This window comes from Streptomyces sp. NPDC046759, from assembly GCF_040645475.1.
GTDB lineage: Bacteria > Actinomycetota > Actinomycetes > Streptomycetales > Streptomycetaceae > Streptomyces.
In genome coordinates this window covers 55455-235233 of record NZ_JBEYYJ010000011.1, presented here as the reverse complement: position 1 = coordinate 235233, position 179779 = coordinate 55455, and the positions used below count along the sequence as shown (strand labels likewise).

Below are 179779 nucleotides of genomic sequence, written 5' to 3'. Positions count from 1 at the left end.
TCTGGCGTTGATTTTTGGCACGCTGTTGAGTTCTCAAGGAACGGTCGCTTCCTTTGTACTCACCCTCTCGGGCTTTCCTCCGGGCTTCCCTTCGGCGTTTCCGACTCTATCAGATCCTTTCGGCTCCGATTCCCGGTCGGCGGGGTGTCTTCCGGACTTTCGGCTTTCGCCGCCTGCCCTTTCGACATTCACTACGTTAGCCCATTTCCTCGGCGACTCATAATCGAGTCCCGCGAGTTCGAATTCGGGCACGCGGGCGCACCAGAATCGACCCCGCTGAGGGGTTGAAGCTAGGTAGTGGGTTGGCCGCTCCGGCTGCTGGCGATTGCCGTACCCGGTTCAGCGGCTCGGGATACATTACGCACCTTGGCAGGCCGCGTCAACTTCGGCGTCGGCGTGGCACGTGCGCCCGATACGGGCTCACCGTCGGGTCTCCGGTGACCCAATAGCGCCAGGGATGGGCCTCGCCGTTCCCGCCTTCGCCGGCGACTCCGGTACGGGGGCCGGTTCGTACCAGGTCAGGGGCTGTCGGCGTACCGGTGAGCATCCGCAGCGGCGTCTCGCCGCAGGCGCACGCGTCGGTGCCGTCCAAGGCGCGGTCGACTTCCAGGGCGGTGGCGAGACGGGCCGGACCCTTGGCCAGTTCCTTGTCGTTCCGGGCCGAAACTCGCCGTTTGCGGGCCAGTTCCACGCCCTCGATCACCTCGCCGGCACGGAGGAGGACGGCGCTCGCGCGGCCCTCGGGGCCGCAGACGAGATTCATGCAGTGCCACATGCCGTAGGTGAAGTAGACGTACACGTGTCCGGGCGGACCGAACATCACCTCGTTGCGGGCGGTGCGGCCGCGGTAGGCGTGGGAGCCGGGGTCGTTCGGGCCGTCGTACGCCTCGACCTCCGTGATGCGGACGGCGATCGGGCCATCGGGGGTCGTACGCACCAGGGTGCGGCCGAGGAGGTCCGGGGCGACCTCGAGGACCGGGCGGTCGAAGAACTCTCTGGGCAATGGCATACGGTCCGGGGGCGCGATCATGCCCTCCGAGGGTAATGCAGAGGGGACAGCGCGCCGGCGGAACCGGTCGGGGGCGGATCGCGTTTGTAGGGGCGAGGTCCGTTCGTAAAGGGAGAGTCAATGGCGTTCAAGAAGCTGCTCGCGAGCCTCGGGGCCGGCGGGGCCTCGGTCGAGACGGTGCTGACCGAGGTCAACGCGGTGCCGGGCGGTGTCGTCCAGGGCGAGGTGCGGATCCAGGGCGGGTCCGTGAACCAGGACATCGAGGGTCTGTCCGTCGGTCTGCAGGCCAGGGTCGAGGTGGAGAGCGGCGACCAGGAGTACAAGCAGGACATCGAGTTCACGAAGGTGCGGCTCGGTGGTGCCTTCGAGCTGCAGGCGGGCGCGGTGCACGCGGTGCCGTTCGGTCTCGAGATCCCCTGGGAGACGCCGGTCACGATGATCGACGGGCAGGCGCTGCGCGGGATGCACATCGGGGTGACGACCGAGCTGGCGATCGCGCGGGCCGTCGACTCCAGCGATCTTGACCCGATCAACGTGCATCCGCTGCCTGCGCAGAAGGCGATCCTGGACGCGTTCATCCAGCTGGGCTTCCGCTTCAAGAACGCGGACATGGAGCGTGGACACATCCGGGGCACGCGGCAGAGGCTGCCCTTCTACCAGGAGATCGAGTTCCACCCGCCCTCGCAGTACCGGGGCCTGAACCAGGTGGAGCTGAGCTTCGTGGCCGACGAGTACGCGATGGACGTCGTGCTGGAGATGGACAAGAAGCCGGGTCTGTTCAGCGAGGGCTCGGACACGTACCGGTCCTTCCAGGTGGGGTTGGACGACTGGCAGGGGACCGACTGGGCGGCTTATCTCAACCAGTGGCTGTCCGAGGTCGGCAGCAAGCGCAACTGGTTCTAGGCTCGGGAACTGCTGGTTCCAGATCATCGATCAGGAGGTACCGAGGTGACCGAGCTCAAGCGGCGGCCGCTCCCCCACGACTTCCATCCGCCCGTGCCGTCGTTCACGGTGACGAGCGCGGACATCGAGGAGGGTGCGACGCTCAAGAGCGCCCAGGTCCACGCGGAGGGCAACACGTCCCCGCAGCTGCGCTGGGAGGGCTTCCCGCCGGAGACCAAGAGCTTCGCCGTGACCTGCTACGACCCTGACGCGCCGACCGGCAGCGGGTTCTGGCACTGGGTTCTGTTCGACATTCCGGCCTCCGTGGCGGAGCTGCCGGCGGGTGCGGGCAGCGGCAAGTTCGAGGGCCTGCCCGAGGGTGCGGTGCATGTGCGCAACGACTACGGGACGAAGGACTTCGGTGGCGCCGCGCCACCGCCCGGCGACGGGCCGCACCGTTACGTCTTCACGGTGTATGCGGTGGACCAGGAGAAGCTCGGTCCGGATGCCGATGCGTCGCCCGCCGTCGTCGGTTTCAATCTGCGGTTCCACACCATCGCGCGTGCACAGCTCATCGGTGAGTACGAGAATCCCGCGCAGGGCTGACCGCTCAGCACGGATTCAGCCGAGCGTTCACTGAACGTTTGCCCGCCTCCGGTCTTGGAAGTGATCGGAGGCGGGCAGTTTTTATTGCGTTGTCCATCTCGGCGCGCCCGTCCAGAGTTGATCCAAGCCCGCCGGGGGGTGGGCAGGTGCACACGGGAGGTGGGCTGGATGCGGGACACGCTGGTGCTGAACGCGAGCTTCGAGCCGCTGTCGACGGTGACGCTGAATCGGGCCGTCGTTCTGGTGCTCCAGGACAAGGCCGTCGTCGAGCAGGCCCATCCCGAACTGCGCATGCGCGGTGCCGATGTGGACATACCCGCGCCCCGGGTGATCAGGCTGTGCAGATACGTACGGGTGCCGTTCCGAAGACAAGCTCCCTGGTCGAGGCGGGGTGTGCTGGTCAGGGACCGGCACCGGTGCGCTTACTGCGGGCGCAGGGCCACGACCGTGGACCATGTGGTGCCGCGGGCGCAGGGAGGGCAGGACACGTGGCTGAATACGGTCGCCGCGTGTGCGGAGGACAACCACCGGAAGGCCAACCGGACTCCGGACGAGGCGGGTATGGCCTTGCTCCGGGTGCCGTTCGAGCCGACGCCGGCCGATGCGATGCTGCTCGCGCTGGGTGCCGAGGAGTTCGAGGCGCTGCCTGAGTGGTTGGCCGGGGATGCCGCCTGACCGGTGGCCGTAGGGGCTCTTGACGTACGTCGGCCGCGGGTCGTTCGTGGTTTCCCGCACAGTTCCCCGCGCCCCGTGAAGGGGCGCGGCAGGAACCGGTGCCAGGAAGAACCCCTAGTCGATGCTCGGCTTCTCCCGGCGTTCGGGGCCGTTGTTCTGGGGCGGGACGGAGTGGCCGTTGTTGCCCGAACCGCCGCCCAGGGGGCCGAAGTTGCCCATGGCGCCGGAGAGGCCCTTGAGGGCGTCGCCGATCTCGCTGGGGACGATCCAGAGCTTGTTGGCGTCGCCCTCGGCGATCTTCGGGAGCATCTGGAGGTACTGGTAGCTCAGGAGCTTCTGGTCGGGGTCTCCGGCGTGGATGGCCTCGAAGACCGTGCGGACCGCCTGGGCCTCGCCCTCGGCGCGCAGGGCCGCTGCCTTGGCCTCACCCTCGGCGCGCAGGATCTGGGACTGCTTCTCGCCCTCGGCGGTGAGGATGGCGGCCTGGCGCGTGCCTTCGGCGGTGAGGATCGCGGCGCGCTTGTCACGGTCGGCGCGCATCTGCTTCTCCATCGAGTCCTGGATGGAGGTGGGGGGTTCGATGGCCTTGAGTTCCACGCGGTTGACGCGGATGCCCCACTTGCCCGTCGCCTCGTCGAGGACGCCGCGCAGGGCGGCGTTGATCTCCTCGCGGGAGGTCAGGGTGCGTTCCAGGTCCATGCCGCCGATGATGTTGCGCAGCGTGGTGACCGTCAGCTGCTCGATGGCCTGGATGTAGCTGGCGACTTCGTAGGTGGCCGCGCGGGCGTCGGTCACCTGGTAGTAGATGACCGTGTCGATGTTGACGACCAGGTTGTCCTGGGTGATCACCGGCTGCGGCGGGAAGGGCACGACCTGTTCGCGCAGGTCGATGCGGTTGCGGATGGTGTCGATGAACGGGACCACGATGTTCAGGCCCGCGTTCAGAGTGCGTGTGTAGCGGCCGAAGCGCTCGACGATGGCGGCGCTGGCCTGTGGGATGACCTGGATGGTCTTGATCAGGGCGATGAAGACCAACACCACCAGAATGACCAGGACGATGATGACCGGTTCCATCGTGTTCCCCGTACCCCTCTCCGCCTCGGCGCCTTCGGCAGATCTCGTGGTTGTAGAAGATCTTGCTGGTCGAGTCTGACAGACCGTCGCCCAACTCGTGGGCATGATGCCTCAGATGACGATGGCGGTGGCCCCTTCGATGTCCACGACGTCCACTTCCTGACCCGCTTCATACGCACGGCCGGTGTCGAGGGCGCGGGCCGACCAGATCTCCCCGGCGAGCTTGATGCGGCCGCCGGAGCCGTCGACGCGTTCCAGGACGACGGCCTGCTTGCCCTTCAAGGCGTCGATGCCGGTGGCGAGTTGGGGGCGTTGTCTGCCGTGCCGGGCGGCGATGGGGCGGACGACGGCGATGAGTGCGACGGACACGACGACGAACGCGAGGACCTGGATCACGGCGTCGAAGCCGAGTCCGGCGACGACGCCGGCCGCGACGGCTCCCACCGCGAGCATGCCGAACTCCGGCATGGCGGTGACGACGAGGGGGATTCCGAGCGCCGCCGCGCCGACGAGCCACCACACCCATGCGTCGATGTCGTTCACATGGTCATGGTAGGGCCGGGGTCGGGCGGCGGACAGGGCGCAGGGGGAAGCGCCTGAAGGGGTCAGGACAGGGGCAGGCCCTGGGCGGTCCAGCGGTCGCCGACCTGCTCGACGACGAGCGGCAGGCCGAAGCAGCGGGAGAGGTTGCGGGAGCTCAGTTCGAGTTCGATCGGGCCGGCGGCGAGGACCTTGCCCTGGCGGATCATCAGCACGTGGGTGAAGCCGGGGGCGATCTCCTCGACGTGGTGCGTGACCATGATCATCGAGGGGGCGATGGGGTCGCGGGCGAGCCGGCCGAGGCGGCGGACCAGGTCCTCGCGGCCGCCGAGGTCGAGGCCGGCGGCGGGCTCGTCGAGCAGGAGCAGCTCGGGGTCGGTCATCAGGGCGCGGGCGATCAGGGTGCGCTTGCGCTCGCCCTCGGAGAGGGTGCCGAACTTCCGGTCGAGGTAGTCGCTCATGCCGAGGCGGTCGAGGAAGGCGCGGGCGCGCTCCTCGTCGACGTCCTCGTACTCCTCCTGCCAGCCGGCGGTCATGCCGTAGGCGGCGGTGAGGACGGTCTGCAGGACGGTCTGGCGCTTGGGGAGCTTCTCGGCCAGGGCGATGCCGGCCACGCCGATGCGGGGGCGCAGCTCGAAGACGTCGGTGCCGGGCCTGCCGAGGGTCTCGCCGAGGATGGTGGCGGTGCCCTTGCTGGGGAAGAGGTAGCTGGAGGCGACGTTCAGGAGGGTGGTCTTGCCGGCGCCGTTGGGGCCGAGGATGACCCAGCGCTCGCCCTCCTTCACCGACCAGGAGACCTGGTCCACCAGAGCCCGGCCCTCGCGGACCACGGATACGTCCTGAAGCTCCAGAACATCGCTCATGAGCGCGTTGTCTCCCCTTGCAGTGTGGCCGGTCTCGGCTGTCGCGTACGCCTGTGGCTCGGTCCGCCGCGCCTGCGGGCGCAGCCCTTATGAAATCTACGCCACGAGTGCCCGGCTCCATTCCATCGGTCCTGTCCTTAGGGTGGGGGCATGCTCTCGGAACCGCGTTCAGGACGCCTTGCCGCTTGGGGAAATGCCCTTTTGGCCGGTCTTGTCTCTCCGGATGACGCCGCCCTCGCCATTGTGGGCGAGGACACGGTGCACCGGGTGGAGGGGCTGCCCGGGGAATCCGCGCAGGTCGGGCTCACTCTGGCACTGGGGCGGCTGCGGGCGCTGGGGACGAGGGGCCTGCGGGTCGCGCTGCCCGCGCCGGGGCATCCGCTGGGGCTGAGCGGACCGCCGGAGTTCAATGCGCGGGCCCTGGAGGCCGAGGAGGCGGTGGTCTGCTTCGGCACCGCGTTCGGCCTGGTCCCCGAGGTGTACGAGGCGGGGCCCGAGGGCGATGTACACGCCGAGGTGGTCTGGCATGTGCTGCCGGTGCGCGAGGCGCCGCCCGCCGACGTGCCCTCGCTGGGCGAGGCCGAGCGGGAGCTGGCGGAGGCTCTCAAGGAGGCGACGGAAGTGCTGTCGAAGCTGGACGTCGCCGGGTCGGGGCCGGTGGCGGAGGCGGCGATCGACGCGTACCGTGCGCGGGCCGAGCGGGGCCGGGAAGTGCTGGCGCCGGGATATCCGCCGCGTGCGGTGCGGGTGCTGGAGCTGGCACGGCGGGTGGCGCTGCTGGTGTCGCTGGCGTACGGCAACGGACACGGGGGTGCGGTCAGCTCCTCGGAGATGGCTGCGCGGGCGCAGGCCTTGCGGCCCGTGGAGCGGACGGCTCGGCGGGCCCAGGTGGCCGCGTACAACTCCGTCGTGGAGGAGCGGGAGCGGGGGGTGCGGTAGGCCGGCGGGCACCCCGGCCCGGCCGGGCGTGCGGGGACGCCTCCGGGGCCCGCTGCCGGGCGGACCGGCGGTGTGCAGCCCTCGGCGCCCATGTCCGTGACCGCCGGACGGGCTGGGCGTTGCCGGACCGTGGCCGATGCCGGTCGGTGGTGGTGTGCGGCCGGCCTCGGGGGCGGTCGGTGGACACCATGACAGGCCTCCCGGCGGGTGCCGGAAGGCCTGTGGTCGCTTGCGGCGGGACCTCAGTGGTTGAGGCCGATGTTGCCGAAGGCCGGGTTCAGCACGCCGATCACGCTCACGCTGTTGCCGACCGCGTTCACGGGGATGTGGACCGGGGCCTGGATGACGTTGCCCGAGACGACGCCCGGGGAGCGCTGGGCGTCGCCGCAGGCGTGGGCGCCGTCCGTGGCGGAGGCCATCCCCGCCCCGGCGGCCACCAGGCCACCGGCCACCATCGTCACGGCCGCGGCCTTCTTCAGGTTCTTCACTTTCCAACCCCTCCTAGACGTCCACCGCGGCGGTTCGCCGCGGCACGCACTGGAGAACGGCGGAGATCGCCGGAGGATGCGCCGTCCGGGTGACATTCCCACGACGGTATGAATCTCAGCCTGGGCTATTGCCGTGGGTGAGGCCTTGGGGAGGGCGTTTCAGCCGGTCAGGCCGTGGCGTACGGCCCACAGCGCGGCCTGGGTGCGGTCGGCGAGGTCGAGTTTCATCAGGATGTTGGAGACATGCGTCTTGACGGTCTTCTCGGACAGCACGAGGGCGCGGGCGATCTCGCGGTTGGAGCGGCCGTCCGCGATCAGGCCCAGCACCTCGCGCTCCCGCTCGGTGAGCGAACCGCCCCTGCTCTGGCCCGAGTTGGACTCCTCCTGGGACAGCAGGGCACCGGCGATCTCCGGCTGCAGCAGGATGTGGCCGGCGTGCACGGAGCGGATGGCACCGGCGAGGGCGTCGGGATCCACGTCCTTGTAGACGTACCCTGCGGCGCCCGCGCGCAGGGCCGGGACGACCGTGCGCTGCTCGGTGAAGCTGGTGACGATGAGCACGCGCGCGGGGTTGTCGAGTTCGCGCAGGCGGCGCAGGGCCTCGACACCGTCCATGCCCGGCATCTTGACGTCCATCAGGACGACGTCCGGCCGCAGCTCCTCGGTGCGGGCGACTCCGTCGGCGCCGTCGGCGGCCTCGCCGACGACCTCTATGTCGTCCTGCACCTCGAGGAAGGTGCGCAGGCCCCGGCGCACGACCTGGTGGTCGTCGACGAGCAGCACCCGGATTGCGTCAGCCACCGGGGACCTCCATCTCGATCATGGTGCCCTTCCCGGGCGCCGAGTCCACGGTCAGCCTGCCGCCGACCCCGCTGGCGCGGTCCCGCATCGAGACCAGGCCCAGATGCCGTCCGGCGCGGCGGACCGCCTTCGGGTCGAAGCCGCTGCCGTCGTCGGTGACGCGCAGCACGACCCCGCCGCCGCGCCGCCGCACGCTCACGTCGACGTGCCCGGCGCCGGAGTGGCGCAGGGCGTTGTGCAGGGCCTCCTGGGCGACCCTGAGCAGGGCTTCCTCCTGGGCGGCGGGCAGGGCGCGGAAGCCGTTGCCGGTGAACGTCACGCGCGCGGTGTGAGCGCGGTCGAGGACCTGCGTCTGGGTACGCAGGGTGGCGATCAGGCCGTCCTCGTCCAGGGCGGCGGGGCGCAGCTCCACGACGGCGGCGCGCAGTTCGTCGGCGGCCTCGGCGGCGAGCGCGGCCACCTGGTGCAGCTCGCCCTTGGCGCGCGCGGGGTCGCGGTCGACGAGGGCCGCGGCGGCCTGGGCGGTCAGGCGCAGGGAGAAGAGCTTCTGACTGACCGCGTCGTGCAGTTCGTGGGCCAGCCGGGAGCGTTCCTCGGCGATGGTGAGTTCGCGGCTGCGTTCGTACAGGCGGGCGTTGGTGAGGGCGATGGCGGCGTGCTGGGCGAGGATGGCGAGCAGTTCCTCGTCCTCCTCGGTGAAGCCGCAACTCCCGTCCTGCCTGGGGCAGTTCTTGTTCGCCAGGAACAGGGCGCCGATGACCTCGTCGCCGTCGCGGACGGGCAGGCCGAGGAAGTCGGCCAGCTCCGGGTGCGCGGCCGGCCAGCCCTCGAAGCGGGGGTCCTTGCGCACGTCGGCGAGGCGCTCGGCCTTCGCCTCGCGCAGCATCGCGGCGAGGATGCCGTGCTGACGGGGAAGCGGGCCGATGGCGCGCCACTGCTCGTCGCTGACGCCGTCGACGACGAACTGGGCGAAGCCGCCGTGGTCGTCCGGGACGCCGAGGGCGGCGTACTGCGCGTCGAGCAGCTCGCGGGCGGAGGCGACGATCGTCTTGAGGACGTCGCGCACCTCCAGATGCCTGCTCATGGCCAGCAGCGCGGCACTGACCGCGGCGAGGCCGGACCGGGGGCCTTGACTCATGTCCTCACGGTACCGGCGGGGTGCGACGGCGCGGATCGGGCCGGTGACGGCGGGGCCCGGTCCGCTGGTCCTAGGGCCGCCGGTCTACGTCCTGGGCCCCCGGGCGCGTGGTGTACGCCGAAGGGCCCCTCCGTTCTGCGGCCCGCGTCCGAGGCGGCGGCCGCGCTGCCGTTCCTAGGTTGTGGTCACCGCCCGGCGGAGGCGGTGAGCGACGAGGGGACGTAGTCATGCCGGTAGCGATCATCACGGGGGCCTCGAAGGGGCTGGGACGGGCGCTCGCCGAGGCGCTGGCCGCGCGGGGCTGGGATCTGGTGCTGGACGCCCGGGGCGCCGGCGCCCTCGAGGAGGCCGCGGAGGGCGTCGCCGGGTACGGCACGCGCGTGGAGGCGCCGGCCGGGGACGTGACGGATGCCGGGCACCGCGCGGAGCTGGTGGCGGCAGCGCGTCGGCTGGGCGGTGCCGATCTGCTGGTGGGCAATGCGAGCGCGCTGGGCGCCGAGCCGCTGGTGCGGCTGGCCGAGCTGTCCCTGGAGGGGCTGCGGCGGGCGCTGGAGGTGAACGTGGTGGCCACCCTGGGCCTGGTCCAGGAGGCGCTGCCGCTGCTGCGGGAGTCGCCGGCCGGGGCGGTGATCACGGTCAGCTCGGACGCGGCGGCCGAGGCGTACGAGACATGGGGCGGCTACGGCGCCTCGAAGGCGGCCCTGGACCGGCTCGCGGCGGTACTGGCCGTGGAGGAACCCGCACTGCGGGTGTGGGCGGTGGACCCCGGGGACATGGCGACGGACCTGTACGCGGCGGCCGTGCCCGGGGACGACGATCCGCGTCCGGCGCCGGCCACGGTCGTACCGGCCTTCCTGCGGCTGCTGGACGAGCGCCCTGCCGGCGGACGGTACGTGGCGTCGGCGCTGCTGGAGGCGCTGTGACCGTCACCGTGGAGGTTCCGCCGGAGCTGTCCGCGCGCGTGCCCGCCGAGCAGCGCGGTCCGGGCCTGGACCGGGACGCCGTACGACTGCTGGTGTCGCGCGGCACGGAGGTGACGCATCACGCCTTCCGGGAGCTGCCGCGGCTGCTGCGGGCCGGGGACGTGCTGGTGGTCAACACCTCGCCGACGCTGGCCGCGGCGGTGGACGGGCGGGTCGGGCACGCACGCGTGGTGGTGCACTTCTCCACGCGCGGGGACGACGGCCGGTGGGCGGTCGAGCTGCGGGAACCGGACGGACGAGGTACGACGCGCGCGCGTGCGGGCACGCGTGCGCGGACGGAAGTGAGGCTGCCGGGGGCCGCGCGGCTGGTCCTGGAGGAGCCGCTCAGCGCGCGCGGGGAGCGGCTGTGGTGGGCCCGGACGGCCGGCGACGACGTCCTGGCGCTGCTGCGGGCGCATGGACGGCCCATTCGCTACTCCTACACGGAGCGGGACCAGCCGTTGTCGGTGTACCAGACGGTGTTCGCGCTGCCGACGGCGGACGGGTCGGGCAGTGCGGAGATGCCGAGTGCCGCGCGGCCCTTCACCGCCCGCCTGGTGGCGGAACTGGTCAGCCGGGGTGTGCAGTTCGCGCCCGTCACCCTGCACACCGGGGTCGCGTCGGCGGAGGCGCACGAGCCGCCGTATCCGGAGCGGTTCGCGGTGCCCGAGTCCTCGGCGCGGCTGATCAACGGCGTGAAGGCAGATCGAGCAGGGCGCGAAGCGGGTGGTGGGAGACGCACGGCGGGAAGGGTGGTCGCCGTCGGTACGACGGCCGTGCGGGCCGTGGAGTCGGCGGCCGGGCCGGACGGGGTGGTGCGGGCGGCCGAGGGGTGGACGGACCTCGTGGTGACGCCCGAGCGCGGGGTGCGGGTGGTGGACGGGCTGCTGACCGGGCTGCACGAGCCCCGGGCCTCGCATCTGCTGATGCTGGAGGCGGTCGCGGGGCGGGCGGCGGTGAGCCTTGCCTACGAGGAGGCGCTCCGGGGGCTCTACCTGTGGCACGAGTTCGGGGACCTGCACCTCCTCCTCGCGGAGGAGACGCCTCACACAGAGCGTTGCAACGGCAACCCATGGTGAAACCGTTACCTGTTCCGGTGTGAGCCCGCACATAGGGCCCACATCACGTACGAACGGGCATAGGAGATAAAGCATCCCCGCATGAACGGGACAGACGGCCTGGTCTGTCCCGTTTTGCCCTTCCGTGATCCACTACCGGGGATCGTAGGTCACACCTTTGCCTGGAAATTTTGCGCCAGCTAAGAATTGCTCCCGTCGCTCAACGCCGCGGGTCACCGGCCCGCGGCGTTCGTGAGGGAGGAGCCGATTCCCCCGGCGGACGCAGGAGCGACCTCCGCGCCAACGAAGAGGTCACATCAGCCATGCCCAAGAACATCCTCAGCCGTGCTCATAGTCGTGCGCTGACCAAGCAGCACAAGATCGCCCTCGCCGGCGTCGCCGCCCTCGGCACCGCCGCCGTCGCCCTCTCGGCCGTTCCCGGCAACGCCGGCACCGTCACCACCGGCGCCCCGGCCGCCGCCACCGCTCAGGTCGCCGCCGACACCCAGCTGAAGAACGTCAAGGGCACCGTCACCGACCAGCTGGCCACCGACACGGTCAAGCTGGACACGTACGCCGCCAAGAAGAAGGCCGCCGACGCGGCCGCCGCCAAGCAGCGCGCCGCGGCCGCGGCGAAGAAGGCCGCCGCCGACGCCGCCGCCAAGAAGGCCGCGCAGGACCGCGCCGCCAAGGAGGCCGCGAGCCGCTCCGCGCAGCGCCCCCAGATGGAGCTCGTCGCCGCGAAGACGTACGCGAACAACCTGGACGGCTGGATCCGCCAGGCCCTGGACATCATGAAGCAGCACAACATCCCGGGCTCCTACAGCGGCGTGCACCGCAACATCATCCGTGAGTCCTCGGGCAACCCGACGGCCATCAACAACTGGGACATCAACGCCCAGAACGGCATCCCGTCCAAGGGTCTGCTCCAGGTCATCGACCCCACCTTCCGGGCCTACCACGTCTCCGGCACCTCGTGGAACATCTACGACCCGGTCGCCAACATCACGGCCGCCTGCAACTACGCGGCGCACCGGTACGGCTCGATGGACAACGTCAACAGCGCCTACTGAGGCCGGCGCGGGCCTCTGACGACGCGGAAAGGGCGGCACCCCCTCGGGGTGCCGCCCTTCGGCGTGGCACGGATGGTCCGCGAGGCGCCGGTTACTTGCGCATGACCTCCGGCTCGTGGCGGCGCAGGAAGCGTGCCACGAGGAAGCCGCAGGCCACACCCAGCGCGATCAGCGCGATCATGTCCAGCGTCCAGGCCCCGGCCGTGTGGTTCCACAGCGGGTCGGTGCTGGTCGGGTCGTCGGCGTTGGGGGCGATGTTGTTGAAGTCCAGCGTGGCGCCGGCCGCCGCCACCGCCCAGCGCGACGGCATGAGGTAGGAGAACTCGTTGACGCCGAGCGTGCCGTGCAGGGTGAAGAGGCAGCCGGTGAAGACGACCTGGATGATCGCGAACATCACCAGCAGCGGCATGGTCTTCTCGGCGGTCTTCACCAGTGAGGAGATCACCAGGCCGACCATCATCGAGGTGAAGCCGAGCGCCATGATCGGCACGCACAGCTCCAGCAGGGCCGAGCCGCCGAGCACCAGCCCCTGGCCGGGGATCTCACGGCTGGAGAAGCCGATCAGGCCGACCATCAGGCCCTGCAGCACGGTGACGGCACCCAGCACGACCACCTTGGACATCAGGTACGCCGAACGGGACAGGCCGGTCGCCCGCTCCCGCTCGTAGATCACCCGTTCCTTGATCAGCTCACGCACGGAGTTCGCGGCACCCGCGAAGCACGCGCCGACCGCCAGGATCAGCAGCACCGTGGTGGCCGTGCCGTTCGGGATGTGCAGACCGGTCCTGGGGTTGACCGCCGGGTTGACCAGCAGGCCGTGGTTGTGGTCGATCAGCAGGCTGACCGCGCCGAGCACCGCCGGCAGGATCACCGTGAGCGCGAGGAATCCCTTGTCGGAGACGATGACCGACACGTAGCGCCGGACCAGGGTCATCAGCTGTGAGCCCCACGCCTGCGGCTTGGGCGGCTTGATGGCCTGCGGCGGAGGCATGTGTACGGCCTGTGGGGCGACGGCGTCGATGTCCGCGGCGTACATCTGGTAGTGCTGCGAGCCCTTCCAGCGGCCCGCCCAGTCGTAGTCGCGGTAGTTCTCGAAGGCGGAGAAGACGTCGGCCCAGCTGTCGTAGCCGAAGAAGTTCAGTGCCTCCTCCGGGGGGCCGAAGTAGGCGACGGCTCCGCCCGGTGCCATCACCAGCAGCTTGTCACACAGTGCCAGCTCGGCCACCGAGTGGGTGACGACCAGGACCGTGCGGCCGTCGTCGGCGAGGCCGCGCAGCAGCTGCATGACATCGCGGTCCATGCCCGGGTCGAGACCGGAGGTCGGCTCGTCCAGGAAGATCAGCGACGGCTTGGTGAGCAGCTCCAGAGCCACCGAGACACGCTTGCGCTGACCACCGGACAGCGAGGTGACCTTCTTGTCCTTGTGGACGTCCAGCTTCAGCTCACGCAGCACCTCGTCGATGCGGGCGTCGCGCTCGGCGGCGGTGGTGTCGGCCGGGAAGCGCAGCTTGGCCGCGTACTTCAGGGCCTTCTTGACGGTCAGCTCCTTGTGCAGGATGTCGTCCTGCGGGACCAGACCGATGCGCTGACGCAGCTCCGCGAACTGCTTGTACAGGTTGCGGTTGTCGTACAGCACCTCGCCCTGGTTGGCGGGCCGGTAGCCGGTGAGCGCCTTGAGCAGCGTCGACTTGCCGGAGCCGGACGGGCCGATGACCGCGATCAGCGACTTCTCCGGGACCCCGAACGAGACGTCCTTCAGGATCTGCTTGCCGCCGTCGACGGTGACGGTCAGATGGCGCGCCGAGAAGGAGACCTCACCGGTGTCGACGAACTCCTCGAGCCGGTCGCCGACGATCCGGAAGGTGGAGTGGCCGACACCGACGATGTCGGCCGGGCCCAGCTGCACCGAGCTCCCCTTGGGGATCGGCTGGCCGTTGACGTAGGTGCCGTTGTGCGAGCCGAGGTCGCGGATCTCCAGGCGGCCGTCCGGCGTGGCGTGGAACTCGGCGTGGTGCCGGGAGACCTGCAGGTCGGAGACGACCAGGTCGTTCTCCAGGGCACGCCCGATGCGCATCACGCGGTCGAGCGAGAACTGGTGGAACGTGGTCGGGCTGCGGTCGCCGTGGACCGGCGGCGCCCCCGCGCCACCACCGGGTGTCTTCTGCACGTACTGATCGGCGGGAGCCGCCTGCTGCTGCGGGAACGCGGGCGCCTGCTGCTGCCAGTCCTGCCGGGGGGCCTGCGGCTGCGCGGGCGCCTGGTGCGGTACGGCCCGCTGCGGGGCCGGTGCCTGCGGCTGCGCGGCGGCGGCCTGCTGCGGCTGGGCCCAGGCCGGGGCCGCGGCACCCTGCGCGGCGTACGGCGCCGACTGCGGCTGCCCGGCCGCTGCCCCGGACAGATTCAGCCGCGGTCCGTCCGTCGCGTTGCCGAGGTGCAGCGACGAGCCCGGACCGATCTCCGTCTGCTGGATCCGCCGGCCCTGCAGGAAGGTGCCGTTGGTGCTGCCGTGGTCCTCGATGACCCAACTACGGCCGTTGAAACTGACCGTGGCGTGCCGCCAGGACACCCTGGCGTCGTCGAAGACGATGTCACCCTGCGGATCGCGACCGAGGGTGTAGGACCTGGACGGGTCGAGCATCCAGGTCCGTCCGTTTGATTCCAGTACGAGTTCAGGCACTCCATGCCCCACTGAGTTGTCCCCCGAGTTACCCCCATCGCAGGGAGTCTAGGGATGTCGAACATCGTGGGGAACTATTCCAGGCCCGGCTCTCTGACCGAAACCCGGGCCTTGCCACGGGCGCCCGTACGCGCTCCAACTCGCCCCGTTGACGGGGTTGAAACCGGGCCGGAGAGTGGTAATCCCGGCGAGGGGGACAAGCGCGGCCGAGTTGTCGCGCCGCGGATCGGGGGTCTGCCATGAGGTCTGCCACGAGTGCCGAGGCCACGCGGCGCGCCACGACGGTGCCGTGGAAGGACGTTGCGCTGTCCGCGGTCGCCGCCGTGAGCTGGGCGCTGATCGGGATGGCGGGCACCGCCGCGCTCGGCCTGCACCTTCTCCGGGCGGACGCGGCGGGCTCATCGGGCCCCATGACGGCGGCCGTTGTGGCACTCGGCGCGGGTGGTTCGGTCACGCCGTCGGGAGACGTGTCCGCCTTCGGCGTGAAAGGCACCGCCGCCCACTCCGCCATCGAGATCACGCCACTCGGGGTGAGCCTGGTGGGCGCCCTGCTGCTGTCGTGGTTCTTCCTGCGGTCCCTGCGCACGGCCGGAGTTGTCGTCGCACCGGCCGAACTCCTCGCCCGAGCAGGCACGGTGGTGGCGCTCTTCGTGGCGATGCTGGGCGGTCTGGCCTGGGCCGGTCACGACGTCGTCACCATCGACGGCGGCGCGCTCACGCCGGGCAGGCTGCCGGGCACGGGCGGCAAGGGCGGTGGTGGACTGACCCTCCCCGGTCTCGGGGACGTGAGCGGACTGCTGCCGGACCGGCTCGGCGACCTCGTCCACGCCAAGGCCGCGGTCGGCTTCACCGTGAACACGTCGGCCACGCTGCTGGGCGGCGCGGGCTGGTGCGCCGGCGTCCTGCTGCTCTCCCTGCTCGCCTCCCGGCGGGCTCCCCTGCCGCGCGGCTGGTCCGTCGTGCACCGAGCGGTGCGGCCCGCGGTGTCGGCGCTCGTCACCGTGCTGCTGGTGGCCGTCGCCGCAGGGGTCGCGGCGGCGGCGTACGCGGCGACCGGCGACGACCATCCCGGGCGGGTCGCCGGCGCGGCCCTGCTCGGCGCGCCGAACGGGGTCTGGCTCGGTCTGCCCCTCGGTCTCTTCGTGCCCTGGGACGGTCACGCCACCGGCCTGCTGCGCCGGTTCCTCCCCCATCCGCTGGACCAGCTCCTCGCTGCGCGGTCCGAGCGGCCCGTGACGCTGGGCCGGCTGGCCGACCTGGACGGCAGGGTCTGGCTGCTGGCCGTGGCCGCGGCACTCGCCATGCTGCTGGCCGGTGTCCTGACGGCGGTCCGCACACCGGTGGGGCGACAGTCCGACGGCGCCCTCGGTTCCGCCGGCCGGTGCGCCCTGCGCCTCGGCCTCGCCACCGCGCTCGCCCTGCCCCTGCTCGCCTGGCTGGCGGACGTGTCCGTGTCCTCCTCCCTGTCCGTCCTCGGCTTCGACGCCTTCGGCGCGGGCATCGAACTGCACGGCCGTCTCGGCATGGCACTGTTGCTCGGCGCGGCCTGGGGCGCGGGTGCCGGAGCGCTCGGAGCACTGACCGCCCGGGCGACGGGTGCGGCGGGTTCCCGGGCGGCGTGGGCGGCTCGCGGAGCACCGGGGACGGTGCCGGGCGGCCCGGCAGGGCGGACCGGGCACGGAGGACACGGCGAGGCGGCCGCCGACCTGGCGCACGGGGAGGCGGCGGGGAGCGCGGAGGCCGGGGGGTACGGCTGGGGCACCGCGGACGCGGTGGACGGCGGTGGCGCCGAGGGGGTGAGGTACGGGGGCACGGCGAGGCCCACGCCGGACGGTGGCCCCGGGGGCGGGGACGCCGGTCGCCGCGGTGCGGGCGGGAGTGGGCCGTACGCGCCGGGCAGGCCGTACCGGCCGCCGAACCCGGACACGAACCCCTACCTCCGGGTCCCGGGGGAGCTCCGGGTGCCGGAGGACGCGCGCGAAGACCCACCGGGTACAGGGCCGGCGTCCGCCGAGGACCACATGTACGGCGCCCCGACCATCGCCCGGCCGCTGGACGCCGCTCCCCCGCCGCCCCGGCGCCGTCCGGCGCGGCCCGGTGACCGCTCACGGGGCCCGGACGGCACCGAATGGCCGCCCCCGCCCCCGCCTCCGCCACCCCCGGCACCGCCGGGAAAACCGAAGCGCTGACTTCCGCCAGGCCGGCTTCGGGTGACCGGCGGCCGGCGCCGTTCGGCCGAAAGCCGGCCTGCGCCTCGCCGACCCTGCCCCTCCGGCCCTGCCCCCTGACTCTGCCCCCGCTGACCCTCCTCCGGCCCTGTCCGTCCGGCCCTGCCCGTCCGGCCCTGCCCGTCCGGCCCTGTCCGTCCGGTCCTGCCCGTCGGGGCATCTCGTGGCACAGTCGTGGTGGGACCTGAGGACGCCTGCCGCGGGCGGCCCCGATGTCTCCCGGTGGCAAGATCCCTGACATCAGCGCGACATCCACTGTTCCGTGTCCGTCAGTCGGACCGCGGCGGCAGACGGCACTGGGTGCCGGATACGGTGGTGACACCATGAGCGCTTCGCAGACCTCCGCCTCACAGACCCCCGAGGTCCCCACCCTCCTCGTCAAGATCTTCGGCAAGGACAGGCCGGGCATCACGGCGGGCCTCTTCGACACCCTCGCCGCGTACCTCGTCGACGTGGTCGACATCGAGCAGGTGGTCACCCGGGGCCGCCTGGTGCTGTGCGCGCTGGTCACCGAGCCGCCGGCCGGCCTGGAGGGCGATCTGAGGGCCACCGTGCACAGCTGGGCCGAGTCGATGAAGATGCAGGCGGAGATCATCTCCGGGCACGGCGACAACCGGCCCCGCGGCCTCGGGCGCTCGCTGGTGACCGTCCTCGGCCATCCGCTGACCGCCGAGTCGACGGCCGCCATCGCCGCCCGCATCGCGAAGGCGGGCGGCAACATCGACCGTATCTTCCGGCTCGCCAAGTACCCGGTGACGGCGGTGGAGTTCGCCGTCTCCGGTGTCGAGACGGAGCCGCTGCGCACGGCCCTGGTCTCCGACGCGGCGGCACTGGGTGTCGACATCGCGGTCGTCGCGGCGGGCCTGCACCGGCGCGCTCAGCGTCTGGTGGTCATGGACGTCGACTCCACGCTGATCCAGGACGAGGTCATCGAGCTGTTCGCGGCGCACGCCGGCTGCGAGGACAAGGTCGCCGAGGTGACCGCGGCGGCGATGCGCGGCGAGCTGGACTTCGAGCAGTCGCTGCACGCGCGCGTGGCGCTGCTGAAGGGGCTGGACGCCTCCGTGGTGGAGAAGGTGCGCGACGAGGTACGGCTGACGCCGGGCGCCCGCACCCTGATCCGCACGCTGAAGCGGCTCGGCTACCAGGTCGGTGTCGTCTCCGGTGGCTTCACCCAGGTCACCGACGATCTGAAGGAACGGCTGGGTCTGGATTTCGCGCAGGCCAACACGCTGGAGATCGTCGACGGCAGGCTCACCGGCCGGGTCACCGGCGAGATCGTGGACCGGGCGGGCAAGGCGCGGCTGCTGCGCCGGTTCGCCGCGGAGGCCGGGGTGCCGCTGTCGCAGACGGTGGCGATCGGTGACGGCGCCAACGACCTGGACATGCTGAACGCGGCCGGTCTGGGCGTCGCCTTCAACGCCAAGCCGGTGGTCCGGGAAGCGGCGCACGCGGCGGTGAACTTCCCCTTCCTCGACACGGTCCTGTATCTGCTGGGCGTCACCCGCGAAGAGGTCGAGGCGGCCGACACCCACGACGAGGGCTGAGCAGCCCCGGACGCACGCGGGCCCGGCACCGAAAGGGTGCCGGGCCTCTCGCACACGGGTGAGGTCACTCGGCGGGCGCCCAGTAGTCGGCGAGCGTGGCCACGCCCGGTTCCAGGCTCTTCCAGGGGCCGTCGAAGGACAGCAGCGCGAATGCCGCGGCCGGGAAGCCTCGGCGGTTCATGCGCTCGCGGGCGTCGCCGTCGGCGCTGCCGGACAGGATGTCTGCCAGGCCGTGGATGCCGGGGTTGTGGCCGATCATGATCACGTTCCGCACGTCGTCCGGGGTCTCGTTGAGCACGGCGATCAGTTCGCCGGGCGAGGCCTCGTAGACCCGCTCCTCGTAGACGGTCTTCGGCCGGTGCGCCAGTTCGTGAACGGCGAGCTTCCAGGTCTCGCGGGTCCGGATGGCGGTGGAGCACAGGGCCAGGTCGAAGGTGATACCGGTGTCGGCCAGCTTGCGTCCGGCGACCGCGGCGTCCATGCGGCCCCGCTCGGCGAGGGGGCGCTCATGGTCGGACACCTGGGGCCAGTCGGCTTTCGCATGCCGGAAGAGGACGATCCTGCGAGGTTCTGCGGCGCTCATGAGACCCAGCTTCGCATGAAACAGTCCACGCGGCGCAGGGAGTTGACATGCGGATTCGCCGCACAGGCAGGCTCCGGGTCAGCGCGTGAGGAGCTGGTGGGCGCGCTCGACGAGATGCGTGATCGCCGGGTCGCCGCTCGCCGCGTGCGCGTCCGCCGGGTTCAGTATCAGAAGCAGCAGCGCGAGGAAGGCGAGGGCGGGCAGAGCGAGGGCCCACCAGGGCAGCCGGATGTCGACGCCGCCCGTGGTCGCCGGGTGGGGCCGGGAGTGGGTGCGGGCCGGCATGATCGCCTCCGTGGGTCTTCGAGCGGGTCCGTGACCGCTCCTGCGGTCGCCTCTCGAAACTACGGATTCGAAGGCCGCCAACCCATCCGGACTTCCACCCAGTCGACCCTGAGCCTTACCCCCTAGGGGATGGTGGAGCTAACCCCACCATCCATGGAAAGACGCAGGCCGGGCGGTTGCCGTCACGGGGAGGCGAGGGTCGCGATGATGGCGATGACGACGAAGATGGCGAAGAACGAGCCGAAGACGAGCAGCATCTTCTTCTGGCCGTTCTGCGGGTTCGGGTCGAGCACAGGCTGCATGCGGCCAGTGTCGCACCCTGCCCCCGGATCCGGTCCCCCGGGGGTCGGCGCGCCGCCCGCTCAGGGCCCGTCCGCACCACAGCACGCCACCCCGCCGGACCGATCCGCACCACAGCACGCCACCCCGCCGGGCCCGTCCGCGGGTCAGCGCTCGGCCGCCTCGTCCTCCACCGTGCGGTTGCGGCCCGCCAGGAAGCCCACCGCCATCTGGGGCAGCATCAGGCCCGTCATCAGGGCGATCGGCAGACCCCAGCCGCCGCTGTGCTGGTAGAGCACGCCGACCAGCAGCGGGCCGGGAATGGAGATCAGGTAGCCGGTGCTCTGCGCGAAGGCGGACAGCTGGGCCACGCCCGGCCCGCTCCTGGCCCGCATGCCGACCATCGTCAGCGCCAGCGGGAAGGCGCAGTTGGAGACGCCGAGCAGCACCGCCCAGGCCCAGGCGCCGGAGGCCGGCGCGAAGTACAGACCGGCGTATCCGGCGAGGCCGCACACGCCCAGGACCAGCACGATCGGGCCCTGGTGGGGCAGCCGGGTGGCGACCCGCGGGATGACGAAGGCCAGCGGCACCCCCATCACCATGGTGACGGCGAGCAGCACGCCCGCGGTGCCGGCCGGGACGCCGGCGTCCCGGAAGATCTGCGCCATCCATCCCATGGTGATGTAGGCGGCGGTCGCCTGGAGACCGAAGAAGACCGCCAGCGCCCAGGCCGTGCGGCTGCGGGTGATGCGCAGCGGCGCCTGCTCCTCCTCCGCACGCCGCCCTGCCAGGCCCTGTCCTTCCGCACGCTGCCCCTCGGCCCGGAGCCCGCCTTCGGCCCGGAGCCCGCCTTCGGCCGCGCGCTCCTGCCGCCGCGGCTGTACGGGAGCGGTGCCGCGGTCCCGCACCAGCGGCAGCCAGGGCAGCACGGCGGCGCCCGCGAGGGCGGCCCAGACGGCGAGGCCGGACTGCCAGCCGCCGCCCAGGGCGTCGGTCAGGGGCACCGTCACCGCGGCGGCCAGCGAGGTGCCGAGGGCGAGGGCCATCGAGTACAGGCCGGTCATGGAACCCACCCGGTCGGGGAACCAGCGCTTGACGATGACCGGCATCAGCACGTTGCTGACGGCGATACCCATCAGGGCCAGCGCGCTGGCGGCCAGGAAGCCGGCGGTGCCGCCGGCGAACGGCCGTATCAGCAGGCCCGCCGTGATGGCGGCCATGCCGGCGCACACCACGGCGCTCGGCCCGAAGCGGCGGGCCAGCCTGGGGGCGGTGACGCCGAAGACCGCGAAACACAGCGGGGGCACGGAGGTGAGCAGACCGGCCACGCTGCCGCTCATGCCGAGCCCGTCGCGGACCTCCTCCAGGAGCGCGCCGAGGCTCGTGATGGCCGGGCGGAGGTTCACCGCGGACAGCACGATGCCGACGACCACCAGGCGGGTCGGCCACGCGCGCGTGCGGGCTGTTCCGGGCGCCGTCGCGGGGGTGCTCTCCGCGGCGGCCGTACCTCGTTCGGTCCGTGTCATCGCCGTACGGGTCTCCACTGTGCGGGTTTCCTCACGTGCCATGAGGCCCATCATAGAATCATGGGATGATTGGCTGTCCATTCCCGGGACGTCCACGTCCGGGCCTTGCGTGCGAAGGTGTGCCATGCCCTTGAGCCACCCGCGCCGTTCGGCGCTGTCCGAGCAGGTCATCGCGGCGCTGCGGAACCAGATCACCACCGGCGAGTGGCCGGTCGGCTCGCGCATCCCGACGGAGCCGGAACTGGTCGAGCAGCTCGGCGTCGCCCGCAACACCGTCCGCGAGGCCGTCCGCGCGCTCGCCCACAACGGTCTGCTGGACATCCGGCAGGGCTCCGGCACCTACGTGGTCGCGACGAGCGAGCTGGCCGGCGTGATGCACCGCCGGTTCGCCGGCGCCGACCCCCGCCACATCGCGGAGCTGCGCGCCGCCCTGGAGTCGGCCGCGGCGAAGCTGGCCGCCGAGCGGCGTACCGAGAAGGACCTCAAGCAGCTGGACGCGCTGCTGGAGCGGCGCGAGGTGGCCTGGGAGACCGGCGAGGCGGAGGCCTTCGTGGCCGCCGACGCCACCTTCCACCTGGCCGTCGTGGCCGCCTCGCACAACGACGTGATCACAGCCATGTACGCCGATCTGGGCGAGGTGCTGCGGGACTGGCTGCGCGCGGACGTGGGCGCGGAGCTGACGCCGGAGACGCACATGGACCACACGCGTCTGGTGGACGCGATCCGCACCGGGGACGCCGAGGCGGCGGCCGCCGAAGCCGCGAGCTACCCGTTCCTGTGCCGGCCGGGCCGCTTCGGCACTCCTTCCGAAGGCTGAGCGCCCCGTTCGGCCGGTTCAGTGCTCCTTCTGGTGGCTGACCCAGACCGAGCGGACCTGCTTCCAGCACCGGCCCGTGAGCCGTACGGTCAGGGCGGGCTCGGTGTCCACGGGTGCGCTGTCGGTGTCGATATCCCACCAGCGGGCGCACTCGATGTGCAGCCGCACGCGATCGATGTCGACATAGGGATTGTGGCAGTACGCCACCACATGGGAGCCGCGTACCGTCGTACGGCAGACGGCCCCGAAGAGGCTGGGCGCGGGTGGCTTGCCGGCGCCCACGCGCGCGTAGGGCATCGCGTCGTACGGCAGGGAGAGCACGAGGGCCACGGCCACGGTCACCGGGGCCAGGCTGCGGGACAGGCGCACAAGGGGACCTCCTCGGCCGGGCTGGGGAGGGACACGTGTGGTGCGTAGTCCAGGGTGCGTGGTCCGAACGGGCGAGCGCCCGGTGGGTGGGCCGAACGGGTGACATCCCGCTGCCGGACTCCTCGGATACGGCCGAGGCCCGCGCCCCCGGAGGGGTGCGGGCCTCGGCCGTCGGTCGCGCCGGGAGCGGCAGCGGTCAGGCGCCGATCGCGTGCAGACCGCCGTCGACGTGGATGATCTCGCCGGTGGTCTTCGGGAACCAGTCGCTCAGCAGAGCGACGACGCCGCGGCCGGCCGGCTCCGGGTCCTTCAGGTCCCACTCCAGCGGGGAGCGGGTGTCCCACACGGCGGCCAGGTCGCTGAAGCCCGGGATGGACTTGGCGGCCATGGAGCCGAGCGGGCCCGCGGAGATGAGGTTGCAGCGGATGTTCTGCTTGCCCAGGTCGCGCGCCATGTAGCGGCTGGTCGCCTCCAGCGCGGCCTTGGCCGGGCCCATCCAGTCGTACTGCGGCCAGGCGTACTGGGCGTCGAAGGTGAGGCCCACGACCGAGCCGCCGTTCTGCATCAGCGGCAGGCAGGCCATCGTCAGCGACTTCAGCGAGTACGCCGAGACGTGCATCGCGGTGGCCACCGACTCGAACGGCGTGTTGAGGAAGTTGCCGCCGAGCGCGTCCTGCGGCGCGAAGCCGATGGAGTGCACGACGCCGTCGAGGCCGCCCAGCTCCTCGCCGACGACGTCGGCCAGCCGGCCGAGGTGCTCGTCGTTGGTGACGTCCAGCTCGATGACCTTGGCGGGCTTCGGCAGCTTCTTGGCGATGCGCTCGGTCAGGGTGGGCCGCGGGAACGCGGTCAGGATGATCTCCGCGCCCTCCTCCTGGGCCAGCTTGGCCGCGTGGAAGGCGATGGAGGACTCCGTCAGCACGCCGGTGATCAGGACGCGCTTGCCCTCGAGGATTCCGCTCATGGTGATCAGTGACCCATTCCCAGTCCGCCGTCAACGGGGATGACGGCTCCAGTGATGTACGAGGCGTCGTCCGAGGCGAGGAACCGCACCGTCGCGGCGATCTCCTCCGGCTGCGCGTAACGGCCGAGCGGCACCTGCGACACGATGTTCTTGCGCTGCTCGTCGGTGAGCACCTTGGTCATGTCGGTGTCGACGAAACCGGGCGCGACGACGTTGAAAGTGATGTTGCGCGAGCCCAGCTCACGGGCGAGGGAGCGCGCGAAGCCGACCAGGGCGGCCTTGGAGGCGGCGTAGTTCGCCTGGCCCGCCGAGCCGAGCAGGCCGACCACGGACGAGATCAGGATGACGCGGCCCTTCTTGGCGCGCAGCATGCCGCGGTTCGCGCGCTTGACCACGCGGAAGGTGCCGGTGAGGTTGGTGTCGATGACCGAGGTGAAGTCCTCCTCGGACATGCGCATCAGGAGCTGGTCCTTGGTCACCCCGGCGTTGGCGATCAGTATCTCGACCGGACCGTGCTGGTCCTCGATCTCCTTGTAGGCCTGCTCCACCTGCTCCGGGTCCGTGATGTCGCACCTGACGGCGAGGCAGCCGAGTTCCGTGAGGGCGGCCGGCGGCTCGCCCGATCGGTACGTGATGGCGACCTTGTCGCCGGCGTCGGCGAATGCGCGGGCGATGGCGAGGCCGATGCCCCGGTTGCCTCCGGTGACGAGAACCGAGCGGCTCAACGGATCACCCTTTCGATAGCGGTCTGCAGATGGCCGACAACCCGCCCGAACACCTGGATGGCAGGCGGCTTCGTCGAAAACCTATCGGTACGGCCGGGCTCGTGGGCAATCGGGCACCGACAGTGGCGGGCGGGAGTCACTGTCGGATCCCTACAGAAGGGCCCCGTCCGGACGCGAAACGTGTGGTCCGCCGGGGCGCTCGCACGACATGATCGGACGCGACAGGCCACGACAGCAGGGAGACCTCCGTGCCTCATTCCATCGACGAAGCCTTCACGGCGCTTCCCCTAGGGGCCCTCGCCGACGCCGCGCTGGCACGCGCGCGTGCGCTCGGCGCCGAGCACGCGGACTTCCGGCTCGAGCGGGTGCGCAGCGCTTCCTGGCGGCTGCGGGACGCCAAGCCCGCAGGATCCTCGGACACCACCGACCTCGGGTACGCGGTGCGGGTCGTGCACGGCGGTACGTGGGGCTTCGCGTCCGGTGTGGACCTGACCATGGACGCGGCCGCCCGGGTGGCCTCCCAGGCGGTGGCCATGGCCAAGCTGTCCGCGCAGGTCATCAGGGCGGCGGGGTCCGGCGAGCGGGTCGAGCTGGCCGACGAGCCGGTGCACGCGGACCGGACGTGGGTGTCGTCGTACGAGATCGATCCCTTCTCGGTGCCGGACGAGGAGAAGGCGGCGCTGCTGGCGGACTGGAGCGCGCGGCTGCTGGCCGCGCGCGGCGTCGATCACGTGGACGCCTCGCTGCTCACCGTGCACGAGAACAAGTTCTATGCCGACAGCGCGGGGAGCGTGACGACCCAGCAGCGGGTGCGGCTGCATCCGCAGCTGACCGCGGTGTCGGTGGACGGGTCCAACGGCGAGTTCGACTCGATGCGGACCCTCGCGCCGCCGGTCGGGCGCGGCTGGGAGTACCTGACCGGCACCGGCTGGGACTGGGACGACGAGCTGGAGCGGATCCCGGAGCTGCTCACCGAGAAGATGCGGGCGCCGAGCGTGGAGCCGGGCCTGTACGACCTGGTCGTCGACCCGTCCAACCTGTGGCTGACCATCCACGAGTCCATCGGGCATGCGACCGAGCTGGACCGGGCGCTCGGGTACGAGGCCGCGTACGCGGGGACCTCGTTCGCCACCTTCGACCAGCTGGGCAAGCTGAAGTACGGCTCCGAGCTGATGAACGTCACCGGTGACCGCACCGCCGAGCACGGCCTCGCGACCGTCGGGTACGACGACGAGGGCGTCGAGGCGCAGTCTTGGGACCTGGTGAAGGACGGCACGCTGGTGGGCTACCAGCTGGACCGCAGGATCGCCCGGCTCACCGGGTTCGACCGCTCCAACGGGTGCGCCTTCGCCGACTCCCCCGCGCACGTGCCGGTGCAGCGCATGGCCAACGTCTCCCTGCAGCCGGATCCCGCCGGGCTGTCCACCGAGGATCTGATCGGCGGCGTCGACCGGGGCATCTACGTGGTCGGCGACCGGTCCTGGTCGATCGACATGCAGCGCTACAACTTCCAGTTCACCGGGCAGCGCTTCTTCAGGATCGAGAACGGGCGGATCACCGGGCAGCTGAAGGACGTGGCGTACCAGGCGACCACCACCGACTTCTGGGGTTCGATGGCCGCCGTGGGCGGTCCGCAGACCTATGTCCTGGGCGGCGCCTTCAACTGCGGCAAGGCCCAGCCGGGGCAGGTGGCCGCCGTGTCGCACGGGTGCCCGTCCGCCCTCTTCAGGTCCGTCAACATCCTCAACACGACCCAGGAGGCCGGTCGATGAGCGCCCGTACGAACAAGCCGCACGAGATCGTCGAGCAGGCGCTGGCGCTGTCCCGGGCCGACGGCTGTGTCGTCATCGCCGACGAGCACTCCACCGCCAACCTGCGCTGGGCGGGCAACGCGCTCACCACGAACGGCGTGACGCGCGGTCGCACGCTCACCGTGATCGCGACCGTGGACGGCAAGGAGGGCACCGCCTCCGGGGTCGTGTCCCGCTCGGCGGTCACCGCCGAGGAGCTGGAGCCGCTGGTCCGGGCCGCCGAGGCCGCCGCGCGCGGCGCCGGGCCCGCCGAGGACGCGCAGCCGCTGGTCGGCGACGTTCTCCAGGCACCGGACTTCACGGACGCGCCGGCCGAGACCTCCTCCGCGGTGTTCGCCGACTTCGCGCCGGCTCTCGGCGAGGCGTTCGCACGCGCGCGTGCCGGCGGCCGTGAGCTGTACGGCTTCGCCAACCACGAGCTGGTGTCGACGTACCTGGGTACCTCCACCGGGCTGCGCCTCAGGCACGACCAGCCCACCGGCACCCTCGAGCTGAACGCCAAGTCCCCCGACCGCACGCGCTCGGCCTGGGCCGGGTGCTCCACGCGGGACTTCAAGGACATCGATCCGGGCGCGCTCGACGCCGAGCTGGCCGTGCGGCTCGGCTGGGCCGAGCGGCGCGTGGAGCTGCCCGCGGGCCGCTACGAGACGCTGCTGCCGCCCACGGCCGTCGCGGACCTGCTGATCTACCAGCTGTGGTCGGCGTCGGGCCGGGACGCGGCGGAGGGCCGCACGGTGTTCTCCAGGCCGGGCGGCGGCACGCGGGTCGGCGAAAGGCTGTCCGAGCTGCCGCTGACCCTGCGCAGCGACCCGAACGAGCCGGGACTGGAGTGCCCGCCCTTCGTGGTCGCGCACTCCTCGGGCGGCGACCAGTCCGTGTTCGACAACGGTCTGCCGACCCGTGCCACCGAGTGGATCGCCGAGGGCGTCCTCAAGCATCTGACGACCACCCGGCACAGCGCCGCCCTGACCGGGCTGCCGGTCGCCCCGGCGCTCGGCAACCTGATCCTGGACGGCGGGGACGACCGCTCCCTGGAGGAGATGGTCGCGGGCACCGAGCGCGGGCTGCTGCTGACCTGCCTGTGGTACATCCGCGAGGTCGACCCGGCGACGCTGCTGCTCACAGGCCTGACCCGGGACGGCGTCTACCTCGTGGAGAACGGCGAGGTGACCGGAGAGGTGAACAACTTCCGGTTCAACGAGTCGCCGGTGGGCCTGCTGCGGCGGGCCACGGAGGCGGGCCGTACGGAGAAGACCCTGCCGCGCGAGTGGAGCGACTGGTTCACACGGGCCGCGATGCCCGCGCTGCGGATCCCGGATTTCAACATGAGCTCTGTCAGTCAGGGCGTATAACCTCGTAGGCGTTCGCAGCCGGCTGTCACCCGGCTGCCCGAAGACCACCGAGGAGACACGAGAACCGTGACGGACATCGTCGACGAGCTGAAGTGGCGTGGGCTGTTCGCCCTGTCCACCGACGAGGACGCTTTGCGCAAGGCGCTCGCGGACGGTCCCGTCACGTTCTATTGCGGTTTCGACCCGACCGCGCCGTCACTTCACGTGGGCCACCTGGTGCAGGTGCTCACCGTGCGCCGGCTCCAGCAGGCGGGACACCGGCCGCTGGCGCTGGTGGGCGGCGCGACGGGTCTGATCGGCGACCCGCGTCCGACCGCGGAGCGCACGCTGAACGACCCGGAGACCGTGGCCGGCTGGGTCGGCAAGCTGCGCGCGCAGATCGAGCCGTTCCTGTCCTTCGAGGGCGAGAACGCGGCCGTCATGGTGAACAACCTCGACTGGACCGCGAACCTCTCCGCGATCGAGTTCCTGCGGGACATCGGCAAGCACTTCCGCGTCAACAAGATGCTGGCGAAGGACTCCGTGGCCCGCCGCCTGGAGTCCGACCAGGGCATCAGCTACACGGAGTTCAGCTACCAGATCCTGCAGGGCATGGACTTCCTCCAGCTCTACCGGCGGTACGGCTGCACGCTCCAGCAGGGCGGCAGCGACCAGTGGGGCAACCTCACGGCCGGCCTGGACCTGATCCACAGGCTGGAGCCCGGCGCCGACGTGCACGCGCTGGCGACCCCGCTGATGACCAAGGCCGACGGCACCAAGTTCGGCAAGACCGAGGGCGGCGCCGTCTGGCTGGACCCGGAGATGACGACGCCGTACGCGTTCTACCAGTTCTGGCTGAACGTGGACGACCGGGACATCTGCGGCTACCTGCGGATCCTGTCCTTCAAATCCCGCGAGGAGCTGGAGGAGCTGGAGGAGCAGACCGAGGAGCGGCCGCAGGCCCGCGCCGCGCAGCGTGCGCTCGCCGAGGAGCTGACGACGCTGGTGCACGGCGCCGACCAGACGGCCGCGGTGATCGCCGCGAGCCGTGCCCTGTTCGGGCAGGGCGAGCTGGCGGCGCTGGACGGCAGGACGCTGGCGGCTGCGCTGTCCGAGGTGCCGCACATCCAGGTCGCCGAACTGGGCGCGGTGGTCGACCTCTTCGCCGAGGTCGGTCTCGTCGCCAGCAAGTCCGCCGCGCGGCGGACGGTGAGGGAGGGCGGGGCCTACGTGAACAACGTGAAGGTCGCGTCCGAGGACGCCGTCCCGACGAAGGAGGATCTGCTGGACGGGCGGTGGCTGGTGCTGCGGCGGGGCAAGAAGAACCTTGCCGCGGTGGAGGTCGTCGCGGGTTAGCGCGGTGGGGGGTGTCGACGGTCCGCGGAGTGCGGCTGTCGTCCGTGGGTCTCGCGCCCCGTGACGGAGCCGCACTTCGGCAGGGCCCCGGGCCCCCTTCGCGGGCGCTTCGCTTCAGCGCGTCCTCAGGCTCTCGCCCTCTCCTGCTTCCTCTTGCCCAGCGTCGCCATGTAGAGGGCGTCCACGGCCGCGACGATGATGATCGCGGCCACCAGCTGGAAGATGTGGCGGCTCCAGTCGATGCCGCGGGTCGTCTCGACGCCGACGGCGCGGGCGACCGCGTTGCCCACGATGGCGCCGAGCATGCCGCAGATGGTGGTCAGCCACAGTGGGCTGTGCTGCTTTCCCGGGATGACCGCCTTGGCGATGAGGCCGAGCACGAACCCCACGATGATCGCCCACAACCAGCCCATGGCCGCCTCCTCGAGCAGCTCGACGCGAGCGTTACGGACAGTGTGGGTGGATGGGCCGTACGGCGCATGTCGGGTTCCCCCGTGCGCGGCTGGGCCCGGGCATCGCCGCAGGCAGGGCGCGACCCGGTCTCGTGGGCGGCGCAGCCGCAGCGTACCGTGGGTGTCAGGTCGGGGAGGGTCCGATGCGGGCGGATGGTGGATTGGGATGCGGAAACAACATGGCGACGGAGTCCAGGTGTTCCGGATCACCGGAGCCCGGACGGGACTCGCCGAGGACGTACGGGGCCGGCAGCGGCGGTACGTCATCTCGATGACGATCCGCACGGTGTCGGTGATCCTCGCGGTCTCCCTGTGGAACGTCGAGCGGTACGTCGCCGTCGTGGCGCTCGTGGCCGGCGCGCTGCTCCCCTATGTCGCCGTGGTGATCGCGAACGCCGGCCGGGAGAGGCCGCCGTCCCTTCCCTCCACGTTCATCACCGCGCCGATGCGGCCGATGATCACGCCGCCGCGGACGGACGGGACACGGGCGGACTCCGGCCCGAAGGACGCGGCGGCTCATCCGTCGGGGGCCGGCGGTGAGCGATCCGACCCCGCGTGACGCCGGCGGACGCACCGGAAGCGGAACGCCGCCCCCGTCAAGCTCAAGAAAAGCTCAGATCAATCATGTAGTTCCAGTGCCGGGCGGCGGGGTACCCGTGACATACTGCGTACGCGCTCCGCATCCCCCGTCGGAGCGACGGACCGACGCCGGGCAGCTCCCCCCGTGGCTGCTCGGCGTCGCCTTGTTTGCGCCCCTCAGCTGAGACGACTCGAGACGAACCTGTGAGTGACGAGACCCCGATCTGCTCCGCCAAGGGCTGCCGTGCCGCTGCCGTGTGGGTGCTGGCCTGGAACAACCCGAAGATCCACACGCCGGAGCGGCGCAAGACATGGCTCGCGTGCGAGGAGCACCGCGAGCACCTCTCGCAGTTCCTCGGGGTCAGGGGGTTCTTGAAGGACGTCGTGAAGTTCGCGGACTGGCAGGATCCCGAAGGAGCCTAGTGCTGCGGCCGGAAAGGTTCACCGGCTCGCGACGCCCGGCACACCTTTCCGATCACGGTACTAGCCGCCGATCGCCGACATCGGCCGGTCCGGCTGCACGAACGACGGGTCGTCCAGACCCGCCCCCGCCTTCTTCCCCCACATCGCCAGCTTCCAGATGCGAGCGATCTCCTCGTCGGGGGCGCCGGAGCGCAGGGCTGCGCGCAGGTCGGTTTCCTCGGTCGCGAACAGACAGGTGCGTATCTGGCCGTCGGCCGTGAGACGGGTGCGGTCGCAGGCCGCGCAGAAGGGGCGGGTGACCGAGGCGATGACGCCGACCCGGTGCGGGCCGCCGTTCACCAGCCAGCGCTCCGCCGGGGCGGAGCCGCGCGCGTCGGCACCCTCGGGGGTCAGGTCGAAGCGGGTGCGCAGGGAGGCGAGGATGTCCCCGGCGGTGACCATGCCGTCGCGCTTCCAGCCGTGCTGGGCGTCCAGCGGCATCTGCTCGATGAACCGCAGTTCGTAGTCGTGTTCCACGGCCCAGGCCAGCAGGTCGGGAGCCTCGTCCTCGTTCAGCCCCGGCATCAGGACACAGTTGACCTTGACGGGCGACAGGCCGGCCTCGCGGGCGGCCTGGAGGCCCTCGACGACGTCCTTGTGGCGGTCGCGGCGGGTCAGCTTCTTGAAGACCTCGGGGCGGAGGGTGTCCAGGGAGACGTTGACCCGGTCCAGGCCGGCGGCCTTAAGGGCGGTCGCGGTGCGCTTGAGCCCGATGCCATTGGTGGTGAGGGACGTCTGGGGACGCGGGGTCAGAGCCGCCACGCGCTCGACGATGCCGGCCAGGCCGGGGCGCAGCAGCGGCTCGCCCCCGGTGAAGCGGACCTCCTCGATGCCGAGCATGCGCACGGCGATGTCGACCAGGCGGACGATCTCGTCGTCGGTGAGCAGGTCGGGCTTGGCCAGCCACTGCAGGCCCTCCTCGGGCATGCAGTAGGTGCAGCGCAGATTGCAGCGGTCGGTCAGCGAGACCCTCAGGTCGGTGGCCACTCGGCCGTAGGTGTCGATGAGCACGTGGGCCCCCTCCCTCGATCCCTCAGCGATTCTCTTGCGTCGTCTGCGAGCCTACGTGACAGCGCTGACAACGACAGCGGCCCGATCCGACGAGGTACGACGAGGCCGCGTCGTAGGACCCTACAGTCCCGGACGACGCGGCCCTCGTACGAACGTGTCAGTGCGCTCCGGTGCCCGTGAGGGACCGCACCTCCAGTTCGGCGTACTTGCCGGCGTCCGGCACCTCCTTCGACAGCAGGGTGCCCACGGCGCCGAGCAGGAATCCGACGGGGATGGAGATGATCCCGGGATTCTCCAGCGGGAACCAGTGGAAGTCGACGTCCGGGAACATCGAGGCCGGGCTGCCGGAGACCACCGGGGAGAACAGGACCAGGCCGACCGCGGTGACCAGGCCGCCGTAGATCGACCACAGGGCACCCGCGGTGGTGAACCGCTTCCAGAACAGGCTGTAGAGGATGGTCGGCAGGTTGGCGGAGGCGGCGACCGCGAAGGCGAGGGCGACCAGGCCGGCCACGTTCAGGTCGCGGGACAGGGCGCCGAGGACGATCGAGACCGCTCCGATGCCGACGGTGGCCCGGCGGGCCGCGCCGATCTCCTGTTTCTCGGTGGCCTGTCCCTTCTTCATGACGTTGGCGTAGATGTCGTGCGCGAAGGAGGACGACGAGGCCAGGGTGAGACCCGCGACGACCGCGAGGATCGTGGCGAAGGCGACCGCCGAGATGGTGGCGAGCAGGACGGCTCCCCAGCCGGAGTCGACGCCGCCGAGGTGGAGGGCGAGGAGCGGTGCCGCGGTGTTGCCCGCCTTGTTGGAGGCGATGATCTCGTCCGGCTTGATCAGGGCCGCCGCGCCGAAGCCCAGGGCGAGGGTCATCAGGTAGAAGGTGCCGATCAGGCCGATCGCCCAGATGACCGACTTACGGGCGGCCTTGGCCGTGGGCACGGTGTAGAAGCGGATCAGGATGTGCGGCAGACCCGCGGTGCCGAGGACCAGGGCGATGCCGAGGGAGATGAAGTCCAGCTTGGTGGTGCCGGTGGCGCCGTACTTCAGGCCGGGCGCCAGGAACGCCGCGCCCTTGCCGCTGTTGTCGGCGGCCTTGCCGAGCAGGTCGGAGACGTTGAAATGGAACTTCAGCAGGACCAGGAAGGTCAGCAGCAGGGCCCCCGCGATCAGCAGCACCGCCTTGACCATCTGGACCCAGGTGGTGCCCTTCATGCCGCCGATGGTGACGTACACGATCATCAGGACGCCGACCAGGGCGACGATGCCGATCTTGCCGCCGTCGCTGGTGATGCCGAGCAGCAGCGAGACGAGGACGCCGGCGCCGGCCATCTGGGCGAGCAGGTAGAAGATCGACACGACGATGGTGGAGACACCGGCGGCCGTGCGGACCGGTCGCTGTCGCATGCGGTAGGCCAGCACGTCGCCCATGGTGTAGCGGCCGGAGTTGCGCAGCGGTTCGGCGACCAGCAGCAGGGCGACGAGCCAGGCGACGAGGAAACCGATGGAGTACAGGAAGCCGTCGTAGCCGAAGAGGGCGATGGCGCCCGCGATACCGAGGAAGGAAGCGGCGGACATGTAGTCGCCGGAGACGGCGAGGCCGTTCTGGAAGCCGGTGAACTGGCGTCCGCCGGCGTAGAAGTCGGCGGCGTCCTTGGTCCGGCGGCCCGCCCAGACGGTGATGACGAGGGTCGCGGCGACGAACACCGCGAACAGGGTGATGATCAGCGGCCGGTGCTCGCTCGCCTCGCCGGCGGCCGACGTGATCGCGGGGCTCATGCGCCGCCCTCCATCCGGGACTTGATGGCCTCGGCCCTGGGGTCGAGCCTGGCGGCGGCGTGCCGTGCGTACCACCAGGCGATGAGGAACGTGGTCAGGAACTGGGCGAGGCCGAGGACGAGGGCCACGTTGATGTTGCCGGCCACCTTGGTTCCCATGAAGCCGCCCGCGTAGTTGGAGAGCAGCACGTAGAGCAGGTACCAGGCGGTGAAGGCGATGGCCAGCGGGAAGGCGAACGAGCGGTGGGCGCGGCGCAGTTCACCGAACTCCGCGCTCTGCTGCACCTCGGCGAACTCCTCTGCGGAGGGAAGTGGGGCCCCCGGTGCTGCGGGGGGCGGTGTCTCGGTGGCCACGGAGTCTCCTCGCGTTGCGGAAGCGATGACGAAGGGGGCTCGATGGTGCTCGTGCTCCCTGCCCAAGGTCCACGGCGCCACGCGAGGGCCGGTTCAAGTCCTATGAGTTGTTTCGCAAGCGGTCTTGTCGATCCATTGCCAAGTCATTGCTGCGCGCGGAGCCGCGGGGATAGCTTCTGCGTGCACCACCCGTCATGTACCTGCCCGAGCGCCACCGTGTCTCGGGCGGTTTTGATTCCGGATGATGTGGAGATCCCATGGCTCATCTGCGCTCCAGACGCCGGCTCGCGCTCGCCGTGCCGGTCGCGCTGTCGCTGACCGCCTCGCTCGGTTTCCTGCCGGCGCCGGCCTCGGCTGCGCCCGCCGCGGCCGGCGCGGTGCGGGCGGCGGACGACGGCGCCCGCCTCGCGTACGTGGTCAACACGGGCACGGACCGCCGCACCATCGAGTCCGTGCAGCGGGAGATCACGCGCAACGGCGGCTCGATCGTGGCCGGTTACGACAGGATCGGCGTGTTCGTCGTCCACTCCGCCGACCCGGACTTCGCCGCTCGGATGCGCGCGGTGCGCGGGGTGGACTCGGCGGGCGCGACGCGCACCGCGCCGCTGAGTGCCGCGGGGACGACCGACGAGGGCGCGGTGCAGGTGCTGTCGAAGGCGGAGGTCGCGAGGCTCGCCGAGGCCGCGGCACCGGGCGAGGAGCCGCTGGAGGCCGACCAGTGGGACCTGCGGGCGATCGGCGCCGACGCGGCCGCGCGGATCAACCCGGGCAGCCGCAGCGTGACGGTCGGAGTCATCGACACCGGTGTCGACGACACCCACCCGGACATCGCCCCGAACTTCTCGGCCTCCCAGTCGGCGAACTGCGTGAGCGGCAAGGCGGACACGACGTACGGCGCGTGGCGCCCGGCGGACGCCGCCCACTACCACGGCACCCATGTGGCCGGTGAGATAGCCGCGGCCCGCAACGGCGTGGGCGTCGCCGGTGTGGCGCCGGGCGTGAAGGTCGCGAGCATCACCGTGGCCCAGCCGGACGCGACTGCGCTGTTCTACCCGGAGAGCGTGGTCTGCGCCTTCGTGTTCGCCGCCGACCACGGCATCCAGATCACGAACAACAGCTACTACGTTGATCCGTGGCTGTACAACTGCATGGACGATCCGGATCAACGTGCCATCGTCGACGCGGTCAACAGGGCCCAGCTGTACGCACAGCGCAAGGGCACGCTCAATGTGGCAGCCGCGGGAAACTCCAACGACGACCTGGACGCGCACGCGCTCGTCGACGCGTCCAGCCCCGACGACTCGACCGCCACGACCCGCACGGTCGACCCGCACGAGTGCTTCGACGTGCCGACCCAGCTGCCCGGTGTGGTGACCGTGAGCTCGGTGGGCGTCAAGGGCGCCAAGTCGTACTACTCCAGTTACGGCCAGGGCGTGATCGACGTGGCGGGGCCGGGCGGGGACAAGTACCAGATCCCGGACACGCCGTCGAAGAACGGCCGCGTCCTGTCCACCCTGCCGAACGACCAGTACGGCTTCCTCCAGGGCACCTCGATGGCCTCCCCGCACGTGGCCGCGGTCGCCGCGCTGCTGAAGTCGGCGCACCCGCACGCCACTCCGGCGCAGCTGCAGGCCCTGCTGAAGGCCGAGGCGGACAATCCGGGCTGCCCGAGCGGCCCCTACGACGGCGACGGCGACGGGGTCGTGGACGCGACCTGTGCCGGCGGCAAGCGCGTCAACGGCTTCTACGGCTTCGGTGTCGTCGACGCGTTGCGAGCGGTGACCAGGTAGGTCCCGGGGGTGGGTGACAGGGGCGCCCTCCGGTCACCCACCCGCGCGGCGCGTCCGATAGTTGATCCGATCAACGTTGATCAATCAATAATGCATAGTGTAGTCATGACAGACATCGATGTGGCCTGGACTGCACTGGGCGGCGACCCCGCCCTGGTTTCCCGGGTGACGACGACCGAACGCCCCGGCGCTCTCGCGGCGCGGCTCGGCGTGCGGGAGCTGGCGCGCGCCTGCGTCGGCGCCTGTGCGCTGGCCGCCGCGGAGCTGGCGGCCCGCCGGGCGGGACTCAGCGAGGTGCCCGGCGTCCGGGTCGACGACGGCGCCGTGGCAGCCGCCTTCCACAGCGAGCGGCACCTGCTGGTCGACGGGCGGGCGCCGGTCGTCTTCGCGCCGCTGTCGCGCTTCTGGCGGACGGCCGACGGCTGGGTACGCACCCACGCCAACTACCCGCACCACCGGGCCCGGTTGCTCGGCGCGCTGGATCTGCCCCCGGACGCCTCCGTGGAGGCGGTGGCCGCCCGACTCGCGGAGCGCTCCGCACCGGACGTCGAGGAAACGGTCTACGACGCCGGCGGCCTCGCCGTGGCCCTGCGCACCCCGAAGGAGTGGCAGGCGCACGAGCAGGCCGCCGAGGTGGCCGCGCGCCCCCTGGTGGAGCGCGAGCGGCTGGGCTCGGGACCCGCCCGCGTGCTCCCGCCGCTGGACCGGGCCGCCGCCCGTCTGCTGCCCGCCGCCGGCCTGCGCGTCCTGGACCTGACCAGGGTCCTCGCCGGTCCGGTCGCCACCCGCACCCTCGCCCTGCTCGGCGCGGACGTGCTGCGCCTGGACGCCCCCTGGCTGCCCGAACTCCCGGACCAGCACGCGGACACGGGATTCGGAAAGCGGTCCGCCACCCTGGATCTGACCACCGGCCGCGACACCTTCGAGGAGCTGCTGGCCACGGCGGACGTCGTCGTCACCGGCTACCGGCCGGGCGCCCTCGACCGGTTCGGGCTCTCCCCCGAGGCGCTCACCGCGCGCCGGCCCGGCCTCGTCGTGGCCCAGGTCTCGGCGTGGGGCGCCTACGGTCCCTGGGCCGGGCGGCGCGGCTTCGACAGCCTGGTCCAGGTCGCGACCGGGATCGCCGCGACCGAGGGCTCGGCCGACGAGCCGGGCGCGCTGCCCGCGCAGGCACTGGACCACGGCAGCGGCTATCTGCTGGCGGCTGCGGTCCTGCGGGCGCTGACCGAGCAGTCGTACGACGGGGGTGGCCGGTTCGTACGGCTGGCGCTCGCCCGGACCGCGCGCTGGCTGACGGACGACATCCGGCCGGTTCCCGCGACGGGCGCGCCGTACGCGGGGCCGGACGCCTGGCTGGCCGAGACGGACAGCACGCTCGGCAGGCTGCGGCACGCGCTGCCGCCGGTGTCCTTCGCGGGCGGTCCCGCCGACTGGGCGCGGCCGCCGGTGCCCTGGGGGTCGGACGGCGCCTGCTGGTGGTGAGCGCGCGGGCGGCCGGAAACGTACGTATCGGTGGAATGCCGTACTGCCAGTTGTTTTCCAGGACTTGCCCGGTTCTGGGGTGACTGGCGACGATCACGGGATGAGCTCGATACGACCGACCGCCCGGGCGAGCGACGAAGCGGCTCCGGCCCGGCTGCCCGGCACCGGCCGGGCCGTGGCCCTCCTGGTGCTGGTGGCGCTGGGCACCCTGATCCCCCTGCTCGGGCCGTCGGCGGCACTGCACGGTACCGGGGAGGCCGCCGCACCGGGGGCCGGCGGCATCGGGCTGCTGCGCGCGGTGCTGTTCGCCGCCTTGAGCGTGCCCCTCGGCGAGCTGTTCGTGCACCGGCTCGCCCGGCGTCTGCCCGGTGTGCCGCCCGAGCGGCCGCGCAGCTGGGCGGCGCCCGCCGCGGCCGCCGGTTTCGCCGCCGCGCTCGGGCTCGCGGCAGTGGTGTCCGCCGGGGATCTGATCCCCCACGGCCTGGGCCAGATCGACGTGGGCGGCCTGTACGGATCCCGCGACGGCAGGCTGGCCCTGCTGGAGGTCAACGGCTTCCTGCTGGCGGCCCTGTGCGCGCTGGCGCGGCGCCCGGCGGCACAGGTGTGGCCGCTGGCCGCGGTGGTGGTGGCGGAGGCGCTGCGTGCCCATCCCACGACCGAGCAGAACGCGCCGGCCGGCTCGGGGCTGACGCTGGTGCACCTGACGTGCGCGGCGCTGTGGGCCGGCGGTCTGCTGCACGCCCTGCGGCTGGTCGGACTGTGGCGCGGCAGTCCGGCCGGGGCCGCGCTGCTCGGCCGCTACGCGCGCGTGGCGGCCGTTCTTTCGGCGGCCGTCACCGCGACGGGCGTGTGCAGTGCGCTGCGCCGCATGCCGTCGGCCACGATCCTGGACCAGCTGACGACGACGGCGTACGGACGCACCCTGCTGGCCAAGGTGGTCCTGGTCGCCGCCGTCGCGCTGCTCGCTCTGTCGGCGCGGATCCGGCTGAGCCGTGCCGCCGACCCGCTGACCGCGTCCGTGCCCGGGCGCGCCGAGGTGGTCGCCCTGGGCGCGGTCGTCGCGGTCTCGGGCCTGCTCACGGCGCTTCCGGTGCCGATCCGCTGGTCGTAGCCGGCCGTGGCCGCCTACCGGTCGTTGGTGACCAGCACCTTCAGGGCGGTGCGCTCGTCCATCGCCTTGTAGCCGTCGGGCACGCCCTCGATGCCGACGGTCATGTCGAACACCGGCGAGGGGTCGATCGTGCCGTCCAGGACGTCCGGGAGCAGGTCGGGGATGTAGGCGCGGACCGGGGCGACACCACCGCGCAGGGCGATGTTCCGGTCGAACATGACGCCGAGGTCGAGGCCGGTGCCGCTGCCGTGGGGCACGCCCACGAAGCCGATCGCGCCGCCGTCGCGGGTGATGTCGACCGCCGTCCGCATGGACTGCTCGGTGCCGACGGCCTCCACGACGGCGTGCGCGCCCTCGCCGCGGGTGAGTTCGCGGACGGCCTCGACGGCCGCGTCCCCGCGTTCGGCGACGACGTCGGTGGCGCCGAAGCGGCGCGCGATGTCGGTGCGGACCTCGTGCCGGCCCAGCGCGATGATCCGCTCGGCACCGAGCCGCTTGGCGGCCAGCACGGCGCACAGGCCGACCGCGCCGTCGCCGACGACCGCGACCGTGGCGCCGGGGCGGGCGCCCGCGCCGAGGGCGGCGTGATGGCCGGTGCCGAGGACGTCGGAGAGGGTCAGCAGGGCGGACAGCAGGTGGTCGTCGCAGGCCGCCTCCTTGGGCAGCTGGACCAGAGTGCCGTCGGCGAAGGGCACACGCACGGCCTCGCCCTGGCCGCCGTCGTAGCCGACGGAGCCCCAGAAGCCGCCGTGCCGGCAGGACGTCGTCAGGCCCTCGCTGCAGTAGTCGCAGACGCCGTCGGACCACATGAAGGGCGCGACCACCAGGTCACCGCGCCTGACGGTGCTCACCTCGGAGCCGGTCTCCTCGACGACGCCGAGGAACTCGTGCCCGATGCGCTGGCCGGGCTGCCGGGCCGCCTCACCCCGGTAGGCCCACAGGTCGCTGCCGCAGATGCAGGCGCGCAGCACCCGTACGACGGCGTCGGTGGGCAGCTGCACCACGGGCTCGGGCACGTCCTCCACGCGCATGTCGTACGGGGCGTGGATGGTGGTGGCGCGCATGGCGAGGGTCCTTCTCCTGCGGGGGTGCGGTGCGCTCAGGGGTGGCGAGCGCACCTCACCGTACGCCGTCGCCGGCCGGGCCCGCGCGCCGAGGGCTCCACGGCGGCCCCGGGTCCGAGCCCCCTGCGCCCTGTCGGGCCCGCAGGTCAGACGCCCGCCGCCCCGAGCAGGCGGCCGGCCGCGTAGGTGACGCCCATCGCCAGCGCCCCGCCGATCACGTTCCGCAGCACCGCCCGTTTCGGGTCCGCCGCGCCGAGCCGGGCGCTGGCCCAGCCGGTGAGGACGAGCGCGGCCAGGACGGAGACGACGGTGACGGCGAGCCGCCGGCCGGCCGGGGGCAGGACGATGGCCAGCAGCGGCAGCAGCGCACCCACCGTGAAGGCCAGGAAGCTCGCCCAGGCCGCGTTCCAGGGGTTGGTCAGCTCCTCGGGGTCGATACCGAGCTCCACGCGCGCGTGAGCCCTCAGCGGGTCGCGCGCGGTGAGCTGTTCGGCGGCCTCCCGGGCCACCTCGCGGGACAGGCCCCGCTCCTCCAGCAGCGTGGTCAGCTCCTCCAGTTCGGCCTCCGGCTGCTCCCGCAGCTCCCGTTTCTCCACGGCCAGCGCGGCCATCTCGGAGTCGCGCTGGGTGGAGACGGAGACGTACTCGCCGGCCGCCATGGACATCGACCCGGCCAGCAGGCCGGCCAGTCCGGCGGTGAGCAGGGCGGACCGGCTCTGGGTCGCGCCGGCCACGCCGACCACGATCCCCGCGGTGGACACGATGCCGTCGTTCGCGCCGAGCACGGCGGCACGCAGCCAGTTCAGCCGCGAGCCGAGCGCGCCGCCGTGCGCCTCGTCGTGCGTGGGTTCGGTCACAGGACCGAGGATGGCACCTCCCGGGCCGGCGGACCGGCACGACGCACCCCGGACGTCACCACACCCGTACCGACGCGCCCCGGGCGAACACCGGGCTGGTCGCGTCCGCGGGCGGTTGCGTCAGAGGCTCGGCGACCTCCGCCACCGTGGGGCCCACCTTCGCCGCGACGGGGTCGAGGAAGGCGAGGTCGAAGCCGTAGACGCGGGCCGCGTTGCCGCCGAGCATGGCCGCGACCTCCTCGCGCGGCACGCCCGCGTAGGCGAACCGCAGGGCCTCCCGGGTGTAGGGGTGGGTACCCTCGTCGTGCGGGTAGTCGCTGCCCCACATGATCTTGTCGACGCCGATGCGGTCCCGCAGCGGCACCTCGTGCGGGCGCATGAAGCTGGCGCCGACGAAGCAGTTGTCCCGCCACACCTCGGAGGGCGGCGCGCCCATGCCGTCGGCGAGTCCGGCGCCGAACCTGGCCTCCGCGGTGTCCGCCTTCACCGACGCGGCGACCAGGCGGCCGTGGTAGTAGTCCAGCATGCCGAGCACCCCGGGGATCCAGCCGGAGCCCTGTTCGGTCAGGACCAGTCTCAGCTCCGGGTGGCGGCGGAAGGCGCCACCGAACACCAGGTGCCACAGGGCCCGGTGGGAGAACCAGGTCGTCTCCACCATGAACACCGCGCGGGCGGCCGGTTCCTCGCCGAGCGGCGGGGAGGCCGAACCGGCGTGGTGGTTGACGGGGACGCCGAGTTCCGCGCAGGTCGCCCAGATCGGGTCGTACGTCCGCGAGTACAGCTCGGGCAGCCCCGAACCGGGCGGGGTGCCGGGCAGCATCAGACCGCCCTTCAGGCCCGCCGAGGCGGCCCACCGGATCTCCCCGACGGCCTCCTCGACGTCCCCGAGGAGGATCTGGAAGACGCCCGCCCGGCGGCCCGGTGCGGCGGCGCAGAAGTCCGCGAGCCAGCGGTTGTGGGCGCGCAGGCCCGCCCACCGGAGCCCGAGTTCCGTCGCGGTCGCGGGCTGGGTCATGAGCGAGCTGGACGGGAAGAACGGCGGGATGGTGTTCGGGAAGATCACCTCCGCCACGATCCCGTCCGCCTCCAGCTCGGCGAGGCGGCGCTCGGAGTTCCAGTTGCGGTCGGCACAGTCGGCGAGCAGATCCTCGTGCGGGTTGACGTACGTGGCGGCCCACACGTCGAAGTCGTCGTGGTACCGCTTCTCCAGGTACGGCTTGTAGTCCAGCAGGTCGGCGCCGGCGTGGCAGTCGGCGGAGATCACCGTGTACCGGTCGTCGCTCATCGGGCCGCTCCCCTTGCGTAAACGCCGGGGTCGGCCCCCAGCACGGGGAAGTCGCGGCCCGTCAGCCAGTGCCGGCCCGTCTCGCGCGAGCGCGCCCAGGACGCCTCGACGGCCGGCTGGTCGGCCGGCTGGCCCAGGTCGGCGGGGGTGGGGCCGATGCGGTGGGCCAGCGGCGCGAGCCTGCCGGCGTCGAATCCGAAGACCTCGGCGGCGGCCAGGCCGAGCATCTGGCGGGTCTCGGAGACGGGGATGTCGTGGAAGGTGCGGCGCAGCCACGCGCGCGTGTCGGGCCAGGTGCCCTCGGGGTGCGGGAAGTCGCTGCCCCAGAGGATGTTGTCGACGCCGATCTCGTACCGCTGGGCCAGCTCACGCCGCTTGGTGTTGGTGGCGCAGACGAACACCTGACGGTCCAGGTACTCGTGCGGCGGGCGCTTGAGTTCCTCGAAGGGCGAGAGCTTCTTGCCGCCGTGCGCGCCGAGATAGAGGCGGTCCATGAACCACAGCAGGTTCGGCAGCCACCAGCAGCCGGACTCGGCGACGCCGAAGCGCAGTCCGGGGTGGCGCTCGAAGACGCCGGACCAGAGCAGGAACCACAGCGGCCGGGCCGGCCACCAGGTCACCTCGCTCACATAGATGCCGAGGTGGTCGCCGTACTCCTCGCGCGGGGCCGCGCCGGAGTGGGTGAGCACCGGCATCCCGCACTCGGCCGCGGCCGCCCACACGGGGTCGTAACGGCGGTCGTGGTACGGTTCCTTGCCGGCCCACATGGCCGGGATCATCAGAGCGCCGAGGCCGGACTCCTTGGCCCGCCGGATCTCGGCGACGACATCGGGCACCTCACCGGTGACCGGCAGCAGCGCGACGCCGCAGTGCCGTTCGGGGTGTGCGGAGACGAAGTCGGCGAGCCAGCGGTTGTGCGCGCGGGCGCCGGCCATGCCCAGTTCCGGGTCCTGGTCGCCGGAGAGGCCGAGGCCCACGCCGAAGGGGGCGGCGGTGCGGCTGTCGACGGCGTCGGCGTCCGGGAAGACCACCTCGGCGGCCACGCCGTCCCCGTCCAGTTCCTTCAGGCGCTGCGCGGAGTCCCAGCCGCCGCGCAGCCCCTCCTCGTTCTCGCGGAACCACCGCTCGGCGAAGGCCTCGTTGCGGATGCCGAGCCGGGTCATCTCCTCGCGGCGCCGGCCCCGGCCCGCGAGGAACTCGTCGAAGTCACGGTGGAAACGGGACTCCAGGTAGGGCCGGTACTCCTCGGTGGGCAGCCCGGCGTGACAGTCGGAGGAGATGATCAGGTACGGGTCGTCGTATGCGCTCACCAGGGCCTCCGCTCAGTCCAGGACGAAGCTTTCGAGGTACGACGGGTTCGCCCGGTCCAGCATCGACCGGGCGCGGGCGCGGATCTGCGCGTCACTGTGCTCGCTCGCCGGCAGCAGCCAGAAGCGGTCGGCTCGGATGCCGGCCACGACGAGTTCGGCGACCTCCTCGACGGGCGTGAAGCGGACCTCCTTGCCGGCCGTGCGCATCGCCGCCTCCCACTGGTCGAGGCTGCGGTACGGGGTCCGGCGCGGGCGTCGCTTGGCGTAACGGGCGGGGCGGTTGCGGTGCGACTCCCACAGGCCGGTGCGCAGCATGTGCGGGCCCGGGAAGAGCACCGAGGCACCCACGCGTGCGTGCTCGGCCCTCAGATGGGCGTACAGGGACTCGGTCAGGGTGACGACGGCCGCCTTGGTGACCGCGTACACGGAGGCGGTAGGGAGCGGGGCGATGCCGCCGTCGCCGGATGACGTGTTGACCACATGACCGGGTTGACCCGCCTCGATCATCCTGGGCAGGAACGCCTGGACGCCGTGGAAGACACCCCACACATTGACGGCGAAGGCCCAGCGCCAGTCGTTCGGGTCGTGCTGCCACATGCGGCCCTCGGCGCCGGAGCCGACGCCCGCGTTGTTGCACAGGACGTGCACGGCGCCGTAGGTGTCGTACGCCGCCTCGGCCAGCTCCACCACCTGCTCGCGTACGCCGACGTCGACCACGCGCGCGTGCACGTCGGCGCCCTCGGCGCGCAGGTCGTGCACGGCCTCGGCCAGGGCGGCCTCCTCCACGTCGGCGAGGACCACCCTCAGGCCCTCGGCGGCGAACCGCCGGGCCAGCGCCAGTCCGATCCCGCTCGCCGCGCCCGTGACGACGGCGACCTGTCCCGCCCGGAGGTCCATCAGCGGCTCCTCTCGGGCGGCGCGGGCTCCGGCGGCGCGTCGAGGATCTGCAGCGGATCGTCGTAGCGCTGGTGGATGTAGGGCAACAGGGCCTGTGCGTCAACCCGTTCGACCACCCGGCCGCTCTGGTCGCTGGTCTTCTCGCCGAGGGTGATCTCGCGCAGACGCAGCACCGGAAGGTCGGCGACGGGATCGTACGCCGACTCGCGCAGGACGACCTCCCCGGTGACCCGCTCCAGCCGGCGCACCCGCTCGTGGCGCACGCAGTGCACCAGCACCGGGTCGATGTCGAAGCCGGAACCGTCCACGGCGGGAAGGAACTTGAAGTAGAAGTCGGTCTTGCGGCTCGGCTCCGGCGGCGGCAGCTCGCCGCCGGCCGTGCCGCGCACCTCGACGAACGCGATGCCGTGCCGCGTCATCGAGGCGCGCACGGCGGGCCCGTCGCGCTCGACGGTCACCTCGCCGAGCTTCTTGGGCTCCCCGAAGACCTCGCGCCCGCCGGTGAGGGCGCGCTCGTGGGTCATCGGCATGACGAGCGGATACCAGCCCTCGACCGTGCCGTGACTGGCGGCCACCGCGACCGAGCCTGCGCCGAGCGGGTGTCCGGGCAGGTCGACCTCGCTGATGCTCACCCGCACGAGCGGGCTTCCGGTGGGCTTCAGGGGCGGGGGGAGGACCGCCGCGACCGCGTCCGGGTCGGTCTCCCATACGGCCACCACCCCGGTGGACCAGACCTCGGGGAGCCGTGCGCTCGCCGTGCGCGTCGCGGCGATCTCCCGCTCGGTCCGCGCGCCGTACCGTACGCGTGCGCGTGTCATACGTCGTACCGCCCTTCTTCTGACGGACCGTCATCTGTAACAGGGTTACAGCAGGCGCCGGGAAGGGTAAAGACGCGTGGGCGGACGGGAATCGGGAGGATCATGACCAACGGGGCGAGGAGCACGCTGACCCGGGAGGCGGTCCTCGACGCCGCCGCGGGCCTGGTGAAGCGGCACGGGCCGGACGCGCTCACCATGCGGGGGCTCGCCGCGGCGCTGGGCACCGCCGTCACGTCCATCTACTGGCATGTCGGCGGCCGCGAGGCCCTCCTCGACGCCCTCGTGGAGCGGACCGTGGCCGAGCTCGGCGAGATCCGCCCGTCCGGGCGCACACCGGAGCAGCGCGTGGTGGGGGTGGCCCGCGCCCTGCGCCGGCAACTGCGCGGCCGTCCGCATCTGGTGGCCCTGGTGCACGAGCGGGGACTGACCGAGCGGATGTTCCTGCCCGCCCAGCGGGCCCTCGTGCGGGAGGCGCACGCCGCGGGGCTGCGCGGCACACGGGCCGCCGAGTTCGTCCGTGCCGTGCAGTTCCAGGTCGTCGGGCACGTGCTGGTGGAGCGCAACCGCGAGCGGGCCCCGGTGCAGCACCCCGACGAGCGGGAGCTGTGGAGCGCCGAGACCGCCGGCGGCGACCCCGCGCTGGCGCACGCACTGGCCCGGCCGGTGGACACCGAGAGGCTGTTCCTGACGGCCGTACGCGCCCTGGTACGGTCCCTGCTGGCACCGGACGGGACACCGCCCGTCCGCCGGCGCGACGCGGTCGGCCGCACCGCGCGGGGCGAGTTGTCCCGACCCACGTCTGCCGGCTGACGGACGGACTCGGCACGTACGTGTGTACGTCCTCCGTGCGCCAGGACGAGCCCCCGGGGGCCGGGAATGGCGCTCTGGGGACGGCCGGGACGGCGCTGTCAGTCGCGGCCCGTATCCTCAGTGACCATGCTCGAAGACCGTGCGACCGCAGTGTCCTCCCCCACCCAGTGGCCGGCCGCGTATCCGAAGGGATACGCGGTCGTTGACGTGGAGACCACCGGCCTGGCCCGGGACGACCGGATCATCTCGGCAGCCGTCTACCGGCTGGACGAGCGCGGCGAGGTCCAGGACCACTGGTACTCGATGGTCAACCCGGAGCGCGATCCGGGACCCGTGTGGATACACGGTCTGACGAGCGAGATGCTCGAGGGTGCCCCTCTCTTCTCGGACATCGCCGAGGAGTTCGCCGCCCGGCTGGACGGCCGGGTGCTGGTCGCGCACAACGCGGTCTTCGACTGGCAGATGATCGCGCGGGAGTACGCGCGCGCGAGGCGCGAGGCGCCGGTGCGTCAGCGGCTGTGCACCATCGCGCTGTCGAAGGAACTGGGTCTGCCGCTGCCCAACTTCAAGCTGGAGTCGCTGGCGGCGCACTACGGGGTGGTACAGCAGCGGGCGCACCACGCGCTGGACGACGCGCGTGTGCTGGCGGAGGCGTTCCGGCCCAGTCTGCGGGCCGCGGCGGCGGTCGGCGTACGGCTGCCGCTGCTGGAGTGCCGGCCGCTGACGGAATGGTCGGACCGTCCGGTCCCCCGGCAGCCGTCCGGCGGCTACGGCGGCTACCGGTCGACCAGTTGGCGCCCCTCACGTAAAAGGCCGGCATGCCCCCACCCCAACCCAGGTCGCTACGAAGACGGCAAACGACTCAAACAGGGCATGCGGGTGGCGTTCTCCGGAGACACCTCCGTCGACCGCGAACTGCTGGAGGACCGGGCCACCGAGGCCGGTCTGCATGTGGCCTCCAGCATCTCCCGGCTGACCAGCCTGCTGGTGACCAACGACCCCGACTCGGGCACGTCCAAGGTGGCCAAGGCGCGGCAGTTCGGCACACCGATCGTCGACGAGGCCGCGTTCGGGCAGCTGCTGCGGGATGTCGAGCCCGCCGACGGGTGACGGGTGACGGCCGACGGCACACGACGAGCCATCGGCGCGGCGGTCGTCGTACGAACGGGTGGTTGCCGGGCGACTCACCCGGCGGCCGCTCGCTCGCGCACCGGCGACGGCTCACTCTGTGGCGCATGGCGAAATGCGAAGTTTGCGGCAATGACTACGGAATGACCTTCGAGGTCCACGCGCAGGGCTCTGTGCACGTCTTCGACTGCTTCTCCTGCGCGATCCACCGTATGGCACCCATCTGCGAGCACTGCCGGGTGCAGATCATCGGCCAGGGCGTGGAGGCCGACGGCCGGTTCTACTGCGGTGCGCACTGCGCCCGGGCCGAGGGGAACGTCGGGATCGTCGACCGGGTGTGACCCGGTACCCGCCTGAATGCACCCCACGGCTCGGAGGTACCGTCGTGGGGTGCACCGCTACCGCTTCCTGTTGTCCCGCCAGTGGGTGATCCTCGGCATCGTCGCGATCGCGCTGATCCCGACGATGATCAGGCTGGGTTTCTGGCAGAAGCACCGGTACGAGGAGCGCACCGCCCGCAACGACCTGGTGTCCTCGGCGCTGCACGCCGAGCCGGTCCCCGTCGAGCGGCTGACCTCCCCCGGCCACGCGGTGAACCGCACCGAGAAGTACCGCACGGTGACCGCGACCGGCACCTTCGACACCGCCAAGGAGGTCGTGGTCCGGCGCCGGACCAACTCCGACGGCGAGGTCGGCTTCCACGTGCTCACCCCGTTCGTCCTCGGCGACGGCAAGGTGGTGCTGGTCAACCGCGGCTGGATCCCCGCCGACGGTGCGCAGACCTCGTTCCCCAAGATCCCCGCCCCGCCGTCCGGCCGGACCACCATCACCGGGCGGCTGATGGCCGACGAGACGACCGCGGCGAGCGGCATCAAGAACATCAAGGGCCTCCCCGACCGCCAGATCATGCTGATCAACAGCGCGGAGGAGGCGCACCGGCTCGGCGCGCAGGTGCTCGGCGGCTATGTCGAGCAGACGGCGCCGACGCCCAAGGGCGGCCCGGAGCAGATCTCCGACCCCGGCAGCGAGGACGCGCCGCTGAACTACGCGTACATGATCCAGTGGTGGCTGTTCGCCGCGGGCGTCCCGGTCGGCTGGTGGTTCCTGGTCCGCCGGGAGATCCGCGACCAGGAGGAGGCCGCCGCGGCGGCGGGGCAGCCGGAGGAGAGCGAACCGGCCACCGTGTGACCGGGCTCCGCGGTCACTCCCGCGGCGCCCCACCTGATTGGCCCCCCGGCCCGCCGGGAAACCGCATCCCGTGAACGCGCGCATCGAGGACTACGCCCTGATCGGCGACGAGCAGACCGCCGCGCTGGTCGGCAGGGACGGCTCGATCGACTGGCTGTGCCTCCCCCGCTTCGACTCCGGCGCCTGCTTCGCCCGGCTGCTGGGCGACGAGGACCACGGCCACTGGCGGATCGCCCCGCAGGGAGCGGACACCTGCACGCGCCGCGCCTACCGGCCCGACACCCTCGTCCTGGACACCGAGTGGGAGACCCCGGACGGCACGGTCCGGGTCACCGACCTGATGCCGCAGCGCGACCGCGCACCCGACGTCGTACGCATCGTCGAGGGGGTCAGCGGCCGGGTCACCGTCCGCAGCACCCTGCGCCTGCGCTTCGACTACGGCTCGATCATGCCGTGGGTGCGCCGCGCCGACGGGCACCGGGTCGCGGTCGCGGGCCCGGACTCGGCCTGGCTGCGCGCCGAGCCGGCCGTGCGCACCTGGGGCGAGGACTTCGGCACCCACTGCGAGTTCACGGTCGCCGAGGGCGAGCGGGTCGCGTTCGTACTCACCTGGCACCCCTCGCACGAACGGCGCCCTGCGCTCGTCGACCCCTACGAGGCCCTGGAGAGCAGCGTCACCGACTGGCGGCGCTGGGCCCGGCGGTGCCGCTACGATGGCCCCCACCGGGACGCGGTCGTCCGCTCCCTGATCACCCTCAAGGCCCTCACCTACGCCCCGACCGGCGGGATCGTCGCCGCGGCGACCACCTCCCTGCCGGAGCGGCCGGGCGGTGTGCGCAACTGGGACTACCGCTACTGCTGGCTGCGCGACTCCACCCTCACCCTCGGCGCGCTGCTCACCGCCGGTTACCAGGAGGAGGCGGCGGCCTGGCGCGACTGGCTGCTGCGCGCGGTCGCGGGCGACCCGGCCGACCTGCAGATCATGTACGGCGTCGCGGGCGAGCGGCGGCTGCCGGAGATGGAGGTGCCCTGGCTGCCCGGCTTCGCCGGCTCCGCCCCCGTCCGCATCGGCAACGGCGCCGTCGACCAGCTCCAGCTCGACGTGTACGGCGAGGTGATGGACTCGCTGGCGCTGGCCCGCGATGCGGGACTGTCCCCGCGGCCGCACATGTGGGCGATGCAGCGCTCCCTGATGCAGTTCCTGGAGTCGGCCTGGCAGCAGCCGGACGAGGGCCTGTGGGAGGTGCGCGGCGGCCGGCAGCAGTTCGTGCACTCCAAGGTGATGGTGTGGGTGGCCGCCGACCGGGCCGTCAGGACCCTGGAGCGGTACGACGGCCTCCAGGGCGACCTGAAGCGCTGGCGCGAGCTCCGCGACGAGATCCACCGGGAGGTGTGCGAGAAGGGCTACGACGCCGAGCGCAACACCTTCACCCAGTACTACGGCTCCCGTGAGCTGGACGCCGCGCTGCTGCTGATCCCGCGCGTCGGCTTCCTGCCGCCCGACGACCCGCGGGTCGTCGGCACGGTGGACGCGATCCGCGACGACCTCGGGCACGGGGGCTTCCTGCGCCGGTACGACACCGAGGACTCGGTGGTCGACGGCCTGCCGAGCGGCGAGGGAGCCTTCCTGGCCTGCTCGTTCTGGCTGGCCGACGCGCTGCACATGACCGGCCGGAAGAAGGAGGCCCGGGAGCTGTTCGACCGGCTGGTGGGCCTGGCCAACGACGTGGGTCTGCTGGCGGAGGAGTACGACCCCGTCGGCGGCTGCCACCTGGGGAACTTCCCGCAGGCCTTCAGTCACATCGGTCTGGTGAACACCGCTCTCACGCTCTACGGGGACGACGAGGCAGGATAGGGCCCATGGATCTTGGACTGAAGGACCGGGTGTACGTCGTCACCGGGGCGACCCGCGGGCTCGGCAACGCCGCCGCGCGGGAACTCGTCGCGGACGGGGCGAAGGTCGTGATCAGCGGCCGGGACGAGAAGCGGGTGGCCGACGCGGCCGCCGAACTCGGCCCGAACGCACTGGGCGTGGCCGTGGACAACGCCGACCCGCAGGCGCCCGAGCGGCTGATCGCGGCCGCCCGTGAGCACTTCGGCGGCTTCCACGGCGTGCTGGTGAGCGTGGGCGGGCCGGCGCCGGGGTTCGTCGCGGACAACACCGACGAGCAGTGGCGGGCCGCGTTCGAATCGGTGTTCCTCGGTGCGGTCAGGCTCGCCCGGGCTGCGGCTGCCGAGCTGGAGGACGGCGGCGTCGTGGCGTTCGTGCTGTCCGGCTCGGTGCACGAGCCCATCCCGGGGCTGACCATCTCCAACGGGCTGCGGCCCGGACTCGCCGGGTTCGCCAAGTCCCTCGCCGACGAACTGGGCCCGCGGGGGATCCGGGTGCTGGGGCTGCTGCCGGCCCGCATCGACACGGACCGCGTGCGCGAGCTGGACGCGCTGTCCGCCGACCCCGAGGCCACCCGGGCCGCGAACGAGTCCCGGATTCCGTTGCGGCGCTATGGCAGGCCGGAGGAGTTCGGCAGGGTCGCGGCGTTCCTGCTCTCTCCGGCCGCGTCCTATCTGAGTGGGGTCATGCTGCCCGTCGACGGCGGGATGCGGCACGGGTTCTGACGGCCGTCGTCCAGGTTGCGGGCGCGTGGGAGCCGGTCGAGCAGTTCCCCGCGCCCCCGGGGCCGGCCGGCCCTGCGCCCGCGGCGGGTGACCCGTTCCGCGAAGTGGCGACGGGCGCGGACCACCGGACCGACGACGCGTCCGGAGGGGTCCGCGCAGCCGTACGCTGCGGGTCGGCCGCGTGGGCGCGACCGGTCCCCACACCGGCCCGCGCCGCCCGCAGTCGCTCCGCGCCTGGGGCTACTCGCCGATGCCGGCCAGATCCCGGAGCCGGCGCGCCTGAGCGGCACGCTCGGCCGCACGCTGAGCCTCGTAGTCCCGGTCCTGCGCCCCGCGCAACAGCGCCTTGGTCTCCACCACGGCGTCTCGCGGCGCGGCCAACAGCGCGGCCGCCAAGTCCCGTACGGCCTCGTCCAGTTGATCGCCGGGCACGGCGACGTTGGCCAGCCCGGACGCGACCGACTCCTGCGCGCCGACGAACCGTCCGGTCGCGCAGATCTCGAGCGCGCGGGCATAGCCGACCAGACCGACCAGCGGGTGCGTGCCGGTCAGGTCGGGGACGAGGCCGAGGCTGGTCTCGCGCATGGCGAACTGCACGTCGTCCGCGACGACCCGCAGATCGCACGCGAGCGCCAGCTGGAAGCCGGCCCCGATCGCGTGCCCTTGGACGGCGGCGATGGACACGATGTCGTTGCGCCGCCACCAGGTGAACGCCTCCTGGAACTCGGCGATGCTCGTGTCGAGCCCGGCGTCGTCACGGCGCGCGAGATCGATGAAGGTCGGCTCGCCCGGGATCCCCTCCGGAGTGAACATCTGCCGGTCCAGCCCGGCGGAGAAGGACCGGCCCTCGCCGCGCAGCACGACGACACGGACGGAGCCCGGCAGCAGCCGGCCGGCCTCGGTGAGCGCCCGCCACAGGGCGGGGCTCTGCGCGTTGCGCTTGTCCGGGTTGGTCAGCGTCACCGTGGCGAGCGCGTCGTCGACGGTGAGCCGTACGCCGTCCTTGTCGAGTACAGGAGCGAGGTCCTGGTCGGGCGAAGCCATGGGGCGCCTCCGATGGGTGCGGTCATCACGCAGTGCCGTTACGGCATGCTAAGTGACTGCACAGTAACCACCCGGTCGATCAGACCGCCGACCGGGTGGCCACCATCGAAGCCGGTGGGCCGCCCGAAGTCAGGACGATGCGGCCTTCTTGCCCCGGGTCGCTCCGCCACGCCCACGAAGCGTGACGCCCGACTCGCTGAGCATCCGGTGCACGAAGCCATACGAGCGGCCGGTCTCCTCGGCCAGCGCCCGGATGCTCGCACCGGAGTCGTACTTCTTCTTCAGGTCTGCCGCGAGCTTGTCGCGCGCGGCGCCGGTCACCCGGCTGCCCTTCTTCAGAGTCTCGGCCACCCGTGCCTCCTCATGGGAAGTGCGCTCTGGTCTCCTCATGATCACCCCTCTCGGGCCTGATGGCCACCCATTCGGCAAGGTCCGTGAGACATCGTTGTGACGACAGGAGTCGATCCCCACAAGCGGAATGCAAGATTCCATGGGGTGGTGTCCGCGGGGCCGAACGGGTGGATCCGTGAAGTGCCAGGTCAGCGGCGCACGACGGCCGACCCCTTGGCACGCAAGGGATCGGCCGGAAAATCCGTGTAGGACACACCGCGATACGAGGAGATCTCACACAGATGATGGATCACGGATGAGCCGAATGATCCATACGCAGTGGATCAGCGGGCTCCGGGTCAGGCCAGGGCGACGAGGTCCGCGTAGTCCGCGCCCCACAGGTCCTCGACGCCGTCCGGCAGCAGGATGATCCGCTCGGGCTGCAGCGCCTCGACGGCGCCCTCGTCGTGGGTGACGAGGACGACCGCGCCCTTGTAGGTGCGCAGGGCGCCGAGGATCTCCTCACGGCTGGCCGGGTCGAGGTTGTTGGTCGGCTCGTCGAGCAGCAGCACGTTCGCCGACGAGACGACCAGGGTGGCCAGGGCGAGACGCGTCTTCTCACCACCGGAGAGCACACCGGCCGGCTTGTCGACGTCGTCACCGGAGAACAGGAACGAGCCGAGCACCTTGCGGACCTCGACCAGGTCCATGTCGGGGGCGGCCGAGCGCATGTTCTCCAGGACGGTGCGGTCCGGGTCCAGGGTCTCGTGCTCCTGGGCGTAGTAGCCGAGCTTGAGGCCGTGACCGGGGACGACCTCGCCGGTGTCCGGCTGCTCCACACCGCCGAGCAGACGCAGCAGGGTGGTCTTGCCGGCGCCGTTGAGGCCGAGGATGACGACTCTGGAGCCCTTGTCGATGGCCAGGTCGACGTCGGTGAAGATCTCCAGGGAGCCGTACGACTTCGACAGGCCCTCGGCCATCAGCGGGGTCTTGCCACAGGGCGCGGGCTCCGGGAAGCGGAGCTTGGCGACCTTGTCGGACTGGCGGACCGCTTCCAGGCCCGAGAGCAGCTTGTCGGCGCGGCGGGCCATGTTCTGCGCGGCGACCGTCTTGGTGGCCTTGGCGCGCATCTTGTCGGCCTGCGCGTTGAGGGCGGCGGCCTTCTTCTCGGCGTTGGCGCGCTCCCGCTTGCGGCGCTTCTCGTCGGCCTCGCGCTGCTGCTGGTAGAGCTTCCAGCCCATGTTGTAGACGTCGATCGTGGAGCGGTTCGCGTCCAGGTAGAACACCTTGTTGACGACCGTCTCGACCAGGTCGACGTCGTGGGAGATCACGATGAAGCCGCCGCGGTAGGTCTTCAGGTAGTCCCGCAGCCAGATGATCGAGTCGGCGTCCAGGTGGTTGGTCGGCTCGTCGAGCAGCAGGGTGTCCGCGTCGGAGAACAGGATGCGGGCCAGCTCGATACGGCGGCGCTGACCGCCGGAGAGCGTGTGCAGCGGCTGGCCGAGCACGCGGTCGGGCAGGTTCAGCGCGGCGGCGATGGTGGCGGCCTCGGCCTCGGCGGCGTACCCGCCCTTGGTCAGGAACTCCGTCTCCTGGCGCTCGTACTGCTTGAGGGCCTTCTCGCGGGTGGAGCCCTTGCCGTTCGCGATGCGCTCCTCGTTCTCGCGCATCTTGCGGATCAGGACGTCCAGGCCGCGCGCGGACAGGATCCGGTCCTGGGCGAGGACGTCCAGGTCGCCGGTGCGGGGGTCCTGCGGGAGATAGCCGACCTCGCCGGAGCGGGCGATGGTGCCCGCGGCGGGGATGCCCTCGCCCGCGAGGCACTTGGTGAGGGTGGTCTTCCCGGCGCCGTTGCGGCCGACGAGGCCGATGCGGTCGCCCTTCGTGACACGGAAGGTGGCGTTCTCGAGGAGGACGCGCGCACCGGCGCGCAGCTCGATACCGGAGGCGGAGATCACGGACAGACTCCAGGGCGTACAGGGATTGGCGGGTGGGCGGCTGAGGACGTTCCCGCCGTCTAATGCGCGAGGAGAATGGCCATGGGGAGAAGTCTAACGGGGGTGTGCAAGCGGTTTTCGACGTCCGGGCGTTCGGTCCCGGCCGCGGAAGATCGTCGCCGATGACGCGTTGTCGGTGGCGGCGGGGAGACTGAAGGGGACGCCACGGATCCGACACACGAAGGAGTGATCGGCATGGCAGGCACGGGCGGCGGACGGCCGAGTCTCTACCCCACGCTGCTGTACGGGGACGCCAAGGCCGCGATCAAACAGCTCACGGAGGCCCTCGGCTTCACCGAGCTGTCGGTGTACGAGACGCAGGACGGCACGGTGATGCACGCCGAGCTGGTGCAGGGCAACGGCGCGGTGATGATCGGCTCCAAGGGCCGGGGCGGCGTCTTCGACGCGGCGATGAAGGACGCCGGGCCCGCCGGCGTGTACGTCGTCGTGGACGACGTGGACGCCCACCACCAGCGGGCCCTGGAGCACGGTGTGGAGATCCTGATGCCCCCGACCGACCAGGACTACGGCGCGCGGGACTACCTGGCCCGGGACGCCGAGGGCAACATCTGGAGCTTCGGGACGTACGCCCCGGACATAGGCGCCTGAGCTGCCCCGGTGCCGCTCATCCTCCGGTGTGCACCTGGAAGGCGGCCCGGCGCACGGCCTTGGCCAGCGCCGGGTCGGGATGCGCGGCGGCGAGCGCCACCAGGACCTGCACGGTGCGCGGGTGGCCGACGGCGCGGACCTCGTCGAGCAGCTGGGGGACGGTGGGCTGCACCGCCGCTTCCAGATGCCGGACCAGCATCGGCGCCTCGCCGTGGTCGGCGACGGCAGCGGCGGTGTCCACCCACAGCCAGGTGGCCTCGTCGCGGGTGAGGACCTCGTGGGCGTCCTCCGGGTCGATACCGTCGTGCTCGGCGAGCCACAGCAGGGCGTACGGCCGCAGGGCGGGCTCGTCCACCACGGCGCGCACGTCGGGCTCGGCGGGGGCGCCGACGACGCGCAGCGCCTCGAAGGCGAGACCGCGCAGCAGGGCGTCCTCGCCGCGTGCGGCGCGGATCAGCTCCGTGACGGCACCGCCGACCGTGCGGGCGGCGAGCCAGGCGCGGTACTCGGCGCGGGCGGCGTTGGGGCGCAGCTGGGCGCAGCCGCGGAGCATGTCCTCGGCGGACTGCTCGATGTTGCCGGCCGGGCTCTGCGCGGCCACGCAGATCTGCTCGAGCTTGACCCACACCGCCCAGCTGCCGAGCGGGGTGAGCGTGGCCTGGCCGTCGCCGCAGGTCAGCGCGCCGACCGAGGCAAGGGCCCGCAGCGCCCAGTCGAGGAGGGGTGCGAGCGGGGTGTCGCCGGTGGGCGTGGAGCCGTCCGGGACGGGGCCTGCCGGGGCGGCCGGCGCGAGGCCCGCCGGGCCCGGGGAGCCGGCATCCGGGCGCACGGGCGGGGACTCGGAGGGCTGCCGGGCCCCGGGCTCGGACGGCTGCCGCGCCGCCGGCACGCTCGGCCGCGCGGCGGCGGGCTCGGCGGGCCGCTGGGTGCCGGGCTGGTAGGGGACCTCGCAGCGTTCGGTGCGCAGTTCGGTGACCCGCTGCTGGAGCAGGTCGAGCAGCTGCTCGACCGGGACCGGCCCGGCGGACAGCTGGAGGAGGGAGAGCACCTGGGGCATGGCCGAGACGACCTCGGCGACGGCGGCCGGCTCGTGCTCCTCCGGTTCCGGGCAGGCGAGCGACCAGGCGTCGAAGAGAGCGACCCAGCCACGCAGCACCGCGCTGTCGTCACGGTCCCAGGCGCGCAGCCGCCAGCCGGGGCGCGCGCTGTCGCCATGCACCTCGACCAGTCCGGCGAGGCGTGCGGTGTCCCAGTCGGCGCGCACCTGGGCGACGCTCAGGCCGAGGTCGGCGGCGGCGCGTTCGGCGGTGGCGTCGGAGAGGGTGGCCTTGCCGTCGGCGGTCGCACCGTCGCTGCCCGGGCCGAGTGCGGCGTCGGCCCAGCGGGCGACACGGACCGGGCCGGCCAGCCCGGTGCGGGCCATTTTGGCCAGTTCCGCGGGGGCGGGGGTGCCCTCCGGCGGCCGGGGCGCGGGGCGGCGGGGGCGCCGCTGGTTCACAGCTGTGGGGGCGGCGGCCAGGGGTCGCGGTCGGACGAGTCGAAGCCTGGAGTCGCGCGGGATACGGGACGTCACAGGTGCAGTCTTCCGGTTGACGGTCCGAAAACCCAAACGGAATGTCACGGCGGGCGACGGGGCTGGCCAAGGCACGGGGTTCGGTCCGGGGCGTAAGAGGTGATCAGGCCAGTCGTACGGTCTTAAACGGAATGCCCGGCACCGGCGCGGGACCGGGGCCGTCGGCCGTCACAGCAACGGGGTCAGGAAGCGGCGCAGCCGCTCCTCGTACTCCTCCGGGTCGGCGTTCCACATCGCCCCGTGCGGAGCCCCGGACACGGTGTGCAGGGCGACCCGATCGGCGCGGTGGCGGGCGAGCCGGCGGGAGAACTCCCAGGGGGCCACCTCGTCGTCGGGGCCGTGGATGATCAGGGTCGGTACGGCGAGCCGGTCCGGGTCGGCGGCAGCGGCGGCCCCGTCGGCGTGCAGACCGGCCCGGCCCTGCGCGGCCCGCACGGCGAGCGGCAGCAGCGGCGGCGGGGTGTGGCGGGCCCGGGCGAGCGCGCGCAGCGTGGCCTCCCAGCTGAGCACCGGCGAGTCGAGGATCAGCCCGGCGATGCGCTCGCGCACCGGGGAGTACTCGGCCGCGCGCAGCGCCATGGTGGCGCCGGTCGACCAGCCGAGCAGGACGACCTGGTGGGCGCCGTAGCGGACGGCGTAGCGGATCGCCGCGTCCAGGTCGCGCCACTCGGTCTCGCCGAGGTGGCTCAGGCCGTCCGGCGGCCTCGGGGCGCCGAGGTCGCCGCGGTAGGCGAGGGCGAGGACCGGCATCCGGCGGGCGTGCAGCGCGGCCATGACGTTCATGGCCTGCTCCCGGGTGGTGCCCAGGCCGTGCACGGCGATCACCCAGGTGCTGCGGGCCCCGGGCACGAACCAGGCGGGCAGCTCGCCGAGTTCGCCGGGCACGTCGATGTCGGCGTGCTCGAGACCGAGGGCGGTGCCGGGGTTGCCCACGTACAGGTTCGGGGTGAGCCACACCGCGTCGCCGGGGGCGAAAGTGCCGTGCGTGACGCGTTCCAGGCGGCGTACGACGGTGTCGGCCGCGTGCCGGGCCGCTTCCAGGACGGCACCGACGACCGCGTGGGAGCCGTCGCCGGCGAGGCCGTAGGTGCCGGGGCGCAACGAGGCCAGGTCGCGGGTGAGGGTGATCTGGCCGGCCGCCGTGCTGTGCACGGTGAGGCGGGGTTCGGTGGGCAGGGGCCGGCCGGAGGGCGCCTTCAGCGCGGCGTCGCTGGCGAGCCGGCCGGCGGCGACGGATGCCACGGCCATGCCGGCGGCTACGGCCGTGGTGAGGGCGGTCGCTTTGACGATGCGCACGGGTCCAGTGTCGTGGGGGTCGCCGCCACCGGCCAGCGGAGCTGCGGGGCCGGACGGGGATCGTCGGGGTGCGGGTGGGTTCGGCACCGCCGGACCTGTGCTTCGTGGCTGGGCGCCGCTGCGGCGGACCCGAGGAACCGGCAGGTCACGGTGAGCCAGGCGGTCGAGAAAGCGCCGGAGCGAGGGGCTGGGCAGCACGGTGTCACCTCCGTTGGCCGTACCCCTTCAAACGTTCCCCGACCTCGGCCACTTGTGCCTCCGTCAGCAGGGACGGGGTCAGACCCGGCACCGAGGACGCCGTGAGCCACAGGCGGCACATCCACTCCAGCTGGGCGGTGCGGTCGTAGGCCTGCTCGAGGGTGGTGCCGTGAGTGATCGTGCCGTGGTTCTGCAGGAGGCAGCCGGAGCGGCCGGTCAGGGCGCCGAGCATGTTCTCGGCCAGCTCGTCGGTGCCGTAGGTGGCGTAGGGGGCGACGCGGACGGGGCCACCGAGGGCGGCGGCCATGTAGTGGACCAGCGGCAGCTCGGTCACGAGCGTGGAGACCGCCGTCGCGTGCACGGCGTGGGTGTGGACGACCGCGCGGGCGTCGGTGGTGCGGTAGACGGCGAGGTGCATGGGCAGCTCGCTGGTCGGCACCAGCGTGCCGAGCACCTGGCGTCCGTCGAGGCCGACGCCGGTGATGTCGTCCGGGGTGAGCCGGTCGTACGGGACACCCGACGGGGTGACCAGCACGACGTCGCCGACGCGCGCCGAGACGTTCCCCGAGGTGCCGACCACCAGCCCGTCGGCTACGGTCCGCCGCGCCGTCGCCACCAGTTCCGCCCAGATCCGCTGCTGTTCCGCGTCCCACCGCTGTTCAGCCATGCAGCGATCCTGCCAGCCGGGTCCGCGGGAGCGGGACGGCCGGCTGTTTCCGGCCAAAAGCGCATGCCCCCGAATGGGCGGAAGTCATGCCGAATCGCCGCGAATGGGCACTGGTCCGTCGATCGACGGGCCTTCAATGATCCCCCTTGCCACCGGGCGATCCCTCGTCCACCGACCCGGGGAGACACATGGCCCGTGAACGCACCCTCCCGAGGCGCCGCGCCGGTGTCGTCCTCGTCGCGGCGACGGCGGCGCTCACCCTGGCCGCCGCCGCGCCCGCGGCGGCCGGACCCGCGGCACCCACGGCACCCGTGGCGGCCCGGACCGCGGCGCCGCCCTCCGGCCTGCCCCGGGGGCACGACGTCTCCTCCCACCAGATGCAGGTGAACTGGCAGGCCGTGCGGGCCGGGGGCGCGCGGTTCGTGTACGTCAAGGCGACCGAGTCCACCGGCTACCGCAACCCCTACTTCTCGCAGCAGTACGGCGGCGCCCACAAGGCGGGCCTGTACCGGGGCGCCTACCACTTCGCCCGCCCCGACAAGTCGTCCGGAGCCCGGCAGGCCGCGTACTTCGTGCGGCACGGCGGCGGCTGGCGGGCGGACGGCGGGACGCTGCCGCCCGCGCTCGACATCGAGAACAACCCGTACAACAAGAAGCACAAGTGCTACGGGCTGAGCCGGACGCGGATGGTCCGCTGGATCCGGTCCTTCAGCAACGAGGTCAAGCGGGAGACCGGCCGTCGCCCGGTGATCTACACGACGATCCAGTGGTGGAAGCTCTGCACGGGCAACAGCCACGCCTTCTCCCGGAGCCACGCCCTGTGGATCGCCCGGCCCGGCGCACGGCCGGGACCACTGCCGGGCGGGTGGCGCTACTGGACGTTCTGGCAGTTCGGCACCAAGGGCCGGCTGCCGGGTGACGAGGATCTCTTCAACGGGTCCACGAGCCGGCTACGGATCTTCGCACGGGGCCGATAGCCAAGCGCCGCTTGGGTCGACCGAGCCGGGCGGAACCCGACCCCCCCTCCGCGGACACCCGTAGGCCCGCCCCAGTTCATCTTCCGTTCACCCAGGTTGCCTACGTTCATCCAGCCAATGACCTCGAACGATTGCCTGGGTAAATGGAAAGCTTCTCGCTGATCCTCGCGATAGTGGTGGTAACCGCTCTCGCGTTCGATTTCACGAACGGTTTCCACGACACCGCCAACGCGATGGCCACCACCATCTCCACAGGCGCCATGAAGCCCAAGATCGCGGTGGCCATGTCGGCCACCCTCAATCTGGTGGGCGCCTTCCTCTCCGTGGAGGTCGCCAACACGATCTCCAAGGGTCTCGTCGACGAGAACGGCATCCGTCCCGAGGTCATCTTCGCCGCCCTGGTCGGTGCGATCCTCTGGAACCTGATGACCTGGCTGGTGGGCCTGCCCTCCAGCTCCTCGCACGCCCTGATGGGCGGTCTGATCGGCGCCGCCGTCGCCTCCGCCGGCTTCGGCGCCGTCCACGGTGACGTGCTGGTCACCAAGGTGATCCTCCCCGCGGTCGCCGCGCCGCTCGTCGCGGGCCTCGCCTCGTTGCTGGCCACCCGGTTCTCCTACGGCATCGGCGGCAAGGCCGAGGGAGTGGCCACCCGCAAGGGCTACCGCGCCGGCCAGATCGCCTCCGCCGGCCTGGTCTCCCTCGCCCACGGCACCAACGACGCCCAGAAGACCATGGGTGTCATCACCCTCGCGCTGATCGCGGGCGGCTCCCTCGCCCCGGGCTCGAACCCTCCCACCTGGGTCATCCTCTCCGCCGGCCTGGCCATCGCGCTCGGCACCTACATCGGCGGCTGGCGCATCATCCGCACCATGGGCAAGGGCCTCACGGACCTGGAGCCGCGCCAGGGCTTCGCCGCCCAGACCAGCGCCGCGACCGCCATCCTGGCCTCGTCCCACCTGGGCTTCTCCCTCTCCACCACGCACGTCGTCTCCGGCTCGGTGATGGGCGCGGGCCTGGGCCGCAAGGGCGGGGTGGTCCGCTGGTCCACCGCGAGCCGCATGGCCGTCGCCTGGGTGCTCACGCTCCCGGCCGCCGCGCTGGTCGGCGCCGGCGCCGAGTCCGTCACGGAACTCGGTGACTGGGGCACCGCGGTGGTCGCCGTCTTCCTCGTCGCCGCGAGCGCCACGATCTGGAAGATCTCCCGCCGTGAGGTCGTCGACCACACCAACGTCAACGCCGTCGACGAGGCCGGGGAGCCGGCCGGCGTCGTGACCGCCGCCATCGCCGCGGTGACCCCGCCCCCGGCGGGGACCCTCACCGCGGACCTGACGGCCACCATCCCCGCCCCGGCCGCCACCGAGCCCGCCGCCCCGGCCGCCCCGCCGGCCGCCACCGTCTGACCCCGGCCGCCCGCGGCTTACTAAGGAAGCACCCCCATGAAGATCGACTGGTCGGCCCTCGGCTCCGTCTTCGGCGTCAGCCTCGTGTTCACGGTGGGCCTGGTGGCCCTGTTCACCCTCGGCGTCAACGGTCTGGCCCGGCGCGAGAAGGCGGCGGCCCAGGGCGAGTCCGCGGCCCTCGCCGTCACCGGCGCCTACGTCTGCTTCGCCGCCTGCGCGGCTGCGGTGGCGTACGGCCTCTACCTCATCGTCTCCAAGTCCTGACCGGGCGCCACGAACCAGGCATCACAAAGGCTCCCCTCCGTTTCTGACGGAGGGGAGCCTTCGCCGTGCGCACACGTCACGGGCGCCCCGTGGTGTGGGGATCGGCACACTCTCCCCGCGCAGGTCAACGGCAAGTTGACGGCCCTTCCGGGCGCGTGGTGGACTGCCCAGGCCATGTACGGCGGCAGAGAGGAAGCCGGTGCGAATCCGGCGCGGTCCCGCCACTGTCACCGGGGAAGAACCCCGTGAGCCAGGAACTCTCACCGCCGGATTTCGTCGAACCAGGGCGCGGACACCCTGAGTGAGGACACGGATCGCCATGCTCGGCTGCCGAAGGACAAGGACCCGCACCAGGCCCGCTCCTGCACCCGCGGCCGGCTGAGCCGATGGGTGCCGATCGCAGCTACGCGTACGGCGCCGCCGCCGGCCTTCTCGGCGACCTGCTCCTCGGCGATCCGCGCCGAGGGCATCCGGTCGCCGCGTTCGGGCGCGCTGCCGCTGCCGTGGACCGCGCGTTGTGGCACGACCACCGCGGCTGGGGCGCTCTGCACACCGCCGTGTGCGCCGGAGGCGCCGTCGCACTCGGCACGCTGGCCGTACGCGCCGCACGCCCCTGCCCCGCCGCCTCCGTCGCGCTGACCGCCGCCGCCACCTGGACCGTGGTCGGCGGTACCTCGCTCGCCCGCGAGGCCCGCACCGTCGGGCGTGCGCTGGAGTCCGGGGACGTCGAGGCGGCGCGGGAGCGGCTGCCGCACCTGTGCGGCCGGGACCCGCAGGCGCTGGACGCCGACGGGATCGCCCGGGCCGTGGTCGAGTCGGTCGCCGAGAACACCTCCGACGCCGTCGTGGGCGCGCTGGTGTGGGGGGCCGTGGCCGGGGTGCCGGGTCTGCTCGGCTTCCGGGCGGTCAACACCCTGGACGCGATGGTCGGTCACAGGTCCCCGCGCTACCGGCGCTACGGCTGGGCCTCCGCCCGGCTCGACGACCTGGCCGGCTGGCCGGGCGCCCGCCTCACCGCCGTACTCGCCGCCGCGGCCGGCCCCGACCCCCGCGCTGCCCTGCGCGCCTGGAAGGCCGACGCCCGCAGGCACCCGAGCCCCAACGCCGGGCCCGTGGAGGCGTCGTTCGCGGGCGCCCTCGGTGTCCGCCTGGGCGGAACACTCTCCTACGGCGGCCGCGTCGAGCACCGGCCCGTACTCAACGGGGACACCGGCCGGGCGGTCCGGGTCACCGACATCGACCGGGCCGTACGGCTCTCCCGCCGCGTCGGCCTGCTCGCGCTCGGCGTCACGCTCGCCGCGCGCCGACTCGTGAAGGGACGTGGCAAGTGAGCGGGGGTCTCCTCGTCGCCGGCACCACCTCCGACGCCGGCAAGAGCGTCGTGACGGCCGGGATCTGCCGGTGGCTCGTGCGTCAGGGTGTGAAGGTCGCGCCGTTCAAGGCGCAGAACATGTCGCTCAACTCGTTCGTGACCCGTGAGGGCGCGGAGATCGGGCGGGCGCAGGCCATGCAGGCCCAGGCGTGCCGGATCGAGCCGACCGCGCTGATGAACCCGGTGCTGCTGAAGCCGGGCGGCGAGCAGAGCAGCCAGGTGGTGCTGCTGGGCCGGCCGGTGGGGGAACTCAGCGCGCGCGGGTACCACGGCGGGCGTCAACAGCGGCTGCTCGGCACGGTGCTGGACTGTCTGGCCGAGCTGCGGGGCACGTATGACGCGGTGATCTGTGAGGGCGCGGGCAGCCCGGCCGAGATCAATCTGCGCCGGACCGACATCGTGAACATGGGGATCGCGCGGAACGCGCGGCTGCCCGTGCTGGTGGTCGGGGACATCGACCGCGGAGGCGTCTTCGCCTCCTTCTTCGGCACGGTGGCCCTGCTCTCGCCGGAGGACCAGGAACTGGTCGCCGGATTCCTGGTGAACAAGTTCCGGGGCGATGTCTCCCTGCTGGAGCCGGGCCTGGAGATGCTGCACGGCCTCACCGGGCGGCGCACCTACGGCGTGCTGCCGTTCCGGCACGGGCTCGGCATCGACGAGGAGGACGGCCTGCGCGTCTCGCTGCGCGGCGCGGTCCGCGAGTCCACCGTCGCGCCCCCGGCCGGCGAGGACGTCCTGCGGGTCGCCGTGTGCGCGATCCCGCTGATGTCCAACTTCACGGACGTGGACGCGCTGGCCGCCGAACCGGGGGTCGTGGTGCGGTTCGTGGACCGTCCGGAGGAGCTGGCCGACGCCGACCTGGTCGTCGTTCCCGGCACCCGCGGGACCGTACGGGCGCTGGAGTGGCTGCGCGAGCGCGGGCTGGCGGACGCGCTCGTGCGCAGGGCCTCGGAGGAGCGGCCGATCCTCGGGATCTGCGGCGGCTTCCAGATCCTCGGTGAGCACATCGAGGACGAGGTCGAGTCGCGGGCGGGCGCGGTCGACGCGCTCGGCGTGCTGCCCGTGCGGGTGCGGTTCGCCCGGGAGAAGACCCTGACCCGGCCGGCCGGCGAGGCCCTCGGCGAACACGTCGAGGGCTACGAGATCCACCACGGCGTCGCCGAAGTCACCGGCGGCCAAACCTTCCTGGACGGCTGCCGGGTCGGCCAGAGCTGGGGCACCCACTGGCACGGCTCGCTGGAGTCGGACGGCTTCCGGCGGGCCTTCCTGCGGGAGGTGGCCGCCGCCGCGGGCCGCCGCTTCGTGCCGGCTCCGGACACCTCCTTCGCCGCGCTGCGCGAGGAGCAGCTCGACCGGCTCGGCGACCTGATCGAACAGCACGCGGACACGGACGCGCTGTGGCGGCTCATCGAGTCGGGCGCGCCGCAAGGACTGCCTTTCATCCCACCGGGAGCGCCTGCATGAGCACAGTGTTGTTGTTGTCGACCGCCGACACGGATCTGCTGGCGGCCCGGGCTTCCGGCGCCGGCTACCGCATCGGCAACCCGACCCGGGTGGACGTCGCCGAGGAGCTGCCGGACCTCGTCCGGGGCGCCGACCTCGCCGTGGTACGTCTGCTGGGCGGCAAGCGCGCCTGGGAGGAGGGGCTGGCCGCGCTGAAGGCGGCCGGGATCCCGACCGTACTGCTGGGCGGCGAGGCCGTGCCGGACGCGGAGCTGATGGCCGAGTCGTCGGTGCCGGCCGGTGTGGTGGCGGAGGCCCTCAAGTACCTGGTCGAAGGCGGTCCGGCGAACCTGCTGGAGCTGTCCCGGTTCCTGTCGGACACCGTGCTGCTGACCGGCGAGGGGTTCGAGGAGCCGCGGACGATGCCGGAGTACGGCGTCCACGGCGCGTACGAGGTCAGAGGCGGCCGTCCGACCGTGGGCGTGCTCTTCTACCGCGCGCACGAGCTGAGCGGCAACACCGCCTTCGTCGACACCCTGTGCGAGGCGGTCGAGGCCGGGGGCGCCAACGCCCTGCCCGTCTACTGCGGTTCGCTGCGCGGCGCGGACGCCGGGCTGTACGAACTGCTCGGCAGGGCCGACGCGCTGGTGGCCACCGTGCTCGCGGCCGGCGGTACGCACGCCTCGCAGGCCTCGGCGGGCGGCGACGAGGAGTCCTGGGACATCGGCGCGCTGGCCGATCTGAACGTCCCCGTGCTGCAGGGACTCTGCCTCACCTCCTCACGGGCCGCCTGGGAGGAGTCGGACGCCGCCCTGTCCCCCATGGACGCGGCGATGCAGGTCGCGATCCCGGAGTTCGACGGCCGGCTGATCACGGTGCCGTTCTCCTTCAAGGAGCAGGGCCCGGACGAGGTCCCGGTGTACGTGGCCGATCCGGAGCGGGCCGCGCGGGTGGCCGGGATCGCCCTCAGGCACGCGCGGTTGAAGCACAAGCCCAACGCCGAGAAGAAGATCGCGCTGGTCTTCACCGCGTACCCGACCAAGCACTCCCGGGTCGGCAACGCGGTCGGCCTGGACACGCCCGCGTCGGCGGTGCGGGTGCTGGACGCGCTCCGGGACGCCGGGTACGCGCTCACCGAGTACCCCGCCGGCGGCGACGAGTTGATCCACCGGCTGATCGAGGCCGGCGGCCACGACGTCGAGTGGCTCACCGAGGACCAGCTGGCCGCGGCGCCCGCGCGGGTGCCGCTGGCGGACTACCGGGCCTGGTTCGGGAAGCTGCACCCGCAGCTGCGGGACGCGATGACCGAGGCGTGGGGCGAGCCGCCGGGCAGCCTGTACGTCGACGGCGACGACATCGTCCTCGCGTCCCTGCAGTTCGGGAACGTCGTCGTCATGATCCAGCCGCCGCGCGGCTTCGGCGAGAACCCGATCGCGATCTACCACGACCCCGACATGCCGCCCTCGCACCACTACATGGCGGCCTACAGGTGGCTGGAGAACAGCTTCGGCGCCGATGCGATCGTGCACATGGGCAAGCACGGCACGATGGAGTGGCTGCCGGGCAAGGGCCTGGGCCTGAGCGCCGGCTGCGCGCCGGACGCCGTCCTCGGCGACCTGCCGCTGATCTACCCGTTCATCGTCAACGACCCCGGCGAGGGCACCCAGGCCAAACGGCGCGGGCACGCCACGGTGGTCGACCACCTGGTGCCGCCGATGGCCCGCGCGGACACCTACGGTGACCTGGCCAAGCTGGAGCAGCTGCTGGACGAGTACGCGCTCGTCTCCGACCTGGACCCGGCCAAGGCGCCCGCCGTCCGCGCCCAGATCTGGACCCTCGTCAAGGCGGCCGAGCTGCACCACGACCTGCACGTGGACGAGCAGCCGGACGACGACACGTTCGACGAGTTCGTCATGCACATCGACGGCTATCTGTGCGAGATCAAGGACGTGCAGATCCGCGACGGCCTGCACATCCTGGGCGGCGGCCCGGTCGGTGAGCCGCGCGTGAACCTCGTGCTGGCCGTGCTGCGCGCCTCGCAGGTGTGGGGCGGGCAGGCGAACGCGCTGCCCGGTCTGCGGGCCTCGCTCGCGGCGCACTTCGGGCTGGACGAGAAGGAGTTGCTGGGCGAGCCCGGTGCCGCGGTGAAGGTGCCGGTGGAGCTGGCGGACCTGGTGGAGGGCCCGGCGCGTACCGCCTCCGACGCGATCGACCTGCTGGAGCAGCTGTGCCGGCGGATCGCTGAGGGCATGGAGGAGCGGGCCTGGGAGCGCGCGGCCGTCCCGGCCGTCCTCTCGGACGCGCTCGGGGCCGAACTCCCGGACGCGCTCGCGGTGCTCGAGTTCGCCTGCGACGAGGTCGTCCCGCGGCTCGCGCGGACCACGGACGAGATCGGGCACATCCTGCGGGCGCTGGACGGCGGTTACGTCCCGGCGGGTCCGTCGGGTTCACCGACCCGTGGCCTGGTGAACGTCCTGCCGACCGGCCGGAACTTCTACTCCGTCGACCCCAAGGCCATTCCGTCCCGGCTGAGCTGGGAGGTCGGTCAGTCGCTGGCCGACTCGCTGGTGCAGAGGTATCTGCAGGACACCGGCGAGTACCCGAAGTCCGTCGGCCTCACGGTGTGGGGCACGTCCGCGATGCGCACCCAGGGCGACGACATCGCCGAGATCCTGGCGCTGCTGGGCTGCCGTCCGGTGTGGGACGACGCCTCGCGCCGGGTCACGGGCTTCGAGGTGGTCCCGCTGCAGGAGCTCGGCCGGCCCCGCATCGACGTCACGGTCCGCATCTCCGGGTTCTTCCGGGACGCCTTCCCGCACGTGGTCGGGCTGATCGACGACGCGGTGCGGGCGGTGGCCGAGCTGGACGAGCCGGTGGAGCGGAACTTCGTGAGGGCGCACGCCGACGAGGACACCCGCGAGCACGGCGACCGGCGGCGCGCCACGGCACGGATCTTCGGCTCGAAGCCGGGCGCGTACGGCGCCGGTCTGCTGCCGCTGATCGACGCCCGCAACTGGCGCTCCGACGCGGACCTGGCCGAGGTGTACGCCGTCTGGGGCGGTTACGCCTACGGGCGCGGGCTCGACGGGCGGGCGGCGCGCGGCGACATGGAGACCGCGTTCAAGCGGATCGCGGTCGCCGCGAAGAACGTCGACACCCGCGAGCACGACCTGGTCGACGCGGACGACTACTTCCAGTACCACGGCGGCATGGTCGCCATGGTCCGGCACCTGACCGGCGCCAACCCCGAGGCGTACGTGGGCGACAGCGCCGTACCGGACCAGGTGAGGACCCGCACGCTCGGCGAGGAGACGCACCGGGTCTTCCGGGCCCGCGTGGTCAACCCGCGCTGGATGGCGGCCATGCGCCGGCACGGCTACAAGGGCGCCTTCGAGATGGCGGCGACCGTGGACTACCTGTTCGGCTACGACGCCACGGCGGGCGTGGTCGACGACTGGATGTACGAGAAGCTCAGCGCGGAGTACGTCTTCGACCCGGAGAACCGGGACTTCATGAAGACGTCCAACCCGTGGGCGCTGCGCGGCATCACCGAACGGCTCCTGGAGGCGGCCGACCGCGGCCTGTGGGCCGAGCCGGACGCGGACACCCTGGAGCGGCTGCGCGCCACCTACCTGGAACTCGAAGGCGACTTGGAGGGCGACGACCAGTGACCACCCCCTTCCCCTTCACGGCCGTCGTCGGCCAGGACGACCTGCGGCTGGCCCTGCTGCTGAACGCCGTCTCCCCGGCGGTCGGCGGTGTGCTGGTGCGCGGCGAGAAGGGCACCGCCAAGTCGACGGCCGTACGCGCGCTGTCGGCGCTGCTGCCCGAGGTCGCCGTGGTGCCCGGCTGCCGGTTCTCCTGCGACCCGGCGGCACCGGATCCGTCCTGCCCGGACGGCCCGCACGAGCAGGCCTCCGGCGCGGCACGGCCCGCGCGGATGGTCGAGCTGCCCGTCGGCGCCTCCGAGGACCGGCTGGTCGGCGCGCTGGACATCGAGCGGGCGCTCGCCGAGGGCGTGAAGGCGTTCGAGCCGGGCCTGCTCGCCGACGCGCACCGGGGCATCCTGTACGTCGACGAGGTCAACCTCCTCCACGACCACCTGGTCGACCTGCTGCTGGACGCGGCGGCGATGGGCGCGTCGTACGTGGAGCGCGAGGGCGTCTCCGTGCGGCACGCCGCCCGCTTCCTGCTCGTCGGCACCATGAACCCCGAAGAGGGCGAGCTGCGGCCGCAGTTGCTGGACCGCTTCGGGCTGACCGTGGAGGTGGCGGCCTCGCGGGAGCCGGACCAGCGGGTCGAGGTGGTGCGGCGCCGGCTGGCGTACGACGACGACCCGGCCGGCTTCGCCGCGCGGTGGGCCGAGGAGGAGGCGGCCGTACGCCGACGGATCGTGGTGGCACGGGAGTTGCTGCCGCAGGTGCGGCTGGGCGACGGGGCGCTGCGGCAGATCGCGGCGACCTGTGCGGCCTTCGAGGTGGACGGCATGCGGGCCGACATCGTCATGGCGCGTACGGCGACCGCGCTGGCCGCGTGGGCCGGGCGGACGGACGTCCTGGCCGAGGACGTCCGGCAGGCGGCGCTGCTGGCGCTCCCGCACCGCAGGCGCCGCAACCCCTTCGACGCGCCGGGCCTGGACGAGGACAGGCTGGACGAGACGCTGGAGCAGTTCTCGGGAGAGGACGACGGCGAGGACGATCCCGACCCGGACGGTCCCGGCGGGGGCGGCGGCCGGCCGCAGCCCGATTCCGGTCCGCAGGGAGGCGGGGACGCCTCCGCGCGGCCCGAGGCCGGAGAGGGCGGCGAACCGCAGGCGTCCGGTGCGCGGGAGCAGTCGCCGGTACGGGCCTCCGAGCCGTTCCGCGCCAAGGTGCTGAGCGTCCCCGGGATCGGGGAGGGTGCCGCCGGGCGGCGGTCGCGGGCGCGCACCGAGCACGGGCGGACGACCGGCGCCCGGCGGCCCCGGGGGGCGCTGACCAAGCTCCACCTGGCCGCCACCGTGCAGGCCGCGGCACCGCACCAGCGGGCGCGTGGCCGGTCCGGGCCGGGGCTGGTGCTCCGCCGGGACGATCTCAGGCAGGCGACCCGGGAGGGGCGCGAGGGCAACCTGGTGCTGTTCGTCGTGGACGCCTCGGGTTCGATGGCGGCACGGCAGCGGATGGGCGCCGTGAAGGGTGCCGTGCTGTCGCTGCTGCTGGACGCCTACCAGCGGCGGGACAAGGTGGGTCTGGTGACCTTCCGAGGGTCCGGCGCGCAGGTCGCGCTGCCGCCGACCTCGTCCGTCGACGCCGCCGCCGTACGGCTGGAGGCGCTGCCGACCGGTGGCCGTACGCCGCTCGCGGCAGGGCTGCTCAAGGCGCACGAGGTGCTGCGGGTGGAGCGGCTGCGGGATCCGGCGCGGCGGGCGCTGGTCGTGGTGGTGACCGACGGACGGGCGACGGGCGGCCCGGAGCCGGTGGCGCTGGCCGGGCGTGCGGCGCGGCTGTTCGCGGCCGAGGCGGTCGCCTCGGTGGTCGTGGACTGCGAGTCGGGGCCGGTGCGGCTCGGGCTCGCCGGGCAGCTCGCGGGTGAGCTCGGCGGTACGGCGGTCACGCTGGACGAGCTGCGGGCCGACTCGATCGCCGGTCTGGTCAGGGATGTGCAGGGGACGTCGAGGAGGGCCGCGTAATGCCGCAGGGACAGCCGACTGTGATTCCGGACGACGGTCTGACGACCCGGCAGCGCCGCAACCGTCCGCTGGTCGTCGTGCACACGGGCGTCGGCAAGGGCAAGTCCACCGCCGCGTTCGGGCTCGCGTTGCGCGCCTGGAACCAGGGGTGGCCCATCGGGGTGTTCCAGTTCGTCAAGTCGGCCAAGTGGAAGGTCGGCGAGGAGAACGCGCTGCGGGTGCTCGGCGCCTCCGGCGAGGGCGGGACGGTCGACTGGCACAAGATGGGCGAGGGCTGGTCCTGGGTCCAGCGGGACGCCCAGATGGACAACGAGGACAAGGCCCGGGAGGGCTGGGAGCAGGTCAAGCGGGACCTGGCGGCCGAGACGTACCGGCTGTACGTGCTGGACGAGTTCGCCTACCCGATGCACTGGGGGTGGGTGGACACGGACGAGGTCGTCGACGTGCTGCGGAACCGGCCCGGCACCCAGCATGTGGTGATCACCGGCCGCAACGCCCCTGAGAAGCTGGTGGAATTCGCCGACCTCGTGACCGACATGTCGAAGGTCAAGCACCCCATGGACGTGGGGCAGAAGGGCCAGAAGGGCATCGAGTGGTGACGTCGTCGGTGCCGCGGCTGGTCGTCGCGGCGCCCTCCTCGGGCAGCGGCAAGACCACCGTGGCCACGGGCCTGATGGCCGCCTTCGCCGCGCGGGGGCTCGCCGTGTCGCCGCACAAGGCCGGGCCGGACTACATCGACCCCGGCTACCACACGCTCGCGACCGGGCGGGTGGGGCGCAACCTCGACGCGTACCTGTGCGGACCGGAGCTGATCGCCCCGCTGTTCCTGCACGGGGCGCGGGGGTGCGACCTGGCCGTCGTCGAGGGTGTGATGGGGCTGTACGACGGGGCGGCGGGCGAGGGGGAGCTCGCGTCCACCGCCCATGTGGCCAAGCTGCTGGGGGCGCCGGTGGTGCTGGTCGTGGACGCGTCGTCGCAGTCCCGGTCGGTGGCGGCGCTGGTGCACGGGTTCGCTTCCTGGGATCCGCAGGTGCGGGTCGGGGGTGTGATCCTCAACAAGGTGGGCTCCGACCGGCACGAGGAACTGCTGCGGGAGGCGCTGGATTCGGCGGGGGTGCCGGTGCTGGGCGCCTTGCGGCGGGCTCGGCAGGTGGACACGCCTTCGCGGCACCTCGGGCTGGTGCCGGTCGCCGAACGGCGCGCCGACGCGGTCGACTCCGTCGAGGCGATGGCTGCGCTGGTGTCCCGTGGGTGCGACCTGGCCGCGCTGGAAGCCCTGGCCCGTACGGCAGGCGCCGTCCCGGGGGGCTCCGCCCCCTGGACCCCCGCCTCGCCCGCCCACCACCCGGATCGGCCGGCCGAGCGGCGGACGCCTCGTGTCGCCGTCGCCGGCGGTCCCGCCTTCACCTTCTCCTACGCCGAGCACACCGAGCTGCTCACCGCCGCCGGTGCCGAGGTCGTCACGTTCGATCCGCTGCGGGACGAGCAACTGCCGGAAGGCACCGCCGGGTTGGTCATCGGCGGCGGCTTCCCCGAGGTGTACGCCGGTGAGCTGTCCGCCAACGAGCCGCTGCGCAAGGCGATAGCCCAACTGGCTCTCGGCGGTGCCCCCGTCGCCGCCGAGTGCGCCGGCCTGCTCTACCTGTGCCGGGAGCTGGACGGGCAGCCCATGTGCGGCGTGCTGGACGCCACCGCCCGCATGGCGGAACGGCTGACCCTGGGCTACCGGGATGCGGTGGCCGTCGGAGACAGTGCGCTGGCCGCCGCCGGGACGCGGATGCGGGGGCACGAGTTCCACCGCACGGTCGTCGAGCCCGGTGCCGGCGCCGTTCCCGCCTGGGGCGTGCGGGCGCCCGTGCGGCGGGTCGAAGGTTTCGTACAGCAGGGCGTGCACGCGAGTTATCTGCACACGCACTGGGCCTCCGAGCCCGGTGTCGCCCGTCGGTTCGTGGAGAGGTGCCGGACGTCATGAGCAGCAGGCTGGTCGGAGTCGGGGTCGGTCCCGGTGATCCGGAGCTGGTGACCGTCAAGGGGGTCAACGTCCTGCGGGCCGCCGATGTCGTCGTCGTACCGGTGATGGACACCGGGGAGCGCGGCCGGGCCGAGGCGACGGTGTTGCACTACGTGCCTGAGGACAAGGTCGTCCGGGTGGTGTTCGCGCTCAACGAGCGGACCGACCGGGCGCGCCGGGAGGCGGCCTGGGACGCGGCGGGCGAGCGGGTCGCCGGGCTTCTCCGGGCGCACGGATCCGTCGCCTTCGCCACCATCGGCGACCCGAACGTGTACTCGACGTTCACCTACCTCGCGCAGACGATCGCCGAGCTGGTGCCGGGGGTGGTCGTGGAGACCGTGCCCGGGATCACCGCGATGCAGGACCTGGCGGCGCGGTCCGGTGCCGTGCTGACCGAGGGCACCGAGCCGCTGACGCTGGTGCCGGTGACCGCTGGGTCCGCCGTGCTCAAGGAGGCGCTGGCCGGGCCGGGGACCGTCGTGGCGTACAAGTTCGGGCGGCAGGCCGCCGAGGTCGCCGAGGTGCTCGCGCAGACCGGGCGGCTCGGGGACGCGGTGTGGGGGTCGGCGCTGGGCCTGCCGGAGGAGTCGGTGCGGCCGGCCGCCGAGCTGGACGGGGCTGCGCTGCCGTATCTGTCGACGCTGATCGCGCCCCCGCGGCGGGACGGCGGACGGGGCGGGAAGCTGTGAGGCGGCCGGCCGGGCCGGGCCGCGTGGACGCCTGCCGCCGTCCGGCCGGGTCAGCCGCCGGAGAGACCCACCACCAGCCAGATGAAGGCCGCGCCCGCCACCGTGCACAGCAGGGTGGACCGCGCGGGGTGCTCGTGGTGGGCCTCGGGCAGGATCTCGGCGGCGGCGAGATAGAGCAGGGCGCCGCCGAAGAGGCCCAGATAGCAGCCGAGGACCGCCTCGGGGATGTGGAAGAAGACGGTCGACAGCGCGCCCAGCACCGGTGCGCAGGCGTCGGCCACCAGCATCGCGATGGCGCGGCGGCGGGCGTTGCCGTACAGGCTCGTGATGGTGAAGGTGTTGAAGCCGTCGGCGAAGTCGTGCGCGATCACGGCGAGCGCGACGGCCGTGCCCATGCCGCCGCCCACCTGGAAGGCCGCGCCGATCGCCACGCCGTCCATGGCGCTGTGCCCCACCATCGCGCCGGCGGCCGCCAGGCCCACCTCGGGCGCCCGGTGATGGTCGTGTCCCTCGGCACCGCCGTGCGCGGCCTGCCGTGCGGCCAGGGTGCGCTCCACCAGGTGGGCCAGCAGGAATCCGGCCACGAACAGCAGCAGGGCGGCGGGGACCCCGAAGACCGTGCGGTCGGCGGCGTGCAGCGCCTCCGGCAGCAGGTCCAGGCCGACCACGCCCAGCATCAGTCCGCCGGCCAGCCCCAGGACGAGATGGCGACGGTCGGTCACGCGCTGTGCCGTCCAGCCGCCGGCCAGCGTCATCAGGAACGCGCCGAGCGCGACGAAGACCGCCATAGGCCCTTGCTATCCGATGAAGGCCCCTTCGCGCACATCGGGCGCCTGCCACACTCCCCCAGACCCTGACATTTCACCGATTCCGACTTGCGTTTCGCAGTTTCCGTACGAGAGGACCCTTCCATGGCCGATGCCCCCACCGGCAAGGTGACGTTCGTCGGTGCCGGCCCCGGCGCCGCCGATCTGCTGACGTTCCGCGCCGCCCGCGCCATCGCGGACGCGGACGTGGTGATCTGGGCGGCGAGCCTGGTCCAGGCCGAGGTCCTCGAGCACGCGCGCGAGGACGCGGAGATCCTGGACTCGGCGACCATGCCCCTGGAGGACGTCGTCGACGTCTACCGGCGCGCCCACGCCGAGGGCCTGAGGGTGGCCCGCATCCACTCCGGCGATCCGGCGTTGTGGGGCGGCACGCAGGAGCAGCTGGACCGGTGCGCGGAGATCGGGATCGCCACGGAGGTCGTCCCCGGCGTCTCGTCCTTCTCCGCCGTGGCCGCTCTGGCGCAGCGCGAGCTGACGATTCCCGAGGTCGCGCAGTCCGTGGTGCTGACCCGGCTGGGCGGTGGCAAGACGCCGATGCCGCCCGGCGAGGAGGTGCGCGAGTTCGCCCGGCACGGCACCACCATGGCGGTCTTCCTGTCGGCGGCGCGCAGCGGGCAGCTGGTGCGCGAGCTGCTGGAGGGCGGCTATCCGACGGACACCCCGGTTCTCGTCGCCCACCAGGTGACCTGGCCGGAGGAGCTGGTCGTGAAGTGCACGATCGGCACGCTGGAGGAGACGGTCAAGGAGCACAAGCTCTGGAAGCACACGCTCTTCCTGGTGGGCCCGGCGCTGGACGCGCACGGCACCCGCTCGCACCTGTACCACCCGGGTCACTTCCACGGCTACCGCAAAGCCGACCCCGAGGCCCGGCGGGCCCTGCGCGAGCAGAGGACGAAGAGTTGATCACGGTTGTCGGCACGGGGACGGGCGCGCCGGTCGCCGAGGACGTCGTGGCGGGGGCCGCCCTCGTCGTCGGCGGGCGGCGGCACCTGGACGCCGTACGGCTGCCCGAGGGTGCCGAACGCGTCGTGCTCGGGCCGCTGGCGCCCGCCCTGGACGCCATCGCCGGGTATGTCGGCAAGGAGCTGCCGGTGCTGGTGCTGGCCTCCGGGGATCCCGGGTTCTTCGGGATCGTGCGGGCGCTGGCCGAGCGGTTCGGTGCGGCGCTGCTGGACGTGCGGCCCGGGGTGTCCTCGGTCGCGACGGCGTTCGCGCGGATCGGGCTGCCCTGGGACGACGCGGTGGTGGTCAGTGCGCACGGCCGGGATCTGCGTACGGCGGTGAACGTGTGCCGGACGCACCCCAAGGTGGCCGTCCTCACCGGGCCGGGCGCCGGTCCGGCGGAGCTGGGCGCCGCGCTGGCCGACGACCGGGTGCTCGTCGTGGCGAGCGCGCTCGGCGATCCGGGGCACGAGCGCGTGGAACGGGTGGCGCCCGCCGAGGCCGCGGTCCGGGACTGGGGCACGGCGGTGAGCGTGGTGCTGTGCCTGGACGAGGCACGAACGCTCGGCGCGGTGCGCACGGTGGCCGGGGTGCCCGCGCAGCCGGCTCGGTGGGCCCTGGACGAGGGGGAGTTCGCACACCGGGATTCGATGATCACCAAGTTCGAGGTGCGGGCGCTGGCACTGGCCCGGCTGGGGCCGCGCCTGGGTGACCTGGTGTGGGACGTGGGCGCGGGCTCCGGCTCGGTGGCGGTGGAGTGCGCGCGCCTCGGCGCGGCCGTGGTGGCCGTGGAGAAGGCGGCGGACGGGGTGGAGCGGATCCGTGCCAACGCACGCGCCCACGGGGTCGGTGTGCGGGTGGTGCACGGTTCCGCGCCCGACGCGCTGGCCGGCCTCGCCGACCACCCCGACGCGGTGTTCGTCGGCGGCGGGGGACGTGAGCTGCCCGCCGTCGTACGGGCGTGCGCCCGGCGGGCGCGACGGACCGTGGTCGTCGCCATGGCCGCCCTCGACCGGGTGCCGGCGGCGCGCGAGGCGCTCACGGCCGCCGGGTTCACCTGCGACGGAGTGCTCCTGCAGTCCTCGCGGCTGGCGCCGCTGCCGGGCGATGTGACCCGGCTCGCGGCGACCAATCCTGTGTTTCTGCTCTGGGGCGTCAGAACCCCGGCGTCTAGTGAAGGAGTTTCCGAGTGATCGGCCTGATTTCCGCCACCGCGGCGGGGGCGGCGGCGCGGGACCGGCTGGCCGCGGCCTGGCCGGACCGGACGCGGGTGTACGAGGGGCCCGTCGGGGAGGCGGTGCGGGCCGCGTTCGCGGAGTGCGAGCAGCTGGTGTGCTTCCTGGCGACGGGCGCGGTGGTACGGCTGCTCGCGCCGCTGCTCGGCGACAAGACGGCCGACCCCGGCGTGGTGTGCGTGGACGAGGGCGGCCGGTTCGCGGTGTCGCTGGTCGGCGGGCACGGCGGCGGCGCCAACGAACTCGCCCGCGCGGTGGGTGGGCTGCTGGGAGCGGAGCCGGTGGTGACGACCGCGACGGATTCCGTGGGCCTCGCGGGCCTGGACACGCTCGGGCTGCCCTGCGAGGGCTCGGTCGCGACCGTCTCCCGAGCCCTGCTGGACGGCGAACCGGTGGCCCTGGAGGCGGAGTTGACGTGGCCGCTGCCGCCACTGCCGGTCTCGCCGCAGGGGGCGTACACCATCCGGCTCACCGACCGGGACGTCGCACCCGGCGAGCGCGAGGTGCTGCTCAGGCCGCCCTCGCTGGTGGTCGGGGTCGGCGCCTCCAAGGGTGCGCCGGTGACGGAGGTCCTCGGACTGATCGAGGAGTCGCTGGCCGAGGCGGGGCTCTCGGCGGCGTCCGTGGCGGAACTGGCCACCGTGGACGCCAAGGCGCAGGAGCCGGGCGTCGTCGCGGCGGCCGGGCGGCTGGGGGTGCCGCTGGTGACGTACTCCGCCGAGGAGCTGGCGGCCGTCGAGGTGCCCAACCCGTCCGGGGCGCCGCTCACGGCCGTCGGCACGCCGTCGGTCGCCGAGGCCGCCGCGTTGCTGCGGGGCGGTGAACTCCTGGTGCCCAAGCGCAAGTCCGCGCGTGCCGACGGGCAGCCGGCCATGGCGACCTGTGCCGTGGTACGGCGGCCGGGACGCGGACGGCTCGCGGTGGTCGGGCTCGGGCCCGGCGCCCGGGACCTGCTGACGCCGCGCGCGGCGGCCGAGCTGCGCCGGGCCTCGGTGCTCGTCGGACTCGACCAGTACGTCGACCAGATCCGCGACCTGCTGCGGCCCGGCACCCGGGTGCTGGAGTCCGGGCTCGGCGCCGAGGAGGAGCGGGCCCGTACGGCGGTCGCGGAGGCCCGGCGCGGGCAAGCGGTGGCGTTGATCGGCAGTGGGGACGCGGGCGTGTACGCCATGGCGTCCCCGGCGCTCGCCGAGGCGTCGGACGACATCGACGTGGTCGGCGTGCCCGGGGTGACGGCCGCGCTGGCCGCTGGGGCGATCCTGGGCGCGCCGCTCGGTCACGACCACGTGTCCATCAGCCTGTCCGACCTGCACACGCCCTGGGAGGTCATCGAGCGGCGGGTGCGGGCGGCGGCCGAGGCGGACATCGTCGTGACCTTCTACAACCCGCGCTCCCGGGGCCGCGACTGGCAGCTGCCCAAGGCGCTCGCCGTCCTCGCGGAGCACCGGGAGCCGTCGACGCCGGTCGGTGTCGTCCGCAACGCGTCCCGGCCGGACGAGTCGAGCCGGGTGACCACGCTCGCCGGTCTCGACCCGGCGACGGTCGACATGATGACGGTCGTCACCGTGGGCAACACGGCCACCCGGATCATCGGGGGGCGCATGGTGACGCCGCGGGGTTACCGCTGGCAGGAGGAGCCGAAGTGAACCGTGTGGTCCACCCCATCGAGCAGGAGTCCTTCCGGCGGCTGCGCGCCCGCCTGGACACCTCGCACTTCCCGCCGCTGACCCGGGCGGTGGTGGAGCGGGTCATCCACTCCGCCGCCGACCCGGAGTACGCGACCGATCTCGTCATGGCCGAGGACGACCTGGTGAAGGCGCACGCGGCGCTGCACGCCGGGGCGCCGGTCGTCGTGGACGTGGAGATGGTCGCGGCCGGCATCACCCGCCGGGAGACCGTGTGCCGGCTGAAGGACGCCACGTCCGGCCCGGGGCTGACCCGTTCGGCCCACGCCGTCCGGCTCGCCTACGAGGAGGTCGGCCCCGGCGCCCTGTGGGTGATCGGCTGTGCGCCGACCGCCCTGGAGGAGCTGCTCACCCTGGACGCCTCCCCCGCGCTCGTCATCGGCCTGCCCGTCGGCTTCGTCGGCGCGGCCGAATCCAAGGCCGCGCTGCGCGCGAGCGGGCTGCCCGCCGTGAGCAACGTGTCCGAGAAGGGCGGGTCGGCGGTCGCGGCCGCCGCGCTCAACGCCCTGCTGTACCACCCCGTTTCGTCTGAGGAGACCCCGTGACCACCCCGCCCGCCCTGCTCATCGCCGGACACGGCACCCGTGACGACGCCGGCGCCGAGGCGTTCCGCGACTTCGTACGGCAGCTGGGCCGCCGCCGGCCCGACCTGCCCGTCGCGGGCGGCTTCATCGAGCTGTCCCCGCCGCCGCTCGGCGAGGCCGTCACCGAGCTGGTGGACAAGGGGGTGCGCCGGTTCGCGGCCGTACCGCTGATGCTGGTGTCCGCCGGGCACGCCAAGGGCGACATCCCCGCCGCGCTGGCCCGCGAGAAGGAACGGCACCCCGGTATCTCGTACACCTACGGCCGCCCGCTGGGCCCGCACCCGGCACTGCTGAGCGTGCTGGAGCGGCGGCTGGACGAGGCCCTCGGCGGTACGGCCCGTGCGCCCCGGGACCGGGCGGATGTGACGGTACTGCTGGTGGGCCGCGGTTCGACGGACCCCGACGCCAACGCCGAGGTCTTCAAGGCGGCCCGGCTGCTGTGGGAGGGCCGTGGGTACGGCGGGGTGGAGACGGCGTTCGTGTCGCTGGCGGCGCCGGACGTGCCGAGCGGTCTCGACCGGTGCGCGGCGCTGGGCGCGCGCAGGATCGTCGTCCTGCCGTACTTCCTGTTCACCGGCATCCTGCCGGACCGGGTGCGGCAGCAGACCGAGGGGTGGGCGGCCGCGCACCCGGAGATCGAGGTGCGGTCGGCCGACGTCATCGGGCCCGAGCCGGAGCTGCTGGACCTGGTGCTGGAGCGGTACGAGGAGGCCGTCGAGGGTGATCTGCGCATGAACTGCGACTCGTGCGTGTACCGGATCGCGCTGCCGGGCTTCGAGGACAAGGTGGGACTGCCCCAGCAGCCGCACTTCCATCCGGACGACGACCACGGCCATGGGCACGGGCACCACCATCACGGGGGGCATTCGCACAGCCATGCGCACTGAGGGCACCGGACCGGACCTGCGTCATCACGGGGACGCCGAAGTACGGGACGACGGGGCGGCGTTGGTCGATCTCGCCGTCAACGTCCGTGCGGACACGCCTCCTTCGTGGCTGCGCGAGGAGATCGCCGCCTCGCTGACCTCCCTGGCGGCCTACCCGGACGGGCGGGCCGCGCGGGCTGCGGTGGCGGCGCGGCACGGCCTGCCGGTGGAGCGGGTGCTGCTGACGGCGGGCGCTGCGGAGGCGTTCGTGCTGCTCGCCCGGGCGCTGAAGGTGCGGCGACCGGTCGTCGTGCACCCGCAGTTCACCGAGCCGGAGGCGGCGCTCAGGGACGCGGGGCACACCGTGGACCGGGTGCTGCTGCGGGAGGAGGACGGGTTCCGGCTGGATCCGGCCGCGGTGCCGGAGGACGCCGACCTGGTGGTGATCGGGAACCCCACCAATCCGACGTCCGTGCTGCATCCGGCGGAAGTGGTCGCCCGGCTCGCCCGTCCGGGGCGGGTACTGGTGGTCGACGAGGCGTTCATGGACGCGGTGCCGGGTGAGCGGGAGGCACTGGCCGGGCGGACCGATGTGCCGGGGCTGGTCGTGCTGCGCAGTCTGACCAAGACGTGGGGGCTGGCCGGGCTGCGGATCGGGTATGTGCTGGCCCCGTCGGAGATCGTCGCCGAACTGGAGCGGGCGCAGCCGTTGTGGCCCGTCTCGACGCCGGCGCTGGCCGCGGCGGAGGCCTGTGTGACGCCGCGGGCACTGGCGGAGGCCGGGCATGCGGCGCATCGCGTCGCGGCGGACCGGGCCCATCTGACGGCGGGACTGGCCAAGTTCGCCGCGCGGGGAGTACGGGTGGTGGAGCCCGCGGAGGGGCCGTTCGTGCTGGTCCGTATGCCGGGCGCCGCCGCGGTACGGCACCGGTTGCGTGAGCTCGGGCATGCGGTGCGGCGGGGGGACACGTTCCCGGGGCTCGGGGAGGAGTGGGTGCGGGTCGCCGTGCGGGACCGGTCCACCGTGAACGGATTCCTGTCGGCGCTCTCGGCTGCCCTGCCGTAGCCCGGACGTCACCCCCGGCCCCCAGGGGATCCGCCCCGCCCGCCCGGCACCCCGGCCCCGCCAGGGGACCCGCGGCACCCGACCCGGCCGGCCGCGGAACGCGGTTGGCCGCCCCCGGTCCCGGCGTGGCGGGCCGGGCCCGGGAGCGGCCGCGGACGACGGCGTCAGCTCTTGCGGCGCCGGGCCAGCGTCACCGCTCCCCCGCCGACCAGCACCAGCACCAGCGCGCCGCCCGCGATGTACGGGGTGGCGGAGCCGCCACCGGTCTCCGCGAGGCCGGACTTCGCCGCGCCGCCCTGGGGCTTGACGTCGGAGGCCGGACCGGCCTTCGCGGGGGCGTCGTCGGACTTGGTGCCCGCGGCCGGGTCGTGACTGGGCCCCGGGTGCCCGGTGGGCGGGACCGCCGGGGACTCGCAGGTCGCTCTGGCCAGGGTGACGGTGCCCTCGACGTCGGCCACGTTGAGTCTCAACGGGTTGACGGAGACCTTGAGTTCGAGGGCGGTGGCGGCCGCGGTGCGGGTCGTGGTGCGCCGCTGGGCCAGATCGAGGCGGACCTCGCCGACGCCGGGCACCTTCACCTGGCTCGGACCGCCGGCGGTGAGGGTGACGCGCCTGCCGAGGACCGTGACGGCGCCGAGGACGTTCGCGTCGGCCACGGGCGCCCTGCCGGCTTCACAGGTCGCCCTCGCGGTGACGGTGGCGACCTCGATCAGCGACAGCAGGGGCAGGCCGGGGACGTGCAGCCTGGCGTCGACGAGCCGGACCGAGCCCTCGGCGCGCCGGGCGGTCACGGTGGCCCTGGCCGAGGCCGCCTCCGCGCCGAGGACCGCGAACGGCTTGCCGCCGGCCACGCCGTCCAGCCGGGCGGACAGCGCGGTCCTGTCCGCGCTCTGCGGGGCCTGGACCTCGTTCAGGGTGACGGCGAGCGGGACGTGCACGGTCGTGCGGAGCAGGGACACGTCGAGCCCGGTCCGCAGGACGACGGCGGAGGCGCGACCGTGGTCACCGGTCGCGTGCGCGGCGCTCGCGCCCAGCATGGCGGGCGCCGCGGCGAGGGCGGTGACCGTCGCCACGGCGGCGAGACGGCGTGCGGGCAGGCGGAAGCTGTTGCTGTTCAAGGCGGTGGGACCCCCAGTGGAAACATGCTTGGGACCCGTCAACCTTGTACGCGGTGTGGGTGAACGGTCAGCGATCCGGGGTCACTTCACTCAAACGTGGATTTCCCGTACGCCTCTTCGAATCGCCGGGCACAGGCGTTCCCCTACTGCACGACCCGCCCGTTGAGCACCACCCGGCGCGGCGCCTCCAGCACCCGTACGTCGGCCCGCGGGTCGCCCTCGTACACCACCAGGTCGGCCGGCGCGCCCTCCTGCAGACCGGGGCGGCCGAGCCAGGCGCGGGCGCCCCAGCTCGTCGCCGACACGGCGTCCATGGCCGGGATGCCCGCGGTGACCAGCTCCGCCACCTCGGCCGCGACCAGTCCGTGGGCCAGCGAGCCGCCGGCGTCCGTGCCGACGTACACCGGGATCCCGGCGTCGTAGGCGCCGCGCACGGTGTCGTAGCGGCGCTCGTGGAGCCTGCGCATGTGCGCGGACCAGCGCGGGAACCGGGTGTCGCCGCCGGCCGCGAGCTGCGGGAAGGTGGCGATGTTGACGAGGGTGGGGACGATCGCGACGCCGCGCTCGGCGAACAGCGGGATCAGGTCGTCGGTCAGGCCCGTCGCGTGCTCGATGCAGTCGATGCCCGCCTCGACCAGGTCGCGCAGGGAGCTCTCGGCGAAACAGTGCGCGGTGACCCGGGCCCCGAGCCGGTGGGCCTCGGCTATGGCCGCCTCGACCGCCTCACGGGGCCAGCAGGGGGCGAGGTCGCCGAGGCCGCGGTCGATCCAGTCGCCGACCAGCTTGACCCAGCCGTCGCCGCGCTCGGCCTCCCGGGCGACGTGGGCGACGAGCTCGTCCGGTTCGATCTCCCAGGCGTAGTTGCGGATGTAGCGGCGGGTGCGGGCGATGTGCCGGCCGGCCCGGATGATCTTCGGCAGGTCCTCGCGGTCGTCGACCCAGCGGGTGTCGGAGGGCGAGCCGGCGTCCCGGATCAGCAGGGTGCCCGCCTCCCGGTCGGTGAGCGCCTGCTTCTCGGCGGTGCCGGCGTCGACCGGGCCGTCCGGGCCGAGGCCGACGTGGCAGTGCGCGTCGACCAGGCCGGGCAGCGCCCAGCCCTCGACGGTGGTGACGTCCCGGATCCCGGCGGGACGGTCGTACGACACCCGGCCCCCGACCACCCACAGCTCGTCACGGACCTCCTCGGGCCCGACGAGGACCCGTCCCTTCACGTGCAGCACGGCGCCATCGCTCATGACCGCACCTTAACGACCTAGGGCCGGTCCTTCCCCACCTGGTCGGAGGTCTCCTCCTCGACCTGGGCCATCGCGGGGTCGAGGAGGCGGGAGAGGAAGTGGCGGGTGCGCTCGTGCTGCGGGTCGCCGATGACCTGCTCCGGCCTGCCGTCCTCGACGATCACGCCGCCGTCCATGAAGACGACCCGGTCGGCCACCTCGCGGGCGAAGGTCATCTCGTGGGTGACGACCATCATCGTCATGCCCTCGTCCGCGAGCATGCGCATGACGGCGAGGACGTCGCCGACCAGTTCCGGGTCCAGCGCCGAGGTCGGCTCGTCGAAGAGCATGACCTCCGGGCCCATCGCCAGCGCCCGGGCGATGGCCACACGCTGCTGCTGGCCGCCGGAGAGGGAGGACGGGTAGGCCTGCGCCTTCTCGGCCAGCCCGACCCGCGCCAGGTTCTCGGCGGCGATCCTCGCCGCGGCCTCCTTGTCCCGCTTGAGAACCCTGCGCTGCGGCAGGGTGAGGTTCTCGGTGACGCTGAGATGCGGGAAGAGGTTGAACTGCTGGAAGACCATGCCGATCCGGCGGCGTACGGCGTCGATGTCGACGTCCGGGTCGGTGATCTCGGCACCGCCGACGAAGACCTGGCCCTCGGTGGGCTCCTCCAGCAGGTTCACACAGCGCAGCAGCGTGGACTTGCCGGAACCGGAGGGGCCGATGACGCAGACGACCTCACCCTGGCCGATCTCCAGGTCGATGCCGCGCAGGACGTGGTTGTCGCCGAAGGACTTGTGCAGGTCCCGGACGCGGATCTCGGGGCGGGTCACTTGATCTCCTTCTGGGCCCTGGCCTCCAGACGGCGGGCGACGAAGCCGAGCGGGATGGTGACCAGCAGGTAGCACAGGCCCGCGGCCAGGATGGGGGTGGAGTTGGCGGTCGTGCTCGCCAGGTCCCGGCCGAACTTGGACAGTTCGCGCTCTTCCAGGGTCACTCCGAGGAGCAGCACCAGCGAGGAGTCCTTGAAGAGCATGATCAGCTCGTTGGTGAGCGGCGGGAGGATGATCCGGAACGCCTGCGGGATGATGATGGAGATCATCGCGCGGGCCGGCGAGAAGCCCAGCGAACGGGCCGCCTCCGTCTGGCCCCTGGGCACGGCCTGGATACCGGCGCGGAACGTCTCGGCCATGTAGGCGGCGCCGATGAGGCCGAGGCCGAGGGCGCCCTTGCCGTAGGTACCGCCGGGGATCTCCGTGCCGGGGAAGGCCAGCGGCACGGCCACCGCGATGAAGACGAAGATCAGCAGGGCGGGCAGGCCGCGGAAGATTTCGATGTAGATGCCGGCGAGCCAGCGGTACGGCCCCACGGAGGACAGCCGCATCAGCGCGATGACCAGGCCGAGCACCAGTCCGAGGACGAAGCCGGACACCGTGTACAGCACGGTGTTCTTCAGCGCCAGCGTGATCACGTCGGGCCACATCTGCTTCGCGATGCTGCCCTGGGCGAACTGGTTCTGCAGCCTGCCCCAGTCCGCCGTGACCGCGACGGCGATCACGGCGGCGACGAAGACGACGTACTGGACGCCCCGGGACAGCCGGCGCTTCTGGCGCCGGGTCAGTCCCTTCCTCTTCGGCTGGAGTCGTACGTCCGTGTCGGTCATGAGGCGGCGGGAGAGGCGACGGAGGCGTCGTAGGGGCCGATCCACTTCTCGTAGATCTTCTTGTAGGTGCCGTCGGCCTTGGCGTCCTTGAGGGCCTTGTTGATGGCGTCGAGCAGCGCCTTGTTGCCCTTCTTGACCGTGAAGCCGTACTGCTCGCCGGTCTTGAGGTTGTCCACGATCTTGAACTTGTCCGCGTTGGCCTTGTCCTTCAGCCAGCCCTGGACGACCGGGTAGTCGATGACGACGGCCTGGACCTGGCCGGTGCGCAGGCCGTTGAGGACGGCGTCGGAGGACTCGAAGGAGACCGGGTCGTAACCCTTGCTCTTGGCGTAGTCCTCGCCGGTGGTCTGGGCCTGGGCGCCGAGCTTCTTGCCCTTGGCCTTGACGTCGGCCAGCGAGTTGATGCCGCTGCTCCTGTCGACGAGGACGGCCTGGGTGGCCTCGAAGTACGGGTCGGAGAAGTCGACGTTCTTCTTGCGCTCGGGCGTGATCGTCATGCCCGCGGCGGCCAGGTCGCACTGCCCGGAGTTCAGGAAGGCGCCCGTCTTGAAGTTCTCGAACGGGGTGTCGACGATCTGCTGCTTGACGCCGAGGTTCTTGGCGACGATGTCGATGAGGGACACGTCGAAGCCCTGCACCTTGCCGTCGATCTCCGACTGGAACGGCGGGTACGGCAGGTGGGTGCAGGTGGTCAGCTGACCGGCCTTGACGACGTGGACCCCCTTGACGGTGGCACCGCCGCTCCCCCCGCTGCCGTTCGAGGAGCAGCCGGCGGCCACGAGCACCAGCCCGGCGGTGGCGATGGTGACGGCCAGGAGGCGGGTCCGGCGTCCGGGGAGCGTTTTCATGGGGGGTCTTCTCTGTGGGGGAACTGTGGGTTCCGATTATAAGGAAGAGTTTGAGTCTCTCAAATCAAACCGATGGTTACGAGACCCTTCGACCTAAGATCGGTGGAGTTGACCTTCTCAATGTGCCCCGAGAACGAAGAGAGCACCGCCGTGAGCCACCCGTTCCTCGACCTGCCCCCGCTGAGCGCCGAGCGCTTCGCCTCCGTCGAGGACGGGGTCGCCCGCCTGCTGGACACTGCGCAGGACGTGCTCGTCACGCAGGGCGAGGCGCTGCTGCCGCTGGAGGGCGCGATCCGTGCGGCGGCCGGTCCGGGCACGGTCGCCCTGAACGTGATCACGGGTCCGTACGGCCAGACGTTCGGCAACTGGCTGCGTGACTGCGGCGCGACCGTGTACGACCTCTCCGTCCCCTTCCACACCGCGGTGACCGCCGAACAGATCCGGGAGGCGCTCACCGAGCACCCCGAGATCGACTTCGTGTCGCTGGTGCACGCGGAGGCGGCGACCGGCAACACCAACCCGGTCGCGGAGATCGGCGAGGTGGTCCGCGGGCACGGCGCGCTGTTCTACCTGGACGCGGTCGCCTCCGTGGGCGCGGAGCCGGTGCTGCCGGACGCGTGGGGCGTGGACCTGTGCGTGATCGGCGCGCAGAAGGCGATGGGCGGCCCGGCGGGCGTGTCGGCGATCTCGGTGAGCGAGCGGGCGTGGGCCCGGATGGCGGCCAATCCGAACGCCCCGCGCCGTTCGTACCTGTCCCTGCTGGACTGGAAGGAGCGCTGGATCGACGCCGGCCGCACGGTCCTGCCGCACGCTCCGGCCCAGCTGGAGATGCTGGCGCTGCAGGCGTGCCTGGAGCGGATCGAGTCGGTGGGGCTGGACGCGGTGATGGCCCGGCACCGGAGCGCCGCGCTGGCCACGCGGGAGGGTGCGGTGGCCCTGGGCGGGGGGCTCGAGCCGTACGTGTACGAAGAGCGGGACGCGGCGCCGGTCGCCACGACCCTGCGGGTGCCCCCGGGCGCCGTCGCCTCGGAGCTGGTGGCGCGGGCGCTGGCGAGCGACCCCTCGTTGCCGCTGGCGGCGGGTGGGGGCGCGCTGGCCAAGGAGATGGTCCGGGTCAACCACTACGGGGCCGACGCCGCTCCGGGTGCGGTGCAGGATTCCCTGGCGGCGCTGGGGGCGGCTCTCGCCGAGCAGGGACTGGCCGTGGACCTGGAGGCGGCCCGGCGGACGGTGGAGGACGCCTGGGGCTAGGCGGATCCACATGACGACGGCCCGCGTGCGCAGCGCCGCGGGCCGTTGTCGCACCCGCGTGCCATGCTGCCCCGCATGACCACAGCAGACGCGCCCCACACCCTGCCCGACGGCCGTCCCGTCCCCCCGATGACCGGCTCCGAGCGCACGCAGCTGGAAGGCTGGCTGGACTTCCACCGGGCCACGCTGGAGCTGAAGTGCCGGGGACTGGACGACGCGCAGGTACGGCTCGCCGCCGCCGAGCCGTCCGAGCTGACGCTGCTGGGGCTCGTCCAGCACCTGGCCGAGGTCGAGCGCAACTGGTTCCAGCGGGTGCTGGCCGGGCTGGCGGTGCCACCGGTGTTCGAGGAGGAGTCGGGGTACGCCCTCGACTCCGGACGGGGGCTGGAGGAGGCGCTGGCTGTGTGGCGACGGGAGATCGCGCGCGGCCGGGAGGTGCTCTCCGGCAGGGCCCTGGAGGACACCGGGCGGATCGTCGGCGAGCCGATGACCGGCGCCGAGGTCACTGTGCGTTGGGTGCTGATCCACCTCATCGAGGAGTACGCACGCCACAACGGGCACGCCGACATTCTGCGTGAGCGAATCGACGGAACCACCGGCGCATGAATTCAATTTAGTTTCACAATTTCCGCCAGTTCTCCGAACGATAGCTTCCCGTCCTCTTCTGCCCGCTTTTTGCAACCCTAAACAGCAGAGTTTCCTGGGGGTTTTCGGACGGTTTCCGCTCTGTGACACACTCCACAGCGCGACACTTTTGCCCTGATTTGATGCAGGTCATTTCGGTCATTTCACCGACACCCTCGTCCGATCGGGCCGCACGGCCCGTGCATTTTCTAATTCGCCTCGCTAAATTCGTGCCGCATGACTGCCGCACCCGCAGACCTGCTCATCGACCGACCGGCGATGACGGACGGAGCCGCGCTCTGGCGTCTCGCCAAGAACTCGAAAACACTCGACCTGAACTCTTCGTACAGCTATCTGCTGTGGTGCCGGGACTTCGCCGGCACCTCGGCGGTGGCGCGTGGTGCGGACGGGGAGCCGGTCGGCTTCGTCACCGGCTACGTGCGGCCGGAGCGCCCCCGCACGCTGCTCGTCTGGCAGGTGGCCGTCGACTCCGCCCACCGCGGCCTCGGCATCGCCGCCGCCCTGCTGGACGGGCTGACGGCACGGCTCGCGGCCGAGCGCGGCATCACCGACGTGGAGACCACCATCACCCCCGGCAACACCGCCTCCGAGCGCCTGTTCACCTCGTTCGCCGCCCGGCACGGGGCACGCCTGGAGCGTGAGGTCCTCTTCCCCGCCGAGCTGTTCCCGGACGGGCCGCACGACCCCGAAGTCCTGTACCGCATCGGCCCGTTGACCGACTCCACCCCCCACTGAGGAGCGAATCGCCGTGACCATCACCCAGCCCGACCTCAGCATTTTCGAGACCCTCGAGTCCGAGGTACGCAGCTACTGCCGCGGCTGGCCCACGGTCTTCGACCGCGCGCAGGGCAGCCGGATGTACGACGAGGACGGTCATGCGTACCTCGATTTCTTCGCCGGTGCCGGCTCGCTCAACTACGGCCACAACAACCCGGTGCTCAAACGGGCGTTGATCGACTATCTGTCCCGGGACGGGGTGACTCACGGCCTGGACATGTCGACCACGGCCAAGCGGTCGTTCCTGCAGACCTTCCAGGACCTGGTGCTGCGCCCGCGCGACCTGCCGTACAAGGTGATGTTCCCGGGTCCCACCGGCACCAACGCCGTGGAGTCGGCGCTGAAGCTGGCCCGCAAGGTGAAGGGGCGCGAGGCGATCGTGTCGTTCACCAACGCCTTCCACGGGATGTCACTGGGCTCGCTCGCCGTGACCGGCAACGCCTTCAAGCGGGCCGGCGCCGGTATCCCGCTGGTGCACGGCACGCCGATGCCGTTCGACAACTACTTCGACGGCACGGTCCCGGACTTCCTGTGGTTCGAGCGGCTGCTGGAGGACCAGGGCTCCGGCCTCAACAAGCCCGCCGCCGTGATCGTGGAGACCGTGCAGGGAGAGGGCGGCATCAACGTCGCCCGGCCCGAGTGGCTGCGCGCCCTCAAGGAGCTGTGCGAGCGGCAGGACATGCTGCTGATCGTCGACGACATCCAGATGGGCTGCGGCCGTACCGGCGCCTTCTTCTCGTTCGAGGAGGCCGGGATCGTGCCCGACATCGTCACCGTCTCCAAGTCCATCAGCGGCTACGGGCTGCCGATGTCGCTGTGCCTGTTCAAGCCCGAACTGGACGTCTGGGAGCCCGGCGAGCACAACGGCACCTTCCGTGGCAACAACCCGGCGTTCGTCACCGCCGCCGCGGCCCTGGAGACGTACTGGACCGACGGCTCGGCCATGGAGAAGCAGACCCGCACCCGCGGTGAGCAGGTCGAGCAGGCCCTGATCTCCATCACCGAGGAGAACCTCGCCGATGTGAAGGAGTACCGCGGGCGCGGTCTGGTGTGGGGCCTGGAGTTCCGGGACAAGGACCGCGCCTCGCGGGTCGCCCGGCGGGCCTTCGAGCTCGGGCTGCTCATCGAGACGTCCGGCCCGGAGGGCGAGGTCGTCAAGCTGCTGCCCGCCCTCACCGTCACCGCCGACGAACTGGACGAGGGCCTGAGCGTCCTGGCCCGCGCCGTCCGAGAAACCGTCTGATCAACCCGGAGAGAGAACCACCGTGATCGTCCGATCGTTCAAGGACATCGAAGGAACCGACCGGCACGTCAAGTCCAAGTCCGGCACCTGGGAGAGCAAGCGGATCGTCCTCGCCAAGGAGCGGGTCGGCTTCTCCGTGCACGAGACCATCCTGTACGCCGGCACCGAGACGCACATGTGGTACGCCAACCACATCGAGGCTGTCGTCTGCACCCGGGGCGAGGCCGAACTCACCGACCGCGAGACCGGCCGGAGCTACACCATCACGCCGGGCACCATGTACCTCCTGAACGGGCACGAGCGGCACACGCTGCGCGTCAAGGAGGACTTCCACTGCATCTGCGTGTTCAACCCCCCGGTGACCGGACGGGAGGACCACGACGAGAACGGCGTCTACCCCCTGCTCACCGAGCCCGAGGAGGTGTGAGAACCCATGACCACTGCCCCCGTGAAGGATCTCTACCCGACCCGCGGCACCGCCGAGGTGACCGTCCCGCGCCAGGACCCGGTCGTCTGGGGCTCCCCTGACACGCCGGGCCCGATCCCGACGGCCGATCTCCAGGCGTTCGAGCGTGACGGCTTCCTCGCCGTCGACCAGCTGATCACCCCGGACGAGGTCGAGGTCTACCGGCGCGAGCTGGACCGGCTGGTCTCCGACCCGGCGATCCGCGCCGACGAGCGCTCCATCGTCGAGCCGAAGTCCAAGGAGATCCGTTCGGTCTTCGAGGTGCACCGGATCAGCGAGCTGTTCGCGAACCTGGTGCGCGACGAGCGGGTCGTCGGCCGCGCCCGGCAGATCCTCGGCTCGGACGTCTACGTCCACCAGTCGAGGATCAACGTCAAGCCCGGCTTCGGCGCGAGCGGGTTCTACTGGCACTCGGACTTCGAGACCTGGCACGCCGAGGACGGGCTGCCGAACATGCGCACGGTGTCCGTCTCGATCGCGCTGACCGAGAACTTCGACACCAACGGCGGCCTGATGATCATGCCGGGCTCGCACCGGACGTTCCTGGGCTGCGCCGGCGCCACACCCGAGGACAACTACAAGAAGTCGCTGCAGATGCAGGACGCGGGCACGCCGTCGGACGAGGCGCTGACCGCGCTGGCGGGCGAGCACGGGATCCGGCTGTTCACCGGCAAGGCCGGCTCGGCGACCTGGTTCGACTGCAACTGCATGCACGGCTCCGGCGACAACATCACGCCGTACCCGCGCAGCAACGTGTTCATCGTGTTCAACAGTGTGGAGAACACGGCCGTCGAGCCCTTCGCGGCTCCGGTACGGCGACCGGAGTTCATCGGGGCGCGGGACTTCACTCCCGTCCGATGACCGAAGGCCGGACCAGCGGCCCGCCCGCCGCGCAGCGGGCGTGGGACACAGCATCGGGGCGCGGGACTTCACGCCGGTGAAGCAGCCCGTCCGGCACCCGGGCCGGGACCTCCTGTGTGGGACGGGAGGCCCCGGCCCGGTCGTGCTCAGCCGGCGAGTGCGTCCAGGAGGCGGTCGACGTCCTCGGGCGTGTTGTAGAGGTGGAAGGCCGCGCGGAGGTTGCCGGCACGGTTGGAGACCTCGATGCCGGCACGGCTCAGCTCCGGCTGGCGGTCGCCGAGTCCGGGAACGGAGACGATCGCCGATCCGGCGGCCGGCACCGGCGCGTGGCCGAGGCCGGCGAGACCGGTCCGGAAGCGGTCGGCGAGTTCCACGGCGTGCGTGTGCAGCGTGGACAGCCCGATCTCCTCGATCAGTTCGAGGGAGCGGCGCAGTCCGGTGTAGGTGAACAGCGCGTGCGTGAGGTCGAACCGCCGGGCGGAGTGGGCGAGTTCGGCGACCGGCCCGTAGCAGCTGTCCCACGGCACCTCGCCCGCGACCCAGCCTGCGAGCACCGGGGTCAGCCCGCCGAAGTCCTCGGGAACGGTGAGGAAGGCGGCCCCGTGCGGGCCGAGGAGCCACTTGAAGGAGGCGCTGGCGGTGAAGTCGTACTCCGCCGCGTTCATCGGGAGCCAGCCGGCGGACTGGGAGAAGTCGACGTAGGTGCGCGCGCCGTGCGCGCGTGCGGCCTCGCGCAGGGTGGCCAGATCGGCGATCCGCCCGTCGGCGGACTGGGCGGCGCTGACCGCGACGAGCGCGGTGCCGGGGCGGACGGACTCGGCGATCCGCTCCAGCGGAACCGTGCGCACCTTGAGGTCGCCGCGTACGTGGAACGGGTTCAGCACGGAGGTGAAGTCGTCCTCGGCGGTGAGGACTTCGGCGCCCGCGGGCAGCGAGGCGGCGATCACCCCGGTGTGCGCGGCGACCGAGGCACCCGCCGCGACCCGGGTGGCGGGCACACCGGCCAGCCGGGCGTACGCCTCCCGGCACTTCTCCACGTCCTCGTACAGCGGCAGCAGCGGCCGGCCCTCGGCCCGCAGCAGTGCCGCCTTGTGCAGGGCGGCGACGGTGCGGGCGGGGAGCAGGCCGTTGCTGGCGGTGTTGAGGTACCTGGTCTTCGGGGCGAACTCGGTGCGGACGAGGCTCTCGAAGGTCTCCATGACCCCACTGTGCGGGTCGTGGAACTCCCCGTCCATCGCGAATTTTTACGTGGATCGTCTCAGGAGCGCTTATACAACCGCCCCGACCTGCGGTTTCAGTCCTGGTGCGGGACCGCGCACCCGTCCGGCCCGCACACCTCGGCCTCCCCCTGGCCGACCGGCGTCAGCGGGGCCCGCTCGTCCCAGGCCTGGGTCAGCGCCCGGGTGAAGACCTCGGCGGGCTGGGCGCCGGAGACGCCGTACTTCCGGTCGAGGACGAAGAAGGGCACGCCGGTCGCGCCGAGCTGGGCGGCCTCGCGCTCGTCGGCGCGGACCTCGTCGGCGTAGGCCTCCGGGTCGGCGAGCACCTCGCGGGCCGCCTCGGCGTCCAGTCCGGCCTCGACGGCCAGCTGGACCAGTCGCTCGTCGCCCTCGGTGAAGACGGACCGCTCCTCGGCGAAGTTGGCCCGGTACAGGACCTGGATCAGCCGGTCCTGCCGGCCCTGCTCCTTGGCGAAGTGCAGCAGACGGTGCATGTCGAAGGTGTTGCCGTGGTCGCGGTCCCGGGTGCGGTAGTCCAGTCCCTCTGCGGCGGCCTGGGCGCCCAGGTTGTCCTCACCGGCCTGCGCCTGTGCCTCGCTCATGCCGTACTTCCTGGTCAACATGGTGATCACGGGCTGGACGTCGCCCTTGGCGCGGCCCGGGTCCAGCTCGAAGGAGCGGTGCACCACCTCGACGCCGTCGCGGTACGGGAAGGCAGCGAGCGCCTTGTCGAAACGTGCCTTTCCTACGTAGCACCAAGGGCAGGCGATATCCGACCAAATCTCGACGCGCATGCTCTTCTCCAGGTCGTACCGGCGCGGAGACCTTCCCCACGCCGTGTACATGAACCTTCAAGCAGTGCGCTTCATTCCCCGGACGGTACGGCGTACCGAAGGAACAGGTGGTGGTCGCCCGGGGCCGGCGGGTTCTCCGGGTCCGGGAGCCAGCCCTGGCGTGCGTAGAAGGCCTGGGCGCGCCGGTTGTCCACGTGCACGTCGAGTACGGCCGTGCGCTTGCCGTCCGCCTGCCACTCCTCCACGCAGGCCGCGTGCAGGGCCGTGCCGGTGCCGGCGCCCCAGTGGCCGGGGTCGACGTGGAACTGGAACAGCCTGACGGTGTGGGCCGGGCAGCCTTCCGGGGTACGGAAGGAGGCGATACCGGTGATGGCACCGTCCTCCACGGCGCACAGCACATGGCCGTCGGGCCGCTCGACGGCGCCGCGCCAGGCCGCGGCCCAGTCGGTGCCGTCGTCCGGGAGGCCGTCCGGGTAGTACGTGGCGCGGGCCCGGTGATGCAGCGCGGCGATCGTCTCCGCCTCGGCGGGCAGGGCGGTGCGGATCACCCGCGTGCCCTTCACACGGTCACTGATCATGCAACGGAGGACGCGACCGCCTGCTGCCCGGTTCCGTGCCGCCCGGGCACCGGAACGGGGCGGCCCGTCCGCCCGTGGTGAGGTCCGGGCTCAGCTTCCGTCCCGCAGGTCGCTCGGCCAGGACGTCCGGAACGCGATGTGGTCGTACGTGACCACACACCCCTCCCCCAGCGGCGACTGGGTCATGAAGCCGACCAGCGCGTCACCGGTCTCCTTCTCGTCGCCGAGGGTGAACAGCCGGACGAAGGTCCAGCGCCGGCCGTCCCGGGAGGCGTGGAAGGCGAAGGCCCGCCCGGTGCGGCTGACCCGCAGCCAGACCGAACTCCCCTCCGTGGTGAAGGAGTTGGCGTCGTCGGAGTGTCCCCGGGTGACCACCGTGCAGACGGTGGGCACGTCCGGGGAGTACTCCAGGCAGAGCTTGGCCCAGGCCCGTTCGGCGACGTGGACGTACAGCACGCCCGCGTCGAAGGACGCGTTGAACCCGACGGTGACCCGGGCGACCAGCTGGAAGTCCCCCTCCGGCGCCCCGAGCAGCCGGGGCGCGTCGGAGGCGGGGTCCAGCGCCTCTCCGGTGGGCGTGACGAACCGGTCCTGCCGTGGACCGGCCCACCCGGTGAGCACGCCGTCCTCGTAGGACCAGTGCCCGTCGGGGCCGTAGGTTCGCAGGGCGAAGGGGAGTTCGGGAAGTTCCACGTCCATGGCCCGAGTGTCTCAGCTCGGTCGTCCCGCGAACGCGCGTTCAGCGTTCGAGGAGTCCGTTGAACCGGCGGGGCAGCCCGAGCGGGTTGTCGTCCTGCAGCTCGACGGGGAGCAGTGCCTGGGGCGCGTTCTGGTAGACGACCGGCCGCAGCCAGCGCTCGATGGCCGTGCCGCCCACGGACGTGGAGGTCGACGTCGTCGCGGGGTAGGGCCCGCCGTGGTGCTGGGCCGGCGCGACCGCGACGCCCGTCGGCCACCCGTTCACCAGCACCCGCCCGGCCAGCGGAGTCAGCTCGGCGAGGATCTCGGCCCCGCGCCCGTCTCCGGCGGCCTCCGCCGAGGACAGCTGGACGGTGGCGGTGAGGTTCCCCGGCAGCCGGGACAGCACCGACGCGGCCTCCGCCTCGTCGTCGTACCGGACCACCACGGTGACCGGCCCGAAGCACTCCTCGAGCAGCAGGTCGTACGCCCCCTCCTGGGCCAGCCGCTGCGCCGGCACGGTGAGGAATCCGGCGCTGACCGTGTGCTCGCCGCCCGCGCCGGGCATGACCGGCGACTCCACACCCTCCAGGCCGGCGCGTTCGCGTACCCCGGCGACGAAGTCGTCCCGCATCCGGTGGTCGAGCAGCACCCCCGCCTCGGTGTCGCCGACCGCGTCCGTCAGGGCCTTGACCAGCCCGTCACCCGCCGCGCCGGACGGAACCAGCACGAGCCCGGGCTTCACGCAGAACTGCCCGACGCCCATCGTCATCGACCCGGCGAGCCCGGCGCCGATCTCGTCGGCCCGCTCGGCGGCGGCGGCCTCGGTCACGAGGACGGGGTTGAGCGAGCCCAGCTCACCGTGGAACGGGATCGGCACCGGGCGCGCGGCGGCCGCGTCGAACAGGGCCCGCCCGCCCCGTACCGAACCGGTGAACCCGGCGGCGGCCACCAGCGGGTGCTTGATCAGCTCGACGCCCGCCTCGAAGCCGTGCACGAGTCCGACGACGTCCTCCGGGATGTCGTGCTCGGCGGCGGCCCGGCGCAGTACCTCGGCGACCAGCTCCGACAGGGCCGGGTGGTCGGGGTGGGCCTTGACCACGACCGGGCAGCCCGCGGCCAGCGCGCTCGCGGTGTCGCCGCCGGCGACGGAGAAGGCGAAGGGGAAGTTGGACGCGGAGTACACGGCGACGACCCCGAGCGGGACCTTGTAGCGGCGCAGGTCCGGGATCGGCGGGGTCGCGGTGTCGTCGGGATGGTTGACGATGACGTCGAGGAAGGCGCCCTCGTCGACGATGTCGGCGAAGGCCCGCAGCTGATAGGCGGTCCGGGCGAGTTCGCCGGTCAGCCGGACCGGTCCGAGGGCGGTCTCGGCGTCGGCGGTCTCGACCAGGCCGTCCTTCGCCGCCTCCAGGCCTGCCGCGGCCGTGCGCAGGAAGGCGGAGCGGACCGCGCGGTCGGCGAGGGCGCCGCGCGCGGCGTGGGCCGCCCCGACCGCCCTGCCCACCTCCTCGGCCGTGGCCTCCGCCGCAACCTGTTCACGCTGCTTCCCGGTGCGCGGGTCGACACTCCAGACTGGTGCTGCTGCCACCGCGGGTTCCCTCCAGATGTCATGCCGCAGTACTGGCTCATCCCTCAGGGGCGTTCGATATACTGAACACCGTCTCTGATGATGAATATGCTGTCGGAGACTATTTGGCGTCCAACGAAGGGGTCAAGGGCGATGTCGGCAGCCGAGACAGGCGGCGGGGCGCAGGTCAAGTCCGCGGTGCGAACGGTCGAACTGCTCGAGTACTTCGCCGGAAAGCCCGGTATGCACTCCCTCGCGGCCGTACAGGAGGCGGTGGGTTACCCCAAGTCCAGCCTGTACATGCTGCTGCGCACGCTCGTGGAGCTGGGCTGGGTGGAGACGGACGCGACCGGCACGCGGTACGGCATCGGGGTGCGGGCGCTGCTCGTCGGCACGTCGTACATCGACGGCGACGAGGTGGTGGCGGCCGCCCGCCCGACCCTGGACCGGCTCTCCGACGACACCACGGAGACCATCCACCTGGCCCGGCTCGACGGCACCAACGTCGTCTACCTGGCCACCCGCCAGTCCCAGCACTACCTGCGCCCCTTCACCCGGGTCGGGCGCCGGCTGCCCGCCCACTCGACCTCCCTCGGCAAGGCGATCCTCGCCACGTACACCGACGAGCAGGTCCGCAAGCTGCTGCCGGAGACCCTGCCCGCGCTCACCGAACACACCCTCACCGACCGGGAGAAGCTCATCGAGGAGCTGCACCAGGTGCGGGAGCAGGGCCTCGCCGTCGACCGCGAGGAGAACACGCTGGGGCTGCGCTGCTTCGGCGTGGCCATCCCGTACCGCACCCCGGCCCGGGACGCGATCAGCTGCTCGGTGCCGGTGGCCCGGCTGACCCCCGCCCACGAGCAGATGATCAAGGACGCGCTGTTCGACGCGCGCGACCGGCTGACGCTGGCGACGCGCAGGCTCTGACACCGGCAGATCGTGTGCTCGGTGCGCGTCGCCGTCGTAGGCTCGGATCCCATGGAGATCGCGCTGCGCCCCGTGGAGGACGGCGACCTGCCGGTGTTCTTCCGGCAGATGACCGACCCGGAGGCCGTCCGGATGGCCGCCTTCGGCCCCAAGGATCCCTGCGACCGGGAGGCCTTCGCGACCCACTGGCGGCTGCTGCGGGACACCTCCGACGTGCTGCGCACCGTGCTGGCCGACGGGGCCGTGGCGGGCAACGCCGCGGTCTACGGAACGGCCGGCGAGCGCGAGGTGACGTACTGGGTCGACCGCGCCTACTGGGGCCGGGGTGTGGCGACGGCCGCGCTGCGGGCCCTGCTCGCCGAGGTCGCCGAACGGCCGCTGTACGCGCGCGCGGCGGCCGACAACGGCGCGTCGCTGCGCGTGCTGGAGAAGTGCGGGTTCCGCGAGACGGCCCGGGCCCGGGGGTACGCCACCGGGCGGGGCCGGGAGATCGACGAGGTCGTGCTCGTCCTGGAGGGCTGAGCCCCTCCCCCGTACGGCGGAGGCGGACCGCAGGGGCCGCAGGGCCGCAGGGCTAGCCGCGTACGGGACCGGTTTCCTGAGCGCGGGATGAGAAAACAGGGCGTACGGGAACGCTCGGCCCCGTCCCGGTCGTCTTCCGAGCGGGATGAACAAGACGATCAGGCGGGCGTCCGTCTTCGCGCTGCTGCTCGTGCTCGCTCTGCTGATCAGGGCGACATGGGTGCAGTTCTACGACGGCAAGGCCCTCGCGGACGACAACGACAACCGGCGGAACGCGATACGGACCTACTCGCGGCCGCTCGGGAACATCGTCGTGGCCGGCAAGGCGGTCACCGGCTCGGCACGGACGAAAGGAAGCGACCTCGCCTACAAGCGGACGTACACGGACGGCAGGCTCTACGCCGCGGTGACGGGCTACGCCTCGCAGGCCTACGCCCCGACCCAGCTGGAAGGCATCTACACCGAGCTGCTGAACGGCACGGACAACCGGCTGAAGACCGTGATGGACACGCTCACCGGCGAGCGGGCCGAGCCGGGTGACGTGCTCACCACGATCGACCCGGACGTGCAGAAGGCGGCCTATCGCGCGCTCGGCGACAAGAAGGGCGGGGCCGTCGCGATCGACCCGAAGACCGGCAGGATCCTCGCGGTGGTGTCCACACCGTCGTACGACCCCTCCGCGCTGACCGATGCCAATACGGCCGGGTCCGCCTGGAAGCAGCTCAACGCGGACAAGGACAAGCCGCTCACCAACCGGGCGCTGCGCCAGCCGCTGCCGCCGGGCTCGACCTTCAAACTGGTCGTGGCGGCGGCCGCGCTGGAGGACGGGCTGTACAAGAACGTGGACGACCCGACCGACAGCCCGGACCCCTACACCCCGCCGGGCACGACGCACGTGCTGGTGAACGAGAACAAGTCGGCGCCGTGCAAGAACGCCTCGATCCGCAAGGCCCTGCAGTACTCCTGCAACAACGTCTTCGGGCACATGGCCGTCCAGCTCGGCCAGGACAAGGTGAGGGCCATGGCCGAGAAGTTCGGCTTCAACGACGACAACCGGGACGTCCCGGTGCGGGCCTACGCCAGCGTGTACCCCTCCGGCATGGACCAGCCGCAGACCGCGTATTCCGGCATCGGCCAGTTCGACGTCACCGCGACCCCGCTGCAGATGGCCATGGTGTCTGCGGCCATAGCCAACGGCGGCAAGCTGGTCTCGCCGCACATGGTGTCGCAGATCACCGACAGCGGCGGTGATGTCTTGCAGAACTACGACGACAGCGCGGACAGCAAGGAGATCGTCAGCTCCTCCACCGCCGAACAGCTGCAGTCGGCGATGGAGACGGTGGTCAAGGACGGCACCGGCACGAACGCCCTGATCTACGGCGCCACCGTCGGCGGCAAGACCGGCACCGCCCAGCACGGCGAGAACAACAGCAAGACGCCGTACGCCTGGTTCACGTCCTTCGCCAAGTCCGACACCAACGGCAAGGAGGTGGCTGTCGCCGTGATGATCGAGCAGTCGGACGCGGCTCGGTCGGAGGTCAGCGGCAACGGTCTCGCGGCGCCGGTGGCGAAGGCGATGATGCAGGCGGCGCTGAAGTAGGGCGCACCCAAGGGGCGTCCGCCCGTCAGGGGCGTCCGCCCGTCAGGGGCGTCCGCCCGTCAGGGGCGTCCGCCCGTCAGGGGCGTCCGCCCGTCAGGGGCGTCCGCCCGTCAGGGCGTCCCTCACTTCACCCCGAGAACCTGCTCGATCGGGTCGATCGCGAAGTACACGAGGAACAGGACCGACACGGCCCACAACAGCCAGTTGACCTCCCGTGCCTTCCCCAGCACCGTCTTGATGACGACGTAGGACAGGAAGCCCGCACCGATGCCGTCGGTGATGGAGTACGTGAACGGCATCGCTGCGATGGTGAGGAACGCCGGGACGGCGATCTCGTACCGGTCCCAGTCGATGTGCTTGACGTGCGTCATCATCAGGAAGCCCACCGCGATCAGCGCGGGCGCCGCCGCCTGCAGCGGGACGATGGTGAGCAGGGGGGCGAGGAAGAGGGCGAGCCCGAACAGGCCGCCGGTGACGAGGTTGGCGAGGCCGGTGCGGGCGCCCTCGCCGACGCCGGCCGCCGACTCGATGTAGGCGGTGTTGGAGGAGGCGGAGCCGAGACCGCCGGCGACGGCCGCGGCGCCGTCGATGAACAGCACCCGGCCGATGCCAGGCACCTGCCCCCTCTCGTCCAGCAGTCCGGCCTCCGCGCTGATGCCGACGATCGTGCCCATGGCGTCGAAGAAGTCCGACAGGATGAGGGTGAAGACGAGCAGCACGGCGGTGAGGACGCCTGCTTTGGCGAAGCCGCCGAACAGGCTGAAGTGGCCGATGAGCCCGAAGTCCGGGGCGGCGACGATCTTGTCGGGGACCGTGGGCGTCGTCAGGCCCCAGCTCTTGATGTCGGCCACGGCGTTGATGACGATCGCGACGACGGTCATCGTCACGATGCTGATGAGGATCGCGCCCTTCACCTTCCGGGCGAGCAGCGCGACGGTCAGCAGCACGCCGAGACAGAAGACGAGCACGGGCCAGCCGGTGAGCCGTCCGACGGCGCCCAGCTGGACGGGCACGGTGGTGTGCGCGGCGTCGGGGATGCGGCTGACGAAGCCGGCGTCGACGAAGCCGATGAAGGCGATGAACAGGCCGATGCCGACGCCGATGGCCTGCTTCAGCTGCTGCGGGATGGCGTTCATGATGGCCTCCCGGAGTCCGGTGAGGACCAGCAGACAGATGACCAGGCCCTCCAGGACCACCAGGCCCATCGCGTCGGGCCAGCTCATCAGCGGCGCCAGCTGGAAGGCGACGACGGCGTTGAGGCCGAGACCGGCGGCGATGGCGAGCGGGAGGTTGCCGCCGACGCCCATGACGATCGTCATCACGCACGCCACCAGGGCGGTGGCGGTGACGAGTTGGCCGGTGTCGAGCGCGTGTCCGTACTTGTCCTTGGCGCTGCCCAGGATGATCGGGTTCAGGACAAGGATGTAGGCCATGGTGAAGAACGTGGCGAAGCCGCCGCGTATCTCCCGGCCGATCGTGGATCCCCGCTCGGAGATCCTGAAGTACCGGTCCACTGACATGGGCCCACTCCTCGTCTTGTGATGATCGGCTGCGGATGCTGGCTGGATTGTTCCCCTTGTCGAAGGCGTTTCAGGTGTTCTTTGTGTTACGGAATCGACTTCGGTGGGCGCAGAGCGGTCCGGCGGCGGGTGCCGTGCCCCCTGCGACGACAGACCCCCGCCACGCCACGGCACGGAGCGCAGCTGACGGGGGCCCGGTGCGAGCGCCTGCTCAGGACCTACGGGTGGACTGCCGGGTCGTCAGGAGACGAAGTAGGTCGGGTTCGGCAGCTTGTAGGTGCGGCCGGCGTAGCCGCCGTCGAGGTCCGAGTACTGGTCGCCGAAGTCGGCGATGACCCGGTACCCGAGGTCGTCCTCGATGTGCTTCCGCGTCCCGGACTTGTACTGCACGGTGGTGCACTTCCAGGTGCCCGGGGTGGCGCAGCCGCTCAGGTAGGCCGGCGGGTTGGAAGCGTCCTTGAGGAACATGTGGTCGGTGTCGAGGTTCACGTCGGCGCCGACCTTCTTCAGGTTCGCGACCGCCGCGGCGCGCAGCGCCTCGCTCAGACCGGAGTTGTAGAAGACCTCGACGCCCCGGGACGCGGCGTAACGGACCAGCTCGGGGCTGCCGAAGACGGCCGGGCGGTCGGCGCGGTTCACGTAGTCGTTCCACGTGGTGGAGTTGTACGTGTAGTTGTAGCGCTTCTCGTAGTCGAGGCTGAGCAGCAGCGTGTCGTCGATGTCGAAGACGACCGCCGGCTTCTCGCCGTGGCGGTGCGCCTTGCGGGCCGCCTTGTCGATGTAACGCCTGGCGTCGGCGTCGATCTGCGCCAGGTCCTTGGCGTACGGGCTGTCCGGGGACGCCTGGTAGACGCCGTTGCTGTCGGCGGCCGTGCCGTAGTAGGTGTCGATGTCCTTCATCAACTGCCCGATGTTGTAGGGCTCGTGGGTGGAGTTCGCCGTGGACTGACCGGCGGCGGCCACGCCCGCGCCGTACAGCGCAGCGCCGGCGAGGGCACAGGCGGCACCGGCGGCTGCGATTCTGTGGGACTTCCGCATGGGTTCTCCGGATCTGGTGGATGAGAGTGATGTACCAGGTCAGAGACTGTCTACGCGCATAACACCCGCTAGGGCGACCCCTGTTACCCGATCGATACACGCTTTCTCACTCCCGGGGCATTGCCCGCGCATGGCCCCGGCATGGGGTTCGCTTGACTTCGTGCTCCTAGGGTCGAGCAGCCCGCACGGGCGGTGTCGGACCTTCACGGACAAGGAACATCACACACATGCAGGACTTCGCCGCGGCGGCCCACGGGCCGTCACCGGTGTTTCTCGTCGTCATCACCGTGGGCGGCCTGGTGGCCCTGTGGTGCGGGGTGAACTGGGCATTCGACGTGCGCGGAATCACCACTCACAGGTCCGAGCGGATCCGGCGCAGGAACGAGGAGACGTGGACGGCCACGGGGCGGCCCGGCGGGTCGCCCACGTTCTTCGCGTCCGTCGGCCGGCTGCGGTTCCTGGGTGCGTTGCTGGCGTTCACGGGCTCGGTCATGCTGCTTGCCGCGTACGCGCTGTGGAGTCTGAACTGACCGGCTTCGCCTCTCTCGATGCGCGGATCAGCCGGCGTACGGGTCCGGCACCTGGCCCGGCCGGGCCAGGAACTCGAAGTCGCAGCCGGTGTCGGCCTGGGTGATCTGCCCGTTGTAGAGGACGCCGTAACCGCGCTCGTAACGGGCGGGCGGCGGGGTCCACGCGGCACGCCGGCGCTCCAACTCCGCGTCGCCCACGTGCAGATGCAGACTGCGGGCCTCGACGTCCAGGGTGATGAGGTCCCCCGTGCGCACCAGCGCCAGGGGGCCGCCGACGTACGACTCCGGGGCCACGTGCAGCACACAGGTGCCGTAACTCGTGCCGCTCATCCGGGCGTCGGAGATCCGGACCATGTCCCGTACGCCCTGCTTCAGCAGGTGGCCGGGGATGGGCAGCATGCCGTACTCGGGCATGCCGGGGCCACCCCTTGGTCCGGAGCCCCTCAGCACCAGCACGCTGTCGGCGGTGATGCCGAGCCCGGGGTCGTCGATGGTGCGCTGCATGGTCCGGTAGTCGTCGAAGACGACGGCCGGGCCGGTGTGCTCGAGCAGCTGCGGCTCCGCGGCGATGTGCTTGATGACGGCGCCGTCCGGGCAGAGGTTGCCGCGCAGGACCGCGACCCCGCCCTCGGGCGCGACCGGGTGGTCACGGGGGCGGATGACGTCGTCGTTGTGCACCCGGGCGCCCCGCAGCTGCTCGCGCAGGCTGTCGTGCGACACCGTCGGCCGGTCAAGGTGCAGCAGGTCGGTGATCCGGGACAGGAAGCCGGGCAGACCGCCCGCGAAGTGGAAGTCCTCCATCAGGTACTTCCGGCCGCCGGGGCGGACGTCGGCGAGGACGGGCACGGTCCGGGCGATGCGGTCGAAGTCGTCCAGGGTCAGCTTCACCCCGGCGCGGCCGGCCATGGCGACCAGATGGATCACGGCGTTGGTCGAGCCGCCGAGGCCGAGCACGGTGGTGACGGCGTCCTCGAAGGCCTCGCGGGTGAGGATCTGCGAGAGCCTGCGATCGTTCCGCACCAGTTCCACGGCCGTCATCCCGGCCCTGGCGGCCATCCGGTCGTGCCCGGAGTCGACGGCGGGAATGCTCGACGCACCCGGCACGGTCACACCGAGGGCCTCGGCGGCCGCGGTCAGCGTGGACGCGGTCCCCATGGTCATGCAGTGCCCCGGGGAGCGCGCGAGCCCGCTCTCCAGCTCGGCCATCTCGCAGTCGCCGATGAGGCCGGCCCGTTTGTCGTCCCAGTACTTCCACATGTCGGTACCGGACCCGAGCACCTCGCCCCGCCAGTGCCCCGGCAACATGGGCCCGGCAGGCACGAAGACGGCGGGCAGATCGGCACTGGCCGCACCCATCAGCAGCGCGGGCGTGGACTTGTCGCACCCGCCCATCAGGACGGCCCCGTCCACCGGATAGGACCGCAGCAGTTCCTCCGTCTCCATCGCCAGCAGATTCCGGTAGAGCATCGGCGTCGGCTTCTGGAAGGTCTCGCTCAGGGTGGACACCGGGAACTCCAGCGGAAAGCCACCGGCCTGCCACACCCCCCGCTTCACGGCCTGGGCTCGGTCCCGCAGATGCACGTGGCACGGATTGATGTCGGACCACGTGTTGAGCACGGCGATCACGGGCTTGCCCAGATGCTCCTCGGGCAGATACCCGAGCTGCCGGGTCCGGGCCCGGTGGCTGAAGGACCGCAGTCCGTCGGTCCCGTACCACTGGTGGCTTCTCAGCCCGCTCATATCGACCACCCCTCAACGACGGCGGCGACCTCGGCGCGCTTCTCCTCGGGCAGCGGGCTGCCCGGCGGCCGGACGTCGCGCCGGCACAGGCCGAGCGCGGCGAGAGCCTCCTTGACGACGGTCACGTTGTCGGCGGAGCCGTGGGCGGCGCGGAGTTCCTCGAAACGGCGGATCTGCTCCCAGACCTTCATGGCGCCCGGGTAGTCACCGGATCGCAGCGCTTCCAGCATGTTCAGCGAGACGGCGGGCGCGACGTTCACGAGCCCGGAGGTGAAGCCGGTGGCGCCGGCCGAGAAGTAGGAGGGGGCGTAGGGCTCGGCGAGGCCGGCGACCCAGACGAAGCGGTCGAGGCCCGCGTCCCGTGCGAAGGCCGCGAAGCGTGCGGCGTCCGGCACGGCGTACTTCACACCGATGACGTTCGGGCAGTGGCCGGCGAGTTCGCCGAGCCGGGCGCCGGGCAGCTGCGCGTTGCGGACGTACGGCACCACGCCCAGCTCGGGTACGGACTCGGCGACGGCGCGGTGGTAGTCGACCCAGCCGGCCGCCGAGACGTAGGGGTGGACGGGCTGGTGGACCATGACCATCCGGGCGCCGAGGTCACGGGCGTGCCGGGCGGAGGCGATCGCGGTGGGCAGGTCGTGCCCGACCCCGATGAGGATCGCGGCGCGGTCACCGGCCTCCTCGACGGTCGACTCGGTGACCAGCCGGCGCTCCTCGGGGGTGAGGGCGTAGAACTCGCCGGTGTTGCCGTTGGGGGTCAGCGTCCGGATCCCGCCGTCGAGCAGGCGACGCAGCAGGTCCCGGTGGGTGCGGATGTCGACGGAGCCGTCCGCGGCGAAGGGGGTCACCGGGATGGCCACCACGTCGGCCAGGGCCGCCCGTTGAGTCTCGAACGGCACGCTGCTCATCGATGGCCTTCCTGTCGGTGGGGGGAGGTGTCCTGGCTGTCCGGGGGGAAGGCCCGCTTGACGAAGGACGCGATGTGCGCGTGCAGGGCACGCGCGGCGCCGTCGGCGTCGCCGTCGAGCGCGCGCCGCAGGATCTCCCGGTGCTCGTCGGCCTCCCGCTCCCAGGAGGGGGCGGCGGCCCAGGCGACCGCGGAGACCAGCGCGGCCTGGTCGCGGACCTCGTCCAGCATCCTGCCCAGCAGCGGGTTGCCGCACGGCAGGTAGAGGGCGCGGTGGAAGTCCCGGTTGGCGAGCGACCGTTCGGCGGTGTCGGTGGCGGCGTCGGCGCGGTGCAGCGCGTCGCGCGCGGCGTCGAGACAGGCGCCTCGCCCGACGGACCTTCTGAGCGCCTCGGGCTCCAGCAGCAGCCGCACGTCGTAGACCTCGCGCGCCATGTCCGCGTCCACCATGCGCACCGTGACGCCCTTGTACTGGCTCATCACCACGAGACCGGTTCCGGCGAGCGTCTTCAGCGCCTCTCGCACCGGGGTCTTGGACACCCCGAACTGCGCGGCCAGCTCCGTCTCGACGAGGGCCTGACCCGGCGTCAGCCGGCCGGTCAGGATGCGGTGTCTGATCGCGTCCAGCACGTACTGCGTGCGGGACGGGATCGGGGTGGGCACAGAGGTCATGCGGCCCTCGCAGATCTCGCGTATCGCGTCTCATATATGACGTACGAAGTACGACGCGGTCGAAGGTAGGAGGGAGCCCGGGTTTCGTCAATGCCTCTGACAAAGGACCCCCGGGGGGGGCCTACGGCGGGTCAGAAGGTGTGCGTGTCGCCCTCGACGGCGGCGTACGTGGGCCGGCCGGAGACGGCGGCGGCGCGGGCGGCGGCCGTCTCGCGGGTGAGGGTGGGTCCGACGTGGGTGACGAGCAGCTCGCGCACGCGTGCCTCGTGGGCGATCCGCCCCGCGTCCTCGGGCGTCAGATGCACCCGCGCCGGGTGTTCGCCGTCGCGAGGGGCGTCGATGTCGGCCTCGCACAGGAACACGTCGGCACGCGCGGCGAGTTCACCGAGCGCGGCACAGGGTCCGCTGTCCCCCGAGTAGGCCAGCACGCTCCCCTGGCACTCGGCGCGCAGCCCGTACGCCTCGGTGTCGTGGACGACGGCGCGGGCGGTGAGGCGCAGGTTCCAGTGCCGCACGTCGTGGCCGTCGTACAGGGTGCGGAAGTCGAAGACTCCCTTGAGGAAGTCGACGTCCGCCCGCCCGAAGAAGCCGGCCAGCCGGTGGGCGCAGTCCTGCGGGGCGTAGACCGGGACCGGCGCCGCCGGGGTCATCCCGCCGAAGGCGAACGCGTACGCGGCCGCGAGCAGATCGGCGCTGTGGTCGGCGTGCAGATGGGAGATCCAGATCGCGGTGAGCCGCGCGGGGTCCGTGTACCGCTGCAACGCGGCGAACGTGCCGGGCCCCGCGTCCACCCATACCTCGGCACCCCCGCCGGAGAGCAGATATCCGGAGCAGGGCCGGCTCGGGCCCGGGTGCGGGGAGGCGGTGCCGAGGACGGTGAGGGTGAGAGGCATGGGGGGAGAGTACGACGGCCCGGGTTCCGCTTCGGCTCACTCCGGCAAGCGGAACCGGCGGTATCCGGCCGATGCCGGACCTCACCGCGACACGGGCCGGGTGAGGGAGCAGGACGCTCGGAGAGCGGCAGCGGCACGGGGAGGGCCGCCGGGGCGCGCGCCGCCGTCCGGTGACGCTCCCGGGGCACCGGCCAGGTGCCCGTGGCCGGAGCGGACAGCCCGCCGCGGAGCAGGCCGGCCGGGCCGGGCACGACCGTCCGGGCCGTCGCGATCGCCGGCGCCACCGGCCCCTGGACGCTCCTGCCGCCCGTCCACCGGGCCCGGAGCCGGAGCCGTCGCGATGTGCTGTGCCGTCCTGCGTCGCAGCGAGCCGGCACGCACCCGGTCCGGCGCGGCGCGTGCCCGACGGCGTCGCGTGCCCGACGGCGTCGGGTGCCCGGCACGGGGGCGTACCGGGCGGTCCGGGCCGCGTGGTTCTCACGAAGCGCGGTGATCACTGTGCCTCTTCAAGGCCGCCACTCGGGGTCCCGCCCGCTGAGCCCCACCGCCCGGTCCAGCAGGGGTGCCTCGGGCGGCACGGGGACGACCGGGCCGAAGAGGCCGCCGCCGCGGTTCGGGTCGTCGGCGGCCACGTGCAGGAAGGTGAGCGCCGACTCCAGGGCCGCCGGATCCGGGTCGTAGGCCTGGCCGGTGGCGCGGGCCAGGTCCCAGCCGTGGATGACGAGTTCGTCGGCGACGACGGCGCCGGCGACGTCGCCGGGCAGACTCACCCCGCCCGCGCGGGTCATACCGGTCCAGGCGGCCGGATCGCGCCAGGCGTCGGCCAGTTCGTCCAGGACCTTGGGCAGCTCCTCGCGCCAGCCGGGGCCGATGTCCGGGACGGCGGCGTTCGGGCTGGTGTCGGTCGTCGTACCGAGGTCCTTGCGCGCCGCGTCGCGAAAGGCGACGGAGAGCATGTGGATGTGGCCCAGCAGGTTCCGCACCGCGCACTCCGGGCACGGTGTGGGAGCGGTCAGCTGCTCGTCGGTCACGGACTCGGCCAGCCGCGCCACGATCCGGGTCTGCGGGCCGAGGTCGAGCATGGTCATGCCTCACTCCTTCACGGTTGAACTGCTCCTGCGAAGGGCAGACCGGCCGGTCCCCGGAAACTCATCGCGGCGCCGGTGCGGCCTCCGGACGAGGGCCATCAGAAGGACGTGGACGAGACCGTTCCGGATCGGGGCGAGGCAGCGCATGCGGCGGACCGCATGCAGCGGCGCGGACCCGCCCCAGGCGGATCACCGGCAGGTTCCGACGGATCGCCGCCGCCGGCCCGGGCCCGGCGAATAGGGCATCCCACCGATCCGCGCGCGCCCTCCTCAGTCACACGATGAGCGGGCATGACGACCTCTTCGACCGTGTTCCGCCCGCCGCGCGACCGCGACGCGGCGCTGTACCTCGGGGCGGTGGTGGTGTCCGGCTTCGGCACGTCTTCGCTCTGGCTCGCCTCGGGTGTGTGGATGAAGGACCTCACCGGCTCCGACGGCCTGGCCGCCCTGTGCATGCTGGCCATGTGGGCGCCTGCCGCGGCCGGCCCGCCGCTGGGCACCCTCGCCGACCGGTTCCGCCGCAAACCGCTGCTCGTGGCCCTGAACCTGGGCCTGGCCTGTCTGCTGCCCATCCTGTTCACCGTGGACTCCCCGGACGGCGTGTGGCTGCTGTACACCGTGCTGTTGGTGTACGGCGCCGCCGGCGTCGTACAGGACGCGGCCGGGTCGGCGCTGGTGACCAAGGCGGTCGGAGCGGAGCGCCTCGGCGACGTCAACGGACTGCGCACAGCCCTCACCGAGGGCATGAAGCTGGTCGCCCCGCTGACCGGCGCGGGTCTGTACGCGGCGCTCGGCGGTCCGGCCGTCGTCTGCCTGGACGCGGCCACGTTCGTGGTCGCCGCCGCGCTGTGCGCCCTGCTGCGGGTGCGTGAGGAGCGGCCGGTGCGGTCGGGCGGCGGCTGGTGGCGGGAGAGCGCCGAGGGCGTCCGGCACCTGTGGGGGCAGCCGGGGCTGCGCGCGCTGGTCAAGGCGGGCGGTACGACGATGCTCCTCACCTCGCTGAGCAGCACGACGCTGTACGCCGTCGTCGACCGCCTCGGCCGTGCTCCCGCCTACGCGGGCGTGCTCTACGCCGTCCAGGGCGCCGGTTCGGTGACCGCCGGGCTCCTTGCGGGGACCGCGTTGCGGCGGCTGGGCGAGCGCCGGTTCGCGGTGGCGGGCATCGCGCTGACCGCGTTCGCGGTGGCCGCGCGGGCCGTGCCGGCGGACACGGTGGCCCTCGCGGCCGCCGCCGCGATCGGTCTGGGCCTGCCCTGCGTGCTCGTCGCCACGTTCACCGCCGTGCAGCGGCACACGCCGGGCCCGCTGCTCGGCCGGGCGACGGCCACCGCCGGCACGCTGGTCCTCACGCCCAGCGCCGTCGGCCTGGCCGTCGGCGCCGGTCTGGTCGAACTCGCCTCGCCGGTGCTGCTGTCGCCGCTGTACGGGCTGGCGCTGCTCGGGACGGCGGCCTGCCTGGCTCAGCGCGCGGACAGCGCCTCGCGCACCGCGGCGAGGTCCCCGTCCGACGCCAACCCGGCGTGATAGAGCCGCAGTTCCGTGGCACCCTGGGCACGCGCGCGTGCCGCGTCCGCCGCGAGCGTGCCGGGGCTGCCGCCCATCCCGGAGACGACCGTGAAGTTGGCGGCCAGCACCGTCCGCTCCCCGGCCTGCCCGGCGAAGGGCGCCAGCAGGGCCGTACCGCCCGCGCACGGGACCACCACCCCGTCGGCCACGGCGAGGACGCGGGCCGGGTCGACGCCGGCGTTGGCGCCGCAGTGGTGGGAGACCGGATCGGCGTGCAGCAGGACCTGGAAGCCGGCCGGTGCGGCGGCCCGTACGGCGGCGACGGCCTCCTCCTGGAGGGTGCCGGCGGTGTCGTCGCGCCACGCGCGCGTGCGGGCCGCCGCCTCCTCGCCGAGCAGCTTCTCGACCGTCGGCCAACCCTCGTCGGCCGCCGCGCCCCGCCACAGCGGCTCCAGCGCGGCCCGCACCAGGGCCGTCAACTCCTCCGGGTCGAGGCCCTGTCCGCCGTAACCGGTCCGGCAGGACGGGCAGAAGCACAGGGACATCAGGTACTGCCCGGCCTCGCCGAGCGCGACGCCGGAGGTCTTGTCGTGCGCGTGCAGGTGCTGCAGCCCGTACCAGCCGAGGGACTCCAGCTCGGTGCCGTGCGCGCCGGGCCGTACGGCGGCCTCCGCGGCCAGGTCGACCAGGTACGCGCGCGTGGCGGGCTGGGCGATGCAGGGCGCCCAGGGGTAGCGGTCGCCGTAGGCGTTGACGACCGAGGTGTCCGGATGCTCGGCGCCCAGGCGGGAGTTGTGGGCGAGGACCACCCAGGTGTGCACCTCCAGGCCGGCCGCGGCGAGGGAGGCCGCCGCCTCGCCGTGGGCGTCACCCGGGGCCCAGCGGCCGGCGGGGTACGGCCTGAGGCCGCGCCCCGCCCAGCGGGCGCCCGGCGGGTAGAGGACGGCCGCGTACTCCGCCGTGACGATGCGGTGGCGGGGGTGACGGGGGGTCAGGGTGCGGGTGGAGTGGTAGGCCGCGGCGAGGGTCACCTGTTCCACGCCGAGCCCGGCCATGCGCCCGGCGGCCTCCGGGTCCCCGTTGACGTCCCAGGGGTAGACGAACGCCGACGCCTTCACGCGTCCTCCGCCCCGCCGTACCGGCGCTCGCTCACGCGTCCTCCTCCAGCAGTGCGTAACCCCGCTCGATCAGCTGGGCGAGTTGCTTGACGTGCTCCTCCGCCGGCTCGTGCAGCGGGGGCCGGACCCCGCCGACGTCGAGGCCGCGCAGCCGCACGCCCGCCTTGACGAGCGAGACGGCGTAGCCGCGGCCCTGGGCCCGGAGCTCCACGAACGGGCGGTAGAAGCCGTCCAGGAGGCGCCGTACGGTCGCGCCGTCGCCCGCGGCCAGGGCCCGGTGGTGGGCGAGGGCGATCTCGGGGGCGAAGCAGAAGACGGCCGAGGAGTACAGGGTGACGCCGAGGGCGCGATAGGCGAGCTGGGTCTGCTCGGCGGTGGGCAGTCCGTTGAAGTACAGGAAGTCGCCGGGGGTCTCGCTGCGTACGGCGCTGATGATCCGCTGCATCAGGTCGAGGTCGCCGAGGCCGTCCTTGAGGCCGATGACGCCGTCGGTGCGGGCGAGTTCCACCACCGTCCGCGGGCTGAAGACGGCGTTGTCGCGCTGATAGACGATCAGCGGCAGGGCGGTGGCCGCGGCGACCTCCCGATAGTGCCGCAGAAGGCCCTCCTGGCCGGCGAGCACGAGGTACGGCGGCATGGCGAGGAGTCCGTCGGCGCCCGCCTGCTCGGCGAGTCGCGCGTAGCGGACGGCGAGCGCGGTGCCGTAGCCGGCGCCTGCGACGACCGGGACGCGCCCCTGCGCCGCCTCCACGGCCGCCCGGACGCAGACCTCGAACTCCTCCGGCAGCAGGGCGTGGAACTCCCCGGTGCCGCAGCAGGCGAACACGGCGGCGGCACCGGCGGCCACGCCCCGGCGCACATGGGTGCGGTAGACGTCGAGGTCGAGTGAGCCGTCGGCGCCGTAGGCCGTGACCGGGAAGAAGAGCGGCCCGCGCGGATCGCTCACCCGTTCGGTGAGCCGTTCGGTGAGAGGGGCTGGTGTCACGGGCTCTCCCTGGGGACACGCAGTGCATGGTTCTGATTAACGTCCATATCCCTGAACGCGACCACGCTACGGGGCCCTCTTGTGGCAGGTCAAGCAGGCAAACCCGCAACACTCGGCGCGAATTCAGGGACACCGCGCCACACTTGACGGTGAAGGGCGAAACTCCTAGCGTGTCCACGTATGTGAATGCCGGCCACAAGGAGAACCGAGGATGCCCGCTTCCCGCACCGTTCTGCTCACCGGCGCCGCCGGCGGCCTCGGCACCCTGATGCGGTCCCTGCTGCCGGAGTACGGCCACACGCTGCGCCTGTTCGACGTGCGCCCCGTCGAGGGCGAGCCCGGCGCGATCACCGCCGACCTCGCCGACACGGCGGCCCTGCGCGAGGCCGTGCGGGGCGTCGACGCGGTCCTGCACCTCGCGGGCATCTCCCTGGAGGCCCCCTTCGGGAAGATCCTCAAGTCCAACATCGAGGGCACCTACAACCTCTACGAGGCCGCCCGCCAGGAGGGTGTTCCCCGGATCGTCTTCGCCTCCTCCAACCACGCCGTCGGCTTCACCCCTGCCCCGCGCACGGGCGAGCCGCTCATCCCGGTCGACACCCCGCGCCGCCCCGACACCTTCTACGGCCTGTCCAAGGCCTTCGGCGAGGACCTCGCCCAGCTGTACTGGGACAAGCACGGCCTGGAGACCGTGTCCGTGCGCATCGGCTCCTGCTTCCCCGAGCCGACCAGCGTGCGCATGCTCTCGGTGTGGATGAGCCCGGCCGACGGCGCCCGCCTCTTCCACGCGGCGCTGACCGCAAAGAACGTCGGCCACACGGTCGTCTACGGCTCCTCCGCCAACACCCGGCTGTGGTGGGACCTGGCCACCGCGCGGGCGCTCGGCTACGAGCCGCGGGACGACTCCGAGCCGTACGCCGAGAAGCTGATCGCCGAGCAGGGCGAGCTGGACCCGGAGAACCCGGCGCACAGCCACCTCGGCGGACACTTCGTGAACGACCCGCCGATCTGGCCGTACTGAGCTCAGGACGGCGCGAAACCGTCGCTCACGCGCGCGGGCGGGCACCGAACGGGCCCGCCCGCCGCCGCGTTCGGGCATCCGGGCCGCCCGCTCCCACCCCGCCGGGCACGGACGCGCAGGTCCGCGTCGGGCATCGCCCACGGCAACCGGGCCCAAGCGGGCGGTATCGGGCCCGCAACAAGCCTGGTCAGTGCCGGACACCGGCGGTAGAACTTCCCCCAAGGGCCCGAACGGGCGGTTCCATGGGGAAGCGGGTGACGACATGGGCACAGGGACGGCGGAGGAACGCCGGCGTGAGATCGTGCGGGCCGCGCGCGCCACCGGCTCGGTCGACGTCACCGCGCTCGCCGTCGAGCTGGGCGTGGCCAAGGAGACCATCCGGCGCGATCTGCGCGCCCTGGAGGACCACGGACTGGTGCGCCGTACGCACGGCGGCGCCTGTCCGGTGGAGAGCGCCGGCTTCGAGACGACGCTCGCCTTCCGCGCCACGAGTCACGTGCCCGACAAGCGCCGGATCGCGGCCGCGGCGGCGGAGCTGCTCGGGGACGCGGAGACGGTCTTCGTGGACGAGGGCTTCACCCCGCAGCTCATCGCCGCAGCCCTGCCGACCGACCGGCCGCTGACCGTGGTCACCGCGTCCCTGCCGGTCGCGGGCGCCCTGGCGGAGGCCGAACGGATCTCGGTGCTGCTGCTCGGCGGCCGGGTCCGGGCCGGCACGCTGGCCACCGTCGACCACTGGACGACGAAGATGCTGGCCGGTTTCGTCATCGACCTCGCCTACATCGGCGCCAACGGCATCTCCCGCGAGCACGGTCTGACGACGCCCGACCCGGCCGTCAGCGAGGTCAAGGCGCAGGCGATGCGGGCCGCGCGCCGCACCGTCTTCGCGGGTGTGCACACCAAGTTCGGCGCGGTCAGCTTCTGCCGGTTCGCCGGCATCGGGGCGCTGGAGGCGATCGTGACGAGCACCCAGCTCCCGGCCGCCGAGGCCCACCGCTACTCCCTGCTGGGCCCGCAGGTCATCCGCGTCTGAAAGCCCGGCCCGCACCCCCGAGGGGTGCCTCACGCCACCAAGTGCCCCTTATATCCAGATATCTCCAGGAGCGATCCATGCGAACCCAGAGCCGACGGAGGCCGCGAGTCACACTCGCCATAGCCGCCGCAGGGACGCTGCTCGCCCCGCTGCTCTCCGGCTGCTGGGTCGGTGCGGGCGGGACCGGTGGCGGAAACTCCATCAACGTGCTGATGGTCAACAACCCCCAGATGACCGAGCTGCAGAAGCTCGCCCCCCGCTTCACCGAAGAGACCGGCATCAAGGTCAACTTCACGGTCCTGCCGGAGAACGACGTCCGCGACAAGATCAGCCAGGACTTCGCCAACCAGGCGGGGCAGTACGACGTGGCGACGCTGAGCAACTACGAGATACCGATCTACGCCCGCAACGGCTGGCTGCACGAGATGGACTCGTACGTCGCCAAGGACCCGTCGTACGACGAACAGGACGTCCTCGGGCCCATGCGCCAGTCCCTGACCGCCACCGACGGCAAGCTCTACGGGCAGCCCTTCTACGGCGAGTCGTCCTTCCTGATGTACCGCAAGGACGTGTTCGCCGCGAAGGGCCTGACCATGCCGGCCCACCCCACCTGGCGGCAGGTCGCCGAGCTGGCCGCGAAGGCGGACGGCGCCAGGCCCGGTATGAGAGGCATCTGCCTGCGCGGCCTGCCGGGCTGGGGCGAACTGATGGCACCGCTGACCACGGTCGTGAACACCTTCGGCGGCACCTGGTTCGACAAGAAGTGGAAGGCCCACCTCGACTCCCCCGAGTTCGAGAAGGCGACAAAGTTCTATGTCGGCCTCGTCCGCGCGCACGGCGAGTCGGGCGCCGCCCAGTCCGGGTTCGCCGAGTGCCTGAACGACATGACCCAGGGCAAGGTCGCCATGTGGTACGACGCCACCTCCGCGGCCGGACTCCTGGAAGCACAGGACTCCCCGGTCAAGGGGAAACTCGGCTACGCCGCTGCCCCGGTGGAGCGGACGAAGTCCTCCGGCTGGCTCTACACCTGGGCCTGGGGCATCCAGAAGGCCTCCCGCAACCCCGACAAGGCCTGGAAGTTCGTCTCCTGGGCGTCCGGCAGGGGCTACGAGCAGCTGGTCGGCGAGACGAGCGGCTGGCCGGACGTCCCGGCGGGCAAGCGGGCGTCGACGTACGAGAACGCCGACTACCGCAGGTCGGCCGCCTCCTTCCAGGAGATGACCCGGGAGGCCATCGAGAGCGCCCGCCCGGACGACCCGGGCGTCCAGCCGCGGCCCGCACCCGGCATCCAGTTCGTCGGCATCCCCGAGTTCACCGACCTCGGCACCAAGGTCTCCCAGGAGATCAGCGCGGCCATCGCCGGACGCCAGTCCGTCGAGTCGGCCCTGAAGAAGTCCCAGCAACTCGCCGAGAAGATCTCCAAGGAGTACGAGGGACGATGACAGCGACGACCACGGCTCCCCTCGCGGCCGCCCCCGCACGCACACTCGGGCAGCCCCCGGCCCGGCTGCGGGCCTGGGCCACCCGGGCACCCCTCCTGCCCGCGCTCTTCTTCATGATCGTGGTGACCCAGCTGCCGTTCGTGGCCACGCTGGTGATCTCCTTCTTCGACTGGAACGCCCTCTATCCCAGGGCCCGGCACTTCACCGGCCTGGACAACTACCGCCAGGTGCTGACCGACGCCGACCTGCGCCACTCGGTGTGGACGACCGTCCTGCTCACCGTGGCGGTGGTGCTGGCCAGCCTGGTCCTCGGGCTGCTGCTGGCCCTGCTGCTGGACCGCAGGTTCCGCGGCCGGGGCGTCGTACGCACCCTGCTCATCGCGCCCTTCCTGGTGGTGCCGGTCGCCGCGGCACTGCTCTGGAAACATGTGCTCTACAACCCCGAATACGGCCTGCTCAATGGGTTGTTGCACTATGTGGGCGGTCCACAGCCCGATTGGATCTCCCACACCCCGCTGCTTGCGGTCGAAGCCTCCCTGGTGTGGCAGTGGACGCCGTTCATGATGCTGATCCTGCTCGCCGGGCTGCAGAGCCGCGACCAGCAGCAGATCGAGGCCGCGCGGGTCGACGGCGCGAACGACTGGCAGGTCTTCCGCCACCTGACACTCCCGCACCTGCGCCGCTACCTCGAACTCGGCGCCCTGCTCGGCTCGATCTACATCGTCCAGAACTTCGACGCGGTCTTCACGATCACGTCGGGAGGTCTGGGAACGGCGAACCTCCCCTACACCGTCTACCAGAGCTTCTACCAGGCCCACGAGAACGGCCTCGCCTCGGCCGCCGGCGTCCTGGTCGTCATCGGCTCCATCGTCATCGCGACCTTCGCCCTGCGCGTGGTGTCGTCCCTGTTCCGTGAGGAGGCGTCCCGCGCATGACCGCCGTACGCAGAAACGGGCTCGGCCTCGTGGCCTGGCTCGCCGGGATCGTGTTCTTCCTGCCGATCGCCTGGATGGCGCTGACGTCGTTCCACTCGGAGTCCGACGCCGCGACCAACCCGCCGTCCTTCACCGCGTCGCTGACGCTCGACGGCTACCGCGAGTTCTTCGGCAGCGGCGGCGGAGCGAGCCCGTGGCCCGCGCTGATCAACTCCACGGTGGCCTCGGTGGTCTCCACGCTGTGCGTCCTGCTGCTGGCCCTGCCGGCGGCGTACGCGCTGTCGATCCGGCCGGTGAGGAAGTGGACGGACGTGCTGTTCTTCTTCCTGTCCACGAAGATGCTGCCGGCCGTGGCGGGCCTGCTCCCGATCTACCTGTTCGCCAAGAACGCCGGGATGCTCGACGACATCTGGCTCCTGGTGGTCCTCTACACCGCCATGAACCTGCCGATCGCGGTGTGGATGATGCAGTCCTTCCTCGCCGAGGTGCCGGTCGCGGTCATCGAGGCGGCGCGCGTGGACGGCGCGCGGCTGCCGACGATCCTCGCCCGCGTGGTCGCCCCGATCGCCCTTCCCGGCATCGCCGCCACCGCCCTGATCTGCTTCATCTTCAGCTGGAACGAGCTGCTGTTCGCCCGGGTCCTCACGGGCGTGGTCGCCGAGACCGCTCCCGTCTTCCTGACCGGCTTCATCACCAGCCAGGGCCTGTTCCTGGCCAAGGTGTGCGCCGCGTCGCTCGTCATCTCCCTGCCGGTGCTCGCCGCGGGGTTCGCCGCCCAGGACAAGCTGGTCCAGGGCCTGTCGTTGGGAGCCGTGAAATGAAGGCCGCCGTCATCGAGTCCGTGGGCCGCGCCGTCGTCACCGAGGTCCCGGACCCGGCACCCGGCCCCCGTGAGGTCGTCGTCGAGGTCGCCGCCTGCGGCCTGTGCGGCACCGATCTGCACATCCTCCAGGGCGAGTTCGCGCCGAAGCTGCCGATCGTGCCCGGGCACGAGTTCGCGGGGCGGGTGGTCGAGGTGGGGGCCCAGGTCACGGAGGTCGCGGTCGGCGACCGGGTGGCCGTGGACCCCTCCCTGTACTGCTACGAGTGCCGTTACTGCCGTAGCGGCCACAACAACCTGTGCGAGCGGTGGGCCGCGATCGGCGTGACCACGGCCGGCGGTGCGGCACAGTACGCCCTCGCGCCCGTCGCCAACTGCGTGAAGCTGCCCGAGCACGTGCGCACCGAGGACGCGGCCCTGGTGGAGCCCCTGTCGTGCGCGGTGCGCGGCTATGACGTCCTGCGCTCCCGCCTGGGCGCCCATGTGCTGATCTACGGCTCCGGGACGATGGGCCTGATGATGCTGGAGCTGGCCAAGCGGACGGGCGCGGCGAGCGTCGACGTGGTCGACGTGAACCCCGCGCGCCTGGAGACGGCCCGGCTGCTCGGCGTCTCGGCCGCGGCGGGCAGCGCGGAGGAACTGGACCGGCCGCAGGGCTGGGACGTGGTCGTGGACGCGACCGGCAACGCGGCGGCGATCCAGGACGGCCTGGAGCGGGTCGCGAAGGCGGGGACGTTCCTGCAGTTCGGAGTGGCCGACTACGCGACCCGGGTGACGATCGACCCGTACCGCATCTACAACCAGGAGATCACCATCACCGGGTCCATGGCGGTCCTGCACAGCTTCGAGCGGGCCGCCGAGCTGTTCGCGAACGGGGTGCTCGATCCCCGGGTGTTCATCAGCGACCGGATCCCGCTGGCGCGGTACCCGCAGGCGCTGGAGCAGTTCGCCGCGGGCGTGGGGCGGAAGATCGTGGTGGTGCCGTAGGCCGTTCGGCGGGATCCGGCGGAATTCGACGGGTAAGGGAACGGTAAATCGGTCTCGTTCGTTCACCGGCCATGACAGCTATGACCCCTGGCTCGAACATCCCTCTCCCCGCCGTCCGCGTGACGGTGGACGTGGCCGCCCCGGTGCGGCTCGACGTGTCGGGCCTGCTGCTCACGGCCGACGGCAAGGTGCGCTCGGACGACGACTTCGTCTTCTACAACCAGCCGACGGGACCGGGCGTGACCCACACCTCCGGGGGCGGTGCGGCGCCGGACGCGATCACGGTCGACACCGCCGCCGTCCCGCCGGACATCGAGAAGATCGTGGTCACCGCGAGCCCGGACGCGGCCGGCCAGACCTTCCACGGCATCGAGCCGACGGCCACGATCCGCGACACGGACGGCGGCGCGGTGCTGGCCACGTTCACCCCGCCGCAGCTCGGCACGGAGACGGCGCTGGTCGTCGTGGAGATCTACCGCCGGGGCGGCGCCTGGAAGGCCCGCGCGGTCGGCCAGGGGTACGCAAACGGGCTGGCCGGCATCGCGACGGACTTCGGAGTGACGGTGGAGGAGCCGGCGGCCACGCCCGCGGCGCCCCCGCAGCCGGCCGCGGCCCCCGCAGCCCCGCAGCATCCGGTCGTCCCGCCGCCGCCCGCCGTGCAGCCGCCGGCCACCCCGCCGGCCCCGCCGCTGCCCGCTTCCCCGGCGGCGCCCGCGCCGGGCGGCGGGAAGATCAACCTGGACAAGGGCCGGGTCAGCCTGCAGAAGAACCAGACCGTGTCCCTGATCAAGGGCGGCCGCCCGCTGCTCTCCCAGGTGCGGATGGGCCTCGGCTGGGAGCCCGCCTTCCGCGGCAAGGACATCGACCTGGACGCCTCGGTCATCGCCTACGGACCGCAGCGCAACCACATCGACAGCTGCTACTTCGGCAAGCTGACGATCCTGAACGGCGCGGTCAGGCACTCCGGCGACAACCTCACCGGCGAGGGCGCGGGCGACGACGAGGCGATCACAGTCGACCTGGGCCGCCTCCCCCTGGAGGTCTCCGGCCTGGTCTTCACGGTCAATTCCTTCTCCGGGCAGAAGTTCACCGAGGTCGCCAAGGCCTACTGCCGTCTGCTGGACGCCACCACCGGCGAGGAACTGGTCCGCTTCGACCTCACCCACGCCGAACCCCAGACCGGCGTGATGATGGCCAAACTCGTCCGCCAGTTCTCCGGCGAGTGGGACATGACGGCGATGGGCGACTTCGTCAAGGCCCGCACGGTGCGCAACATGGTGGAGCCGGGAGCGCGGGCTCTGTAGGCGGTCGTACGCCGGCCGGTGGCGCCCCCGTAGGTCAGGGGGCGCCCGCCGGTCCGGCCGTTCCGCCCGGCCGCAGACCCTCGGTCACCAGGGACAGATAGCGTCGGATCTGCCTTCCCTGTCCGTCCGCCAGCTCCGACGCCGAGGCCACGCCGTGCGCGAGGCGCAGCACCTCGATCGGCTCGACGTCCGGCCGCAGGCTGCCCTCGCGCTGCGCCGCCTCCACCAGCCGTCGCGCCGCGTCCTGCACAAAGGTGCCGCAGGCGGCGCCCGCGACGGAGCTGCCGTCGGTGACGGCCGAACCCAGCAGCGCCTTCAGGCCCCGCACCTGGATCGTCCCGACGCACACCTCGTCGAGCCACTCCATCAGCGCCTCGCCCGGCGGCAGCTGCGCGGCCAGCTCCCCGGCCCGGGCCGCCATGGCCTGGATCCGGTCCATGTACGCGGCCTCCAGCAGGTCCTGCCGGGTCGGGAAGTGCCGGTAGAGCGTGCCCGAGCCGACCCCGGCCCGCTTGGCGATGTCGTCCAGCGAGGCGTTCTCCCCGTGCTCGGCGAAGGCCTCGGCCGCCACCTGCAGCAACCGCTCGTAATTGCGCCGAGCGTCCGCGCGCATGGGCCTGAGCTGCGCCATCCAACTGCTCCTCGCCAAACGGGGATCCTCTCCGAATCCTATCGGCCCGGTCAGCCGGACACCGGTGGTCCGTACCCGCCGGCCGCCGGGTCCGGGCCGGGACGACGGCGTACCGCGCCGCTGCCCAGGTCGATGGTGGCGCGCGTCCGCATGGGGCCGTCATCGCGGCGTGACAGCAGCACGATCTCGGCCACGCGCGCGTGCAGCACGCCGAGCCGGGCGGCGCATTCTGCGGCGAGGACCCGCGGGACGCGGGTACGCCCGAGCGAGAGGTGCGGGGTGAAGCGCGGGAAGCGGTCCGTGCAGGCCGGGAAGGTTTCCGCCAGCGCACGCCTGAGCTCCGTCCAGGGCGCGAGGCCGGCCGTCGCGGGGTCGAGCCAGACGGTGGCGTAGGACCGGTGACGGAAGGCACGGACTGCGCCGAGCCTGATGTCGAAGGGCTCGCACTCCGCCGCCGCGGCGGCCAGCAGCGGGAGCGCGGCCGGGAAGTCCTCCTCCGGCACGAAGCCGAAGAGGAGGTTCACGTGGGGCGGCCAGCGGCGGATCTGCGGGTCGTGCTCGACGCGGATGCCCTGGATGGCGGGCCACAGCCCGGCCGGGGGCAGCCATGCCACGGCCGTCCGGGGCGTGGGCACCGACGAGAGGCGGCCGGGGACCGCCTCCGGCCGGGGGTCCTCGGCCGGGCCGGGCGCCGGAGGGCAGGTCATACCGCCATCATGGCCCTGCCCGCCGACGGCCGCCGCCCCCGAGCCGGGCGGCCTGCTCACGGGCCCGCCGTACGTCCGCTCCTCACCGGAGGCGGGCACGGACAAGCGCGTGGCCCGCGCCCCCTAGGAGCGCGGGCCACTGTCACCTGTGCGGCTCAGGGGCCGCACGCCGCTCGGGGCCGCATGCCGCCCGGGGCCGCATGCCGCTCGGGGCCGCATGCCGCTCAGGCCTGCCACGGCCAGCGGCTGTCGTCGGCCGCCTCGAGCAGGGGCACCATCCGGAAGGCCGCGTCCGACAGGCCACCGAAGGTGTGCCGGTTTCCCGCGCCCGACGGTCCGTGGCCCGCCCGGTAGCCCTCCAGGTTCCAGGTGTAGACGGGCACATGGGCCGGCACCTGGGCGGTCGGGTCGCCGTGCCGGTTCGGGGCGTACTGCTCGTCGGTGACGATCAGCACCCGGTCGTGGTGCGCGTAGTGCCGGCGCACGGCGCCGGTGGTGTCGGTACCGCCCAGGTCTCCGAAGCGCTCCAGGATCTTCAACACGGACTCCCCCTTACGGAACTTCACCTTGTTGCTGGTCGTGCCGAACTCGACCAGGTCGGCGTCGGCCGCCCGCAGGGCGAGCGCGGTGCCGAAGATCGCCGCCGCGTCGGCCCGGGTCAGCTCCGAGCGGTCCCGCGACCGCGCCCAGAACATCGAGCCCGACCGGTCGACCAGGACCAGCGTCCGGCCCGGCAGCGCGGGCACGTTGGCCAGCGAGTGGCCGAGCGCCTGCTCCAGCGGGTAGGACCAGCGCAGCGACGGCGCGTGCCGGTGGGCGGCGAGGTAGCGGAACGGGAACTGCCGCGAGCGTGCCACCTGCTCCGGGTCGCTGATCCTTGCCGCCACCCGGGCCGCGACCTCGTCGGACACCCCGGCCTCGTCGAAGTTGCGCAGGTTGCGCACCAGTGCCATGGCGCCCATGGACGGGATCACGGCCTCCCAGGCCGCCTTGTCCATCGGGCCGTGCAGCCAGCCGGCCAGCGCCTCCCAGGTGAGACCGGCCGCTGCCAGCCGCTCGGCGCCTGTGGGCGAGGTGACGACGGCCCGCCGCTCCTCGACGGGCAGCGCCATCAGCTCGCGGTGCGCGGTGAGCACCGGGAGCGACGAGGGCGGCACGGCGGTGTCCGGGTGGTGCCGGCGGTCGAGGGCGTACCGGAACAGCTCGCCCTGCCACGGCTTGTCCGGGGCCGGGACCGCGTGCACCAGGTTGAGGACGTCGCCGAAGCGGTAGCCCTTGGCGGCGGTGTCGTACCTCAGCAGCGACTTGGCGTGGTACAGCCGTCGTACGGCGTCGGCGATCCCGCGCTTGACCGGCTTGGGGACGGCACGGCCGTACGCCGACGTCCAGTACGCGAGCAACTCGCCGGGCTCGTCCGGGCGCTGCAGGACGGAGTCCACGACCTGCCGGTTGGAAGGGCCGTGGGTCGCACCGGACGTCAGACGCGCGTGCACGTACTCGGCGGCGCCCACGAGGGACGCCGTCCGCATGTTTCCCGCACCGCGCAGCCAGCCGAGCAGTCCGGCCGTCCACTCCGGGTCGCTGACGGCGAGGTCGCGCACCAGACGGGTGAAGCGGTCGTCGCGGTCGGCGCCGCACTCGTAGAAGGTGTCCTGCGAGACGAAGTTCGAGATCGCGAGAAGAAAGAGCTCCGAGCGCGGCTCCCGCTCCCGCCCCCGGCCGCCCTCGTGGGTCCGCAGGATCCGGCCCGTCGTGGTCACCGCCGACTTCGGCTGTGCCTTCGCTGTACGCGTGTTGAATCGCGCCATGGTGAATTCCCCCGAATTCTTTGTCCATTCGGAGGGAGGCGCGGCAAAGGGAGGGTGTCCGAGATCAGGGGTCTGCGACGGAACACACACCCGGCGCGTCTTCCATTTCCGCCACACCGACCCGAAGTCGGTGACGGGATTCGAACCCGCAACATACCGTGTCCCGAAGTATCCGCTGCCTGCGCACCGGACACCCACCGTGTGCCACGCCTCCCGAGATCAGAGCCGGCGGCGGCGTGGGTTCTTTTGGAGAGAAGTAGCCGCTGCCTTCGCACCGGGAGGTGCGTGAAGTTTTCGGTGTCCAGAGATCGAGGTCGGCGGAACCGACGTGTGGTGCTCTCACCCCTGAGCTACACCGGCCTGTCGGAGCCGGTGGCGGGACTCGAACCCGCGGCCTCCCCGTTATGAGCGGAAGTAGGTCCTGCCTGTCGCACCTGGACATGGATCACTTTAGGAGGCAGGCCGCGGGCCGGGCGAACGAATTTATTACCGCTTCTGCCGCTTCCACGGTCCGGTGACGGCGAGCATGATGCCGGGCGTCTGGATGTTGGCGTACAGGGTCCTGCCGTCGGGCGAGAAGGTGACGCCGGTGAACTCGCTGTACTCGGGCTCCGCTTCGGTACCGATGTTGAGTTCGTTCCGGGCGATGGGGTAGGTGCGGCCGCTCTCGGTGGCGCCGAACAGGTGCTGGACGCCCTCGCCGTCCTCGGCGACGACCAGGCCTCCGTACGGGGAGACGGTGATGTTGTCCGGGCCGTCGAAGGCGCCGTCCCTGGCCGGGTCGGGGTTCACGCCGAGCAGCACCTTCAGGGTGAGGGTGCGGCGCGCCGGGTCATAGAACCAGACCTGCCCGTCGTGGTGGACCGGGCTCTCCGCGCGGGCGTAGGAGGAGACGACGTAGGCGCCGCCGTCGCCCCACCACATGCCCTCCAGCTTGCGGGCGCGGGTGATCCGGTCGTCGGTGAACTGCCTGCGGGTGGAGACCTGCTGGGCGTCGCGGTCGGGGACGTCCACCCAGTCGACGCCGTAGACGGTGCCGGTCCTGGTGGCGCGGGACAGGTCGTCCACGAACCTGCCGCCGGAGTCGAAGCACTTGAAGGCCTGGAGCCTGCCCGCGTCGTCGGCGAGGGTGCGCAGCCTGCCGCGGCCGTGCCGGAAGCCCTCCGGCGGGGTCCAGCGGTAGAGCAGGCCGTTGGGGCCGGACGCGTCCTCGGTGAGGTAGAGGTGGCCGCGCTTGGGGTCGATGACCACGGCCTCGTGGGCGTAGCGGCCGAGGGCCTTGACCGGCTTGGGGTCGCGGTTGGCGCGGCGGTCCTCGGGGTCGACCTCGAAGACGTAGCCGTGGTCCATGGTGAAGCCGTTCTTCCCGGCCTTGTCCTCGGTCTCCTCACAGGTCAGCCAGGTACCCCAAGGGGTGCTGCCCCCGGCGCAGTTGGTGGCGGTGCCGGCGATGCCGACCCACTCGGCGACCTCGCCGCCGCGGCGGACCTCGACGACGGTGCAGCCGCCGGCCGCGGCCGGGTCGTAGACCAGGCCCTCGGTGAGCGGCACCGGGTGCGGCCACTGGGCGCGCGCGCCGGCGAGTTCGTGGTTGTTGACCAGCAGGGTGGTGCCGCGGGGGCCCTCGAAGGTGGCGGTGCCGTCGTGATTGGACGGAGTGAACTCACCCGACTCCAGCGTGGTCCTGCCGCTGTAGGTGATGATCTCGTAGCTGAAGCCCGCGGGCAGGGCGAGGATGCCGTTCGGGTCGGAGAGCAGCGGGCCGTAGCCGACGCTGTGGTGACCACCGTGTGCCGACTCCGCCCCGGTGGTGTCGATGTCCGTCGCGGCGAGGGCGTTGGGCGCGCTGGCGAGCGCGCCGACGCTGCCCGTCAGGGCGACCCCGGCACCGGTGATCGCTGACTTTCCGGCGAAGTCCCTGCGGGTGAGCGACATGTGTGTCTCCTGAGACGGTGGGAGCCGTGGAGGGCGGCGGACCTCGTTCGGCGCACACACTCCCGCCGCACCCTGAACGGGAGCTGAACGCCACGCGACGCCGCAGACCCTTGTTCAAGAATCCGTATGCACCACCCCATGGCCGGCCCAAGAGGCGCTCAGCCGCCCTGCGCCGACCGCGCCTTGAACGCGGCCTTCCGCGCCTCCTTCGCCACCTTCTTGTCCGGGTGCAGCCGCCCCATCGCCTCGAGCACATCGGCCGTGGCCGGGTGTTCCACCCGCCAGGCGGTCGCGAAGAACCCGCTGTGCTGCGCGGCCAGCCCCTCCACCAGCGCCTGGAGTTCCTCGGAGTTGCCCTCGGCGGCCAGCTGCGCGGCCACCGTGTCGACGGTCAGCCAGAACACCAGTTCCTCGGAGGGTGCGGGGACCCCCGCCGCACCCCGCTCGCTGAGCCAGACGCGGGCCAGGCCGCCCAGTTCGGGATCGTCCAGCACCTCCCGCAACGCCGGCTCGGCCTCCTCGCCGACCAGGGACAGCGCCTGCTGGCAGCGCAGCCGCCGCAGCGGCGCCCCCGCGTCCGCACCGCGTGCCGCCGCCAGCAACTCCCTCGCGGCGGTGAGCGGTTCGCGCCGGGCGAGCCACTGCTCGGTCTCGCCCCGCGCCGCCGCCCGGCCGAACCGCGCCGTACCGTCGAGCAGCGCGTCCGCTCCCTTGTCGGCGAGTTCACCGACCGCCGGCGCCGCCAACCCGGCCTCCAGCAGCCGTGCCCGCAGCCCGTACGCGCCGAGCGGGGTGAGCCGCACCATGCCGTACCGCGAGACGTCGGTGTCGTCCATGGGCGCGGCGGATCCCTCGTCGCCGTCGGCCATCAACGCCTCGTCCACCGGCTGGTACTCCACGAGCCCCACCGGCTCCAGCATCCTGAACTGGTCGTCCAGCCGCATCATCGCGTCGGAGACCTGCTCCAGGACGTCGTTGGTGGGTTCGCCCATGCCGTCGGGGACGAGCATCGAGGCGGCGAGAGCGGGGAGCGGGACGGGCGAGTCGCCGGGGCCGTCCTCACTCACCGTCAGCATGTACAGATTGCCGAGGACGCCGTCCAGGAACTCCGCCTCGGCCTGCGGGTCCCAGTCGAGTGACGAGAAATCGATCTCGCCGCCCTCGTCCAGGGCGTCGACCAGATCGTCCAGATCGGGCACGCTCGCGTCGGCGAGTACGGTCTCCAGCGCGGCGAGCCACACGCCGAGCACCTCGGCCGGGGAGCCACCGGTGAGCCGTTTCAGCCGCTGCGCCGCCCGGACGGTCCCGGCCTCCTCGTCCACGATCTCCACGAGCCCCGCGTCCACGGCGACCCGCCAGGCCTCGCCGGCGTACGCGGCGGCGTCGTCGCCGCTCAGCCCGAGCAGTTCGGCGGCTGCCGGAAGCTGCTCCTCGGCCAGGGCGCCGCCGGCGTCGACGCGGGTGCCGGGGCCGGCCCAGCGGGCGAGGCGGGCGGCGCGGGAGAGCAACGGCGTGGACAGCGCGGCGCGCGCCAGCTCCGCTTCGGGGTGCAGCCGTACGGGCGGCAGGGGGGAGCTGTCTGACATCGGCTGGTTCTCCTCGGACCGTGAACGGGCTCAACCGCTCAGCCTAGACGGATTTCCACCCATGCCGCCCGGTTCATCTCGCCGTCAGCAGTCGTACATGGCCGGAACCTTGACAACTCCCCACGCCAGGCAGGAGATTGACGCGCGTAGAAGTTCGGGGGACAACTGTTCACTGGGCTCTACGCGTGTCACGGAGGGCTACCGGCCCCACACGCTCCCGTTCCACCCTCGTCCCGGCGTTCACGTATGTCCCCGGAGGGAACCCTTGCCGAGCAGGTCTTCCGCGCGCCTCGCCGCGCTCACCGTCGCCGCCGTCTGCAGCGCGGCGTCCGCCGTCGTCCTCACCTCCCCCGCGCACGCCGACGCGGTACGCATCCACGACATCCAGGGCACGACCCGGATATCCCCGTTCGCCGGGCAGAAGGTCACGGACGTGCCCGGCATCGTCACGGCCACGCGCGCGTACGGCTCCTCCAGAGGTTTCTGGATCCAGGATCCGACGCCGGACGACGATCCGGCCACCAGCGAGGGCGTCTTCGTCTTCACCAGCTCCACGCCGAAGGTCGCGGTCGGCGACTCGGTGACGGTGACCGGCACGGTCTCCGAGTACGTCCCCGGCGGCGCCTCGACGGGCAACCAGTCGCTGACGGAGATCACCAAGCCGACGATCACCACCGTCTCCACCGGCAACCCGGTCCCGGCGCCGGTCGTGATCGACGAGGACTCGGTGCCGGACGCGTACGCACCGGCGGGCGACACCGCGGCCGCGGGCTCGATCAACGGCCTGACCCTGGACCCGTCGACGTACGCCCTGGACTACTACGAGTCCCTGGAGGGCATGAACGTCCAGGTCGAGGACACCCGCGTGGTCACCGCGACCGACCCCTACAGCGAGCTCTGGGTGACCGTGAAGCCGTGGGAGCACCGCAGCCGCCGCGGCGGCACGGTCTACGGTTCCTACGAGTCGCAGAACACGGGCCGGCTGCAGATCCAGTCGCTGGGCCCGACCGCCGACTTCCCGAAGGCGAACGTCGGCGACACCCTCTCCGGCACGACGACCGGCCCCCTGGACTTCAACCAGTTCGGCGGCTACACCCTCGTCGCGAGCAAGCTCGGCACGCTGCAGAGCGGCGGCCTGGAGCGCGAGACCACCCGGAAGCAGTCCGGCCGCGAGCTGGCGGTGGCGACGTACAACGTCGAGAACCTCGACCCCTCCGACGCCACCTTCGACAAGCACGCCGCCGCGATCGTGAACCACCTCCAGTCGCCGGACATCGTGTCCCTGGAGGAGATCCAGGACAACAACGGCGCCACGGACGACGGAACGGTCGACGCGAGCGAAACCGTCGACAAACTGATCGACGCGATCGTCGCGGCGGGCGGCCCGAAGTACGACTGGCGCTCGATCAACCCGGTCAACGACCAGGACGGCGGCCAGCCGGGCGGCAACATCCGCCAGGTGTTCCTGTTCAACCCCGAGCGGGTGTCCTTCGTGGACCGCGCGGGCGGCGACTCCACCACCGCGGTCGGCGTCACCAAGGAGGACGGCAAGGCCGAACTGACGGTCTCCCCCGGCCGGATCGACCCGGCGAACGCCGCCTGGAAGGACAGCCGCAAGCCTCTGGCCGGCCAGTTCGTCTTCCGCGGCAAGACCGTCTTCGTGATCGCCAACCACCTGGTCTCCAAGGGCGGCGACCAGGGCCTGACCTCGCAGTACCAGCCGCCGACCCGCAGCTCGGAGATCCAGCGCCACGCGCAGGCGACCGCGGTGAACGCGTTCGTCAAGGACATCCTGAAGGTCCAGAAGAACGCGGACGTCATCGCGCTCGGCGACATGAACGACTTCGAGTTCTCCGGCACCGCGCAGATCCTCGAGGGCGACGGCGAGCTGTGGTCGGCGATCAAGTCGCTGCCCAAGAGCGAGCGTTACACCTACGACTACCAGGGCAACGAGCAGGTCCTGGACCAGATCCTGATCAGCCCGGCGATCCGGCGCGGCTGCGACTTCGAGTACGACAGCGTGCACATCAACTCGGAGTTCAACGACCAGATCAGCGACCACGACCCGCAGGTGCTGCGCTTCCGCCCGTGACCGGGGTCCTCAGGACTGGCTGAACGTCCCGTTCAGCCAGTCCTGCCAGGCCCTCTCGTTCGCCTCGGCGTCGGCGTCCGGCGCGAAGTCGTGGACGCTGATGCCGAGCGGGTTGCCCCAGTGGCCGCGCCCGAAGAAGCGGATGAGGGCGGTGTCGGTGCGCAGCCCGATGAAATACGGGTTGCGGTAGTCGAGTACGGCGTCCAGGGGCCGTCCGCCGGGTCCCTGGACGACGGCCTTCGTACCGGCGGCCGCGTCGTCCGCCAGGCCGAGCGCGCGGCCCGCCGCGGCGAGCGCCCGCGGGTCGGCCGAGGCCGCGGGCCCGTTCAGCTGGGCGAAGGTGACCGGGCGGGGCGCGAAGTGCGTGAGGTACTCGCGCAGGGTGTGCAGATAGAAGTTGGTGTGCTTGCTCGCACCGTCGTACTGGTTGTTCCAGTCGTCGGTGAAGATGCCGCTGTGCACGTAGCGCACCCAGGCGCGGCGGCCCTCGTCCCGGGGCTCGATGGTGTAGTCGAGCTGGTTGAGCGACTGGGTGGGCATGCCCACGTTCTCGCTGCGGCTGGTGTAGCGGTGCGGCGGATCCCAGGCGGTGACGGTGGACCCGTAGGGGCCCCTGCCGCCCTCGCGCGGCTCGGGCGGGTCCATGGGCCACAGGTAGCCACCGGTGCCGGTGGTGACCGCGTCCCAGACCTTCTCGGGCGGGACATCGACCTCGAACTCGCGGACGATCTCGAATTCCTTGGACATGGCGGGGTTCCTGCTCACTTCTCCGGTTCGGGGGCGGGCCGGTCCTTGACCGTGGGGTGGAGGGCGACGACGATCCGGTGGTCGCGGCCGTCCTCGGCGTCGGGCGCGTCGTACTTGCGGACCAGCGCGCTCACGCCCGCCGTCAGCTCCTGCACGAAGGCCGCCCGGTCGGCGGCGGAGGCGAAGCGGACCTGGCCGTCCAGGGCGTACGTCGCGAGCCGCTTGCGGGCCCGGGCGGCGCCGGTGATCAGCTCGCCGACGTCCCGCACCAGACGGGCGCCGAGGGCGAGCAGCCAGCGCGCGGAGAGCTGGTCGCGGAAGCGGTCCGGGTCCGGCTGCACGGCGGGCAGGGCGGCCGGCGAGATGACGTACGACGCGGCCGTCGCGCGCATCAGCCGCTCGGTGACATTGCCCTTGCGGCGTTCTCCGGCCAGCTCGACCAGGCCGTGCCGCTCCAGCGCCCTGAGGTGGTAGTTCACCTTCTGCCGGGGCAGTCCGACCTTGCCGGCCAGCATCGCCGCCGACGCGGGTTGGGCGGTCAGTTCGGCGAGCAGCCGGGCCCTCACCGGGTCCAGCGACACGGCCGCCGCCTCGGGGTCCTCGATCGCGGTCACGTCCAGCATGCGCCCACCCTCCCACCGAAAACTTTTTTTGTCCAGAAGGACAGAATTTTCGGTGAGAGGGTGGACGGCGCCGGGCGCGGCGGAGCCCTGCCGCACCCGGCCGGCGCTCAGTGGTGCTGCCGGCGCCAGGCGATGCCGGCCGCCACCGCGGCCGCGGCCAGCACGCCCACGGCGAGGACCGGCCCGGGATGGCGCATGCCCGCGCGCACCGTCCCCCGCAGGGGCTGCGGGACGGAGCCCTCGACGGAGTGCCCGGCGTGTTCGGCCCGCTGCTGGACGGCGTGCCCCATCTGCGCTGCCCGGCCCTGTACGGCATGACCGGCCTGTGCGGCCCTGCCCTGCACGGTGTGACCCGCCCTGGCCGCCCGGCCCTGCATCGCGTGCCCGGCCTTGGCCGCCCGGCCCTGCATGTCGTGGCCGGCATGTGCGGCACTCGCGCGCAGCTGTACGGTCATGGCGCCGGCCTTGTCCATCAGGTCGGCGGCCCGCACCCGGGCGCGCTCCTTGACGTCGGCCTTGCCGACCAGCTGGGCGACGGTGTCACCCAGCTGGTGCCTGGTGTGCTCGATCTGCTGCCGCAGCTCGTCGGGGCCCTTGGCGCCCGAGCCGTGCGGGATCCTGTGCTTCATCGATGTGCCCTTTCCCTGATCGCGTCGACGTCCGCCCTGACGCTGCCGAGCGTCTCCTCGGGCGCCCGCGGGGCGGCGCGGCGCAGCTGGGCGCGCCCCGTCGCGGCCGGAACCGCGGCGACGGCGAACAGCGCGCCCGCGACGACGAGTGCCGCCGCCCACACGGGCAGCGCCGGACAGAGGGCGGCGGTGGCGGCCGCGGCAAGGGCGATCAGCCCGACTTGGCCGACGGTGCCCGCGGCGCCCAGCAGCCCGCCGCCGCGTCCGGCGCGGCGGCCCTTCTCCGCCAACTCCTCCTTGGCAAGAGCGACTTCCTGGCGCTGCAGCCGGGGGAGCTGTTCGGTGGCCCGGCCGACGAGTGCTCCCGCGGAGGGACGCCCGTCGGCCGCGGGCCATGCCTGCGGGGTCACGGTCACGGTGTTCCGCCTCCTCTCTGTACGGAACCTCCGGGTACCCGGGCTGGGGGCCGTCAGTCCGTCGCCCCCTCCCCGCTCCCCGCGTCCCCTCGTTCGCCGAGGCACGCGAGTTGACTCTGGAACCAGTCGAGGCGCGCCTGCAACAGGGCTGCCTCGGCGGCGAGTTCGGGCACACCCAGCTCCGTCGCGGACCCCGACGCGGCGGTGCGTGGCGAAGCGCCGCCCCGCGCGGTCACCCGCAGGCCCTCTCCGGCCAGCCGGGCGAAGCCGGCGAGCGGGACGGACGTACGGCCGCGCACACAGCCGGCGCACATGGGGGCGAGGGCCCGCCAGCCGGGTCTGCCCCAGCCGGCGTCGGCGAGCGCGACGGCGACGGCACCGCAGGCGCACGGCCCCGCGGTGGCCGTGCGCACCCGCTGACGGGCGTAGCGGAAGCCGCGCTCGAAGCGGATGTAGGCGCCGAGGACCGAGACCTCCAGCAGAAGGGCCGTGCGGTGCTCGGCGGTGCACAGCATGGCCTCGGCGGCGCTGCGGTCGTGGACACAGTGGAAACCGCAGTCGCACAGCCGTGCGGGCGGGCGGTGCCGGCGACCGTAGACGCAGGAGGCGCCGTCGAGGACGGCGTACGGCAGCGCGCCGCCGAGCGAAACTCCCGTGAACCCGGCCCGGGCGCCGTCCTGGGACAGCACCGGGTGGGCGATCTTGTATCCGGTCGGCGGCTCCGTCGGGCGTTCCGCCGGGAGCCGCAGTCTCATCGGGCGGCCGGGACCTCTTCACGGGCCGGCTCGGCCGGTTCGGTGCGGGCGGTGTCCTCGGGCAGCGGGATCTCCTCCTCGCGGACGAGCGGCTGCTCCTCGGCGATTCCGGTGGCCAGTGCCTTGCCGAGCTTCATGGCGCCTCCCATGACTGACGTCGGTGACCCTTCGGCCATAGTGACGCATCATGGGCCGAGTTGGACACAGGAGCTTCGGCCGTCATCCCGATACATCAGTAATGCTTAGCGGTACTCCGCAGGAAAATTAAGTAGAGCTTCATCGGAGGGGGGCCGGGACTACGCCCATGACGAGCCCCCACACCACCGCTGACGAGCACCCACACCACCGCCCGGCCCTTCGGCAGGCGAAGATCGGCGCGCGCCTGCCCGGCTCGGTCACCGCCAAGCGCCCTCCTCGCCCGCCTGGGCCTGCCCGCGGGCCCCGTGCGCGCCCCGCTGGCCCGCCGGCCGGGGAGGGGGCCGACGGGCTGCTGACGCGGTACGAGGAGCTCGTGGCGCTTTGATCAGCGGCCGGCGAAGACCGGCTGCCGATCCTGTGCGCCGCAGCCGGCGTCCGGCTCGTGCAAGCCGCTGAGCGGGACGGCCTCGGTGCTGCCGAGGGTGCCCGGCCCCGGCGGGCGACCACCCGCCCTGCCGTACGGTGTTCCCGTGAGCCGCCCCCTGCTGTTCCTGGACGTCGACGGCCCCCTCAACCCGTACGCGGCCCAGCCGGAGCGCCGGCCCGCGGGCTGTACGACGATCCGGGTCCCCCTGTTCTCCCGGCGCCCGCTGCGCGTCTGGCTGAACCCGGACCACGGCCCCGCCCTGCTGGAACTCGGCTTCGAGCTGTGCTGGGCGACGAGCTGGATGGCCGACGCCAACGTCTGGATCGCCCCGGTCGTCGGCCTGCCCGAGCTGCCGTACGTCGACTTCGGCACCGGCCTGTTCGCCGAGCGTCCCGACGGCGTCCACTGGAAGACGGAGGCGATCGTGGCGTACGCCGGGGGCCGCCCGTTCGCCTGGGTGGACGACGAGCAGAGCCCGGCCGACACCCGATACGTCAGCACGCACCACTCGGGTCCCGCCCTGCTCCATCACGTGAACCCGAGGATCGGCCTGCGCGAGGACGACTTCACGGTACTGCGGGAGTTCGCGGCCTCCCTGCCCACATGACGGAGCGCCCCTCACGGCATGGTGAGGGGCGCTCGCGGAGTGCGTGCGGCCGGTCGTGGCTGTTCTGGGGTCGAGGCAGGTCACGGACTCATGCCGATGTTCCTCGCTTTTGGGCCGGCGGCGGAGATCTACCCGCCGTCCGCCGGCTGTATCGCCGCTGCCACGGGCTCGCTCCCTCCCATGTCCAGCCGGAACGGGGGGTACTTGTCGGTCATGAGGTACGCGTAGACGAGCACCCTCAGCGTCCAGCGCAGCAGGCCCATGAGGAAGTCGAACAGACCCCGCGGGTAGGTCCCCGTGAACATCAGGATCACCACCGCGAACAGAGAGAGCAGGCCGATGAGTCCGGAGGACAACGGACTGTAGTGATCGAGGTGCCGGTACACGCTCCAGCCGCTGCTCATCAGTATCGTGATCACCAGCAGCTGTGGGACGACCAGCAGCCACTTGACCAGAACCAGCCCGCGGGACAGCCGCTCGGGATAGGTGACATTGACGCGGATCGGGTAGCCGGGCACGTCTTTGAGGGTGAACGGCGGATACTTGTCGGTGCCGAGCACTGCGGAGGCGTAGTAATTGACTCGCGTGTTCCAGCGCATGACGCCGACATTGAAGTCGAAGAGCGGCCTGGGATACCTGGCGGTGATGAGGATGCTGAGGAACGCGACGCCGCTCAGAAGCAGGAACGCGATCCACAGGAAGAACAGGACGATGTAGTGCGGGATGGCGAGGATCCATTTCACCAGCCACTTCCATCGGGTGAGCCGGGGATCCAGGGTCGCTTCGACGCATAGGGGGTGAGCGGAAGTGGGGAACATCGTTGCCACATCCTTTTCTTGTGCGAGTCAGGGAAATGTGGCCCGTAAATCGCATCTCCAGAACTGTTCCGTCGGTGCGAGCAGAGAACTTGCTCTCTGTGAGCCGTTATCCCCATTGCACCCCGGCAATCGAATCGGGTCATGCCCCTGGATTGCGTGGCAGGAGAACACGTGACTTGACGGATTTCGGCAGGTCCGGTAAGCGGCGCACGGCCACCCGGTCTGGATCCCGCATCTTCCAAGCACCTGGCCGGCAGCGGGATTTACCCGATCGGCCAGAAGGGCAGCGAACGCAAAGGCGCCCTCCCGGGCCGTTCTCGGGCCGTGGAAGGGCGCTCAATGGTGACCGACGTCGACGGCTGCCGGCAGGTCAGCGTTGATCGATCAGGCGGCCGAGGTCACGGCCGCCGGTGGTCAGTTGTGGCTGTGCAGGATGTCGTTCAGGCCGCCCCAGACCGCGTTGTTCGGGCGGGCCTCGACCGTGCCGGTGACCGAGTTGCGGCGGAAGAGGATGTGGGAGGCGCCGTTCAGTTCGCGGGCCTTGACGATCTGGCCGTCGGGCATGGTGATACGGGTGCCCGCGGTGATGTAGAGGCCGGCCTCGACCACGCACTCGTCGCCGAGCGCGATGCCGACGCCCGCCTCGGCGCCGATCAGACAGCGTTCGCCGATGGAGATGATCACGTTGCCGCCGCCGGACAGGGTGCCCATGGTGGAGGCGCCGCCGCCGATGTCGGAGCCGTTGCCGACCACGACGCCCGCGGAGATGCGGCCCTCGACCATCGAGGTGCCCAGCGTGCCGGCGTTGAAGTTGACGAAGCCCTCGTGCATCACCGTGGTGCCCTCGGCGAGGTGCGCGCCGAGCCGTACCCGGTCGGCGTCGGCGATGCGCACGCCCTTGGGGGCGACGTAGTCGGTCATCCGCGGGAACTTGTCGATCGAGGTGACCTGCAGGTGCAGGCCCTCGGCGCGGGCGTTCAGCCGCACCTTCTCGATGTCGTCCACCGCGACCGGGCCGAGCGAGGTCCAGGCCACGTTGGCGAGGTGGCCGAAGATGCCGTCCAGGCTCTGGCCGTGCGGCTTGACCAGGCGGTGCGAGAGCAGGTGCAGGCGCAGGTAGGTGTCGTGGGCGTCGATCGGCTTCTCGGCGAGGGAGGCGATGACCGTACGGACCGCGACCACTTCGATGCCCCGGCGCGCGTCCGGGCCGATCGCCGCGGTCGCGCCGCCGCCCAGCAGCTCGGCCGCCTGCTCGGCGGTCAGCCGCTCGGTGCCGGCCGGACCCGGCTCCTCGACCAGTTCGGGGGCCGGGAACCAGGTGTCGAGAACGGTGCCGTCGGAGGCGATGGTGGCGAGGCCGGCGGCGACGGCGCCGGTGGTACGGGAAGCAGACTCGGTCATGGGAGAAAACCTAACGTGGGCGGGGTGGTCAGGGCGAACCGCGTCTCACGTGCCGGGCGCTCGTTCAGGGGATCAGCCGAGCCAGCGCGGCCCGGGCGTACTCCTCGTCGTACGAACCGCCCGTCAGCAGCACCTGGAGGCAGATCCCGTCCATCAGCGCGAGCAGCGCGCGGGCGGTGACCGGGTCCGTACGGTGGGCCAGCAGCGCCGCGGCGGCCTCGGTCCACTCGGCGGCGACGGGGCGCAGGGCGCGTCGGCGCAGGGCCGCCAGATACAGCTCGTACTCCAGCTCCACCCCCGTCCGGTCACCGCCCAGCCACTGGCCCAGCGCGCGGGCCAGCTCCGCGGCGAGGTCGCCGCCCTCGCCGTGCTCCGGCAGGCACTCGGCCAGCACCCGGCCGAAGTTCTCGTTCACCTGTCTGAGCGCGGCCACCATCAGCTCTTCCAGGGTGGCGAAGTGGTAGGTCGTGGAGCCCAGGGGGACGTCCGCCTCGGCGGCGACCGAGCGGTGGCTCAGGCCGGCGATGCCGTCCCGGCCGACGACACGGATCGCGGCGTCGATGATGCGCCCGCGCCGGTCGGGGTCGTATCGGCGGGGCATCAGTGACTCACCCCGCCCAGGTTCAGCACGACCACGCCCCCGATGATCAGCAGGATCCCTCCGACTTTGGCGACGCTCAGCCCCTCACCGAAGAGCAGCAGACCGAGGACCGCGATGGCGGCGGTGCCGACGCCGGACCAGATCGCGTAGGCCGTGCCGATCTGGACGGTCTTCAGCGTCTGGGCGAGCAGCGCGAAGGAGACGAGGTAGCCCAGCGCCGTCACGAGCGAGGGCCACAACCGGCTGAAACCCTCGCTGTACTTCATCATCGTCGTCGCGGCGACCTCGGCGGCGATGGCGCCGGCGAGTGTCAGGTATCCCATGTGTACGATCGTACACAACGTTTGCGTACGGGCGTACACACCGCACGCCGGGCGGGCATGCGAAAGCGGCGGCACCGGACAGGTGCCGCCGCTTTCGCGCACGCGGTGGGCTCGGGCGTCGGAGGTCAGACGTTGAACCCGAGCGCCCTCAGCTGCTCACGGCCGTCGTCCGTGATCTTGTCGGGGCCCCACGGCGGCATCCAGACCCAGTTGATGCGCAGTTCGTTGACCAGGCCGTCCGTGGCGGACTTGGCCTGGTCCTCGATGACGTCCGTCAGCGGGCAGGCCGCCGAGGTCAGGGTCATGTCCACGGTCGCGATGTTGGCGTCGTCGATGTGGATGCCGTAGATCAGGCCGAGGTTGACGACGTCGATACCCAGCTCGGGGTCGACGACGTCCATGAGGGCCTCGCGGAGTTCCTCCTCCGATGCCGGCTTCATCTCAGCGGTGTCGGTCATGCCGTCTTCCTTTCGGCGTCGGCGCCACCCAGCGCCTGGGCCGTCGCGTCCTTCCACGCCATCCAGCTCAGGAGGGCGCACTTGACCCGTGCGGGGTACTTGGAGACACCGGCGAACGCGACCGCGTCCTCCAGGATGTCCTCCATCGCGTCGTCCGGCTCGATCCTGCCCTTGGACTGCATCAGCTCCAGGAAGGTCTCCTGGACCTTCTGCGCATCGGACAGCTCCTTGCCGACGAGGAGTTCGTTGAGCACGGAGGCCGAGGCCTGGCTGATGGAGCAGCCCTGGCCCTCGTACGAGACGTCCTCGATCCTCGTGCCGTCGTACCTCACGCGAAGGGTGATCTCGTCGCCGCACGTCGGGTTCACATGGTGCACCTCGGCGTCGCCATCCCGCAGACCACGCCCGTGGGGGTTCTTGTAGTGGTCCAGGATGACTTCCTGGTACATCGAATCCAGCTTCACGGTTTCAGCACGCCCTTCAGCCGAAGAAGTTCCGAACGTGCTCCAGGCCGTCCACCAGTGCGTCGATCTCGGCCGGCGTGGAGTACAGATAGAACGACGCTCGCGTGGTCGCAGGAATTCCGTACCGGAGACACACGGGCCGCGCGCAGTGGTGGCCGACGCGGACCGCGATGCCCTGCTCGTCGAGGACCTGGCCCACGTCGTGCGGGTGGATGTCGCCGAGCGTGAAGGAGATCGCGGCGCCGCGGTCCTCGGCCGTCGTCGGGCCGATGATCCGCAGCTCCGGGACCTCGCTCAGCTTCTTCACCGCGTACTCGGTGAGCGCGTGCTCGTGGGCGAGGATCTTCTCCATGCCGATCGACTGGAGGTAGTCGATCGCCGCGCCGAGGCCGACCGCCTGGGCGATCGGCGGGGTGCCCGCCTCGAACTTGTGCGGGGCCGGGGCGTAGGTGGACGAGTGCATCGAGACCGTCTCGATCATCTCGCCGCCGCCCAGGAACGGAGGAAGATCCTCCAGCAGCTCCTGGCGGCCCCACAGCACGCCGATGCCGGTCGGGCCGCACATCTTGTGGCCGGTGAAGGCGACGAAGTCGGCCTGGAGGGCCTGTACGTCCAGCGGCATATGCGGGGCGGCCTGGGAGGCGTCGATGCACACGAGGGCACCGACCTCCTGCGCTCGGCGCACTATCGCCTCGACCGGGTTGACCGTGCCCAGGATGTTCGACACCAGCACGAAGGAGACAATCTTCGTCTTCTCCGTGATGATCTCGTCGATGTTCGACAGGTCGAGCCGGCCGTCCTCCGTGAGACCGAACCACTTCAGCTTCGCGCCCGTGCGCTGCGCGAGCAGCTGCCACGGCACGATGTTGGAGTGGTGCTCCATCTCCGTGATGACGATCTCGGTCTCGTGGTCCACCCGGTAGGGCTCGTCGGCCCAGCCCAGCATGTTCGCCACGAGGTTCAGCGACTCGGAGGCGTTCTTGGTGAAGATCACCTCGTCGCGGCTCGGCGCGTTGATGAACTCGGCGACCTTGTCGCGCGCGCCCTCGTACAGCGCCGTGGCTTCCTCGGCGAGCACATGCACACCGCGGTGGACGTTGGCGTTGTAGCGCTCGTAGTACTCGCTCAGGGCGTCCAGCACCTGGCGCGGTTTCTGCGAGGTCGCAGCGTTGTCCAGGTACACGAGCTTCTTGCCGTCGTGGACGACACGGTCCAGTACGGGGAAGTCCTTGCGGATCGCCTCGACGTCGAGGAGGCCCGGCAGCTGTGTCACGCGGATGCGCCACCCTTCACGTATGCCTCGTAGCCCTCGTTCTCCAGCTTGTCCGCGAGCTCCGGGCCGCCGGACTCGACGATGCGGCCGCCGGCGAACACGTGGACGTGGTCGGGCTTGATGTAGCGCAGAATGCGCGTGTAGTGCGTGATCAGCAGGGTGCCGACCTCGCCCGTCCCGCGGACGCGGTTCACACCCTCCGACACGATCCGCAGAGCGTCGACGTCCAGGCCCGAGTCGGTCTCGTCCAGGATGGCGACCTTCGGCTTGAGCAGCTCGAGCTGGAGGATCTCGTGCCGCTTCTTCTCACCGCCGGAGAAGCCCTCGTTGACGTTGCGCTCGGCGAAGGACGGGTCCATGTTGAGGCGCTCCATGGCCTCCTTGACCTCCTTCACCCAGGTGCGCAGCTTGGGGGCCTCGCCGCGGACGGCGGTGGCGGAGGTGCGCAGGAAGTTGGAGACCGAGACGCCGGGGACCTCGACCGGGTACTGCATCGCCAGGAACAGGCCCGCGCGGGCGCGCTCGTCGACGGACATCTCCAGGACGTCCTCGCCGTCGAGGGTGACGGTGCCGCTGGTGATCGTGTACTTCGGGTGACCCGCGAGCGAGTAGGCGAGGGTCGACTTGCCCGAGCCGTTGGGGCCCATGATGGCGTGCGTCTCGCCCTGCTTCACGGTGAGGTCGACGCCCTTGAGGATCTCCTTCGTGGCGTTGTCGGCCTCGACGGTGACGTGCAGGTCTCGGATTTCAAGCGTTGCCATGGGTGCCTCAGGACTCCTGGGTGAGGGAGACGAGAACGTCGTCCCCTTCGATCTTTACGGGGTATACGGGGACGGGGCGCGTGGCCGGGAGGCCGGAGGGCTTGCCGGTGCGCAGGTCGAAGGCGGAGCCGTGCAGCCAGCACTCGATCTGGCAGTCCTCCACCTCGCCCTCGGAGAGCGAGACGTTCGCGTGGGAGCAGATGTCGTGGATGGCGAACACCTCACCCTCCGTGCGGACGACCGAGACCGGCGTGCCGTCGAGTTCCACCCGCTTCGGGGTGTCCTCCTCCAGCTCGCTCAGCCCACAGGCGCGTACGAAGGTCATGCGACCGAAGCCTCCAGCTCCTGCTCGATCTTGGCGAGCAGGCGCTCCTCGATGTCGGCGACGCCGATCTGCTGGACCAGCCCGGCGAAGAAGCCGCGGACCACCAGGCGGCGGGCCTCGTGCTCCGGGATGCCGCGGGCCATCAGGTAGAAGAGCTGCTCGTCGTCGAAGCGGCCGGTGGCGGAGGCGTGGCCGGCGCCGACGATCTCGCCGGTCTCGATCTCCAGGTTCGGCACCGAGTCGACGCGCGCGCCGTCCGTGAGGACCAGGTTGCGGTTCATCTCGTAGGTGTCCGTGCCCTCGGCCTTGGCCTCGATGAGCACGTCACCGATCCAGACCGCGTGCGCGTCCTCGCCCTGGAGCGCGCCCTTGTACGCGACGTTGGACTTGCAGTGCGGGGTGTTGTGGTCGACGAGGAGGCGGTGCTCCTGGTGCTGGCCGGAGTCGGTGAAGTACAGGCCGAACAGCTCGGCCTCGCCGCCGGTGCCGGCGTAGGCCACGCGCGGGTGCAGGCGCACCAGGTCGCCGCCGAAGGTGACCACGAAGGACTTGAAGGTGGCGTCCCGGCCGATCAGCGCGTTGTGCTGGCCGACGTGGACGGCCTTGTCGTCCCAGTCCTGGACGGACACGACGGTCAGCCTGGCGCCGTCGCCGAGGACGTAGTCGACGTTGGCGGCGAGCACGGCGTCACCGGTGTGGTCGATGACGACGACGGCCTCGGCGAAGGCGCCCAGCTCGACGACCTGGTGGCCGTAGGCGACCCCGCCCTCGCCGTGCACCGAGATGCGGATCGGCTCGGTGAGGACCATCTCCTTGGGGACGGTGACCACGCCGGCCTTCTCGAACGCCGAGTACGCCTGCGCGGCGACACGGTCCACGGGAGTGCCGGCCCTGCCGATCCGGGCGTCGTCACGGCCGACGGTCTCGACGGTCACGCCCTCGGGGGCCTGTACGTCCACCTTCACGCCGTCGCCGGTGGCGACCGCGGTGCCGTCGTGCAGCCCGCGCAGCCGCTCCAGCGGGGTGAACCGCCACTCCTCCTCACGGCCGTGGGGGACCGGGAAGTCCGCCACGTCGAAGGACGGGGGCGCGCTCATGCGGGTGGCGACGGTCGACTCGGCGGCCACCGCGATCTGGCCCGCGGTGGTAGAGCCCGCGGGTGGGGGTCCCCCCGCCCGAACGGAGTTGAGGGTGGGGGAGTTCTGAGCCTCAGCCATGGCTGTCGGTCTGCTCTCTTCCTACGTCAGAAATTGCTGGCTGCTGTCCGGGGCGGGTCTCAGCCGACCGCGCCTTCCATCTGCAGCTCGATCAGCCGGTTGAGCTCGAGGGCGTACTCCATGGGCAGCTCCTTGGCGATGGGCTCGACGAAGCCGCGCACGATCATCGCCATCGCCTCGAACTCGCTCAGGCCGCGGCTCATCAGGTAGAAGAGCTGGTCCTCGGAGACCTTGGAGACGGTCGCCTCGTGGCCCATGGACACGTCGTCCTCGCGGACGTCCACGTAGGGGTACGTGTCGGAGCGGGAGATGGTGTCCACGAGCAGCGCGTCGCAGAGCACGTTGGACTTCGACCCGGCGGCGCCCTCGCCGATCTCGACCAGGCCGCGGTAGGACGTACGGCCGCCGCCGCGCGCCACCGACTTGGAGACGATGTTGGAGGACGTGTTCGGCGCCATGTGGACCATCTTGGAGCCGGCGTCCTGGTGCTGCCCCTCGCCCGCGAAGGCGATGGACAGGGTCTCGCCCTTGGCGTGCTCGCCCATCAGGTAGACGGCCGGGTACTTCATCGTCACCTTGGAGCCGATGTTGCCGTCGATCCACTCCATGGTCGCGCCTTCGTAGGCCACGGCGCGCTTGGTGACCAGGTTGTAGACGTTGTTCGACCAGTTCTGGATGGTCGTGTAGCGGCAGCGGGCGTTCTTCTTGACGATGATCTCGACGACCGCGGAGTGCAGCGAGTCCGACTTGTAGATCGGGGCCGTGCAGCCCTCGACGTAGTGCACGTAGGCACCCTCGTCGACGATGATCAGGGTCCGCTCGAACTGGCCCATGTTCTCCGTGTTGATGCGGAAGTAGGCCTGCAGCGGGATCTCGACGTGCACGCCCTTCGGCACGTAGATGAAGGAGCCGCCGGACCAGACGGCGGTGTTGAGCGCGGCGAACTTGTTGTCACCGGCCGGGATCACCGTGCCGAAGTACTCCTTGAAGAGCTCCGGGTGCTCCTTCAGGGCGGTGTCGGTGTCCAGGAAGATGACGCCCTGCTCCTCCAGGTCCTCGCGGATCTGGTGGTAGACGACCTCCGACTCGTACTGCGCGGCGACACCGGCGACGAGGCGCTGCTTCTCGGCCTCGGGGATGCCCAGCTTGTCGTAGGTGTTCTTGATGTCCTCGGGCAGGTCCTCCCAGGACTCCGCCTGCTTCTCCGTGGAGCGCACGAAGTACTTGATGTTGTCGAAGTCGATGCCCGACAGGTCCGAGCCCCAGTTCGGCATGGGCTTCTTCTCGAAGAGCTTCAGACCCTTCAGGCGCAGCTTGGTCATCCACTCCGGCTCGGACTTCTTGCCGGAGATGTCGCGGACGACCTCCTCGTTCAGGCCGCGCCTGGCGGAGGCACCGGCCACGTCGGAGTCGGCCCAGCCGTATTCGTACGTGCCCAGGCCCTCGAGCTCAGGGTGGGCAGTCTCCGTGGGGAGAGTCATGCGGGGTTCCTCCCGGCCGTGCTTGCAGGTGCGTTGTCGCTGGACTTGGAAATCTTGGGGATGAACGTCGTGCAGACGCCGTCGCCGTGCGCGATCGTCGCCAGTCGCTGGACGTGGGTACCCAGCAGCTCGGCGAAGATCTCCGTCTCCGCCTCGCACAGCTGCGGGAACTGCTCCGCGACATGGGCGACCGGGCAGTGGTGCTGGCACAGCTGCTCGCCGACCGGTGCGCTGCGCGCCGCAGCAGCGTACCCGTCCGCACTCAAGGCCTTGGCCAGGGCTTCTGCCCGCTCGTCGGGCGTCACGGCCTCGATCGCCTTGCGGTACGCGCGGGCCTGGGCGGCGATCCGGGCGCGTGCGAAGGCGGCGACCGCCTCGGGGCCGCCTCCCTGCTCGGCGATCCAGCGGAGCGCGTCCACGGCGAGCTTGTCGTACGACTGGTCGAAGGCGTCCCGGCCGCAGTCGGTCAGCGCGAAGACCTTGGCGGGACGGCCGCGCGTGCGCGCGCCGTACACGCGCTGTTCGCGGGCCTCCACGACGTCGTCGGCGACCAGCGCGTCCAGGTGACGGCGGACGGCCGCCTGGGTCAGTCCCAGCCGGCCGGCGAGTTCGGCGACGGTCGACGGGCCGTGGTCCAGGATGGATCGCGCGACGCGGTTGCGCGTGGAGCGCTCACCGGTCGCGAGTTCCTCCTGCGGGGCCCCCAGGGGGGTCTCCCGAGCCTCGCCGACGTTTTTCACAACGCCATTGTTGCGTAATTCCGCGGAGCCTGACAAGCGCCGTCCGGATCATCGAGCGGTGCCCTGCGTCACTTAGGCATACCTAATCCGACCTGCGGAAACGATCTTCTGATCGATCATCCGGGCGCCTTCCCACGGGCAAATCGGTGGCACCCCGCGGGGCCGTCGGGAAGACTTCCGAACCATGCCCACACCCCCTCCGACCGGCCCGCTTGTCACCCGGGACACCGTCGCCACGCAGCTGCGGCTGCTGGGCGTCGAGCCCGGCGAGATCCTCCTCGTCCACTCCTCGCTCAGCTCCCTCGGCTGGGTCAACGGAGGGGCGGTCGCAGTCGTCCGGGGGCTCCTGGACGCGCTCGGTCCGGCCGGCACGCTGGTCGTCCCGGCCCAGTCCGGCGATCTGTCGGACCCCGCTGTGTGGGGGAACCCGCCCGTGCCCGAGGAGTGGTGGGACCGGATCCGGGCCACCATGCCGCCGTACGACCCGCTCGTCACCCCCGCCCGGGGCGTCGGCGTGCTCCCGGAGACCGTACGGACCTGGCCGGGTGCGCTGCGCAGTGCCCATCCGCAGACGTCCTTCGCGGCCGTCGGCCCGCACGCGCGCGAGATCACCGAAGGCCACGCGCCCGACTGCCGGCTGGGCGAGCTCAGCCCGCTGGCCCGGCTGGAGGAACTGGGCGCCCGGGTCCTGCTGCTCGGGGCGGGCTACGCCACCTGCACCTGCTTCCACCTGGCCGAGTACCGGATACCCGCACCCCGCGTGGCGGTCGGCCGGCCCGCTCCCGGGGGCGGCTGGGAGACCGTGGTGGAGGTGTCGATCAGCTCCGAGCAGTTCGACGAGCTGGGGCACGACTTCGAGCGGGACCGGACCGTCGTACGCGGAAAGGTGGGCGCGGCGGAGGTACGGCTGTTCCCGGTGGCGGACGCGGTGGCCTACGCGGAGCGGTGGCTGCCGCTGCACCGGCCCCGTGAGGAGGACTTCCCGTACCCCCACGTCTGAACGGCAAGCGGTCTCCCTAGACTCTGGACCCATGCGAAGTGAGCCCGTGGTCCAGGTCCAGGCCCTGGTGAAGCGGTACGGCACGAAGACCGCGGTGGACGGCCTCGACCTGGTGGCCGAGGCGGGCGTGACCGCCGTCCTCGGCCCCAACGGGGCGGGGAAGACGACCACGGTCGAGACCTGCGAGGGGTACCGGAAGCCGGATTCCGGCACGGTGCGCGTCCTGGGCCTCGACCCGGTACGGCAGTCCGCCGAGCTGCGTCCCCGTATCGGTGTGATGCTCCAGTCCGGCGGCGTGTACTCCGGCGCCCGGGCGGACGAGATGCTGCGGCATGTCGCGAAGCTGCACGCGCACCCGCTGGACGTCGACGCCCTGATCGAGCGCCTGGGACTGGGCAGCTGCGGGCGGACCTCCTACCGGCGGCTGTCCGGCGGCCAGCAGCAGCGACTCGCGCTCGCCATGGCCGTCGTGGGGCGCCCGGAGCTGGTCTTCCTGGACGAGCCGACGGCGGGCCTCGACCCGCAGGCCCGCCGGGCCACCTGGGACCTGGTGAGGGACCTGCGCGCCGACGGCGTCTCGGTGATCCTCACCACGCACCACATGGAAGAGGCCGAGCAGCTCGCCGACGACGTGGCGGTCATCGACGGCGGCCGGGTCATCGCCCAGGGCTCCCCCGAGGAGCTGTGCAAGGGAGGCGCCGAGAACACCCTGCGCTTCACCGGCCGCCCCGGCCTCGACGTGGGCTCCCTGCTGAAGGCGCTGCCGGCCGACTGCACGGCGGCCGAGCTGACCCCGGGCAGCTACCGGGTCGTCGGCAAGGTGGACCCGCAGCTGCTGGCCACCGTGACCTCGTGGTGCGCCCAGCACGGAGTGATGCCGGACCGGATCTCGGTGGAACGGCACACGCTCGAAGACGTCTTTCTTGAGCTGACCGGCAAGGAGCTGCGCTCGTGACCACCGCGGGTACCTACACGCCCCAGCCCGGAGCCGCCCCCCTCCCCCGAATGATCGCGGCCCAGGCGGCCCTGGAGACGAAGATGCTGCTGCGCAACGGCGAGCAGCTGCTGCTGACGGTCGTCATCCCGACCCTGCTGCTGGTGCTCTTCAGCTCGGTGGACATCGTCGACACCGGCAAGGGCAAGGCGGTGGACTTCCTCGCCCCCGGCATCCTGGCGCTCGCCGTGATGTCGACGGCGTTCACCGGTCAGGCCATCGCGACCGGCTTCGAGCGCCGCTACGGCGTGCTCAAGCGGCTCGCCTCCTCGCCGCTGCCCCGCTGGGGCCTGATGACCGCCAAGACCGCATCCGTGCTGGTCACCGAGGTCCTGCAGGTGATCCTGCTGACGGCGATCGCCTTCGCGCTGGGCTGGTCCCCGCACGGCAACCCGGCCGCCGTCCTGCTCCTGCTCGTCCTCGGTACGGCCGCCTTCTCCGGCCTCGGCCTGCTGATGGCGGGCACGCTGAAGGCGGAGGCGACGCTGGCCGCGGCCAACCTGGTGTTCCTGCTGCTGCTCGTCGGCGGCGGGGTCATCGTGCCGCTGGACCGGTTCGGCGCGGCCGCGCAGCACGTCCTCGGCCTGCTGCCCATCTCCGCGCTCTCCGGCGGCCTGCGGGACGTGCTCCGGGACGGGGCCGGGATGCCGTGGGGCGACCTGGGCGTTCTCGCGGTCTGGGCGGTCGTCGCACTGGCCGCGGCCGGCAAGTTCTTCCGCTGGGAATGAGGGCCGTGCGGGCACCCTCGTGAACGCGTGCACAAGCGGCGGCCTACGATGGTGTGCGTGCCCAAGCTGAACCCCGCCGACGCCGCAGCGGCCGTGCGCAACCCGCTCGCCTTCATCGCCGAACGCTGGACCCCCGCCCCCCGGACGGTCCAGCGGGCGGCTCTCGCCGCACTCGTGATGTCGGTGATCATCGTCGTCACCGGCGGCGCCGTACGCCTGACCGGCTCCGGCCTCGGCTGCCCGACCTGGCCCGAGTGCACCGACGGCTCGCTCACGCCCACGAGCGCGCTGAGCTACCACAGCGCGATCGAGTTCGGCAACCGGATGCTGACGTACGTACTGTGCGCCGCGGTCGGCTGGGCGATCATCGCCGCCCGCTCCGAGAAGCCGTACCGGCGCAGCCTGACCCGGCTGGGCTGGGCGCAGTTCTGGCTGGTGATGGGCAACGCGATCCTCGGCGGCATCGTGGTGCTCGTGGGCCTGAACCCGTACACCGTCGCGGCTCACTTCCTGCTGGCGACGGCTCTCGTCACGGTCGCCGCCGTGATGTGGCAGCGCACCCGCGAGGGCGACGGTGCGCCCCGGCCGCTGGTCGGCAAGGCCGTGCAGCAGCTGGTGTGGTTCCTGGTGGCCGCGTCGCTGCTGCTCATCGTGGTCGGCACGGTGGTCACGGGCGCAGGTCCGCACGCGGGTGACTCCAGCGAGGTCAAGCGGATCCCCGTCGACTGGGAGACGGTGGCCAAGCTGCACGCGGTGCTCGCCTGGATCGTGGTGACGCTGACATTCGCGCTGTGGTTCGTGCTGAAGGCGGTGGACGCGCCGAAGGGGCCGCTCACACGTACGCGTGAGCTGTTCCTGATCCTGCTCGGCCAGGGCGTGATCGGCTACGTGCAGTACTTCACCCATCTGCCCGGGCTGCTGGTGGGCCTGCACATGCTGGGCTCCTGCCTCGTGTGGATCGGCGTCCTGCGCGTCCTGCTGGCGCTGCGGGAACGTCCGAAGGCCGTACTCGACCTGCCCGGGACCTCGGCCGGGGTGTCGGTGGGCACGCGCGCCTGAGCGTGCGGGGCCGGGTGCCGCCCGGCCGGTGGACGGCTCACTTGAGCCCGTAGACCCGGCATGCGTTGCCCGCCGCGACCATCCGCGCCACCCGCTGGGCGTCCTCCAGCGACCAGGCGCCCTCGGCCACCCAGGTCCCCAGGACCCGGCCCAGGGCCTCCCGGAACAGGCGGGCGCCGACGACGTGCAGCTCGGGCAGGCCGTGGGCGCCGGTGGAGAAGAGGATCTTGCCGAAGGGCGCCAGCTCCAGGATCTCGGCGAGGACGGTGGCCGCGCGGGCGCCGGTGCGGACGAGAGCGGCGCCCGAGTCGGTGTAGACGTGCGGGAAGACGCCGGTCAGATGGGCGGCGTGGCGGTGGTACGGATAGCCGTGCAGCAGGATCAGGTCGGTGCCGAGGCCGGCCGTGGCCCGCACGAAGTCGGTGAGCAGCACCGGGTCGGTGCGGTCGATGCGGGAGCCCGGCTCGCCGAGCCCGGCGTGCAGTTGCAGGGGCAGGCCCGAGGCGACCGCGATCCACAGCAGGTGGCGCAGCAGCACCGGGTCCGTGAGCGGCCCGCCGACCCGCCGCCCGGCCAGCCAGCGGCCCACCGCACCCCGCACCTCCCCCGGCCCCGGTGGCTCCGGCGCGAGGGCCAGACCGTGTCGCAGCCCCGCGACGGACGTGAAGGCGACGGCGTTCGCGGCGGCCCCGTGCACGGACTCGGCGAGGTTGGCGAGGAAGGACTCGACCGTGCCGGAGGTGTCGGCGACCTGCTCCGCGAGCAGTTCCAGCCGGACGATCTCGTGGGCCTGTGCGGAACCGGCGGAGGCCAGTTCGGCCGGGCCGGTGAGGTCACCCGGCAAGCCGGTGTCGACGAGGTAGGTGGTGATGCCGCTGCCGCGCAGCAGCCTGCGGCCCGCTTCCAGGACGCCCAGTTCCCGGCGCCGGGCCAGATAGCGGGCGGGCGGGCAGTGCGGTTCCAGGCCGAGCAGGGGCGGGCACCAGCGCCGTACGGCGAAGCCCGTCTGGGTGTCGAAGAGGGTGGTGCCGGGTGCGGGCGGACCCTCGGTGCGGGCGAGCTGCGCCTCGAAGGTGCCGAGGCCCAGCTCGGTGCGGAGCACTCCGTGGCAGTACTGGTCCACCAGGGACGGCGTTTCGATCATCCGGACTCCCCCGTTGGACGTGCGCTGCCTTACACGTCCTAACGGGTGAACGGGGTTCGAGGTCGCGGTTCAGCTCGGGTGGTGCGCCTGTGCGGCGACCGACCGGGTCGCCGGGGCCTGCGGGGCGCCCGCGGCGGAGTCTCGTGTCCGAACCGCCCAGCGCCCCTTCGGGCGCTGTGATCAGCCGCCCACCTGAATACCGGCCATGCGCTTCCACTCGTACGGGCCCGTGTGCACCTTGGCCGCGAACTCCCCGTCGAAGGATTCGTGGACGGTGATGCCGGCCTTCTCCACCGCCTGCCGGGCGATCTCGGTGCTGGGGGCCACCAGGTCGCCCCAGCCGCCGTCCTCGCCCACGAGGACGATGCGGGCGCCGCGCTCGCCGATGTGGGCCACCTGGCCCTCGGCGCCGCCGTGCGCCTTGGCGAAGGCGCTGATCTCCCGGGCGAGCCTGGCCGCCTTGCGCTCGGCCCTCGCGTCAACCTGCTGCGTGTCTGCCATGGCCAGGATGCTACCCACGAGTAGATCAAACGGCGACGGGAGGGGTGCGTGGCCTTGACCACGCACCCCTCCCGTCAGAAGGAACGCCCGTCGAACGCAGCAGGCGGTCAGCGCAGGAACGGGTCCACCGCGACCGCGACGAACAGGATCGACACGTAGGTGATCGACCAGTGGAAGAGGCGCATCTCCTTGAGCTTGGCGCCGGTCACCTCGGCCTTCGCCCGGTTCTGCAGGCCGTGCGCCTCCCAGAGCCAGAAGCCGCCGGCCGCGAGGGCGACCACCGTGTAGAACCAGCCCGTGTAGCCGAGCGGGGTGAGGAGCAGGGAGACCAGCACCATCACCCAGCTGTAGATGACGATCTGCCGGGCGACGACCTTGTTGGAGGCGATGACCGGGAGCATCGGCACGCCCACGCGCGCGTAGTCCTCCTTGACCTTCATGGACAGCGGCCAGTAGTGCGGCGGCGTCCAGAAGAACATGACGAGGAAGAGGATGACCGGCGCCCAGGACATCGAGTCGGTGACCGAGGACCAGCCGATGAGAACCGGGAGGCAGCCGGCGATGCCGCCCCACACGATGTTCTGCGACGTACGCCGCTTGAGGATCATCGTGTAGACGACGACGTAGAAGAGGAGCGCCCCGAGCGAGAGCCAGGCGCTCAGCCAGTTGACGGTGAATCCGAACAGCAGCGTCGAGACGACCGCCAGCGTGATGCCGAAGACCAGGCACTCCGGCGGGCTGACCATGCCGGTCACCAGCGGCCGCTGCGAGGTACGGTCCATCAGGGCGTCGATGTCCCGGTCGATGTACATGTTCAGCGCGTTGGCGCCGCCCGCCGAGAGGTAGCCGCCGACGCAGGTCAGCAGGACCAGCTTCAGGTCGGGCACACCCTGCTGCGCCAGGAACATCACCGGAACGGTGGTGATGAGCAGCAGCTCGATGATCCGCGGCTTGGTCAGAGCCACGAACGCCTTGACACGGGCCCCGAACGGCCGGTGAACCGGGCCCTGGCTCGCACCACCCAGCACGCCCGCTGGACGTGATTCGACGGCCGTCACGCACACCCCTGACAGAGACATCCCAGCGAGCCCCCCCTGTGAAGTGGCGGTAAAGGCTCGCGCGTACCACGCCACTTTAGACGTTGCCCATACCCCGGCCTTCGCGGGGGTGGGGTCGTGTTGACGCCCACCCCATAAGAGGGGACCCGCCACTCGATTGAGCGCTCAGATGACCACCTCCGTATTCATGTGCCAAATGGCTTGTCCGGCCAGTCGGGAGGCGGATCGCACAGAGTCCCGGCAGTCTGGAAACACTCGAAAAAACGCACGTCCTTACGGGGGTAGGCTCGGCAGCGTCCGGCGGGCAGAAGCACGCCGGCAGCCGGGTGGGCGCACGCCCCGAGACCGGTGACCGACATGTGGAGAGGAGCCCTGACCCAGGGTGAGCACCAAGCCGACCACCACAGACCTTGAGTGGACCGAGCTGGACCAGCGGGCCGTGGACACCGCCCGGGTCCTGGCCGCCGACGCCGTACAGAAGGTCGGCAACGGCCATCCCGGTACGGCGATGAGCCTGGCCCCGGCCGCCTACACCCTCTTCCAGAAGGTGATGCGGCACGACCCGGCCGACCCGGAGTGGGTCGGGCGCGACCGCTTCGTGCTGTCCGCCGGCCACTCGTCCCTGACCCTCTACACGCAGCTCTACCTGGCCGGCTTCGGCCTGGAGCTTCAGGACCTGGAGTCCTTCCGCACCTGGGGTTCGAAGACCCCGGGCCACCCGGAGTACGGGCACACCAAGGGTGTCGAGACCACCACCGGTCCGCTCGGCCAGGGTGTCGCCAACGCCGTGGGCATGGCGATGGCCGCCCGCTACGAGCGCGGCCTGTTCGACCCGGACGCGCCGCAGGGCGAGTCCCCCTTCGACCACTTCATCTACTGCATCGCCGGTGACGGCTGCCTGCAGGAGGGCATCTCCGCCGAGGCGTCCTCGCTGGCCGGCCACCAGAAGCTCGGCAACCTGATCCTGCTGTGGGACGACAACCACATCTCGATCGAGGGCGACACCGAGACGGCCGTCTCCGAGGACACCGTCAAGCGCTACGAGGCCTACGGCTGGCACGTGCAGCGCGTCGAGGCCCAGGACAACGGTGACCTGGACCCGCAGGCGATCTACGCCGCGATCCAGCAGGCCAAGGCGGTCACCGACCGGCCGTCCTTCATCGCGATGCGCTCGATCATCGCCTGGCCGGCCCCGAGCGCCCAGAACACCGAGGCCGCGCACGGCTCGGCGCTGGGCGAGGAAGAGGTCGCGGCCACCAAGCGCGTCCTCGGCTTCGACCCCGAGCAGCACTTCGCGGTCGAGGACGAGGTCATCGCCCACACCCGCAAGGCCCTGGAGCGCGGTGCCCAGGCGCGCGCGGAGTGGGAGAAGTCCCTGCAGGTGTGGCGGGACGACAACCCCGAGCGGGCCGCCGAGTTCGACCGCATCAGCAAGGGCGAGCTGCCCGCCGGCTGGGAGGATAAGATCCCGGTCTTCGAGCCCGGCAAGGGCGTCGCCACCCGTGCCGCCTCCGGCAAGGTGCTCCAGGCGCTCGGCGCGGTGATCCCCGAGCTGTGGGGCGGCTCCGCCGACCTCGCCGGGTCGAACAACACGACCATCGACAAGGAGAGCTCGTTCCTGCCCGAGGGCAATCCGCTGCCCGAGGCCAAGCCGTACGGCCGTACGATCCACTTCGGTATCCGCGAGCACTCCATGGGCGCCGAGCTGAACGGCATCACCCTGCACGGCAACACCCGTGTGTACGGCGGTACCTTCCTCGTCTTCTCCGACTACATGCGCAACGCGGTGCGCCTGTCGGCCCTGATGCACCTGCCGGTGACGTACGTGTGGACGCACGACTCCATCGGCCTCGGCGAGGACGGCCCGACCCACCAGCCGGTCGAGCACCTGGCCTCGCTGCGCGCCATCCCCGGTCTGAACATCGTGCGCCCCGCGGACGCCAACGAGACCGCGACCGCCTGGCGTGAGATCCTCAAGCGGTACACCAAGGAGTTCGGCAAGGGCCGGCCGCACGGTCTGGCGCTCACCCGTCAGGGCGTGCCGGTCTACGAGCCCAACGAGGACGCCGCGCGCGGCGGTTACGTCCTGTTCGAGGCCGAGGGCGGCGAGCCGCAGGTGATCCTGATCGCCACCGGTTCCGAGGTGCACGTGGCCGTCGAGGCGCGTGAGCAGCTCCAGGCCGAGGGCGTCCCGACGCGTGTCGTGTCGATGCCTTGCGTCGAGTGGTTCGAGGAGCAGGACCAGGGGTACCGGGACTCCGTGCTCCCGCCGTCCGTCAGGGCCCGCGTGGCCGTGGAGGCGGGCATCGGGCTGACCTGGTACCGCTATGTGGGGGACGCCGGACGCATCGTTTCCCTGGAGCACTTCGGTGCTTCCGCCGACGGCAAGGTGCTCTTCCGGGAGTTCGGCTTCACTGCCGAGAACGTGGCCGCCAAGGCCCGGGAATCCATCGCCGCCGCCCAGCGCTGACGCTCATATACGACACGTAGGAGATGTAATTCCATGACAGACGCACTGAAGCGCCTCTCCGAGGAAGGCGTCGCGATCTGGCTGGACGACCTGTCGCGCAAGCGGATCACGTCCGGCAACCTCGCCGAGCTGATCGACCAGCAGCACGTCGTGGGCGTCACCACCAACCCGACGATCTTCCAGAAGGCGATCTCGCAGGGCGACGGCTACGACCAGCAGGTCTCGGACCTCGCCGCCCGCAAGGTCACCGTCGAAGAGGCCATCCGCATGATCACCACGGCGGACGTCCGCGACGCCGCCGACATCCTGCGCCCGGTCTTCGAAGCCACCGGCGGCAAGGACGGCCGGGTCTCCATCGAGGTCGACCCGCGCCTGGCGCACAACGAGAAGGCGACCGTCGCCGAGGCCAAGCAGCTCGCCTGGCTCGTCGACCGCCCGAACACCCTGATCAAGATCCCGGCCACCAAGGCGGGCCTGCCGGCCATCGCCTCCACGATCGGCCACGGCATCAGCGTCAACGTCACCCTGATCTTCTCCCTGCAGCGGTACCGGGCCGTCATGGACGCCTACCTCTCCGGTCTGGAGAAGGCCAAGGAGCGCGGCCTGGACCTGTCGCTGATCCACTCGGTGGCGTCCTTCTTCGTGTCCCGCGTGGACACCGAGATCGACAAGCGCTTGGACGGCATCGGCACCGACGAGGCGAAGGCGCTGCGCGGCAAGGCCGCCGTCGCCAACGCGCGGCTCGCCTACCAGGCGTACGAGGAGGTCTTCTCCTCCGACCGCTGGCAGGCACTGGAGAACGCGGGTGCCAACAAGCAGCGTCCGCTGTGGGCGTCGACCGGCGTGAAGGACCCGGCCTACCCGGACACCATGTACGTCACGGAGCTGGTGGCGCCGAACACGGTCAACACCATGCCAGAGGCGACGCTGGAGGCCGTCGAGGACCACGGCGAGATCACCGGCAACACCGTCGCCGGCACCTACGAACAGGCGCGTGCCGACCTGGACGCGCTGGAGAAGCTCGGCATCTCGTACGACGACGTGGTTCAGGTGCTGGAGGACGAGGGCGTCGAGAAGTTCGAGGCGTCCTGGAACGACCTGCTGAAGTCCACCCAGGCGGAGCTCGAGCGCCTCGCCCCTTCGGAGGGCTGAGTTGTCACCCCTTTCCGGTTCCGGAGCGAACCCGCTTCGTGACCCGGCCGACCGACGGCTCCCGCGTATCGCGGGGCCGTCGGGTCTGGTCATCTTCGGGGTCACGGGCGACCTGTCCCGCAAGAAGCTGATGCCCGCGGTGTACGACCTCGCCAACCGGGGTCTGCTGCCGCCGGGCTTCTCGCTGGTGGGCTTCGCCCGCCGCGAGTGGGCGAACGAGGACTTCGCGCAGGAGGTCCACGACGCCGTCAAGGCGCACGCCCGTACGCCGTTCCGGGAGGAGGTCTGGCAGCAGCTCATCCAGGGGATGCGCTTCGTCCAGGGCACCTTCGACGACGACGACGCGTTCGAGCGGCTGCGCTCCACCATCGAGGAGCTGGACAAGGCCCAGGGCACGGGCGGCAACTTCGCCTTCTACCTGTCGGTGCCGCCGCGCTCCTTCCCGGTGGTCATCCAGCAGCTGAAGAAGCACGGTCTGGCCGACCAGAGCGGCGGTTCCTGGCGCCGCGCGGTGATCGAGAAGCCGTTCGGGCACGACCTGAAGTCCGCCGAGGAACTGAACAAGGTCGTGCACGAGGTGTTCGAGCCGGACCAGGTGTTCCGGATCGACCACTACCTCGGCAAGGAGACCGTCCAGAACATCCTCGCGCTGCGCTTCGCCAACACGATGTTCGAGCCGATCTGGAACCGGTCCTTCGTGGACCACGTGCAGATCACCATGGCCGAGGACATCGGCATCGGCGGGCGCGCCGGCTACTACGACGGCATCGGCGCCGCGCGTGACGTCATCCAGAACCACCTGCTGCAGCTCATGGCGCTGACGGCCATGGAAGAACCCGCCTCCTTCGGCGCGGACGCGCTGGCTGCGGAGAAGGAGAAGGTGCTCGGCGCGGTCCGGCTGCCCAAGGACCTGGGCAAGCACACCGTGCGCGGGCAGTACGCGGCCGGCTGGCAGGGCGGTGAGAAGGTCGTCGGTTACCTCGAAGAGGACGGCATCGACCGGCAGTCGAAGACCGACACCTACGCGGCGATCAAGCTGGAGGTCGACAACCGCCGCTGGGCGGGCGTCCCGTTCTACCTGCGCACCGGCAAGCGCCTCGGCCGCCGGGTCACCGAGATCGCGGTCGTCTTCCAGCGGGCCCCGCACTCCCCCTTCGACACCACGGCGACGGAGGAGCTGGGCCAGAACGCGATCGTCATCCGCGTCCAGCCCGACGAGGGCGTGACGGTCCGCTTCGGCTCCAAGGTGCCGGGCACCTCGATGGAGATCCGGGACGTCTCCATGGACTTCGCCTACGGCGAGTCCTTCACGGAGTCCAGCCCGGAGGCGTACGAGCGCCTGATCCTGGACGTGCTGCTGGGCGACGCCAACCTCTTCCCGCGCACGGAGGAGGTCGAGCTGTCCTGGAAGATCCTGGACCCGATCGAGATGTACTGGGACAAGCACGGCAGGCCCGCGCAGTACCGGTCGGGCACCTGGGGTCCCGTGGAGGCGGACGAGATGCTCGCACGAGACGGACGGAGCTGGCGCAGGCCATGAAGATCGACCTGACCGACACCACCGCCGGCGACATCAACAAGGCCCTCGTGCGGGGCCGCCGCGCCATCGGCACTCCCGCCGTCGGCATGGTGCTGACCCTCGTCATCGTGACCGACGAGGAGAATGCCTACGACTCCCTGAAGGCCGCCAACGACGCGTCGCGCGAGCACCCTTCGCGCACGCTGGTGGTGATCAGGCGGGTCTCCCGCTCCCCGCGCGAGCGCACGTCCTCGCGGCTGGACGCCGAGGTCCGGGTGGGCGCGGACGCCGGCACGGGCGAGACGGTGGTGCTGCGGCTGTACGGCGAGGTCACGGGCCACGCCGACTCGGTCGTGCTGCCGCTGCTGCTGCCGGACGCTCCGGTGGTCGTGTGGTGGCCGGTGAACGCCCCGCTGGACCCGGCGAAGGACCCGCTGGGGGCGCTCGCCCAGCGCCGGGTCACCGACACCTACGCCGCCGAGCAGCCGGTGCGGGAGCTGTCCGCCCGCGCCGAGGCCTACATGCCCGGAGACACCGACCTGTCCTGGACGAGGATCACGCCGTGGCGTTCCATGCTCGCGGCGGCGCTCGACCAGGTCACCTGTGAGGTGCGGGGCGTCGAGGTGGAGGGCGAGGAGTTCAACCCGAGCTGCGAGCTGCTGGCGATGTGGCTCGCGGACCGGCTGGACGTGCCCGTCAAGCGGTCGCTGTCGGGCGGCCCGGGTCTGACCGGGGTCCGCATGGACACGACCTGCGGCCCGATCGTCCTGGACCGCGCGGACGGCACCCTGGCCACGTTGTCCATCCAGGGCCAGCCGGCCCGCGCGGTGGCGCTGAAGCGGCGGGAGACCGCCGAGCTGATCGCGGAGGAACTGCGCCGGCTCGACCCGGACGACACCTACGCGTCGGCGCTGCGTTACGGCGTGGAGCGGCTGAACACGGTTCCGGAGCAGGCTGCCGAGGAAGCGGCCGGACCGGTCGCCGAGCCGGAACCGGTGGAGGAAGCGGCCAAGGCACCCGCGAAGAAGGCGGCCGCCAAGACCGCCAAGAAGACACCGGCAAGGAAGGCGGCGGCGAAGTGAGCACTCCGCAGCTGGTCGTCCACCGCGACAAGGAACTGATGGCGCAGGCGGCCGCGGCCCGTCTGATCACGAGGATCGTGGACGCGCAGGCCTCCCGGGGCACCGCGTCCGTGGTCCTCACGGGCGGCCGCAACGGCAACGGCCTGCTGGCCGCGCTGGCCGCGGCGCCCGCGCGGGACGCCATCGACTGGAGCCGGCTCGACCTGTGGTGGGGCGACGAGCGCTACCTGCCCGAGGGCGACCCCGAGCGCAATGTCACGCAGGCCGGCGAGGCCCTGCTCGACTCCGTCCCGCTGCGTCCGGAGCGCGTGCACGCCATGCCCGCCTCCGACGGCCCGTACGGCACGGACGTCGACGCGGCGGCGGAGGCGTACGCGGCGGAGCTGGCGAAGGCCGCCGGCCCGGAGAACCACGGCTCGGTGCCCACGTTCGACGTCCTGATGCTGGGCGTCGGCCCGGACGCCCACGTGGCCTCCCTCTTCCCGGAGCATCCGGGGGTACGGGAGACGGAACGCATGGTGATCGGCGTCCACGGCTCCCCCAAGCCCCCGCCGACCCGGATCTCCCTCACCCTCCCGGCGATCCGCTCGGCCCGCGAGGTCTGGCTCCTCGCGGCCGGCGAGGACAAGGCGGAGGCCGCGGCCATCGCCCTGTCGGGCGCGGGCGAGATCCAGGCACCGGCGGCGGGGGCGTACGGCCGCAGCCGGACCCTGTGGCTGCTGGACGCGGCGGCGGCTTCGCAGCTGCCGCGGTCGCTGTATCCACCGGCTTCGCCGTGAACGACTGAGGCCCCCCCTCGAACGGCTTTACATTTCCTGCACAAAATATCCGTGCAACGGTCAACCTTTGTGTAGGCTCCTGGCGCCGCAATCGCACCACTGAGGGGGGACCTCATGCGTATACGCTTCGCGCTGGCTGCCGCCGTCACGGCCGGAACGCTCGCCATCGTCGTCGCTGCCCCGGCCCAGGCCACGGAGTACACCTCCGCCCTGAAGCTCAAGGGCGTCCAGTACGACGCACCGGGGCGGGACTCCAACAACTGCCGCACCGGCAACTCCAGCGGCGAGTATCTGACGATCAAGAACTACTCGCGCGCCACGACCGTCAACCTCAAGGGCTACGTCGTCAAGGACGCCGCCGGCAACCGGTTCACCTTCCCGTCCAACCACTACCTCGAGCCCGGTGACTACGTGAAGCTGCGCGGGGGCCACGGCACCGACTCGGACGCGAACAACGTCGTCTACCGCCAGAACTGCAACTTCATCTGGAACAACGACAGGGACACCATCTACCTGTACAAGCCGTCCGGGGCCCATGCGGACACCCACGCCTACACCAGGTCCCGCGACGACCGGGACGGCAACGGCTACATCTCCTTCCACGGCTGATGCCGCGCCGAACCGGAAGGGTGCGGCTGTGGGCGGCCTGCGTCGGCCTGCTGGCCGCCGGCGCGGCCGGCTGCGGCCAGTCCGCGCACGACGCCGCGGCCAAGGCGTCGGGGCCGTCGCCCCGGCCCACCGTGACCGTCACCGCGACGGCCACCGTGACCGCCCGGCCGGAGCCGGGGCCGACGGTCACCAGAACGAAGACCGTGCGCACACCCGGACCGACCGTCACCGTCACCAGAGCGGCCTCCGGCACCGTGCGCAGCGCCGGCGGCGGCAGCGGGGGCGGTGGCGGCAGCGGGGGCGGTGGCGGCAGCGGCACCTGCTCCATCGTCTCCAACGCGGGCAACTGCTACCAGGCGGGCCAGTTCTGCCGGAACAGCGACCACGGGGCGACGACCACCACCGCGAGTGGTACGCCGATCACCTGCGCCTCCAGCGGCAGCACCTGGCGCTGGACGTACGCGTGAGCCGAGCGGGCTCGGTCACTTGACCGAGCCCGCCATCACCCCCTGCACGAAGTGCCGCTGGAAGGCGAAGAACACCGCCACCGGCACGATCAGGGACAGGAAAGCGCCCGGTGCCAGTACGTCGATGTTGCTGCCGAACTGGCGGATCTGGGACTGGAGTTCCACGGTCAGCGGCTGGGAGGAACTGTCGGCGAAGAGCAGGGCCACCAGCATGTCGTTCCAGACCCAGAGGAACTGGAAGATGGCGAGGCTGGCGATGGCCGGCCGCCCCACGGGCAGCACCAGCCGCGTGAAGATGCGCCACTCGCTGCCCCCGTCCATCCGGGCCGCCTCCAGCATCTCCTTCGGCATCTCCGCGAAGTAGTTGCGGAGCAGGAACACCGCGAAGGGCAGGCCGTACGCCACGTGGAAGAGCACGACCCCGGGAATCGTGCCGAACAGGCCCAGTGCACCGAAAAGTTTGGCCACCGGCAGCAGGCCGATCTGGACCGGCACCACCAGCAGCGCCACGACCAGCAGGAAGAGCGGTTCCCGGAACGGGAAGTCCAGCCAGGCGAAGGCGTATCCGGCGAGCGCGGCGATGACGACGACGAGTGTCGTGGCGGGCACCGAGATCAGGACCGTGTTCCAGAACGCCTGCGTCATGCCGGAGCTCTTCAGCAGGGCCGAGTAGTTGTCGAAGGACAGCTGCCCCGGGCTGGTGAGCGCCGTCCACCAGCCACCCTTCGCCGTGTCCTGGGCGGAGCGGAGAGAGGAGACGAACAGGCCCGCGAGCGGGGTCAGCCAGACCAGGCCGATCACCACCAGGAAGGCCTGCACCAGGCCGTTGCCCAGGCCTCGCCTGATCACGTTCATCGCTGACTCCTCATCGTTGACTGCGCCGGAAGCGGCGGACGTTGAACACCATCGCGGGGATCACCAGGAGCAGGAGCAGCACGCCGAGGGCGCTGCCCAGGCCCTGGTTGTTGCCGCCGCCGAAGGACACGAGCCACATCTGGGTGGCGAGGACGGTGGCGTCCTCCTGCACCGGTCCGGGCGCGATGATGTAGACGAGGTCGAAGACCTTCATCACGTTGATCACGAGGGTGACGAAGACGACCGTCAGGACGGGGGCGAGCAGCGGGACCGTGATCCGGCGGAAGATCTGCCACTCGTTGGCGCCGTCCATCCGGGCCGCCTCCAGTGCGTCCCGCGGAAGAGCCGACAGGCCCGCGCCGATCAGCACCATGGCGAAGCCCGTCCAGATCCACAGGTACGCGCCGATGATCGCCGGGGTGACGAGGGTCGGGCCGAGCCAGGAGACACCCTGGTAGGGCGGGGCGAAGTTGGACTCCGGGAGTCTCACCGTGTACGAGCCGGCGCGCAGCCCGGAGAAGCGGAAGGAGCCGTCGGCGGTGGTGGTGGCGCTCGCGGCCGTCCGCCCGTCGCGCACGGCCTGGACCGTCATGCCGGGCAGGCCGCTCTCCTTCGGGTCGACCTTGCCCTGCCTGCCTGCGCCGCCGGGGGTGAAGTCCAGGTAGACCACGCCGCGCAGTTCGCCGGGGGCGGCCTTGCGGCCGGCGGCCGGGTACGCGGACGAGGCGCCCTTGGGCAGGTCCTTGGGCAGGACGCCGACCATGGGGAGCGTCACCGAGTGGCCGGTGGAGGCGGTCGTTCGGTACGAGCCGTCCCGGTCCTCGGTCAGCAGGCCCCCGCGGCCGCGTGCCGTCGGATACGACGACGTGCCCTGGAAGGCGTCGTGGACGGAGACGACGGCCGCGTTCAGCACGCCCTTGTTCGGGTCCTCGTCGTAGGCGAGCCGGAAGATGATGCCGGCGGCGAGGAAGGACACCGCCATCGGCATGAAGAGCAGCAGCTTGAAGGCGGTGGCCCAGCGGACCTTCTCCACCAGCACGGCCAGGATCAGGCCGAGGCCGGTCAGCAGGGCCGGGGCCACCACCACCCAGATGGTGGTGTTGCGGATGGCCTTGAGCGTCGCGGGGTCACGGAACATCTCGGTGTAGTTGTCGCCGCCGACGAACCGGGTGCCGGAGGCGTCGAAGAAGCTGCGGCCGACGGAGAACAGCACCGGATAGACGACGAGCGCGCCGAGCAGGAGCAGCGCCGGGAAGACGAAGAGCAGGGCGATCAGCCGGGCGCGCCGCCGGCTGCGGCGCCCGCGCGCCTCGCCGGCGGCGGCCCGCGGGCCCGCCTGCTGCTTCACGACAGTGGTGGCGGTCATGGTGCTGCCACTCAGTCCTGGTAGGCCTTGGCCGCGGCGGACTCCAGCTCCGCCGCCGTGCCCTTCGGGTCGGACGGGTCGCGCAGGAAGTCCTGGAGCAGCTTCCACTCGCCCGCGCCCTTGGTGCCGCCGAAGGCCGCCGGCGCCTGGTCGGACATGTCGAAGCGGACCGAATCCCCTGCGTCGATCAGGGACTTGGCGGTGGCGCGGGTGACGTCGTCGGCGTAGGAGGCGGGGCCGAGCTTCTTGTTCGGGGACAGGAAGCCGCCCGCCTTGGCCCAGACGGCCGCGGCCTCGGGGGTGGCCAGGTACTCCAGGAGCTTCATGCCGGCCTTGGCGTTCTTGCCGTCCTTGAGGACGACCGCCGCGTCACCGCCGCTGACCACCGGTGCCGTACCGCCGTCGACGGCCGGGAACGGGAAGAAGTTCGCGTCCTTGCCGATGGTCCTGCCGAACTGATCGTGCGCGACCCCGGCGACGAAGTCGCCCTCGAAGACCATGCCGGCCTCGGGCTTGGGTCCGAACACCTTCTCCACCGAGGTGGGGAAGTCGGTGTTCAGTGCCTCCTTCTGGCCGCCCGCGATCAGCTGCTTGTCCTTGAACAGCTTGCCCAGGGTGGTGAGCGCCTTGACGACGCTGGGGTCGGTCCACTTGAGCTTGTGCGCGGCGAGGGCGTCGTACTTCTCCGGTCCGGCCTGGGAGAGGTAGACGTTCTCGAACCAGTCGGTGAGGGTCCAGCCGTCCTCGCCGCCGACGGCGAAGGCGGCGAGCCCGGAGTCGGAGACGGTGTGCCCCGCCTTCAGCATCTCGTCGTACGTCTTCGGCGGCTTGACCCCGGCCTGGGCGAGCGCGTCGGGGCTGTACCAGACGGTGGACTTGTGGGCGGCCTTGAAGTAGAGGCCGTACAGGGTGCCGTCGACGCTGCCGTACTTCTTCCACACGGGCGCGTAGTCGGCGGTGATCGTCTGCTGGGCCGCCGGCGACAGCGGCTCGAGCCAGCCCTTCTTCGCGAACTGGTCCAGGACACCGACCTGCGGGACCATCACGACGTCGGGCGCGTTGCCGCCCTCGATCTTGCTGCCGACCACCGTGGAGACGTTGTCACCGGTCGACACGAACTGGGTCTTGGCGCCGGTCTTCGCGGTGAACGCGTCCAGCACCTTCTGGAAGTTCTTCTGTTCGCTGCCGGACCAGACGCCGGCCACGGTGACGGTCTGGCCGCTGAGCGCCTTGTCGCCGCCGCCGGCGGAGACGGGACCGCCGCCACAGGCGGTCGCGCCGAGCGCCAGGGCGAGGGCGGTGCAGCTGGTGAGCAGGGTCGTACGTCGTCGCATCATCATTGATGTCCCTTCGGGGAGGTGAGGTGACGGGGATCAGAGGTCGCTCAGCCACCAGGCCGCGGTGGCGCCGGGCAGGACGCCGGCCGGGCAGGGGCCGCTGGCGAGCAGGGGGGTGCCGGAGACCGGCGCGGGTGTGGGGGCCGTACCGAAGTTGACGGCGCAGACCAGGCCGTCGCCGCGGGTGAAGGCGAGGACGCCGGGCTGGGTGTCCAGCCAGCGGAGCGTGCCCTCGCCCAACTGCGGAAGCCCACTGCGGAGTTGCAGACCGTCGCGGTACAGGTGCCAGAAGGAGCGGGTGTCGGCGAGGGCACGGTCGGTGGCGTACTCGGCGAAGTACTCCGGCTGGGGCAGCCAGGGCTTCACACCGTCGACGCCGGAGGTGAAGCCGAACGGCGAGGCCTGGCCGGACCAGGGCAGCGGCACCCGGCAGCCGTCGCGGATGCGGGCGCGGCTGCCGGTACGGCGGAATATGGGGTCGGTGAGCACGTCGTCGGGCAGGTCGACGACCTCGGGCAGGCCCAGTTCCTCGCCCTGGTAGATGTAGGCGGCTCCGGGCAGCGCCAGCATCAGCAGTGCGGCGGCGCGGGCGCGGGCGGCGCCGAGGCCGCTGCCCTCGGGGGCGGGTTCGCCGTAGCGGGTGACGGTGCGTACCTGGTCGTGGTTGTTGAGGACCCAGGTCACCGTGGAGCCGGTGCCGGCGATGTCTGCCATGGCCTCGGAGATGACCTTGCGGAAGGCGTCGGCGTCCCAGGGGGCGCCGAGCAGGTCGAAGAAGAAGGCCTGGTGGAGTTCGTCCGGGCGGACGTACAGGGCGTTGTCGCGGGCGGTGGGGACGGAGACCTCGCCGACGAGGAGGCGCTCGCGGCCGTCGCGCTCGGTGTACTCCTCGCACAGGGAGCGCCAGTGGCGCCACACCTCGTGCACCTCCGGCTGGTTCCAGGCGAGCGGGTTGACCGAGTCGCGGGTGCGGGCGTCGGCCTCCGGGTCGTCGGAGTCGGGCAGTTCGGGGTGCTTGTAGAGGCCGGCGGCGACGTCGATGCGGAAGCCGTCGACGCCCCGGTCGAGCCAGAAGCGCAGGATGCGGTCGAACTCGGTGGCGACCTCGGGGTTGCGCCAGTTCCAGTCGGGCTGCTCGGGCGTGAACATGTGCAGGTACCACTGGCCGTCGCCGACCCTGGTCCAGGCCGGGCCGCCGAACATGGCGTGCCAGTTGTTGGGCGGCTCGGCTCCGTCGGGGCCTCGGCCGTCGGCGAAGTGGAAGCGGGCGCGGGCCGGGCTGCCGGGAGCGCCGGCGAGGGCCTCGCGGAACCACGGGTGCTCTCCGGAGCAGTGGTTGGGGACGATGTCGAGGAGCACCTTGATACCGAGCCGGTGCGCGGCTGCCATCAGCAGGTCGAACTCGGCGAGGTCGCCGAAGAGGGGGTCGACCCCGCAGTAGTCGGCCACGTCGTAGCCGTGGTCGTGCTGCGGCGACGGGTAGAACGGGCTCAGCCAGATCCCGTCGACGCCCAGCTTCTTCAGGTACGGCAGTCCCGCGCGGACCCCGGCGAGATCGCCGATGCCGTCACCGGTGCTGTCGAGGAAGCTGCGGACGTAGACCTGGTAGATCACCGCGTCACGCCACCAATGATGCCTGTTCAACCCTTTTGCCTGTCTCTCTGAAGGGCAGCTGCGAAGGGCAGCGGTTATGCATGCATGTTAGGTAGGCATGTCGCGAGGGTGTCAACGAAAAGAACGTAAGCTACTGGAGAGTTGAGGTCGCAAATGCTGACTTAATCGGGCATTGCGAGCCGAGATGAGATATCCGCGTTACCTAACAAGTAACTAGCGACGGGCGATCGCGTGGAGCTCTCGCGCGAGGCGGCGCACAGCCTGTTCGGGCGTCTGCCGCCCGCTGAGCGCGTCCTGCACGACCGCCTGCACCACCAGGCTGACCTGGTCGTAGTGCGGGCTCTTGGGGCGCGGGGCGGCGGTGAGCACGGCGGTGCGCAGGGTCGGCAGATAGGGGAACCGCCGCACCAGCGCGGGGTCTTCGTAGAGCGCGGCGCGCACGGGCGGCAGCGCGCCCCGGGTGAGCACCTGGCGCTGGACGGGCGCGCTGGTGAGGTAGGCGATCAGACGGGCGGCCGAGTCGGGATGCCGGGTGTGGCAGTTGACGGCGAGGTTGGAGCCGCCGAGCACACTGGTCCCTGGTCCGTGGGGTCCGGGGATCGGCACGGCGCCGATCTTCCCGGCGACCCTGGAGCCCCGGGCGGATGCGACGGCGTAGGCATAGGGCCAGTTGCGCAGGAAGAGCAGCCTGCCGTCCTGGAAGGCCTGCTTGGACTCCTCCTCCTTGTACGTCAGCGCCGCCTTAGGTATCCAGCCCTCGTGCACACCGCGGGCGAGGAAGCCGATGCCCTGGCGGGCGGCGGAGGAGTCGACGGTGACCCGCGCGCCCTCGTCGCCGAGGATGGTGCCGCCCGCCGAGTAGACGGCCTCGGCGGCGTTCACGGTGAGGCCCTCGTAGGGGAGGAACTGGCCCGCGTAGCCACCGAGGTGGTACTTGGGCGCGATGGTCTTCGCGTCGTGTTCCAGTTCGGCCCAGGTGCGCGGCGGAGGCACGCCCGCCTTGGCGAGGATGTCCTTGCGATACAGGAGAAGTCCGGCATTGGTGACATACGGGACCGCGTACAGCCGTCCGTCGTAGGTGGCCGTGTCCACGACCGGCGGCAGGAAGCTCTTCAGCGGGAAGCGGTCGCGCGGCAGCGGACGGATCCAGCCGGCCGCCGCGAACTCCGAGGTCCAGTTGACGTCGATGTTGAGGACGTCGAAGCGGCCCCGGTCACCGCCGCGCAGGTCGGTGGTCATCTGCGCATGGGTCTCGTCGGCGGAGTCCGGCAGCTCGACGAGGGTGACCTTCTCTCCGGGGTGGGTACGGTTCCAGCCCTGGAGCAGCGGGGCGAGATAGCCGGTGAGATCCCCGGCGGTGGCCAGGGTGAGCGGGCCGCGGCCGTCACCTGTACCCTCGTCCGCCTGTGCACCGGAGGCGACGTACCCGGTCATGATCACGGCGAGTACGAGGAGGCCCCTACCGGCGGCGCGCATCCACCGCATAGGTTCCTCCCTGAACACATGCACACGGCTCCGGCGTCTCGCCGGGAGTCAGAGGCCATGTATACCTGTTAGGTATGCGCGATACTAGGGCCTGGAGCACATTGAGCAGACAGGAGGACAGCACGAGTGCGCCTGCCCCTCCTGGCACTCCTCGCCCGTGGCCCGGCTCACGGCTACGAGCTGAAGCAGGACCTTGAGCAACTGCTGGGCTCCGCGTACCCTCAGCCCAACGTCGGCCAGATCTACGTCACCCTGGGCCGCCTGGAGAAGTCCGGGCTGATCGAGGGCGAGGACGTCGAGCAGTCCAGCCGGCCCAACAAGAAGGTCTACCACCTCACCGACGCCGGGCGGGAGGCGCTGCACGCCTGGTTCGAGGAGACCGAGGACGAGCCGCGGGTGCGGGACGAGTTCTTCATGAAGCTCGCCCTGGCCCCGCAGACCGGTCTCGCCGAACAGATCGCCCTCATCAACAAACAGCGGCGCCAGTACCTGAACACCATGCGCAACCTGTCGAAACTGGCCGCGGCCGAGAACCGGGACAACCGCATCGCCCAGCTGCTCATCGAGGGCGCGATGCTGCATCTGCAGGCCGACCTCGACTGGCTGGAGCGGTGCCAGGAGGAACTGGAATGAGCGAGCACACCGCTCCGGCACCGGTGAACGCCCCGGTGCTGCGCGCCGAGGGTCTGGTGAAGACGCACCACGGCGAGGGCGCGCCCGCTCGTGCGGTGCGCGGGGTCGATCTGTCCGTGGCGCGGGGCGAGTTCGTGGCGATCACCGGCCCGTCCGGTGCCGGCAAGTCGACACTGCTGCACCTGCTCGGCGGGCTGCAGCGCCCGGACCAGGGCAGCATCTGGCTGGACGGCCGCTGCACGGACTCCTTCAGCGAGGCGCGCTGGGCGGTGGAGCGTCGCACGGCCATCGGGATCGTCTTCCAGTTCTTCAACCTCGTGTCGAACCTGTCGGTCGCCGACAACGTCGAACTGCCCGCCCTGCTCGCCGGCGTCCCGCCCAGGAAGGCCCGCGCCGAGCGTGAGGAGCTGCTCGCCGAGCTGGGGCTCAGCGGCAAGGAGCGCAGCATGCCGGGCGAGCTGTCCGGCGGCGAACAGCAGCGGGTCGCCCTCGCGCGGGCCCTGGTCAACCATCCCCCGCTGCTGCTGGCCGACGAACCCGCCGGAAGCCTGGACAGCAAGGGCACGCGCGAGGTGATGCGGCTGCTGTCCCGCTTCCACGGACGCGGGCAGACCATCGTCCTCGTCACCCACGACGCCCGGCTCGCGAGCGCCGCCGACCGCGTGATCAGCTTCTTCGACGGCCGCATAGCCGACGACGCTCCCCTGGACGGCACCCCGCCGCCCAGGAAGCCGGGGATCTCGGGCGTGCTGGAGCTGAGGGACTGATGGCGGGCGGTCCGCTCGGGGTGGGACCCGGGGTGCGCGGCAGTCTGCGCTGGGCGCACTCCGATCTGCGCACGCATCGCGGCGAGGCGCTGTTCCTCGTGCTGGCCACCGCCGGCATCGTCGCCTCGCTGCTGCTGGCCACCGCCCTGTTCGGGTACGCGACCAACCCCTGGCAGCGCGTCTTCACCCAGGCCCGCGGGGCCCATGTGTGGATCCACACCGTGCCGTCGGCCGACGCCCACGGGCTGGCCCGGCTGGACGGTGTCGCCTCCGTGGCCGGCCCCTATCGCACCGAGTCCGCCACCGTCGCCGTACGCGGCACCCGTGCCTCCGTGGAGCTGCGCGGTACTCCGGAGCTGCCCTCCGTCGGGCGGCCGCTGCTCACCGCCGGTCACTGGCTGGACCCGGCCGAACCGGACGGCGTGGTGCTGGAGGGCAGCCTGGCCCGGGCCCTGCTGGCCGAGCCCGGGGACACCCTCACGCTGCCCGGCACGGCCCGCGCCCTGACCGTCGAGGGCATCGCGGACAGCGCCGAGCCGCACTACAGCCCGGGCGAGCAGCCGGGGCTGGTCTGGGCGCTGCCGTCCGCCGTCCGGGCCCCCGGCGGGCAGGTGATCGGGCTGCGGCTGGACGACCCGGCCGACACCGACTACGCCGTGCAGCGCGCCGTCACGGTGCTGGGCGCGGGCGCGGTCGGCGAGGTCTCCACCTGGCAGCAGGCGCGCTCCGCGGCCCAGGGCGACAACCGGCTGCTCGGGCAGGTCATCGGCCTGTTCGGGCTCGGTGCGCTGATCGCCGCCGCGTTCGCCGTGCACGGGGCGATCGCCACCCGCATCCGGGGGCACTTGCGGGACATCTCGGTGCTGAAGGCGATCGGCTTCACGCCCGGCCAGGTCGTCCGCATCTTCCTCCTGCAGCACCTGGCGTACGCGCTGCTCGGCTCGGTCGCCGCGGCGGCGCTCACCGAGGCCCTGGGCAGCCGTATCCCCGGCCGGCTGGGTGACGCCGTGGGCCTGTGGCAGGGGCTGCCCGGGCACACCGAGGCGCTGTTCGTGGTGCCCGCGGGCGCGGTGCTGTTCATCGGTCTGACCACGGGCCTCGCGGCCTGGCGGGCCGGACGGGTGCCGCCCGTGCCGGTGCCGCGCCCGGCCGCGCCGGCCGGCGGGCGGCTGACCGGCCTGGCCCGGCGGGCGCTCGGGCTGCGGCTGCCGGCCGCGCTGGTCCTGGGCTGCCACAAGGCATTCGCGGGGCGCGGCCGGTCGCTGGCCACCGTGGCCCGGCTGACGCTGCCGCTGCTGCTGATCGTGGTGGCACTCAGCGCCTGGACCACGATCGACCGCTTCCACAGCAGTCCGGAACGCGTGGGCCTGCCGACGGCCCTCACGGTCCGCTCGGACGGTGCCCTGGACGCGCCCGCCGTTCGCGCCCTGCTCAGCGGCGATCACCGGGTCGCGGCCGCCTACCCCGGGGTCGAGGTCGCCGCGCTGGTCCCCGGCCAGACCGGCACCATCGCGTTGCGCGGGGTGGGCACCCATGCCCAGCCCTACCCCTACGCCCTCGCCGAGGGCCGCGCCGCACGCGGACCGGACGAGGCGGTGGCCGGGCAGGGCCTGCTGGACCTGCTGCACGCGCGGGTCGGCGACTGGGTGCGCATGACGGTGGGCGACCGGCCGCAGATCCTGCACATCGTGGGCCGCAGTATCGAGCCGCAGAACGCCGGCCGGGTCGTGACCACCTCCCTGGACACCCTCCGCGAGAACGACCCCGGACTGGCCCCCGCCTTCTACGAACTGCGTCTTCGCCCCGGCGCCGAGCCGCAGCGGGTGGCCGCAGCGCTGTCCGCGGCCGGCCGGGGCCATCTGGACGTGCACCCGGTGGCGAACCCCGCCGACGGGCTCTCGCCGCTGCGGGCGGTCGTCGCCGGGCTGATCGCCGTACTGGCCCTGATCGGGCTGGTGGAACTGCTCACCGCCATCGGCGGCAGCGTCCGCGAGGGCGAGCGGGACGTGCTGGCGTTGAAGGCGATCGGCGTGTCCCCGCGGCAGATCACCGCCATCACCGTCACCGCGACGAGCTGTACGGCCCTGGCCGCGGCGCTCGCCGGTACGGCGCTGGGCCTGCCGCTGGCCCACCGGCTGATCGACGCCCAGGGCAGCTCCAGCGGCATCGGCGCCGGTATCGCCCAGTCCCCGTCGCCCGCGCTGCTGCTGGTGCTGGTCGCGTCCGCCGTGTGCGGCGCGGCGGCGCTTGCCGTGCTGCCCGCGGCCCGCGCGGCGCGCAGACGTCTCGCGGACACACTGAGCGCGGTGGCCTGAGGCCGCCGCTTGGGCCGAGGCCCTCAACCCGCTTCTGCAGCATCTCGTCGGCGGCGAAGCCGCTCTCGACGAAGGTGTGGACAGCGTCCACGGGGGCCGGGCGGGCCCAGCGCCGCCCGGCTCCCGCGTGCTCCGGTCAGCTACGGCCGCGCATTTCCCGGTACTTGGCGACCAGCGTCCTCGTCGACGCGTCGAGGCCCTCCACCTCGGCACCCTCCGTCAGCGCCGGCTCGACCCGCTTGGCCAGCACCTTGCCCAGCTCCACGCCCCACTGGTCGAAGGAGTCGATGTTCCACACGGCGCCCTGCACGAACACCTTGTGCTCATAGAGCGCGACCAGCTGGCCCAGGACGGACGGGGTCAGGCTCCTCGCCAGGATGGTCGTCGTCGGCCGGTCGCCCCGGAACGTCTTGTGCGCGACCAGTTCCTCGGGGACGCCCTCCGCACGGACCTCCTCGGCAGTCTTGCCGAAGGCGAGCGCCTGGGTCTGGGCGAAGAAGTTGGCCATCAGCAGGTCGTGCTGCGCCTTGAGCCCTCCGCTCAACTCGGCCACCGGTTCGGCGAAGCCGATGAAGTCCGCCGGGATCAGCTTGGTGCCCTGGTGGATCAACTGGTAGTAGGCGTGCTGGCCGTTGGTGCCGGGCGTGCCCCACACCACCGGGCCGGTCTGCCACTCCACCGGCTTCCCGTCGCGCTGCACCGACTTGCCGTTGGACTCCATGTCCAGCTGCTGGAGGTAGGCGGTGAACTTCGACAGGTAGTGGCTGTACGGCAGCACCGCGTGCGTCTGGGCGTCGTGGAAGTTGCCGTACCAGATGCCCAGCAGGCCCAGCAGCAAAGGCGCGTTGGCCTCGGCGGGCGCGGTGCGGAAGTGCTCGTCCATCAGCCGGAAGCCGTCGAGCATCTCCCGGAAGCGGTCGGGGCCGATGGCGATCATCAGGGACAGGCCGATCGCCGAGTCGTACGAGTACCGGCCGCCGACCCAGTCCCAGAACTCGAACATGTTGTCCGGGTCGATGCCGAACTCGGTGACCTTCTCGGCGTTCGTGGACAGCGCCACGAAGTGCCTGGCGACCGCCGAGTCGTCACCGAGGGCGTCCAGGAGCCAGGCGCGGGCGGAGGTGGCGTTGGTGATCGTCTCGATGGTGGTGAAGGTCTTGGAGGCGATGATGAACAGTGTCTCGGCCGGGTCCAGGTCCCGGGTGGCCTCGTGCAGGTCGGCGCCGTCCACGTTGGAGACGAAGCGGACCGTCAGGTCGCGGTCGGTGAAGCTGCGCAGCACCTCGTAGGCCATCGCGGGGCCCAGGTCGGAGCCGCCGATACCGACGTTGATCACGTTCTTGATGCGCTTGCCCGTGTGGCCGGTCCAGGCGCCGGAGCGGACCCGGTCGGCGAAGCCGGCCATCTTGTCGAGTACGGCGTGCACCTTGGGCACGACGTTCTCCCCGTCGACCTCGACCACCGCGTCCCGGGCGGCGCGCAGCGCGGTGTGCAGCACCGCGCGGTTCTCGGTGACGTTGATCTTCTCGCCGCGGAACATGGCGTCCCTGAGCCCGAACACGTCGGTGGCGGCGGCCAGCTCGCGCAGCAGCCGCAGCGTGTCGTCGGTGACCAGGTGTTTCGAGTAGTCGATGTACAGATCGCCGACCTGGAGCGTGTATCCCTCAGCGCGTCCGGGCCCGGCGGCGAACAGCTCCCTGAGATGGGTGTCGGCCAGCTCCTCCCGGTGCTTGGCGAGAGCGGTCCATTCGGGCGTCTGGTTGAGCCTGGTACGGCCGTCTGCGTTCATTTCCGACTTCCGCCTTCTTTCGTGCCTGTCCCAGCTGTTCCAACCTAATTGATCACCGCACGGTGCGAGCGGTGCTCATGTCGTCGTCCGGCGCAACAACAGGTACGTCCGACTTGCGGGCGGGTATCAGCGCGGTGACGGACAGGGCGAAGAGGGCGGCAGTGAGCAGGGCCGGTGCGCCCGGTCCCCAGGCCGTGGCCACGGCGCCGCCGAGCACGGCGCCCAGCGGTGCCCCGGCGACGGCGAGGGTGCGGAAGGCGGAGCCGACCCGGCCGAGCATGTCGGCGGGGGCGCGTTGCTGCATCAGGGTCGTCGTGCTGACGTTCCACAGCATGCCCATGCAGCCGAAGACCGCGAGCGCGGCCACCGTGACGGGCAGACTGCGCACGGTGCCCATGACGACGAGCGCGCCGGTCTGCACGGTGCCGGCGAGGAGAACGGTTGGCAGCGGACCGAGCACCCGCGTGGTCCACCGGTTCAGCACTCCGCCGGCCAGACCGCCGACGGTGTACGCGGTGGCTGCCGCCGCGTATCCGGCCGTGCCCGCGTGCAGCCGGCGGGTCACGAGGACCACCAGGGTGGCGATCAGGGCACCCATGCCGATGTTGCACAGGGCCGTGGCGGTGCACAGCCCGCGCAGGGCCCGGTCGCGGCCCAGGGTGCGCAGGCCAGCGCCGATCTCCCGCCGCAGGGTGCTGCCCGCCGGTCTGTCCGCGCGGTCGGGTGCGTCCGTCCGCAGGGAGGCGACCAGCGCGGCGGCCACGAGGAAGGTGACGGCGTCGGCCGCGAAGGGGACGGCCGCCCCCGCGGCGATCAGCACCGGCACGACGGGCGCGCCCAGCAGGCCGCCGGCGATCTTCTGCCCGGTCATCAGCCGGGCGTTGGCGCTGCCGAGGGTCTGCCGGTCCACGAGGGCCGGCAGCAGGGCGGTCGCGGCGTTGTCGAACAGGGTCTGGAGCGTGGTCAGCGTGAAGGCCAGGGCGATGAGCAGCGCGATCGAGACGTGCCCCAGGGCGACCACCGCTGCGAAGGAACCCACGAGCAGCCCCCGCACGGCGTCCACGGTCCACATCGCGCGCCGTTGGTCGACGCGATCGGCGACCGCGCCACCGAGCAGCCCGAAGACGATCCAGGGCAGATAACCACAGGCAGTGACGGAGGCGATGAGCAGGGGCCGGTCGGTCAGCGAGGCCGCGACCAGCGGTAGCGCGGCTCCTCTCAGGGCGTCCCCGAACTGGGAGACCACGGCAGCCGTCCACAACCGCCCGAAACCCCCGCGCCACGCCGGCGCACGCCTCTCCCCCGTCTCGACCACTGCCGGAACTCCCCCCATGGTTCTCGCCTTCACGAAAACCGTAGCGGGAACCACTGACAACGGGTCGGGGCCGAGCGCAGCGATACGGCTCCGGCCAGGCACCTCGAGGCGCCCAGCCGGTCTCAAGTCCTAGATTTCGCCCCGCAGTTTGGCGAGCGCCTCGGCGAGGATCGCCTCGCCGTCCGCGTCGCTGCGCCGCTCCCGCACGTACGCGAGGTGCGTCTTGTACGGCTCGGTGCGCGGCGGGTCCGGCGGGTTGTCCCGGTCCTGGCCGGCCGGGAAGCCGCAGCGCGGGCAGTCCCAGGTGTCGGGAACCTGTGCGTCGCTGGCGAAGCTCGGCTGCGTCTCGTGCCCGTTGGAGCACCAGAAGGAGATGCGGAGACGCGGCGCGGACTCGCCGCGCTCGGCCTCGCCCATCGGCCCCGCTCCGACCCGGCTTCCCCGGATCGCGTTGCCACTTGCCACGGTCGTAACTCCCTGCGTGATGGTGCCGCAAAGCGAGTCGGCGTTTCGCTTCGCTGCGAGCGCCTCAGTCTACGTAAGGCCCAACGCGCGTCCAGTGATTGGAGTTACAAGCCCCCACATCCAGACGCAAGCCCCATGATAGGCCGCGCTCCGCTGCGCGTACCGAACATGGGGCCTTACGTACCGAATATGCGTGATGTGGGTGCTGCGCGGGTGTCAGCTGTTCGTCTTCATCACAATGCCGAGGACGACGATGCACGCGAACCACAGCAGACCGATCACGATGGTGATCCGGTCGAGGTTGCGCTCGGCGACCGAGGAGCCGCCGACGGAGGACTGCATGCCGCCACCGAACATGTCGGAGAGGCCGCCGCCCTTCCCCTTGTGCATCAGCACCAGCAGCATCAGCAGCAGGCTGAAGACGATCAGGGCGATCGAGAACCCCAAAACCACGGCTGGACCAACTTCCTCGGATTCGGATGGACGACGGGGACACAGCACGTCGGCTGTGCCCCCGCAAGAGTACGACGTATCGCCGCTACCGCCTACTCACAGCGTGCGTCACTGATCGCGGAAGCGCACGATCTTGACGAACTCGTCGGCGTCCAGTGAGGCACCACCGACCAGGGCGCCGTCGATGTCGGCCTGCGCCATGATCTCGGCGACGTTGCCCGACTTCACGGAGCCTCCGTACTGGACGCGGACCTTGTCGGCCACGTCCTGGGAGTACAGCTCGGCGATCTTGGCGCGGATGGCCGCGCAGACCTCCTGGGCGTCCTCGGCGCCGCAGACCTTGCCGGTGCCGATGGCCCAGACGGGCTCATAGGCGATCACGACGGTCTCGGCCTGCTCGGCCGGGAGGTCCTTCAGGCCGCCCTCGACCTGGGCGAGGGTGTGGGTGACGTGGTTGCCCGCCTCGCGGACGTCCAGCTCCTCGCCGACGCACAGGATCGGGGTGAGGCCGTGCTTGTAGGCGGCCTTGACCTTGGCGTTCACGAGCTCGTCGGTCTCGTTGTGGTACTGGCGGCGCTCGGAGTGGCCGATGACCACGTACGTGCACTTCAGCTTGGCCAGCATCGGCCCGGAGATCTCGCCGGTGTAGGCGCCGGAGTCGTGCTGCGAGATGTCCTGGGCGCCGTACTTGATCTTGAGCTTGTCGCCGTCGACCAGGGTCTGCACGGAGCGCAGGTCGGTGAAGGGCGGCAGGACGGCGACCTCGACGGCCTCGTAGTCCTTGTCGGCCAGGGCGAAGGCGAGCTTCTGGACGTGCGCGATGGCCTCGAGGTGGTTGAGGTTCATCTTCCAGTTGCCCGCCATCAGCGGCGTGCGCGTGCTCATCGAGGTCAGTCCTCCAGTGCGGCGAGGCCGGGGAGCGTCTTGCCCTCGAGGTATTCGAGGGAGGCGCCGCCACCGGTCGAGATGTGGCCGAATGCATTTTCGTCGAAGCCGAGCGTACGCACGGCCGCGGCGGAGTCACCGCCGCCCACGACGGTGAAGCCGTTCGAGTCGACGAGGGCCTGGGCGACCGCCTTGGTGCCCTCGGCGTAGTCGGGGTGCTCGAAGACGCCCATGGGACCGTTCCAGAAGACGGTATCGGCGTCGGCGAGCTTCGAGGCGTACAGCTCTCGGGTCTTCGGGCCGATGTCCAGGCCCTCCTGGTCGGCGGGGATCTTGTCCGCGTCGACCACGGTGTGCTCGGTCGGCGCCTTGGTCTTCAGGTCCGGGAAGGTCCGGGAGACCACGACGTCGACGGGGAGCAGCAGCTCCACGCCCTGCTTCTCGGCGCGCTGCATGTACTCGGTGACGACCGGGACCTGGTCCTCCTGCAGGAGGGAGATGCCGACCTCGTACCCCTTGGCCTTGAGGAAGGTGTAGGCCATGCCTCCGCCGATGAGCAGGCGGTCGGCCTTGGCGAGCAGCTGGTCGATGACGGCCAGCTTGTCGGAGACCTTGGCGCCGCCGAGTGCGACGACGTAGGGGCGCTTGACGTCCTCGGTGAGCTTCTTCAGGACGCCGACCTCGGTGGCGATGAGGTAGCCGGCGTAGTGCGGCAGCTTCTTCGCCAGGTCGTAGACCGAGGCGTGCTTGCGGTGCACGGCACCGAAGCCGTCACCGACGTAGACGTCGGCCAGGGCGGCGAGCTGGTCGGCGAACGCGCCGCGCTCGGCGTCGTCCTTGCTCGTCTCGCCGGGGTTGAAGCGCAGGTTCTCCAGGACGGCGACATGGCCGTCGACGAGGCCCGTGACCGTGTCCTGGGCGGACCGGCCGACGGTGTCGGTCGCGAAGGCCACGGCGGTGCCGAGGAGTTCACCCAGGCGGGAGGCGGCCGGAGCGAGGGAGAAGGCGGGGTCCGGGGCGCCCTTGGGGCGGCCCAGGTGCGAGGCGACAACCACCTTGGCGCCCGCGTCGGCGAGGGCCTTGACGGTGGGCAGCACGGCGCGGATGCGGCCGTCGTCGGTGATCGTCCCGTCGGCCAGCGGCACGTTGAGGTCGGCGCGGACGAAGACCCGCTTGCCGCTCACGCCGTCGGCGAGAAGTTCGTCGATCGTCTTCATTGAGTGGACTCCAAAGGAGGGCTCGTGGTGCACCTGATCGTAAAAGGACGTGGTCCGGGCGTGAGACAGGGCTCGGGCAGCGCGGCCATGCGCTGCCCGAGCCCTGCTCTCACTTCAAGGTCCTGCTTCGACGATCAGAGCTGGTTGCCGACGAAGACCGTGAGGTCGACGAGGCGGTTGGAGTAGCCCCACTCGTTGTCGTACCAGCCGATGACCTTCACGTTCTTGCCCTCCTGGACCATGGTCAGGGAGGAGTCGAAGGTACAGGAGGCCGGGGCGTTGACGATGTCGGAGGAGACGATCGGGTCCTCGGTGTAGTCGAGGAGGCCCTTCAGCTCACCCTCGGCGGCCTTCTGGAAGGCGGCGTTGACCTCTTCCTTGGTGACCTCGCGGGAGAGCTCGACGACCAGGTCGGTGACGGAGCCGGTCGGGACCGGGACACGCATGGCGATGCCGTCCAGCTTGCCCTTGAGCTGGGGCAGGACCAGGGCGGTGGCCTTGGCGGCACCGGTGGTGGTCGGGATGATGTTCTCCGCGGCGGCGCGGGCACGGCGCAGGTCCTTGTGCGGGAAGTCGAGGATGCGCTGGTCGTTCGTGTACGCGTGCACCGTGGTCATCAGACCCTTGACGATGCCGAAGTTCTCGTCGAGCACCTTCGCCATCGGCGCCACACAGTTGGTGGTGCAGGAGGCGTTGGAGATGACGTTGTGCTGCGCCGGGTCGTACTTGTCCTGGTTGACGCCCATCACGATGGTGATGTCCTCGTCCTTGGCCGGGGCCGAGATGAGGACCTTCTTGGCGCCGCCGGCGATGTGCTTGGCGGCGTCCTCCTTCTTCGTGAAGATGCCGGTCGACTCGATGACGATGTCGACGCCCAGCTCGCCCCAGGGGATGTCGGCCGGGTTGCGCTCGGAGAGCACCTTGATGGTGTGGCCGTCGACGGTGATGGTGTCGGCGGTGTGGGAGACCTCCTGCTTGAGGCGGCCCAGGATCGTGTCGTACTTGAGCAGGTGTGCGGTGGTCGCGGTGTCACCCAGGTCGTTGACAGCCACGACCTCGATGTCCGCCCCCTGCTCCAGCAGCGCGCGGAAGTAGTTACGCCCGATGCGGCCGAAGCCGTTGATGCCTACGCGGATCGTCACGAACCGATCTCCTCGTTGGTACGCCGGCCATGCGGTGCCGGCGAGCTCTGTTTGGGATGTCCCCGACCACCCCCGACCCTACCTCTCTGGGGGCCCCGTGGTGACATCGAGATGCCGCATACACGGGCAGGCGGTCCGTACCCACCAGTAGGGGTACGGACCGTCCCGGATCGTCGGCAGATTCATCCGTATTGATTGTGTATTGCGAAGCGTTTTTGACGCTGTTTTCACTCGTTCGTGAGCGGGTTGGCTCACTTGATGAGTACCCCGTTCGCGCACCGTTGAGAGGGGGTTGCGCTCACCTGTCGAGCGCGGCGAACCCCTTCCTCAGCAGGGCCCCCCGATCGGCCGCCGACGGCACCTGTTCCAGACCGAATCCGAGCAGCACGGTGTCGTCCGTGGTGACCGCTCCGTACGTCTGGAACAACGCCCCGGTGCGCGCCCAGTCCTTCAGGACCGGCGGGCTGCCGGGGGGCGGCCCGGCCACGCGCCAGGCGCCCAGCGACGATTCGAAGCCCTCGGTCTCCTTCGCCGTGCCGCCGACGACGAGCGAGGCGTCGTCGGCGAGGACGCCGTGTCCGCCGGTTCCCGGGTCGCTGATGTAGCTGAGGGAGACCTCGACGGACTTCCCGGCATAGGCGCTGAGGTCGAACGTGACCTGCCGCCAGCCGTCGGAGCTGCCGGTGAGACTGTTCCAGGACCCGGTCGTGCCGGTCGCGGCGCAGGCGCCCGCCGTGAGCGTCAGATAGTGCTTCAGCCACGGGTGCTCGGCGATCAGGTACCCGGCTCCGCAGTCGGACGGGACGGCCGTCCTCGTGGCGCCGCCGGCCTCCGGCAGCGTCGTCCAGTCGTCGGCGCCCACCGTGTGCGCCTCGACCACCGCATGGTCGTACCCCGGTTCGGTGTCCCACAACAGCCGGGTGCTCAGGGCCGGCTTGTCGGCGGCACTGACACCGGTGAGGTCGATGGTGCGGGTGAGGCGCTTGTAGGCGTCGTCGGTGTGCACGGCCGCGGCCATGTAGGAGCCGGAGTACGGCCCGTAGGGATTCACGGTCCCGGCGAACCGGCCCGCGCCCTCGCTCTTGAACTGCGGATACCTGTCCGCCGGCAGTTCGTCGGAGGTGACGGCGTAGGTGCCGGCCTTGTCCAGCGGGTTGCCGGGCGCGTCGCCGAGCGCGCCCGTGTAGCCGTCGAGGGCGCCGGCGCCGGTGAAGCCGGTCGCTCCCTTGGTCGACGTACGGCTGTAGGCGCCCAGGTAGTACTGGCTGAAGTCGTCCGAGAGGTTGCCGTCGCCCAGGTCGACGCTGCCACCGGCGAGCTCACCGGCCTCGATCAGACGGCCGCCCTCGTTGAGGTAGGCGCGCAACTGGAGCTGGGTGGCGTTGCCGGGGCCGGCGGCGCCCGAGTAGTGAACGACCGTCCGGAAGTGCTTCAGCACGCCGAGCGCGTCCGGTGCGCCCTGGGTGGCGACGTCCCACAGGACCGCCCTGTGCCCGGCCGCCTTGACCGCGTCCACGTACTTCTGCGCCTGCGCGGCGGCCGTGCCCTCCTCGGCGACGACGAGGGTGTCGGCCCTGGGCCGTTCGGCGACGGTGTAGGTGAAGTGCGAGCTGGAGATCCTCCTGCCGCTCTTCGTCCTGCCGGTGAACCACACCTCCACCTTGTCGCCCGGCTCACCGCCTCGCACCTCGGCCCGGTACTCGTCGAAGTACAGGTCGTCCCCGCCGCCGTAGGTCGTGCCGCCCTTCCAGTGGCGCAGCGTCCGGCCGAGGACGCGGCCGCCGTCGACTCGGTACTTCAGCTCCTTGTCGCGGATCGCCTTGCGGACGACGACGGAGACCTCCTGGTCCGCCCCGCGCGCGTACGACGTGGAGAATGCTGCCGGGGTGAAGTCGGTGGCGCTCAGGCCGACCGAGGAGACCGGCCGGTCGGGGTGCACGGCGGTCTCGGCGACGGAGAGCGCGAACGGGACGTTCTTGGTGAACTCCTGCTGGATCAGCTTCTCGTCGTCGGGGAAGTTGAAGACCGACTGGCAGTCCTCCGGCTTCCACGCGTCGTTCGGGTCGACGTTCGACGCGGTCTCGCAGGTCGACATCTCCGGGGTGAACATCGCGGTGCCGTTGACGTTCGAGGCGTGGCCGTCCGCTTCTCCGTTGGTGGTGTAGAGCTCCGAGGAGACCTGCGAACGGTAGCCGGGGATGGCCGGATGGTCCGGGGTGCCGGCGAGCGCCTTGTAGAGGACGTCGTCCGGGGTGGGGGTGGCGACCTGCCAGCCGACGCCGTAGAGGAGGAGTTCGGCGGCGGAGTGGTAGTTGACGGCGTACCTGAATCCGACGCGCTTCTCGAAGCCGTCCAGTGCCCTGGTCTCGGGCTCGGACTCGGGGCGGGCGCCGCGGTAGGTCTCGCTGGTCGGGTCGGGGGACGAACCCTCGTCGTCGTAGCCCCATTTGTAGGGGAAGTTACGGTTGAGGTCGACGCCGTCGCCCGCGCCGATGACACCGTCGCCGTTGACGTCCCGGAGGTTCTTGCGCCACAGGCGCGCCGTGGAGTTCTTGAACGTGTAGTCGTAACCGTCGGGGTTGGCCGAGATGACGAACCACAGCTCGGTCGAGTCGACGATCCTGCGGATGCGCCGGTCCGTCCGGTAGTGGTCCAGGTAGTAGTGCATCAGACGCCGGGTCATCTCCGGTGTGATCCACTCGCGTGCGTGCTGGTTGGACATGTAGAGCACGGACGGCTTGGATCCGTCCTTCGTCTTCCTCGCGTTCCTGGTCAGTTCGAGCGCGAGGATGTCCTGGCCGTCCACCGTCTTCCCGATGGACTCGACCTTGGTCAGACCCGGGTTGTCCCGGGCGGTCCGGAGGATCTCCTCCTTGAGCCCGCCGGTTCCGCTGTAGGGCCGGAACACGCCCTGGGAGGCCTTCTGGATGTGCGCCTCCGCCCTGGCCGAGACGGTGTGCTCGGTGAGGGCGACGCCCTGTTCACGGAGTTTCGCGGCCTGTTGGCCGGTGAGGTAGACCTCGACCTCGGACCTTCCGCTTCCGGTGACCTGCTCACCGAGTTCCTGGGCGTCCTGCCCGGCCTCGAGGAGCAGCGGGATCTGCTTCCTCGTGACATCGGCGCGGAAAACCTTGATTCCGTCGGGGTCGGGCCGCGCCGGGTTCGCGTTCTGCGCCTGGGCCACGGGTGCGAGGCTCGCTCCGCCGATCAGGAGCGCGCCGACAGCGAGGATCGATCTCGCTCTGTGTCTCATGAACCCCCCTAGCGGTGGTTCGCCACAGCGACGAACAGGTTGCCAGGCTCATGTCAGTCCGTGGTCGAGTCAAGAGCGCCTCACGGCCACGTGAACGAAGTTCCGCCAGACAGCCCAAGGCCGGCGCCTCAGCCCCAACAGGACTACGGCACCGGCCTGTTGACGCCGGTCAGACCGCCAGGTTGTCCGCCAGCTCGTCGCTGAGGTTGGCCTCCGTGCCCGGGATGCCGAGATCGGTGGCGCGCTTGTCGGCCATGGCCAGCAGGCGGCGGATACGGCCCGCGACCGCGTCCTTGGTCAGCGGCGGGTCGGCGAGCGCGCCCAGCTCCTCGAGGGAGGCCTGCTTGTGCTCCATGCGCAGACGCCCGGCGGCCGCGAGGTGTTCGGGCACCTCCTCGCCCAGGATCTCCAGCGCCCGCTGCACCCGGGCGCCCGCGGCCACCGCGGCCCGGGCCGAACGGCGCAGGTTGGCGTCGTCGAAGTTGGCGAGCCGGTTCGCCGTCGCGCGCACCTCGCGGCGCATCCGGCGCTCCTCCCAGGCCAGCACGGACTCGTGCGCGCCGAGCCGGGTCAGGAGGGCGCCGATGGCGTCGCCGTCGCGGACGACCACGCGGTCCACGCCGCGGACCTCCCGGGCCTTCGCGGCGATCGACAGCCGGCGGGCGGCACCGACCAGCGCGAGTGCGGCCTCCGGCCCCGGGCAGGTCACCTCCAGCGAGGAGGAACGGCCGGGCTCGGTCAGCGAACCGTGCGCAAGGAAGGCGCCGCGCCAGGCCGCCTCCGCGTCACAGGTGGCCCCGGAGACCACCTGCGGGGGCAGGCCCCGGATGGGGCGGCCCCGGCCGTCCACGAGGCCCGTCTGCCGGGCCAGCTGGTCACCGCCCGCGACGACCCGCACGACGTACCGCGAGCCTCGCCGCAGCCCGCCGGGTGCCATCACGATCAGCTCCGAGCTGTGCCCGAAGATCTCCAGGATGTCCCGCTTGAGACGGCGGGCCGCCATCGCGGTGTCCAGCTCCGCCTCGATCACGATGCGCCCGCTCACCAGGTGAAGGCCGCCGGCGAACCGCAGAATGGCGGAGACCTCCGCCTTCCTGCAGCAGGTCCGGGTGACGGGTAGCCGGGAGATCTCGTCCTTCACCGCTGCCGTCATCGCCATGGGCCGATCCTTCCATGCATCCGAAAAATACGGTCGTACGCGGCGGCCAACAGCTCCGGATCGTGCCGGGGTGATCCATCGGTCCGGGCCACGGGCGCCAGCTCGATCGCGGCTCCCAGCCGCTTGGCGGCCTCGGTGAGCGAGTCGCGGTCGGGCACGGCGGCCTCGTCGGCCAGCACCACGTCCAGGGCGAGTTTAGGGGCGTGTCGCCCCAAAACCTCCAAATGACGCTGCGGGGAGAAGCCCTCGGTTTCTCCCGGCTGCGGGGCGAGGTTCAGGGACAGGACCTTGCGCGCCTTGGTCTCCATGAGGGCGTCCAGCAGCTCGGGGACGAGCAGATGCGGGATCACCGAGGAGAACCAGGAGCCGGGACCGAGCACCACCCAGTCCGCGTCCAGGACCGCCTCGACGGCCTCGGGGACGGCCGGCGGGTCGTTCGGCACCAGGTGCACCGACTGGACCTCCCCGGGCGTCAGCGCGACGTTGGCCTGCCCACGCACGGTGTCCACGTCGTCCGGACGGTTCGGATCATGCCCCTTGACCAGGGCCTGCAGCTCCAGCGGCACGGCGGACATGGGCAGCACCCGCCCGTGCGCACCCAGCAGCTTGCCGACCAGGTCCAGGGCCTGCACATGGTCGCCGAGCTGCTCCCACAGGGCGACGATCAGCAGATTGCCCACCGCGTGCTCGTGCAGGTCGCCCTGGGACTGGAAGCGGTGCTGGATGACCCGGGCCCAGGTCTGCCCCCACTCGTCGTCGCCGCACAGCGCGGCCAGCGCCTTGCGCAGGTCGCCGGGCGGCAGGACGCCCAGCTCGTCACGCAGCCGGCCGCTGGAACCGCCGTCGTCGGCCACGGTGACGACGGCGGTGAGGTCGCCGGTGATCCGGCGCAACGCGGCGAGCGAGGCGGACAGTCCCATGCCGCCGCCGAGCGCCACCACCTTGGGCTGCGTGCCCCGGCGCCGGGGCCGGCCGCCGCGGGCCTCGGCGGGACGGGCCGCCCGCGCCTCGGCCGTGGCGCGGCTCGAACGCGCCTCCGGCACCATCCGGCGCAGCATGCCGAGCCGCCGTGTACGTTCCGTCATTCCCGTCCCATGTCCCGGTGCACGATCACCGTCTCCACGCCCTCGGCCGCGAGGCGCGCGGCGAGCTTCTCCGACATCGCGACCGAGCGGTGCTTTCCGCCCGTACAGCCGATGGCGATGGTCACATACCGCTTGCCCTCGCGCCGGTAGCCGGCCGCGATGAGGCGCAGCAGTTCGGCGTACCGGTCGAGGAACTCCTTCGCGCCGGGCTGGTTGAAGACGTAGGCGGCGACCTCCTCGTTGAGGCCGGTGTACGGGCGCAGCTCCGGGACCCAGTGCGGGTTGGGCAGGAACCGCATGTCCGCGACGAGGTCGGCGTCGACGGGCAGGCCGTACTTGAAGCCGAAGGACATCACCGTGGCCCGCAGCTCGGGTTCCTCCTCGCCGGCGAACTGGGCGTCCATCTTGGCGCGCAGCTCGTGCACGTTGAGGCTGGAGGTGTCGATCACCAGGTCGGCGTCGCCGCGCAGCTCGCGCAGCAGATGGCGCTCGGCGGCGATGCCGTCGACGATGCGGCCGTCGCCCTGCAGCGGGTGCGGGCGGCGCACCGATTCGAAGCGGCGCACGAGGGCATCGTCCGAGGACTCCAGGAAGACGATCCGCCTGGTGACTCCCCGGGTGTCCAGGTCGGCGAGGGACTCGCGCAGATTGTCGAAGAAGCGCCGGCCGCGTACGTCCACGACGACCGCGATCCGGGCCACGTTGCCCTGCGAGCGGGCGCCCAGCTCCACCATGGTGGGGATGAGGGCGGGCGGGAGGTTGTCCACGACGAACCAGCCGAGGTCCTCCAGACACTTCGCCGCCGTCGACCGTCCCGCCCCGGACATACCGGAGATGATCACCAGCTCGGGGATGGCCGCTTCGGCCGCCGCGGCCGGTGTACCGTCCGTGCTCACCTGTGCTCCGTCTTCCTGGGGCGCGGGCTGCTCGCCTGCCGCGGTGTGCGGCTGATCCTGCCCCGCTTCCTCGTGGGCGCGATCTCGCTCCGCTGTGGGCTGTGCTTCGTGCTCGGTCATCTCTCCTGCCCCCGTCGTTCGTCCGGGAGGCCCGCGGTCACGGGCTCCCCCGAGGAACCCGCCGTCGTCTCGGGTTCCTCCTCCTCAATGATCTCTCCAGTCGCCGTGTTCACGGCGGGGGCGGCCGGAGCCGCCTGGGCGAGGGCCACGGCGATGGTCTCGGCCGTCTTCCGGCCTATTCCGGGCACTTCCTGGATCTGTTCGATTGTGGCGGACCGAAGCTTCTTCACCGAGCCGAAATGCTTGATGAGCGCCTGTTTGCGGGTTTCCCCCAGGCCGGGGACCTCGTCCAGGGGGCCGGCCCGGAAGCGCTTGGCGCGCCTGGTGCGCTGGTAGGTGATCGCGAACCGATGTGCCTCGTCACGCACGCGCTGGAGCAGGTAGAGGCCTTCGCTGGTGCGGGGCAGGACCACCGGGTCGTCGTCGCCGGGCAGCCAGACCTCCTCCAGGCGCTTGGCGAGGCCGCAGACGGCGATGTCGTCGATGCCCAGCTCGTCCAGCGCCCGCCGGGCCGCCGCGACCTGCGGCCGGCCGCCGTCGACGACGACCAGCTGGGGCGGATACGCGAACTTCCTCGGGCGGCCGTCGTCGTCCTTGAGGGAGTTGGTGATCGCCTCGGTGCCGGCGAGCGAGTCGTCACCGTCGGCGAGAGTCTCCTCGGGGGCCGCGCCATCGGCCCACTCCCCCGTCTTCTCCTTCTCGGCGAGGTAGCGCCTGAAGCGGCGGCTGATCACCTCGTGCATGGAGCGGACGTCGTCCTGGCCCGCGAAGCCCTTGATCTGGAAGCGGCGGTACTCGCTCTTGCGCTGCAGGCCGTCCTCGAAGACGACCATCGAGGCGACCACGTCGTCCCCCTGAAGGTGCGAGATGTCGTAGCACTCGATGCGCAGCGGGGCGCTGTCCAGGTCGAGGGCCTCGGCGATCTCCTCCAGGGCACGCGAGCGCGTCGTCAGGTCGGAGGCCCGCTTGGTCTTGTGCAGGACGAGCGCCTGCTGGGCGTTGCGCTGCACGGTCTCCATGAGAGCCTTCTTGTCCCCGCGCTGCGGGATGCGCAGCGAGACGTTCGCCCCGCGGCGGCCGGTCAGCCATTCCTGGACCGGCTCGACCGGCTCGGGCAGCGCCGGGACCAGGACCTCCTTGGGGACCGCGTCCCCCGTCTCCTCGCCGTAGAGCTGCTGCAGGGCGTGCTCCACCAGGGCTCCGGTGGTGATCTCCTCCACCTTGTCGGTCACCCAGCCACGCTGGCCACGCACCCGGCCGCCGCGCACGTGGAAGATCTGCACAGCCGCCTCCAGCTCGTCCTCGGCGACGGCGATGAGGTCGGCGTCGGTGGCGTCGGCGAGCACGACGGCGTTCTTCTCCATGGCCTTCTTCAGGGCCTCGATGTCGTCGCGCAGCCGCGCGGCCCGCTCGTACTCCATCTCCTCGGCCGCCTCCATCATCTGCTTCTCCAGGCGGCGGAGGTAGGTGCCGGTGCGGCCGGCCATGAAGTCGCAGAACTCCTCGGCCAGATCCTGGTGGTCCTCGGGGCCGATCCGGCCGACGCAGGGGGCGGAGCACTTGTCGATGTAGCCCAGCAGGCAGGGGCGGCCGGTGCGGGAGGCGTTCTTGAACACGCCGGCCGAGCAGGTGCGCACCGGGAACACGCGCAGCAGCAGGTCGACGGTGTCCCGGATGGCCCACGCGTGCCCGTACGGCCCGAAGTACCGGACGCCCTTCTTCTTGTGACCGCGCATCACCTGCACACGCGGGAATTCCTCGTTCATCGTCACGGCGAGGTAGGGGTAGCTCTTGTCGTCGCGGTACTTGACGTTGAACCGGGGGTCGAACTCCTTGATCCAGGAGTACTCCAGCTGGAGGGCCTCCACCTCCGTGGACACCACGGTCCACTCCACGGACGCGGCGGTGGTCACCATCGTCCGGGTGCGCGGGTGCAGGTTCGCCAGGTCCTGGAAGTAGTTCGCCAGGCGCTGGCGCAGGCTCTTCGCCTTTCCGACGTAGATCACCCGGCGGTGCTCGTCACGGAACCTGTACACCCCGGGAGAGTCCGGGATCTCACCCGGCCTGGGGCGGTAGCTGGAGGGGTCGGCCATGTCTCACACCCTACTGGCGAGCACCGACACCGCGTCCGCCCTGTGGACAACGCCCCCGCCCGTGCCGCTCACCCGTCCACCTGCCAGGCGGTGCCCGCCCGCGGCAGGCCGGCACCGATCAGCTGGCGGACGCTCCGGCAGGCCTTCCTGAGCGGCA

169 protein-coding genes and 1 riboswitch are annotated in these 179779 nt (G+C 71.7%); of the genes, 75 read left to right on the top strand and 94 right to left on the bottom strand.

The genetic code is table 11. From position 1 onward, the window contains the following. Positions 1–379: 379 nt before the first annotated feature. Positions 380–1030, bottom strand: coding sequence for a DNA-3-methyladenine glycosylase (locus tag ABZ919_RS17855; RefSeq protein WP_361248392.1), 651 nt, complete (start codon positions 1028–1030; stop codon positions 380–382). Positions 1031–1129: 99 nt separating this feature from the next. Here ABZ919_RS17855 and ABZ919_RS17850 point away from each other — a divergent pair, with 99 nt between their 5' ends. The 3 genes from ABZ919_RS17850 (at position 1130) to ABZ919_RS17840 (ending at position 3172) form a co-directional block, all read left to right on the top strand. Next, entirely contained in the window at positions 1130–1912 is a 783-nt protein-coding gene (locus ABZ919_RS17850; RefSeq protein ID WP_361248391.1) for a sporulation protein, read from the top strand. 45 nt (positions 1913–1957) lie between these two features. Next, entirely contained in the window at positions 1958–2497 is a 540-nt protein-coding gene (locus tag ABZ919_RS17845; RefSeq protein WP_361248389.1) for a YbhB/YbcL family Raf kinase inhibitor-like protein, read from the top strand. Between the two features lie 168 nt (positions 2498–2665). After that, positions 2666–3172 carry an HNH endonuclease gene (locus ABZ919_RS17840; protein WP_361248388.1) on the top strand — a complete coding sequence of 169 codons (507 nt, stop codon included), beginning with the start codon at positions 2666–2668 and terminating at the stop codon, positions 3170–3172. Between the two features lie 114 nt (positions 3173–3286). Here the strand turns inward: ABZ919_RS17840 and ABZ919_RS17835 are convergent, their stop codons facing one another. The 3 genes from ABZ919_RS17835 to ABZ919_RS17825 form a co-directional block, all read right to left on the bottom strand. After that, complete coding sequence (locus tag ABZ919_RS17835) at positions 3287–4246, bottom strand: SPFH domain-containing protein (protein ID WP_361248386.1); 960 nt, start codon at positions 4244–4246, stop codon at positions 3287–3289. 111 nt (positions 4247–4357) lie between these two features. Then, positions 4358–4789 (bottom strand): NfeD family protein, encoded by a 432-nt coding sequence (locus ABZ919_RS17830; RefSeq protein ID WP_361248384.1) that lies wholly within the window; start codon positions 4787–4789, stop codon positions 4358–4360. Positions 4790–4851: 62 nt separating this feature from the next. Next, positions 4852–5649: an ABC transporter ATP-binding protein gene (locus ABZ919_RS17825; protein ID WP_361248382.1), complete on the bottom strand. Its 798-nt coding sequence runs from the start codon at positions 5647–5649 to the stop codon at positions 4852–4854. Between the two features lie 150 nt (positions 5650–5799). On the opposite strand from ABZ919_RS17825, the gene ABZ919_RS17820 reads away from it, so the two are divergent. Beyond that, positions 5800–6588 (top strand): hypothetical protein, encoded by a 789-nt coding sequence (locus ABZ919_RS17820; protein WP_361248381.1) that lies wholly within the window; start codon positions 5800–5802, stop codon positions 6586–6588. Positions 6589–6830: 242 nt separating this feature from the next. Here ABZ919_RS17820 and ABZ919_RS17815 read toward each other — a convergent pair whose 3' ends face one another. From ABZ919_RS17815 to ABZ919_RS17805, 3 genes are all read right to left on the bottom strand, one after another. Beyond that, on the bottom strand, positions 6831–7076 hold the full coding sequence (locus ABZ919_RS17815) for a chaplin (RefSeq protein WP_361248379.1): 246 nt from the start codon (positions 7074–7076) through the stop codon (positions 6831–6833). A gap of 159 nt (positions 7077–7235) precedes the next feature. Further along, entirely contained in the window at positions 7236–7877 is a 642-nt protein-coding gene (locus tag ABZ919_RS17810) for a response regulator transcription factor (RefSeq protein WP_361248377.1), read from the bottom strand. Further along, positions 7870–9015 carry a GAF domain-containing sensor histidine kinase gene (locus ABZ919_RS17805; protein WP_361248375.1) on the bottom strand — a complete coding sequence of 382 codons (1146 nt, stop codon included), beginning with the start codon at positions 9013–9015 and terminating at the stop codon, positions 7870–7872. The genes ABZ919_RS17810 and ABZ919_RS17805 overlap by 8 nt, the downstream gene beginning before the upstream one ends. Positions 9016–9242: 227 nt before the next feature. Here ABZ919_RS17805 and ABZ919_RS17800 point away from each other — a divergent pair, with 227 nt between their 5' ends. From ABZ919_RS17800 to ABZ919_RS17790, 3 genes are all read left to right on the top strand, one after another. Next, positions 9243–9938: an SDR family NAD(P)-dependent oxidoreductase gene (locus tag ABZ919_RS17800; protein ID WP_361248373.1), complete on the top strand. Its 696-nt coding sequence runs from the start codon at positions 9243–9245 to the stop codon at positions 9936–9938. Further along, positions 9935–11056: an S-adenosylmethionine:tRNA ribosyltransferase-isomerase gene (locus tag ABZ919_RS17795; protein WP_361248371.1), complete on the top strand. Its 1122-nt coding sequence runs from the start codon at positions 9935–9937 to the stop codon at positions 11054–11056. Before ABZ919_RS17800 ends, ABZ919_RS17795 begins: the two co-directional genes overlap by 4 nt. A gap of 302 nt (positions 11057–11358) precedes the next feature. Next, a complete protein-coding gene (locus ABZ919_RS17790; protein WP_361248369.1) occupies positions 11359–12108 on the top strand; it encodes a transglycosylase SLT domain-containing protein in 750 nt (249 codons plus the stop codon). A gap of 91 nt (positions 12109–12199) precedes the next feature. On the opposite strand, the gene ABZ919_RS17785 is transcribed toward ABZ919_RS17790, so the two are convergent. Continuing rightward, positions 12200–14746: an FHA domain-containing protein gene (locus tag ABZ919_RS17785; protein WP_361248367.1), complete on the bottom strand. Its 2547-nt coding sequence runs from the start codon at positions 14744–14746 to the stop codon at positions 12200–12202. A gap of 278 nt (positions 14747–15024) precedes the next feature. Here ABZ919_RS17785 and ABZ919_RS17780 point away from each other — a divergent pair, with 278 nt between their 5' ends. Together ABZ919_RS17780 and serB are read left to right on the top strand one after the other, a co-directional pair. After that, entirely contained in the window at positions 15025–16974 is a 1950-nt protein-coding gene (locus ABZ919_RS17780) for a streptophobe family protein (protein ID WP_361248366.1), read from the top strand. Between the two features lie 362 nt (positions 16975–17336). Next, entirely contained in the window at positions 17337–18560 is a 1224-nt protein-coding gene (gene serB / locus ABZ919_RS17775) for a phosphoserine phosphatase SerB (protein ID WP_361248365.1), read from the top strand. Positions 18561–18624: 64 nt separating this feature from the next. Here the strand turns inward: serB and ABZ919_RS17770 are convergent, their stop codons facing one another. From ABZ919_RS17770 to ABZ919_RS17755, 4 genes are all read right to left on the bottom strand, one after another. Beyond that, a complete protein-coding gene (locus ABZ919_RS17770; RefSeq protein ID WP_361248364.1) occupies positions 18625–19143 on the bottom strand; it encodes a histidine phosphatase family protein in 519 nt (172 codons plus the stop codon). A gap of 78 nt (positions 19144–19221) precedes the next feature. Continuing rightward, the gene (locus tag ABZ919_RS17765; protein WP_361248362.1) at positions 19222–19428 is read right to left on the bottom strand and encodes a hypothetical protein; all 207 of its coding nucleotides are present in this window, start codon (positions 19426–19428) and stop codon (positions 19222–19224) included. A gap of 182 nt (positions 19429–19610) precedes the next feature. Then, entirely contained in the window at positions 19611–19730 is a 120-nt protein-coding gene (locus ABZ919_RS17760; RefSeq protein WP_361248360.1) for an SGM_5486 family transporter-associated protein, read from the bottom strand. Between the two features lie 144 nt (positions 19731–19874). Then, positions 19875–21287: a CynX/NimT family MFS transporter gene (locus tag ABZ919_RS17755; protein WP_361248358.1), complete on the bottom strand. Its 1413-nt coding sequence runs from the start codon at positions 21285–21287 to the stop codon at positions 19875–19877. A gap of 70 nt (positions 21288–21357) precedes the next feature. Between ABZ919_RS17755 and ABZ919_RS17750 the strand changes: the two genes are divergently transcribed. After that, positions 21358–22050: a FadR/GntR family transcriptional regulator gene (locus tag ABZ919_RS17750; RefSeq protein WP_361248356.1), complete on the top strand. Its 693-nt coding sequence runs from the start codon at positions 21358–21360 to the stop codon at positions 22048–22050. 18 nt (positions 22051–22068) lie between these two features. Here the strand turns inward: ABZ919_RS17750 and ABZ919_RS17745 are convergent, their stop codons facing one another. From ABZ919_RS17745 to fabG, 3 genes are all read right to left on the bottom strand, one after another. Next, the gene (locus ABZ919_RS17745) at positions 22069–22419 is read right to left on the bottom strand and encodes a hypothetical protein (RefSeq protein ID WP_361248354.1); all 351 of its coding nucleotides are present in this window, start codon (positions 22417–22419) and stop codon (positions 22069–22071) included. A 196-nt stretch (positions 22420–22615) separates the two neighbouring features. Next, positions 22616–23383 (bottom strand): enoyl-ACP reductase FabI, encoded by a 768-nt coding sequence (gene fabI / locus ABZ919_RS17740; RefSeq protein WP_361248352.1) that lies wholly within the window; start codon positions 23381–23383, stop codon positions 22616–22618. A gap of 5 nt (positions 23384–23388) precedes the next feature. Then, entirely contained in the window at positions 23389–24108 is a 720-nt protein-coding gene (gene fabG, locus ABZ919_RS17735; RefSeq protein ID WP_361248350.1) for a 3-oxoacyl-[acyl-carrier-protein] reductase, read from the bottom strand. Between the two features lie 248 nt (positions 24109–24356). Here fabG and ABZ919_RS17730 point away from each other — a divergent pair, with 248 nt between their 5' ends. The 3 genes from ABZ919_RS17730 (at position 24357) to tyrS (ending at position 28606) form a co-directional block, all read left to right on the top strand. Next, positions 24357–25880: a TldD/PmbA family protein gene (locus tag ABZ919_RS17730; protein ID WP_361248348.1), complete on the top strand. Its 1524-nt coding sequence runs from the start codon at positions 24357–24359 to the stop codon at positions 25878–25880. Then, positions 25877–27271: a TldD/PmbA family protein gene (locus tag ABZ919_RS17725; protein ID WP_361248346.1), complete on the top strand. Its 1395-nt coding sequence runs from the start codon at positions 25877–25879 to the stop codon at positions 27269–27271. Before ABZ919_RS17730 ends, ABZ919_RS17725 begins: the two co-directional genes overlap by 4 nt. Positions 27272–27337: 66 nt before the next feature. Continuing rightward, positions 27338–28606 carry a tyrosine--tRNA ligase gene (gene tyrS / locus ABZ919_RS17720; protein ID WP_361248344.1) on the top strand — a complete coding sequence of 423 codons (1269 nt, stop codon included), beginning with the start codon at positions 27338–27340 and terminating at the stop codon, positions 28604–28606. Between the two features lie 125 nt (positions 28607–28731). On the opposite strand, the gene ABZ919_RS17715 is transcribed toward tyrS, so the two are convergent. Next, entirely contained in the window at positions 28732–29019 is a 288-nt protein-coding gene (locus tag ABZ919_RS17715; RefSeq protein WP_361248342.1) for a GlsB/YeaQ/YmgE family stress response membrane protein, read from the bottom strand. Positions 29020–29224: 205 nt separating this feature from the next. Between ABZ919_RS17715 and ABZ919_RS17710 the strand changes: the two genes are divergently transcribed. Together ABZ919_RS17710 and ABZ919_RS17705 are read left to right on the top strand one after the other, a co-directional pair. After that, on the top strand, positions 29225–29617 hold the full coding sequence (locus ABZ919_RS17710; protein ID WP_361248340.1) for a DUF3099 domain-containing protein: 393 nt from the start codon (positions 29225–29227) through the stop codon (positions 29615–29617). A 224-nt stretch (positions 29618–29841) separates the two neighbouring features. Continuing rightward, positions 29842–30060, top strand: coding sequence for a hypothetical protein (locus tag ABZ919_RS17705; protein WP_228623897.1), 219 nt, complete (start codon positions 29842–29844; stop codon positions 30058–30060). A 60-nt stretch (positions 30061–30120) separates the two neighbouring features. Here the strand turns inward: ABZ919_RS17705 and moaA are convergent, their stop codons facing one another. The 3 genes from moaA to ABZ919_RS17690 form a co-directional block, all read right to left on the bottom strand. Continuing rightward, positions 30121–31110, bottom strand: a complete 990-nt coding sequence (gene moaA, locus ABZ919_RS17700) for a GTP 3',8-cyclase MoaA (RefSeq protein ID WP_361248338.1) — start codon at positions 31108–31110, stop codon at positions 30121–30123. 157 nt (positions 31111–31267) lie between these two features. Then, positions 31268–32887: a cation acetate symporter gene (locus ABZ919_RS17695; protein WP_361248336.1), complete on the bottom strand. Its 1620-nt coding sequence runs from the start codon at positions 32885–32887 to the stop codon at positions 31268–31270. Next, positions 32884–33240, bottom strand: coding sequence for a DUF485 domain-containing protein (locus ABZ919_RS17690; RefSeq protein ID WP_361248335.1), 357 nt, complete (start codon positions 33238–33240; stop codon positions 32884–32886). Before ABZ919_RS17690 ends, ABZ919_RS17695 begins: the two co-directional genes overlap by 4 nt. 257 nt (positions 33241–33497) lie before the next feature. On the opposite strand from ABZ919_RS17690, the gene ABZ919_RS17685 reads away from it, so the two are divergent. The 3 genes from ABZ919_RS17685 (at position 33498) to ABZ919_RS17675 (ending at position 37623) form a co-directional block, all read left to right on the top strand. Beyond that, a complete protein-coding gene (locus tag ABZ919_RS17685) occupies positions 33498–35030 on the top strand; it encodes a S8 family serine peptidase (RefSeq protein WP_361248333.1) in 1533 nt (510 codons plus the stop codon). A gap of 105 nt (positions 35031–35135) precedes the next feature. Then, complete coding sequence (locus ABZ919_RS17680; RefSeq protein WP_361248331.1) at positions 35136–36512, top strand: CoA transferase; 1377 nt, start codon at positions 35136–35138, stop codon at positions 36510–36512. A gap of 100 nt (positions 36513–36612) precedes the next feature. Further along, on the top strand, positions 36613–37623 hold the full coding sequence (locus tag ABZ919_RS17675; RefSeq protein WP_361248329.1) for a CopD family protein: 1011 nt from the start codon (positions 36613–36615) through the stop codon (positions 37621–37623). A gap of 14 nt (positions 37624–37637) precedes the next feature. On the opposite strand, the gene ABZ919_RS17670 is transcribed toward ABZ919_RS17675, so the two are convergent. From ABZ919_RS17670 to ABZ919_RS17645, 6 genes are all read right to left on the bottom strand, one after another. Beyond that, positions 37638–38687 carry a zinc-dependent alcohol dehydrogenase family protein gene (locus ABZ919_RS17670; RefSeq protein ID WP_361248328.1) on the bottom strand — a complete coding sequence of 350 codons (1050 nt, stop codon included), beginning with the start codon at positions 38685–38687 and terminating at the stop codon, positions 37638–37640. A gap of 146 nt (positions 38688–38833) precedes the next feature. Then, entirely contained in the window at positions 38834–39544 is a 711-nt protein-coding gene (locus ABZ919_RS17665) for a VIT family protein (protein ID WP_361248326.1), read from the bottom strand. 55 nt (positions 39545–39599) lie between these two features. Beyond that, positions 39600–40829, bottom strand: coding sequence for an amidohydrolase family protein (locus ABZ919_RS17660; RefSeq protein WP_361248324.1), 1230 nt, complete (start codon positions 40827–40829; stop codon positions 39600–39602). Next, positions 40826–42139: an amidohydrolase family protein gene (locus tag ABZ919_RS17655; RefSeq protein ID WP_361248322.1), complete on the bottom strand. Its 1314-nt coding sequence runs from the start codon at positions 42137–42139 to the stop codon at positions 40826–40828. Before ABZ919_RS17655 ends, ABZ919_RS17660 begins: the two co-directional genes overlap by 4 nt. A 12-nt stretch (positions 42140–42151) precedes the next feature. Further along, the gene (locus tag ABZ919_RS17650; protein WP_361248320.1) at positions 42152–43036 is read right to left on the bottom strand and encodes an SDR family NAD(P)-dependent oxidoreductase; all 885 of its coding nucleotides are present in this window, start codon (positions 43034–43036) and stop codon (positions 42152–42154) included. Next, positions 43036–43854 carry an acetoacetate decarboxylase family protein gene (locus ABZ919_RS17645; RefSeq protein WP_361248318.1) on the bottom strand — a complete coding sequence of 273 codons (819 nt, stop codon included), beginning with the start codon at positions 43852–43854 and terminating at the stop codon, positions 43036–43038. Before ABZ919_RS17645 ends, ABZ919_RS17650 begins: the two co-directional genes overlap by 1 nt. A 102-nt stretch (positions 43855–43956) precedes the next feature. Between ABZ919_RS17645 and ABZ919_RS17640 the strand changes: the two genes are divergently transcribed. The 6 genes from ABZ919_RS17640 (at position 43957) to ABZ919_RS17615 (ending at position 49596) form a co-directional block, all read left to right on the top strand. After that, complete coding sequence (locus ABZ919_RS17640) at positions 43957–44664, top strand: TetR/AcrR family transcriptional regulator (RefSeq protein ID WP_361248316.1); 708 nt, start codon at positions 43957–43959, stop codon at positions 44662–44664. 126 nt (positions 44665–44790) lie between these two features. Beyond that, positions 44791–45774, top strand: coding sequence for a DEDDh family exonuclease (locus tag ABZ919_RS17635; RefSeq protein ID WP_361248314.1), 984 nt, complete (start codon positions 44791–44793; stop codon positions 45772–45774). Positions 45775–45899: 125 nt separating this feature from the next. Further along, positions 45900–46133 carry a hypothetical protein gene (locus ABZ919_RS17630; protein WP_361248312.1) on the top strand — a complete coding sequence of 78 codons (234 nt, stop codon included), beginning with the start codon at positions 45900–45902 and terminating at the stop codon, positions 46131–46133. Positions 46134–46149: 16 nt separating this feature from the next. Further along, on the top strand, positions 46150–46980 hold the full coding sequence (locus ABZ919_RS17625) for an SURF1 family protein (protein ID WP_361248310.1): 831 nt from the start codon (positions 46150–46152) through the stop codon (positions 46978–46980). A 70-nt stretch (positions 46981–47050) separates the two neighbouring features. Beyond that, positions 47051–48835 (top strand): glycoside hydrolase family 15 protein, encoded by a 1785-nt coding sequence (locus ABZ919_RS17620; RefSeq protein ID WP_361248309.1) that lies wholly within the window; start codon positions 47051–47053, stop codon positions 48833–48835. A gap of 5 nt (positions 48836–48840) precedes the next feature. Beyond that, positions 48841–49596, top strand: a complete 756-nt coding sequence (locus tag ABZ919_RS17615; protein WP_361248307.1) for an SDR family oxidoreductase — start codon at positions 48841–48843, stop codon at positions 49594–49596. A gap of 240 nt (positions 49597–49836) precedes the next feature. Here ABZ919_RS17615 and ABZ919_RS17610 read toward each other — a convergent pair whose 3' ends face one another. The 3 genes from ABZ919_RS17610 to ABZ919_RS17600 all read right to left on the bottom strand — a co-directional run bounded on the left by ABZ919_RS17610 (position 49837) and on the right by ABZ919_RS17600 (position 52928). After that, on the bottom strand, positions 49837–50640 hold the full coding sequence (locus tag ABZ919_RS17610) for an enoyl-CoA hydratase/isomerase family protein (RefSeq protein ID WP_361248306.1): 804 nt from the start codon (positions 50638–50640) through the stop codon (positions 49837–49839). Between the two features lie 129 nt (positions 50641–50769). Beyond that, complete coding sequence (locus tag ABZ919_RS17605; protein WP_004002281.1) at positions 50770–50991, bottom strand: helix-turn-helix domain-containing protein; 222 nt, start codon at positions 50989–50991, stop codon at positions 50770–50772. 338 nt (positions 50992–51329) lie between these two features. Next, on the bottom strand, positions 51330–52928 hold the full coding sequence (locus ABZ919_RS17600) for an ABC-F family ATP-binding cassette domain-containing protein (RefSeq protein WP_361248304.1): 1599 nt from the start codon (positions 52926–52928) through the stop codon (positions 51330–51332). Positions 52929–53162: 234 nt separating this feature from the next. Between ABZ919_RS17600 and ABZ919_RS17595 the strand changes: the two genes are divergently transcribed. Further along, the gene (locus ABZ919_RS17595) at positions 53163–53576 is read left to right on the top strand and encodes a VOC family protein (protein WP_361248302.1); all 414 of its coding nucleotides are present in this window, start codon (positions 53163–53165) and stop codon (positions 53574–53576) included. A gap of 16 nt (positions 53577–53592) precedes the next feature. Here ABZ919_RS17595 and ABZ919_RS17590 read toward each other — a convergent pair whose 3' ends face one another. From ABZ919_RS17590 to ABZ919_RS17580, 3 genes are all read right to left on the bottom strand, one after another. After that, positions 53593–54999: a hypothetical protein gene (locus ABZ919_RS17590; RefSeq protein WP_361248410.1), complete on the bottom strand. Its 1407-nt coding sequence runs from the start codon at positions 54997–54999 to the stop codon at positions 53593–53595. A 318-nt stretch (positions 55000–55317) separates the two neighbouring features. Further along, entirely contained in the window at positions 55318–56397 is a 1080-nt protein-coding gene (locus ABZ919_RS17585) for an alpha/beta fold hydrolase (RefSeq protein WP_361248409.1), read from the bottom strand. A gap of 250 nt (positions 56398–56647) precedes the next feature. After that, a complete protein-coding gene (locus ABZ919_RS17580; protein ID WP_361248300.1) occupies positions 56648–57310 on the bottom strand; it encodes a class II aldolase/adducin family protein in 663 nt (220 codons plus the stop codon). A 188-nt stretch (positions 57311–57498) separates the two neighbouring features. On the opposite strand from ABZ919_RS17580, the gene ABZ919_RS17575 reads away from it, so the two are divergent. The 10 genes from ABZ919_RS17575 to cobI all read left to right on the top strand — a co-directional run bounded on the left by ABZ919_RS17575 (position 57499) and on the right by cobI (position 71134). Then, positions 57499–58287: a lysozyme gene (locus tag ABZ919_RS17575; RefSeq protein WP_361248298.1), complete on the top strand. Its 789-nt coding sequence runs from the start codon at positions 57499–57501 to the stop codon at positions 58285–58287. 143 nt (positions 58288–58430) lie between these two features. Then, positions 58431–59687 carry an inorganic phosphate transporter gene (locus ABZ919_RS17570; protein WP_361248297.1) on the top strand — a complete coding sequence of 419 codons (1257 nt, stop codon included), beginning with the start codon at positions 58431–58433 and terminating at the stop codon, positions 59685–59687. 36 nt (positions 59688–59723) lie between these two features. After that, positions 59724–59951 (top strand): hypothetical protein, encoded by a 228-nt coding sequence (locus tag ABZ919_RS17565; RefSeq protein WP_361248295.1) that lies wholly within the window; start codon positions 59724–59726, stop codon positions 59949–59951. A gap of 142 nt (positions 59952–60093) precedes the next feature. Then, positions 60094–60234: riboswitch (cobalamin riboswitch) on the top strand. 103 nt (positions 60235–60337) lie between these two features. Next, complete coding sequence (locus tag ABZ919_RS17560) at positions 60338–61282, top strand: cobalamin biosynthesis protein (protein WP_361248294.1); 945 nt, start codon at positions 60338–60340, stop codon at positions 61280–61282. Continuing rightward, complete coding sequence (locus ABZ919_RS17555; RefSeq protein ID WP_361248292.1) at positions 61279–62787, top strand: cobyric acid synthase; 1509 nt, start codon at positions 61279–61281, stop codon at positions 62785–62787. Before ABZ919_RS17560 ends, ABZ919_RS17555 begins: the two co-directional genes overlap by 4 nt. Next, positions 62784–66437, top strand: coding sequence for a cobaltochelatase subunit CobN (cobN, locus tag ABZ919_RS17550; protein ID WP_361248291.1), 3654 nt, complete (start codon positions 62784–62786; stop codon positions 66435–66437). The genes ABZ919_RS17555 and cobN overlap by 4 nt, the downstream gene beginning before the upstream one ends. Continuing rightward, a complete protein-coding gene (locus ABZ919_RS17545) occupies positions 66434–68434 on the top strand; it encodes a putative cobaltochelatase (RefSeq protein ID WP_361248289.1) in 2001 nt (666 codons plus the stop codon). The genes cobN and ABZ919_RS17545 overlap by 4 nt, the downstream gene beginning before the upstream one ends. Next, positions 68434–69033, top strand: a complete 600-nt coding sequence (gene cobO / locus ABZ919_RS17540; RefSeq protein WP_361248288.1) for a cob(I)yrinic acid a,c-diamide adenosyltransferase — start codon at positions 68434–68436, stop codon at positions 69031–69033. The genes ABZ919_RS17545 and cobO overlap by 1 nt, the downstream gene beginning before the upstream one ends. Next, positions 69027–70406 (top strand): cobyrinate a,c-diamide synthase, encoded by a 1380-nt coding sequence (locus ABZ919_RS17535; protein WP_361248286.1) that lies wholly within the window; start codon positions 69027–69029, stop codon positions 70404–70406. Before cobO ends, ABZ919_RS17535 begins: the two co-directional genes overlap by 7 nt. Then, positions 70403–71134, top strand: coding sequence for a precorrin-2 C(20)-methyltransferase (cobI, locus tag ABZ919_RS17530; RefSeq protein WP_361248284.1), 732 nt, complete (start codon positions 70403–70405; stop codon positions 71132–71134). Before ABZ919_RS17535 ends, cobI begins: the two co-directional genes overlap by 4 nt. 50 nt (positions 71135–71184) lie before the next feature. On the opposite strand, the gene ABZ919_RS17525 is transcribed toward cobI, so the two are convergent. Continuing rightward, complete coding sequence (locus tag ABZ919_RS17525) at positions 71185–71922, bottom strand: ZIP family metal transporter (RefSeq protein ID WP_361248282.1); 738 nt, start codon at positions 71920–71922, stop codon at positions 71185–71187. A gap of 123 nt (positions 71923–72045) precedes the next feature. Between ABZ919_RS17525 and cobM the strand changes: the two genes are divergently transcribed. From cobM to cobC, 6 genes are read left to right on the top strand one after another with little or no spacing between them, the layout of a single operon-like run. Continuing rightward, a complete protein-coding gene (cobM, locus tag ABZ919_RS17520) occupies positions 72046–72864 on the top strand; it encodes a precorrin-4 C(11)-methyltransferase (RefSeq protein ID WP_361248280.1) in 819 nt (272 codons plus the stop codon). Continuing rightward, the gene (cbiE, locus tag ABZ919_RS17515) at positions 72861–74096 is read left to right on the top strand and encodes a precorrin-6y C5,15-methyltransferase (decarboxylating) subunit CbiE (protein ID WP_361248279.1); all 1236 of its coding nucleotides are present in this window, start codon (positions 72861–72863) and stop codon (positions 74094–74096) included. Before cobM ends, cbiE begins: the two co-directional genes overlap by 4 nt. Further along, on the top strand, positions 74093–75784 hold the full coding sequence (gene cobJ / locus ABZ919_RS17510) for a precorrin-3B C(17)-methyltransferase (protein ID WP_361248277.1): 1692 nt from the start codon (positions 74093–74095) through the stop codon (positions 75782–75784). Before cbiE ends, cobJ begins: the two co-directional genes overlap by 4 nt. Beyond that, on the top strand, positions 75781–76368 hold the full coding sequence (locus ABZ919_RS17505; protein WP_361248276.1) for a precorrin-8X methylmutase: 588 nt from the start codon (positions 75781–75783) through the stop codon (positions 76366–76368). The genes cobJ and ABZ919_RS17505 overlap by 4 nt, the downstream gene beginning before the upstream one ends. Then, the gene (locus tag ABZ919_RS17500; RefSeq protein ID WP_361248274.1) at positions 76365–77294 is read left to right on the top strand and encodes a sirohydrochlorin chelatase; all 930 of its coding nucleotides are present in this window, start codon (positions 76365–76367) and stop codon (positions 77292–77294) included. Before ABZ919_RS17505 ends, ABZ919_RS17500 begins: the two co-directional genes overlap by 4 nt. Beyond that, positions 77284–78339: an Rv2231c family pyridoxal phosphate-dependent protein CobC gene (gene cobC, locus ABZ919_RS17495; RefSeq protein ID WP_361248273.1), complete on the top strand. Its 1056-nt coding sequence runs from the start codon at positions 77284–77286 to the stop codon at positions 78337–78339. The genes ABZ919_RS17500 and cobC overlap by 11 nt, the downstream gene beginning before the upstream one ends. 164 nt (positions 78340–78503) lie before the next feature. Here the strand turns inward: cobC and ABZ919_RS17490 are convergent, their stop codons facing one another. The 5 genes from ABZ919_RS17490 to ABZ919_RS17470 all read right to left on the bottom strand — a co-directional run bounded on the left by ABZ919_RS17490 (position 78504) and on the right by ABZ919_RS17470 (position 83182). Continuing rightward, positions 78504–79457 carry an SCO1860 family LAETG-anchored protein gene (locus tag ABZ919_RS17490; protein WP_361248272.1) on the bottom strand — a complete coding sequence of 318 codons (954 nt, stop codon included), beginning with the start codon at positions 79455–79457 and terminating at the stop codon, positions 78504–78506. Positions 79458–79600: 143 nt separating this feature from the next. Next, positions 79601–80692 (bottom strand): amidohydrolase family protein, encoded by a 1092-nt coding sequence (locus tag ABZ919_RS17485; protein WP_361248270.1) that lies wholly within the window; start codon positions 80690–80692, stop codon positions 79601–79603. Between the two features lie 17 nt (positions 80693–80709). Further along, positions 80710–81504 carry an amino acid ABC transporter ATP-binding protein gene (locus ABZ919_RS17480; RefSeq protein WP_361248268.1) on the bottom strand — a complete coding sequence of 265 codons (795 nt, stop codon included), beginning with the start codon at positions 81502–81504 and terminating at the stop codon, positions 80710–80712. Next, positions 81501–82334 (bottom strand): amino acid ABC transporter permease, encoded by an 834-nt coding sequence (locus ABZ919_RS17475; protein WP_361248267.1) that lies wholly within the window; start codon positions 82332–82334, stop codon positions 81501–81503. Before ABZ919_RS17475 ends, ABZ919_RS17480 begins: the two co-directional genes overlap by 4 nt. Further along, on the bottom strand, positions 82331–83182 hold the full coding sequence (locus tag ABZ919_RS17470) for a basic amino acid ABC transporter substrate-binding protein (RefSeq protein WP_361248266.1): 852 nt from the start codon (positions 83180–83182) through the stop codon (positions 82331–82333). The genes ABZ919_RS17475 and ABZ919_RS17470 overlap by 4 nt, the downstream gene beginning before the upstream one ends. Positions 83183–83332: 150 nt before the next feature. Here ABZ919_RS17470 and ABZ919_RS17465 point away from each other — a divergent pair, with 150 nt between their 5' ends. The 6 genes from ABZ919_RS17465 (at position 83333) to thpD (ending at position 88425) form a co-directional block, all read left to right on the top strand. Next, positions 83333–84433, top strand: a complete 1101-nt coding sequence (locus tag ABZ919_RS17465) for an aminotransferase class V-fold PLP-dependent enzyme (protein WP_361248265.1) — start codon at positions 83333–83335, stop codon at positions 84431–84433. A gap of 75 nt (positions 84434–84508) precedes the next feature. Beyond that, positions 84509–85039 (top strand): DinB family protein, encoded by a 531-nt coding sequence (locus ABZ919_RS17460; protein WP_361248263.1) that lies wholly within the window; start codon positions 84509–84511, stop codon positions 85037–85039. A gap of 255 nt (positions 85040–85294) precedes the next feature. After that, positions 85295–85813 (top strand): diaminobutyrate acetyltransferase, encoded by a 519-nt coding sequence (ectA, locus tag ABZ919_RS17455; RefSeq protein ID WP_361248262.1) that lies wholly within the window; start codon positions 85295–85297, stop codon positions 85811–85813. 13 nt (positions 85814–85826) lie between these two features. Then, positions 85827–87098 carry a diaminobutyrate--2-oxoglutarate transaminase gene (gene ectB / locus ABZ919_RS17450; RefSeq protein ID WP_361248260.1) on the top strand — a complete coding sequence of 424 codons (1272 nt, stop codon included), beginning with the start codon at positions 85827–85829 and terminating at the stop codon, positions 87096–87098. A 22-nt stretch (positions 87099–87120) separates the two neighbouring features. Further along, the gene (locus ABZ919_RS17445; protein WP_361248259.1) at positions 87121–87525 is read left to right on the top strand and encodes an ectoine synthase; all 405 of its coding nucleotides are present in this window, start codon (positions 87121–87123) and stop codon (positions 87523–87525) included. Positions 87526–87531: 6 nt separating this feature from the next. Then, positions 87532–88425 carry an ectoine hydroxylase gene (thpD, locus tag ABZ919_RS17440; RefSeq protein WP_361248257.1) on the top strand — a complete coding sequence of 298 codons (894 nt, stop codon included), beginning with the start codon at positions 87532–87534 and terminating at the stop codon, positions 88423–88425. Positions 88426–88571: 146 nt separating this feature from the next. On the opposite strand, the gene ABZ919_RS17435 is transcribed toward thpD, so the two are convergent. The 5 genes from ABZ919_RS17435 to ABZ919_RS17415 form a co-directional block, all read right to left on the bottom strand. Further along, complete coding sequence (locus ABZ919_RS17435) at positions 88572–89624, bottom strand: aminotransferase class V-fold PLP-dependent enzyme (RefSeq protein ID WP_361248408.1); 1053 nt, start codon at positions 89622–89624, stop codon at positions 88572–88574. A gap of 95 nt (positions 89625–89719) precedes the next feature. Then, a complete protein-coding gene (locus ABZ919_RS17430) occupies positions 89720–90439 on the bottom strand; it encodes a DsbA family oxidoreductase (protein ID WP_361248256.1) in 720 nt (239 codons plus the stop codon). Positions 90440–90510: 71 nt separating this feature from the next. Then, positions 90511–91017 carry a GNAT family N-acetyltransferase gene (locus tag ABZ919_RS17425; protein ID WP_361248254.1) on the bottom strand — a complete coding sequence of 169 codons (507 nt, stop codon included), beginning with the start codon at positions 91015–91017 and terminating at the stop codon, positions 90511–90513. A 90-nt stretch (positions 91018–91107) separates the two neighbouring features. After that, positions 91108–91716, bottom strand: a complete 609-nt coding sequence (locus ABZ919_RS17420) for a DUF1349 domain-containing protein (RefSeq protein ID WP_361248252.1) — start codon at positions 91714–91716, stop codon at positions 91108–91110. A gap of 40 nt (positions 91717–91756) precedes the next feature. Beyond that, a complete protein-coding gene (locus ABZ919_RS17415; protein ID WP_361248250.1) occupies positions 91757–93286 on the bottom strand; it encodes an aldehyde dehydrogenase (NADP(+)) in 1530 nt (509 codons plus the stop codon). Positions 93287–93418: 132 nt separating this feature from the next. On the opposite strand from ABZ919_RS17415, the gene ABZ919_RS17410 reads away from it, so the two are divergent. From ABZ919_RS17410 to ABZ919_RS17400, 3 genes are all read left to right on the top strand, one after another. Beyond that, entirely contained in the window at positions 93419–94192 is a 774-nt protein-coding gene (locus tag ABZ919_RS17410; RefSeq protein WP_361248248.1) for an IclR family transcriptional regulator, read from the top strand. Positions 94193–94243: 51 nt separating this feature from the next. Further along, positions 94244–94714 (top strand): GNAT family N-acetyltransferase, encoded by a 471-nt coding sequence (locus ABZ919_RS17405; RefSeq protein ID WP_361248246.1) that lies wholly within the window; start codon positions 94244–94246, stop codon positions 94712–94714. Positions 94715–94859: 145 nt separating this feature from the next. After that, complete coding sequence (locus ABZ919_RS17400; protein WP_361248245.1) at positions 94860–96314, top strand: penicillin-binding transpeptidase domain-containing protein; 1455 nt, start codon at positions 94860–94862, stop codon at positions 96312–96314. A 122-nt stretch (positions 96315–96436) separates the two neighbouring features. Here the strand turns inward: ABZ919_RS17400 and ABZ919_RS17395 are convergent, their stop codons facing one another. Beyond that, the gene (locus ABZ919_RS17395) at positions 96437–97834 is read right to left on the bottom strand and encodes an NCS2 family permease (protein ID WP_361248244.1); all 1398 of its coding nucleotides are present in this window, start codon (positions 97832–97834) and stop codon (positions 96437–96439) included. A gap of 240 nt (positions 97835–98074) precedes the next feature. Continuing rightward, entirely contained in the window at positions 98075–98872 is a 798-nt protein-coding gene (locus ABZ919_RS17390; RefSeq protein WP_361248242.1) for an HAD family acid phosphatase, read from the bottom strand. Between the two features lie 227 nt (positions 98873–99099). Between ABZ919_RS17390 and ABZ919_RS17385 the strand changes: the two genes are divergently transcribed. After that, a complete protein-coding gene (locus ABZ919_RS17385; protein ID WP_361248240.1) occupies positions 99100–99402 on the top strand; it encodes a hypothetical protein in 303 nt (100 codons plus the stop codon). 27 nt (positions 99403–99429) lie between these two features. On the opposite strand, the gene araD is transcribed toward ABZ919_RS17385, so the two are convergent. From araD to ABZ919_RS17360, 5 genes are all read right to left on the bottom strand, one after another. Further along, on the bottom strand, positions 99430–101142 hold the full coding sequence (gene araD / locus ABZ919_RS17380) for an L-arabinonate dehydratase (protein ID WP_361248238.1): 1713 nt from the start codon (positions 101140–101142) through the stop codon (positions 99430–99432). After that, entirely contained in the window at positions 101139–102050 is a 912-nt protein-coding gene (locus ABZ919_RS17375) for a dihydrodipicolinate synthase family protein (RefSeq protein ID WP_361248236.1), read from the bottom strand. The genes araD and ABZ919_RS17375 overlap by 4 nt, the downstream gene beginning before the upstream one ends. Beyond that, on the bottom strand, positions 102047–102721 hold the full coding sequence (locus ABZ919_RS17370) for a GntR family transcriptional regulator (RefSeq protein WP_361248234.1): 675 nt from the start codon (positions 102719–102721) through the stop codon (positions 102047–102049). Before ABZ919_RS17370 ends, ABZ919_RS17375 begins: the two co-directional genes overlap by 4 nt. Before the next feature lie 131 nt (positions 102722–102852). After that, positions 102853–103614, bottom strand: a complete 762-nt coding sequence (locus tag ABZ919_RS17365) for an MBL fold metallo-hydrolase (protein WP_361248233.1) — start codon at positions 103612–103614, stop codon at positions 102853–102855. A gap of 506 nt (positions 103615–104120) precedes the next feature. Next, entirely contained in the window at positions 104121–104702 is a 582-nt protein-coding gene (locus ABZ919_RS17360; protein ID WP_361248231.1) for a TIGR03086 family metal-binding protein, read from the bottom strand. A 291-nt stretch (positions 104703–104993) separates the two neighbouring features. Here ABZ919_RS17360 and ABZ919_RS17355 point away from each other — a divergent pair, with 291 nt between their 5' ends. Further along, on the top strand, positions 104994–106226 hold the full coding sequence (locus tag ABZ919_RS17355) for an MFS transporter (protein ID WP_361248230.1): 1233 nt from the start codon (positions 104994–104996) through the stop codon (positions 106224–106226). Here ABZ919_RS17355 and ABZ919_RS17350 read toward each other — a convergent pair. Both ABZ919_RS17350 and ABZ919_RS17345 read right to left on the bottom strand, forming a co-directional pair. Beyond that, complete coding sequence (locus ABZ919_RS17350) at positions 106163–107326, bottom strand: hypothetical protein (protein ID WP_361248228.1); 1164 nt, start codon at positions 107324–107326, stop codon at positions 106163–106165. The two genes, ABZ919_RS17355 and ABZ919_RS17350, sit on opposite strands and share 64 nt — an antisense overlap. A gap of 31 nt (positions 107327–107357) precedes the next feature. After that, on the bottom strand, positions 107358–108311 hold the full coding sequence (locus ABZ919_RS17345) for a 5-dehydro-4-deoxyglucarate dehydratase (RefSeq protein WP_361248226.1): 954 nt from the start codon (positions 108309–108311) through the stop codon (positions 107358–107360). Positions 108312–108522: 211 nt separating this feature from the next. On the opposite strand from ABZ919_RS17345, the gene ABZ919_RS17340 reads away from it, so the two are divergent. The 7 genes from ABZ919_RS17340 to ABZ919_RS17310 all read left to right on the top strand — a co-directional run bounded on the left by ABZ919_RS17340 (position 108523) and on the right by ABZ919_RS17310 (position 115853). Beyond that, complete coding sequence (locus tag ABZ919_RS17340) at positions 108523–109332, top strand: NAD(P)-dependent oxidoreductase (RefSeq protein ID WP_361248224.1); 810 nt, start codon at positions 108523–108525, stop codon at positions 109330–109332. A gap of 262 nt (positions 109333–109594) precedes the next feature. After that, the gene (locus tag ABZ919_RS17335) at positions 109595–110365 is read left to right on the top strand and encodes a DeoR/GlpR family DNA-binding transcription regulator (protein ID WP_361248222.1); all 771 of its coding nucleotides are present in this window, start codon (positions 109595–109597) and stop codon (positions 110363–110365) included. A 77-nt stretch (positions 110366–110442) separates the two neighbouring features. After that, positions 110443–111807, top strand: coding sequence for a sugar ABC transporter substrate-binding protein (locus ABZ919_RS17330; RefSeq protein WP_361248221.1), 1365 nt, complete (start codon positions 110443–110445; stop codon positions 111805–111807). After that, positions 111804–112742: a sugar ABC transporter permease gene (locus tag ABZ919_RS17325; protein WP_361248219.1), complete on the top strand. Its 939-nt coding sequence runs from the start codon at positions 111804–111806 to the stop codon at positions 112740–112742. The genes ABZ919_RS17330 and ABZ919_RS17325 overlap by 4 nt, the downstream gene beginning before the upstream one ends. After that, positions 112739–113563 carry a carbohydrate ABC transporter permease gene (locus ABZ919_RS17320; RefSeq protein ID WP_361248218.1) on the top strand — a complete coding sequence of 275 codons (825 nt, stop codon included), beginning with the start codon at positions 112739–112741 and terminating at the stop codon, positions 113561–113563. Before ABZ919_RS17325 ends, ABZ919_RS17320 begins: the two co-directional genes overlap by 4 nt. Further along, positions 113560–114549 (top strand): zinc-dependent alcohol dehydrogenase family protein, encoded by a 990-nt coding sequence (locus ABZ919_RS17315; protein WP_361248217.1) that lies wholly within the window; start codon positions 113560–113562, stop codon positions 114547–114549. The genes ABZ919_RS17320 and ABZ919_RS17315 overlap by 4 nt, the downstream gene beginning before the upstream one ends. Before the next feature lie 80 nt (positions 114550–114629). After that, complete coding sequence (locus ABZ919_RS17310) at positions 114630–115853, top strand: TerD family protein (protein WP_361248215.1); 1224 nt, start codon at positions 114630–114632, stop codon at positions 115851–115853. A gap of 34 nt (positions 115854–115887) precedes the next feature. On the opposite strand, the gene ABZ919_RS17305 is transcribed toward ABZ919_RS17310, so the two are convergent. The 5 genes from ABZ919_RS17305 to ABZ919_RS17285 form a co-directional block, all read right to left on the bottom strand. Continuing rightward, positions 115888–116484: a helix-turn-helix domain-containing protein gene (locus ABZ919_RS17305; RefSeq protein ID WP_361248214.1), complete on the bottom strand. Its 597-nt coding sequence runs from the start codon at positions 116482–116484 to the stop codon at positions 115888–115890. A 50-nt stretch (positions 116485–116534) separates the two neighbouring features. Beyond that, positions 116535–117191, bottom strand: coding sequence for a 2'-5' RNA ligase family protein (locus tag ABZ919_RS17300; RefSeq protein ID WP_361248212.1), 657 nt, complete (start codon positions 117189–117191; stop codon positions 116535–116537). Positions 117192–117415: 224 nt separating this feature from the next. After that, positions 117416–118999 (bottom strand): TROVE domain-containing protein, encoded by a 1584-nt coding sequence (locus tag ABZ919_RS17295; protein WP_361248210.1) that lies wholly within the window; start codon positions 118997–118999, stop codon positions 117416–117418. A 486-nt stretch (positions 119000–119485) separates the two neighbouring features. Beyond that, positions 119486–120934: an alkaline phosphatase PhoX gene (locus tag ABZ919_RS17290; RefSeq protein ID WP_361248209.1), complete on the bottom strand. Its 1449-nt coding sequence runs from the start codon at positions 120932–120934 to the stop codon at positions 119486–119488. 158 nt (positions 120935–121092) lie between these two features. Further along, entirely contained in the window at positions 121093–122520 is a 1428-nt protein-coding gene (locus ABZ919_RS17285; protein ID WP_361248207.1) for a hypothetical protein, read from the bottom strand. A 265-nt stretch (positions 122521–122785) separates the two neighbouring features. On the opposite strand from ABZ919_RS17285, the gene ABZ919_RS17280 reads away from it, so the two are divergent. Further along, positions 122786–124612, top strand: a complete 1827-nt coding sequence (locus tag ABZ919_RS17280; protein ID WP_361248205.1) for an endonuclease/exonuclease/phosphatase family protein — start codon at positions 122786–122788, stop codon at positions 124610–124612. A gap of 9 nt (positions 124613–124621) precedes the next feature. Here ABZ919_RS17280 and ABZ919_RS17275 read toward each other — a convergent pair whose 3' ends face one another. The 6 genes from ABZ919_RS17275 to ABZ919_RS17250 form a co-directional block, all read right to left on the bottom strand. Further along, a complete protein-coding gene (locus tag ABZ919_RS17275) occupies positions 124622–125359 on the bottom strand; it encodes an SRPBCC domain-containing protein (RefSeq protein WP_361248203.1) in 738 nt (245 codons plus the stop codon). A 14-nt stretch (positions 125360–125373) separates the two neighbouring features. Next, complete coding sequence (locus tag ABZ919_RS17270; protein WP_361248202.1) at positions 125374–125982, bottom strand: helix-turn-helix domain-containing protein; 609 nt, start codon at positions 125980–125982, stop codon at positions 125374–125376. Positions 125983–126089: 107 nt separating this feature from the next. Continuing rightward, positions 126090–126611: a DUF3618 domain-containing protein gene (locus ABZ919_RS17265; RefSeq protein ID WP_361248200.1), complete on the bottom strand. Its 522-nt coding sequence runs from the start codon at positions 126609–126611 to the stop codon at positions 126090–126092. Further along, a complete protein-coding gene (locus ABZ919_RS17260; RefSeq protein ID WP_361248198.1) occupies positions 126608–127027 on the bottom strand; it encodes a phage holin family protein in 420 nt (139 codons plus the stop codon). Before ABZ919_RS17260 ends, ABZ919_RS17265 begins: the two co-directional genes overlap by 4 nt. Positions 127028–127080: 53 nt before the next feature. Continuing rightward, complete coding sequence (locus ABZ919_RS17255) at positions 127081–127782, bottom strand: hypothetical protein (RefSeq protein ID WP_361248197.1); 702 nt, start codon at positions 127780–127782, stop codon at positions 127081–127083. Continuing rightward, on the bottom strand, positions 127779–127919 hold the full coding sequence (locus ABZ919_RS17250) for a hypothetical protein (protein WP_361248195.1): 141 nt from the start codon (positions 127917–127919) through the stop codon (positions 127779–127781). Before ABZ919_RS17250 ends, ABZ919_RS17255 begins: the two co-directional genes overlap by 4 nt. Before the next feature lie 531 nt (positions 127920–128450). On the opposite strand from ABZ919_RS17250, the gene ABZ919_RS17245 reads away from it, so the two are divergent. Then, a complete protein-coding gene (locus tag ABZ919_RS17245) occupies positions 128451–128954 on the top strand; it encodes a hypothetical protein (RefSeq protein WP_361248193.1) in 504 nt (167 codons plus the stop codon). A gap of 128 nt (positions 128955–129082) precedes the next feature. Here the strand turns inward: ABZ919_RS17245 and ABZ919_RS17240 are convergent, their stop codons facing one another. From ABZ919_RS17240 to ABZ919_RS17185, 12 genes are all read right to left on the bottom strand, one after another. Then, positions 129083–129772, bottom strand: a complete 690-nt coding sequence (locus ABZ919_RS17240; protein WP_361248191.1) for a DUF4389 domain-containing protein — start codon at positions 129770–129772, stop codon at positions 129083–129085. A 414-nt stretch (positions 129773–130186) separates the two neighbouring features. Further along, positions 130187–131173 (bottom strand): 2,3,4,5-tetrahydropyridine-2,6-dicarboxylate N-succinyltransferase, encoded by a 987-nt coding sequence (dapD, locus tag ABZ919_RS17235; protein WP_361248189.1) that lies wholly within the window; start codon positions 131171–131173, stop codon positions 130187–130189. Positions 131174–131237: 64 nt separating this feature from the next. Further along, complete coding sequence (locus ABZ919_RS17230; RefSeq protein ID WP_361248188.1) at positions 131238–131774, bottom strand: TetR family transcriptional regulator; 537 nt, start codon at positions 131772–131774, stop codon at positions 131238–131240. Beyond that, the gene (locus ABZ919_RS17225) at positions 131774–132097 is read right to left on the bottom strand and encodes a multidrug efflux SMR transporter (protein ID WP_361248186.1); all 324 of its coding nucleotides are present in this window, start codon (positions 132095–132097) and stop codon (positions 131774–131776) included. Before ABZ919_RS17225 ends, ABZ919_RS17230 begins: the two co-directional genes overlap by 1 nt. Positions 132098–132222: 125 nt before the next feature. Then, the gene (locus ABZ919_RS17220; protein WP_103784224.1) at positions 132223–132555 is read right to left on the bottom strand and encodes a metal-sulfur cluster assembly factor; all 333 of its coding nucleotides are present in this window, start codon (positions 132553–132555) and stop codon (positions 132223–132225) included. Next, complete coding sequence (gene sufU, locus ABZ919_RS17215) at positions 132552–133019, bottom strand: Fe-S cluster assembly sulfur transfer protein SufU (protein WP_361248185.1); 468 nt, start codon at positions 133017–133019, stop codon at positions 132552–132554. The genes ABZ919_RS17220 and sufU overlap by 4 nt, the downstream gene beginning before the upstream one ends. 16 nt (positions 133020–133035) lie before the next feature. Further along, positions 133036–134292 carry a cysteine desulfurase gene (locus tag ABZ919_RS17210; RefSeq protein ID WP_361248183.1) on the bottom strand — a complete coding sequence of 419 codons (1257 nt, stop codon included), beginning with the start codon at positions 134290–134292 and terminating at the stop codon, positions 133036–133038. Beyond that, positions 134289–135053, bottom strand: a complete 765-nt coding sequence (sufC, locus tag ABZ919_RS17205; protein WP_361248181.1) for a Fe-S cluster assembly ATPase SufC — start codon at positions 135051–135053, stop codon at positions 134289–134291. Before sufC ends, ABZ919_RS17210 begins: the two co-directional genes overlap by 4 nt. 7 nt (positions 135054–135060) lie before the next feature. Then, complete coding sequence (locus ABZ919_RS17200) at positions 135061–135378, bottom strand: non-heme iron oxygenase ferredoxin subunit (protein ID WP_004002164.1); 318 nt, start codon at positions 135376–135378, stop codon at positions 135061–135063. Further along, complete coding sequence (gene sufD, locus ABZ919_RS17195; RefSeq protein WP_361248179.1) at positions 135375–136595, bottom strand: Fe-S cluster assembly protein SufD; 1221 nt, start codon at positions 136593–136595, stop codon at positions 135375–135377. Before sufD ends, ABZ919_RS17200 begins: the two co-directional genes overlap by 4 nt. Positions 136596–136654: 59 nt before the next feature. Further along, a complete protein-coding gene (gene sufB, locus ABZ919_RS17190; protein WP_361248177.1) occupies positions 136655–138076 on the bottom strand; it encodes a Fe-S cluster assembly protein SufB in 1422 nt (473 codons plus the stop codon). Next, positions 138073–138816 (bottom strand): ArsR family transcriptional regulator, encoded by a 744-nt coding sequence (locus ABZ919_RS17185; RefSeq protein ID WP_361248175.1) that lies wholly within the window; start codon positions 138814–138816, stop codon positions 138073–138075. The genes sufB and ABZ919_RS17185 overlap by 4 nt, the downstream gene beginning before the upstream one ends. A 184-nt stretch (positions 138817–139000) precedes the next feature. Here ABZ919_RS17185 and ABZ919_RS17180 point away from each other — a divergent pair, with 184 nt between their 5' ends. From ABZ919_RS17180 to ABZ919_RS17165, 4 genes are read left to right on the top strand one after another with little or no spacing between them, the layout of a single operon-like run. After that, positions 139001–139816 (top strand): AAC(3) family N-acetyltransferase, encoded by an 816-nt coding sequence (locus ABZ919_RS17180; RefSeq protein WP_361248173.1) that lies wholly within the window; start codon positions 139001–139003, stop codon positions 139814–139816. 31 nt (positions 139817–139847) lie between these two features. After that, positions 139848–140771 carry an ABC transporter ATP-binding protein gene (locus ABZ919_RS17175; protein WP_361248172.1) on the top strand — a complete coding sequence of 308 codons (924 nt, stop codon included), beginning with the start codon at positions 139848–139850 and terminating at the stop codon, positions 140769–140771. 50 nt (positions 140772–140821) lie between these two features. Continuing rightward, positions 140822–141538, top strand: coding sequence for an ABC transporter permease (locus tag ABZ919_RS17170; protein WP_361248406.1), 717 nt, complete (start codon positions 140822–140824; stop codon positions 141536–141538). 48 nt (positions 141539–141586) lie between these two features. Further along, complete coding sequence (locus ABZ919_RS17165; protein ID WP_361248404.1) at positions 141587–142597, top strand: COX15/CtaA family protein; 1011 nt, start codon at positions 141587–141589, stop codon at positions 142595–142597. A 37-nt stretch (positions 142598–142634) separates the two neighbouring features. On the opposite strand, the gene ABZ919_RS17160 is transcribed toward ABZ919_RS17165, so the two are convergent. The 3 genes from ABZ919_RS17160 to ABZ919_RS17150 all read right to left on the bottom strand — a co-directional run bounded on the left by ABZ919_RS17160 (position 142635) and on the right by ABZ919_RS17150 (position 145321). Then, the gene (locus ABZ919_RS17160) at positions 142635–143741 is read right to left on the bottom strand and encodes an amidohydrolase family protein (RefSeq protein WP_361248170.1); all 1107 of its coding nucleotides are present in this window, start codon (positions 143739–143741) and stop codon (positions 142635–142637) included. Positions 143742–143921: 180 nt separating this feature from the next. Further along, positions 143922–144242, bottom strand: a complete 321-nt coding sequence (locus tag ABZ919_RS17155) for a hypothetical protein (protein WP_361248168.1) — start codon at positions 144240–144242, stop codon at positions 143922–143924. A 107-nt stretch (positions 144243–144349) separates the two neighbouring features. Then, positions 144350–145321: a heme o synthase gene (locus ABZ919_RS17150; protein ID WP_361248166.1), complete on the bottom strand. Its 972-nt coding sequence runs from the start codon at positions 145319–145321 to the stop codon at positions 144350–144352. A 361-nt stretch (positions 145322–145682) separates the two neighbouring features. Between ABZ919_RS17150 and tkt the strand changes: the two genes are divergently transcribed. From tkt to ABZ919_RS17115, 7 genes are all read left to right on the top strand, one after another. After that, on the top strand, positions 145683–147770 hold the full coding sequence (gene tkt / locus ABZ919_RS17145; protein WP_361248165.1) for a transketolase: 2088 nt from the start codon (positions 145683–145685) through the stop codon (positions 147768–147770). A gap of 33 nt (positions 147771–147803) precedes the next feature. Then, positions 147804–148922, top strand: a complete 1119-nt coding sequence (gene tal, locus ABZ919_RS17140) for a transaldolase (RefSeq protein ID WP_361248163.1) — start codon at positions 147804–147806, stop codon at positions 148920–148922. A 1-nt stretch (position 148923) separates the two neighbouring features. Continuing rightward, on the top strand, positions 148924–150462 hold the full coding sequence (gene zwf / locus ABZ919_RS17135; protein WP_361248161.1) for a glucose-6-phosphate dehydrogenase: 1539 nt from the start codon (positions 148924–148926) through the stop codon (positions 150460–150462). Then, positions 150459–151523, top strand: a complete 1065-nt coding sequence (gene opcA, locus ABZ919_RS17130) for a glucose-6-phosphate dehydrogenase assembly protein OpcA (RefSeq protein WP_361248159.1) — start codon at positions 150459–150461, stop codon at positions 151521–151523. The genes zwf and opcA overlap by 4 nt, the downstream gene beginning before the upstream one ends. After that, on the top strand, positions 151520–152302 hold the full coding sequence (pgl, locus tag ABZ919_RS17125) for a 6-phosphogluconolactonase (RefSeq protein ID WP_361248157.1): 783 nt from the start codon (positions 151520–151522) through the stop codon (positions 152300–152302). The genes opcA and pgl overlap by 4 nt, the downstream gene beginning before the upstream one ends. Before the next feature lie 114 nt (positions 152303–152416). Continuing rightward, positions 152417–152911, top strand: a complete 495-nt coding sequence (locus ABZ919_RS17120) for a lamin tail domain-containing protein (protein WP_361248155.1) — start codon at positions 152417–152419, stop codon at positions 152909–152911. After that, positions 152911–153378, top strand: coding sequence for a hypothetical protein (locus ABZ919_RS17115; protein WP_361248153.1), 468 nt, complete (start codon positions 152911–152913; stop codon positions 153376–153378). The genes ABZ919_RS17120 and ABZ919_RS17115 overlap by 1 nt, the downstream gene beginning before the upstream one ends. A gap of 15 nt (positions 153379–153393) precedes the next feature. On the opposite strand, the gene ABZ919_RS17110 is transcribed toward ABZ919_RS17115, so the two are convergent. The 5 genes from ABZ919_RS17110 to ABZ919_RS17090 form a co-directional block, all read right to left on the bottom strand. Beyond that, complete coding sequence (locus tag ABZ919_RS17110; protein WP_361248152.1) at positions 153394–154233, bottom strand: carbohydrate ABC transporter permease; 840 nt, start codon at positions 154231–154233, stop codon at positions 153394–153396. Between the two features lie 10 nt (positions 154234–154243). After that, positions 154244–155599, bottom strand: a complete 1356-nt coding sequence (locus ABZ919_RS17105; RefSeq protein ID WP_361248150.1) for a sugar ABC transporter permease — start codon at positions 155597–155599, stop codon at positions 154244–154246. An 11-nt stretch (positions 155600–155610) separates the two neighbouring features. Continuing rightward, a complete protein-coding gene (locus ABZ919_RS17100; RefSeq protein ID WP_361248403.1) occupies positions 155611–156936 on the bottom strand; it encodes an ABC transporter substrate-binding protein in 1326 nt (441 codons plus the stop codon). 36 nt (positions 156937–156972) lie between these two features. Next, complete coding sequence (locus ABZ919_RS17095) at positions 156973–158580, bottom strand: alpha-amylase family glycosyl hydrolase (protein ID WP_361248149.1); 1608 nt, start codon at positions 158578–158580, stop codon at positions 156973–156975. A 183-nt stretch (positions 158581–158763) separates the two neighbouring features. Further along, positions 158764–160035 carry an ABC transporter substrate-binding protein gene (locus tag ABZ919_RS17090; protein ID WP_361248147.1) on the bottom strand — a complete coding sequence of 424 codons (1272 nt, stop codon included), beginning with the start codon at positions 160033–160035 and terminating at the stop codon, positions 158764–158766. Positions 160036–160161: 126 nt separating this feature from the next. Here ABZ919_RS17090 and ABZ919_RS17085 point away from each other — a divergent pair, with 126 nt between their 5' ends. From ABZ919_RS17085 to ABZ919_RS17075, 3 genes are read left to right on the top strand one after another with little or no spacing between them, the layout of a single operon-like run. Continuing rightward, positions 160162–160668, top strand: a complete 507-nt coding sequence (locus tag ABZ919_RS17085) for a PadR family transcriptional regulator (protein WP_361248145.1) — start codon at positions 160162–160164, stop codon at positions 160666–160668. Continuing rightward, a complete protein-coding gene (locus tag ABZ919_RS17080; protein ID WP_361248144.1) occupies positions 160665–161435 on the top strand; it encodes an ABC transporter ATP-binding protein in 771 nt (256 codons plus the stop codon). Before ABZ919_RS17085 ends, ABZ919_RS17080 begins: the two co-directional genes overlap by 4 nt. Positions 161436–161467: 32 nt before the next feature. Further along, complete coding sequence (locus ABZ919_RS17075) at positions 161468–163750, top strand: FtsX-like permease family protein (protein ID WP_361248401.1); 2283 nt, start codon at positions 161468–161470, stop codon at positions 163748–163750. A gap of 136 nt (positions 163751–163886) precedes the next feature. Here ABZ919_RS17075 and pgi read toward each other — a convergent pair whose 3' ends face one another. The 12 genes from pgi to uvrC all read right to left on the bottom strand — a co-directional run bounded on the left by pgi (position 163887) and on the right by uvrC (position 179622). Further along, complete coding sequence (pgi, locus tag ABZ919_RS17070; protein ID WP_361248142.1) at positions 163887–165539, bottom strand: glucose-6-phosphate isomerase; 1653 nt, start codon at positions 165537–165539, stop codon at positions 163887–163889. A gap of 52 nt (positions 165540–165591) precedes the next feature. After that, positions 165592–166872, bottom strand: a complete 1281-nt coding sequence (locus tag ABZ919_RS17065; RefSeq protein WP_361248141.1) for an MFS transporter — start codon at positions 166870–166872, stop codon at positions 165592–165594. Between the two features lie 111 nt (positions 166873–166983). Next, complete coding sequence (locus tag ABZ919_RS17060; protein ID WP_003957010.1) at positions 166984–167319, bottom strand: RNA polymerase-binding protein RbpA; 336 nt, start codon at positions 167317–167319, stop codon at positions 166984–166986. Positions 167320–167535: 216 nt separating this feature from the next. Beyond that, on the bottom strand, positions 167536–167772 hold the full coding sequence (secG, locus tag ABZ919_RS17055) for a preprotein translocase subunit SecG (protein WP_133922257.1): 237 nt from the start codon (positions 167770–167772) through the stop codon (positions 167536–167538). 108 nt (positions 167773–167880) lie between these two features. Further along, entirely contained in the window at positions 167881–168657 is a 777-nt protein-coding gene (gene tpiA / locus ABZ919_RS17050; RefSeq protein WP_361248139.1) for a triose-phosphate isomerase, read from the bottom strand. Positions 168658–168662: 5 nt separating this feature from the next. Then, positions 168663–169874, bottom strand: a complete 1212-nt coding sequence (locus ABZ919_RS17045; RefSeq protein WP_361248137.1) for a phosphoglycerate kinase — start codon at positions 169872–169874, stop codon at positions 168663–168665. A gap of 134 nt (positions 169875–170008) precedes the next feature. Next, a complete protein-coding gene (gene gap / locus ABZ919_RS17040) occupies positions 170009–171016 on the bottom strand; it encodes a type I glyceraldehyde-3-phosphate dehydrogenase (RefSeq protein WP_361248136.1) in 1008 nt (335 codons plus the stop codon). A 298-nt stretch (positions 171017–171314) separates the two neighbouring features. Then, a complete protein-coding gene (locus ABZ919_RS17035; protein ID WP_361248134.1) occupies positions 171315–174269 on the bottom strand; it encodes a M14 family zinc carboxypeptidase in 2955 nt (984 codons plus the stop codon). A gap of 169 nt (positions 174270–174438) precedes the next feature. Then, the gene (gene whiA / locus ABZ919_RS17030; RefSeq protein WP_361248132.1) at positions 174439–175428 is read right to left on the bottom strand and encodes a DNA-binding protein WhiA; all 990 of its coding nucleotides are present in this window, start codon (positions 175426–175428) and stop codon (positions 174439–174441) included. Further along, positions 175419–176513, bottom strand: coding sequence for a uridine diphosphate-N-acetylglucosamine-binding protein YvcK (gene yvcK, locus ABZ919_RS17025; RefSeq protein WP_361248130.1), 1095 nt, complete (start codon positions 176511–176513; stop codon positions 175419–175421). The genes whiA and yvcK overlap by 10 nt, the downstream gene beginning before the upstream one ends. After that, the gene (rapZ, locus tag ABZ919_RS17020) at positions 176510–177529 is read right to left on the bottom strand and encodes an RNase adapter RapZ (RefSeq protein WP_361248128.1); all 1020 of its coding nucleotides are present in this window, start codon (positions 177527–177529) and stop codon (positions 176510–176512) included. Before rapZ ends, yvcK begins: the two co-directional genes overlap by 4 nt. Further along, positions 177526–179622, bottom strand: coding sequence for an excinuclease ABC subunit UvrC (gene uvrC, locus ABZ919_RS17015; protein WP_361248126.1), 2097 nt, complete (start codon positions 179620–179622; stop codon positions 177526–177528). The genes rapZ and uvrC overlap by 4 nt, the downstream gene beginning before the upstream one ends. Positions 179623–179779: the final 157 nt, after the last annotated feature.

Bases quoted from the DNA above. Each gene is read 5' to 3' on its own strand.
- ABZ919_RS17310 (WP_361248215.1), top strand. From the start codon at position 114,630: ATGACCCCTGGCTCGAACATCCCTCTCCCCGCCGTCCGCGTGACGGTG.
- ABZ919_RS17750 (WP_361248356.1), top strand. From the start codon at position 21,358: ATGCCCTTGAGCCACCCGCGCCGTTCGGCGCTGTCCGAGCAGGTCATC.
- ABZ919_RS17335 (WP_361248222.1), top strand. From the start codon at position 109,595: ATGGGCACAGGGACGGCGGAGGAACGCCGGCGTGAGATCGTGCGGGCC.
- ectA (WP_361248262.1), top strand. From the start codon at position 85,295: ATGACTGCCGCACCCGCAGACCTGCTCATCGACCGACCGGCGATGACG.
- cobI (WP_361248284.1), top strand. From the start codon at position 70,403: ATGAGCAGCAGGCTGGTCGGAGTCGGGGTCGGTCCCGGTGATCCGGAG.
- ABZ919_RS17325 (WP_361248219.1), top strand. From the start codon at position 111,804: ATGACAGCGACGACCACGGCTCCCCTCGCGGCCGCCCCCGCACGCACA.
- ABZ919_RS17420 (WP_361248252.1), bottom strand. From the start codon at position 91,716: ATGGACGTGGAACTTCCCGAACTCCCCTTCGCCCTGCGAACCTACGGC.
- ABZ919_RS17065 (WP_361248141.1), bottom strand. From the start codon at position 166,872: ATGGGGGGAGTTCCGGCAGTGGTCGAGACGGGGGAGAGGCGTGCGCCG.
- ABZ919_RS17460 (WP_361248263.1), top strand. From the start codon at position 84,509: ATGACCACAGCAGACGCGCCCCACACCCTGCCCGACGGCCGTCCCGTC.
- ABZ919_RS17110 (WP_361248152.1), bottom strand. From the start codon at position 154,233: ATGAACGTGATCAGGCGAGGCCTGGGCAACGGCCTGGTGCAGGCCTTC.
- cobN (WP_361248291.1), top strand. From the start codon at position 62,784: ATGAGCACAGTGTTGTTGTTGTCGACCGCCGACACGGATCTGCTGGCG.
- opcA (WP_361248159.1), top strand. From the start codon at position 150,459: ATGAAGATCGACCTGACCGACACCACCGCCGGCGACATCAACAAGGCC.
- ABZ919_RS17625 (WP_361248310.1), top strand. From the start codon at position 46,150: ATGCACCCCACGGCTCGGAGGTACCGTCGTGGGGTGCACCGCTACCGC.
- ABZ919_RS17410 (WP_361248248.1), top strand. From the start codon at position 93,419: ATGTCGGCAGCCGAGACAGGCGGCGGGGCGCAGGTCAAGTCCGCGGTG.
- ABZ919_RS17090 (WP_361248147.1), bottom strand. From the start codon at position 160,035: ATGCGGTGGATGCGCGCCGCCGGTAGGGGCCTCCTCGTACTCGCCGTG.
- ABZ919_RS17180 (WP_361248173.1), top strand. From the start codon at position 139,001: ATGCCCACACCCCCTCCGACCGGCCCGCTTGTCACCCGGGACACCGTC.
- ABZ919_RS17305 (WP_361248214.1), bottom strand. From the start codon at position 116,484: ATGGCGCAGCTCAGGCCCATGCGCGCGGACGCTCGGCGCAATTACGAG.
- tal (WP_361248163.1), top strand. From the start codon at position 147,804: ATGACAGACGCACTGAAGCGCCTCTCCGAGGAAGGCGTCGCGATCTGG.
- ABZ919_RS17580 (WP_361248300.1), bottom strand. From the start codon at position 57,310: ATGGCTGAACAGCGGTGGGACGCGGAACAGCAGCGGATCTGGGCGGAA.
- ABZ919_RS17265 (WP_361248200.1), bottom strand. From the start codon at position 126,611: ATGAAGCACAGGATCCCGCACGGCTCGGGCGCCAAGGGCCCCGACGAG.
- sufB (WP_361248177.1), bottom strand. From the start codon at position 138,076: ATGACTCTCCCCACGGAGACTGCCCACCCTGAGCTCGAGGGCCTGGGC.
- ABZ919_RS17525 (WP_361248282.1), bottom strand. From the start codon at position 71,922: ATGGCGGTCTTCGTCGCGCTCGGCGCGTTCCTGATGACGCTGGCCGGC.
- ABZ919_RS17650 (WP_361248320.1), bottom strand. From the start codon at position 43,036: ATGGACCTCCGGGCGGGACAGGTCGCCGTCGTCACGGGCGCGGCGAGC.
- ABZ919_RS17715 (WP_361248342.1), bottom strand. From the start codon at position 29,019: ATGGGCTGGTTGTGGGCGATCATCGTGGGGTTCGTGCTCGGCCTCATC.
- ABZ919_RS17160 (WP_361248170.1), bottom strand. From the start codon at position 143,741: ATGATCGAAACGCCGTCCCTGGTGGACCAGTACTGCCACGGAGTGCTC.
- ABZ919_RS17630 (WP_361248312.1), top strand. From the start codon at position 45,900: ATGGCGAAATGCGAAGTTTGCGGCAATGACTACGGAATGACCTTCGAG.
- ABZ919_RS17820 (WP_361248381.1), top strand. From the start codon at position 5,800: ATGCTCTCGGAACCGCGTTCAGGACGCCTTGCCGCTTGGGGAAATGCC.
- ABZ919_RS17360 (WP_361248231.1), bottom strand. From the start codon at position 104,702: ATGACCATGCTCGACCTCGGCCCGCAGACCCGGATCGTGGCGCGGCTG.
- ABZ919_RS17120 (WP_361248155.1), top strand. From the start codon at position 152,417: ATGCGTATACGCTTCGCGCTGGCTGCCGCCGTCACGGCCGGAACGCTC.
- ABZ919_RS17770 (WP_361248364.1), bottom strand. From the start codon at position 19,143: ATGAGCGCCGCAGAACCTCGCAGGATCGTCCTCTTCCGGCATGCGAAA.
- ABZ919_RS17430 (WP_361248256.1), bottom strand. From the start codon at position 90,439: ATGCGCGTCGAGATTTGGTCGGATATCGCCTGCCCTTGGTGCTACGTA.
- ABZ919_RS17170 (WP_361248406.1), top strand. From the start codon at position 140,822: ATGATCGCGGCCCAGGCGGCCCTGGAGACGAAGATGCTGCTGCGCAAC.
- ABZ919_RS17385 (WP_361248240.1), top strand. From the start codon at position 99,100: ATGCAGGACTTCGCCGCGGCGGCCCACGGGCCGTCACCGGTGTTTCTC.
- ABZ919_RS17035 (WP_361248134.1), bottom strand. From the start codon at position 174,269: ATGAGACACAGAGCGAGATCGATCCTCGCTGTCGGCGCGCTCCTGATC.
- ABZ919_RS17290 (WP_361248209.1), bottom strand. From the start codon at position 120,934: ATGTCGCTCACCCGCAGGGACTTCGCCGGAAAGTCAGCGATCACCGGT.
- ABZ919_RS17790 (WP_361248369.1), top strand. From the start codon at position 11,359: ATGCCCAAGAACATCCTCAGCCGTGCTCATAGTCGTGCGCTGACCAAG.
- ABZ919_RS17825 (WP_361248382.1), bottom strand. From the start codon at position 5,649: ATGAGCGATGTTCTGGAGCTTCAGGACGTATCCGTGGTCCGCGAGGGC.
- ABZ919_RS17575 (WP_361248298.1), top strand. From the start codon at position 57,499: ATGGCCCGTGAACGCACCCTCCCGAGGCGCCGCGCCGGTGTCGTCCTC.
- ABZ919_RS17805 (WP_361248375.1), bottom strand. From the start codon at position 9,015: ATGAGTCAAGGCCCCCGGTCCGGCCTCGCCGCGGTCAGTGCCGCGCTG.
- ABZ919_RS17570 (WP_361248297.1), top strand. From the start codon at position 58,431: ATGGAAAGCTTCTCGCTGATCCTCGCGATAGTGGTGGTAACCGCTCTC.
- ABZ919_RS17225 (WP_361248186.1), bottom strand. From the start codon at position 132,097: ATGGGATACCTGACACTCGCCGGCGCCATCGCCGCCGAGGTCGCCGCG.
- ABZ919_RS17175 (WP_361248172.1), top strand. From the start codon at position 139,848: ATGCGAAGTGAGCCCGTGGTCCAGGTCCAGGCCCTGGTGAAGCGGTAC.
- ABZ919_RS17850 (WP_361248391.1), top strand. From the start codon at position 1,130: ATGGCGTTCAAGAAGCTGCTCGCGAGCCTCGGGGCCGGCGGGGCCTCG.
- ABZ919_RS17255 (WP_361248197.1), bottom strand. From the start codon at position 127,782: ATGAGACTGCGGCTCCCGGCGGAACGCCCGACGGAGCCGCCGACCGGA.
- ABZ919_RS17340 (WP_361248224.1), top strand. From the start codon at position 108,523: ATGCCCGCTTCCCGCACCGTTCTGCTCACCGGCGCCGCCGGCGGCCTC.
- ABZ919_RS17115 (WP_361248153.1), top strand. From the start codon at position 152,911: ATGCCGCGCCGAACCGGAAGGGTGCGGCTGTGGGCGGCCTGCGTCGGC.
- whiA (WP_361248132.1), bottom strand. From the start codon at position 175,428: ATGGCGATGACGGCAGCGGTGAAGGACGAGATCTCCCGGCTACCCGTC.
- ABZ919_RS17390 (WP_361248242.1), bottom strand. From the start codon at position 98,872: ATGCGGAAGTCCCACAGAATCGCAGCCGCCGGTGCCGCCTGTGCCCTC.
- ABZ919_RS17365 (WP_361248233.1), bottom strand. From the start codon at position 103,614: ATGCCTCTCACCCTCACCGTCCTCGGCACCGCCTCCCCGCACCCGGGC.
- ABZ919_RS17285 (WP_361248207.1), bottom strand. From the start codon at position 122,520: ATGTCAGACAGCTCCCCCCTGCCGCCCGTACGGCTGCACCCCGAAGCG.
- ABZ919_RS17435 (WP_361248408.1), bottom strand. From the start codon at position 89,624: ATGGAGACCTTCGAGAGCCTCGTCCGCACCGAGTTCGCCCCGAAGACC.
- fabI (WP_361248352.1), bottom strand. From the start codon at position 23,383: ATGAGCGGAATCCTCGAGGGCAAGCGCGTCCTGATCACCGGCGTGCTG.
- pgi (WP_361248142.1), bottom strand. From the start codon at position 165,539: ATGAACGCAGACGGCCGTACCAGGCTCAACCAGACGCCCGAATGGACC.
- ABZ919_RS17100 (WP_361248403.1), bottom strand. From the start codon at position 156,936: ATGATGCGACGACGTACGACCCTGCTCACCAGCTGCACCGCCCTCGCC.
- ABZ919_RS17295 (WP_361248210.1), bottom strand. From the start codon at position 118,999: ATGGCGCGATTCAACACGCGTACAGCGAAGGCACAGCCGAAGTCGGCG.
- ABZ919_RS17670 (WP_361248328.1), bottom strand. From the start codon at position 38,687: ATGCGCGCCACCACCATCCACGCCCCGTACGACATGCGCGTGGAGGAC.
- ABZ919_RS17300 (WP_361248212.1), bottom strand. From the start codon at position 117,191: ATGACCTGCCCTCCGGCGCCCGGCCCGGCCGAGGACCCCCGGCCGGAG.
- ABZ919_RS17785 (WP_361248367.1), bottom strand. From the start codon at position 14,746: ATGCTCGACCCGTCCAGGTCCTACACCCTCGGTCGCGATCCGCAGGGT.
- rapZ (WP_361248128.1), bottom strand. From the start codon at position 177,529: ATGACCGAGCACGAAGCACAGCCCACAGCGGAGCGAGATCGCGCCCAC.
- ABZ919_RS17585 (WP_361248409.1), bottom strand. From the start codon at position 56,397: ATGGCCGTGGCATCCGTCGCCGCCGGCCGGCTCGCCAGCGACGCCGCG.
- ABZ919_RS17370 (WP_361248234.1), bottom strand. From the start codon at position 102,721: ATGACCTCTGTGCCCACCCCGATCCCGTCCCGCACGCAGTACGTGCTG.
- ABZ919_RS17595 (WP_361248302.1), top strand. From the start codon at position 53,163: ATGGCAGGCACGGGCGGCGGACGGCCGAGTCTCTACCCCACGCTGCTG.
- ABZ919_RS17755 (WP_361248358.1), bottom strand. From the start codon at position 21,287: ATGATGGGCCTCATGGCACGTGAGGAAACCCGCACAGTGGAGACCCGT.
- yvcK (WP_361248130.1), bottom strand. From the start codon at position 176,513: ATGACGGAACGTACACGGCGGCTCGGCATGCTGCGCCGGATGGTGCCG.
- ABZ919_RS17560 (WP_361248294.1), top strand. From the start codon at position 60,338: ATGGGTGCCGATCGCAGCTACGCGTACGGCGCCGCCGCCGGCCTTCTC.
- ABZ919_RS17660 (WP_361248324.1), bottom strand. From the start codon at position 40,829: ATGAGCGACGACCGGTACACGGTGATCTCCGCCGACTGCCACGCCGGC.
- ABZ919_RS17230 (WP_361248188.1), bottom strand. From the start codon at position 131,774: ATGCCCCGCCGATACGACCCCGACCGGCGCGGGCGCATCATCGACGCC.
- ABZ919_RS17200 (WP_004002164.1), bottom strand. From the start codon at position 135,378: ATGACCTTCGTACGCGCCTGTGGGCTGAGCGAGCTGGAGGAGGACACC.
- ABZ919_RS17400 (WP_361248245.1), top strand. From the start codon at position 94,860: ATGAACAAGACGATCAGGCGGGCGTCCGTCTTCGCGCTGCTGCTCGTG.
- thpD (WP_361248257.1), top strand. From the start codon at position 87,532: ATGACCACTGCCCCCGTGAAGGATCTCTACCCGACCCGCGGCACCGCC.
- ABZ919_RS17685 (WP_361248333.1), top strand. From the start codon at position 33,498: ATGGCTCATCTGCGCTCCAGACGCCGGCTCGCGCTCGCCGTGCCGGTC.
- ABZ919_RS17590 (WP_361248410.1), bottom strand. From the start codon at position 54,999: ATGGCCCGCACCGGGCTGGCCGGCCCGGTCCGTGTCGCCCGCTGGGCC.
- cobC (WP_361248273.1), top strand. From the start codon at position 77,284: ATGCGCACTGAGGGCACCGGACCGGACCTGCGTCATCACGGGGACGCC.
- sufD (WP_361248179.1), bottom strand. From the start codon at position 136,595: ATGGCTGAGGCTCAGAACTCCCCCACCCTCAACTCCGTTCGGGCGGGG.
- ABZ919_RS17835 (WP_361248386.1), bottom strand. From the start codon at position 4,246: ATGGAACCGGTCATCATCGTCCTGGTCATTCTGGTGGTGTTGGTCTTC.
- serB (WP_361248365.1), top strand. From the start codon at position 17,337: ATGAGCGCTTCGCAGACCTCCGCCTCACAGACCCCCGAGGTCCCCACC.
- ABZ919_RS17315 (WP_361248217.1), top strand. From the start codon at position 113,560: ATGAAGGCCGCCGTCATCGAGTCCGTGGGCCGCGCCGTCGTCACCGAG.
- sufC (WP_361248181.1), bottom strand. From the start codon at position 135,053: ATGGCAACGCTTGAAATCCGAGACCTGCACGTCACCGTCGAGGCCGAC.
- cobO (WP_361248288.1), top strand. From the start codon at position 68,434: ATGCCGCAGGGACAGCCGACTGTGATTCCGGACGACGGTCTGACGACC.
- ABZ919_RS17640 (WP_361248316.1), top strand. From the start codon at position 43,957: ATGACCAACGGGGCGAGGAGCACGCTGACCCGGGAGGCGGTCCTCGAC.
- ABZ919_RS17080 (WP_361248144.1), top strand. From the start codon at position 160,665: ATGAGCGAGCACACCGCTCCGGCACCGGTGAACGCCCCGGTGCTGCGC.
- ABZ919_RS17165 (WP_361248404.1), top strand. From the start codon at position 141,587: ATGGTGTGCGTGCCCAAGCTGAACCCCGCCGACGCCGCAGCGGCCGTG.
- ABZ919_RS17240 (WP_361248191.1), bottom strand. From the start codon at position 129,772: ATGTTCCCCACTTCCGCTCACCCCCTATGCGTCGAAGCGACCCTGGAT.
- ABZ919_RS17765 (WP_361248362.1), bottom strand. From the start codon at position 19,428: ATGCCGGCCCGCACCCACTCCCGGCCCCACCCGGCGACCACGGGCGGC.
- ABZ919_RS17680 (WP_361248331.1), top strand. From the start codon at position 35,136: ATGACAGACATCGATGTGGCCTGGACTGCACTGGGCGGCGACCCCGCC.
- uvrC (WP_361248126.1), bottom strand. From the start codon at position 179,622: ATGGCCGACCCCTCCAGCTACCGCCCCAGGCCGGGTGAGATCCCGGAC.
- ABZ919_RS17395 (WP_361248244.1), bottom strand. From the start codon at position 97,834: ATGTCAGTGGACCGGTACTTCAGGATCTCCGAGCGGGGATCCACGATC.
- ABZ919_RS17250 (WP_361248195.1), bottom strand. From the start codon at position 127,919: ATGAAGCTCGGCAAGGCACTGGCCACCGGAATCGCCGAGGAGCAGCCG.
- ABZ919_RS17150 (WP_361248166.1), bottom strand. From the start codon at position 145,321: ATGTCTCTGTCAGGGGTGTGCGTGACGGCCGTCGAATCACGTCCAGCG.
- ABZ919_RS17220 (WP_103784224.1), bottom strand. From the start codon at position 132,555: ATGACCGACACCGCTGAGATGAAGCCGGCATCGGAGGAGGAACTCCGC.
- ABZ919_RS17105 (WP_361248150.1), bottom strand. From the start codon at position 155,599: ATGACCGCCACCACTGTCGTGAAGCAGCAGGCGGGCCCGCGGGCCGCC.
- ABZ919_RS17675 (WP_361248329.1), top strand. From the start codon at position 36,613: ATGAGCTCGATACGACCGACCGCCCGGGCGAGCGACGAAGCGGCTCCG.
- ABZ919_RS17780 (WP_361248366.1), top strand. From the start codon at position 15,025: ATGAGGTCTGCCACGAGTGCCGAGGCCACGCGGCGCGCCACGACGGTG.
- ABZ919_RS17610 (WP_361248306.1), bottom strand. From the start codon at position 50,640: ATGGCTTCGCCCGACCAGGACCTCGCTCCTGTACTCGACAAGGACGGC.
- ABZ919_RS17275 (WP_361248203.1), bottom strand. From the start codon at position 125,359: ATGTCCAAGGAATTCGAGATCGTCCGCGAGTTCGAGGTCGATGTCCCG.
- ABZ919_RS17475 (WP_361248267.1), bottom strand. From the start codon at position 82,334: ATGACCGACACGGACGTACGACTCCAGCCGAAGAGGAAGGGACTGACC.
- ABZ919_RS17155 (WP_361248168.1), bottom strand. From the start codon at position 144,242: ATGGCAGACACGCAGCAGGTTGACGCGAGGGCCGAGCGCAAGGCGGCC.
- ABZ919_RS17760 (WP_361248360.1), bottom strand. From the start codon at position 19,730: ATGCAGCCTGTGCTCGACCCGAACCCGCAGAACGGCCAGAAGAAGATG.
- ABZ919_RS17855 (WP_361248392.1), bottom strand. From the start codon at position 1,030: ATGATCGCGCCCCCGGACCGTATGCCATTGCCCAGAGAGTTCTTCGAC.
- ABZ919_RS17840 (WP_361248388.1), top strand. From the start codon at position 2,666: ATGCGGGACACGCTGGTGCTGAACGCGAGCTTCGAGCCGCTGTCGACG.
- ABZ919_RS17615 (WP_361248307.1), top strand. From the start codon at position 48,841: ATGGATCTTGGACTGAAGGACCGGGTGTACGTCGTCACCGGGGCGACC.
- ABZ919_RS17330 (WP_361248221.1), top strand. From the start codon at position 110,443: ATGCGAACCCAGAGCCGACGGAGGCCGCGAGTCACACTCGCCATAGCC.
- ABZ919_RS17645 (WP_361248318.1), bottom strand. From the start codon at position 43,854: ATGACACGCGCACGCGTACGGTACGGCGCGCGGACCGAGCGGGAGATC.
- ABZ919_RS17635 (WP_361248314.1), top strand. From the start codon at position 44,791: ATGCTCGAAGACCGTGCGACCGCAGTGTCCTCCCCCACCCAGTGGCCG.
- ABZ919_RS17710 (WP_361248340.1), top strand. From the start codon at position 29,225: ATGCGGAAACAACATGGCGACGGAGTCCAGGTGTTCCGGATCACCGGA.
- ABZ919_RS17375 (WP_361248236.1), bottom strand. From the start codon at position 102,050: ATGAGCAGCGTGCCGTTCGAGACTCAACGGGCGGCCCTGGCCGACGTG.
- ABZ919_RS17470 (WP_361248266.1), bottom strand. From the start codon at position 83,182: ATGAAAACGCTCCCCGGACGCCGGACCCGCCTCCTGGCCGTCACCATC.
- tpiA (WP_361248139.1), bottom strand. From the start codon at position 168,657: ATGAGCACGCGCACGCCGCTGATGGCGGGCAACTGGAAGATGAACCTC.
- ABZ919_RS17425 (WP_361248254.1), bottom strand. From the start codon at position 91,017: ATGATCAGTGACCGTGTGAAGGGCACGCGGGTGATCCGCACCGCCCTG.
- ABZ919_RS17355 (WP_361248230.1), top strand. From the start codon at position 104,994: ATGACGACCTCTTCGACCGTGTTCCGCCCGCCGCGCGACCGCGACGCG.
- ABZ919_RS17695 (WP_361248336.1), bottom strand. From the start codon at position 32,887: ATGAGCCCCGCGATCACGTCGGCCGCCGGCGAGGCGAGCGAGCACCGG.
- ABZ919_RS17800 (WP_361248373.1), top strand. From the start codon at position 9,243: ATGCCGGTAGCGATCATCACGGGGGCCTCGAAGGGGCTGGGACGGGCG.
- ABZ919_RS17270 (WP_361248202.1), bottom strand. From the start codon at position 125,982: ATGCTGGACGTGACCGCGATCGAGGACCCCGAGGCGGCGGCCGTGTCG.
- ABZ919_RS17320 (WP_361248218.1), top strand. From the start codon at position 112,739: ATGACCGCCGTACGCAGAAACGGGCTCGGCCTCGTGGCCTGGCTCGCC.
- araD (WP_361248238.1), bottom strand. From the start codon at position 101,142: ATGAGCGGGCTGAGAAGCCACCAGTGGTACGGGACCGACGGACTGCGG.
- ABZ919_RS17405 (WP_361248246.1), top strand. From the start codon at position 94,244: ATGGAGATCGCGCTGCGCCCCGTGGAGGACGGCGACCTGCCGGTGTTC.
- ABZ919_RS17485 (WP_361248270.1), bottom strand. From the start codon at position 80,692: ATGAGCGATGGCGCCGTGCTGCACGTGAAGGGACGGGTCCTCGTCGGG.
- dapD (WP_361248189.1), bottom strand. From the start codon at position 131,173: ATGACCGAGTCTGCTTCCCGTACCACCGGCGCCGTCGCCGCCGGCCTC.
- ABZ919_RS17565 (WP_361248295.1), top strand. From the start codon at position 59,724: ATGAAGATCGACTGGTCGGCCCTCGGCTCCGTCTTCGGCGTCAGCCTC.
- ABZ919_RS17725 (WP_361248346.1), top strand. From the start codon at position 25,877: ATGAGCGCCCGTACGAACAAGCCGCACGAGATCGTCGAGCAGGCGCTG.
- ABZ919_RS17045 (WP_361248137.1), bottom strand. From the start codon at position 169,874: ATGAAGACGATCGACGAACTTCTCGCCGACGGCGTGAGCGGCAAGCGG.
- cobM (WP_361248280.1), top strand. From the start codon at position 72,046: ATGGCCGATGCCCCCACCGGCAAGGTGACGTTCGTCGGTGCCGGCCCC.